This is a genomic window from Bacillus cereus group sp. BfR-BA-01331 (genome assembly GCF_022663915.1).
Taxonomy (GTDB): domain Bacteria; phylum Bacillota; class Bacilli; order Bacillales; family Bacillaceae_G; genus Bacillus_A; species Bacillus_A mycoides.
The window spans coordinates 57,672-288,357 of the sequence record NZ_JAKUGJ010000001.1 but is presented as its reverse complement, the minus strand read 5'-3'; the positions used below and the strand labels follow the sequence as shown (position 1 = coordinate 288,357).

Below are 230,686 nucleotides of genomic sequence, written 5' to 3'. Positions count from 1 at the left end.
CCAATCGGGCGTATATAATCTCCTAAAGTACGGTATGGTGCTTTCCCTTGTCTCGGAAATTCAAAACGCTCTATAATACGTGTGTGATCTTCCGGATCGTATATAATTATATTTTGTCCATCACTTTGCGCCGGGAAAAATTGATACACCGCTTTTGGGCGTAACCAAGATTGTCCTTCTTGTAATAATTCATCAATTAAATCATTTAGCTCATGTGCTCTTTTATCCCCTTCTTGCAAGAGTTTTTTTACGTTTCCTTTTAACCCAAGATGGTGTCCAATTAACATTTGTCTATTTAAAAACGGTGCAAGATGAAGGGCAGGAATATCCCGTAATACAACTCGTTTCGTCGAATCTGGCACTATAACAGTTGCTTTTGGCAACGGCTCAATAACTGCGGGAATTTCTATTTTTTTCTCCTCTTGTTTCACAATATGAAGATGGCGTTCCTTTTTATCTCGCTTCATCTTTTCACGTTCTTCTTCCTTTTGTAATTTGTTAATAATATCAAGACCTGTCATTGCATCACTTGCATAACATACGAGCCCTTTATAAGATGGAGAAATACGATTATCTGTAAATTTCCTCGTTAGTGCTGCACCACCTACAACAATTGGAATATCAATATTCGCTGCTTTTAAATCTTCAGCAGTCGTTACCATTTGTTGCGCTGATTTTACTAACAAACCAGAAAGGCCAATAATATCAGGTTTCTTTTCTTGTACTTCTTGAACAATTCGATCCGAACGAACATTAATTCCTAAATTAATAATTTCATATCCGTTATTTGATAAAATAATTTCAACAAGGTTTTTCCCAATATCATGTACGTCTCCTTTAACAGTCGCTAATAATACTTTCCCTTTTTTTGCACTCTCACTAGATTCCATATGTGGCTCTAAATAACTTACGGCAGCTTTCATACTTTCAGCACTTTGCAATACTTCAGCAACGATCAGCTCATTACCATTAAATAATCGCCCCACCTCATCCATTCCTGTCATAAGCGGCCCGTTAATAATATCCAGAGGTTTTCGTCCTTCTGTAAGCGCGAGACTTAGATCTTCTTGTAGTCCTTGCTTCGTACCTTCTACAATATAATTTGCCAGTCGTTCATCAAGCGTTAGCGTTTCTTGTGTAGCGACTTCTTTCTTTTTGGCAACACGGTAAAAGTTTGTAAATTTTTCTAACGTCTCTTTCGTCGTTTCAAATAATAATGCATCCGCAAGACGTTTTTCTTCCTCTGGAATTAACGCATAGCGTTCTAATTTTTCCGTATTAACAATCGCATAATCTAATCCTGCTTTCGTTGCATGATATAGAAAGACAGAGTTTAATACTTCACGTCCAGCTGGTGGTAAACCAAAAGATATATTACTCACACCTAGAATCGTTAAACATTCTGGTAACGCTTCTTTAATAAGACGAATTCCTTCTATAGTCGCTGCCGCTGAACCTATATATTCTTCATCACCTGTTCCTACAGGAAACACAAGCGCATCAAAAATAATATCAGATGGGCGTATACCATACTTTTTCGTTAGTAATTCATAGCTTCTTTTAGCAATCTCTATCTTTCTTTCTGCACTAACTGCCATACCATCTTCATCAATTGTCCCTACAACTATCGCAGCACCGTATTTTCGAAGAAGGGGTGTCACTTTTTCAAAACGTTCTTCTCCATCCTCTAAATTAATAGAATTGATAACACCTTTTCCTTGAATATAAGTAAGAGCTTTCGCCATAACATTTTCATCTGTTGAATCAATCATAATCGGTACTTTTAACACTTTCGTAACTTCTGCCAAGAATCTTTCCATATCTTCTATTTCATCACGGTCAGGGTCTGCCATACAAATATCAATAATATGAGCATTTTTCTTCACTTGCGCTCTTGCCACTTCAGCAGCCTCTTCAAATTTCCCTTCTGCTACTAATCTTTTAAACTTACGCGATCCAATTACATTCGTCCTTTCTCCAACAAATAAAGGCCTCATAGAATCATCATATTGCAACGCTTCTAGTCCACTAATTCCATGTCCAACCCTTTCATGATGCTCACGAGGATTAATCGAGGCAAGCGCCGATTTCATTACACGTATATGTTCTGGTGTTGTGCCACAACAACCACCAATAATATTAATCCATCCTTCTTCAGCAAAACGTTTTACTTTTTCAGCAAGTGACGCTGGAGATTCGTGATAATGCCCATCTTCATCAGGAAGACCAGCGTTTGGATAACACGAAATATAACACTCCGATAAATCAGATAGGGAACGTATATGTTCCCTCATAAATTCTGGACCAGTAGCACAGTTTAATCCAACCGATAATGGCTTCATATGCTCTACCGATAAATAAAAGGCTTCGATCGTTTGACCCGCTAAAGTCGTTCCCATCGGTTCAATTGTTCCAGAAATCATAATAGGTACTATTTTGTTTAGTTCTTCAAACGCCGATTGAATTCCAATGTACGCAGCTTTCACATTACGCATATCTTGACTCGTTTCAACGAGTAATACATCAACTTCTCCTCTTAATAGTCCTCTCGCTTGCCTTGTATAGGCTTCAATTAACTCTTCAAAAGTCACACCACCTGTAACACTAATCGCTTTCGTCGTTGGTCCCATCGCTCCCGCAACATACACTTCTTTCCCACTTTCTTTAACCGCTTGCTTCGCCAAAAGCGCTGCCCTTTCGTTTAACTCTTCATCTAAATGAGACAATGCATAATCACTTAATACAATATTTGTTGCACCAAACGTATTCGTTTCAATAATATCTGCTCCAGCTTCAATGTAGACTTTATGAATATTTAAAATAACATCCGGTCTTGTTTTTACTAAATATTCATTACAACCTTCGTATTCTTCTCCTCCAAAATCTTCCGCTGTTAAGTCTTCTTGCTGGATCATCGTTCCCATTGCACCATCTAATATTAAAATTTCATGTTGTAATCTCTCTTCTATTCGTTTCATCAATTAATACCTTCTTTCACTTCTTGCTTTTCTCTCACATATTTCACGAGATGTTCTGTAATTTCATATTTTAAAAACGGTGTAATAAGATAAATACCGTTAAAGTATTTCATCGCCGCATCGATCAACTCTTGTGAAATACGAATCCCTTCCTCTATGGCTGCCTCTTTCGTTTCATGTCCATCCATTCTTTGTCTTATCTCTTCAGGGAGAGTAATACCCGGCACTTCAAAATGAAGAAAATCTGCGTTCCGCTTACTTACTAACGGCATAATTCCAATAAAGATAGGTTGTTCCAAATGCTTTGTCGCTTCATATACTTCTTCTATTAAAGCAACATCATATATCGGCTGCGTTAAGAAATATTCAGCACCAGCATCAATTTTTCGTTCCATTCGCTTGACCGCTGCTTTTAAATGCCTTACATGAGGATTGAATGCACCTCCAACAGAAAATCTTGTTGCCGGACCAATTGATTTCCCTAAAATAGAGCGACCGTCGTTCATCTCTTTAATCATTTTAATGAGCTCTATCGATGACAAATCATATACAGAAGTTGCACCTGGGAAATCACCAACACGCGCTGGATCACCAGTTAAAGCTAGCACTTCCTCCATACCTAATGCTGATAATCCAAGTAAGTGAGACTGTAGTCCAATGACGTTATGGTCTCTACACGTTAAATGCGTCAATACTGGAATATCATGCTTCGTTAATAATGCACCCATAGCCATATTCGAAACACGAGGAGATGCTAATGAATTATCTGCTAGAGTAATAGCATCCGCTCCAGCCCTTTTCAGTGCTCTTGCCCCTTCAAAAAAACGCTGCGTGTCTAACGTTTTCGGTGGATCTAATTCCACTACAACTGTCGTTTGTTTCTTTGCCTTTTCTGCTAGAGTAACATGAGCTCTCGAACGCTTCTCATGTGTATGGACCACTTTAGGCCTTTGAATCGTCTCCTTTGCTATTACAGGTGCAACATTTAGAGTAGCACGTTTCATTCCTTCAATATGTTCCGGGGTAGTACCACAACAACCACCTAATAAACGAATACCTTGTTCAATAAAGTTTGGTGTCATTTCTTCAAAATACGCTGGACTTCCCTCATATACGTAACGCCCTTCCACATAATTCGGGAGACCTGCATTCGGATATGCTGATAAATAGCCATTTTGAGGAATCGATATCATTTTGAAAGCTTCCGTCATATGAAGTGGCCCTAGTTGACAGTTCAATCCAACAACATTGGCACCGTAATCCAAAAGCTGTTTTAATATTTCATTGACATCATTCCCATTTTGAGTCGTACCTGCCTCATGTAACGCTAACTGAGCAACAATCGGAATATTCGTTTGTTTACGCAATACTTTAACGGCATGCAATAATTCAAATTCATCATAAAAAGTTTCTAATAGTAATCCATCAACCTGTTCTTCTAGTAAAGCACCTGCCTGCTCAAGTAACATAAATTCTCGCTCTATATCAGTCGTTGTAACAGCACCAATATGTTTCATACCTCCAATTGTCCCTAAAATTGCATTCCGATCTGTTACTGATGCTTTCGCAATATTCACTGCCGCTTTATTAATTTGGACAACTTGATTTTCTAGACCATACATGCGGAGTTTCGCTTCATTCGCACCATACGTATTCGTTTGAATAACATCCGCTCCAGCAGCTACATATTGTTTATGGATCGATATAATTAAGTCCGGATCAGACAAATTCAATTCTTCAAAACTACTTTGTAAACCATGCGAATGTAATAACGTTCCAACCGCACCATCACCTATTACAATTCCTTTTGATAATAAATCTAGTAATTTCACGAATCCCCCTCATTTCTATCAATATAAAAACCCCCTCTTCACTTTGAAGAGGGGGACATAATTGTTCCTCCTCTTATTATGCAAAACACACGTTTTGCAGGTTTTAGCACCGTTTCAAACATTTAGTTTGAAGGTTGCCGGGTTTCACAGGGCCTTTCCCTCCACCGCTCTCAATAAGAGTTTGTCTTTATTATTTTATTTATGTAGCTAAAAGGAAATACGTTCCCCTTTTAACAATGTTTGTTAATTTTTTATAAATTTAGCACGCACTAAAATAAAAGTCAATGACACTTGCGGAAAAATAAAAATTATTTAAAATAAAGTTGCAATTCAATTATCTTTTGTTGTAAAGTTAAAACCATAATAAAATTTCATACGAACATTCTTATCTAGAGAGGTAGAGGGACTGGCCCTTTGACGCCTCAGCAACCATTAACATTCATTCGTTAATAAGGTGCTAATTCCAGCAAATTGTGAAAGATTTGACAGATGAGAAGAAGACTCTATTCAATCCGAAAGCCTTCTTCTTAGAAGGCTTTTTTTATTTTCACTTAGTCGTTCACTTTAAAAAGGGGGAATTTTCACATGTCAACAATCGAAACAAAACTAGCACAAATCGGGAACCGTAGCGAAGCTACAACAGGAACTGTTAATCCACCTGTTTATTTCTCAACTGCTTATCGTCACGAAGGAATTGGTAAATCTACTGGATTTGACTATTCAAGAACTGGAAATCCGACTCGCGGTCTTTTAGAACAGGCAATTGCAGACTTAGAAAGCGGTGAGCAAGGTTATGCCTGTAGTTCAGGAATGGCGGCTGTTCTCCTTGTCCTTTCACTATTCCGTTCCGGAGATGAGCTTATCGTATCTGAAGACTTATACGGGGGAACATATCGTCTATTTTCCGAACATGAAGACAAGTGGAATATTCGATGTAGATACGTAGATACACAATCTATTAAACAAATTGAGCAAGCAATCACATCTCAAACGAAGGCTATTTTCATAGAAACACCGACTAATCCATTAATGCAAGTAACTGATATCGTAAGTGTAGCAAGTGTAGCCAAAAGGCACGGACTACTTCTTATTGTAGATAACACGTTCTATACACCTTATATACAGCAACCATTAACAGAAGGTGCAAACATCGTCCTTCATAGTGCAACTAAATATTTAGGCGGTCATAACGATGTACTAAGCGGACTTGTCGTTGCGAAAGGGAAATCTCTTTGCGAGGAGCTTGCTCATTATCATAATGCCTCTGGTGCTGTCTTAAGCCCGTTTGATTCATGGCTATTAATTCGAGGCATGAAGACTTTAGCACTTCGCATGAAACAGCATGAAGAAAACGCTCATGCAATTGTTGCTTATTTAAATGATGAAGATGGTGTGACAGATGTATTTTATCCAGGAAGAGGTGGTATGATTTCATTTCGCCTTCAAGATGAAACTTGGATTAATCCTTTCTTACAATCTTTATCCTTAATTACATTTGCTGAAAGTCTTGGCGGTGTCGAAAGTTTAATGACTTATCCAGCAACGCAAACTCATGCCGATATTCCAGAAGATGTTCGAACAGCACGTGGTGTGTGTAATCGTCTTCTCCGTTTTTCAGTCGGCATCGAAAATAGCAACGACTTAATTCGAGACTTAAAGCAAGCAATTAAACTTGTAAAAGAAGGTGTAAGAATATGAGTTATTCCATAGATACGCTTTTACTGCATAATCAATACAAGCATGACTCACACACAGGAGCTGTTAACGTTCCCATCTATAACACATCAACATTCCATCAGTTTGATGTAGATGCTTTCGGAAAGTATGACTATAGTAGATCTGGAAATCCAACACGTGAAGCTCTTGAAGATATCATTGCTTTATTAGAAGGCGGGACAAAAGGATTTGCCTTTGCATCAGGCATTGCAGCCATTTCTACTGCATTTCTCCTTCTTTCACAAGGTGACCATGTTCTTATTTCAGAAGATGTATATGGAGGTACTTATCGAATTGTTACTGAAGTTCTCTCCCGTTATGGTGTTTCACATACATTTGTGGATATGACCAATGTGGAAGAAGTAAAAGAAAACATTAAACCAAATACGAAGCTCTTTTATGTAGAAACACCTTCTAACCCACTTTTAAAAGTGACAGATATTCGTGCTGTTTCTAATCTTGCAAAATCTATTGGTGCTCTTACTTTTGTTGATAATACATTTTTGACACCACTATTTCAAAAACCGCTTGATCTTGGCGCAGATGTCGTTCTTCATAGCGCTACAAAGTTTATTGCTGGTCATAGCGATGTCACCGCCGGATTAGCTGTCGTAAAAGATGAAGAACTCGCTCAAAAGCTCGGCTTTCTACAAAACGCTTTTGGTGCTATTTTAGGACCGCAAGATTGTTCTCTCGTGCTTCGCGGCATTAAAACATTGCATGTACGTCTCGAACATTCAGCTGCAGGTGCCAACAAAATCGCACATTTTTTACAAGAGCACACTAAAGTTCAAAATGTCTATTATCCTGGCTTACAAACACATCTTGGATTTGACATTCAACAATCTCAAGCTACATCAGCCGGAGCTGTCCTATCTTTCACTTTACAATCAGAAGACGCACTCCGCCAATTTTTATCAAAAGTAAAATTACCTGTCTTCGCAGTTAGTTTAGGAGCTGTCGAATCGATTCTTTCCTACCCAGCTAAAATGTCACATGCAGCACTGTCGCAAGAAGCTCGTGATGAAAGAGGTATTTCTAATTCATTACTTCGGTTATCCGTTGGCCTTGAAAATGTTGACGATTTAATATCCGATTTTGAAAATGCCCTTTCTTATGTAGAAGAGCCTGTAAATGCATAGGACGAACAGAAGATATGAAATTAAGTTTTCATATCTTCTTTTTTATGCCGTTAAGTATATTTTTTACTTTTCGTATAGTTCATAAAAAAACGAAAGAGCACCATCTATTTCCAAGTAATGAATTAATTGATATATTAAAAAGTAAAAAAGGGGCAAAAATAATGGATACTTGTGCAGATGTTTTAATCGTTATCGATTTACAAAATGGGGTATGTTATAGCGGAGAGCATTTATTTGATTTACAAAACTTGCTTACAAAAGTAAATAAAAGAATTTCTTCCTATAGAAAATCAAATAAACCAATCATTTTTGTTCAACATTGTGATGATGATTTAGTACCCGAAAAAGAACTTTGGGCTATTCATACCGATCTAGATGTTCAAGAACAAGATTTTTTTGTAAGAAAAACACATGCAAATTCATTTTATAAAACGAACTTAAAAGAGATTTTAGACCAATTATCTGTACATCGTATTGAATTTTGTGGTGCCCAAACAGAGTACTGTATGGATGCTACGATTAAATTTGCCCATGGACTGGGATACGAAAACTTCATGGTACAGAAAACAACCTCTACGTTAAATAATCCATTTATGTCCGCAAAAGAGACAATTAATTTTTATGAAAATATATGGAATCACAGATTTTTAAAATTGATACAAGATGAACTCTAGAATAAATGACTAATAACTTGATCATTCTAAGATTTATCAGCCACATTCAAATATTTCATTATCACCATTATAAAGAAGCTGATCATAATCAGCTTCTTTTCTTTTAACCTGTTATATATTCTATATATAACATTATAATTCCTTTGTCATATTATTTTAAAAATTTTGTATATTCATTTGAAAGAATAAGAAAATCATGATAAAATTGTGTTACGAATATATCTATATCTTTCAATTTTTGAAACGCATCAAAATTTTCACTCAAAAATGTCATTTTACAAAACTGTGCAAATTTATCTATTTTATTTACATCAGGGTCTCTTTTCTTACAATTTCTTTACTTTAGGACTTTTTTTCTGCAACAACTGTTTTCTTTTCTTTGATTTTTTGGTATGTATAGTATGGTATAACAGCTCACACGGAGGTGGAAAAGAACATGTTAGAAACCTTTCAAAAAGAAATAGAACTATATGAAAGCAATGCAGAATTATTGAAAGTGCTTGCTCATCCTGTTCGCTTATGTATTGTAAAGGGATTAATTGAACGTGGCCCAAGCAACGTTTCTACAATGTACACAGGCTTAAACATGCCACAATCTACAATTTCACAGCATTTAGCAAAGTTAAAAAGTGCTAAAATCGTTTCTAGTGAAAGAAAAGGATTGGAAATTTACTACAAAGTAGAAAACGAAACAATTATTCAACTCGTTCGTGTATTATTAGGTTAGGGACCTATAGACAGAGAAAAAGAGTGTATTCTATATTTTTCATCTCATATCTTTAATATAAATATATATCATGAGAGAAAATATATAATGCTACATAATTAAAAGTCGTATTAAAAAACAAGACACAGAAAATACTGTGTCTTGTTTTTTTCATATCGTTAAATATTGATTCAAAAGTAAATTCTTCATATCTTTTGTGTGTATAACAACATCGAAAGCATTACCTAATCCTCCGTTCAAAATCATAGAGCGAATAGCTCTATTTAGTTTTTGAGTTTCAGAAAAAGGGTTGGTATCTTGATGGCTAGCAAGCTGATCTAATATTCCTGCTGCTAACAAAAACTCTGATTGCTTCCTATGCCATATCGTATTAATTCCGTGCAGCTCAAAATTCATCTTCAACTCATCCCAATGAACATGCGTAGTAAGGTCCATTTCTCCTGGATATGCAAGAGGATTACGAATTAGCTTGTGCTTATAATATCCTCTTAAACTTCCTTCACGATGTGCAGGATGCATCCATTCTTCTTTTGTATATCCATAATCAACTGTAATACATATACCTTTCTGAAACCATTTCGCAATTTCTTCTATATACTCTTCCATTGCAATAGGCACTTCAAAGCGCTGTCCCTCAGCAATATGAATGTTATATTTCAATAAGTAACGACCGACTCTTTTCTCTATCGGTCTAAATACTTCTGTAAGGTTTCCCTCATCTGTATACGTGATACGTACTTCATACAAAATTCCATTTCTTTTCTCAACTATCTCAACAGGAAACGCATCAAATAATTCATTCGAAAAAATAATTCCTTCGAAAGACTCTCCCATTTCAATATAAGATGTATAATACGACACATTATCAAATAAGCAAAGCCTCTCCTGTTGTAGCCTTCTATGAAAAGGGCTCACTTCAATAATTGAATAGTTTAAATTGATAAAGGTTTCCGGAGATAATTGTTTCCATTCTTGTAAAACATCATAGGCAAACTTTCCTGTTCCCCCACCAATCTCACAAATATTTGGAGAAACTTCTCCCTTTTCAACAAGCCGAATAAAAAACTTAGCAAAAGTCTTCGCAAATACAGAAGATACATTACTACTCGTAAAAAAATCTCCCTGTCTTCCGATTTTTTCACGTTCTCTCATATAATACCCATGTTCCTCTGCATATAATACGAGGTTCATATACGTACTATATGAAATCGAATGATCCTTTTCTTTTCCCATCCATTCTCTTAAATTGAGCTCCATCCCCATAATGACTCCTTATTGTAAAAATGGATTATTTTCTTTTTCAAAACCAATGCTTGTTTCTGGACCGTGTCCACATAGCACCGCTGTTTCATCTGGTAATACAAATAATTTCTCTTCAATACTTCCAATTAATTCAGCAAAACTTCCACCAGGTAAATCCGTTCTTCCAATACTCATTTGGAACAATACATCTCCAGAAAATACAGCATTCGCTTCTTTACTGTAATAAGAAATACTTCCTGGAGAATGTCCTGGTGTCTCAAAAATTTCAAAACTAAAAGAACCGATCGTTAATGTACCCTCTTCGTCAATAATATGGTCTGCTGGTTTTGCTGTAATACTGCGGTTCATCATAAAAATTTGCGAGCCATTCACAGTTGCATCTCCTAACCAATCCGCTTCTTCTTTATGTACGTATACAGGAATATGAAAAGCGTCTCTCACGGCATCAACAGCACCAATATGATCGAAATGAGCATGTGTTAATAAAACCGCAAGTGGCTTTAACTGCGCTTCCTGTAAATATGTAACAAGTTTCTCTCCTTCATGACCAGGATCAAAAATAATACACTCATTTTGATCATTCGTTAAAATATAAGCATTTGTTTGTAATGGGCCTAAAGGCATTTGTATCCATTTCATATGAAAATCTCCTCCAGTTATTTAATTTACTTTTAATGATACAACATTTCTTTCTCTTAGGAAAAGAAGGCGTGTTATCTCGACAATCATTTTTAAAACATGTACAATATAAAAGAGTAAATATTCTAAAAACTCATTCTAAGGAATGAGTAGACAGAGGAGGATATTGTATGGGCCTTGTTATTATTTTTACGCTAGTCACTCTGTTAGCTGTATTTGCTACGCTTAGAACACTTCGCGAAAAAAACTTATTCGCGGGCGGCTTCGCTATTGCAACCGTACTTGTTTTCGGATGGTTTACAATCATGACTGTTCTATATAATGGGTACCCACCAGCTTAATCCATTTACATTTTTATTCTCCAACAAGATCTTGCATAAAAAGAGGAAGGGGGCCCCTTCCTCTTTTCATTATTCACAACTTATATCATCTTCGCCTCGTATTTGTTCTTTTTTACAAGCCACGCTCCTCCAATTACACCTGCATCATTACCAAGTATTGCAATTGCTAACTTTGTGCTCTTTACAGCACGAGAGAAAGCATATTGCTCGAAATAACGTTGAATTGGTTCTAATAGTGCGTCTCCAGCTTTAGATACGCCACCACCAATTACGATTTTCTCTGGGTTCAACGTACTAGCAAGGTTCGCTACAGCTAATCCTAAATAAGAAGCTACTTTTTCCACTACTTCACCTGCTAGTTCGTCACCTTGTCCAAGCGCTTCAAACACATCTTTTGATGTAATAAGCCCTTCTTCTGCTAACATAGAACGTAAAACACTTTCTTTATCTGTCTCTTGTATTTGTTGCATAGCAACACGTACAATACCTGTTGCAGAGGCTACCGTTTCTAAACAACCCGACTTCCCGCAATTACATGGAAAAGCGTTCTCTGTAACAACTGTAATATGTCCAATCTCACCAGCAGCACCGCTTATACCATGTACAATCTCACCATTGGCGATAACACCACCACCAACACCAGTGCCAAGTGTCATACAAATTAAATCTTTTGCTCCTTCACCAGCACCTTTCCACATTTCACCAAGCGCTGCTAAGTTTGCATCATTATCAATAACAACAGGTAATCCTGTTTCTACTTCTAGCAAGTCTTTTAACGGATAGTTTTTCCATCCTAAATTAACCGCTTCATAAATCATTCCAGATGCCACATGTACAGGACCAGGAGCTCCCATACCAATACCAATTAGCTTGCTTTTTAATTCACCTAATTCTTCTAACTTTTTATCAATAGCTTTCGCTACATCAAGTGTAATATGTTTTCCTTGTTCATTTGTATTCGTAGGGATTTCCCACTTATGTAAAATTTCACCGTACACATTAATAAATGCTAATTTAATCGTTGTACCACCAAGGTCAACACCAACTAACCATTTCTCTTCCATGTTACTTACCTACCTTTATCTAATTCTTATTTAGCTCTTTTTGAATTTCTTGCTTCAATAAAAATAAAGCTGTTTGATAGTCTTGTGGATCGATTAGCTGTGATTGATTTAATTCACGCAATTCATCTTGCATTAATTGTAAATCTGCAATTCGATCACCCGTATAAATAATCGTACCAAATTTCTTTAGCAATTGCTGAATATCATAAATAGATACCATTTCATCACCCTCTATGCTCACTTACTATAAAAAATTATAATAAGAAAACGTTCACATATTTTATTATAATCACGAAGAAAAAGTCTCGTCAATTTTTATTTGTCTATACAAGCCCATTTTTAACCGTTGTTCCTTTTTCTGTAATAATTTTTTCTACATTTTTATCAAATGGCTCTACTGGAATATGTTCTACCATTTGAAAACTATAAGCTAATGATAACGCTTTCCCTTTATAATGCACGAGATAACGATCATAATAGCCACCGCCATATCCAATCCGTTCTCCTCGCTCTGTATAAGCTACGCCTGGCACGATTTGAAGATCAATTTCATCTGCATTCACTTCTTCCGTAAGCGCTGGAATTGGTTCACGTAAATTCATATACACTGTTTCTAATTGATCAAAATTACTAATTTTCCGGAAAGACATCGTTCGTGTTCCTTTATTACACTTCGGAACAACAACTTTCTTTCCTTCTTCCCAAGCTTTTTCGATAATAGGATATGTATTCACTTCATTTTCCATTGAGAGGGTGATTCCAATTGTTTTAGCTTCAACCCACTCTTTTTGCGCATACAACGAAGCTGCAATTTGCTCTGATAAAGTTGTATACCGTTCTTCTGATAAAGAATTCATGTGTTCTATTATTTGTTTACGTAAACGTAGTTTCTCTTCTCTCACACATTTTCCCCCTCACAGTGACACTTTGCTCTACGATGATAGTGTATCACTTTTAACAGAGGAACCGAATAAAAAAAGAAACAGTAGGAAAATATTCCTACTGCTTACTTTGTTTCACGGTGTAACGTAGACTTCTTGTCACGCTTGCAATACTTTTTAAGCTCGATACGCTCAGCGTTGTTACGTTTGTTTTTCTTTGAGATATAGTTACGATCTCCGCATTCTGTACATGCTAGAGTAATATTCACACGCATTCTTATTTCCCTCCAGTACTAATAACTTAAATCAGACTATACTATAATACCACTTTTAAAATAAAAATTCTACACCTTTTGATATTGTCTAATTTTTTCTATAAGATTTTTCATGTTTTCCCTTGCTATTACTGGGTTTCTAGCATGCGAATACACTAAAAATTTCGGTTGTTTTGTGTCAGAAACGATATAAGACCACTCTTTTTCGGTATATTTGAACTGTACTCCTTCAAATATACCTTCTTCCTTTCTTTCCATATCAGCCAATAATTTCCTCATTACTTTCCCTTTTTCATTCCATGAACATACAACTTCATCACAAAGTAGATAGAGCGGAGGTGATTGCTCTACTATGCTGAGAAATGTTTTTCCCTGCAATGCTATTAGCTCGAATAATTTTCCAATTCGATATAAAATATCTCGCTTCCATCTCGCTTGAAACGACTTTTTTTCATCCTGCGTATAAAATAGAAGGTAACATTCTCCTAATTTCAAAGACATCGGGTAAATATTTCCTGCCGATTCAAGTAATAAATCTGGAATATCTACCTCTTCAAAATCTGTTCCCTGGTAAATATTACTATGATTATCATATAACTCGAAATAATTTCCTTGCTCTGAAAACATAAGTGCCATATTTGCTTTACTTGATTTCATCAAGGCTTTCACATGATGCTTTTGTTCGCCCGCATAAATCCATGTAACTGTGCATCCGAGCCTTTGCAAAAAAATCATAAGTAAATGTTGTAACATATCATTTCTCTTATTAATAAGAAGATGAAACTTCTGTTTTTGTATCGTTTCAATATCAATATGCTCTAACACAGCTTCTACATAATTATTTACAGAAACGTGAACTAGCTTATTTCGTCCCATTTCTTTCTCAGAAGCGTAATAAAACGACTCAGACATATATACTTGTTCTATCGCTTTTTGCTGCTTATACGTTAAAAATGAGCCCTCCTTACCATACAATTGTATAACAATCCCTCTTTCGCTTTCCACTTGAACGAAAACTCCACCTGCACATTGCAAATTATGAATGGCATACTGAAAAAGCGACTCATTCATTTCTTTACATTCCATCGTATGAATCCCGCTGCCATGAATGGCATGGAGGAATAAATTTTTAAAGGAAGTTGTTTCTATATTTTCCTGACTTCCAATCAATATACTCTCTCCTTTAGCAAAAAGAGATCCATAAGCCATTGCAACTTTCACAATAAATTGAGGAGTAATTTCAACATTACCCCTTCCTAAAATCCGGCTTTTTTGTAACCACCCTGCACTCTTTTCACTCTCTTTAACACCGGCAGAACCTACTATCGAATGACTATCTATCTCCTTATATGGCCATATTTTTCCTTTTTGCTTAATTACTGTACTTTTCCCTATATGACAATGGTCCGCTACAATACTTTTTTGAAAAAGTGTAACATCATCTTCGACCATTGTATGATCTCCTATTGTTGTTTCTAACAACTCACAATTTTTTCCTATATGAGCGTTTGCAAAAATGATGCTTTTTTGAAGATGAGAATAACTTGAAACGATACTATTTTTCCCGATAATAGAGTACGGTTCAATTACAGCCCCTGCACCAATCATTGCTCCTTCTCCAATAAAAGAAGGGCCATGAATTTTCGTCCCTTTTCCTATCGTTACACCTTCTCCCATCCACACCATCGGTAATACTTCTGTATATGGAATAGGCACCTTCAATTTTTTCGTCAACAAATCGAATTGAGCTTGCCGATATTGATCAAATGTACCAATATCTAGCCAATAGTCTTCTGATAAATATGCAAATAAAGCATTTTTATTTGCCAATAAAGGAAACACATCATGACTGAAATCCGAAAATTCCATGGATGGTATGTAAGAAAAGATTTCTGGCTCCATTATATAAATACCTGTATTCACAATATTAGAAACTACCTCATTCCAGCTCGGCTTTTCTATATATCGTATAATTTCTTGTTCTTTATTCATTACAACTAAGCCAAATGAGAGTGGGTTTTCTACTTCTTTCACAAACATCGTTACCATTCTCTTCTTCTGTTCATGAAATGCAATTCCTTCTGATAATTGAAAGTCAGTTAATGCATCCCCACTAATAACAACAAATGTTTCATCTAAAAAACTTTCCGCTTGCTTAATACTCCCTGCTGTTCCAAGCGGAGGAGAATCTTCAAAATAATACAAGTTAACTCCCCACTTACTACCATCACCAAAGTATTGCTTAATGGCAGTACTCATATATTGAACTGTAATTGCAATTTCACGAATACCATGCTGACGTAATAATTCAATATTATATTCAAGAACTGGTTTTTCTAACAATGGTAACATCGGTTTTGGAGTATTACATGTTAATGGTCTAAGGCGTCTCCCTTTTCCTCCAGCTAAAATAACCCCCTTCATATACTTCAGCCTCCACTTATATAATGTTCAAGAACTCCGTATATCATTTACCCCACATTAACTGCAGTAAAAGTCCGGTTTGGTATGATCTAACAATCAGCGAGAGACAGCCCCACTAATTAAAGCCTCACTTTATAAATAAATATACCTTTTAACTCCCACCCAAAAGAAAGCGCTTACCATTAACTTGGTAAAATAATTAATAATACGTAACTAACACATATGTACTTATTTTCCCATCAATTATGATACATCTTATCATCATAGACTAAAGGAAACAACGAGCTTTTTTTGTCATGTTTTGACTAAAAAAAGCAGGTGATTTCTCATCACCTACTTTTCCCCCTACTCATTCAATAAATAATGCTTTCCTTTTACTACATAAAATACATTCTCGGCAATATTTGTAACATGGTCTGCTACACGCTCAATATATCTTGCAACAAAGGATAGTTGTGTAATTTGTGTAATCGCTTCTGGTTGTCCAGGGATAGATGAAATAAATTCACGAATCGCCTTCCCATAAATTTCATCAACTGAATCATCCATTTCAGCAATTTGTTTAGCAAAAGTTAAATTTTCTTGCTCATATGCTTCTAATGCTAAATTTAACATCTTATGAGCAATCTCAAACATTTCCTCAAGATTATGTAAACTAACAACCACTTCTTTTTCACCAAGACGAATTGTTGATTTCGCAATATTAACAGCATGGTCTGCAATACGTTCTAAATCTGTCGCTGTTTTAATTGAAATGAAAATTCTTCTTAAATCACTTGCTACAGGCTGCTGCTTTGTAATAAGCATAAGCGCAAGGTCATTTATTTCCTCTTCTAAATTATCCATGCGATAATCCCCATCAATGACTTCTAACGCTTTCTCTACATCCCTGTTGTGAAGACCTTCCATAGCAATCAATAAAGCTCCACTTGCTAACTCACCAAGCTCGATCACCTTTTGCTGTAACGTTTTTAAATCACATTGAAACTGTTCTCTTACCATCATTTCTTCCCCCTCAATATTATGTGCCATTTTATATAAATCCCCTACCCAGCCTCTTGTATGTTTATTAAGCCTTGAGAAAAGAGAAATATTACTCCCCTATTTAAAATGAGGTAAAAATGAGAAATGCCCTCTGTTAAGAGGGCATTTACTCTTAGCCTTGCTAGCGATATCAACCAAATCGTCCTGTAATGTAGTCTTCTGTACGCTTATCTGCAGGTGTTGTAAATAATTTGTTCGTATCTGTATATTCCACAACTTCTCCACTTAAGAAGAAAGCAGTTTTATCTGAAATTCGTGCTGCTTGTTGCATGTTGTGCGTTACGATAACAATACTAAAATCTTTCTTTAACTCCTGAATTAATTCTTCTACTTTTGATGTTGAAATTGGATCTAGCGCCGATGTTGGCTCATCCATTAAAATTACGTCTGGCTCAATCGCTAAGCAGCGTGCAATGCATAGACGTTGTTGCTGACCACCAGATAAACCGTATGCATTATCATGCAAACGATCTTTTAACTCATCCCAAATAGCTGCGCCGCGCAAGCTATTTTCAACAATTTCATCAAGTGTTTTTTTGTCACGAACACCATGGATTTTCGGACCATATGCTACATTTTCATAAATAGATTTTGGGAATGGATTTGGCTTTTGGAACACCATACCCACATGCGTACGTAATTCTTCAACTGGATATGATTTATCAAATATGTTTCGTTCTCTATATTCGATAACGCCCGTAGTTCGAACGATAGGCACTAACTCTACCATACGATTTAGCGTTTTTAAGTATGTTGATTTCCCACAACCACTTGGACCGATAATCGCTGTTACTTCATTCTCATGAATACTTAAGTTGATATCTTTTAAAGCATGGTCTTCTCCGTACCATAAATTTAAATTTTTCGTATCAAATACTATTTTTTTTGGTGCTGTCTCAATCTTTTTTTCATTTTTCACCTGTACATTTACTACTGTTGCTACCATTTGAATTCCCCTTTCATCCACTTCCAACTTATTTTCGATTTCGTAACCATAAGACAAATATATTTATAAAGAGCAACAATCCTAGCAAAACAATCATCCCAGCTGCTGCTACATACTGAAATTCTTCTTGTGGTCTACTCATCCAATTAAAAATTTGAATTGGTAAAACCGTAAATCTATCAAACATACTGAACGGAACATAATTTGCAAAGGCAAGGGCCCCAATAACTAATAATGGTGCTGCCTCACCAATTGCTCTCGATACCGCTAACGTACATCCCGTTACAATCCCTGGCAAAGCGACTGGCAATACAATTTGATACATCGTTTGCCATTTCGTAGCACCTAATCCGTAAGAAGCCTCTAGTAATGAGCTCGGCACAGTTCTAATCGCTTCTTGACTAGCTACAACAACAGTTGGTAAGACGAGTAAACTCATCGTCAGTGCCGCTGCCATTATGCTCTCTCCCAAATGGAGAGCGTATACGAAAATAGTTAACCCTAGTAAACCAAACACAACGGAAGGTACCCCTGCTAATGTTTGATTATTTAATTCAATCAACCTTTTAAAAACGGACTCCTTCGCATAATGCTCTAAATAAAGAGCTGTTCCGACTCCAAATATAAAAGAGACTGGTATAACAATGCTCATAAATAGTATTGTTCCTGACAAAGCAGCGACAATCCCAGCTTCTCTCGGATTACGTGAGGCGAAGTTTGTAAAGAAATCTATTGAAAGATAACTTATACCTTTTTCAAAAATTTGAAAAAGCAATATAAAAAGTATTACTACTGAAAACAAAATTGCTATATAAAACAAACACTTGTAAATCCGATCCTTTAAAAAACGCGACGCCATATTTTCTTGTATGTTCTTATGGTTTAACATTCGCATATTATGTCAACCTCCTAAAACGGCGCATAATATATTGCGAAATGATATTCATAATAAAAGTAAACATAAATAACGTTGCACCTACAGCATACATGCTGTAATAAGTAATCGTTCCATGCGGAGCATCACCTAAACTCACTTGTACAATATAGGCTGTTAATGTTTGAATAGAATGAGTCGGATCTATCGATACATTAGGTGTTGATCCAGCTGCAATAACAACAATCATCGTTTCACCAATTGCCCTGGAAGCTGCTAATATAATCGCTGCCATTATGCCCGTAAAAGCCGATGGAAACACCACTTGTTTTACCATCTCAAAACGAGTTGCTCCTAGCGCTAATGAGGCTTCTTTAATTCCTTTCGCTACAGCTCTCATCGCATCTTCAGAGAGAGACGCAATCGTCGGTATCATCATAAACCCTATAACAATACCTGGACTAATAGCATTAAAAAACTGCAAATCTGGTATAACCCGTTGTAAAAGTGGTGTGACAACTGTTAACGCGAAAAAACCATATACAATTGTCGGGATGCCTGCTAGTAGCTCTAACAACGGTTTTAATATTTTCCGAGCGCCATTCGAAGCGTATTCGCTTAAAAACACGGCACACCCTAAACCAATAGGAATTGCTACGAACATGGCAATTGCTGTTACAAGGATTGTTCCACATATAAGTGGTAATATACCGAATTTGGGATCTTCAAAAAAAGGTAACCATTCCTTCTCTGTCAAAAAAGAATACAATGATATCTTTTGAAAAAACATGATTGTTTCATTTGCCAACGTAATAATAATTCCAAGTGTCGTTACAATGGACACGCTAGCAATGGCTTTTAGTATTAACGGAACAATTCGATTGATTCGCTGCGTTTTTTTTCTTCTATTTGTATTTCTCTCAATCAAATGTTGTACAGAAAATGTAATTTGACTTTTGTCATTATGAGCCAAAGATGAAAACCCCTTTCCACCCTGACATTACCTTTTTATTTCTGTTAACATTCGCAGCTGTTCATTATATTTTTCTTTTGGTAATTTTACATATCCGACCTCTTCAGCAAGGCTTCCAACATGCTTAATCATAAACTCAACATAATTTGCTACATTAATTTTATTTCTGATAGATGCATGATTCACATACGTAAATAGCGGCCTAGATAATGGCTTATACGTACCCGACTGAATGGTCTCTTTCGTTGGAAATACACCATCCACCTGTATTGCTTTTACCTTATCTCGATTGGCCATATAATAAGCATATCCTACAAAAGCAATGGCATTTTTATCATTCATTACCCCTTGCATAATAACTTGATCGTCTTCAGACAAAGAAACCGTTTTTACAAGGCGATTATTTTGTAAGACAACATTTTGGAAATAATCATAAGTACCAGAGTCTACGCCTGGCGCATAAAATTTAACTTGTTCACGAGGCCATGATGAATGAATTTGTGACCATCGTTTCAATCTTCCATTTTCACTCCATAATAGACGTAACTCGTCTATCGTCATATTGTTTACCCACGTATTTTGACGATTCACAACAATCGTTAGACCGTCATAAGCAACCTCAAATGGTGTAAATTGAATGGATTTTTTCTGCATTGCATTTTCTTCTACCGGTTTCATCAATCTCGAAGCATTGTTTATATCTACTTCTCCTTTACTGAAACGATTAAATCCTCCCCCTGTCCCAGAAATACTAATAGAAATTTTCACGTTTGGATGGGCCTTTGTATATTCCTCTGCTACTGCCTCTATAATGGGGAAAACCGTTGAGGATCCATCAACTCTCACTTCTCCCATTTCATTTGTAGCGAATGCAGTAGACATATTAAAACAAAGGAAACATGTCGATAATGTCAAAACTTTAATCGATGTGCTCATCCATTTCACGTGTTCTTCCTCCTAGAAGTAACCGGAAATAACAGGATTACAGATATAAGAATACTGCTAAACTATTAATTCGGTTTTAATTATTTGTAAAAGTTTTGTAAAGTCCCACAAAAACAACTGTATACACAAACTTTATTTTCACTTTTGTACTTTAGATGCAGGAAATTTTCTAATCATCCATAAGGCGAAACTTTAATTAGTGGGGGTTTTGTTCATCCCCCCACTAATTATTAGCCCTCACCAATCGGGCGTTTACGGGCAGCAGGGCTCCCACCTAACTTCTTTGCTCCAGCTGAATTTTGAGGTGGGAGTTTTAACGCCCTCAAATGCGGGATAAAACTGCTATCGCCTATCACACACAACAAACTTAGAGCGTATGCACTAATCTTGTTGTGTTCATCGTTTTTGAAACTACATGTTTTTTCAATATTTTATGCTTGTCCACATTTACTAAACCATATGCGTAAGGCATAAAAAAAAGCACACTATCTTTTCAGATAGTGTGCTTTTTTTACAACTTTTTTATTCATCATCTTGATTTTTATTTTTTTGCGCTTTTTCATCTTGCGGAGCTTCACCAGTTAATGCTTGGTTTTTCAAATCAAAGTAAGCATCCATAATTTCACGACTAATATATCCATTAATACCAGTCTTATCATCATGTACCCACGGAACAACAACAGAGAATGCTACTTCTGGATCTTCGAGCGGGGCATAACCTACTAATGTTAAGTTATAAGTCTCCACACGCTGACCATCTGCTTTTTTACCAATCTCTTTATCTCCGCCATATACGGTTTGCGCTGTACCAGTTTTCCCTGCAGCTTTATATTTTGCACCAGTAAAGTATTTTGTAGCTGTACCACCTGTATCGTTAAACACTTGTCTAAATCCTTCTTGAACACGTTTAATTTGTGATTCAGGCATATCAACACGATTTAATACTTTCGGTTCCATGGATTGAACAACTTTTCCAACTTCCTCTGGCTTCGCCGATGGCTGACGAATTTCCTTTACAACTTGGGGTTGCATACGATATCCACCATTTGCAATCGTCGAAATATATTGCGCTAATTGAAGCGGTGTATACGTATCATACTGCCCGATTGATAAATCTAATAAGAAACCTGGTTGATTTCCTTTACCTATTTGACCAGCAGTTTCATTTGGCAAATCAATTCCTGTTTTCACACCAAGTCCAAACTGACCAAAATAGTAACGCATAGTATCGAACGCACTTTTCGGAATATCTAACGTACCGCCTCGTACATATGGAACCCCAGCGATATTCATCGCTGTTTTAAACATATAAACGTTTGAAGACTGTTTTAACGCTGTAAGGTCATTAATATACCCCATCTGTTTCCAAGATGACTTCGTAGGTGTCCCTTTTAATTTAATCGGTTCATCATACTGTACAGCTCCAGGTTGAATCGCACCAGTTTGATACCCCGTAAGTACTGTCGCACCTTTTACAGTTGAACCCATCGGATAAGAACTTGTCATCGTTCCTAATGCAAAATCATCTACTTTCGTTTCCCCGTCTTTATTCACTAATTGTTTCCCCGCCATAGATAAAACTTCACCATTTTTCGGGTTCATCATTACAACGAATGCACGGTCTAAAAGAGGTTCGCTCCCTTTAAATCTCATTAAGTTTTTTGTAAGAATTTCTTCTACGCGCTTTTGTAATTTCATATCAATCGTTAAATTCAGATCGTTACCTCGTTGTCCTTGTGACACATTAATAGTTTCTAAAATATTACCGTCTTTATCTGTAACATTTCTAACTTCAGCTTTTGTGCCGTGTAAACTATCTTCGTACTGTTGCTCAAGGTAACTTTTTCCTACACGATCGTTACGATTATAATCACGAACAAGATAGTGATCTAATCTTTCTCTCGGTAACCCTTCATCAGAAGAAGTTACACCACCAAGTACACTTCGGAACATATCGTCATACTTATATTTTCGCTCCCAGTCAACATTTGTATCTACACCTGGTAATTTCGCTAAATTTTCACTAATAATCGCGTATTCTTCCGGTGTTGCATTTTTTTTAACGATTTGCGGCGTCATTGCATATCCGCTTTCCATCTTACTTTTGATCGCCAATATTTCTAAATCTTTTGCTGACAGTTGATTAATCTCTTCTTCTGTTACACGATTTCGTTGACGTTCATCTAGTTCTTTATCGTCAATTTTATTCACTTTAAACTCTTCACGATCTTTTTTTGTGATTTTTGCTTCTGCTTCTTCTTTATGTAAAGCAAGCCAATAATCTTTCTTATCGCGATCTGTTAACTTATCTGTTGGGACTTCAATTAAATCTGCTAACTTTTTCGCCGTCTCTAAGCGATCTGCTGCAGTTGATCCCTTCATTTTTGTAAATGTAATTGTACGAATAGGCTCATTATCTACGACCGCTTCTCCATTACGATCAAATATTTTCCCGCGTGGTACAGGATTACTTATCGTTGAGTTTTCTTTTTTCTCAACTTCATTTTTATATTCCTCACCACGAACAATTTGTACGTATCCAAGCCTTACAATAACCGCGGAGAACATTAAAAACACGCAAAAAAACAACACGTTTAACCGAAAAGGAACGTGGGTCTTTTTCTTTTGTTGTTTCTGCTTCTTGCTCATACAAACCCCCTCTACCAACAGCTATGTAATGTGAAAGGGACACCTTCATACAGGTGCCCTCACTGCTGTCTTACATCTTTTTCTATTCTAGCATAAAACACGCGATAAGTTAACCTTCTGGTTCAGTTTGATTCTGCGTGCTTCCTTGCGCTACAACACTGGTTTTGTTCACATTCCCCTCATCATATTTGACATTTTTAACTGCAAAATAAATAAGAAAATGTCCAGCTCCTAAAATACATAGTAAGAAAGGTAAACTTTTTTCAGGCGGAAAAAATATGACAGCACATAAAAAACTTAAAATGGAACAAATTCTTCCGGCATTTAACCATAATTCCCTGACCACTATATATTCTACACGCCATTCTCTCGCCTGTTTTGCTCTACCAATTACATCGTATGTCATTGAGCCGTACGGAACGAGTAAAATCGGATATGCAACCGCAATACATGCTGCATAAATAAGTAATTTCGTATATGTAACATTAAAAATAACTAAAAATACAACCGCGTATAAAATAATACCGCCAAGTAAAATTGCTTTTTTTCGCCATTCTTTCTTTAACATACGAGCAACTAAATAATAGCATACAAATGATACTGCAGAATTCACTAAACTATATTTCCCTAGTGCTAACTCGCTACCAGATGCTAAATAGACATATACCGAAATAACGAAAATAAACGTTCCCTCTCTCAAACCTTGGAAGAAATGAGCGCGCGTAATTCTTCCCCAGTTTTCATCAACTTGCCGCTCTTTCAATACTTGCACAATTTCATAGCGTCCTTCACATTCCCTCTTCGATAAAAAAAAGCTTAGAACGACTGCAACCGCAAATAGCATTAACGAGAGGAAGAAAATGACAGTATAACCACTCCATTTTTCCATACGTGAAATTGTATATCCTGCTGCTATCGGTCCAATCATTCCAGAGAACGATGTAAGAAGTCCTAGAAAACCGTTAAAAAAATCTCTTGTTTCTGGTTCTGTAATCTCAAATGTTAACAAGTTAAAAGCGAGCCAATAAAAACCATAACCAACTCCTAAAAGAGCTCCCATTAATAAAATATAGTGAGATGCACTTTTTCCCGCTACTAAAACGACGATAAAAAAAACAGCTAACGTGCCTACACCGATTCTCAATAAAATCGAGCGATCAATACGTTTCGCTAATTTCCCGCCCACAAGAAATGTTAGAGGCTGCAATACAACGCTGGCCAAATTATACAAGCCCAGATTCACATAATTTTGTGTTTGCTTCCATAAATAAATGTTTACAAACGTATTCGATAAAGAAATTGCGAGCGTGTATAAACCTCCTATAACGAGCAATAATACTAAATCCCGATTCACTTCAACATCACCGATTACATGTTTCCACTTCATACACAACTCTCCTTTACTTCATGTTCTAGTCTTCCAAAGACAAGCTCAATTATGTAAAAGGAGAACATAGAAAAAAGCTAGGAGAAAACCCCCTAGCTTTTTTCTAGCTGTATTAACTTTAATTATTTTGCTTCTTGGTAAAGTTTTTCAGCAACGTTCCAATCTACAACGTTCCAGAATGCACCGATGTAGTCAGGACGACGGTTTTGGTAATTTAAGTAGTAAGCATGCTCCCAAACATCTAAACCGATAACTGGAGTTTTACCTTCAGTTAGAGGAGAATCTTGGTTTGGAGTGCTTGTTACTTCTAACTCACCATTGTTTACTACTAACCAAGCCCAACCAGAACCGAAGCGAGTTGCGCCAGCTTTTGCGAATTCTGCTTTGAATGCATCGAAGCTACCGAATTTCGCTTCAATCGCAGTTGCAAGTTCGCCTACTGGTTGTCCCCCGCCGTTTGGAGATAGGATTGTCCAGAAGAATGTATGGTTAGCATGTCCGCCACCATTGTTACGTACTGCTGTACGGATTGCTTCAGGTACTTCGTTTAAGTTTGCAACTAATTCTTCAACGCTTTTGTCAGCTAATTCTGCATGACCTTCTAAAGCAGCGTTTAAGTTTGTAATATACGTGTTGTGATGTTTTGTATGATGGATGTTCATTGTTTCTTTATCAAAGTGAGGTTCTAAAGCATCATACGCATAAGGTAAATTTGGTAATTCGTGTTTTGCCATTGTTATATTCCTCCCGGTTTATGTATTGTCACTACATATGTGACCTACAACTTCATTCTACCCTAATTGCCATAGGGTGCAAACAAATAAATCGCTTTGTCTTGCTATCATTAAAGTAGCAAAATTCCCACTTCTTTTCAATTAAAATGCTCATATATTCCGAAAAAAAGCTTCCTTCTACAAGGAAGCTTCCTGCTGACATAATAAACATATGAAATGGATATGGACCCTGTAGGACTCGAACCTACGACCGGACGGTTATGAGCCGTCTGCTCTAACCAACTGAGCTAAGGGTCCACGATTATGTATGTACCATTAAAAACAACTAAATTCCAATCGGATATATCGTTTGAAAAATGTAAGATAAATTTACCATATACGAAAGAAAAGTGTCAATTGTATTTTTCTCTACTAAAAGAAGTAAATTAATAAGAAGGAATTTAGTCTTCTCTACTATATGTAAATATAATATATCTTGAGCTTCTCTAGATTCGTACGTTACAATGATTTTATACATACATAAAGGAAGTGAATCTATGTCCATTTTTACACAGCTAGCAAAAAGCGTATATTCGCCTAAAGATATGGCGCTTTTCCGTTTTCAAAAAATCGGTAAAACCATTTTGTATATTATGCTTCTTTGCCTAATCACTACTATTCCAAGAACTTTCTTGTACGGTAGCGTTATTCAAGATGGTGTTAACATGGTAAATAAAGTAATCGAAAAAGATTTACCTGATTTTAAAATTGAAAATGGCGAGCTAACAGCTGATATTGATCAACCTATCGAAAAAGAAGATGGAAATGCCCTTTTCGTATTTGATCCAAATTCAACAGACTTAGAAAAATATCAAAATAAAACAGGTTTATTTGTTTTAAAAGATAAAGTAGTCTCCATGGGGAATGGTCAAACACAAACATACTCCTATAATGACTTATTAGGCGCATCTCTTGAGAAAAAAGATTTACAAGATTTCATTTCGTTATTTGACAGTATTTATCCAATCTTATTATTCGTTATTGGGTTCTTACTGTACTTGTTCCAATTATTTATTACCTTTGTAGGAGTTACATTGCTTGCCTTCATCGGTTCTGCGATGAGCGGTCAACGCAAATTATCTTATAAACAAGTTTGGACATTAACTGCTTACAGCTACACAATTCCAACAATCTTCTTTATGATTATGGATTTATTCAAAATAAACGTACCTGGCGCAACATTCATTTACATTGCAGTTGTTTTAATCGTTCTATACTTAACAATTAAAGAAGTTCCAAAGCCGAAAGAAAAACAAGAACTATAAAAAAAAATGCCTAAATAGGCATTTTTTTTTTGGACAAGCATATATTCCTAGCAAAGGAGTGAAGGATATGAAGAGATTAGGTGTACTCTTATTCGTGCTTGTCCTCGGTTATATATTTTATTACGACATAAAAATCGGTACTTTACCGATGTTAAGTTCATACAAAAAAACATCTGCTGCCCAAACGATAAAAAAAGAAAATACAGATACAAAACAAAATAAAGAGAAAGAAACAGAAAAAGAAAAAGAAACGGATACAGCTTATAAAGCAATCGAAGTAAAAACTGGCGATACAGTTCTTTCTATTACAGAAGCTATTAATAAGAAAAAAATTCCTTCTATTGAAAAAGTAATTGATGATTTTAAGCAATTAAATAAAAATACATCTGCTACAAAAATCCAAGTTGGAAAGTCTTATAAATTCCCCTTATATCAATAAGCAATCACTTAATCCTTGTCAATTACATAAAAGCGCTGATACAATAGTAAAAGTGAAACCGAGTACTTTGGTTTCTATAGCCCTTTCTCACACATACTATCATTGATGTAAGGGACTAAAATAAGAAACTTCTTTTATAAGGAGAGCGATCAATTCGTGAATGAAATAACTCAACGCACAAAAACACGTCCAGTTAAAGTCGGTAATTTAACAATTGGCGGTAACAATGAATTAATTATACAAAGTATGACGACAACAAAAACGCATGATGTTGAGGCTACAGTTGCTGAAATTAAACGTTTAGAAGAAGCTGGCTGTCAAGTTGTTCGTGTTGCTGTTCCAGACGAACGCGCAGCAAATGCTATTGCTGATATTAAAAAACAAATCAACATTCCACTTGTTGCTGATATTCATTTTGATTACCGCCTTGCTTTAAAAGCAATCGAAGGCGGCATTGATAAAGTACGTATCAATCCAGGTAACATTGGACGTCGCCATAAAGTAGAAGCTGTTGTAAATGCAGCGAAAGAGCGTGGCATTCCAATCCGTATCGGTGTAAATGCCGGCTCATTAGAACGTCATATTTTAGAAAAGTATGGATATCCAACTGCTGATGGTATGGTCGAGAGCGCACTGCACCATATTAAAATTTTAGAGGACTTAGATTTCCACGATATTATCGTATCAATGAAAGCCTCTGATGTTAACTTAGCAATTGAAGCATACGAAAAAGCTGCTCGCGCTTTTGATTATCCATTACATTTAGGTATTACAGAATCAGGAACATTGTTTGCTGGGACTGTAAAAAGCGCCGCCGGTCTTGGAGCAATTTTAAGTAAAGGCATCGGAAATACACTTCGTATCTCTTTAAGCGCTGATCCAGTTGAAGAAGTAAAAGTTGCACGTGAACTATTAAAATCATTCGGTCTTGCATCTAATGCCGCAACACTTATTTCTTGTCCAACTTGTGGTCGTATTGAAATCGACCTAATTAGCATTGCTAATGAAGTCGAAGAATACATCTCCACACTTAAAGTTCCAATTAAGGTTGCAGTACTCGGCTGTGCCGTAAACGGTCCTGGTGAAGCTCGTGAAGCTGACATCGGTATTGCCGGTGCACGCGGAGAAGGTTTATTATTCCGTAAAGGGCAAGTCGTTCGTAAAGTACCAGAAGAAACAATGGTAGAAGAACTGAAAAAAGAAATTGATGTAATCGCTGCTGAAATGGCTGCCGAACGAGAAAAAGAAAAAGAAAAACAAGAACAATAAAAAAAAGGTTGCCACAATTTTTGTGAGCAACCTTTTTTTACATTCAAATTAAAAACTCGTCAGTTATATAACTGACGAGCCCTCTCATTTTGCACATTTTGGGCAACGACCATATATTTCAAACTTATGCCCCGTTACCTCATAGCCTTTAAAATCTTTATTCATAAAATCCATCGGGCAGGAATTAATCTCTTTTGTACCACCACAATCTAAACAAATGAAATGATGATGATGTTCCATAATGGAGCATGTAAAACGGAAATGCTTTTCACCATTTAATTCCGTTTGCTCTAAAACACCGACTTCAGCAAAAACCGTTAAGTTACGATAAATCGTATCAAAACTAAGTCCTGGATAATCACCCTTCATATGCTCTAAAACATCTTTCGCAGTTAAATAACGATTATGAGCTGCGAATAACCTCAGCATTTCTTCCCTTTTCCCTGTATGTTTGTATCCCTTTTCCTTCATTAGGCGTAAAGCTTCTGTTAGATTCATACCTATCCCTACTTTATGCAGTTTTTTTCTTTTTCCATAAAATTGCACCAATTAAAATAAGAACCGCTATCATAACAATTGTACCACCTGGAGCTAAATCAAGTTGATACGAAGCAAACATTCCACCAATTACTGCAATTTCACCAAATAAAATGGAAAAGAAAATTGTTTGTTTAAATCCTTTTGCAATACGAATACTTGCTGCAACTGGTAACGTCATTAAAGATGATACGAGAAGAACACCTACAACACGCATTGATACCGCAATTACAAGAGCAACTAATATAATGAAGATAAAGTGAATCCACTTTGCACTTAAACCGGTTGATACAGCGTATTCCTCATCAAATGATAGTAAAAACAACTCTTTGTATAATAAAACAATCGTCGCAATAACAACAATTGCTACTATACCAATAATAATTAAATCCGCACTTGTTACAGCACTTACACTACCAAATAAATAACTAAATAAATCCGTATTGAATCCATTAGCAAGTGAGATGAAGATAACTCCAATCCCCATCCCTGCTGAAAGTATAATCGGGATTGCTAACTCTTGATAATGTTTATATACAGTACGTAATTTTTCAATTAGCAATGCTCCACCGATTGAAAAAAACATCCCCATATATAAAGGGTTTAAAAACCCACCGGTAAAGATTGTCTTTTCAAGTAATAAACTTGCTGCAATTCCTGATAACGTCACATGACTTAATGCATCCGCAATAAGCGACATGCGGCGAATTACAACGAACACGCCGATAAGTGGTGCGACAAGCCCTATTAAAATACCAGCGTATAAGGAATTACGTAAAAAATCATATTGTAAAAAATCCTGTATCATTATATCCTCCCGTGATGCCCATGTTCATGTTCTAAGCGATGAACATGATGTCCATATAAAATCGACATTTCTGCATCTTCTAACTCTCGGAATTTCTCTACATTCCCATGGAAATGTAAATGCTGATTCAAACATGCAACATGCGTCACCTTCTCTGTTACAGCACCCATATCGTGCGTAACAAGAATTAACGTAATTCCCAATCTTTTGTTTAAATCCTCTAGTATCTCATAAAAACTTGCCACATTCTTCACATCAATCCCAACAGTAGGCTCGTCCAAAATAAGCAATTCCGGATCACTTACAAGTGCACGAGCAATAAATACACGCTGTTGTTGTCCGCCAGAAAGTTCTCCAATGTTGCGACCTCGAAACTCGCTCATACCTACATCAGCAATCGCTTTTTCTACTTTCGCATTATCGTCTTTCGTAAAAAAGCGAAAAAGCCCTTTTTTCGAAACGAGCCCCATTGAAACAACCTCGAAAACAGTTGCCGGGAAACCTGAGTTAAAGCTACTTGCCTTTTGGGATACATAACCAACTTTATTCCACTCTTTAAATTTCTTACTATCAATGCCAAACAATCTAATACTTCCTTGCTTTGGTTTTAAAACACCCAATAAGCATTTAAGTAAAGTCGATTTCCCTGAACCATTCGGTCCAACTAAACCTAAAAAAGCTCCCTTCGGAACTTGCAAATTAATATCTTCTAACACGTTGCGATCTTCATACCGAAACGTTAATCCTTCTATTTCCAATATATTATTCATAGCATCTCACCTATTTTAATTCAGAATGATTCCGATTTATCTCTATTTGAATTATAGTACAGCTTATTATAGTTGTAAACCAATCTGCCTAAAATATATTCTTTATTTCAAGAAACCTTATTATTATAACAAAAAGCAGAGAAGAATTCTCTGCTTTCAAAAGATATTACAATTAACTTTTTAGTGAATTGCTGATTTAAACTTACCACCATTTGTCTCTTGTGTATTCATAATCGTAACAAATGCGTTTTCATCAATTTCATGCACAATTGATTTTAACTTCGTCACTTCCAGACGTGTTACAACTGCATAAATAACTTCTTTTTCTTTATCTGTATAGCCACCTTTAGCAACAAGTTTTGTTGTTCCACGACCAAGGCGGTGTAAAATTGCATTTGATACTTCCTCATATTGATCCGATACTATTAAAACTGCTTTCGTTTCGTCTAATCCTTGAATTACCGTATCAATTGTTTTGAATGCGATATAGTACGTCATAACAGAATACATCGCTTGTTCAACACCAAAAACAAATGCTGCCCATGCAAAAATGAATAAGTTCACAAACATTACGAATTCACCAACAGAAAACGGTAATTTCTTCGTTAATAGAATTCCCATAATCTCGGTCCCGTCTAACGATCCACCATGACGAATAACAAGTCCTACACCAATCCCTAAAATAAGACCGCCGAAAACTGTTGCTAAAATCGGCTCTGTTGTAAATGGCGGGATAGCATGCAACGTTGATTCAATAAATGCTAAAGCTACAATTCCAAATGCTGAAGATAACATGAATGTTTTTCCAATTTGCTTATACCCGGAGTACATAAAAGGAATGTTGAGGATAACAACTAAAGTAGAAAAGCTTAACCACCAAATATTAGGAGTAAGATAATCTAATATAAGAGAAATACCAATAATTCCACCATCAATAATTTTATTTGGCATTAAAAACAGTTCAATCGCTACCGCCGCACACGCTGCCCCAAAGACAATCATAACTAAACGATATACAAGATGAATAACACTTTCTTTTCGATGTTGCTTTTTTTCCATAAGTCCTCCTTATACTCTTTATCTATAGTTTTGTTCTTATATTATAACATAAGCTTCTTTTCCCCATTGAAAAAATGCACCTTGATACGAATATGTACAAGCTATGCGTACATATATTTCGATAGAAGAACGTGTGAAGGAGGACAACACGATGAACCTCATTAAACAAATTGTGAACAAAAAATTAAATCATATTTCTACAAAAGAACTATTGAAATATAGTAAAGAATACGAAGTTCCAATCACAACTGCACAAGCTGATAAAATCGTTTTACTTATGAAAGGGAAAAACATTAACATTTACGATAATACCGAGCGACTAGATTTGTTAAAACAAATCGCTAAAGTAACTACTCCTGCCACTGCCCAACAAGTAAATATTTTATTTCAGCAGCTATTAAAATAAGGAGGGGAAAATCCCCTCCTTATTGCGCTTTAATTTTTTCAAGAATTCCTTCATCAAAAGTACCATTTTTCAGCATTTCGATTTCTAATTTATATGGTGGCTTCTTATCTTTTTTATCTTCACCTACATACGGCGTTTCAAGAATTTTTGGTACGTGCGTAAGTTGTGGGTGATGCACAATGTGATGCAATGCCTTATAGCCAATATGACCAAAACCAATATTTTCATGACGGTCTTTTCCAGCTCCGCGTACATTTTTGCTATCGTTAATATGAAGTACTTGTAAACGATTTATCCCAACAATTTTATCAAATTCGTTTAACACACCGTCAAAATCATTTACAAGGTCATAACCTGCATCATGCGTATGACACGTATCAAAACATACAGATAGTTTTTCATTATATTTCACACCATCAATAATTTTCGCAATTTCTTCAAAGCTACGACCGCATTCCGTTCCCTTTCCTGCCATCGTTTCTAACGCAATGTTAACCGTCTGCTCTGGCGTTAATACTTCATTAAGCCCTTTAATAATTTGTTGAATACCAGCATCCGCTCCTGCACCAACGTGCGCACCTGGGTGAAGAACGATTTGTTTCGCTACACCTAATGCCGATGTTCTTTCAATTTCCATGCGAAGGAAGTCTACACCTAATTGGAATGTTTCTGGCTTCGTCGTATTCCCAAGATTAATAATGTATGGCGCATGTACGATAATTTCTTCAATACCGTTTAGTTCCATATGTTTTCTTCCTGCTTCTATGTTCAATTCTTCAATTGGTTTTCTTCGTGTATTTTGCGGTGCACCTGTATAAATCATAAACGTCGTTGCACCGTATGAAACAGCCTCTTCACTTGCTGCTAATAACATTTTCTTACCACTCATAGAAACATGAGATCCAATCTTTAACATACAATCACCTCTTCAATATACAATAGATATAATGATAGCATAATTTGTAGAAATATGTAGCGAATTGTTTGTTCACACAAAAGGCACTACATAAATTAAACAGACTATTCAAACAATCTGCACTCTATACTTAAATTAACCCAATAAAGCGAAACTTTAGTCAACGTTTTTTCTACCCCTCACTAATTATTAGTCTGCATTACTCGACTTTCTCTCAAGTAGTGAGATAAAAAAAAAATAAGGGAAATCCCTTATCTTTTTTTATTGCTATATTTTTTCTTCACTTTGTCACGTTCTGTTGCAAGTTTTCGTTTATAGTTTGGTTTTACTTTTTTCGGCTTTTTAACAACTTTTGTTGCCATAACATCTAGTCCATCACTTGGTTTTTTACGGCTCTTACGACGACGACGGTCACCTAAATCCGCCCATTCATCTCCGCGTAAATCCACATGCTTAAACTCGATATGACGTTGTTTTTCCAAACTATCTAACGCTTCTTCATTTGCTGGATCATAAATCGTCACTGCAATACCTGAATGACCCGCACGTGCAGTTCTTCCAACACGGTGAACGAAGAAATCTAAATCTGGTGGAAGTTCATAGTTAATAACATGGCTAATTCCTTCAATATCAATACCGCGTGCCGCCAAATCTGTTGCGACAATGTATTGGAACTCTAAATCACGAACTTGTTTCATCATTTTTCTACGATCACGTGGTGATAAATCACCGTGTATACGCCCTACTTTTAATCCACGTTCTGCTAATCCATCGGCTACTTCGTCAGCCTTCTTCTTTGTGTTTGTAAAGACAATTGCTAAATATGGTTTAAATTGAAGTAGCATATTTTTCACTAATTCAGTTTTATTACGGTGTCTTGAAGGCACAAGGTAATGATCAATATTTCCTGCTGCAACTTGCTTCGGATTAATATGAATATGTTCTGGATTCTCCATATATTTCTTCAAAAATGGTTTTAATTTTTGAGGAATTGTTGCAGAGAAAACTAACATTTGCAGATTTTTAGGCATACGTGCCGCAATTTTATCTACATCTTGAATGAATCCCATATCAAGCATTAAGTCCGCTTCATCGACAATAATAGTATCCGCTTTATAAACAAATAGCGCCTTTTCTTCTACTAAATCTTTAATACGTCCTGGCGTTCCAACTACAATATGAGGTTGTTTTTTCAACTTTTCAATTGATCGTTGTTTATCAGTTCCACCAATTAAACAGCGTGCTGTAATCATTTGATCTTCTGCACAGAACTTTGTTAGTTTTACAATTTCTTCGTAAATTTGTTGTGCTAACTCACGAGTAGGCGCTGTAATAACAAGTTGTACCTCTTCACGACTTGCATCAATTCTGTTTAATGTAGGAAGTAAGTATGCATGTGTTTTCCCAGAACCAGTTTGGGATTGTCCAATTATACTCACACCTTTTTTCACGACCGGGAAAATTTTCTTTTGAATTCCTGTTGGCTCTGTAAAGCGTAGTTCACGAACTGCATCTATTAAAAATGGTTTAAAATCATACTGTGTAAAAGTTTGTAGTGTCATAAGTTACACCTTCTTTCTAAAATTTCTACTGCGCACAAATCAGTCAAGTCTACATTATATCGAAATCTACAAGTAAAATCCATCTTTAGTTTAGGTTTTTATCTCAAAAACTAACCTTCTTTCCTTCCATTGCATATTGTATGTGTATATACCTAACTGAAGAAAGGAGGATTTCCCACATGTTTCCGAAATCCCCTATAAGACAAATGTATCCGAATCGAGGACAACAATCTTACACACCATATCCGATTCCACAACTACCACCGATGGCTCAAAAAAAGAAAGGTTTCCTTGCTAAACTCTTTAAAAAACACGATCCAACCGAACCTTTCATGCAAATGGTCCCTCCTTATCGACAAATGGAAGGGCCACCGATGATGCACCAACAACCGCCGCCCCAATATCAACAGCAACAGCCATACCAACAACAATATACACAACAATATCAGCCATACATGCAGCAATATCCAGAGCAGATGATACCACCTCAAATGTATGAATCAAATGATACACGTGGTGCTGCGTCAGCTACAACTGCAGCGGCATCTAGCAGCGGCATCGGTAGTTTTTTTTCAAATTTAATTTCGAACCCAACTAATATGATAAATAATATCGAAAAAGTATCTCAAGTCGTGCAATCTGTCGGTCCTGTTGTCGAACAGTACGGTCCCATTATGCGTAGTCTACCAAGCATTGTTAAAATCCTCACCTCTGGAAAAAGTACGGAAGAAAATCAAACTGAAGATGCAACAGAACAGGTTGAGGTAGCAACTCCACCCCCTCCACCTCCAAAAAGGAAACGAAAAAAAATAGTGCTTGAACCGGTAATAGAAAAAGAGGTTCCGAAAGAACCCGTTCAACAATCAGCAACAAAACCAAAACTATATGTGTAACAATCCTTTGTTTTCTATCCACTCCTCCTTTATAATGTAATGGACTATGCACAAAAGTATCCCTTGTTTAGAAGGAGAGGATTACTCACATGAAGATTGTTAAAATTTCCCCTCGTGGTTATTGCTATGGTGTTGTTGACGCAATGGTTATTGCACGTAACGCCGCATTAGATAAATCATTACCGAGACCCATTTATATTTTAGGTATGATTGTTCACAATAAGCATGTCACAGATGCTTTCGAAGAGGATGGCATCATTACATTAGACGGTCCAAGTCGATTAGAAATTTTAGATAAAATCGATTCTGGTACTGTTATTTTCACTGCACACGGTGTTTCTCCAGAAGTTAAACAACGTGCAAAAGAAAAAGGTTTAACGACAATTGATGCAACTTGTCCAGATGTTACAAAAACACATGACCTTATCGAAGCAAAGAAAGCTGAAGGATACCATGTCATTTATATCGGCAAAAAAAATCATCCAGAACCAGAAGGCGCAGTTGGTATCGCACCTGATATCGTTCATCTTATCGAAAAAGCTGATGATTTAAAAACACTAGAAATTCCAACTGATAAAATTTTAGTTACGAATCAAACAACAATGAGTCAATGGGATGTTCAACATTTAATGGAGGACATTCAGAAAAAATTCCCAACAGCAGAATTCCACAAGGAAATTTGTTTAGCAACTCAAGTTCGCCAAGAAGCTGTCGCTAAACAAGCTGATGTTGCAGATTTAACAATTGTTGTCGGTGATCCGAAAAGTAACAACTCAAACCGTTTAGCACAAGTATCACAAGAAATCGCTGGTACGACAGCATACCGCGTTGCAGACGTAAGTGAAATCCAATTAGAATGGCTACAAGGTGTAGAAAACGTAGCTGTTACAGCAGGTGCTTCTACTCCAACGCCAATTACAAAAGAAGTTATTGCTTTCTTAGATCAATATGACCCAATGAATCCAGCTACATGGGACAGAATTCGAAAAGTACCACTTCAAAAGATACTACCTCGTGTAAAAGTGAAAAAAGAACAATAATAAAAACCGTTGCCTACATGAGCAACGGTTTTTATTTTCCTTATACAAATGTGAATGGATCTGTATGTAACTGCGAAGCGTGAATGTGTACATTGAATTTCTTCACATCTACTTTTTCTTGCAATTGTTTTTGTACACCTTGCTTCATTACTTTTTCAACATTATGTCCTGGATCGACTATATTTAAACCAATCATCATCGCATCGTGAGCAACATGATAATACATATCACCTGTTACATATACATCTGCTCCTTTAAATTTCGCTTGGTTTATATATTTATTACCGTCACCACCAAGTACAGCTACTTTACGCACCTTATCATCTAACTTTCCAACAACTCTTGCACCCTTTACATGTAATGATTGTTTCACATGTAAAGCAAACTGCTCAAGCGTCATTTCTTCTTGTAAATACCCTATTTTACCAAGACCTAATGTTTCACCTTTATTATCAAGCGGATATACATCATATGCCACTTCTTCATATGGATGGGCTGCCAACATCGCTTTAATAACTTTTCTTTGTAATGAAGCTGGAATAATCGTTTCGACACGTATCTCTTCCACACGTTCTAACTGCCCAGTTTCTCCGATATAAGGATTTGTACCTTCTTGAGGGATAAACGTACCTACCCCTTCGCTACCGAACGTACAGTGGCTATAATTACCGATATGACCTGCATCCGCATCTCCAAGAGCTTTGCGCACTTCTTCTGCATGGGTTACTGGAACAAATACAACAATTTTTTTCATTTCTTCTGCATATGTAGGAGCTAATACTTCTGTATTTTGTAACCCTAACGCATCAGCAAGTAAATCATTTACCCCGCCCTTAGCAATATCTACATTTGTATGTGCGGCATAAACCGCAATATCATTTTTAATACACATTTCAATAATTCTTCCGTACGCCTTATCTGTATGAATCGCTTTTAATGGATTAAAGATTAAAGGATGGTGCGCTATAATGATATTCGCTCCTAATTGGATCGCCTCGTCCACAACTTCCTCAGTTACATCTAACGCGATTAATACGTGCTGGACAGGTTTATTAAGCGCTCCAATCTGTAAGCCAATCTTATCCCCTTCCATCGCTAAATGCTTCGGATACATACCTTCAAACAAAGAAATAATTTCATGACCATTCGGAATTTTACTCATGATAAAACCTCTCCTATCATTTTCATTTTCGCTTCTACTTCTGCACGCTTCGCTTTTGTCTCTTCAGACTCTGCTGCACGTTCTAACTGTTTTAAAATATTTTGGAAGTTTTTCAATTCCCCTTCCCACTTTTCAATAAAAGCTTCACTTTTTTCTTTTATTAAAAATGGACCCATAAACAATTCAGCTTGTTTATTTTCAGAGTAAGGTACTGCTGTATCTCCTCGCTCTCCGACTAAAATCTCGTAAATCTTTCCGTCTTCTATTACAATTTTCTCACGGATAAGCTCCCATCCATTTTCAATAAACCATTCACGGATATGGTGTGCTGCAATATTCGGCTGTAAGATTAAACGTGTTACACCTTCTAATTTTTCTTTACCACTTTCTAAAATGTCACGAATTAACGCTCCACCCATACCAGCAATCGTAATAACATCTACTTCTCCTGGCACTATAACAGCTAATCCATTCCCTTTACGAACGTCTACTTTATCTTGTAAGCCACTTTCAGCTACAGTTGCTTGTGCAGAGCGAAACGGTCCATCTACAACCTCTCCTGCAACTGCTTTTGTAGCAATATTATTTATAATTGTATAACACGGTAAATACGCATGATCCGATCCAATATCAGCTACTGTAGAGCCTACCGGAATCTCCCTCACAACTTCTTCTAATCGTTTCGAAAGCTTTACTTCATTCATGTATTTCCATTACTCCTTCTCTTCTCAGTCTGTCTCCATGATAATGAATTTATAGTAGTTGTTGCAAGTCCATAACAATACTTCAATTCTCTATTACTAATCGTATTTTAGATAGTATAGAAAAACAAGCCTTTTGCAAAAAGCAAAAGGCTTGTTTTTCTATACTTTATTTTTTCTTCGATAACCAATCAGCTACTTTCGTTGCTTGATCAGCTGGAATTAAATTAGCTGGCATATTTCCTTTTCCTTTTGACAGAACTTCTTTAATTTCATCTTTTGAAAGTTTCCCACCAATTTTTTGTAAATTAGGGCCTACCGCTCCTTGTAACTGATCACCATGACAGCTCGTACAGCTTTGCTTTACAATATCCTCTGGCTTTGATGCTGTTTGTGCTGGTTTCCCACCATTTTTTGCATCAGCTAACTCTTTAGATTTATTTAGCCCCTGAAATGAAAATACAAACATAACGATAATACCTAATGCTGCAATAAGAGCGAACGGAATCAACGGATTACGTTTCATATCTCTTCTCCCCCCTCTATACCGCTAAATAGTTAGATGATTCAGTCATTTATATTGTACTTGAAAACGCCCTATCAGAAAAGAGCAAACTACTATTTGTTAAAAATATTCCGTAAATTCATTTTATTGATTTTCACTATTATATCGCATATTATTTCGATAATTACTAACGTTTCTCATCATATTTTTTACTTTTCTACATATTATTTTGTATATAATAAACAAAATAAATCGAAAAATCGAAAAATGAGCATTTGCAAATCAAAAGACAATTCTGTAAAATAAATTACAAGAAATTGTAATCGTTGCCGATAGCTAAATTTTAACAAAAATTAACAAAACAAAAAAGTTTACTTCACAAAAGTGAAGTAAACTTAAAGGTAGCCTATTCTAAGAAATCCTTAAGACGCTTACTACGGCTTGGATGTCTTAATTTGCGAAGTGCTTTCGCTTCAATTTGACGAATACGTTCTCTCGTTACGCCGAATACTTTCCCAACTTCTTCAAGCGTACGAGTTCGTCCATCATCTAAACCAAAACGAAGACGCAGAACATTTTCTTCACGATCTGTTAGTGTATCTAACACATCTTCTAATTGTTCTTTTAGCAATTCATACGCTGCATGGTCCGCAGGCGATGTTGCTTCTTGGTCTTCGATAAAGTCACCTAAATGGGAGTCGTCTTCTTCACCAATTGGTGTTTCAAGAGAAACTGGCTCCTGTGCAATCTTTAAGATTTCGCGTACTTTTTCTGGAGCAAGATCCATTTCTTCACCAATCTCTTCAGGAGATGGTTCGCGTCCTAAATCTTGTAATAATTGACGTTGTACACGGATTAACTTATTAATTGTTTCAACCATATGAACTGGAATACGAATTGTTCGCGCTTGGTCTGCAATCGCACGTGTAATAGCTTGGCGAATCCACCAAGTTGCATACGTACTAAATTTAAAACCTTTACGGTAGTCGAACTTTTCAACTGCCTTAATTAGACCCATATTTCCTTCTTGGATTAAGTCTAAGAAAAGCATACCACGGCCCACGTAGCGCTTTGCAATACTTACTACAAGACGTAAGTTTGCTTCCGCAAGACGGCGTTTTGCTTCTTCATCGCCTTCTTCAATACGTGTCGCAAGTCGAATTTCTTCTTCAGCAGATAGTAAGTCTACACGACCAATTTCTTTTAAGTACATACGAACAGGGTCATTGATTTTCACACCTGGCGGCACACTTAAATCATTAAGGTCAAATTCTTCTTCCGTTTTTGTAATTTGACGATTATTAGGACCCTCGTCGTTGTCATTGTCACCAACTAAGTCAATCCCTTGTTCACCTAAATATTCATAGTATTCATCCATTTGATCGGATTCAATTTCAAATCCATTCATGCGTTCTGCAATCTCTTCATATGTAAGAACGCCACGTTTTTTTCCGAGCTCAGTGAGTTGTTCTTTCACTTGCTCAAGGGTCATTTCAGTTTCAATTTGTTTAGAACGAGCTGGTTTATCAGCCATCTGTTCCCCTCCTTACGCGAGATACAAACATTCATTATACTAAAACTTTATCGAAAAAGCTATTTTCTTGCTTTTTGACTTTGTAAATATGCCACATAATATTTAGCAGCCTCTACAGGATCTGTTTTTTCCATTTGTTTTACTTTAAAGATAATTTCCATCTTTTCAAGTTTTTCTTTATGGCGTCTTAGCGCCTCCAAATGACCTTGTAACGCTTCTTCTGTGTACTCTGGATTAATAAATTCATCCGTCGAAATATCAGTAATAATATTTTTCAACTTTTCATCAGAGAGCCAACTTAAAAATGTTCCGACTGAAGGTTCATTTCCCTTTTCATAATATGCGTATAGTTCATATAAAATCCCTTTATGTTCTTCTGTATAAAAATCTTCTATATGAGGTTCCATACGCACTGTCACTTCTGCACTTTGCAACATATGGTAAATAATTTCTCTTTCTGCCCTTTCAAAACCTGTTAATTTCGGTTTCGTTTGAACAATTTGAGATGGCTTAGAAACCTGCTTTATTTGTTTTTGCTGTACCTTTTGTTCTTTGCGATATTGGTGCAATTGATTCAAAAGTGTTTCCATTGAATACGAAAATTCTTGCGATAATGATTTTAAATATGATTCCGCCTGCATCGCATCCTGTAGCAATGATAACTCTTTTAAAACACTTTTTACATATTCTTCTTTGCCAGACTCATCTTGCAAATTTTTCCCTAAACGCAAATAATTTATTTTGAAACCAACAAAACTTATACTTGATTTCACAAGATTTTCAAAAGCGGTTGTCCCATATTGTTGCACATATTCATCAGGGTCAAGCTTATCTGGCAAGGATGTAACTTTCACTTGGCAACCAACTTGCAATAGTAATTGCCCTGCTTTCATCGTCGCTTCTCGCCCTGCTTTATCACCATCATAGCAAAGAACAACAGTTTCAACGTTACGTCGCAGAAGTTTCGCTTGTTCTTCAGTTAAAGCTGTTCCCATTGTCGCAACAGCTTCTTCCACACCACTTTTCACCGCGGCTAGTACATCGGCATAACCTTCAAAAAGGACAACCTGCCCACGTTTTCTAATAAACGGCCTTGCTTGGTGGAAATTATACAACAGCTTACTTTTGTAAAAAATCGGTGTTTCAGGACTATTCAAATATTTCGGAGTGTCATCTCCTAATGCCCTTCCACTAAACGCTATCACCTTACCTTGTAAAGTATAAATCGGAAACATAACTCTTCCGCGGAAGCGGTCATAATGACTGCCATCCTTCTCACTTCTTACAAGAAGGCCAGCCTGTTCCATACTAGATAGCGACAAACCTCTTTTTTGTAAAATTTTCGTTGCTGCATCCCAAGCTTGTGATGCATAACCAATTTCAAATTTCTCAATCATCTCTTTTGTAATACCACGTTTTAATAAATATGAAAGTGCTTCATTTCCTTCTTCTGTATTTACTAATAAATGATGATAATACTTTTTCAAAAGTTCATGAGCCTGTTGCATGATGACAGTGTCATCAGATATGTCTTCTTGTTGTTGTTGTCCTTGCCCTGATGTATATTCTGCAACTGCAATTCCATTTCTTTCGCCAAGCTTTTGAACAGCCTCTGTGAAAGCAAGTCCTTCCATTTTCATAAGAAAAGAAAATACATTTCCACCTTCTCCACATCCGAAACAATGAAAAATTTGCTTATCAGATGAAACAGAGAATGAAGGAGAATTCTCACCATGAAATGGACAAAGGCCGAAATAGTTACGCCCCTGCTTTCTAAGTTGAACATACTCACCAATCACTTCTACAATATCGGATGATGTCCGAATCTGTTCAACAACTTCTTCAGGAATTCTGTTCCCCATAACTCCATCTCCGTGTCGTATTTTGTATTCGATATAAATTAAAAGATTCCTTTATAATTCGACAATATTTTTCTAAATTTGTTAGAAAGTACTGTCGATCACATTGTGTAAACGATTTTGGACCTTTCGTATAAGTCCCCAGTCTGCGTAAATTCGCAGATACATACTACTATATAAAATTGTATACATTTGCTCATCTGTTACAAATGTATCTCCTGGAGACAATACATATACTCCTTTTTCACAAGAAGACTAGCAAGAAGCACTATAGCCTGTATGATCATGAGATCTGCAGCTTTTGCATGTTAATAAATATAACAGTCAACTTCATCTTGCTCAGAATCTACATAGACCCAATTACCTTGCTGTTTTCTTGAACGATGAGCATAGGATACGACAAACAAAATTTCGACATAAAATTTTGTTCCAACTTGCACAATTGCATTCTTCACGGGATACGCATCTGCATCAAATAATATCTTATCTGATGTTTTGCATATTTCTGTATTCTACATCCCTTCTGTGAATCCTTCCATAATGTGCGTTTTCTTGTCTAGATTTTGTCGATTTAACGTAAATACATGTCTTTTTCGAAAATCCTATCCCTAGTTTATTCTGAAAAATTAAAGTCTAAACGTAAAATATAGGTTTTTATCACAATTTTTTATTATAATATATTTTCTTCAACTACGCTACATATCCCTTTAATTTTCACCTTACACTTAAAGATAACGAAATCGTTCCTTTAGCATAATTAAAAAACAGAAGAATATAAGTATAACCATTCCGCTATATTCTATTACTAAGCCGAAAGTTCATGCTCTACTTCGCATCTTCCTCTAACGCCTTCTCACGAGCGAAAAAAGCACATTCACCTTTGGTAAATGTGCTAAAACATTTTTTGGTTTTGCACTGCATTCACAATAATATTTGCTGTTTCTTCAATTGCCTTATTTGATACATCAATCACTTGACAATTTATTTTACTAATTACTTCCTCAAAATGATCAATTTCTTCTTGAATACGATTAATATTTGCATATGTTGCTCCATCACTTAATCCAAGTGATTTCAATCGTTCTTTTCGAATATGATTTAACTTATCTGGTATAATTTTCAAACCGAAACATTTCTCTTTTGCCACTTGATATAATTCCTCAGGCGGATCCACTTCCGGTACAAGTGGTACATTAGCAACTTTCAAACGTTTGTTATGCGCTAAATATTGTGAAAGTGGTGTTTTTGATGTACGTGAAATTCCAATCAACACGATATCAGCTTTTAAAATACCACGTGCATCTCTACCATCATCATACTTAACTGCAAATTCAATCGCTTCAATTTTTTTAAAGTACTCTTCATCTAATCTTCGAACGACACCTGGCTCATACCTTGGTACTTGCCCTGTAATTTCTTCAATTTGATCGATAAGAGGTCCGATAATATCGTATGCCTCTACTCCTTCTTTTGCCGCTTCTGTCAATAAATATTGACGCATATCAGGCTTTACTAACGTAAAACAAATAAGCGCTTGATTGCTCTTGGCAATCGAGATTACTTCTTTTAATGTCCCTGTATCTTCTACATACGGTACACGCCTAATATCAGGAGCGAATGGGAACTGTCCCATTGCCGCTCTAACAACCAAATCAGCCGTTTCTCCTACAGAGTCAGATACGACATATACGATTTTATTATCCATTACATTACCTCACTTTAAACAAATTACACTTATTCGTTATTTACTAAATTTACAAACGCGCGTGTAATATTTGTTTTTGTAATTCGCCCAATCACTTCTAAACCTTGTTTCGTATCCTTCACAACCGGCATCGCATCAATCTGTCTTTCTATTAATTCCATCGCAATATCATATAAAGAATCCTCCCTGCGACACATCGCAATGTTTGGCATCCTTGTCATGATAATATTAACCGGAAGAGAGGTTAAATCCTGCTTTCCTAAGCTAGCTCGTAATAAATCTTTACGAGATACAACGCCAACTAATAAAGTAGCTTGATCTACAACAAATAATGTACCAACGTCCTCTAGAAACATAGTACAGATTGCATCGTATACTGATACATTTTTATCAATTACAGCCGGTCTAGATTGATAATCTTGCACTTTAATTTTCTTAACAGCTTCAGATAATAGCTGTCCCCCGGTTTTACCCGTATAAAAATAACCTACACGTGGACGCGCTTCTAAATAACCAGCCATCGTTAAAATTGCTAAGTCTGGTCTTAGCGTTGCACGTGTTAAACCCAATTGCCCAGCAATTGACTCCCCTGTAATAGGACCGTGATCTTTTACAATCTGAATGATATGCTCTTGCCGTTTATTCAGCTCTATGATAATCACCACCTTTAATGCACAACGAAAAAAGTTATACTATCTCTTAAATATTATATACTAAATATGCTATTCGAAAAAGAAAGTATGTAAAAAGGACCGTATACGGCCCTTTTTATATTTGAAACTTATCAAGTTGTTCCAAGAAACGCCTTGTTTTCAAATAAATCCCACAATATTCGTCATAATATGTATTCAATACTGTGCGCATTTGTTTTTTTGTACTATCCTTCACCGATACATTACCGAGCCGGTGTAAATCAAAGTGAAAAAAGAGACGTAATAATTTATGAACAGCCTCTCCCACCGGAATACGATACGGATCTTGCTCCGCATGACGCGAGCACAGAAAACCGCCTTCCCGGACAGAGAAGGCGACAAAATCTGTTTCTTGATGACAAATAGCACATGTATCAAAGTACGGGCGCATCCCTAATACCGGAAGCATTTTCGTTTGATAAATTAATGATAATACTTCTGGATCAACACCCTCACACATATAATGCAACGTTTGATATAACATTTCAAATAAATACGGATTATGCTTCTTATCTTCTGTTGCTTTATCGGTTAATTCAATAATAAATGATGCATAAGCAGTTAAAAATATATCCTCACGAATTTCTTTCATAGATGAAATAATCTCGCCTTGTTGCAAAGTTCCAAGTCCAGATCCCATTTGAATAAGAAAATGACCATGTGTCATAAGTTGCGAAATAGCTGCTAACCGACTCTTCGGCTTTTTCGCCCCTCTTGCCATTGCACTTACCTTACCAAATTCCCGTGAGTATATTGTAACAATCTTATTTGTTTCTCCGTAATCAGTCGTACGGATAACAATGCCCTCAACTTTTTGAAACATGTTCGTCACCATCCAAGGTTTGAACAAAACGGGTCAAGAAATTGGAGAGTCTAGATGCGCTAACTCCTCTTCATGTTGATCCATCTCATCGTTTACGTCTTTTTCCATTTCTTTCAAAAGCAAATACGTTTCAATGCTTCCTGTTTTGGAGAAAAACTTCCAGGTAAAATCTAGCATAAGAATCCACCTTTCTCAATAAGCGTAGCCTATAAACCAATTTCTTTTGTTGTTATTAAGTTGACCCATTTTGTTCATTTTCATGTGAGAAAAATTTTTCCTAATTTATCAAGGTTCATAAAAACCAATAATCAGCGGATGAACAAAACATCCACTGATCACAACTTTACTTCATATTAATACTCGTCTTCACGGAAACCAAGGTCACGAAGCTGTGACATCTTATTACGCCAATCTTTTTGCACTTTCACCCATACTTCTAAAAATACTTTAGAACCAAGAAGTGCTTCAATGTCAAAACGAGCTCTCTTACCGACTTCTTTTAACATCTTCCCTTGCTTACCTATAATAATTCCTTTTTGTGATGCACGTTCAACAACAATCGTTGCGTTTATATAAACCGCTCCGCCCTCACGCTTTTGAATTGCATCAATAACAACCGCTACAGAATGCGGTACTTCTTCACGTGTTAAATGTAATACTTTTTCACGAATAAGCTCTGAAATAATAAATCGCTCTGGATGATCCGTTACTTGATTATCCGGGTAATATTGCGGTCCTTCTGGTAAATACTTTTTAATTGCTCCGATTAACGCTTCAACGTTATTACCGTCCAATGCAGAAATTGGCACAATCTCCGCGAAATCATATAATTTACGATATTGATCAATCAACTCCAGCAATTGCTCTGGATGAAGTTGGTCAATTTTATTAATTACCAAAAATACCGGTTGTTTCGTTTCTTGTAATTTCTCAATAATAAATTCCTCACCACGACCATATCCTTCAGTTGCATTGACCATAAACAAAACAATATCAACTTCTTTTAATGTCGTTTGAGCCATCTTCACCATGAAATCGCCTAGTTTATGTTTAGGTTTATGTATTCCTGGTGTATCAATGAAAACTACTTGTGAATCATTTTCTGTATATACACCTTGAATTTTATTACGAGTTGTTTGTGGCTTATCGCTCATAATGGCAATTTTTTGGCCAATAATACGATTTAAAAATGTAGATTTCCCAACATTCGGTCTGCCAATAATAGAGACAAAACCTGATTTATAACCTTTTCTATTCATGTAAATCCTCCGCTAAAAATGCTCCTGGTAACAATTCTCCGACTGTTGTCTCTTGAACATCACCATGTAAGTTTGATAGGTATACTTTCGTATCCTGTTTACATAATTCTATCATAACTTGTCGACATGCTCCACAAGGAGGTACTGGACGCTTTGTATCCGCTACGACTGCAATAGCTACAAACTCGTTATCCCCTTCAGAAATTGCCTTAAATAACGCTGTTCTTTCTGCACAGTTACATAAACCATATGATGCATTTTCAACATTACATCCACGATATATTTTTCCATCCTGAGTTAGTAAAGCTGCACCTACTTGAAATTTAGAATATGGTACGTACGCTCGTTTACGCGCTTCGGTTGCTTCTTGAATTAATTGTTCGCTATTCATATTCCCGCATCCTTTCCGTTCATAGATGTGAATAGATACACTCTTTCATTAAAGGCCTTCACGGCGCTCCCAAAGCTTAATAAAAGCTTCGGAATGCAACTATACCATATACGGTAAAAAGATAATAGCACCAATTACAGCAGCTATAATTGCAAATAATAAAACTGCCCCTGCTGCAACATCCTTTGCAATTTTTGCAACCGGATGAATATCGACGGTTGCTAAGTCTACTGTTTTTTCAATAGCCGTATTCACCATCTCTAAACTCATTACAATCCCTATCACAATAAGTACGACAACCCATTCCATTGTTGTAATATGGAAATAAAAGCCGCAGCATATAACGATGACTGCGGCTAAATAATGAATTTTCATATTTCGTTCATGACGAAGACAAAAGTATATACCAGCTATAGCATATCCAAAACTATCTAAAAGTTTTCCTGTTTTCATCGTCCTAATCCAAAGGCCTCTAAAATTTCTTTTTGTCTTCCAAACATTTCTTTCTCATCTTCTTCTGTCATATGATCATAACCAAGCAAATGCAAAAAGCCATGTAGTGCTAAAAACCCAAGTTCTCGATCAAAAGAATGTCCATATTCTTCAGCTTGTTCTTTTGCTCTCGGAATAGAAATAATAAGATCTCCTAACATACGCGGCATCTCTGCACCGACAATTTCCATTTCGCCTTCTCCCATTTCTTCCATAGCAAAAGAAATAACGTCCGTAGGCTGATCCTTATCTCGGTAATCACGGTTTATTTCACGAATACGTTCATTATCTACAAATGTAACCGATAATTCTGCGCCTTCTTCTATGTTCTCCATTTGGGCTGCTTTCTCTACTAAACCTCGAATCAAACTTATATATTCGTCTTTCACTTCTTCTGTTTCATCAATAAAATCAATTAATAAACTCATTCTTTCTCCTTTTCTTCCGGCGGTTCCGGATATGTAATACGGGAATGGAAAATACCATTTAACGTTTCACATAACGTTTTTCCAACGATTTGTAGTTCCTTAAATGTCAAATCACATTCACTAAATTGACCATCTTGCAGGCGATCTTTAATAATACTTTGCACTAAATTATTAATCTGATCTGGTGTTGGATGGTTCATCGAACGTACCGCCGCTTCCACACTATCAGCAATACCAACGATCGCCGATTCTTTAGAAGTTGCTTTTGATCCTGGATAGCGGAACATTTCCTCCGTATATTTCTCTTTATCTTCTTTAATCGCATTATAATAAAAATATTTAAGTAACGTTGTACCATGATGCTGTCCAGCAATATCGATAATTTCTTGAGGTATATGGTGTTCTTCTAACATTCTCACCCCATCGGTTACATGAGCAATTATAATATCTTTGCTCGTTACAGGGTCTAATCTATCATGCGGGTTTTCAATCCCCATCTGGTTTTCAATAAAAAACTGTGGTTGTACCGTTTTCCCTACATCATGATAATACGCCCCTACACGCGCTAATACTCCATTTGCTCCAACTGCTTCACAAGCAGCTTCTGAGAGATTAGCTACCATTACACTATGGTGATATGTACCTGGTGCTTCTAATAAAATTTTACGCAAAAGCGGGTGATTCGGACTTGAAAGTTCCATCAATTTCATACTCGATACAATCCCAAGACCACTTTCTAAATACGGTAAAATCCCCATAGCTAGAACAGAAGAGATAATACCCGAAACAGCAGCCATTAATAATTGCACCCCAATTTCAAGAGGCGAAAAATTCCCGTTACGTAATAATAGCAAAGCCGCTAATACGACTACATTTAATACAGAAACGAGTATACCAGCTTGTAAAATCATCGTACGACGATTTTTTTCTCTCAAGAAAATACTAACTGATAATGAACTTAATAAAACATAAATCCCCACACTATAATTCAGTGTACTCGTTACACCTTCATTAAACATAATACTTCCGCATACAGAAAAGATCATACTCGTTAAAAATACAAATCGATCACCAATCATTAATTTTACAAGTATTGTTCCCATTGCAACTGGAACAACATACGCGATTCCTGCATACTCAAGCTTTTGAAACAAACTAATGATTTTCATTAAAACAATCGTGATAGACAAAATTGTAATATACGCTAAGACATACGGCCTATCTTCTCTTTTACGCTGTAAAAACACTTCAAACTGCTTATGCATAAAGTACAATAGCACACCAATGAGTACCGCTAACCCAACATAGGGTTGAAAACTGTTCCCTTTTTCTAACAGGCCAACTAATTTCAACTGATTGTACATATCACTTGAAATCGTTTCACCTTCTCTAACAAGGACTTGCCCTTGAAGAATATAAACAGGTGGAACTAAATCTTCTTCCGCTTTTCTCTTCTCTTTTGTTAAGGTCGGATCATAAAAATAGTTTGCAGAAATCGCATATTTCCCTAACGCCTTAATAGATTCCTTTAAACCATTATCAACATTAACACTATTCATCTCACTTACATATCGTTCCTTCGCATCCTTCAATTCATCCATTTTAACATGCTCAGTCATGATACTATTAATAGCTGTAACTGTTGCATCTTTCGCTAATACTAATTGGTTCGAATCCGCATTAATTAAGTTTAGTAAGTTTGAATCAGATAATTCTTTCGTTAAATCAGTAGGCAATTTTTTTTTCAACTTGTCCACTTTTTCAGCATCAGTAATCTTTTTTTGCTCATCCGGTCCAACCGCTTTAATCTCTTGTATCACTTCATCTACTTTAGCAAAGACGTCATTCACAATATCCACTTTATTTTGTTTATACTCACTTTTATATGTATATTGATCTTCAACTTTTGTAGCGGCTTCTTTTTTCTTTTTGTCCGTTGTAACTTTATCTTCAATTTTAATAGGAGAATGGATTGTTTTTTTCGCAATAGAATATGTTGTAACATCTAATTGCTCTGGTTTTACATTATTCATAAGTGCAAAAAACAGCACTGCCCCTAATAAAACGTAAGAAATCCAACTTAGTTTTTTCGAATGTTGTAAATTACGAAACCACTTAGAAATTTCTTGAGATCTTGACATGATTTCAATACCTTCTCCTCTCCAGAAATAAAGTGAAACTATTTATAGCTTTCATTTCTTCTAGGTAACGATACTTTTTGGACAACATTTTTATCCACTCTCACCTATAGTTTATTTCCCTCGTCTTTAATGATAGTAAAAAATATGTCATTCGCCAACCTTATCATACAAAAAGAAATGATCCTGACAAATAGGATCATTCCATTTTATCATATGCCTCAATAATACGTTGCACTAACGGGTGTCTCACAACGTCCGTTTGTTCCAATGTAATGAACGAAAGACCTGATACACCAGATAAAATATTAGCAGCAATAGAAAGACCTGACTTTACCCCTTTTGGCAAGTCTACCTGTGAGGGATCCCCCGTAATAACCATTTTAGAACTAAAACCTAATCGTGTTAAAAACATTTTTATTTGAACACCAGTTGTATTTTGCGCCTCATCTAATATAACAAATGAATCATCAAGAGTACGCCCTCTCATATAAGCAAGAGGTGCAATTTCAATTACACCACGTTCCATCATACGTTGTGTATATTCTTGTCCAAGAATATCATGTAACGCATCATATAGTGGACGTAAATACGGATCTACTTTTTCTTTCAAATCACCTGGTAAAAACCCTAAGCTCTCTCCAGCTTCTACAGCAGGTCTTGTTAAAATAATTTTCTTTACATACCCTTGCTTTAAAGCTCTCACAGCCATTACTACGGCTAAGTATGTTTTTCCTGTCCCAGCAGGTCCTATCCCAAATACAATATCATTCTTTTTCATTGCATGAATATATCGTCTTTGCCCCATCGTTTTCACACGAATGGATTTACCTTTTGCCGTTTTAAAAATTTCCTCTTCATATAATTCTTCGAATTGAGCAATTTTCCCTTGTTGCCCAAGCTGAATCGCATACGCAACATCTCTTTCCGAAATTGATACACCTTTACGGATAACAACAAGTAACTGTTGTAAGATTTTTTCTACGAGCACCACAGTTTCATCTGCCCCAGATACACGAACAGATTCTCCTCTAGTCACAATCGATACACTAAGTTCTCGTTCAATTACTTTTAAATGAGCATCATTTACCCCAAAAAGAGCGATTGCTTCGTTGGGGTTTTCCAATTGTTGGTTCATTTCTACTAATTGTTCTGCCATTACTCAGTCTCCTTGAATATCGGATTCAGATATTGGTTGTGGCTCTGCAATATTTTCAATCACTGTATAATGTAATGTGACCTTTAGGTGATCCGCCTCAACCTCTTTACTCAAAATGTTATCACTTACAATCATAGCATGTTCATCCAATTTTTTCTTCAGTTCTTTTTCTGCCATCTCTTTCGCTACTTTCATTGCTTGTTTTTCGGTATATTCTCGGTTCGCTTCTTCCTCTTCTCGTACAATATCTTTCTCGTATGCAATTGGTAATGTAAATCCAAATAATTTCACATCATGTTTTACACTTTCAGTACGAGAGCGCTTATACTTATCCTGTAGAAATCCCCATATTTTTATTTTAGTACTCCCAAATTTAAGGAAATATTCATTGTATGAATTACCAGTATACACTTGAAATTGTGTCTTTAACGGAACATCCACCTCAGATTTATACCACGTTTCTCCATATACAATCCCTTTAGCCGAAACAACTGTCGGATTCTCCTCATTACCATACATCCCGGATACGAGAAGTTGCCCCTTTTCTACATGGTCATTTTTCATGACAACCGGCTTCCCAACTTCCACAAATGTTTTTGTAATAATCCCTTCTTTTTTTGCTACTAAGTTTTGTGGCTGTTGTTCACTTTCTTTTTTCGGCTCATTTTTTTCAACAATCTTAAAATGATATGTTGTCCCTCTTATTTCTAATCCCGCCCAAGTAATCGCATTAATATTGTCTGTCAAATGACGTTGAACATCTTCTACACTCGGCATTTGGAATTGTAATTTACCTTTTTTTATACCCATTTTGTCCAATTCTTTCATCAATATATATTCTGTTTCAGGTTTTGCTCCTGTAATTTCAATTTTCCACACCATATTTGACAATGCGATCATTCCGAAAAAAAATATTAAAAACCCAATTAAAAATCCACTATTTTTAATTACACGCTTATTCCAAAAAGGAAAACCGTAACGTCCAATAAAATATAATTTACATTCATTTTTTCTATAAATTGGTTTTATCTTTTTCACATCTCGTAATAACATACAAAAAACTAACGTTTCATCAGCTATCTTCTTTACATCCCAAACGAGTAATTTCTTCCGCACACACTCGTTAACAAAGCGTTCCGCTCCTCTACCTTCAATTCGCACCTTTACATACCCAAGCCATTTTATAAACCATTTATTTTTCATCGACTATCTCCACTACCTTTCTAAAAGTAGATACACTACTTTTCAATTCGATTATCAAACTAGCTCGTACTAAAATTTTAATTAGCAGATTCCTTGATCCTCACTAATTATTAACCTTCACGAGCCAGTTTTTTACGTGGAACTCAATTCCCACCTATCCTCTTTGTACGAACCGAATATTGAGTCCAGAACGTTACCGCCTGTTAATACAAGGTAACGAAGAAAAACTTCACAAACGGAAGTTTCTCCTCACTCCTCTTTCTTTTCATTTTCTAAAAACGTCACTTGTTCAATAATCCCTTCAAGCAACAGTTCTTCTGGAAGGATTGTTTTAATAACAAAGGATTGACCTTTAATTAATAATTGACCATGTTTCAATAGCAATCTTACCTCTTTATCTGAAAACACTAATAATCCTCGATGATTTTCTATATAGATATGTACTTGCCCAACAAGCGTGATCCGAGGTAGATCCATTAACACATCCACTGGCAGGTCTATTTGCTTCGTTAACCAATTCTTCATTTGTTCTATTTTTTTCATCTCAAAAGACCCCCTCTCATCCCATATGTATGAAAAAAGAGCTTGTAATATCACGTCCAAACTGAAAAAAGCATAAAAAAACGTCTCATACGAAATGAGACGCTTTTTTATGCTAATAGCTGGATAACCAGCTTATTCACAAGTGATCCGTCTGTTTTACCTTTTACTTTCGGCATAACAGCAGTCATCACTTTACCCATATCTGCTTTAGATGTAGCACCAACTTCAGAAATAACTTGCTTAATTATATCCGCTAGTTCTTCTTCTGTTAATTGCTCCGGCAAATATGCGCTTAAAATCTGAATTTCACTTTGCAGTTTATCAACAAGGTCTTCACGACCAGCTTTTTTAAATTCAAGGAGGGAGTCCTTATACTGTTTTACTTCACGAGCTAAAACTGTTAATTCCTCTTCTTCAGTAAGAGTATGTTGCAGTTTAATACCTTCATTTTGTAAAGCAGCCTTAACCATACGAATAACGGTTAATTTTTCTTTTTGTTTATTCTTCATCGCTTGTTTCATATCATCGTTTAAACGACCGAGAAGACTCATAACTTACACCCTCTCTTAGAACTTACGCTTTCTTGCCGCTTCAGATTTCTTCTTACGTTTTACACTTGGCTTTTCATAAAACTCGCGCTTTCTTGCTTCAGCAAGTGTACCAGTTTTAGAAACCGATCTTTTAAAACGGCGAAGTGCATCCTCCAAAGACTCGTTTTTACGAACGACTGTTTTTGACATTCTCTTTCCCTCCCTCCGAAACATCACACTTACATACTAATTTCAGCATGCAAAAAGAAACCCTTCTTCAGCATGTCTTTTACGATTATAATACATTTTATCACTTCAGGTCAACTATTTGGCAGAATAAAAGAAGAATAGATGCCCTTACCTGTTCAAAAGCTATGTAGATAGCTATTATCCTTTTCCCCTGAAGACAACTATATTTTTTATCATTACACCTTTTTTAATACAAGAAAGCATTAAATAACTACTCATTCAACGTACCTGCCTTTTCAGTACTTAACTTCTCCACAAAAAAAAAGAAAGCATGCAAATCGTTTCCGTTTGCATGCTTTTTTATCCCGCTATTTGCCAGGACAGTAAGACCCCCACCTCAAAATTCAGCGAAAGCAAAGAACTTAGGCGGGGGTCAGGCTGATAATCAGCGGGGATGAACAACCCCCCACTGATTAAAGTTTCACTTTATGCGCTTGCTGATTCTTTTTTTACATCATCTTCAAGAACACGAACAAACTGCGCTTCGTTATATGGATAACCAGCTTTTGTAATTTTCACTTTTACTAGCTTACCAATCAATTCTTCAGATCCTTCAAACACAATTTTTAAGTAGTTATCTGTATAACCTACATATAAACCTTTACGGTCACCATCTTTAAATGTCTCTTCCGGAATGATTTCAAGTACTTCACCTTCAAATCTAGAAGCATACTCTTTCGCTAATTGATTTGATAGCTCAATTAGACGGTGAACACGATCGTTCTTCACGTCTTCAGGAACTTGATCTTCCATACGTGCTGCTGGAGTACCTGTACGTTTCGAATAAGGGAAAACGTGTAATTCAGAGAAACGATTCTCTTTAATGAAATTGTACGTTTCCATGAATTCCTCTTCTGTTTCGCCTGGGAATCCAACAATTACGTCTGATGTAATCGCAAGACCTGGTAACGCTTCTTTCAAACGATCTAAACGCTCTTGGAAGAATTCCATCGTATACTTACGGCGCATACGTTTCAATACAGTATTAGATCCTGACTGTAATGGAATATGCAAGTGACGTACAACTACTTCTGATTTATCTAACACTTCAATTACTTCATCAGAAATTTGACTCGCCTCAATAGAAGAAATACGAAGGCGTTTCAATCCGCCTACTTCCGCTTCCATATCGCGCAGTAATCCAGCTAAGTTATACTCTTTTATATCTTCACCGTACCCACCTGTATGAATACCTGTTAATACGATTTCTTTATAGCCCGCATCTACTAATTGCTGCGCTTGTTTAATAACTTCTTTTCCATCACGAGAACGCATTAAACCACGCGCCCAAGGAATGATGCAAAATGTACAGAAGTTATTACAACCTTCTTGTATTTTTAAAGATGCACGTGTACGGTCCGTGAAATATGGTACATCGAGCTCTTCATATACACGTGTTTTCATAATATTGCGGACAGCATTAATTGGTTGACGCTCTTTACGGAATTCTTCGATGTATCCTAACATCTTCTCACGATCTTGCGTACCAACAACAATATCTACACCTGGAATCGCCATAATTTCCGCTGGAGATGTTTGTGCATAACATCCAGTTACACAAATTACCGCATCTGGATTTTGACGTACAGCACGTCTAATTACTTGACGGCTTTTTTTATCTCCAGTATTCGTTACTGTACATGTGTTAATAACGTATACATCAGATTTTTTTTCATATTCAGTTCTTTCATAACCACCTTGTTTAAACAATTGCCAAATCGCTTCTGTTTCATAGTGGTTTACTTTACAACCTAACGTGTGGAACGCAACAGTTGCCATTGATTATCACCCCATCAATTCAAAATGATAAGAAGCGGCACTTAACGCATAAAGCGGAGCCGTTTCTGTTCTTAAAATTCTTGGTCCTAAACTACATGGTACAAATTTATGTTCACGAAGTGCGGTTATCTCTTCCTCCGCTAAGCCGCCTTCTGGTCCAAATACAATCAGCAGCTTTTGGCCTGGCTTAACCGTCGCTAAAGCTTTCGCAAAATTAGATTTCTCACCTTGTTTCGCTTCTTCTTCATACGCAACAAGACAAACATCATACTCGCTACTCATCGACAGCAGTTGTTTAAATGATGAGGGAACGTGTACTTCTGGAATTTCACTTCTATGCGATTGTTCCGCAGCTTCTTTTACAATTTTTTTCAAACGCTCAACTTTTTTATCTGCTTTTTTCGCATCCCACTTTACAATAGATCGAGATGCTTGAAATGGTAAAAATGCAGCTGCCCCAAGCTCAGTTCCTTTTTGAAAAATTAACTCTAGCTTGTCTCCTTTCGGCAGTCCACTTGCAATCGTCACGAACACAGGAAGTTCGCTTGACGCCTCTACCCATTCTACAATAGTGGTATCCACAAATTCACTGGTAATTTCAGCAATTGAACACTCTGCTGTTTTACCATTTACACAGCAATAAATGTGGTCACCAGCTGACATACGCATCACTCTTGCGATGTGATGGACATCATCACCCATTATGCGAATACTTGTCTCATTTACATATTTCTCTTCTACAAAATAACGTTGCATATAATCACCTTAGTAGAGTTTCGTTCCTTTCGTAAGTCAATACTTACGAAAAGAACGAAACGTTATCATTTTCATATAACAAACGGCAAGTCCCTCACCTTATACGGTGAGAGACTCCCCTGTTCTTTATAGACTAAAATCTATATTACGCATTTCGTGCAATAATTGCTACCCAATCTTCCATTCGAAGTACTTCTTCAATTGAAAATCCAGCTGTTTCTAACGCTTCAGAAATTACTTTTTCTTTCGCCCCAATAATACCAGATGTAATAAATAATCCACCTGGCTTCACAACTCTCGCTGCATCTTCAGGGAATAGAAGAATAATTTCCGCTAGTAAATTTGCTACGATTAAATCAACTGGGCCTTCAATACCTTCTAATAGACTATTCTGTCCAACATTGACAATGTCATCTGTTTTATTTAAGCGCACATTCATTTCTGCACTTTCAACTGCAACTGGGTCTAAATCATACGCTTGAACAGAAGCCGCACCTAATTTTGCCGCAGCAATACTAAGTACCCCCGAACCTGTCCCCACATCAATCACAGTATCACCTGGCTGAACCGTTTTTTCTAACGCACGAATACACATCGTCGTTGTGGGATGTGTCCCTGTACCAAACGCCATACCTGGATCTAATTCAATAATTTTTTCATTTGGAGAAGACGGTGTATACTCTTCCCACGTCGGCACAATTGTGAATGTATCAGAAATTTGAACTGGATGATAATACTTCTTCCAAGCAGTAGCCCAATCTTCCTCATCGACTTCATTAATTGTAATAGTTCCTTTACCAATTTCGATGTCGAAAGATGGTAGTGCATCAATAGATGATTTTACACCTGCAAGTGTTTCGTGTAAAGAATCCGTTTGTGGGAAATATGCTTTTACCAAAACACCCTCACTTGGATATTCATCTGGGTTAAGTGCATAAATCTCACCGTATTGTTGCTTGCGCTCTTTCGTCAACTCCGCTGGGTCCTCAATCGCAACCCCGCTAGCGCCTGCTTCATGCAAAATATGAGAGACAGCTTCTACTGCTTCTTCTGTTGTATGAATACTAATTTCTGACCATTTCACAATTTACCAACTCCATTTTTTATTTCCATTATTCCCCTTTGAAAGCACGTTTAAGCTTTCTGAATAAGCTATCATCCTGCTCTTCTTGCCCTGCAAATTCACGCAATAAATCTTTTTGATGTGAAGTTAATTTCGTCGGCACAACAACACGAACGACTACATATTGATCTCCTTGACCATATCCACGTACGTTCGGAGCACCTTTTCCTTTTAAGCGGAATTCTGTTCCTGTTTGTGTTCCTGCTGGAATTTTCAGCTTCACTTTGCCATGAACGGTAGGAACTTCAACTTCCGCACCAAGTGCCATTTGCGCAAATGTTATTGGCATTTCGCAAATAATGTGATCCCCTTCGCGTTCAAAGAATTCATGATTTCTCACATGAACAACAACATATAAGTCACCTGCCGGTCCGCCATTTACGCCTGCTTCACCTTTTCCAGATACACGAATTTGTTGACCATTATCGATACCCGCTGGAATTTTAACATTGATTTTTTTACGTTTACGAACTTTACCAGAACCATGGCATGTCGTACATTTCTCTTTAATCATTTGACCTGTTCCTGAACAATGTCCACAAGCTTGACGGTTTACAATACGCCCAAATGGTGTATTTTGTTCTACACTTACTTGCCCTGATCCTGAACAATGTTTACATGTTTCTTTTGAAGTCCCTGGTTTTGCTCCACTACCCTTACAAGTATCACATGGATCCTCCACTGGAATCTCAACGTTTAATTCTTTACCAAAAATAGCTTCTTCAAACTCTAAAGTAACTTGATATTGTAAATCAGCACCTTGACGTGGAGCATTCGGGTCACGACGTCTTCCGCCGCCACCGCCAAAGAATGAACTAAAGATATCTTCGAAACCGAAGCCACCGCCGAAGTCTCCTCCGCCACCGAAACCTTGATTCGGACCCGCGTGACCAAATTGATCATACTGCGCACGCTTTTGATCATCGCTCAATACTTCGTATGCTTCTTGTACTTCTTTAAACTTTTCAATTGCATTTTCTTCTTTACTTACGTCTGGATGGTACTTTTTAGCCAAACGACGATACGCTTTTTTAATTTCATCTTTTGAAGCGCCCTGGCTAAGTCCAAGGACCTCATAATAGTCTCGTTTATTCATAAATTTGCAACCCCCGAATCTTTCACATAAACGTAATTTTAACACCGAAAGAAAGTGCTTTGCAACAAAGTTTCCTCACTTACAGTATGCAAAATAAAAAAACTAAGATCCTCGCACATTTCTTCTTATTCGTGAAAAAAGTCAAAGCCAAGGCACGCTTGACTTTGACTTTTTGTCATCTTACTTATTTTATTTCACTGTATTACTTGTCTTCTTTTACTTCTTCAAACTCAGCATCTACTACATTGTCTTTTTTTGCGCCAGCGTCTTGTGCTCCTTGTGCACCTTCCGCTTGCCCTGCAGCCGCTTGAGCTTGCTCGTATAATTTAACAGTTAATTGTTGTACGATTTCTTGAAGAGCATCTTTTTTCACGCGGATTTCTTCAAGTTCGTTTTTCTCGATTGCCGCTTGTAATGCTTCTTTCGCTTCCGTTGCTTTCGCTACTTCAGCTGCATCTACTTTACCTTCTAAATCTTTTACAACTTTGTCTGTTTGGAATACAAGTTGGTCAGCTTCGTTACGAAGTTCAACTTCTTCCTTACGTTTTTGGTCAGCATCAGCATTTGATTCAGCTTCTTGTACCATACGATCTACTTCTTCATCAGAAAGACCTGAAGAAGATTGGATTGTAATAGTTTGCTCTTTGCTTGTTCCTAAGTCTTTTGCACGTACGTTAACGATACCGTTCGCATCAATATCGAATGTTACTTCGATTTGTGGAATTCCACGTGGTGCTGGCGGAAGGTCTGTTAATTGGAAACGACCTAACGTTTTGTTGTCAGCTGACATTGGACGCTCACCTTGTAGTACGTGAATGTCTACCGCTGGTTGGTTATCAGCAGCTGTTGAGAATACTTGTGACTTACTTGTCGGAATTGTAGTGTTACGCTCGATTAGTTTCGTGAACACACCGCCCATAGTTTCGATACCTAAAGAAAGTGGAGTTACGTCTAATAATAGAACGCCCTCTACATCACCAGTAAGTACGCCACCTTGAACTGCAGCACCTAATGCTACAACTTCATCTGGGTTTACACCTTTGTATGGCTCTTTACCAGTTTCACGTTTAATTGCTTCTTGTACAGCTGGGATACGAGTAGATCCACCAACAAGGATAACTTTATCTAATTCGCTTGGAGCAAAACCAGCGTCTTTTAATGCACGACGAGTTGGCTCTAATGTTCTTTCAACAAGACCAGCTGAAATTTCTTCGAATTTAGCTCTTGTTAACGTTAATTCTAAGTGTAATGGGCCAGCAGCTCCAGCACTAATGAATGGTAATGAAATTTGTGTTTGTGTTACACCAGAAAGATCTTTCTTCGCTTTTTCAGCTGCATCTTTCAGACGTTGAAGTGCCATTTTATCTTGGCTTAAATCAATGCTATTTTCTTTTTTGAATTCAGCTACTAAATGATCGATGATAACTTGGTCAAAGTCATCTCCACCAAGACGGTTGTCACCAGCAGTTGAAATAACTTCGAATGTGCCATCTGCTAACTCAAGGATAGATACATCAAATGTACCGCCACCTAAGTCATATACTAAGATTTTTTGCTCTTCATCTTGTTTTTCTAAACCGTAAGCAAGTGCTGCGGCTGTTGGTTCGTTAATGATACGCTCAACTTCTAAACCAGCGATACGACCAGCATCTTTCGTTGCTTGACGCTCTGCATCGTTGAAGTATGCAGGTACTGTAATAACAGCTTTCGTTACTGTTTCACCTAAGTATGCTTCAGCAGAAGCTTTTAAGTTTTGTAAAATGATTGCAGAAATTTCTTGAGGTGTAAAATCTTTACCTTCAACTTCTACTTTGTAGTCTGTACCCATATGACGTTTAACAGACATGATTGTATTTGGGTTTGTAATTGCTTGACGCTTCGCAACTTCCCCAACTTGACGCTCTTCATTTTTGAAAGCTACAACAGAAGGTGTTGTACGGTTTCCTTCTGGATTTGGGATAACCTTTGGTTCTCCACCTTCCATAACAGCTACACAAGAGTTTGTTGTACCTAAGTCAATACCGATAATTTTACTCATGGCGATTCCTCCTACTTTTATGTAAATTATTGATTTACTTTTACCATTGATGGGCGAATCACACGGTCTTTTAGTTTATAACCTTTTTGGAATTCCTCCACAACCGCGTTTGATTCAAATTCACTGTCTTCGACTTGCATAATAGCTTGGTGCTCATTAGGATCAAACTGTTTACCAACAGATTCAATCGCTTCAACACCTTCTTTAGTCAGCGCTTCTAGCAATTGACGATGCACCATTTCCATACCTTGTAACAAGGATTTCGTTTGCTCATCAGTTGTTTCCACTTGCATCGCTCTTTCAAAATTATCAAGAGCTGGCAAAATATCTGAAACTAAACTTTGTGCTCTATATTTTTCAGCAGCCTGTTTATCCATTTGGACACGGCGCTTATGATTTTCAAAATCAGCTTGTAGACGTAATGTGCGACCTTCCGTTTCCGTTAGTTTCGCTTGTAACTCATCTACTTTTTCTTGTAAAAGAGCAGCCTCACTTTTTTCTTCTACAGCTTCTTCACTGTTTTCTGGCGTGACAGCTTCTTCAACTTGCGCTTCTTTCACTTCTTCTACCACTTGTTCGTTACGCTCTTCCACAATTTTCACCTCCTTAAAAGGTATTAGGTATCACGCTTAGCACGATTACCTAAGCATTATATATTACACACAGCAATGAGAATCTCATCACTTGAGCGAATGTATTACTCTCATTTACTTTTTAAGTCCGTCTGTAAATTGTCTTGTAAATAACTGCAACAAACTAATTACACGAGAGTATTGCATTCTCGTCGGACCTAAAATCGCAATTGTTCCTAGTTGCTCTTCTCCAATCGAATATGTTGCAGAAATTAAACTACAATCTTCCATAGCTATTGAAGAATTTTCCCTACCAATTTTCACTTGAATACCAACTTGTTTATGACGCAAAATATCATAAAACTCAGCTTCGTTATCAATCATCGTCAGCAAGGATCTTACTTTTTGAATGTCATGGAACTCTGGTTGCGAAAGCATATTTGCTTTCCCTCCAAAGTATATCTTTTCCGATAAAGGAACTTGAAATGTACCATCTAACATTTTTATTGCGCTATCGTAATTATGAACATACCCACGCAAGACTGTAACAATCTCTTTAAAGATTTTATTATGAAGTTCTGCCATAGGTATACCAGATAGCTTTTCATTTAAAATATTAACCATTTTTTCTAAATCTGATAAATCAACAGATTCCGGAACGGTAATCGTTTTACTTTGCACATGCCCTGTATCTGTTACAATAATAGCGACTGCTGTTTGACGATCAAGCGGTACAATTTGTACATTTTTAAGTTTATTTGTGCTCAATTTCGGACCAAGAACAATGGCCGTATAATTCGTAAGCTCTGATAAAATTTGAGCTGATTGTTGTGCAATTTTTTCTGCTTCAAAAATTCTTTCAGCAAATAAATCTTTAATTTGTACAATTTCATCGGTCGGTAAGTTTTGCGGCGCTAAAAGATGGTCTACATAAAAACGATACCCTTTTTCAGAAGGAACACGCCCAGAAGAACTATGCGTTTTTTCAATAAATCCTAGTTCTTCTAAATCAGCCATTTCATTTCGAATAGTAGCTGAACTAAACGTAATTTCATCTTTCTTAGCCAACGTCCTCGAACCAACTGGTTGCGCTGATCCAATAAAGTCATCAACAATTGTTTGTAAAATTAAGAGCTGACGTTCCGTAAGCATCTCATCATCACCTCTGTTAGCACTCTTTGTCTTCGAGTGCTAAATCTATTAATAACTTACCAAAATTGACATTCAATTGTCAACGGAAACGTCACGAAATAACGAAACTTTTTCACGCTTATGGCACATTTAATTAATCAATCAAAAATGACTGGAATACTTCATTCCCTAATAGTTTCCCTTTCCTCGTTAAACAAACATGTCCATCTCTGTTTTCAAGTAATCCTTGTTCTTGATTACTTTGTAACTGCTTTGCAAAAACATGATCCATCTCCACATTAAATTTCTTTTGGAATTCTAACTTAGAAACACCTTTTGTTTTTCGAAGTCCTAAGAACAACTCTTCTTCCATTTTTTCTTTCTCTGTCACTGGGTGAACATCTAAATATGGAAATCCTGTCTCATCAATTTTAGTGAAATATTGCTTGAGCGGACCTACATTTTGAATTCGTTCCCCGTTCACATAGCTATGTGCTCCAGCTCCAAATCCATAATACTCTTCATTATTCCAGTATGTGAGATTGTGTCTACTTTCATTATTACCTTTTGAGAAGTTACTAATCTCATACTGGTTATAACCATGTTTTTCCATTTCATCCATTACCATTTCGTACATTTTCGCTTCATGGTCTTCACCTGGAAGTCTTAATTTCCCTTTATTCATTAAGTTATAAAATACGGTTTTCGGTTCCACAATTAAGGAATATGCCGAGAAATGTTGTACACCAAGCGTAAAGGCAATTTCTAATGTTTCCTTTACATCTTCTATCGTCTGTCCTGGCAGAGCATAAATTAAATCTACATTAATATTTTTAAAACCGACTTCCTGCGCTTCTCGAATTGCTACGAATGCATCTTCTCTCGTATGCCTGCGTCCAATCTTCTCAAGTAGCTCATCACGAAACGTTTGCACACCAAAACTAATTCGGTTTACTCCACCTTCTAGCAATACGTTCAATTTCTCTTTCGGTAAATCACCTGGATTCGCTTCAAATGTTAATTCACAATTCGGCGCAAATGGACGCAAACGACGGTTAATGATGTCGAGTAGTTTTTTTGTCTGTTCCATATTTAATGCCGTCGGAGTTCCTCCGCCAACAAAAATCGTTTTCATACTTTCAAACGGTACTTTTTGAACCGTATTTATTATTTCTTTCTCTAAATATTGTAAGTATCGATCAACCGGTTGGCGTTCAATAAATACTTTATTAAAATCACAATAGTGACAAATATGCTGACAAAACGGAATATGAATATATGCAGCTTGTACCAAATATAACTCCTACCTTTCTAAAAAGAAAACCTCCGCACTCCGGAGGATTCTTTACTTCTCTACTGTATTACGGATTTGTTCCATTCGCATTTTTCCCCAATCATACATCATTTCAACGATCGGTAAAAGCGACATACCTAATTCCGTCATATAGTACTCAACACGCGGAGGAATTTCCGGGTATACCGTTCGATCAACAATCCCGTCCTCCATTAACTCTTTCAATTGATTTGACAACACTTTATGAGAAATGCTCGGGAACAGACGTTGCAATTCACTAAAACGATGCGGACCTTCCACACCTAAGTGCCACAATATCACAACTTTCCACTTCCCACTAATTATAGAAAGCGTCAGTTCCTTTTCGCAATTAAAATTACCTTTTTGTATTTTCTCTCGAATATCTTTTCGAATATTTTCGGACATTAATAGTCTCCTAACTCTATATCAATCACTAAAAAGCTCTCTCACTATTGTAAATGAGAGATGCTAAGATGTCTAAAAAGTAGCATATAAAAAAGAAGCCGAACGAACGGCTTCTACTTTTATCACGATTGGTGCGGGCTAATAATTAGCGAAGAATAGAAAAATCTCCACTAATTATAGTTCACTCCATTAGTTATCATCCATTTTCAGTACAGCCATGAATGCTTCTTGCGGCACTTCTACAGAGCCAACAGACTTCATACGTTTTTTACCTTCTTTTTGCTTATCAAGAAGTTTACGCTTACGAGAAATGTCACCACCGTAACATTTTGCAAGTACGTTTTTACGCATCGCCTTAATTGTAGAACGAGATACAACTTTATTTCCGATAGTCGCCTGAATTGGCACTTCAAACTGTTGTCTTGGAATTAATTTCTTTAATTTCTCTACAATTACTTTACCACGGTCATACGCTGAATCACGATGTACAATAAATGATAAAGCATCCACTTGTTCATTATTTAAAAGAATATCCATTTTCACAAGTTTAGATGGTTTATAACCAATTAACTCGTAGTCAAATGATGCATATCCTTTCGTATTTGATTTCAATTGATCGAAGAAATCATATACGATTTCTGATAACGGGATTTCATATGTCAATGTAACACGTGTTTCATCTAAATATTGCATATCAATAAACGTTCCACGTTTCCCTTGGCAAATTTCCATTACAGCTCCAACATAGTCATTCGGAACCATAATTGCAGCCTTCACAAACGGCTCTTCTACACGATCGATAGTCTGTGGATCTGGCATATTAGATGGATTATCAACAATAAAATCTTCACCGTTCGTTAAATACACTTTATAAATAACGCTTGGCGCTGTTGTAATTAAGTCAATCTTGAATTCACGTTCAATACGTTCTTGAATAATCTCCATGTGAAGAAGCCCTAAGAAACCACAACGGAAACCAAAACCTAAAGCTTGAGATGTTTCAGGCTCAAATTCAAGAGCAGAATCATTCAATTCTAGTTTTTCTAACGCATCACGTAAGTCGTTATAACGTGCAGAATCGATTGGATATAAACCACAGAATACCATTGGGTTTAATTTTCGATACCCTTTTAACGGCTCTGCAGCCGGACGTTTCGCATGTGTAATCGTATCACCAACACGTGTATCGCCTACATTTTTAATAGATGCTGCCAAGAAACCTACATCACCTACTGTTAACTCGTCACGTTGCGTCGTTTTCGGTGTAAACACACCTACTTCTGTTACTTCAAATTCTTTTCCAGTTGCCATCATACGTACTTTATCGCCAACTTTTACCGTTCCATTTACAACACGGATATATGCAATTACACCACGGTACGGATCATATAAAGAATCGAAAATCATACATTGTAACGGCTCTTCTGAATCACCTGTTGGAGCTGGTACCTTTTCAACGATTTGTTCTAAAATATCTTCAATACCAATGCCAGCTTTCGCTGAAGCAAGTACAGCTTCCGATGCATCTAAACCAATTACATCTTCTACCTCTTGACGTACGCGTTCTGGGTCTGCACTTGGTAAGTCGATTTTATTAATAACTGGTAAGATTTCTAAATTATTATCAAGCGCTAAATATACGTTCGCTAATGTTTGCGCCTCAATTCCTTGCGCTGCATCCACTACAAGAATTGCACCTTCACAAGCCGCTAAACTACGAGATACTTCGTACGTAAAGTCGACGTGTCCTGGAGTATCGATTAAGTGAAGAATATACTCTTCACCGTCTTTCGCTTTATACGTTAGTTGTACTGCATTTAGTTTAATTGTAATACCACGCTCACGCTCCAACTCCATAGAGTCAAGCAATTGCGCCTTCATTTCGCGCTGTGCCAACGCGTTTGTTTTCTCCAAAATACGGTCTGCCAACGTTGATTTCCCGTGGTCAATGTGAGCAATGATGGAGAAGTTACGAATTTTGGACTGTCTTTTTGCTCTTTCTTCTTTATTCATCTATGTTCTCAACTCCTAATAGTCTCGCCAATATACACTAGCACTGATTATATCAATAGAGCAGCAAAGATTCAATGAAAACTCGTGCTGCTTACAATACAAATCACTCTATCTATATCTTATGCGAACAAACCATAAGAGACAAACCTTTTTCAAATTAAAAGACAGCTCTCTTACAAACATAAGACAACCATCCTTCCCGCTACCCTTAACTAAAAATTCCTTTTATTGCCCCAACAACTATATCCGTTCCAAACTTTGTCATATCACGAGCAACACTTGCTATCGCCATACCGATACCTTCTACAACATTAAAACTTCTTAAACTTTCTAACTGTTTTTGTTTTTCAGTAGCCGAAAACGTCTCTCCCGAAATTCCGGGTTCAGCCCCAGCGCCTTCTGTTCCTGTCATATGAGCAATTTGTTCATATGACAGCTGACGATATCCTTTCATACTTTTTAGGCCATGATTAGCAAGTCCCACTCCAGCTATCATCATAAGCAAACATAAGACTGTACCGCATATACATAACAGCGTAAATTGACTCAAGCTATTTCTGCCTCTTTCCATCAATGTGTATATGCCCCTGTATTATCCTGATCAATCTGATGATGCAGCGCTGCATTTAAACCGCTGGCTATTACATTTGCCATATCCTCAATAAACGCATCTACTTCTTTTGGAGTTACCATTAAATTATGACCAAGAGGAGATAACACTTCATAAATTAACTTTCTCTTTTCTTCTTCTTCTAACGTACCAATAGCTCCTAAAAACATATTTCGACTCTTTTCATCTGGCATATCTTCTTCTGTTAATTTTTTCTTTTCTCCAAATGTAAAACCTGCTGGCAATAAAGAGCGTGACGGTTTGTTTCCTTCTTTCAGTTCCCGGCCAAAATGTTTCAAAATAAAATCAATTGTATCACTCGTAATCGAAACAGCATCTACCACAGTTGGCACACCAATTGCGATAACAGGAATACCTAATGTTTCTTTACTTAGTTCCTTACGCTTATTCCCAACACCAGATCCTGGATGAATTCCTGTATCAGAAATTTGTATCGTACTATTTACTCGTTCTATAGAACGAGCAGCTAATGCATCAATTGCGATGACAAAGTCTGGTTTTGTCTTCTCAATAATTCCGTAAATGACATCGCTCGTTTCAATCCCTGTAATTCCCATTACCCCTGGACGAATGGCACTAACAGGTCTAAATCCTTCTTCCACACTTTCAGGCTGCAATTTAAACAAATGTCTCGTCACCAGTACGTTCTCTACAACTATCGGTCCGAGTGCATCCGGCGTTACATTCCAATTCCCAAGACCTACGATTAAACAACTCGCTTCTTTTGAAACTCCAACCTCTTCTAAGAAATAAGAAAATTCTTTTGCAAAAATACGCTCTACCTTTTGCTGAAGTTCCGTATCTTGTTGTCGTATACCTTGCACCTCAAGAGTTAAATAACTTCCAGGTTTTTTCCCCATCGACTCAGATGCAATTTCATCAATAGTTACTTTTGTAATTGTAACTCCCTCTTCTTCCCTCTCTTTTACAATAACTCCCTGTATCCCTTTTTGTTCTTCTTGGCGCTCTTGTAGCATTTGGTGCGCCTCTACAGCAAGGTCAGTTCTAACACTATATTTACTTAAATCTAATGGTTCTTTCATCGTATCTCCTCCGTAATTCATAGTAAATATCGTTAGATTTCCCCAAGTTATATTAGGTCATTCTTTCCTTTACGTGAAATTTCATTGATATACTATTGCAATTCTCTTCACCGTTTGATAGAATATCACTTGTTCTATGTAAGAATCGAGTCATTCGATTGCACCAGGGAGGTGAAAAGTATGGCAAACATCAAATCTGCTATCAAACGCGCTAAACTTAGCGAAGAGCGTCGTTCACATAACGCTTCTATCAAGTCTGACATGCGTACTGCTGTTAAAACTGTAGAAACTTTAGTTACTAATAACGATCTTGAAAATGCTAAAGAAGCTTTCAAAACTGCTTCTAAAAAACTTGACAAAGCAGCTCGTAAAGGTCTTATCCACCAAAACGCTGCATCTCGTCAAAAATCTCGCTTAGCGAAACAAGTAAACGCGTAAGGCGTTTAAAAAACGATCCATTCGGATCGTTTTTTATATACACAAAAAAGTTCACGTACTAAGTACGTGAACTTTTTTGTGTCACTACATATGATTTAATCGCATTAAGAAAAACTCAAGCACAAGTTTCTTATCCATCTTTCCAGTCTTCATACTATAATCAGCTTCCGCCAATTCTATAATAACTTTTTTTAATTCTTCAAAAGAGAAAAACTTCGTTTGATTCATCGCCAACTTTACCCGGTACGGATGTACACCAATATGGGACGCGATTTGATTTTGTCCGTAACCACGCTGTTGCAACTCTTTCACTTGATGTAGCAAGCGGAACTGACTTACTAATAAAGCGAGCAGTTTAATCGGTTCTTCCTGCTGTGTAAATAATCCGTCTAAAATTTGCATAGCACCAGCGATATCTTTTTTCACCACTTTTTCTGTTAAAGCAAACACGTTTTGCTCAACAGATTTCGGCACAAGTTCCGTGACAAGTTTTGGCGTAATTTCTCCGCCCATACCGACGTATAACGTTAACTTGTCCATTTCCTTCGCCAACATTGTTACATTACTTCCCACAAGCTCTAACAATAAACTAACAGCTGAATTATCAATATGCACATGCACCTCATCCGCACGAGAAACAATCCACTTCTGAACATCCTGCACTTGCATCGCATTTGCTTCTATTACATCCGCTGTTTTCTTTAATAGTTTTGTAATTTTTTTTCTTTCGTCTAATTTTTCATAAGGCGCAACAAAAACAAGAATAGAAAAAGGAGATGGCTCCCCAATATATTCTTCTAAAATTTTTATATTTTGTTCTAATTTTTCTTTTTGTGCCGTTAAAAATAGTGGTGATTTTATTAATATAACTTTACGCTCGCCAAAAAAAGGAAGCGTATGCGCATCCTCAACTACATCTTCTAAATACGCTTCTTCCAAATCGTATGTCACAACATTAAACTCTCGATCTTCCTCTTCAAGCGCGTACGTTGTAATAAGCTTTATCGTTTCATTTATAAAATAGGCTTCCGTTCCATACAGTACATACAACGGAGCGAACTGTTTCTTTTTAATCTTCTTATGTATATCACTCATATTTTTTCCTACTCCCTAACTTGGCAATATATATTTATACTAATGCCCTAGCTTTTGTTTTACAAGTACAAAGGGACGGTCTTTATAACCCGCCCCTTTATTTATATAAAACGCCACACAATAAGCCCCGGATTTCTTATTGGTGTGCGGTAATCACCTTCCCTTTATTATTTACAATAATAATCTTAGTATAAGTGCCAACTGTTAACATGATTGGAAATGAAAAATTCACGCTACTTAACTAACTAGAAAAAGTATACAAATACTCTATTTCACTTCATATGGAAATTGTAGATTTTTTTCTGACAATATTTTATACTAAAATGGAATGTTGGGGAGGGATTCTAAATGAATGATTTTGAACAAAACGTTCAAAGTAAACGCAATGACGCTATTGATTCAGGGGTAGGATTTATCGTCTCATTTGGTTTTTTCGCAACACTTTTCATTATTGCAACTGTTATTAAATTCATCGGTTCTTAAAGGCTGCTGCTTAACGGCAGTCTTCTTTTTTTCATCTTCTATGTGTTTCATCATATGTGATTTTACTTTGAAAGGTTCCTTTTTCTCCATTAAAAACATAGGAAATAGCACCTTGCTTATCCGTACGCCATATATCAATACCCATCTTCTTAAAGCGCTCTATAACTTCCTTATGCGGGTGCCCATACCTATTACGCTCCCCCACAGAAATAATCGCTACAGCAGGCTGTACAAGGCTTAAAAATGGATCTGTAGACGATGTTTTACTCCCATGGTGGGCAACTTTTAAAATATTAGCTCGCAAATCAGGATATGTTGATACTATAAACTTTTCTCCTTCTTCTTCTAGATCACCCGTAAATATCCATGTTAGTCCCCCTAGTCTGGCCCATAGTACAATCGAAGAGTCATTTTCTCCCTTTTCTTTCCCCTTTGGAGCTAATACGAAAAATTCCGCTTCATTTACCCTCCAACCTTCCCCTTCTCCTACTACACTTATCTTCATGCTCTTTTCTAACGCCTTTTTCTTCACCACTTTTTCCAATACAGCATCTTGTTCCTTTCTCCCAAATACAACTTCTTTTACAATAATAGATGACAGCAAATCCAGCGCAGCACCTATATGATCCGCATCTCCGTGCGTTACAATTAATTTATCAATCGTTTTTATACCTTCTTTTTGTAAAAAAGGAACAAGAATATCATGCCCAACAGAAAATTCATGCTTTTTCTGTTGCCACGCTTCCTTCTTGACAGAAAGGGCTCCTCCTGTATCAATAAGATAAACCTCTTTATCGTACGGAAGACGAATTAATATCGCATCTCCCTGTCCAACATCAAGAAATGTAACACTCCCACTTTCGCGAAAATATGGATATACATAATGACAAGTACTAATAAAAAGAAACACACCCACAACTATGCACAAAATTTTTTTCGTTATTAGCCTTTCCCAAATCACAAATATACTAACGATACTAAAACAATATATAGCCACAAGAAATAAAGGAGTTTGACCAAAAGTAAGTCGGATGAAAGGGAAACTTTCACAGTAACTTAGAAAATCATTAGAAATGGTTAAACATAGTGAAAGTACATATGCAATTCCTTTTGCGAAAAATGGAATAACCGGCATACATATAAGAATAATGATGCTACACGGCAATACAATAATGGATAGAAAAGGAACATATATAAGATTGAGGAAAATGCTATAAGGAGAAAAATAACCAAAATGATATAACAAGATGGGGGTACTAGCGAGCTGTGAAATTATAGAAATGTAAATAGAATTTCGAACTATCCCATTACTACGCCCTAATAATATCGGCGCAGATAGTAGTAAAGAAAAACTACCTACAAATGAGAATTGAAATCCAATGTTGAAAATAAGATACGGATCGTATATAAGCATACATATAGCTGTTATACTTAAGGCATCTAGACTAGATAAGCGAACAGAGCACATGAAAGCTACCAATAATAAAACTCCTGTTATAGAAGCCCTCACAACAGATGGCGACGCCCCAGCTATGATCATATACAGAGGAATGCAAACTATAAGGCATACTGTTGCTGTCTCTTTCGTCACACCACTTCTTAGCAAAACAAAATACATTATAACCATTAATAATACGATATGCGATCCTGAAATTGCTAACAAATGTATAAGACCAAATTGTTGATATTGCTCTTCTACTTCAAACGTCATTTGTTGTCGATCTCCAAATAATAATGCGTTCATAAATGCACCTGATTGTTCCGGGAACATTTCTGTAACTTTCGAGATTGTTTGTTGCCTGAGAAGGAAAATCCATTGCACGAGTGACAACGATGTTTTTTGACATTCAGAAATGTATGTCACATCAAATATAAAATGTATTTTTTGCTGATATAAATAATTACGATAATCAAAAACATGAAAATTCCGGGCAGTTTGTGGTTCTTTCACCTCCCCTTTAAATGTACACGATATACCTGCATGTAATTGTTGCAACTGCTTCTTTTCCGAAGCAGATTGTATTTTATAATTTAACTGCACTAAGTTTTTATTCTGATCTTCAATTTGAAAAGAGAGACGATCCCCATTAATTAGAGGTGTATTTTGCACGACCCCTCGTGTAACTTCATAGGACTCCCCTAGCGGCTTATTTAGACTCTGAACATACGTGGTGTACATAGCGCCACTAAAACACGCTATTATACAAAATATGAAGGTTTTACGCGAAGTACGATATAAACAAAATAAAACATAACAAACGAAACAACAAGCAGCCAACAAATGCGATGCGGAAAAGGTAATTGCAATCCCAATTATAAACGAGATTGCAACATAGCCCCATTGCCCATTCAACTCATACTCACTCCTTATAGCATCATTTTCGCTTTAGTGAATACACGCTGTAATTCTTCCATTGATAAATTATCTTTTTCTAAAGCTGCGAATAATTCCTTTAGCTGTAAATGACGCTCTTGTTCCTCTAGCGATGTAATATCGTATTCTAGTGGAACGTGCTTTACTGTTACACTCGCTTGTTCAAATAACTCTACGGCATACGGATGATTTTTATAGTCCTGTGCATAATAAACCGCTGTAACACCACTTTGAATAATCGCCTTACAGCACTGCAAACAAGGAAAATGTGTGACATAAATTTCCGCTTCCTCTGTTTTTGCACCAAACTTCGCACATTGTAATAAAGCATTCATTTCAGCATGAATTGTACGAACGCAATGATTATCAATGACATAGCAACCATCGTCTATACAATGCACACCACCTTTAATTGAACCGTTATATCCACCAGCAATAATTCGTTTATCACGAACAATTGTCGCTCCTACCGCAAGCCTTGTACATGTACTACGTAAAGATAGTAGATGGCTTTGCGTCATAAAATATTGATCCCATGAAATTCGTTCCATATTTTTCACCTTCTTTTTTGTCTACTTGTAGTGTAGCGAAAAAAGAAAAACTTCGTCAATCTTTTATGGAATAATAATTTGATCTTTTATTTTCTCTAAAGACTTCGCACCAATCCCATCAATTTCTAATAAATCTTCTATTTTCTGAAACGGACCATGTTCTTCTCGGTATTTCAAAATACTTTCCGCTTTCCGAGAACCAATGCCTGTTATTTTTTCAAGTTGCTCTTTAGAAGCTGTATTTATTTGCACTTTACCCTCGCTTTTTGAAAAAGTAGCCCCTTCTTGCACTGGCTCATTCTTGTTAGGAACATAAAGAAGCATTTGGTCTTGGACCATTTGCGCCAAATTCACTTTCTTCACATCTGCATCTGGCAACAAACCACCAGCTTTTTCAACTGCCTCCTTCACCCGGTCCCCTTCCTTCATTTCATACACACCCTCTTTAAAAACCGCCCCTTTCACATCAATTATAATTATTTTTTTCTGCTCCTTTGTATCCAATACTTTCGGTTTACTTTTTTTCTCCACATCTTTCACTTGAACTTCCGTTGTAATGAGCGATCGCTCTGTTTGCTGATTCGTTTTCCAGAAAAAAAGAAAAATCAAAGTGCCAATAATAATCACTAATCCCAACCATTTTTTCGGAAAATCCCACATCATTTTACACCTCTAATCATAAATTTATAACATCATTCATATTGTTTAGGAGAAAGCTGTTACGAAGGAGGGATGAAACATTGAACATAGGAATTATAGGGACAGGGAACATGGGGAATATACTAATCGATGCATTTTTAGAAACCCGTGCTGTCAAACCCTCGTGCCTTACTATTATTAATCGGACGCCTGCCAAAGCATATCATATAAAAGAAAAATACCCTTCTGTTCATATAGCCAAAACAATCCAAGAGGTAATCGAACAATCCCAGCTTATTTTCATTTGCGTAAAACCGATAGATATATACCCTATTCTACAAAAATACGCTGACCATTTTTCAGACGAAGATTGCTTAGTTTCTATCACAAGCCCCATATCTCCATCACAATTAGAAACACTTATACCTTGCCACGTCGCTCGTATCATTCCAAGCATCACAAACCGCGCCTTATCCGGCGCATCACTATTTACATTTGGAAATAACTGCTCTCTAGAATGGCAACAAAAACTACTTCGTCTATTCAAAAACATTTCTACTCCCCTTGTTATAGAAGAAGATATAACGCGCGTTTCATCTGATATAGCAAGCTGCGGCCCTGCTTTTTTTAGTTATTTATTACAATGTTTCATTAACGCTGCTGTAGATAAAACAAATATTACACATGAAGAAGCCACTACTTTAGTAAGTGAAATGGTCATTGGAATGGGGAAATTACTGGAAAAAGAAATTTTTACATTACCTACTTTACAAGAAAAGGTATGCGTTAAAGGCGGTGTTACAGGAGAAGGTATTCGTATTTTAGAAGAGCACGTTGGGGATATGTTTCATAAATTAATCGAACGGACACATGAGAAATTTGATGAAGATTTAAAATGCGTTGAGCAGCAATTCAATAAACACACATAATAAATACGCCATCGTAATCCCAAACCCTTTTTATTAATACTTATCTTTTTCATGCTACATTTTCACTAAAACTAGCATTTTTACACTTTACACATATCATCTTTTTATTTTTCTAGAACTAAAACTACATCTTTTCTATAAAACAAAAGCAACCTTATCGGTTGCTTTTCTTTTATCCATTCTTCTTCGCCATAAAAAAGATGCGCTCTGTTTGTTCTGTCACTTCAATTCGTTCAAAGTCACCTGTGACGCGAAGCACTGTAAACCCAGCTTCTTCAAGCCATTTTGTTAACACTTCAACCGAATACGCACGCTGCACGTGACATTCGTCAAAACGATGATACACATCTTCTTCTGAATCTTGTACAAAGAATGTCAAATCATGTTCCACACTATCTGATTCTTCTCCAGGGAAGCAGTTCCAAATAAGTGATATTTCTTCGCCGTTCACTGTATATGTTTCATTTTGAAATACGTGATGTATTTTATATAAAGAGTGTACATCGAATAAAAACAAGCCATCCTGACGTAAATGGTGGAAAACTCTTCTAAATGTTTCTTGCACTCCATCTTCTTGCAATACATAATTTAATGAGTCACAAAAGATTGTCACACAATCAAATTCACCAGGAACATCGAGCTCTCTCATGTCTTGTTGGTAAAAAGGAATAAAATAGCCTTCTCCCCCCAATTTTTGCTGCGCGACAGTTAACATTTCTTCCGAAAGATCTACACCAATTAAATCATAACCTTTTCGCACAAGCGGAAGTGTTACGTTCCCAGTTCCACATGCTACGTCAAGGATTCTTGCCTCTTTCATAGATGCCTGTTGTAAACTTTCCTCTGTGAATTCCACCCATTTATCATAAGGGACATCATTCATCAGTTCGTCATACAGCAAAGCAAATTGTTCGTATTTCATTGATCTAGCTCATCTGCAATATCTTCACGCGGCACATCGCCCCATAGACGCTCTAAATTATAGTGATTACGCTCATCTTTATGGAATACATGAGCAACCACATCACCAAGGTCTACTAAAACCCAACGCGCTTCATCAAAGCCTTCCATACGTTGTACGTTAATTTCGAACTCATGTGCCTTCGCTTTAATTTCACGTGCAATTGCTTGTACTTGCTTGTCTGAATTTCCGTGACAAATAATAAAATAGTCTGCAATCGGTGAAATACCTTGCATATTTAGTACAACCATATCTTCTGCTCTCTTATCATCAGCTGCTTTTGCCGCTAATACTAATAACTCTTTATCTTTCATTTATTAATTTCCTCCTTGATAACTTCATTGTATGTTTGGAATGTTAATGGATAAATCGTTTGATCTTTTTCCATTAAAAATTGAATTGTTCGCTTTAAAGCAAACAGTAAAGCTTGATTTATATCTTTATATGCGAGTTTCCTCGCTTCTTCCACACCAGGAAACTTACGTCCTGGTTCAATGTAATCTGCTACATAAATAACTTTATCTAACATTGTCATTTTTTCATGACCACTTGTATGATATGTAATAGCTTGTAGAATTTCAGGATCAGTAATGCCTACTTCTTTTTCTACTAAGTATGCCCCAACAGGTGCATGCCATAACTCTTTGTTATAGTGCAGTAGATCCTTTGGCAAAGCTTCTCTCTTAATAATCTCTTCCATTTCTGGAATCGCTCTACATTTTGCATAATCGTGAAATATAGCAGCCGTCTCTGCCTTTTTCTCATCTACACCATATAACCTAGCAAGTTCAATCGCTGTTTCCATTACACCAACCGTGTGTATATAACGTTTTTCATGCATTTGTTGTTTGACAATACTAAGTGCTTCCTCACGATTCATACAACCCATTCCTCTCGATATATACCTGTACTTTTTCGGGGAGTAAATATTTGCACGTTTTCTTCGTCATATATCTCTCACGTAACAGAGAAGAAGAAACTGCAAACTCCGGAATTTCCACTTTTACGATATCATAAGGCGTATGTAATGTATAACCTGGTCTTGCAACTCCAACGAAAGTCACAAGCTTAAGTAACTTTTCAATGTTATACCACTTCGGCAAATACTCAACCATGTCTCCGCCAATAATAAAGTGAAACTGCACATCCGGATACTTCTCCGTTAATTGTACCATAGTATCGTACGTATAAGATGGGCCTTCTCTGTCTAGCTCTTCTAAACAAATTGAAAAGTATGCTTCTTCCTCAATCGCTATTTGCAGCATGTTTAATCGACTTTTCACACTCGTAATGTTACGTCCTTGCTTGTGCGGTGGAATTTGATTCGGCAAAAACCATACCTCTTCCAACCCTAAAGCATGATACACTTCATTTGCAATTAACAAATGTCCATTATGAGGTGGATCAAACGTGCCACCAATAATGCCAATTTTTTTCAAAAGAAACGCCCCTTCCTTTTACATACAGCAACTCTCCCCATACATATTCGAAGAGAGCCCACTGTTAATAAAAGTTCAATTGGTTTCGCTTTCTACATATCAAGCGTCCATTACAAAGTAACTCACGTATATCTTTTATCGAGGAAGCTTAATCTGCTTATTTTCTCTTGATTCTTTGTATAAAACAATTGTGCTTCCGATTACTTGAACGATTTCAGCTCGCGCACCTTGTGCAAGCTCTTCTGCAACTTCACTACGATCAAATTCACAGTTTTGTAATACGCTCACTTTAAATAGTTCACGAACTTCTAATGCTTCTCCAATTTGTTTCACCATATTTTCATTCACGCCACCTTTTCCAACTTGAAAAATCGGTGTTAAATGATGTGCCTTTGCACGTAAAAATCTTTTTTGTTTTCCTGTTAACATATAATTAGCCTCCAAGCTCTCTCATTACTAATTGTTTCATTCTATCAATATTCGGCACACACCCTGTCCACATTTCAAATGCAAGTGCACCTTGATAAACGAACATATCGATTCCATTTTGAATTATTGCACCTTGTTCTTTCGCATCGCCTAAAATTTTCGTCTCAAATGGATTATAAATAATATCAGAAACAATCGTTCCTTGTTTCAATGAACGAATTTCCAGCGGCGTATACTCAACATGTGGATGCATACCTATCGTTGTTGTTTGGATGATAATATCATATTCCCCTTGATTTTCTGCTGCACATTCTAACGTTAGAGCATGCGAATTAACATTTGCCATGCACCCAGAGATAAGGTTTTTCGCCTTATCTCTCGTACGATTAGCAATATCAATTTCTTTCACACCTACATCGGCAAGCGAGAAGTAAATAGCTCGGCTAGCACCACCTGCACCGATTAATAAAATACGTTTCTCTTGAAGTGGATCTTCACTAATTGACTGCAGGGCACGAACAAAACCAATTCCATCTGTATTATACCCAATCAATTTTCCATCTCGATGAACTACTGTATTTACCGCACCGATTTGCCTTGCTAACGGGGCAATCTCATCCAAGTACTCCATAATTGCAACTTTGTGCGGAGTCGTTACATTAAATCCTGAAATACCTAATGCTTTCAAACCTTTTACTGCTTCCCCTAGCGCTTCTTCATCTACAAGAAACGCATGGTAATGGGCATCCATATTCAAGTGTTCAAATGCATCGTTATGCATAACGGGTGATAATGAATGTCCAATTGGATTTCCGATTACACCATATAATTGTTTCATAAATCCCTCTCCATATTAAATTAAAGATTTACGTAATGAAACACTTACTCCTTTTGGTACATGAGCAACAATTTTCGCTCCTGATTCATTTACAGTAACCCAGCCCAATCCAGAGAATACAACATCCGTTTTCGGCTCACGAATATTAAATTCATATTTCACAAACTTAGGCATATTTTCTAATTCTTCTGGTGTCGGTGGATTCAATAATTCTCCAGCGTGTTTTTCGTACAATTCATCAGCCTTTTCAAGCTTTGTACGATGGATTGTTAAACGGTTTGAGAAATGACAAGTGAATGCACGACGGCCCCCACTTACATAATCAAATCGTGCTAATCCACCAAAGAATAATGTTTGTTCTTCATTTAATTGGAATACCATTGGCTTAACTTCTGTAGTCGGTGTAATAAGCTTTAAGCTTTGTTTCCCAACATAATGCGCCATTTGATGATGATTAATAATACCTGGTGTATCGTATAAAGATGACGTTTCGTCTAATGGGATATCAATTAAATCAAGCGTTGTTCCTGGGAAATGTGATGTTGTAATTACATTCTCAGTCTCATCACTAAACTCTTTAATCATACGATTAATAAATGTTGATTTACCAACATTCGTACATCCAACAACATAAACATCTTTACCTTCGCGGTAATGCTCAATTGCATCAGCAAGTTCAGCGATTCCTTGTCCTTTAGCTGCACTAATTAAAAAGACATCTTCTGGTTTTAAACCAAGTTGCTTTGCACTATAGCGCATCCAATGTTTTACTTTATCATGCTTAACTGACTTTGGAATTAAGTCAGCCTTATTCCCTACAAGTAATACTTTATTGTTCCCTACAAAACGATGTAAGCCCGGTAACCAGCTACCATTAAAATCGAAAATATCTACGATTTTAACCACCAGTGCGTCTGATTGTCCAATTCCGTTCAAAATACGAAGGAAATCATCATCTGTTAAAGATACATCTTGAATTTCGTTATAATGTTTCAAACGAAAACAACGTTGGCAAATTACTTGTTCTTTTTCTAAAGATGATACAGGAGCGTATCCTACTTCATTTTTATTTTCTGTTTGAATTTCTACACCGCAACCAATACATTTAATTGTTTCAGTCAAACTTTATTCCTCCCAGTTAATTAAGCCTTTTTTCTTCATGTTTCTCATAATTCTTCGTTCAATTTTCCGATTAAATCGTGTCACCAATCCGTCCGTTTGCGCTACCGGTACAACTAAAATTGTATGAAGTCCCACACGATTCCCGCCGAGCACATCCGTTAGTAACTGATCTCCAATTACTACAACTTCATCTGGCTGCAGGTGCATCTCGTGTATCGCACGCTTAAATGCGCGAACAAACGGTTTGCGCGCACTATGAATAAACGGAATACCTAATGGATCAGCGAAGTCTTTAACGCGTTGCTCGTTGTTATTTGAAACGACCGTTACTTGAATATCATTTTCTTTCATTTTCAAAAACCACTCTTCAAGCTGTGGCGTTGCGTTTGGACGATCCCATTCAATTAAAGTGTTATCTAAATCAGTAATAACTCCTTTAATTCCACGTTTTTTCAAATCTTCTGGTTGAATATGATATATATTTTTCACATATTCATTTGGTAAAAATAACTTCAATTTCTTTCACCTCTTTGAGGATTTTTCATAAAATTTTTCGACAACATTTTTCGATAGATAACCTGTGGATAAACTTGTACACACTTTCCACATTAATTTTTCAGTCAATTTGGAATTTACTAACAATCTATCCACATTTTATCCACTGAGTTATGTGGATAACCTCTTGTTTGTGACTGTCATATTTTTTTGGTACATTAAATGCAACAACGAATCAATCCTTATATTATTTAGGAGGTGACTCACCTTGAAAACAAAACATATGGAACAGTTATCTACTGATTTACTCACTGAGTCTTATTATAAAGCAAAAGAACTAAAATTAAATCCCGACTTCATTTTACTTATAAAACAAGAAATTATTAGACGCTCGTTAGAGGACAAGCTCGTCAAATCTTCTTGAGTACATATAGATTGCTGATTGACCTGTAAAAAGAGCCATCCTGCGATGGCTCTCGAATAAACAAGTACTCCCATCTAGGGGATTTCTCCATTAAGCATCTTTGTCCACATTTCTTAATTAGAGCTTCATAAGTATATTATAAAATCTTTTCTTTACTTATGAGATACTCGGGTTGCAATTTTTTCACCAAGACGCAACTCTTGCCCACTTGTCAATTCCTGCACTGCTTCAATCATATCTTTTTCAAATAATAAAACAACTGTTGAGCCAAATGTAAAGTATGCCATCTCTTCACCTTTTTGAACAGTACTTCTTTCATGAAGAAGCTCGATACTATTAACAAACATAGCACCTACTTTTACAAGCGCCATATGTTCGCCGTCACTATTTACTTCTGTAACAGAGCGATAATTTTTTGACAATGGTTCTTTCCCATACTCCATACCCGCTGCATTTACCGGATATGATTTTCTACCGAGTACAAATCTTTCAGTCACAGAGCCAGAAAGCGGGCTATGAATACGATGATAATGACTTGGGCTCAAATAAATTACCATATATGTACCGCCTGCATATCGCTTTGCACGCTCTTCATTACCTAGCATATCCACAATTGAATAACGCTTTCCTTTTATATCGAATGTTTTTGTATCCTCAATAGGACCTTTATCAGCAAAAACACCATCAACAGGACTAACGATACTCGATGCATCAGTATCAATACTACGCTTTCCTTCTTTTAGCCTACGTGTAAATAAATCATGCAATGTTCGATATTCCTTCAAACCCTTTTCCATCTCATCTTGATTAATTTGAAAAACTTTCACATACGATGGAATAATGATAGAGCTCAAACGAGATTGTGCAAATTTACGTAATATATAAGAAGTAAAACGACCATTTGTAAGTTCGATCATAAGTCGATATAATGTCCGTCGCAAATTACGAAACCTCCTAATCAGCCTATAACTTTAGTTTCCCCTTCTTTTCTCTCTATATCATATGTAAAATTGGTTCTTATTCCCACATATAGAATGGAGCCGTCTTGTTATACACGAAGAAAAACTAAGTATAATTTTTATTCTTAAATTGTTTAGCACCTTCTAATATTACAGATAGAACCCGCCATTTTCAACAGTGAACATGTATTTCTTCTTAGAACAGCTCGTTTTCTTTCCGTTTTCCCGAAAGAAAAGCAGCCACTTTTAAAGTGTAGCTGCTTACAATACACATTATTCTTTTGCTTTTTTCTCTTTCTCAGCCCGCACAAATTCATGGAACATTTTCATTAAAGCACGCTTTTCAATTCGCGATACGTAGCTTCTTGAAATACCGAGTGCCTTCGCAATCTCCCTCTGTGTTTTCTCTTTATCAAGCCCAAGTCCAAAACGCTTCACAATTACTTCTTTCTCTCGTTCGTCCAAAATATCGATATACTCTTTAATTTTTTCTAACTCCATACTAAGCTGAATCATATCAATTACATCTTCAGATTCTGATTTTAATATATCAATAAGCGATATTTCATTACCCTCTTTATCTTGCCCAATCGGATCATGAAGTGAAACGTCTTTTTTCGTTTTCTTCAACACACGTAAATGCATCAAAATTTCATTTTCGATACAGCGTGCTGCATATGTTGCAAGCTTAGTTCCTTTCCCTGCTGAATAGCTTTCAATCGCTTTAATAAGTCCAATGGTACCAATTGAAATTAAATCTTCTGCATCTTCACCAGTGTTTTCGAATTTCTTAACAATATGAGCTACAAGCCGTAAATTATGTTCAATTAAAAGATTTCTCGCTTGAGCATCACCTTGCTCCATTAACTCTAAGTACTTTCTCTCATCATCTGATGATAACGGCTGCGGGAACGCATTGTTCTTCACATAAGAAACAAATACAAACACTTCTCGAACCATATATCCAATTGCGGCGAATAGACTCAAACCTTTCACCTCCGCCAAAATAGTGGTCTTTACTATGTGTATGTGGGCATGAGGTTGTTTGTGTCTGTACGATGTAAATATGGAACTCTTAACTTAATGGCATTCTTAAACCACTCAACGCTAATCATTAATTTTTTCTATAAACATAGTAAAAGCCAATCGAAACGTATCGATTGGCTTTTACTAATATTCACTCCAAATTTTCTCTCCAGTATGCGCACCTATGTAACGAATTTTCCGACTACAATCGACGGATTCTTTATGATTTTCACTCGTCGTTTGTTTATACAGCAGTTTATATTTCATTTCCTCTGCATCATGATCTATACACCATTCTAATTTTACTCGAATGACCTCTTTATATATTTCTAACGCTTTTTCTTTTGTTACTTTTGGTGTTGTTTCATATGCAAGTAATTCTTTTATAAAGTTGCTAGATTCTCCTGAGTAGTGCATCACAGCACCATTTTCTGTATTGATGTTGATCACAAATTGCATATAGTCTATTGGAATCCCATTCACATATACGGAAAAGGTAAATCTTTCAATCCCATCTTCTGCTTCTTCACGTTCTTCCCAAAGACGAAGATATTGTGTGATATCTGGAATAACTCGTTCTAAAAATTGAAGTGCTTTTTGTAAACATTCCTCTCTAGACAGTATTTGTTTTACTTCTTTATCGTCTGCCAGTTTTATAAAACCAATTAACTCATTGGTTGATTTATCAATCGTAATGCCAACTAAATTATTATATTTTAACATCGGTAAATGCTTTTTAAAGAATTCATTCATTAAATATGGATTCTTTTCTTCTTTCTGTTTTTGTAATTCCTCTCTCGAAACAAATTTCATCCTTATTCCATCTTCATTTTCTGTCTCAGCTACTTTTGTAAAACTTTCTTTATCCCAGTCAAATAAATCGAATATATCATCTTGTTGACTACCTTTTTTCGGTTTTTCAACAGCTACAGTTGGAGGTAATTTATAATGATCTGGGTCAAACAAATCTTTACCTGTACTTGCATCAATAAACGCATGACTAGGTTCTAGTTCATATACAAGATGATAGCCTTTTACTTCCTCACCATTTTCATATTTACATGAAGAATGTGTTAAATCCACAAATACAAGTCTCATATCTTGTCTAGCTCTCAAAGTTTCTAAAACGACGTTCTCCTCAACAATTTCAATTGGCCATAACGGTTTTTTCTCTATAGCTTTTTGTCCATTGTAATGAAAATGCACAACATTACCTGAAGGATGAATTCGCACAACACATCCTGTATTCGGCAATGGATATCCATTCACTTCCTGCATATAATTTATTTCTTTCCAACCACGCCAGTCATCCTTAACAGTTACATATGTATAAAATTCATATCCTTCTTTTGTATATTTTTTTAAGAATGTATTTGCAATCTCTCTTGCTTTATTCTCCTCTATCGCTTCCTTACCGATCGAGAAAGAATTTTCATCATCTATCCTAAATTCAATTAAATTACCAGTATGTCTATTCAACGTAATTTGTATCGTTTTCTCCTCATCCGCTTTATGTTCCCACCATAATAGATGATATGGGTCATCCACACCTTCTTGATCATCTACAACAAGCCTATATTCATCTGGAATTTCAATAATATGAGCCACTTGCTCTGTTCTTTCTTTATCTTTTGAATTCATCATACCCTCTCCTTTATTACATTTTAAGGTAATTATAACAAACAAAACCAAAAATCATTAACAAAAAGACAAAAAGCTGAAACAATTAGTTCATACGAATTTCACATGAATCTATTACTATAAGAATTGTACATAGTGAAATTACTAACAATGACGTTTATTCATATATAATTTCATTTGAAAGGGGTTGAAAAGATGAAAACTAAATATCGCTTTATGATCTCATCATTTGCTGCTTGCGCCTACATGATTTGGTGTTTAGTATAATAACAACTTCACTTGTAAATAAGAAAAGGTGTGTATATAAATGGAATATAACCAATCAACCGTTAACTACTGGAAAGCTTTTGTATTACCTTATACATTTGCTTTAGAAGAGTTAAAAACTAAATTTGAAATTATGAACCGGGAAGCTCAATTTTTAGAAGACTACAACCCGTTTGAACATATAAAAACAAGACTTAAACAACCCGAAAGTATCATCAGGAAGCTTGAGCGTAAAAACTTATCACCAACAGTTGAAAATGCTCAAACACAATTACAAGATATTATTGGCATCCGTATTACATGTTGCTTTGTAGAAGATATTTATCATTTAAAAGAAGTTATTGAAAATCGTGGAGATATGGAAATTGTAGAAGTAAAAGATTATATTGCTAATCCAAAAGGAAATGGCTATAAAAGTTTGCATATGATTATTAAATATCCATTGTCACTAAATTCTGGTACGAAAGATGTCTTTGCAGAAATTCAATTACGTACACTTGCCATGGACTTTTGGGCAAGTTTAGAACATAAACTTTACTACAAATATGAAGGAAATATACCTGACTATTTGAAAGATGAACTACATGACGCTGCTATGAAAGCTGAAGACCTCGATAATAAGATGGCAACAATCCGTCAAGATATTGATGACATTGAAGCATGTTCAAATCAAATTTTATTACCACTATAAAAAGGTTCTCTCCTATGAGAACCTTTTTATTTCTTCTCTATCATACGAACCTCTTCAATCTTCCACCCTCCGTCTTCTTTTCCAAGTGCATACTGCATTTTCTTTTGAAGAGTAACCCCTCCATCTACTTCTTTTTCCTCCGTTTCAACAATAACAAGCCCACCTTTAAGAGCTTTCATATTCATATGTTCTAACTCTATTTTCTTATTTCCCTTTTGAAATGCCGCTTCCTTTTGTGTTTTTAAGTCTTCAGCACTAGGCATCTTCTTTGAAAATAACTCCATATGTTCAGCAAGATTTTTTTCATTCGTCGTCCGTACAAATGCCTCAATAACATCTTGAATGAATTTCTCTTCTTCTTTCGTTATATGTACCTTTTCCTCAGTTTTTCGAGCAGATTTTTGTTCTATATTATTCTCTTGAGATTGACATCCAACTAGCAATAATACAAATACTAGAAGGAATCTTAATTTCCCTAAAAAAACGCTCATCTTTCCATCTCCTAAAAAGAAAAGTGAGGCATTTCGCCTCACTTTCATTTATAATTAGCGTCTTCCTTTATTTGGATCGCCGCCGCCAATAATGTCAAAGACACGTTTAGCTATATTTGTATTCTCTTGAACGCCAGAGAATAAGTATTTACCTGGTCCGAATGCATATACGTTCACATCTTCACCTGTATGTCCACCCGTTGTCCAACCTGTAACCGAACGCTTATTGAAGATATCTTCAATTGCATTATCAATCTTTGTTACATCTTTTGATGGAGCTATATCATTTACAGCTTTAATTTCTTCTGGTGTTAATTGTAGATCAATATACTTTTTCAATGTTTCTTCTACATTTGCACCTTTTACAATCTCACTTGCCATAAAGTCTGGCGTACGTTTCGCAGCTTTAATCGGATCTACTTTAAAATTATACTCACCATTCGCACCTAAAGATAATCCACCAGTAGAATGATCTGCAGTTGCAACAACTAATGTGTTCTTATCTTTTTTCGCAAACTCAATTGCTGCTTTAAACGCTTTTTCGAAGTCTTCCATTTCACTCATTGCACCGACAATATCATTATCATGTCCAGCCCAATCAATTTGACTACCTTCGACCATTAAGAAGAAACCGTCTTTATTTTTGTTCAAGCGCTCAATCGCTGCATTTGTCATCTCTTCTAATGAAGGTGTTTTGTCAGTACGATCAATCATTTTGTCTAAACCACCTGGTGCAAATAAGCCAAGAACTTGATCGCTTTTATCATTTAATAATTGATTACGATCTGTTACATAACTATAACCAGACTTCTTAAATTCTTCTGTAAGGTTGCGGTCTTTTCTAACAAAGTTCTTTACGCCCCCGCCAAGCATAACATCTATTTTATGCTTACCTTTAATTTTTTCATCAAAGTAATCATTTGCAATTGCGTCCATATTTTTACGACTAATATCATGTGCACCGAATGCAGCTGGTGTTGCATGCGTAATTTCAGAAGTTGCAACGAGTCCCGTTGACTTCCCTTTTTCTTTCGCTTGCTCCAATACTGTTTTCACTTCAGCTTTATCATTATCTACTGCAATAGCTGCGTTATATGTTTTTATACCTGCTGACATCGCAGTAGCTGCCGATGCAGAGTCTGTAATATTTTCATGTTCATCTTCTGGATATGTTTTTTGTGTTCCTACAAGATGCTTATCAAATTCTGTAGATTCCATCTCAAATGTTTTTGGATTATCTTTCATATAACGATGAGCTGTCATATATGAAGGCCCCATACCGTCCCCAATTAATACAATGACATTTTTAATTTTTGCATTGTTTCCGTTCTCATCTGCATTAACCTCACTAGAACGCGTAAAATTCCATGTTGCTACTGAAGTAACTGCTAACGACGCCACAACTGCAAATGGCCATGCTTTTTTTACAAACTTTTTCACTGTCTTGTCCCCCTAATTAGGTTATTCATTTCCCTCTATCAAATTTAATAGAAGACTGTTAAGAGAAAATGAGTTATATGTAAATTTTTTGTTAACTTATGTAAATTTCAGTTATAATTTGTATAAGTTTGTCTTTTCATATCAAGCATACTCTCCTTTACAAAGATAAATATAAACATGTTGGATTTCTTTTAATACGAACCTATTATTTTACATTTCGTAATATTATTCTTATTTTTTCTAATTTAAATAGAAATATGGTGAACTTTATGAAAACAGTAAAACTAGACGCATCTTCCATTCCAGATTTACTCTCTCTTTGCAAATCAGTCGGGTGGTTACAGCATAAGAGTTTTATGAAAGAGCAATTCCATATGTACCTTTCCATTGGCACAATTTTTGGCTATGTACATGAGAATAAACTTATTGCAGCGGGCGGGGTCTTTTCGTTTGCTCCTGGATATTCTTCTATCGGTATGTTAATCGTGCATCCTGATTTTCAAAGAAAAGGAATTGGTCGTATTTTGTTAAACAATAGCTTAAAAGTAACTTATCCATCGCTCCCTATTACGCTCATTGCAACAAAAGCTGGTGAATCCTTATATGAATCTTATGGATTTCAATCAATAACAACAATTCATCGTTTCGAAAAACAAGCGGCTCATATAAGTATAAATTCTTTTCCCATAAAACAAATTCAGCAAGCCGATCTTCAATCTCTCATTTTTCTTGATCAAACTGCGACTGGTGCAGATCGTTCTAATCTTTATTTATCACTACTATCGAGAGCAACTTACTCCTTTAAAATAGAGCGGGATAATCAAATAGATGCTTTTGCTTTATGCATACAAAAAGGAGATGTACTATGTATCACTCCACTTATTTCAAAAAAAGAAAAAGACGCTATTCAGTTATTAGAAATAATTTGTAACTCGTGGAATGGGTCAATACGCATTGATGTTCCGCACTCACAATTCATTTTCCGTCAATTTCTTCAAACAAAAAATTTCCAGGAAACGCTCCTTTCACCTCTTATGATAAAGAATGGTAATCAACTTCCTGGAAATCGTAATATACTATTTGCTATGATAGATGCAGCATTATGTTAGAAAGGAGACACCTAATTGAAGCAATTTAGCTATTTTATGGTAGGTTGTCTTACTCTTACACTATTAGTAGGATGTAGTGCAGCAGAAAAGCCAGTAGAACAAGTAAAACAAGTTAAAAATACAATTACAGCGAAACTAGCTACCGAGGAAAAAATGGTAGAGATAGATGGTCAAACGATTTACTTTAAAAAGATTGGTGATGAAAAACCACCTTTACTTATGATCCATGGATTTGGAGGATCATCCGATGGTTTTCAAAAGGTTTACTCAGATTTAGCAAAAGATCATACGATTATTTCTGTTGATGCTTTAGGATTCGGACGTTCCTCTAAACCGATGGATTTTTATTATTCTTTCCCAACTCATGCAAATTTGTATTATAAGTTAATGAAAAAACTAGGGTATGACTCATTCGCAATACTGGGACATTCTATGGGCGGAGAAATTTCTCTTAATTTAACATATTTATACCCCGAAGCGGTTACCCATCTTATTTTAACTGATGCTACAGGCGGCCCTCATACGTTCGTTAATAAACAAGGTTCACCAAAACCAAAGTTGTCGACTGATTTAAGTGCCGTTTCTTCTATTGCAGATTATGATGAGAGCAAAGTTAAATTCAGGCGCAATGATGAAGAGCATTATAATAAAATGAAATTATGGCCTAGGCGTCTTCAAATCAATGCAACTGAAATCAAGCAACCAACTTTAATTATATGGGGAAGAAATGATAGTAGCGTTTCTTGGAAAGAAGGAGAAACTTATCATCAATTCTTAAAAAACAGCAATTTCCATATTATTGAAAAAGGTTATCATGCTCCATTTCGTCAAGAGCCACAAGAATTTGTAGGGTATGTAAAAGATTTCTTCGAGAAAAATCCTATAAGTGCTGAAAAATAAACGGGTATCTCATTTTGAGATACCCGTTTTCATATATTAAGCAGCTTGCTTTTGGCGTTTTTGAATTTTTGATCCTAGTACTTTTGGAATAACTAAGCCATCAATTCCAAGTTTTCCAGCATTCATACCAGAAACAAGAACGAACATGGATAAGATAACCATTTCAGGGTTTACACCAATTGACCCACTAAACATATAGGAAAAGTTCATTAAAAGACCGAAAAAGACCGCTGTTTTTGTTAAACAGCCTACAATTAAACCAATTCCGACTAAAATTTCTCCCCACGTCACAAGTGTATTAAATAAGTCAACGTTTGGAATTGCAAAATCTTGTAAGAATGATGCCCACCAAGATTGAACAGCTGGTTGTGCTCCTTTAGATTTTTCAATTGCACCTTGTAAATAACCAGTTGCATCGAAGCCTTTTCCTTGTAGTTTACCGATTCCAGCCATTACCCATGTGTAACCAAGATACACTCGAATTATCGCTAATACAAAAGAAACTGCTTTGTTTTCTCTTAAAAATTGAATAATCATATCTTCCTCCTAAAGTTGTAATTAAGTCAGTTACAGATAATATAATAACATTAGTTACTTACTTTTAAAATGTTAATTGTGAATAATTCGTGACATGTGTACAAAACATTAAATACTAACGTATATATAGTAACTTTTATTACCTGTAAAAACTTGAACATATCATACCACAGGTGATAATCATTTTCATTGAATAAAGTGTAAAAAAACTGTGAGTTAAATGTGAAAAACATTTATTCGAATATAGAATAAATGTTTTTCACGCTATTTATATAATCGAAATGTATGTGTCTCCTCATCGATTAATCTAGCTTCTTGAACAGCTTCTTCTAACATTTTGTCATGGTTAATAAGCCTGTAAAATAAGCGTATTGTAAACATAAGTGCTATATTTCCATCTACATAATCTATCGATTTAACATGTGATTTTGTATCTTTATGTAAAATGGATTCTACTAGTTTCAACTCCCCAAACTTATACCAACCATTTACAATATGTGTAATATGCAATTTTGCATATTACTTAATTTCCGCTACGCTAAAGTATACTCTCGGCCCATTTAAGTCGTACACATCTTCTCCTAACTCTTCCATTACAAATTTTCTCTCCTATAAGTCCATTTCATATATACCCGTTTCTTTCAAAAAATCAGCTCTAGTTAAAGCGACTTTCTGTAAATATTGCCTATACGCTGTAATTGTTCCATCGTGTGCAACGATACAAATTTTTTCTGCTTTTAACTGATAGCACCAGTGCAGAAATTCATCTACTATTTGCTGAAATTCCATCTCCGAGATGATATTGACTCCCTCATTCCATAACAATTCATTTCTACTTTCTTCTAATGAAAAATGTGGAAATAAATTTTGTATTATCTTTCGATCTAACAATTGATCGCATGGTAATGTTTTGGCGGATTCCCGATAAGGAAAAATACGCGGGGATATATATGGGTGAACAATTTTTTGACAAGCAACTTCCGCACTCCATATTGTCGCAGTTTGTAAAGTTCGAAGTGTAGGACTAGCGATTAATATATCCTTTTCTTGTAATGGTACATCGCACTGAAGTAATTTAGCCTGCTTCTTTCCCACGCCCGTCAATGGCGGATTCACTGCTTGTAAACTTAATGGTAAATCTTTCGTATGTTCACCTTCACCATGCCGAACAAAAATAAGTTTCATTCTCCTCTTCCTCTCACTAGAAAATGGTCTCACATATTTCTTCCCTATTGTTTTCTCTACTCCTGCTATTTTAAAAAGCAGAATGTAAAAAGTGTTTGACACCAACGTTTGAAAAATATTACAATTATATATGTAAAATACTTTTTACAAGAAGAGGAGGATTACAAATATGAAATGGATTATCGTCTTTATGGGAATGATCATATGGGGATACATAAATGGCTTTTTTAATAGTGATAAAACTGCTAATCCTTGGATTACAGATGATGAGCGTGAAACAAAAATTAAGCAAAAAGCAATTATCGCAAGCTGGTCTGGTGTTTTCATATTTTGTATCATTAACCTCTTAAACAAATGGTTAGGTTTAGGAACGAGCGATACATCACCTTACTTACCATCTTCTGTCGCAACTATTTTAAAAGAAAATGTAGAGTTACAAGTTTTACTTATGTTATTCATTACATATGGCATATTTTACGTATACTACCGAAGAAAACTAAGCGCTTAACTTTTATCTCATGATTTTCCTCCTAAATGGTTATAGTAACTAGGACGCAATGAAAAAAGGAGAGATATAAAAATGAGTAACTCAAATGACTTTTTAGATACATTACATGAAAAACAAGCAAAAGATGAACAAAATAGAAAGCGCCAAGGGAACGGAAACCCTGCGAAAAAAAAGCCAAATAAAACACATAAATAACATTGAAAAACCTGCCTGAAAATTATATTTCAGGCAGGTTTTTTTACTCGTCTTTAACCGAAACGACATCTTCCCAATTCCATTTCTCATAATACCACTCTGGCACATCTATATTTTCAATCCACTTCTTCTCATGTTTTCCATCGTTATGAGCAAGCCATACATCAGCTTTCTTACGATTTGAACGGAGCCACATTAATTGGTTGCTTTTCTTACTAAAAATAGGGTTATAATCGCCTTGGCTATTTGATGGCTTTGTAATTTGATGTTGTTCATCTGTTGTACTATTTATTTCATATAAAGATGGTAGTGGTCTTTTTTCTAGAGGGACCGATAGCTCTGCTTCCTTTGCCCTTGAAACGATAATTACATTATCGTTCTTCCATGTGAAATCCCAATCAACATAGCCTTTTGGAGTAAATGTATTTTGCTGGAGAGCCGGCAATTCTTTTATTTTTAAATGCTTATTCTCTAAAGCCACTCTCCCGCTTCCTTCAATATAGGCTAATATATTCTTTGATGGCGCCCATTTGAACCATTGTGTGTTTAATAACATTTGATCTACTGTTTCAAAACGACTGCCGTCTGATCGAATTAAGCAAAGGGTATTACTATCAGCTGACAAAGAAGCTGTTGGTACTGCCAAAAACGAAATCCATTTTTGATCTGGCGACCACTTAAATCCACTTCCAACTAATGCTAAAAAGTCATCATGCTCATTCGGTAGTGCATATAAATGTTTCATCTTATGAGGATTCATATTTGCATCCTTTTGTATTTCATATAACTGAGCACCTGTCCACCCTGTTGGAAGCAAGTACGCTTCTGATGATACAAGAAACTTCTTACCATCAGGATACCATGCATAGTCACCTACACCATTAGCTACGTTTTCAAAATCTGCTTTCTTTTTTTCAGCATCAAATGTATTTAATGTGTGTGCAAATACAAATGCAATTATATTCTCTGTTGGTGACCATTGATAATTCGATGCTTCTGATTGAGATGGTGTAACTTTCTTTCCATCTTTCAGCCGATACAGTTCAAAGTGATTTCGCTTCTTTCCTTTTGCATATGCAAGCCATTCTCCATTTTGTGACCATCTCGGCCCTGTTATGTACTCTCCTTTTGTAATTTGTTTTTCTTTTTCACCGACTTTAATCCATAGATTATGATTACGAATAAAGGCAACTTTCACTCCATTGTTTTCTGCGCTAGTAATAGAACTTGAACAGAAAAAAAGGAACAAAATCACGATTCCACTTACTATAAACCTTTTCATATAGCACCCCCATTTCCCCCTTTAGCATTCCTCATATTCCGCTTACTATATGCAAATATTATCCATTCGACATAATCCCAAAAAATTTCCCAAGAAATTTTCAATTCAAAGAGGATTGGTATGAATTATGTCGAATGTATAGTTTAGCCAACATCCGCACCTATAATTAACGATAAAAATGTAATATTTATTTTTGGAAAATTGGCACTTTCATTAGGGGGAGTTTCAATGAAGAAAACTACATCAACACTATTAAGTATGGCGCTCGTCTTTTCGAGCTTTGGAGCATTAAGCGCACATGCTGAATCACTGCAAAAAGAGAAGCAATTTAGTCCACAATTAAAAGCAAATATTGAACAATGGGGAGAAAACAAAATCGCGCAAAATGTTGAAACAAAAACATCAAAAGAAATTTCAGTTATTGTAGAATTGCAACATGCTCCACTCGCTTCACAAAGTAACATTCAACATGCTCCGGACCTACAAAATAGCAATGTGCAATCATACCATGCACAACTAAAAAAAGCACAAGAGGATACAACAAAGAAAATAAAAGAAAAAGCACCGAAAGCAACCATAAAAGAAACGTATAGTACGTTATTTTCTGGATTTTCTATTTCTATCCCAGGGGATCAAATTGCCGCTCTAGCTTCTTTACCTGAAGTAAAAGCAATTTATCCGAACTTAACATATAAATTACATGAAACGTCAAAAAGCCTAGCAGATCAAGAAACACAAAACGTTGGAGGCCCTACAGTTGGTGCACCTGAAGCTTGGAATTTAAAAGATCCAACTGGTAAACCACTTGATGGGAAAGGGATGAAAGTCGCTATTATCGATTCAGGTGTAGACTATACCCATCCTGATTTACAAGCAAATTATATCGGTGGCTATGATGCAGTCGATGAGGATAATGATCCGATGGATGGAAACGTTCACGGTACCCATGTTGCAGGAATTATCGCTGGTAACGGAAAAATAAAGGGGATTGCTCCGAATGCTTCTATACTCGCTTACCGTGTCATGAATGATGGTGGTACTGGTACGACCGAAGATATTATTCAAGGTATTGAGCGCGCTATTCAAGATGGTGCCGATGTTTTAAATCTATCTCTTGGTCAAGATTTGAATGTACCTGATCAACCTGTAACAATGACGTTAGAACGCGCAGCAAAACTTGGTGTTACTGCAGTCGTCTCAAATGGGAATGATGGACCAAAGCCTTGGTCTGTTGACGCTCCTGGTAACGCAAGTAGTGTCATCTCTGTTGGAGCATCTACAGTTTCTATTCCATTTCCAACATTCCAAGTAGCTGGTTCCAATAAATCTTACCAAGGATTACCGTTATCAAAAGCAGACTTCCAAGTAGGAAACGATGCTCAGCTTGTATATGTTGGCTACGGTAATTCAAGCGATTACGCTAAACAAGATGTAAAAGGTAAGTTCGCCCTTGTTTTACAAGGAACTTCGAGCACATTAGTAAAAGCAGAACAAGCGAAACAAGCTGGCGCTCTTGGCGTGCTACTAATTTCTAACGAAAAAGAAATTAATATTATGCCCGAATATTTTGCACGTGAAGATGTAGCTCTTCCAGTTATGCAACTATCAAATACAAATGGCGAAGAATTAAAAACTTTAATTACAAAACGAAAGAAAAATATAAAAATTGGACAACCAAAGCAAACAGAACTTATTGGTAACTTTAGTTCAAGGGGACCATCACAAGGTAGTTGGCTTATAAAACCTGATATAGTTGCACCCGGAGTGCAAATTACTAGTACAGTGCCGAGAGGTGGCTATGAATCTCACAACGGAACAAGTATGGCTGCGCCACAAGTAGCGGGAGCCGTTGCCCTGCTGCGTCAAATGCATCCTGATTGGACGACAGAACAATTGAAAGCAGCTCTTGCCAACACTGCAAAAACATTAAAGGATGTCAATGAAAATACATACCCTGTCATGGCACAAGGATCTGGTTTAATTAACATTCCAAAAGCAGCCCAAACAGATGCATTAGTGAAACCTAACAATGTAAGTTTCGGTCTTATTAAACCTAATAGCGGCAAAGTGAAGTTAACACAAAATATTACGTTACAAAATCTTTCTAACAAAAAGAAAAACTTTTCAACTCGCATTGAATTACTAGATACAAAAACAAAAATCCAGACTTCTTTCTCTTCTTCTATTAGTGTGAAACCTAATAGTAACAGCGAAAAGCCCTTTACTATTACTGTAGATAGCTCCTTACCACAAGGTGTATATACAGGAAATCTATATGTGAAAGAGCAAGGGAAGACTGAAGAAATGCGTATTCCATTTACATTTAGCATTGATCCGAAAGAATACAAACGTATTGACGGCCTTGAAATCGTTAATTCTACTTTTAGTCCAAATAATGATGGAATACTAGATGACAACCTGATCAATTACTATTTAGTTACATCGGTTGAGGATGTAACGTTTCATGCTAATTTAATTACGAAAGACCGAGTAACATATCAAGGCATGGTGTATCAAGGTAAAAACGAAACACCTGGTTATAAATCTTTCAAATGGAATGGTACGAAAACTGATGGATCCCCTCTACCTGATGGCTTATACCAAATTGAAGCCGTTGCTTCTAATTCTGGAGGAGAAACGAAACAGACAGGAGCTGTGTTTGTCGATCGCACTGCACCGAAATTATCGTCTGAAGTAGATCAAGAAAACCTCGTAATTAGAGGGAAAGTAGATGATATACTTTTAGATTGGATGACCGAATCTGGATGGGTTGCTCCAGGACATCCCGTAACGATACAGTATGAAATTAACGGAAATGGAGCATGGGAAAGTGCATACCTAAATCCTTGGGAGAAAAACTATGAAATTTATTTCGATCGTAGTCAATTACAACAAGGAAAGAATACAATTCATATTGTAGCAACCGATGCAGCTGGAAATAAATCTAATTTAAACGTCGATTTAGAAGTGAAATAATAAAATTATTGTTGACAAGCTTTTAAATATAGTTTTATAATACAAAACATAGTTTAGTTGAACGAATTATATATCGGCTTTGAAGGAATACTAGTAGCGACTTATATCCCTGTCTCAGAGAACTGATGGTTGGTGCGAATCAGTACATATACAAGCGTGAATTACAATTCTGGAGCTTCTTTCCCGTAATGCTTTTTATGCATGAAGAGAAAGACGGATCTTTCCGTTATCTTAAAGTAAGTGGTAAACAATTAATTGTTTACAAATAGGGTGGTACCGCGATTTTTATCGTCCCTATCGGATTTTCCGATAGGGGCTTTTTTGCGTCCTTCCCTTTTAAATAACTTCATATATACGCGTTGAAAGAATCGCAGTAGTATCTTGTATCCCTGTTTCAGAGAGCTAATGGTCGGTGGGAATTAGCACATATATAAGTACGAATTACAATTCTGGAGCTTCTTTTTCGTAGTGCTTTTATGCATGAAGGAAAAGACGGAATTTTTCCGTTATCATTAGTTGAGATGTAAGTATATTTTCACTTACAAATAGGGTGGTACCGCGATTTTTTCGCCCCTATCGGATTTTCCGATAGGGGATTTTTCTATTTCTCACGCAAACAGTTGTTAAAGAATTTCGAATGTTATGATAAAATTTTATAAGCGCTTACAATTCTGAAAGGAGGTGGTACAAGCTATACAAAACTGGTATTCATTTTTATAGAGAAAAAGGAGGACGTCTAAATGACAAAGAAAACAGAAATTCCATCACATTTAAAACCATTCGTATCCACACAGCATTATGATCAATACACACCGGTGAATCACGCTGTTTGGCGTTACATTATGAGACAAAACCATAGCTTCTTAAAAGATGTTGCTCATCCATCCTATGTTAACGGACTACAATCATCTGGTATTAATATAGATGCAATTCCAAAAGTAGAAGAAATGAATGACTGTTTAGCACCAAGCGGCTGGGGTGCCGTAACGATTGACGGTCTTATTCCCGGCGTCGCATTCTTCGATTTTCAGGGGCATGGATTACTACCAATCGCAACAGATATTCGTAAAGTAGAAAATATCGAGTATACACCCGCTCCTGATATCGTTCATGAAGCTGCAGGCCACGCACCGATTTTGCTTGATTCTACATATGCAAAATATGTGAAACGCTTTGGACAAATTGGAGCGAAAGCTTTCTCCACAAAAGAAGAACATGATGCTTTTGAAGCCGTTCGTACATTAACGATCGTAAAAGAAAGCCCTACTTCTACACCTGAAGAAGTTGCAGTTGCTGAAAATGCTGTAATCGAAAAACAAAACTTAGTTTCTGGTTTATCAGAAGCAGAACAAATTTCACGTTTATTCTGGTGGACAGTGGAATACGGCTTAATCGGCAATATAAATGATCCGAAAATTTACGGTGCTGGTCTCCTTTCCTCTGTCGGTGAAAGTAAGCATTGCTTAACAAACGCTGTAAAGAAAGTCCCATTCTCAATTGAAGCTTGCACCGGGACAACTTATGATGTGACAAAAATGCAACCACAGCTATTTGTTTGTGAATCATTTGAAGAATTGACTGAGGCCCTTGAGCAGTTCTCTACAACGATGGCATTTAAAACAGGTGGCACAGAAGGATTAGAAAAAGCAATCCGCTCCGAAAATCATGCTACAACTGAGCTAAGTAGTGGATTACAAATTACGGGTACATTTACAGAGGCAATTAAAAATGATACTGGTGAAGTTATTTACACACGAACAAGCTCACCAACTGCATTAGCAATTCATAATAAACAACTAGCAAATCATTCTACATCTGTGCACAGCGATGGATTCGGGACACCAATCGGATTACTAGATGGAGATATTGCATTAGAAAATTGTACAGAAGAACAATTACAATCATTAGGCATTACAATTGGAAGCAGTGCAGAGTTTACTTTTGCAAGTGGCATTCATGTAAAAGGAACAGTAACAGACATTGTAAAGAATGATAAAAAAATTGCTCTTATCTCCTTTATAAATTGTGCAGTTACTCATAAAGATCGCTTATTATTTGATCCTTCATGGGGAGCATTTGATATGGCTGTCGGCTCACAAATCACTTCTGTATTCCCAGGAGCGGCAGATGCGGTTGCATTTTTCCCGATGAATGAAGAAGTACAAGAAACGCCTGATCCACTTGTACTGAATAAGCTTGAACGTATGTATCAAACAGTTCGAGATATACGTAACGATAGTATTTTACACGATACTCATACTGATCAATTAATAGCTATTCAAGAAGTATTAAATAAATTTTATCCGAAAGAATGGTTGCTTCGTCTTGAAATTTTAGAATTGCTTTTAGAACATAACAAAGGTCACGAAGCATCAGCAGCATTATTACAACAACTTTCTACTTTCACAACTGAAGAATCTGTAACACGTCTTATTAACAATGGTCTTGCGTTACTGCAGGTAAAGGATGTGAAAAATGATGCTACGATTAACTAATGAAGAAGTACAAGAGGAATTAACAAAGCTGGATAAATGGACAGTGAAAGATGAAAAATGGATTGAAAGAAAATATATGTTTTCCGACTACTTAAAAGGAGTCGAATTTGTCTCTGAAGCCGCCAAACTATCAGAAGAACATAATCACCACCCATTTATCCTTATCCAGTATAAAGCAGTCATTATTACTTTGTCATCATGGAATGCAAAAGGTTTAACGAAACTAGATTTTGACCTTGCAAAGCAATTTGATGAACTATTTTTACAAAATGAAAAAGCTATTATAAGAAAGTGAAAAAAGAGAAGCCTTTTTAGGCTTCTCCTTTCACTTTAAAATGTATACAATGTCCAAACGGATCCTTGGCCTGTAATATTCCATCTTTATACGTAGCAACTACGCCAATATATTTTAAACTTTCACACACTTGCTCTTTTTGTTTTTCATCTGCTAGTACAATTGTGAAATATTTCAAACCAACGGAATTTGGCATTTGTGGTGGTATACCTTCACCCTGCCATGTATTTAAACCGATATGGTGATGATAACCACCTGCTGATACGAACAACGCTCCATTACGAGCTGGAATCGTTACATCAAAACCAAGGCCATCAACATAGAAACGTTTCGCTTCTTCTAAGTCAGCTACATGTAAATGAATGTGTCCCATCACAGTACCAGCCGGGAACCCATTCCATGTACTTCCTTGCTGTAATAATCCTTCGCCGTCTAACGGGTTACTAACAAATGGTAGCTCTCCATTTTCATCATGCCAAACTTCTTTTTGGCGATCATGATAAATTTCAATCCCGTTTCCATCTGGATCAGCTAAATAAAGAGCTTCACTAAAGTAATGGTCAGCCCCACCATGTAATGGGTGTACTCTCTCAACAAAATGACGAAGAATATTTGCTAAGTCTTGTCTGTTTGGTAATAAAATTGCATAGTGATATAAACCAGTTCGACCTCTTTGCTTCGGAAGAGCGTCTTCCTTTTCTTCTATTATGAGAATTGGCTCATTGTCCTCATTACCAAACGTAACGATTGTACTTTTTTCTTCCAGTACCTTCATACGCAATACTTCTGTATAAAACTCTAGCGATTTCTTTAAATTTGATACATATAAATGAACAACCCCAAGTGTTGTTTCGGGATGAAGTTGAAAGCTCATCTTGTTATACCCCCATTTAAATTAGTTCTTCTTTAACATTTTCTCTTTTAAGAAATTATCTACAAAACCATCAGCTTTCGCAACAAATAAATAAGCACCCATTGCTAATAATGCAAGTTCTAACTCAAATCCAGGATTTTTCCCGTCTCCTAACAAACCAGCTGACCATTTTACTTTCACAATCGCTCCAACCATAACAAGTGCAAATAATAATCCAATATATCTTACACCTAAACCTAGAATTAACAATAGACCACCAACTAATTCCACTGTTGCTACACCGTATGCAAGTCCTCCTGGTAAACCAATGCTTGTAAACCACCCTGCAATATTGTCAATTCCTGATTGGAATTTTGTTAAACCGTGCATAAAGAACGTTACCCCTAACACGATACGAATAATTAAGTTACCAATATGTTGATTCATTTCTTTCTCTCCTTTATAGTTTTGTTATACAAAACTTTTATTTACATTACAAAACATACACTAATTATTTTTATTCGTCAATTCATTTTTCATGAGAAAAAATATTTTTTTTTTGCTATGATACAAATAGTTGTTTACAAAAAGGAGCATGATTTTATGAATATCGGTTCTGCGATTCGTGAAATTCGTCAACGTAGAGGAATTACGATTGCCCAAATTTGTGAAGGAACAGGTCTTTCTAAAGGCTTTATGAGTCAGGTTGAAAACAATAAAACATCACCATCTATCTCAACTTTAGAAATGATCGCTAATTTTTTAAATGTTCCCCTTCCATATTTATTGTTAGAACAAAAAGATCGTTTGAAAATTGTAAAAAAAGAAGAGCGTAAATACAGTGTGTATGGAAAAGATGAACAAAGAATTGAGCATGTTGCGGAGCAAGGTGGTCTCCGCCTATCTCTAGTAGAAATTTCTGCCGGATTCCCGAAAGAAAACTCACCAAATGCTCATGAAGGTGAAGAGTGTCATCTTGTATTACGCGGAAAACTAGAAGTTCAACATGGAGAAGATATTGCGATTGTAGAAGAAGGTGATTCTTTCTCTTGGAATGCATGCGTTCCTCATATTGTTCGCAATATAGGTGAAGAATCTGCATTATTACTTATCTCTAGTCATGCGGAAAATCGAAAACGTGTTTACTAAACGATAAAAAAGAAGCCTGTTTCGTAACAGGCTTCTTTTTTATTCCCTTATAATTCCATAACTCGTCCCAACTAGTACGGTCTTTTCATGTTGATTGCGATAAACTGACTCAATTGAAACTTTTTTATATCCTTCCATTTGCTCAATATTTGTTAAAGTTAATTCACAAGTAATCGTATCCCCTGTAAAAACTGGTCTAATAAACTCACTTACTAATTCCCTCGCTATGTAATGTAACTCTTCGCCTACTTTCGTCCCAATGCTAGCAGTCAATAAACCATGGACCATTAATCGTCCATTCTCATCATATTCCATATGATGTCTACCTTTATCGCCTGTAATATTTGCAAATTCAAAAACTTCTTCCTCGGTAAATCTTCTTTCGTATTTAAATATATCTCCAACTTTTACATTCATTTTTATCCCCCATTAATAAACTGAATTTTCTTTTATTTTATCACAAAATGAGTCTCAGTTCAGTTTATATTATTAAAATAGCAATCCTTTTTCTTTATTACCTTATAAGTTATCGATGCCCTTCCTTTTTTGCCACTTGATACCCATAGTACGCACATGTTCCATTTCTTGATAACTCTCTTACTTCAAAACCACAACTTCTATAAAAATCAAAATTGTTAGCGGACGTATGCGCAAACCAATCACCATGCGGAAGCTTTTGTAAACAAAGAGCTACAAGTTTCTTACCTAACCCTTTCCCCCTATACTCACACTTCACAACTAAATTTACTATGTTAGCAACCATGATTTGATCAGAAATCACTCTAACCATCGCGACCATTTCTTCTTCATCCCAAATTGTGAAAGCCCATGTTGAATTTTCAAATGCAATCGTAAACTTTTCAATTTGCCAAGAAGGGATATTATCATTACTCCAGCCAGTATCTTCAAATAATGTCTTAATCGCATATGCTGGCACTCCATTCGTTCCTTCACGAATAATTAGTCCATTATGATAAATATACATGTAATCCCTCCCTTTATTTTTTATATACCATTCTCCCAAAAATGCAATTCACCTTTTTTCATCCAACCCGCTTAATGGAATAAACGAGAACATCCATCTCATGAAATGAAGTTGTTTTCTCATAACTAAGCCCTGTTTTTCTAGCAACAAATATTGAAGCTGGGTGGTTCGGATTAATAAGTGAAATTAATTTATTCATTTGTAATGCTTGAAAACCATAGTCTCGAAATGCCGCCGCAGCCTCTTTCGCATACCCTTTCCCCCAATACTTAGGAAGTAGCCAATAGCCAATCTCAATTTCCTCTTTTCCATCTACCTTCTGCTTGACAAGTCCTGCATGACCAATTCGTATCCCTGTTTCCTTTTCAATCATTACAAATAAACCGAGACCGTTTTTATAATTTGGAAGTACCCTCTCCTCCAAACTTTTTTTACATTGCATAAATGTTTTTAACGTTCCATTTCCAATATAACGCATTACCTTCTCATCCCCCCATAAAGAAGCATAAAATGGTAAATCATCCATTGTATATTTACGAAATTGTAAGCGATCTGTATGGAACACTCTTTTATTCACTCCCATCATTTTGAACCTCATTACATAACAACATATTTCAAACTACGTAAGTGTTGAATAATTCATATCAAGAAAGTTACCAAAAAGAAAGAAAATTCAATCTTATGAAAGTGTATTATATCAAAAAAAAGCAGTAGACAAAAGAGTGTCTACTGCATCCATATCATAACTAGTATAAAGAAAACTACAATTGAGGGGGTGTAGGATTTTCAAATATACTAGATACTTATCCCGTTCTAACGGGCGGTAAACCTTCCAATCTTTTGAGTGGAAAGTTTACCGCACATAAGAACTTTGCGGTCATTAAGAAAGCACTGTTAAGTACTCAAATACACGCTGAGCTTTTTCTCCACCCATTCGTGCATGTTGAAGAAGAGTGATGCCATGTGGGCCAGATGCACGTAATGCTTCTGGTTGTGCTACTAAAATGGCTTGTACGACTTCAAGTTCACCAAGCATAGCTGCTGCAAAAATATCCATCCGAGCTCCCTTTTCCAGTAAATAAAGAGCAATATCTTTACGGCCTACATGGGCCGCTGCTCCTAAGGCACTTTCCCAATCCGAGCCACCCCAATTATAAGAAGCATGAAGTAAGCTTGGTGATTCGGCCAAAAGCTCCTGTACTCTTTCTAGATCTCCGTGAGCTGCCATAACAAATTCCCTTACTAACTCAGTGGTAATACGCTCGTCTGTTTGCATCTCTCTTCTCCCTTTTCACAAATTCGTTTCGGTGTAAAAAATGGCTTGTCACTCCCTTGGAATATATCAACTTCAATTCCAAATACACGCTGAAACATTTGATGACATAGTACTTCTTCTGGCACACCATCATACTGAATCTTCCCTCGCTTTAATACGAGTAAACGATCGCTATATTGAGCTGCTTGGTTAATGTCATGTAAAACCATTATAATTGTCATACCAAACTCTTCATTTAATCGTTTCACAAGTTCCATTACTTCCAACTGGTGAACGATATCCAAAAAGGTTGTTGGTTCATCTAGCAATAAGACATTTGTACGTTGTGCAAGCGTCATTGCAATCCAAGCACGTTGCCTTTCTCCTCCTGATAAGGATTGTAAAAGACGATATTCATACCCTTCAAGCTTTGTAACAGACAATGCCCAATCAACAATTTCTTCATCTTCTTTATTTAAGCGACTACTCCATGATTTATGAGGACCTCTTCCGAACTCTATTAGTTCTTTCACTGTTAAATCTAATTGATGATCGTGCATTTGTGGTAACATCGCTAATTGCTTCGCTACATCTGCACTCTTCATCATATGAATATTTTCCCCATCTAAAATGATGTCTCCTTCGCTTTGCTTAAGTAGCCGTGCTATTAAACGAAGCAAAGTAGATTTCCCCGATCCATTCGGACCGATTAAACTAACGATTTCCCCAGCTTTAATATGTACATTCATATTTTGCATTTGAAATCTTTCAGAATGTGCGTAAAACACTTTGTTAACGGAAATCACGTTGTTTTCCTCCTCTATGGATTAAATATAAGAAGAACGGACCACCTAAGAAGGACAATAAAATACCAACAGGCAATTCGATTGGATCGAACCAACTTCGAGCTATCGCATCCGCAAAAACAAGTAATATCCCACCGCCAAGGCATGATAATGGCAGTAAATATTTATAGTCATTTCCAACTAATAAACGTAACATATGCGGTACAACAAGACCGACAAATCCAATAAGACCAGAAACACTAACTGCTATTCCAGCTAACATTGTACTTACTACTATTAAATAAAACCGACTTCTTTCCACGTTATATCCTAATAGTTTTGCCATTTCATCCCCAAGCATTAATACTCGAATATGTTTAATACCGAAGAAAGCTAATATAATAGCGAATATCGCATAGTAAATAATCATATTTAAATGTGCCCAACTAACACCACCAATACCACCAGCTAACCACGGTAAAACTGATTGTACTTTGTCGCTATGTAATAACATTAGCGCTGAAGTCGCTGCACCAATTAAGGCGTTTATTGAAACACCTACTAATACAATTCGTGAAGGTGGCGCCCCCTTTTGCCATGATAGTGCGTAAATGACCATTGCTGTAATAAAAGCTCCTAAAAACGCTCCTAGTGGCAAGAATGCCATATGTTGAGGAAATAAAATCATGATTATAATTGCTACAAGACCTGCTCCTGATGAAACTCCGATAATTCCAGGATCTGCAAGAGGATTTCTCATAACCCCTTGCAATAATGCTCCTGATGCAGCTAAACACGTTCCTACTATAAAACCAACGAGCACTCTCGGTATACGAAGATCCCATACAATTCGATGAACTGTCGAACCTTCATCTTGTATACCTTCTATAATGTCTCGTAAAGAAAAAGATAAGCTCCCTGCAAAAAGGCCATAAAAAAGACCTAGAACAGTTAATACGACTAAAGTAACTGTTATTATCCACCTTTTTCTCGCAAAAGGATGTTCCTTTTCTCTTACTATTTCACTACTCTCCATACTTATCATTTCCTTACATCTTGTATACTTTTATACATAAAGTCCATCGCTTCTGTAACTTTTGTCCCAGGATTTGATCCAAATAAATCTGGTGGTAAAATAACTACACGATTTTGTTTTACTGCATCTAAATTTTTCCATGCTTCATTTTTCATCATTTCGCCTTCAAATGCTTTTTTCACACTATTGGGATCTCCATGTGTAATTAAATAAATCACATCTGGATTTGCTTCGATAATACGTTCTACACTTAGCTGTGCATATTGCGGATACTCTTTCATTTCTGGAAAACTAGCTGCGATATTTTTCCCGCCTGTTTTTTCTAAAATATCCCCTGATAGAGATGTTGGTAATGCCGCTAAATAAGTGCCTGGTGCTCCATAAACTAGCAACGCTTTAACGTCACTCTTTTTCTCATATTTCTTCATTTGATCATTAATTTTTTGGTTAAGCTCTTTTGCTTTATCTTCTTTCTTCATTACTGTTCCATACATTTCAATACCCTTTTGAATATCTTTTACAGAGTTGGCTGAAGAAATGATTACTTTTGTTCCTTGTCCTTCGACCGTTGGAATGTTCTTTTGGAATCCATTGTTAGCAACAAGTACATCCGGTTTTAAACTAGCAATTTGCTCAAAATTCGGTTGATGTGCATTCCCGATTACTTGTGCTTTCTTTAATTCCTCTGGGAGAGTTAATTTTGTATCCGGACGACCTACTATTTTTCCACCTAAAGCATGAATAATATCCATGTCTCCCATACTCAACGTAGCAAAACTTTCAGGAACTTTATTGAATGTTATCTTTCTGTCTGAGAGATCGGTAATTTCGATTTTGTCTGTTCCTTTGTCTGTTTTTGTTGCGGATGCTTTTTCGTTTTCTTTTGCACTGCAACCTATTAATAAGAAAAAAATAGATAAGATCGCTGTGAACAGCGTAATAGATTTGTTCATTCTTTCACCTCTAATTGATAATAATAATCATTAACTACTATTCTACTTTAATTGATAAGGATTATCAATGTCAATATGAAACGCATACATTTTCTACAAAAATGAAAAAACGCTACAAAAAGATTTCTTCTTTTCGTAGCGCCCTATTTAACAATTTTCTTCATATTCGCTCTCCTCTAATTGATCACGCATCGTTCTAACACGCTTAAAGAAGAAAAAAGCAAGAACTAAAAATACAATAATACTCCCCATCATAACAAAAGACTGTACCATACTTTTTATTCCGCTTGGAATTAATAAACCGATCATTAAAAATGTACTTATAGCTAAAAGTACTTGTGCAAACCGGGTATAATCTGCTATTTTTTCTTGTAATTCTTTCATCTTCTTATCACTCCCATCCTCACTTTATCACATTCTATCAAGCTTAAAGACAAGTAAATAGAACCAATCTGGGAGATGTTTTCCAAAGTAAAAAAGAGCCGCTTACTCGCGGCTCTTTTTTATCTATTATACGCCTTTATATGCTTCCATATAGATTTCTTTCAGCTCTGAAATGAGCGGTAATTTTGGATTAGCTGTTGTACATTGATCTTCAAAAGCTCTTTCTGCTAATAATCCAACAACCCCTTCAAATTGGTCTTTAGCAACTCCTTGTCCTGCAATACTCATATTTATATTTAAGCTTTTTCCAAGCTCAATAATTGCTTGGACGAGTGATTCCACACCTTCCGCTGTTGAGCTTGCTGGAAGCCCGAGCATTCTCGCAATATGTGCATAGCGTTCATCAGCCACAAAGTGCTCATATTTTGGGAACAATGCGTGTTTTCTTGGCTTAATAGCATTATAGCGAACTACGTGCGGCATAAGAATTGCATTCGCACGTCCATGCGGAATATGGAATTCCGGTCCAATTTTATGTGCTAAACTATGATTAATACCTAGGAAAGCATTTGCAAATGCCATCCCTGCGATTGCGGAAGCATTATGCATTTTTTCTCGTGCTTCTTCATCATTTCCATCTTTATATGCTCTCGGTAAATATTTAAATACGAGATCAATTGCTTTTAATGCTAAACCATCAGTATAGTCATTTGCCAGAACAGACACATACGCTTCAATTGCATGTGTTAATACGTCCATACCAGTATCTGCCGTCACATGAGGTGGTACTGTCATTACAAATTGCGGATCAACAATCGCTACATCTGGTGTTAATTCATAATCCGCAAGCGGGTATTTAATATTATTTTTCTTATCTGTAATAACCGCAAATGGCGTCACTTCTGATCCCGTCCCTGATGTTGTTGGAATGGCAACAAATTGTGCTTTATTTCCCAAGTTCGGATACTTACATGTACGTTTTCTTATATCTAAAAACTTCTGTTTTATTCCATAGAATGTCGTTTCTGGGTGCTCATAGAATAGCCACATCCCTTTTGCTGCATCCATAGCTGAACCGCCACCAAGCGCGATAATTACATCTGGTTTAAAGCTTTTCATCATGTCCGCACCTTTAAATACAGTTTCATCTGATGGATCTGGCTCAACTTCAAAGAAAACTTCAACTTTCACATCATTTGCATGCTTACGTAAATAGTGCGTAACTGTATCTACATAACCGTGCTCAACCATCCCTGGATCCGTTACAATAAATGCGCGGGAAATGTTAGGCATGTTTGCTAAATATGCTGTCGCATGTTTTTCAAAATAAATTTTGGGTGGTAATTTGAACCACTGCATATTCTTTTTTCTATTTGCCAACCTTTTTATATTTAATAAATGAGTCGCCGTTACGTTTTGGGAAACTGAGTTTTTCCCGTAGGAGCCACAACCAAGCGTAAGTGATGGAATAAATCCATTATATATATCACCAATTCCACCTTGTGATGAAGGTGCATTTACAATGAGACGGCAGGCTTTCATACGTAACCCAAATTGTTTTTGTACTTCTTTATTTATAGAATGGATAACCGCTGAATGCCCTAGGCCACCAAGCTCTAACATTTCTTCGCAATATGTAAATCCTTCTTCTAATGAATTTGCTTTTACACAAGCTAACACTGGGCTCAGTTTCTCACGAGATAGTGGATACGCCGCTCCGATACCTTTAATTTCAGCTACAAGCATTTTTGTATGTTCAGGTACAGTAATTCCTACTAATTCAGCAATATACTGTGCTGATTTCCCAACAATATCACTATTTACTGCACATGTATTTTCATTAATAACAAGCTTTTCTAATTTCTTTCTCTCTTCCTCTGTTACAAAATAACAATTATTTGCAATCATTTCTGCTTTAACATCATTATAGATTTCCTTATCTACAATGATAGCTTGTTCTGACGCACAAATCATACCGTTATCAAATGTTTTCGATAAAATTAAATCATTAACAGCGCGTTTTACATGTGCCGATTTCTCTATATAACATGGTACATTACCTGGCCCTACACCTAGCGCGGGTTTACCAGTAGAATAAGCCGATTTCACCATACCAGCCCCTCCAGTTGCTAGAACGAGTGCGACACCATCATGGTTCATTAATTGTTTCGTTGCTTCCACAGAAGGTCTTTCAATCCATTGAATACAATGCTTTGGTGCACCAGCTTTCACTGCTGCATCATATACTGTTTTTGCCGCCGCAACGGAACAGTTTTGTGCAGAAGGATGAAATGCGAAAATAATTGGATTTCTCGTTTTTATCGCGATTAATGCTTTAAACATTGTTGTCGATGTTGGGTTCGTTACTGGCGTTACCCCAGCTACTACACCGACAGGCTCTGCGATTTCTATTATTTCTTCATGAGGATCTTCATGAAGAATTCCTACCGTTTTATCTTTCTTTATACTATGCCAAATATATTCAGTGGCAAAAATATTTTTAATGCATTTATCTTCATATACGCCACGGCCCGTTTCTTCAACAGCCAACTTCGCAAGCGGCATATGTTGATCGACACCCGCAAGCGCCATTTCATGAACAATGTTGTCAATTTGCTCTTGTGTAAAACTTTCTAATGCTTGTAAAGCTTTTTGACCGTTATCTACTAACGTATCAATCATCTCTTTTACCTCTTGCATTTCATTTACAACTTTCTCTTTGACTACCATGTAAATTTCCTCCTATTCTGCTATCTTGGACTTCATAAGTCCCTACAGGTCATAAAAAGTCCCGATTAGCGTAAAAAAATAGAGTTACCTTCCTACATGAATCCCATCACTTGTGAAATATTTCACAAGTTTGTTCGTGAATAACATTTCATGAATTCAATATACATGAAATCATTTCATTTGTGTATGTCTAATTTGTGAAATGTTTCACAAATTAATATAATAAAAATGCACTGCTCTATATTAGCAGTGCATTTTTACTATGCTAGTGCTTGTGCTAAATCTTCAATTAAATCTTCTCCATCTTCAATACCAACAGAGATTCGAATTAATGTATCTGTAATTCCTAATTCTTTACGGCGATCTGCTGGGATTGATGCATGTGTCATTTGAGATGGGATAGAAATTAAACTTTCTACTGCTCCTAAGCTTTCAGCAAGTGTAAAGTATTGTAACTTCTCAAGTACTCTATTTAATGTTTCTTCACTATCTACATCGAATGAGATGATTGCACCAAATCCGTTCGCCTGTTCTTTTGCTAATTCGTGATTTTGATGTGATTCAAGACCTGGATAATATACTTTATTTACTTTCGGATGGTTATTTAAAAACTCAGCAATTGCGCGTGAATTTATTTCATGCTCCTCCATACGAATTCCTAATGTTTTTAAACCACGAAGTAGTAAGAAGCTGTCTTGTGGTCCAAGAATACCTCCTGTTGAGTTTTGTACAAAGTGAAGGTCTTCTGCTAATTGCTGGCTATTTACAACTACTAGGCCTGCAACTACGTCACTATGTCCTCCTAAATATTTCGTTGCACTATGAAGCACAATGTCTGCTCCTAAAGAAATTGGCGACTGCCAATATGGCGTCATGAATGTGTTATCAATAATTGTTAATAAATCTTTCTCTTTAGCAAGAGCAGATATTTTCTTAATATCAGTAATTTTTAGTAATGGGTTCGTTGGTGTTTCTACATAAATCGCTTTCGTATTTGGACGAATCGCTTCTACAACTTCCTCTAGGTTTGTTGTATCTACAAATGTATGCTCAATACCGAAGCGGTTTAATACTTTCGTAATAACACGGTACGTCCCGCCATAAACATCATCTGTTAAAATGACGTGGTCACCTTTTGAGAACAACATAATTGTTGCTGTAATAGCAGCCATTCCTGAACCAAATGCAAATCCAGCATGACCGTTTTCTAATACAGCAATCATTTCTTCTAAAGCTGCACGTGTTGGATTGCCTGTACGTGAATATTCATATCCTTGATGCTTACCAACTGCTTCTTGTTTGTACGTACTTGTTTGATAGATCGGTACGTTTACAGATCCAGTTGAAGGTTCTCCTATGCGAATACCATGAATTAACTTTGTCTTTGCTCTCATTTTTTATTCCCATCCTTTGTATATGTCTTTGCTTAAATAGCGCTCACTACTATCAGGAAAAATCGTTACAATATTTGTACCTGGTGTTGCTTTCTCTGCCTCAAGTAAGCTCGCATGAAATGCTGCTCCTGAAGAGCTTCCAACGAGAAGTCCTTCTTTTTGCGCTAATTCTTTCACTCGTAAAAATGCATTTCGATCAGAAATCGTATGAATTTCATCAAAATAAGATGTTTTCAAAAATGGTGGAATGAATTCAAGACCAATACCTTCTGTTTCATGTGAACCAGCTTTACCACCATTTAAAATAGAGCCTTCTGGTTCTACAATAACCGTTTTAATATCAATATTTTTCTCTTTCAAATAAGATGCAGTTCCCATAAACGTACCGCCAGTTCCTGCCCCTGCAACAAATATGTTAATCTCTCCATTCAGTGCCGACCAAAGTTCAGGTCCTAGCGTTTTAAAATAAGCGCGAGGGTTTGCTTCATTCGCAAACTGACTTGGAGAGTATGAATTCGGTATTTCATTTACTAACTCTTTCGCTTTTGCAATTGCGCCGGTCATTCCTTGCTCAGTCGGTGTATGCACAACCGTTGCACCTAGCGCCTTCATTAATTCTTGCTTTTCAATACTAAATTTCTCTGGTACACAAACGATGACGCGTAAATCATGTTGTAACGCTGCAAGTGCCAGTCCAATGCCAGTATTTCCAGCCGTCGGTTCAATAATTGTTCCGCCCTGGGTAACAAGCCCTTTTTCTAGTGCATCTTCAATTAATTCTCTTCCTAAACGATCCTTAACGCTTCCGCCTGGGTTGTAAAATTCAAGCTTTGCAAATAAACGGACTCCTTCTGGAAGTGAAAAACGCGTAATTTCTACAATTGGTGTATGACCAATCAATTCATGAACGCCACGATATACATTCATCGTGTTCTCCCCCTTATTTGCCAATAAAGAAAAGGCAACTGTATGTATTTTCTTTATATGAGACAGTTGCCTTTTTGTTACATTACTTTAACTCTTCTAGTACTTTTACGATAAAGTTTGTAGAATGAAGAGCTGCTTGATCTAAAAATTGATCAAATGAAACATTTGATTCTTTACCAGCAATATCAGAAAGTGCGCGAATAATAACAAACGGAACTTCATATTGGTGGCATACTTGCGCAACAGCTGCTGCTTCCATTTCTACTGCATAAAGGTCTTCAAATTTATCACGAATTGCTGCAACGCGGTTAGGATCACTCATAAATGAATCACCTGTTGCAATCATACCTTTTACAACTTGAATATTTTCTTCTGCCTGCATACATTTCTCAGCTAATGCAACTAATGCCTCATCAGCTTTAAATCCTGGTGGCATTCCTGGCACTTGACCATATTCGTAGTTAAATGCTGTTACATCTACGTCATGGTGACGAACTTCTGTTGAAATAACTACATCTCCAACATTTAAAGAATGATGGAATCCACCAGCTGAGCCAGTATTAATTACTTTTTCAGGCTTATATTTTTCTAATAAAATTGTCGTTGACATCGCTGCATTTACTTTACCAATACCAGACTTTAGCAAGATTACTTCATGCCCTGCCAATAGTCCTTTCGTAAATTCACAACCTGCAACAGTTTCTGTTTTTGCTTGTTCTAGTTTGTCACGTAAAATACGTACTTCTTCTTCCATTGCTCCAATTACAGCAATTCTCAATCTAATCCCTCTTTCTATTGCTTAGTTGCCTCCATTACCCAAACGAAATGATTTAATCTCGTAAACGTTACGTGGAAGCCATTGTTTTCAAAAATAGATTGCATGATCGGAATACGTGTATAGTATTCTGTTTGCAAATCGTTTGCTAACTGATGAAAACCTCTTTGTTTTGCTACTTCGACAGTTTTATCATATGCATCTTGATCTGCAAATATCGTATCAGCAAACACTATTTTACCACCTTTGTTTAGCAATTGACTATACTTCGCAATTGCTACGTCTTTTTCTTCATCTATTAAATGATGAAATGCGTAAGTGCTCACAATAGTATCGATTGAATTTGGGACTTCAAATGAAAGAAAATCACCCTCTGTAATTGAAAATTCTTTTGGTAATTTCTCTTTTGCAATAGTACGCATTTCGCGTGACGGTTCTATACCGTAAACTGTGCGACCAGCAAGTAATAATTTATTTGTTAAATTGCCAGTACCAACACCAAATTCTAATACGTTGCCAAATGACTTGTTAACTACATCCTCTAAAATGTCCTCATAACGGGCGAAAACTTCTTTATATTGTATATCTTCGCCTTGTACAAATGAGTCGTACGTATGAGCCCATTCATCAAATAAACCATTAAATTCTGTTCCCATAAAAATTCCCCTTTTTCTTATCGGTTTTATCAGTATGATATTCTCTCTTTCTAAAAATGTCAATTGAAATGTGCGTAGTATTTCCTTCTTTTCTTTGTTACACTATAGGTGATTATCATAGGAGAGGGGGCATCTTCGTGTCATTTACCTTTGAAATGTTAGAAGATAAAGTAGAATTTTTCGAGGCTGCAAACTTAGTTTCTCTAGAAAAAAAAATTAACGAACAAATTGATAATAATAAAGCACTTATGCTCGAAGTTCATCATATTTCTCACCAAATGATTATGGATCCTGAAAGCAAAAGACCTTATTATAGTGCGGTTGTTCATTTTAAATTAAAGAAATTACGCTAACTAAAAAAAGAGAGGCTCTTAAGAGCCTCTCTTTTTTTAGTTTAGAGTTTGAACGAGTACTGGTTTCCAGCCCTCATTGTCTACCCAATCAATATTTACATAATATTTTTTACCTGATTGTTTATCTTGTACGTTACCGTAAGCTTTATTCTTACCGTTATTTCCAATTCTATGGATAACTAATTGATTTACTGGAACGTCAATTGCAGCTGAAATCGCTTGATTCATCTCATTCCAATCTGCTGTACCTTTTTTAAACGTCATCGCAGGTGTTGCACCTTGCTCTGTACCTACTGGCTTCCAAGAAGATTTCGTATAAGCATCTGTTGCCTGTGACTGTGTTTTTTCAGCTGGTGCTTTCTCGTTAGCTTTCGCTTCTTCTTCAGCTTTTTTCTTTTCTTCCTCAGCCTTTTGCTTCTCTTCTTCCTTCTTCTTAGCCTCTGTCTTATCTTGCTCATTCTTCTTCGGCTCTTCTTTACCCTTAGCTTTCTCAGCTTTATTCTCTTTTGTTGTTTGCTGAGCTACCTTTTTATCATTAGAAGACGCTTGCTCTTTTGTGTCAGGAACAAACAATTGATATGCTACAATAGCTACTGCTACTAATACAATAGCGATTGCAATATTTAAAACACCGTTTTGACGACGTTTTTGTTGTTTCTGTTGGAATCTAGATCCTCCTGCCATTCTTCAAACCTCCATGCAGTTTTTCATACTTGCTATTGTAACATTAAATCTAGAAAGGTTGAACATTTACAATAATATTTTCACGAAATGAAAACATTTCATAAATAATTGCAAGATTACTTTTCAATTTCTAATTGATGAATTGCCTCTACCATTTCTGCAAAAACTGGTGTGACTACATTTTCATTACTATCTGTTTCTATATCAACTACAACTAAAGCATATCTTGGGTTTTCATATGGAAAATAACCTGCAAACCAGCGATTCACCCTCTCTCCTTTTCCTGTTTGTGCTGTCCCAGATTTTCCAGCGACAGTTAGTGGCAACGAACGGAATGCGGTTCCCGTTCCTTTCTCCATCGTTACAACGGCTCTTAACAACTGTTGTAATTTTTTCATCGTTTCATAAGAAAGCTGTTTCCCATTTAATTTATGATTTTCAAATGCAAAAAAGTCGGTTCCATTTTTATACACTATTTTTTTCACAGCTTTCACTTCCATCTTCTCTCCACCTCTAGCAATTGTCGCCATCATATTCGCTATAGCTAGAGGTGACACACGTACATCTTTTTGTCCGACTATCGTTTGAGCAATCGCTTTTCTACTATCTTTATTTTCTTCGCTTCCCCAAATAATAGCACTCTTTTCTTCTGGCAATTGCTCAAATTCTGGTGTATGAAACACTGAACCTTTCCAACCTACCTTCTCACTTGCTCCTAAGGCCTCTAAATACGTTTCTAATACTTCCCTATCCTTTTGCATTAGTTCATCACCTAATACGGCAAACGTTCGATTACAGCTTCTAGCAAAGCTTTCCTTAAAGTTTAATGACCCCATCATAACTTGTGGAAGATTTTCACCGTATAAATCCGTATTACAGTTAAATGTACGATTAAACCGCACCAAATTCTCATCAATTACTGCTGCTGCAACTACTGTTTTAAAAACAGACCCCGGAAAATGAGGAGTTAACATTTGATTTTCAAGTGTAGATTTATATATCCTCCTATCATTCATCTGTAAAGAAGGCCTACTTACCATTGCTAAAACTTCACTATTCTTTATGTCTAGTAATACTAACCCACCTTTTTTTATTCCGTTTTCATCTATAATCTTCTCTGCTCGTCGTTGCAACGTTTTATGTATTGTTGTTTGAATAGTAACTGGATAAAATGGATTTCCTGGTGAAGTGTATTTCGCCTGCTTCCCAAAAATCGGTTCTCCTTGTCGATCCACTTGATATAGTACTTTCGCTTCTCCATCAGTCAGTAAAAATTCATCAAATGATTGTTGCAATCCAGAAATACCAATTGGCGTTTGTTTCGAAGTTTTTTTCATTTCTCCATAACGCTTTTGAAATTCCTGTTCATTCTCTCCCACATCACCAATTAAATGATTTGCCTCCCCCATTTGCTTCAGTCGAACTTCTGCTGCTACAATACCTAAAATATCTAATTGATTTACCTTCTTCATCTGCTCGAGCGTTAATTGAAATGGGGTATTCTCCTTTCGTAATATAAATGCTTGATTCTTATTTTTCATTTGCAGTCTTATCTCTTGTCTCGACACACCAATGATATGCGCAATTTTCTCTAACATGTCATTTTTTATTTGTAAAAACGGAAAAACAATTAAGACTGGATATTTCTCTTCACCAATTTCCTTACCATTTCGATCTGTAAAATGCCCTCTTCCATTATCTACTGTAAGTGATTGTGTTCGTTGCGTAACACTTTTTTCAATCAGATTGATATTTCGGTCAGTAAATGATTCCGTATCTATAATCTGTATTTGGATTAAACGACAAAGTAATAAAAAAATCACACCCATAAAACAAATTAAAACAATTATAATTCTCCGTTTCATTTTCATAAAAAACACCTCGTCTATTGTAGTTTAGACGAGGTGTTTCACCTTTTATACAAATAAAAAATCACTCGTTTTTACACGAGTGATTTTTTACGTTATTTTACAGAGATAATCTCTACTTGCATTTCTCCACCTGGTGTTTGGATTGCTACCTTCTCACCAATTTGCTTACCTAATAAGCTTTTTGCGATTGGAGAATCGTTAGAAATTCTTCCTTCAAATGGATCGGCTTCTGCGCTACCTACGATTATGTACGCTTCTTCGTCTCCACCTGGTAACTCTTTAAATATTACTGTTTTACCTAATGTTACAACTGTAGACTCTTCACCATTGTCTTCAATGATAACCGCATTACGAATCATGTTTTCAAGTTGTGTAATACGTCCTTCTACGAATGCTTGCTCATCTTTCGCTGCATCATACTCAGAGTTCTCTGAAAGATCTCCGAAGCTACGTGCGATCTTAATACGCTCTACAACTTCTTTACGTCTTACTGTTTTTAATTGTTCAACTTCGTTCTCTAGTTTTTGCTTACCCTCTTGCGTCATAGGGTATGTTTTTTCTGTTGCCATGTTTTCCACTCCTTTTATATACCAATCCCCCGAAAAAAAGAGGAGTTCCATATGAAAACTCCTCCGCTTATATAGCGGAGGTTTCTAGCACACGTAGCACTAGTGGAGTTGTCACATACAACCCCTTATTCTCCAATTCTTCCTTATATAAAGAAGGTATGTATGGAAAGTTGATATAAATATGCCCTCACCTATTGGTAGGTGAGGTTTCATGTTTCATTGTATTCGATAAGAAGGGAAAAAATCCCTTCCTATCGTATATCTTTTACTATGCTATTACAAATTTACTTTTTGTTCAAGAATTGTTGCAATTTTTGTAACCATAATATCAATTGCAACATGGTTTTGTCCACCTTCAGGGATAATAATATCCGCGAATTTCTTAGAAGGCTCAATAAATTGATTATGCATTGGACGTACAACGTTTACGTATTGGTCGATAACTGAATCCATTGTACGACCGCGCTCTTCAATATCGCGCTGCATGCGGCGTAAAATACGAAGGTCTGCATCTGTATCAACGAACACCTTAATATCCATTAACTCACAAAGACGTGGGTCTTCTAAAATAAGAATTCCTTCTAAAATGATTACATCTTTCGGCTCAACTGGAATAATTTTTTCTGAACGCGTATGCAATGTATAGTCATATATAGGCTTTTCCACTTGCTCATATGCAAGCAACTGCTGCAAATGGTCAATTAACAAATCATTATCAAACGCTAACGGATGATCGTAATTTGTTTTTAAACGTTCTTCCATTGGTAAATGGCTTTGATCTTTGTAATAATAATCTTGCTCCAAGATTAAAATGGAATGACCTTTAAAATGGTCAAAAATCGCTTTCGTTACACTTGTTTTTCCTGATCCTGAACCACCAGCGATTCCAATTACAACAGGCTTATTCGTCCCCATTCGACTACCACTCTTTCTTATTGAAGTATGTTTTTGCGCATCATATTATTCACATACACTGGTTGATCCACTTTGAATTTCACGATTTGCAACGGATGTCTCGCTGCATCTAATTCGTTTCCATCCTCATCCCAAATTTTCTCCACCGTCTGCGTAAAGTTTTCTATTTCTGGCCCAAAGAACTCCACTTCATGTCCTGGTTTGAAGTGATTACGTTGCTCAAGCGTTACGATGCCCGTTTCTTCATTATAATCTAACACTAAACCAGCAAAATCATACGTTGTTTTCTTACTATGATTTCCAAACATTTGCTCTTGATGTCCTGGAACCCCTTCAAAGAATGCAGGAGCTGTATCACGATTTGCACATTTATCAAGTTCATCTAACCATTCTTGTTTAAACTCAAAGTTATCCGGATTCGCACAATACGCATCAATTACTTTACGATATACAGTTGCTACAGTCGCTACGTAATGGATAGATTTCATACGTCCTTCAACTTTTAAGCTATCAATTCCAATTTCAATCATTTTCGGAATTGATAAGATTAAATTTAAATCTTTTGGGCTCATCGCAAAGTGAGCATCTTCTTCTTGGAATAGAGGAAGCTCTTTTGCATCTTTATGTTGTGATACCGTTTGAACTAAATCATAATCCCAGCGGCAAGATTGACAACAACCACCACGGTTAGAGTCACGCGCTGTCATATGGTTACTTAATGTACATCTCCCTGAATACGCGATACACATTGCACCATGGACGAATGCTTCAATTTCAACATCAACTTTTTCTTTAATTTCTTTCATTTCTTCATAGCTTGCTTCACGAGCTAATACAAGACGATGTAAACCTTCTTCTTTCCAATACTGTGCTGCTTTCCAGTTGGATAGTGATTGTTGTGTACTTAAATGCACCTCAACAGAAGGAGCTACACGTTTACATGTCTCAATAATAAGCGGATCGGCAACGATAATTCCCGTTACGCCAGCTTTTTCAATCCCTTTTAAATATTCCTCTAGCCCATCCATATTTTCATTATGTGCAAAAATATTTGTTGTCACGTATATTTTCGCTCCATATTTCTTTGCAAATTCAACGCCTTCTGCCATGTCTTCCAGCGTAAAGTTACCTGCATTAGAACGAAGACCAAATTCTTGTCCACCTAAATATACAGCATCTGCCCCATAATGGATAGCTACTTTTAATTTTTCTAAGTTACCCGCAGGGATTAACAGTTCAGGTTTTTTCACAATAACGCGTTTGCCATCGATCACTCGTGAAATTTCTTGTACAGTCATTTCCTACACCCTCCTCGTTTAGTAAACCGTTTCTTTAAAGAAGAATCCTGTATCTAACGGACGATTTACCGGTTGTATTTCTTCTATCTCTTTAAATAAATCATCTTTCACGTCATAATACGCATCACGATCTTCTACACATAAATCAATCGCCTTACGATATTTCTTCGTCACCTCAATAATGTACTCAGAACTTTTTAGGACACCATCAATTTTTAAGCTATCGACTTCAGCATCGATTAGTTCCTCTAACTCATCGATGAAACAAATATCATTCGGACTCATAATGTGAGTACCATTTTCATCTTCATAAATTGGATATTTGTTATTACGTTCTGGGTCGTATAAGAACATATTCTCTTCATACTTTTTCTTTTCGATGTCGAGATTACGCCCTTGATACTCAAAGTAGTTTCCTACTAGTGAACGCTTCGATTGGAACATACAAGTCATACCGTGAATTTGCACTTCAAGTTCCACTTCAGCATTTTCTTTTAATTCAGCAATTTCATCTAAGCTAAGCTCACGAGCTAATACAGCGCGTTTCGCTCCTCTTTGCCCCCAATAGTTACAAGTAAACCAGTTTGTTGCTGTCGTTTCTGTATTCCAGTGAAGTTGCATATTTGGTGCAACTTCACGAACAGCCATTAATACCGCTGGATCTCCGAAAACAATCGCATCTACATTTACCTCATTTAAAAAGGCAACATAGTCCGTTAATTCTTCTACTTTATCATTGTGGAACATCGCATTCATTGCAACGTATACTTTCACACCATTTTCATGTGCAATGTTTACAGCTTGTTTCACATCTTCACGTGAAAACTCTCCTGCCAAACGTAAACCAAACTTTTGTTCACCAACCATTACTGCATCTGCCCCTGCTTTCGCAAGAGGTTCAATATCCGCCACCGCTCTAGGCGTTACTAACAATTCAGGTTTCTTCATACTTTTGTCACCCTCTCTTTTTACTTACAGCCACTCCATCGCCAATTGGGAAAATCGTTGTATCATATCCTTCATGATTCATAAGCCATTCATTGTACGTCTTAATACGACGAATCAAACCACGGGTACGTCTATTTTCAATTTTCTCTTTTGTCGTCACAAGACCATGGTACATAACGTTATCTGAAATAATAACGCCACCAGGATTTAATAACGGTTCGTATAAGTCAAAAAAGCGACGATACTGCCCTTTCGCTGCATCAATAAAAATAACATCAAATGTTCCATGTTCTTTCACTTGTTCGCCCGTTTCTAAAGCATCACCGTAAATAACAGAAATACGGTCTGTTACCGAGGAACATTCTATATATTCAAGTGCCTTTTCATATCGTTCACGATTGCGCTCTACTGTCACAATGCGAGAGTTCGGAATAGCTTGCATCATACGAATACTAGAATAACCGATTGCTGTTCCAAGTTCTAAAATACTTTCCGGTCCAACTAAACGTAAAAATTGCAGCATAAATTCCATTCCAAGTCGATCCATAATCGGCACATGGTTTTCAGTTGCATACTCTTCCATTTCAAGAATTAATTTATCTTTTGGATCAATAAATGATAATAGGTACTCGTTAACTGCATCCTCCATAATTGGTCCTCCTTATTTACATGGAGAAGTGCCTCTATGACGCGTCAACCTTTGTCTTTTCACACATAGAATGCAATAAAAATACAAGCCAGTTTCACCCTTAGCTTGTACGTCCCGTTTTGATATTAAAAACGATTCTTCTGCCAGTTTTTAACCCGATATATTTTACCACAAAAAAGAGGGATATGCGACCCTTTTCGCTATCCCTCCCCATTTCACTGTTTTTTCGTAATGTATTTTTGCTTTAATGCATTATGTTCTTCTAATGTTTTCGCATAATACACTTCACCACTTGGTGCAGCTAAGAAATAATAATAATCTGTTTGCGCAGGATCTAACGCTGCTTCCACTGAATGTTTACCAGAGTTTGCAATCGGTCCAACTGGCAACCCTTTCACAACATACGTATTGTACGGTGAGTTTATTTTCAAGTCTTCGTATAATACACGTTGTTTATGCTTTCCAAGCGCGTATAATACCGTCGGATCCGTTTGAAGCGGCATGCCTTTCGCTAAACGATTATAGAAAACACTAGAGATTTTTTGGCGATCAGTAAAGCCAGTAGCCTCTTCTTCAATAAGTGAAGACAACGTGAGAAGTTGATGAACATCCCAGTTCTTCGCTTTCATTTTCGCCTCATTTTGAACAATAATTGCATTTGTTTTCTCAAGCATCGGGATTACAATTTCTTCTAATTTCGTATCCTTTTTATAGAAAGAATACGTTGCTGGATATAAGTATCCTTCTAGTGGATATTTAATGTTGCTATCAAAAATTTTATCCGTTAATAGCTTCGGATACTTTTGCTGCATTTTTTGAATAAATGCTTTATCGTTTAATTGACGCACAACATCATCTTTATTCCACTTTAATTCTGCCGCAATCACTTCAGCAATTTCAGTTACTTGCGCTCCTTCTTTAATCGTCACTTTATAAAGAGCCGGACGATGTACGTTGCCAGATGACATTTGTTCAATGACATCGTTAGCACTCATCGAAGGATTTAATAAATATGTACCTGCTTGTAAGCTTTTCGACTTAAATTTCGTATAAAAACTAAAAACTGTACTGCTTTTCACAGCACCTTTTTCTTCTAAAATCTCACCGATTTTACTTGTAGATGACCCCTTTGGAATCTCTACCTCAATCTCTTTTTTATTTCCACTATCAACTGGCCCTAATGCAGATGAAATATACGCATAGACTGATCCACAAACTAAAAGCAGTGCGATAATCGAAATTAAAAAAATGCGTCTACGCTTCTTCTTCACTTGATTCTCTACCAAAATTCTTCCTCCTTATTTAATTGTAGACCGTATACACTTCCTCTATACAATGCCCTACAAACATAAAGCAAAACCAATCATTTCTAAATAATCGGTGACAGCTACTTATTTAAAGCCTTTTTTCATACAACCCGTCTTATTATACTATAAACAATTAAGTAGTTTCGACAAAAAATCTGTCATTTTGCATATGAATACAAAAAAGGCGAACTGTGTACACAGTTCGCCTTTTTATCCATTACTATTCTTCTTCTTGCTCATCAGCAAGAGTGTTAAACATTTCTTGTACCATTTCCCACTCTTCTTCAGATTCAATTGAAAGTAATGTTCCGCCCTCTTCTTCGCTTTGCTCGTATGCCATTGCATCGAAGATTTGGTCTCCATCTTCGTCTACTTCACCGATTGGAGAGAAGACTACGTAAGATTTTTTGCCGAATTTTTCAGCATCAAAAGTGAAAATAATTTCACATAAATGTTCGTTTCCTTTTTCGTCTACAATTGTAATTTGATTTTCTTCCATTTTGGTCACCTCTTATTTACTATCTAAAAATCCTTGTAAGATCACGACTGCAGCCATCTTATCGATTACCTGTTTTCGCTTCTTACGGCTCACATCAGCTGAAATGAGCAGACGTTCCGCTGCCATCGTCGACAAACGCTCGTCCCACATTACAACTTCTAATTGTAACAGATTTCGCAGGTTTTCTGCAAATTGCTGGCACGCTTCACCACGAGGGCCGATTGTACCATTCATATTTTTAGGTAAACCTACTACTATTTTGTCCACATTGTACTGTTTTACCAACTCAGAAATACGGTCAAAACCAAAGTGGCCTCGTTCTTCGTTAATCCTGATTGTTTCCAGCCCTTGTGCTGTCCAGCCCATCTCATCGCTCATTGCAACACCGACTGTTTTAGTACCAACATCTAAACCTAATATCCGCATAAACTACTCCTCACGATGATGTTTCAAGTAAGACTTCACAAGCTCTTCAATTATCTCATCACGTTCAAGCTTGCGAACGATGCTTCGTGCATCTTTATGGCGAGGTATGTATGCTGGATCTCCACTTAATAAATAACCGACGATTTGGTTAATCGGATTATAACCTTTTTCTTGAAGTGCATCATACACAGTTAAAAGTACATCATTTACATGGACACTCTGTTTTTCATCTTGAATGCTAAACTTCATTGTCTTATCAAAACCGTCCATTTCAAGCACCTCACTTGTAAGTAGTAAGTATAGGGAGAAGAACTTCTCCTCTCCCTACCATTGTACACTACTATCTCTTTATTTTGAAACAGATTTAACGTACTCTTGTACAAACGCTAAAGCTTCCTCTACTTGCGCTGGGTTTTTACCGCCTGCTTGTGCCATATCAGGACGGCCACCACCGCCGCCTCCACAACGAGAAGCTACTTCTTTCACAAGTTTACCCGCATGGTAACCTTGACTAATTAAATCTTTCGTTACGCCAGCTAAAATATTTACTTTATCGTCATTTACAGACGCTAATACAACAACTGCAGACTCTAATTTATTTTTAAGGTCATCCATCATTGTACGTAAGTTGTTCATATCTGCAACATTTACTTTTGCCGCTAATACGTTCACGCCATCAACTGTCATTACTGAATCAGTTAAGTTTCCAGCTTCGATATTGCTTAATTTCGCAGCAAGAGATTCGTTTTCTTTTTGAAGTTGTTTTACTTCAGCAAATAAACCATCAACTCTTGTTAAAATATCTTTCGGATTTGTTTTCATTTTTCCTGCTGCTTCTTTTAATAAACCTACTTGATCGTTCATTAATTCGTATGCAGACTTACCAGTTACCGCCTCAATACGACGAGTTCCTGCACCGATACCAGACTCAGCAACGATTTTGAAAATACCGATAGAAGCTGTGTTATCAACGTGACAACCACCGCAAAGCTCTAAGCTGTAATCGCCTACTTGTACAACGCGTACAACATCACCATATTTTTCACCGAATAATGCCATTGCGCCCATTTCTTTCGCTTCTTCGATTGCTTTTTGAGAAATCGCAACATCAATACTTTCCCAAATTTTTTCGTTTACGATACGCTCAATTTTTTCTAATTCATCAGCTTGTACTTGACCGAAGTGAGAGAAGTCAAAACGTAAACGTTCAGATGTTACAAGAGAACCCGCTTGGTTAACATGCGTTCCAAGTATATCTTTTAATGCTTGGTGCAGTAAGTGAGTTGCTGTATGGTTTTTCACAACGCTACTACGGTTTTTCGTATCGATAAGAGCTTTTACAGCCGCTTCTTTCGTTAATGTACCCTCTTCAACAACAACTTTGTGTAAGTTTTGACCATTTGGTGCTTTTTGTACGTCTTTTACAACAACTTTCACGCCGTCAGCAAGAAGATAACCACGGTCTGCAATTTGCCCACCGCTCTCAGCGTAGAATGGCGTTACATCAAGCATTAATTGTCCTTCTTCACCTGCTTGTAAGCTATCTGTATACTCACCATTTTTCACAAGTGCAACAACGTTACTTTCTGTTGCAACTGTACCGTAACCAACGAATTCGCTCGCTACTTTAACTTCACCAAGTACACCGCCTTGAACTTGCATAGAATCAACGTCTTGACGAGCAGCACGTGCACGCTCACGTTGTTTCTCCATTTCATTTTCAAAGCCCGCTTGATCAACTGTCATACCAGCTTCTTCTGCATATTCTTCTGTTAATTCAATTGGGAAACCGTACGTGTCGTATAGGCGGAACGCATCTACGCCAGAAATAACAGTTGTTTTTTCTTCTTTCGCTTTTGCAATTACTTCAGCTAAAATTGATTCACCATCATGAAGTGTTTCATGGAAACGCTCTTCTTCATTCTTCACAACTTTTGCGATGAAATCTTTCTTTTCAAGTACTTCTGGATAGAAGTCTTTCATTACTTCTCCAACAACCGGTACTAATTCAAACATGAACGGACGGTTGATGTTTAATTTCTTAGAATAACGAACAGCACGGCGTAATAAACGACGTAACACATAACCACGGCCTTCGTTAGATGGAAGAGCACCATCACCAACAGCGAATGTTACTGTACGGATATGGTCAGCAATTACTTTAAACGCCATATCTTTTTCTAAATCGCCATTACGATATTTCTCACCAGAAATTGATTCTGTTGCACCAATCATCGGCATGAATAGGTCTGTATCAAAGTTCGTAGGTACATCTTGAACGATAGATGTCATACGCTCTAGACCCATTCCTGTATCGATGTTTTTCTTAGGAAGTGGCGTATATGAACCGTCTGGATTATGGTTAAATTGAGAGAATACAAGGTTCCATACTTCTAAGTAACGCTCGTTTTCTCCGCCCGGATATAATTCTGGGTCACTAAAGTCATTACCGTAAGATTCACCGCGGTCATAGAAAATTTCTGTATTCGGTCCACTTGGCCCTTCACCGATATCCCAGAAGTTTTCTTCTAAACGGATGATGCGTTCTTTTGGAACACCCATTTTCTCATTCCAAATTGTGAATGCTTCTTCATCTTCCGGATGAATTGTAACAGATAGTAATTCTTTATCGAATCCGATCCATTTGTCGCTCGTTAGAAATTCCCAAGCCCAAGTAATTGCTTCTTCTTTGAAGTAATCACCGATTGAGAAGTTCCCTAACATTTCAAAGAATGTATGGTGACGAGCCGTTTTCCCAACGTTTTCAATATCGTTTGTACGAATTGATTTTTGTGCATTTGTAATACGTGGATTTTGTGGGATTACACGACCATCAAAATATTTCTTTAATGTCGCTACACCACTATTAATCCATAGAAGAGATGGATCCTCATGAGGAACTAGTGATGCACTTGGTTCTACTGCATGTCCTTTTTCTTGGAAAAAGTCTAAAAACATTTGACGAATTTGTGCGCCTGTTAGTTGTTTCATTGTATTTTCCTCCTTAAATATAAAAAACTCCCGCCCCTAATAAAAGGGACGAGAGTTAACTCGCGATACCACCCTAATTATGAATTGATTATTATAACAATCAATTCATCACCTCATGGTGCCGTAACGTGGCAAGACGGCAGTGATTAGCTGCTCTCAGGATTAGCTTTCTGTTACCCTTCATTTAAAGCTTCTTTCAGCCATTGGAAGCTTCTCTCTATAAATGGACTGTAACATACTTGTTCCGTCATTGATTTAATGTATTATATGACTAAATATAATAGAATTCTCTTAAGTTTGTCAATGTAGATAATAATAATTATATTGTACTACACACATTTTCGTTAGCTACATAAGCATCTACTTTTCATTTTAAATATCTTCTCTTTTCCAAAGAGGCCTCACATGAACGATCACTGTACGAATAACAGCTAAAATTGGAACCGATATTAGCAATCCTACAATCCCGGCTATCTCTCCTCCAACTAGTAATGCGAGCATAATAATAACGGGATGCATACGAAGCGACTTACCAACGATGTAAGGCGATAAAATGTTACTTTCCAAAAATTGCAAAATAGCAATTGTAATCCCCGCCTTAATGAGTAAACTCGTTGATACCGTTGCCGCAATCATCAACGTGGGAATCGCCCCTAAAATAGGACCAAAGTACGGGATTATATCCGTTACCCCAATAATAATGCCGAGCAGCAATGGATATTTCATACCGATAAACCAAAAAGAAAGAACAGATACTCCCCCTAATACTAAGCAAACAAATAACTGTCCTCGAATATAACTTCCGAGTGACTTATCAATTTCTTTCGCAAGCATTTGACCCGTACTACGCCACTTACTCGGGACTAATTTCCAAAATATATGATAAAACTCACCGTAATCTTTTAATATGTAAAATACAATGAATGGAATTAAGAAAATAATGAGTAACGAATCCAGTACACCACGAGCTGTGCTCATGACTTTATTTAAAAGCGCTTGAATCTTCGTTTCTACACCACCAAAAATTTGTTTCACCTTTTCATGAATAAATGATGGGAAATTCGCTGTTTGTTCTGTAACTCCATCCATCCAAGAATCGTACATTTTTGTAAACTGTGGAAATTGTTCATTAATTTCTTGTAACTGTTTAATAACAACTGGCGTTCCTTTATAAATTCCATAGCCAATTCCGCCAAAGAAAAGAATATAAATGAGCAAAATAGCAAGTGTGCGTGGCATTCCTTCCTTATGGATTTTTTCAATTAAAGGGTGTAATAAATAAGCAATAAAACAAGCAATAAAGAACGGTGTGATCGCCACTTTAAATACAAAAATAATCGGTGCCCATAGTGGCTTAATTTTTAAAAAGACGAGCAAACAAAGAAAAACGAGTAACAATAATCCTAAACGATATATCCAAATGATTTTAAGATTCTTCACACGAAAAACCTCCTCCATCTTTATTTTGAAAATAAATAGGTTAGGTTATGTGCAAAAGTTTTAAAATCTTTTTATACAGACCATACTGTTTTTTAAAGACGTACATATATTTAACATAATAAGGACAACCACCCCTGAAAATACAGAATGTCAAAATATAATCAGGAGGGCTCATAATGATCTTATTTATGCTTGCATTATCCGCACTTTTTATGCTTCTTGAATGGATTTGTATCGGGTTTGGTATTTGGAAAGGCTTCTTTATTCGTTCCTCACGAAAGGAAAGAGCTAAGCACTTATGGCATTATGGAATGCTTGGCGTTGGATGCTACGGTTTATCTTATCTCTTCTCTGAAATCGGACTTTTATATTTGCATACAAGCGCATAAAAAAACTCCCTTATCATAAAGGGAGTTTTTTACGCCTTATAAATAAGACTTAATCATCTTACGTGCTTTTTTCACATTGCGTTTTGAGAATACATCTTGTTTGCGAGCATATTGATATGCTGCAGCTCCAACACCTAATGCGATTAATGAATTGCGTAGATTCAAAGTAAATCCCCCTTTTCGTTATCCGATCGTTCTTTCATTATCATCAAATAAATCATCAAGAGAGCTTAATGAACCATCTTCCTCTACTTGATGTGTATGGATTTTCCCCTTTGAAACCGATAATTCGATATAACAATTCCAGCAATAAAATTGGTTGACACCTATTTTTCCGATGTCTTTCCCTTTGCAATTTGGACAACTGAACATATGGCTTTCATCTCCTTACAGTCTCCCAGATTCTATTCGCCATTATGTCCAAACTGCATTCATTTATACATTGCTAGAACCTTTCAACGTTATACGTTTGAAAGGTTCACTATATAATTTCACCTTGTTACATGAAATCATACGGTGAAATGTTTTCCACGTCCATTTCTTCACCATTAACCGTCACCATCTGCACTTCTCCTTGTGATTCTTGCAATCGGCCAGCTAAAGTCGTTTGACGCATTGCATCATCAAGGCGATTTACACCGGATTGAAACGCTGCTTCCTCCCCGCAAATAATAAGGAATTTCTTACTCCTTGTAATACCCGTGTAAATTAAATTACGACGTAACATACGGTTATAGCTTTTTACAATCGGCATAATAACAATCGGAAATTCACTACCTTGTGATTTATGAATCGAACAGCAATATGCATGTGTAATTTGATTTAAATCTGGCTTTGTATACGTTACTTCAATCCCATCAAATGAAACGATAATCATATCTTGTTGCTCAACGTTTTCTTTCGCATAAAACACCGAAACGATTTCTCCGATATCACCATTAAATACTTGGCTTTCCGGCTGATTGACTAATTGAAGTACTTTATCACCTCTGCGGTATACAACGTCACCGTAGGCAATTTCTTTACTTTTTTCTTTTTTCGGATTAAACACTTCTTGGAGAGCTTCATTTAACACATTAATACCTGCCGGTCCGCGGTACATAGGTGCCAACACTTGTACATCTCTTGCGCTAAACCCTTTCGTCTTCGCGTTTTCACATACTTTTTTTACAACTTCAACAATTTGAGCACCTGCACAGCTGATAAATGAACGATCTTTTTTATTTTGCGCTAAATCTGGTGGAAGTGTTCCGTCTTTTATCGCATGGGCAAGTTGAATAACAGATGACCCTTCCGCTTGACGATAAATTTCTGTAAGCTTGACCGTTGGAACCGCACCTGCATTCAATAAATCTTTTAACACTTGTCCAGGTCCTACAGATGGTAACTGATCTTCATCACCTACAACGATAACTTGAATATTTGTCGGAAGTGACTTGAATAGCTGATTTGCAAGCCAAATATCTACCATCGAAAACTCATCAATAATAAGGAGCTTCCCTTGTACAGGGTCTGTTTCATTGCGCTGAAAAGATCCTTCTGGCGTCCATCCAAGCAGACGATGAATTGTGCAAGCTGGAAGTCCTGTCGATTCACTCATGCGCTTCGCCGCTCTTCCAGTTGGGGCCGTTAATAATATTGGAAATGGATTATCATCACTATATTCATTCGGATTTAATGATACTCCGTGAAGTGACGCATACATTTCAACAATTCCTTTAATAACTGTTGTTTTCCCCGTCCCTGGTCCACCTGTTAATAACATCATCGGCTTATGAAGTGCAGTTTGAACTGCTTCTTGCTGAAGCGGCGCATACTGTACCTTTAGCTGTTCTTCAATTTCTCCTAATGTTTTTAACACTTCTGCTTCAGGGAATGCAGGGGTTTCTTCTTGATTCATAAGACGACGAATTGACTTTACAACGCCTTTCTCAGAATAGAATAAAGAAGCTAAATACACTCGCTCTTCTTCTATAATGACTTTCCCTTCGCTTTGCATCATTTCAACGCAGCCTACAATATCTTCCTCAGTCACTCTGCCTTCTTGATTATTTAAAAGTGACATCGTTTCTCTTACAAGCTGACCTTTTTCCATATACACGTGACCGAGTTGTAATGAAATATTCTCTAACGTATAAAAACACCCTGCACGTACACGGTCGTCGTGATTGCCCGTTATTCCGATTGCACGCCCTATATCATCTGCTCTTCCAAATCCAATTCCGTCCACTTCTTCAATAAGTTTATACGGATTATTACGAATCACTTCTAATGTCATCTCTTTATATTGCTGATAAATTTTAATAGAAAGTTTTGTTCCAAAACCGTAACCATTTAAAAAACTCATCACTTTCTCGAGCCCTTGATGCTCAATAATCGTCTCATATATTTCCTGCGCCTTTTGCTTGTTTACAACACCATTTAGCGCATCAGGATCATCCATAATTTTAGAAATCGCATGCTCACCGAGATGGTCCACGATCTTTTCGGCTGTACGCTTTCCAATCCCTTTAAATAAATCGCTCGCTAAATATTGCACCATACCTGCTTTTGTTTGTGGCAGTTCTTTTTTAAACGTTTCAACTAAATATTGTTTTCCATACTTTGGGTGGTCTTTAAAATGACCTGTTAATGTAAACACTTCATCTTCATGCATACGGGGAAAATGACCGTTTATCATTACTTTTTTTTCGTCGTATGTTTCATTCGTTTCAATGACTTTCATACTGACAACGGAATAGAGGTTTTCTTCGTTGTGGAAAATGGTATGAAGAACTTGCGCTTTTATAAATCTTTTTTCTTCCTCAAACAAATCCATTGCATGTTGATTTCCCATATTTCCTCTCCTTTCCGAGTTCTTTTCACTTTAATGGGCAGTACATCCCCCACCTCTTTCACAATCTTTAGATGAGGGGTAACTGCGCATTAAACTATAATTTCACTTTATTCAGCTTCTTGCTCCAATAAACGAATACCATTACCAGCTAAAAAGTGGTCTGCTTGAATTTCAGTCGCTTTCTTAAATAAAGTAAGAGCTTTCTCGTTATTTTCTTCGAATACGTACGCAACACCTAAATTATAATACGCATCTGCATGCTCTTCATCCATTTCTAATACCTTTTCAAAATAAGGTTTCGCCTCTTGAATATGTTCTAGTCGCGCGAAGCAAAGTCCGCATTGGAAAACAGCTTCTACATCATTTTCATCTAATTCAGTTGCTCTTTGTAAAAATGGCAGCGCAAGACGGTCATTGCCAAGTTGCACATGCGTGATACCTAACATAAATGTTACATCAGCTGATTGTAATCCCGCTTGCATCGCTTGTTCAAATACAGCCTTTGCCTCTGCAAATTGCTCTTGACCGTAATATACATTTCCTAAGCCATAATAAGCAGCCGCAGATTTACCATCTAATTCTAATGCACGTTTATAAAATACAATTGCTCGCTCACTATCACCTAATACATCTAATAAATTCGCAAAGTTAATGTATCCAAGCGCATCTTTCGGATTTTCTTCGATTACTTCTGTGAAATTTTTAGCTGCTTCTTCCCAGTTTCCTTCTTGCATATATTTAATACCTGTTTCAAGTTTGTTTGACATATCCTTCACCTCTACAACAAATTATAACAAAGAATGTATTTTCCAAGCGAACGAAAATTCGCTTTATGTAAAAGAAACCTCTAACCGCTAATCGGCAGAGGCTTCTCGTGTTATCCTAAATAATCTAATTTCTTACCACTATGATATACTTCATCAATTGTAGCGCCGCCTAAGCACTCATCTCCATCATAGAAAACAACTGCTTGGCCTGGCGTAATCGCACGAATTGGCTCATCACAAAGAATACGAACTGTATTTTCATCAACGATTTGAACCGTTACTTTATTGTCTGCTTGACGATAACGGAATTTCGCTGTACACGTAAATTCTTTTTCCTTCGCTTTATTACTTACCCAGCCTACATTCGTAGCAATAACTTCATCACCATATAGAAGTTCGTTATGGAATCCTTGGTCAACATATAAAATGTTTTCTTTCAAGTTTTTCCCAACAGCAAACCACGGATCACCATTACCACCAATACCAAGGCCATGACGTTGTCCAATTGTATAATACATTAAACCATCATGTTTCCCTTTCACTTCACCAGATAATGTTTGCATCACACCTGGTTGCGCCGGTAAATAGTTACTTAAGAAATCTTTAAAGTTACGCTCACCGATGAAGCAAATACCAGTACTATCTTTCTTCGCCGCTGTCGCTAAACCAGCTTCTGTCGCCATTTCGCGAATTTGTGGTTTCTTTAATTCACCTAATGGGAACATTGTTTTTGATAGTTGCTCTTGGCTTAATTGATTTAAGAAATATGTTTGATCTTTATTGTCATCAACGCCGCGAAGCATTTTATATTCGCCGTCCATATAAGCAACGCGTGCATAATGACCTGTTGCTACATAATCAGCACCAAGTGCAATTGCATGCTCTAAAAATGCTTTAAATTTAATTTCTTTGTTACACATTACATCTGGGTTTGGTGTACGACCAGCTCGGTACTCATCTAAAAAGTACGTAAATACTTTATCCCAGTATTGTTTTTCAAAGTTTACTGCATAATACGGAATGCCGATTTGGTTACACACTTCAATTACATCATTGTAATCTTCTGTTGCTGTGCAGACACCATTTGCATCTGTATCATCCCAGTTTTTCATAAAAATTCCGATTACATCATAACCTTGCTCTTTTAATAAAAGAGCTGCTACAGATGAATCGACGCCACCGGACATCCCGATGACAACGCGTGTTTCTTGAGGTAGTTTGTTCATCATGTCACCTCCCATGCTAATTTTGTGTTAATCGCTTCACGATTTTCACTGTTTCGTACGCCGCTTTTTCAATTTGCTCTTTCGTATTTCCAAGTCCGAAACTAAAGCGTACGGATGAACGTATTTGATCGGAGTCTTTTCCGAACATCGCCACTAATACATGTGATGGATCAATCGAACCAGCTGTACAAGCAGAACCACTTGATACTGCAATACCAGCTAAGTCTAGGTTTACAAGAAACGGTTCAATATTCATTCCTGTAAAACTTATATTAAACACATGTGGTAAGCGATATTCCAAGTCTCCGTTTACCTCGAAATGAATGTCCTCATTTTTGAAGACAGATACCATTATATCTTTAAACTCTTCATATTGGGCATTTTTTTGCTCACGAGTTTTTTCAGCTAGCGAAACTGCATGTTGAAGTCCAACAATACTAGGTACATTTTCAGTACCAGCACGACGTTTTCTTTCTTGCTCTCCGCCTATTAATAACGGTTCAAATTTCACATTTGCACCAGCATATAGGAACCCTACACCTTTTGGGCCGTTAATTTTGTGAGCGGAAATCGATAATAAATCAATACCAAACTCTTTCACATCTATTTCTATTAAACCGTAAGCTTGTACAGCATCTGTGTGGAAATAAGCTTGATGCTCTTTTAACAACTTTCCTATTTCCACAATTGGTTGTATTGTCCCTACTTCATTATTCCCGAACATAATAGATACAAGAATCGTCTCTTCCGTTAGTGCCTTTTGTATGTCAGAAACTTGAACACGCCCTGTTTCATCAACAGGTAAATACGTCAATTCAAATCCTTCACGCTCTAACAATTCACACGTATGCAAAATCGCATGATGTTCAATTTGCGTTGTAATAATGTGGTTACCTTTATGACGATTCGCACGCGCTACACCTATAAGCGCTAAATTATCAGCTTCTGTACCACCGCTCGTGAATATAATTTCATTTGGACTCGCGTGAATGCTACGTGCACACACACGTCTCGCCTCATCTACCGCATGGCGCGTTTGACGCCCATAAAAGTGAATACTAGACGGGTTTCCAAATGTTTCTGTCATATATGGAATCATCTTTTCGACCACTTCTGGGTGAGTCGGAGATGTCGCAGCATGATCTAAGTAAATGCGTTCCATTAAATCTCCTTCTTTCCAAATCGTTTCACAAGGAATTAAATGTAAAACATATAGCCCCCGTGATTTTCTTCCTCATAACGTACTAAATCTTCTAAAGTTGTACTATCTAATACTTCTTGCACTGCATCACGAACACGCATCCATAATTGGCGTTGTGCTGGTTCTTCTTCTTCTATCATTTCTACAACACTAATTGGACCCTCTAGTACACGGATTACATCTCCAGCTGTAATGTTGACTGGCTGATCAGATAATACATATCCGCCATATGCACCACGCGTACTCTTTACAAGACGAGCGTTACGAAGTGGTGAAATTAATTGCTCTAAGTAATGCTCAGATAGGTCATGTGCCTGTGCAATTGATTTTAATGAAATTGGGCCTTCACCAAACTTTTTTGCAAGGTCGATCATAATTGTTAAGCCGTAGCGGCCTTTTGTTGAAATCTTCATCTATTTTGCACCTCTTTTCAAATTTTCACTTCTATTGGTTATATCTTATTTATCCCGCCATTTGCGGGCAGTAAAACTCCCACCTCACAATTCGGCTGGAGCAAAGAAGTTAGGTGGGGGATGAACAAAACCCCCACTAATTAAAGTTTCACTTTATAAAAGAACACAATTTAAAATCCTATGAAATTATAGCATAATATAGTATTATAAGAAATTTCAACTTGTGTATCAAAATGATAACATAAAATCACATTGAAAAACTCGGAAATTATTACAATTGAAAGAAAAATGAAAATATTATCCTTCGTTTTTCCCATAAAACAGCATCCTATTTCAAATTTCATCAAAAAAAATGATACGATAGAATGAGATTATACATTAAGGGAGAGGGTCAAATGAAACAACCACTCGCACATCGAATGCGCCCTACAAATATTCAAGAAATTATCGGACAACAGCATTTAGTTGGTGAAGGCAAGATTTTATGGCGTATGGTCCAAGCAAATCATTTTCAATCAATGATTTTATACGGTCCTCCAGGCACAGGAAAAACATCAATCGCTAGCGCAATTGCAGGAAGTACTGGAACCCTGTTTCGCCTCTTAAACGCTGTTACTCATAATAAAAAAGATATGGAAGTTGTCGTACAGGAAGCGAAGATGCATCGGCACCTCGTTTTAATTTTGGATGAAGTTCATAGGCTAGATAAAGCGAAGCAAGACTTTCTATTACCCCATTTAGAAAGCGGACTTCTTACTTTAATTGGTGCAACGACAAGCAATCCGTTCCATGCTATTAATTCTGCTATTCGAAGCCGTTGTCAAATCTTCGAATTACACGCATTAACAGAAGATGATATTTTAATTGGCTTAAAACGAGCGCTTGAAGATAAAGAAAAAGGGCTTGGGGAATATGATGTAACTGTTACGGATGAAGCATTACATCACTTTGCAAATGCGTCAGGCGGAGATATGCGCTCAGCTTATAATGCACTTGAACTAGCTGTTTTATCTAGCTTTACAACTGACGACAAAGCCGCGGAAATTACACTTGAAATCGCGGAAGAATGCTTACAGAAAAAGAGTTTTGTTCACGACAAAGGTGGCGATGCTCACTATGACGTTTTATCTGCTTTTCAAAAATCAGTACGCGGAAGTGATGTGAACGCCGCACTTCATTATTTAGCACGTCTTATTGAAGCTGGTGACTTACAAAGCATCGGTAGACGTCTGCTTATTATGGCATATGAAGATATCGGACTTGCTAGCCCACAAGCTGGACAACGTACACTTGCAGCGATTGAATCAGCTGAACGGGTCGGCTTCCCAGAGGCACGCATACCACTTGCAAATGCTGTTATTGAACTTTGTCTATCACCGAAATCAAACTCGGCCTATAAAGCACTCGATGCCGCACTACACGATTTACGTAATGGCCAAACAGGCGATATTCCAAGTCATTTAAAAGATAGTCATTATAAAGGAGCCGAATCGTTAGGAAGAGGCATCGGATACTTATATCCACACGATCACCCAAACGGTTGGGTACAACAACAATACTTACCTGATAAAATTAAAAATAAGCAATATTATAAACCGAAAACGACAGGAAAATTTGAACAAGCACTTTCTACTGTTTATGAAAGATTACAAAGTTCGCATAAAACGAAGAATAAAGGGTAATATAAGCGAAAACGTCACCATTACGGAGGGTTCGCTTATGAAAACACGTCAAGATGCATGGACAAAAGAAGACGATCTCCTTTTAGCAGAAACTGTTTTACGACATATTCGCAGCGGAAGTACACAAATAAAAGCATTCGATGAAGTTGGTGATACATTAAACCGAACTTCAGCAGCTTGTGGCTTTAGATGGAATGCTGAAGTAAGACCATATTATGAAGATGCGGTGCAAATCGCAAAAAAACAACGTAAAGAATTAAAGCGTTCGGAAGCTAAAATAGAAAAAGAGCAGTTCACACAAACTCGGCAGCTCGTAATCGATGCCGAGTTTTCAGAAGATATTGTCCCAAATAAACAAGGTCTTACAATGCAAAATGTCATCTCATTTTTGCAAAACTTGGAGCACAATAACCCTTCACTCGCAAAGTTACAAACTGAAAATGACGTATTACAAGATCAGCTCACTTCCCTGCAAAAAACGAATAATGAACTTGAAGCAAAATTAGCTGTTCTCACAAAAAAACAACAAGCAATCGAAGAAGATTATGCAATGCTTGTTAGAATTATGGATCGTGCTCGAAAACTTGTTTCGGTCGAAGAACAAGAAGAGCAAATTGCTCCGATTTTCAAAACCGATCAAAATGGAAATTTAGATATTATATATTCTGCAGAAAACTAAAAACAGGGATGCCACTTTTTCAACTAAGTGACATCCCTGTTTATTTTCCCTTAGTGAAAAAGCACCACAGTAAATGTAATTATATTAACGATTCGACATCGATATTTCTTTAAAACATACAAAAAGCATATATCCTAAACGATATATGCTTCCTTTTTATTCTTGCCCTACACGCTTCACTTCTACGTTTTTAATACGCTCACGTACAACGTGACTTGCCATAATTAAACCAGCCACAGATGGTACGAACGCATTTGAAGAAGGTGGTAATTTCGCTTTACGAATCTTTGCATTTTCGTCTGGTACGATTTCTTTACGTACTTCTTCACGAATTACGATTGGGTTTTCGTCAGAGAAGACAACTTTTACACCTTTTTTAATACCATCTTTACGAAGCTTCGTACGAATTACTTTCGCAATTGGATCTGTATGTGTTTTAGAAATGTCCGCAATACGGAAACGAGTTGGGTCCATTTTATTTGCCGCACCCATACATGAGATAATTTTGATTTTACGACGTAAACATTGTTTAATTAAATGAATTTTGAACGTAATCGTATCAGATGCATCTACTACGAAATCTAAACCGTGTTTAAAGAACTCTTCATATGTTTCATCTGTATAAAACATCTCTAGTCCAATTACTTCACACTCTGGATTAATATCTGCAATACGCTCTTTCATTAATTCTACTTTTGAACGTCCTACAGTAGATACTAACGCGTGAATTTGACGGTTTACATTTGTAATATCTACAACGTCTTTATCAACTAATACAAGACGTCCCACGCCAGAACGTGCTAGCGCTTCTGCCGAAAATGACCCTACGCCGCCAATTCCTAAAATACCGACTGTACTATTTTTTAATATTTCAAGGCCTTCTTTTCCAAAGGCTAATTCATTACGTGAAAATTGATGTAACATTCAGCTCTACACTCCTATTACAAAAATGGTCTACCATGTATTCTAGCGTTTTTCCGACTATTTGTATAGAAAAAGTTATAGAATTCCTAAAAATACATATTTCAAACAAGGAAAACATAATGTAAAACCGGACTTTTTTCTTACGTATACGTTTAAAAAGGAGGATTCAGAGAACCGAGCAGATTGAGGCACGTATGCTAGGAGGAGCGCAGTGTAGGAGTACTACTCGAGCACCGGACTAGCATACGTAACGATGAGATGCGACAGTTATCTGAACCGGACTTTTTAAAATCCCCCTCAAAAAAAGCCTAGACGGCTATAGTATAACCACCTAGACTCTATTCTTACTTCTCTTCTTTCAAGCTCAATTTTAAGCTTAGCTCTTCAAGCTGTGCTTCTGCAACTGGGCTTGGCGCTTCTGTTAATAAGCAGCTTGCGCTTGCTGTTTTCGGGAATGCAATTGTATCACGAAGGTTCGTACGACCTGCAAGTAACATAACAAGACGGTCTAAACCTAATGCGATTCCGCCGTGTGGTGGTGTACCGTATTCGAATGCTTCTAATAAGAATCCGAATTGTTCTTGTGCTTCTTCTTGTGAGAATCCAAGTGCTTTGAACATTTTTTCTTGTACGTCACGCTCGTAAATACGAAGTGATCCACCACCAAGCTCATAACCGTTTAATACAAGGTCATATGCTTGTGCACGTGCTTTTTCTGGTGCTGTTTCTAATAACTCAACGTCTTCACGGAATGGCATTGTGAATGGGTGGTGAGCTGCGAAGTAACGATCTGCATCTTCATCGTACTCAAGAAGTGGCCAATCTGTTACCCATAGGAAGTTAAATTTACTTTCGTCAATTAACTCAAGCTCTTTACCTAAACGTAAACGAAGTGCACCTAAGCTATCTGCAACAACGCTTTTCTTATCTGCTACGAATAGTAATAAGTCACCAGCATCCGCTTCTAATGTACTCATTAACACGTTTGCATCTTCTTCACCGAAGAATTTCGCAATCGGTCCTTTTAAGCCGTCTTCTTCAACTTTAAGCCAAGCTAGACCTTTTGCACCGTATACTTTGGCGAATTCAGTTAATGCATCGATGTCTTTACGAGAGTATTTGCTCGCTGCACCTTTTGCGTTAATCGCTTTTACTTGTCCGCCGTTTTCTACAGCACTTGTAAATACTTTAAATCCACAACCTACTGCAAATTCAGATAGGTCTTTTAGTTCCATTTCAAAGCGTGTATCCGGCTTATCAGAACCAAAGCGAGCCATTGCATCAGCATATTTCATACGAGGGAATGGTGCACTAACTTCTACACCTTTTGCATCCTTCATGACTTTCGTCATCATACGCTCCATCATTTCTAAAATTTCATCTTGTGTTAAGAATGATGCCTCGATATCAATTTGCGTGAATTCCGGTTGACGGTCCGCACGTAAATCTTCGTCACGGAAACAACGTGCTACTTGATAGTAACGTTCAAATCCACCGACCATAAGAAGCTGTTTAAATAGCTGCGGAGATTGAGGTAATGCATAAAATTCACCATCATGCACACGACTTGGTACTAAATAGTCGCGAGCTCCTTCTGGCGTGCTCTTCGTTAAAATTGGTGTTTCAACTTCTAAGAACTCTTCTGTATCTAAGAAGTTACGAATTGTTTTCGTTACGTCATGACGCATTTTGAATGTGTTAAACATTGCAGGACGACGTAAGTCTAAGTAACGATATTTTAAACGCACATCTTCTGATGCATCTGTATCATCAGCAATAATGATTGGCGTTGTTTTCGCTGCGTTTAATACATTTACTTTCGATGCTTGTACTTCAATACGACCAGTTGCCATATTATCATTAATTGCGCCTTCACCACGCTCAACAACTGTACCTTCTACGTGTAATACGTATTCGCTACGAATTGTTTCTGCTACTTCTAACGCTTCTTTTGATGTTTCTGGATTAAATACAACTTGTACGATACCTGTACGGTCACGTAAGTCGATAAAGATTAATCCACCTAAATCACGGCGTTTTTGTACCCAACCTTTTAATTGAACTGTTTGTCCAACCGCTTCTACTGTTACTTTCCCGCATGCATGTGTTCTTTCAGCCACTTTAAGTTCCCCCTATATTAATTTCTCTGCTACATATGAAGCAAATACATCTAACGCTACTTCTTCTTGTCCGCCTGTTGCCATATCTTTTAAGTTAATGATGCCTTTATCTAGCTCATCTTCCCCTAATACAGCTACGTATTTCGCATTTAAACGATCTGCAGATTTAAATTGTGCTTTCATTTTGCGATCTAAATAATCTTTTTCAACTGATAATCCAGCTTTACGAAGATCGAACGCAACTTTTGCAGCACGGTCTTTCGCTTTTTCACCAAGTGCTACAACGTAACAATCAATACTATGTTCAATTGGTAACTCAATATTTTCAGCCTTCAGCGCCATAATTAAACGCTCAATACTCATCGCAAAACCGATACCTGGCATTTCCGGTCCACCGATTTCTTGTACAAGTCCGTTATAACGGCCACCGCCACTTAATGTTGTGATAGCACCGAAACCTTCTGCCTCACTCATAATTTCAAAAACAGTGTGTTGGTAGTAGTCTAAACCACGTACTAAATTCGGATCTTTCTCAAATGGAACATCCATCATCGTTAGTAGTTCTTGTACTTTGTCGTAGTATACTGCTGAATCTTCGTTTAAGTATTCTGTAATAGATGGTGCCGTGCTCATTAATTCATGATTACAGTCCTTCTTACAGTCTAAAATACGAAGAGGGTTTTTTTCTAAGCGAGATTGGCAATCAGAACAGAATTCTCCGATGCGCGGCTCAAAGTGAGCAATTAACGCATCACGGTGTGCTTGACGACTCGCTGCATCACCTAAGCTATTTAATACAACTTTAATATTTTTTAAGCCCATACCACGGTAAAACTCTACGGCAAGTGCAATTACTTCTGCATCAATTGCTGGATCGTTACTACCAATTGCTTCAATACCGAATTGTACGAATTGACGATAGCGACCTGCTTGTGGTCTTTCATAACGGAACATTTGGCCGATATAGTATAATTTTGTTGGTTGTGTTGCATCACCGAACATTTTGTTCTCAACGTAAGAACGTACAACAGGTGCAGTACCTTCTGGACGTAATGTTAAACTACGCTCTCCACGGTCTTGGAATGAATACATTTCTTTTTGTACGATATCTGTCGTATCACCAACACCACGTAAAAATAGCTCTGTGTGCTCAAAAATTGGTGTACGAATTTCTTTATAATTGTAACGACGGCAAATGTCGCGCGCTTGCCCTTCGATATACTGCCATAACTCAACACTACCTGGAAGAATATCTTGCGTTCCGCGTGGGATTTGAATAGACATATTCAGTTCCTCCTCAAATTGTTTTAATCTTAATAAAAATAAAAAAACTCCCGCCTCTACTGTTTGAACAGTAGGGACGAGAGTATTATACCCGTGGTGCCACCCTAATTGAAGCACGTATGCTTCCACTTTTTTAATAACGCTTAAATTTGCGTTCATCTCTACTAAGCGTATAAGCCTTTCAAGTTGAAACCTACAGAGTGTCATTCAATCAGTCATCATGTAGAAATGTTTTCAGCCTAGGACATTTCTTCTCTTTCCATGTGTATCTCATTTACTCTCCTCTATCAACGGCTATATTCATATGTAAATATAAAATTACTATACGTTTGTTGAGTAGGATTGTCAAGTGCTCTAAGAGCGCTCAATTTGCTTCTTTAGGCGCTTTACATCTTGCAGTGAAATTCCGAACTCTGAAGCAAGCTCCATTGAAGTATTGTTTTGCTCTTTTGAAATAAAATCATGAAAATTCACGTTAAACAGTTGATTTGCACCATTTGTAACAGAATGCCCTTTTTCATTCATACGCATACGTATATCCCTCACATTCAATATGGATGTTTTACTTGTTATTGTTCCATATTGATGAAAGAGTTATACATAACTGAAAACAGCTATTGATTCCAATTAAAGTGAAACTTTAATCAGTGGGTTTTGTCCATCTCCACTGATTATTCGTCCGACTCCCAATCTAACTCCCTCGCAGTCGCCGAATTTTGAGATGAGAGTCTTACTCCCACAAATAGCGGGATAAATAAACAAAACATACAACAATGTATAAAAAAGAGAGGATTATATAATCCCCTCTTCTTAAGCAACACTATTTACTATCCACAATTAAGGTCACCGGACCATCATTGATTAAAGAAACGTCCATCATTGCTCCGAACTGTCCTGTCTCCACATGCAGTCCTTGTTTACGAACTTCTTCATTAAAGAAATCATATAAATGTTCTGCATAATCAGGTTTCGCAGCATCCATAAAGTTTGGACGTCTTCCCTTGCGGCAATCTCCGTATAATGTAAATTGCGAAATAGATAGAACTTGTCCCTTCATATCAAGTACAGAGTGGTTCATCTTTCCGCTCTCATCTTCAAAAATACGTAGGTTTGCAATTTTTTCTGCGATATAAGTTGCATCTTTTTCTGTATCTTCATGCGTAATGCCAACTAGTAATGTTAAACCGAATGGAATTTGTCCTACAATCTCGCCATCTACTGTGACAGACGCTTCCTTTGATCGTTGTAAAACAACTCTCATCTTTTCTACACTCCCTATTAATGCATCATGCGTCGTACGGCATAAATTTCTGGAACACGTTTAATGCGCTCTACTACTTTTTTCAAGTGTTGTAAGTTTCGAATAGAAATCGACATGTTAATCGTTGCCATCTTATTACGATCACTTCTACCAGAAACAGCTGAGATATACGTCTTCGTTTCTGTAACAGCTTGTAATACTTCATTCAATAAACCACGACGATCATAGCCTGAAATTTCAATATCAACATTGTACTCAATTTCTTTTTCAGGACTACCTTCCCAATCTACTTCTAGTAAACGCTCCACCGCTTCTTCTGTATGCACATTGACGCAATCGCAACGGTGAATTGATACGCCTCGACCTTTCGTAATATACCCAACGATATCATCACCTGGAACTGGGTTACAGCATTTTGATAAACGAATTAACAAATTATCTGCACCACTTACCTTTACACCAGAATCCCATTTTCGAATTTTCATCGGTTTACGAACTTCTTTAACTTCAACGATGTCTTCTTCTTCACGTTGTTTACGGAACTTGTCCGTTAGTCGCGTAACAATTTGCGCTGCTGTAATTCCGTTATATCCAACTGCTGCAAACATATCTTCTTCATTTGCAAAGTTAAACTTCTCAGCGACACGTTTTAAATTATCAAGCGCTAATACTTCTTTCATCTCATACTCTAAGCCACGCACTTCTTTTTCAACAAGTTCACGGCCTTTTTCAATATTTTCATCTCTACGTTGTTTCTTAAAGAATTGACGTATTTTATTTTTCGCATGAGATGTTTGAGCAAGCTTTACCCAATCTTGACTTGGACCATACGAATGTTTCGATGTTAAAATTTCAATGATGTCACCAGTTTTCAACTTATAATCAAGCGTCACCATTTTCCCATTTACTTTTGCACCAATTGTCTTGTTTCCAATTTCCGAATGGACACGATACGAAAAATCAATTGGAACAGATCCAAGTGGTAATTCCATTACATCGCCTTTTGGTGTAAAGACGAATACCATGTCAGAGAATAAATCAATTTTTAATGACTCCATAAATTCTTCTGCATTAGAAGCTTCATTTTGCCATTCTAATATTTGACGGAACCAAGTTAGTTTCTTCTCTAATGTACCCGTTGTTTCTGCTGCTTTACCTTCTTTATACGCCCAATGTGCCGCGATTCCGAATTCTGCAATCTCATGCATTTCTTTCGTACGAATTTGCACTTCTAGCGGATCACCTTTTGGTCCAATTACAGTCGTATGAAGAGATTGATATAAATTTGCTTTCGGCATTGCAATATAATCTTTAAAACGACCTGGCATTGGTTTCCAGCACGTATGAATAATTCCAAGCACCGCATAGCAATCTTTAATACTATTCACAACGACACGTACAGCTAGTAAATCGTAAATTTCATTGAATTGTTTATTTTGCAATGCCATTTTACGATAAATACTGTAAATATGTTTTGGTCTTCCAGAAATCTCAGGTTGAATTGAAACCTCTTTTAATTTCTCGCGAATGCCAGTCATTACTTCATCTAAATATTCTTCACGCTCTGCACGTTTACGCTTCATTAAATTCACAATACGATAATATTGCTGCGGGTTTAAATAGCGAAGTGACGTATCCTCTAACTCCCATTTAATAGTACTAATTCCGAGTCTATGTGCTAAAGGTGCAAAGATTTCTAACGTTTCATTCGCAATGCGACGCTGCTTCTCTTGAGGCAAATGTTTCAATGTACGCATGTTATGAAGACGATCAGCTAGTTTAATTAAAATAACTCGAATATCTTGAGCCATTGCAATAAACATTTTGCGATGGTTTTCTGCTTGTTGCTGCTCATGGGATTTATATTTAATCTTTCCAAGCTTTGTAACACCATCGACAAGCATAGCGATTTCTTTATTAAATTCCCGTTCAATGTCTTCTAATGTAATTTCTGTATCTTCCACTACATCATGTAAGAAACCTGCCGATACTGTAGCCGGATCCATGTGTAAATCAACTAAAATACCTGCAACTTGAATTGGGTGAATAATATATGGTTCACCCGATTTTCTATATTGTTCGCTATGTGCATCACGCGCATATTCATAGGCACGTGCCACTAGCTCAATATCTCCATCCGCTAAATATTGACTTGCTTTCTCGAGTACCTGTTCAGCTGTTAGTACTTGCTCATTTGCCATCGAATCACCTTTTATTGAAAATTGACTTTATCTTTATTGAATAGAATAAATTATATTCTATCATTATAACCCAATGATTGTGAATTGTGAAAAGGAAAAGATTTTACTGACATTTCACCATGTTTTTTTGTGCAATTATACAAAAGTACCCGCTCCTCTCCAAGAGATTCACGGGTACTTTTTTATCACCGTAGTTTCACCTATATAATGATTAGTATTTTTCTAATACTAATACATCGTAACCATCTAACATTTTACGACCATCTAAGTAAGTAAGCTCTACTAAAAATGCAATTCCTGCTACAACTCCACCAAGTTCTTCAACTAGTTTAATTGTCGCTTCGATTGTTCCACCTGTAGCTAATAAGTCATCTGTAATTAATACACGTTGGCCTGGCTTAATTGCATCTTTATGGATTGTTAAAACATCCGTTCCATATTCTTTACCGTAGTCAACTGTAATTACTTCACGTGGTAATTTTCCTAATTTACGAACTGGTGCGAAACCTACTTCTAACGCATAAGAAACTGGGCAACCAATAATAAAACCACGCGCTTCTGGTCCTACTACAACATCAATGTCTCTTTTATTTGCATACTCAACGATTGCATCTGTTGCTGCTTTATATGCTTTTCCGTCGTTCATTAAAGGTGTAATGTCTTTAAACACAATACCTTCTTTCGGATAATCTGGTACAATTGCGATATGTTGCTTGAAATCCATATTTCTGAATCCTCCTCAGATATAAAAGGTTTGTAAATACAAATCCTTTACCCTAACTGTTCTACTTATTTATGATCACGAATCGTTTCAAACCATGTATATAGTTGCTGATATGTGCTATAAACCAATTCTTTCTCTAATTGTAAGTGGTTCATTTTCTCACGATATGTGTTCGATTCAATTAAATCACGCTTTTGTTTTTTGTCTGCCATAAAAATGACACCGTCTTTTATTGTAACAAATTCTAACTCAAAAAACACCTGTGTCATGAAATTTACTGTATCTTTTGACCAACCTTTATGACGACACAGTTGTTCCCCATATTGCCTTAAAGAAAATGGTGTTTTTTGGCTTAAGAAAGAATAGTACCATTTAAAATGTTCCCTCGTTGGGACCGTACTAAATAAATGATTATTCTCTTGATAAAATAGCGTGTAAATTCGAGCTGGGAATCCAGCCTTAAATACATCACCTAATTCATCTGTTCCTTTCGGCAAATCAAGTAGCACAATGTATTGATCATCAAAATGAGCTACCTCTGATGCATGCACGAGCTGTTCTTTATAGCCTTCTAAAGAAAATTTATTCAATACCTCTTCAGAAAAATACACCATTGTTATTTTTTCTTTCGGAAGTTCTGCTAAATTTGCTTCTACATTACGCATACTACGCCAGTCAAATAATTGCCATGCCTCTACAGCAATATCTTGCACCATTAATTGCGGCTTTTTAAAGTTATTCCATTCATTAATGGACACTTCTCCTACTACAGAAACCTTCGCAACTGGAGAGATTTCTTTCGCATAAGTACCAAATCCAAATCCAATCGTGTCCAGTGTTGCTTGTCCATCACGAAGAGCCATTTTTAAATGCGAACCATCAGATCCAATTGCACGGATACTTTCTAAGTCGGCATCTTTCACCGCAATACGCGGTTTCGGATTTCCTACGCCAAATGGCGCTAACTTTTGCATATCCTCAATCGCGGCAAGCGTTACATCCTCTACTTTACAAAATGCATCCACTGCTGTAATCGGAATAAAATCTTCTGCTGTTAAAATTACATCTGCTTGCTCATTTAACCTGCGTCTTAATTCATCCACATCATTCATATTAAGCGTCATTCCCGCTGCCATCGGATGACCTCCGAAATGCGGTAACAATTCACGGCAATCTGAAAGGTTTGCAAACAAATCAAATCCTGCAATACTACGAGCCGATCCCTTTGCTGTTTCTTTATGAGGATCAATGCTTAATACAATCGTCGGACGATAAAAACGTTCAACTAACTTAGAAGCGACAATTCCAATTACCCCTGGATTCCAACCTTCTTTTGCAAGGACTAATACTTTGTTTTCTTCTGGCGGGAAATTATTTTCGACTTCAGCGATAGCTTCTTCAGTAATTTGCTTTACAATATCTTTTCGAAGTTTGTTCAGCTCATCAATTTCTTCAGCTAGCTCTTTCGCTTCCTCTGGATCTTCTGATAATAAAAGGTGTACAGCAGGTGTTGCATCTTCCAAACGACCAACCGCATTAATACGAGGTGCGAGTGAGAATCCGATGCTTTCTTCTGTAATTTCGCTTTGCGAAACGTTAGCGACTTTAAATAACGCCTTTAAACCGATATTTCGAGTCATTCGCATATGCTTCAGTCCACGCTGTACTAATAATCTATTTTCACCGTGAAGCGATACTAAATCGGCTACCGTACCGATTACTGCAATTTCCAATAAATGCTCTGGTACACGCCCCAAAAGTGCATGTGCAACTTTAAATGCAACACCAACACCCGCTAAATAATGAAACGGATAAACACCGCCTTCTAATTTCGGATGAATAATCGCAAGTGCCTCTGGTAATTCTGGTGGTGGCTCATGATGATCTGTAATAATAAGATCTATTCCAAGTTCCTTCGCTACCTTCGCTTCATGTACCGCTGCGATACCAGTATCGACAGTAATAATTAGTGAGAACCCTGCACTGTGTGCCCAACGAAACGCTTCTTCATTTGGCCCATAGCCTTCAGTAAAACGATTTGGAATATAAAACTCTACTTCTGCACCTAATTCTTTGAGAGCAAGATATAACACAGTCGTACTACTTACTCCGTCCGCATCGTAATCGCCAAATATTAATATTTGTTCTCCATTTTCAATAGCTTTTTTCACACGTTCTACAGTCCGATCCATTCCTTCAAGTAAAAATGGATCATGAAATTCTTGATCTGCTGTATTTAAAAAGTCTACAATCTTATCTTCTGTATTTAAGCCTCTGCCAAGAAATAATGAAGTCACAAGAGGTGATAGTTGCAATTTATTTGCTAATTCACTCACTAGTTCCTCATTATATTCTTTTTCTTTCCAACGCGTCTTCGGTTGTAACACGAAATCACCCCTTAACCTATCCATTATACAAGACAGATTAAGGGGTGACAATATAATGCAAACTACGATTAGATATCTATATAATTAAATATCCGTTATGTTTAATTTGGAGAATACGGATTAATATGTACAAATACATTTTGTACGTTATCTTGTTTCATAAGTTTTTCTTTTACATGTTTTCCGATGCGGTGACCTTCTTCTACAGTGATATATGGATCTACAGATACTTTAATATCAACAATAACATAGTGGCCATGTTCTCTTGCATATAAAGAGCCGATTTTCTTCACACCTTCCACTTGAAAAACTGCCTCCCTAAGCGGAACAACATCTTCTTCATGCAGAACATGATCGAGCGTTGCATGAATAGCTTCTGCTCCAATACTCCACGCCATCTTAGCAACGAGAATTGAGACAAATAATCCTGCAATTGGATCGGCATATACAAGCCAATCTATACCTAACTTACCACCGATAATAGCTGCACAAATGCCGATTAAAGCTGCAATTGAAGAAAACACATCCGAACGGTGCTCATATGCATTTGCAATAATTGCATCACTATTTATCCTCTTCCCTAATCGATATTTATACTGAAACATCCCTTCTTTCACTACAATCGAAAGAATAACTGCAAAAATCGTAATTCCTTTTGGTGGTTCTAAATCTTGTGAAAAAGCTTTTATAGACGAAATCGCTATCTCTATTCCAACAATAAATAATAATACCGCAACAATAATCGCTGAAATCGATTCCGCTTTACCATGACCATACGGATGATCTTCATCAGGCGGTTGCTTTGCTGCTCGTAATCCAAAAAGTACGGCTAACGAGCCAATTACATCTGATCCAGAATGCACTGCATCCGCTAAAAGTGCCTTACTGTTTCCAATATAACCAATTACCGCTTTTACAATCGCTAATATAATATTACCAACGATTCCGACAATAGCACCAAATTCGGCCTGTTTAAAACGTTCATCTTTTTCCATAATTAAAATCCCTTCTTTTCTTAACCTATCTTTTTATCCCGCTATTTGCGGGCAGTAAGCCCCCACCTCAAAATCCGGCAAATACAAGGAAGTTAGGTGGGAGATCAACTGCCCGTAAAAGCCCGATTGGTGAGGGCTAATAATAAGTGGGGATGAACAAAACCCCCACTTATTAAAGTTTCACTTTATTTTAACAAAATCAGCGATAACATCACCACTTTATTCCATTTCATTCTTTCAAAAGTTGCTATCTTATTGTATCCACAAACGAAAAAAGAGATGCCTCATAATGAGACATCATCTTTTTTATACTTGCGGTTCAGGTTCTTCTTTCTCAACCTTCTTCTTGTTTTTGCCCTTTTTCAAACGGCGGTTTTCAAGCATTAACCAAATTTGAGAAGCAACGAAAATAGAAGAGTACGTACCTACAACTAATCCAATTAATAATGCAAGTGAGAAGTTACGCAGTGATTCACTACCAAAAATAAGTAGTGCGATTACTGGGAATAACACTGTTAACACTGTATTAATTGAACGACCAATTGTTTGACGAATACTTGAGTTTACGATTTCTTCTAGGTCTTTTATGTCGCGAACTCGTTTTTTCTGTTTGTATAACTCACGGTTTCTATCGAATGTAACAATCGAATCATTGATGGAATAACCAATGATTGTTAATACTGCCGCAATAAACGTTAAGTCTACTTCCAATTGGAAAATACTAAACACAACAATCATAACGAACGCATCATGTAACAATGCGATTACCGCAGATAATGCATATGTGAAGCGGAAACGAATACTTACGTATAAGATGATAACCAATGAAGCTATCAGAACCGCGATGAATGCATTTCGTGCAATCTCTTTACCGATTGTCGGCGAAACTGTACTTACGTTTGGCTCTGTACCGTATTTATCGTTAAAGAATGTTTTTGTTTTCGCAATTTCATCTTTCGATAAAACGCCTAACGTACGAACAGCAAAACCTTTATTGTCATCTCCGGTCGGTACAATATCTTCTTCCTTCACATCGATGTTCAATTCTTTCAAATCTTTATGAACATTAGAAACAGTAGTTGCTTGTTTTGATTGCAAGTCGATACGTGTACCACTTGCAAAGTCAATACCAAGATTCATTTTGAAAATCGGTAATATAATTGCCCCAGCAATTACAACTACAATTGAGAATAAGAAAAATTTATGACCGATATTTACGAAATTAATACGATCAAATCTCGTCGGTGGATGTACTGCACCTTTTGTTATTGGAATAATATCCTTTTGCTTAACACCAAAGTAAGATAGTTTCTTATCAAAGTAACGGCTCTTTACAAGTAAACCTAGTAAGAAACGAGTACCGAATACGTTCGTAATGAAACCAACTAAAATACTTACGATTAAACTTGTTGCGAATCCTTTTACAGAGCTATTACCGTAAGCGAATAATACACCAGCTGCTGCAATTGTTGTAATGTTCGCATCTAAAATTGTCGATAATGAACGATGGTTACCAGCACGGAATGCTGACATCATCGACTTACCAATTTTAAGCTCTTCCTTCAATCTCTCGTACGTAATGATATTCGCATCAACTGCGATACCAACCCCGAGCACTAATGCCGCAATACCTGGTAATGTAAGAACTGCATGCATCCAGTTAAAGACAAGTAATGTAACGAAAATGTATAAACCTAACATAATAACCGCTACAAGTCCTGGTAAACGGTAGAATACAAGCATGAATAAGAAGATAATAGCAATACCAATCGCACTAGCGAAAATCGTTTGCTCTAATGCTTGTTGACCAAATTTCGCTCCAACAGATGTTGAATACATTTCTTTTAAATCAACAGGAAGTGCACCTGCATTTAATAAAGATGAAAGTTCTTTCGCACTTTCAACTGTAAAGTTTCCACCTACGATAGATACTTCAGCTTGGTTAAATACTTGGCTTACTGTTGCTGCTGATAAAAACTTCGGATTCGGTTTTGCAGCTTCTGCTTTGTATGAATCTTTTCCTTCTTCAAAATCAAGCCAAATTACCATTAAATTCGTTGGTGGTGGCATTTTTGAAATCTTTTCAGTTACTTCACGGAATTTTTCAGCGCTTTTTAGTGTAAGACCTACGCTCGCACGGCCTTGCTCATCAAATGTTTGCTTCGCTCCGCCGCCTTTTAAATCCGCTCCGTCCATAAGCAGGTTATCATCTACATCACGGAATGTTAGTTTCGCTTGTGTTGATAACATTTCACGTGCTTTTTGCTGATCTTGTACACCAGCAAGCTGTACACGAATTCGATCTTCCCCTTCGATTTGAATGTTCGGCTCACTTACACCAAGAACATTGACACGATTTTCAAGAGCACCTACTGTACTTACAAGTGCATCACGATCGATTTTATCACCTTTTTTGGCTGGTTTTACTTCATACAGAATTTCAAAACCACCGCGAAGGTCTAGTCCTAGACTAATTCCTTTTGCTATGTCTTTTCCTGCCGCACCAATTACTCCACCAATTAATAAAACGATGAGGAAAAAGGCGGCAATTCTTGTACCTCGCTTTGCCATATGTACCCTCTTTCTGCTACTAACACTTTCAATAAATCTCCTACGATTCATTTTTTTACGTGTGCATACGCCTAGTTAGTAGACTTACTTTCTATAAAATACATGTATTTTCGCTAGTTCATCACTAGCTGTGTCGGTAAGCTTTTCACAATACCTACACTTTCATTATTTATTTTTCCTCTTCACTACCTCCTTTATATATAATCTTAGACATAATTAATTCCTCTTTATCAATACCTATCATTATACTGCAAAAGGAAGAACAAACCAATTACAGTCGGTTATTTATTTTCATATTCATCAAACGACCAAAGTGGCGCTTGATATGCTTCAACAGTTAAATAATTCATATATTCATTAGTACTTACTCTTAATACATCATTTACTAATTCATATAACCTAACATCACTGTCTATCTTTTTCCACTTTTTCGCCTTGAGAAACTTCCAAATATCATTATCTGTCACTCGGTCGTAACCGAACAACTGAAACTCTTCTACTTTACTTTCTAAAACGACTTGTAACTGTCCGCGGTATGATTCTACCAAAGCCTCTTTATCCAACATATATAAACATCTCCTTCTTATTTCAGCACGAAAAGTCGCTTTTAATCCCGCTCTAATGGACAGCAATAACTTCTTTCAAGAGTACCATTCATACTTCACTCTCTTAAATGCTTGTCATTCTTGTCTCATACGTGCATATAAATTATTGTAAATCATTCCATTGATTTTGAGAAGGTAGGAGAAGAGTATGACGAGACAAAGCTTTTTAAAAGGTGCATTTATTTTAATGATAGCTGGCTTTATTACAAAAATCCTTGGATTTATTAACCGCATTGTAATGGCACGTATTTTAGGAGAAGAAGGCGTTGGCCTTTATATGATGGCTGTCCCCACCTTCATTTTAGCAATTACATTAACACAAATTGGCCTTCCTGTTGCAATCGCAAAATTTGTAGCAGAAGCGGAAGCAGTGAACGATAAGCAAAGAGTTAAAAAAATATTAACTGTCTCGCTAGCCGTTACATCCGTTATTAGTATCATTTTAACAATTGGGATTATGCTACTCACACCTATTTTAGCAAAAACATTATTAACAGATGAAAGAACTTACTATCCATTAATGGCTATTTTACCTGTCGTCCCCGTTATTGCAGTTTCTTCTGTTTTACGTGGTTATTTCCAAGGGAAACAAAACATGAAGCCGAGCGCTTACGCTCAAGTCATAGAACAAGTTGTCCGCATTACAATTATCGCTGTATGCATTCGTTTATTTTTACCTTACGGCGTAGAATACGCTGCAGCCGGTGCTATGCTATCAGCTGTTCTAGGTGAAGTTGCATCTTTATTATTTTTACTTACTTTATTCCAACGCGAAAAACATTTATCTATACGCTCTGGATTTTTCACTACTGTAAAGGAGAGTAAAAATACATTTTATTCCCTTATGGACATTGCTTTACCAACTACAGGAAGCCGTTTAATTGGTTCCGTTTCTTATTTCTTTGAACCTATCGTCGTTATGCAAAGCTTAGCGATCGCCGGCGTTGCTGCTTCTGTCGCAACTCAGCAATACGGTATATTAAACGGATATGCGTTCCCACTTCTATCACTGCCAGCCTTTATTACATATGCTCTTTCTACAGCACTCGTCCCATCAATTAGCGAGGCAATGGCAAAGAGACAACACAAATTAGTAGAACACCGATTACAACAAGCACTTCGAATTTCCTTAATAACCGGCGGATGGTCGGTCGTTATATTATATGTATTTGCTTCTCCAGTTTTAACTCTCATGTACGGATCAGACAACGCGGCCGCGTTCATCCAGCTTCTTGCACCTTGCTTTTTATTTCATTATTTTCAAAGCCCCCTTACATCTGTGTTGCAAGCTTTAAACTTAGCACGCGCTGCTATGATGAACACATTCATTGGCGCTATCGTAAAATTAATCGTTATCTTTGTACTCGCTTCACGCCCAGAGTTCCAAATGATGGGGGTTGCCCTCGCCATCGCAGCAAATATAGTAACCGTAACATTCCTTCACTACGCCACTGTTTTAAAGAAAATTGCATTTACCATTTATGCAAAAGACTATATTTTCGGCGGAATTGCTATCGGGATTGCTGGTACCTTCGGTTTTTATCTTCATAAGTATATCGTTTTTTCTCATTCACTTGGCATACAAACATTATGGGAAATCACTTTAACAACAATCGTTTATATCGTTCTCCTCTTCGTTTTCAAACTCATTCGAAAAGAAGAATTAAGTCGTCTCCCTATCATTCGGAAACTTTCATTTTTGAAGTAAGCAGGCTTGCCATTCAAAATGGTAAGCCTCTAATTTTCTTTCAAATCAACGAAAAACTGTCCATTTTGAAAACTACAATATAAAATCTGTTTCACATCTTTATAACCTAAGTTATTCAGTTTCTCAACGAGCCACCCATCTGTATGTTCAATCATTTGCAAATGATTGTATTGAATTTCTCCATCAATAATTAGTGGGAGTGTAAAAATTGGTGTATCATTTTTGCTCTTTTTACTTTTTTGTTTTTGAAAGACAGATAACTTTCCAGATGGTTCTAAAATAGCGTATTCTACATCACGCACATCTCCGATTCCTTGCTCACGTAGTTGCATCAATAAATCATCTATGTTATATCGCTGCTTCCGCATCTTTTTTTCATCAATTTTACCTGCATTCACAAGAATCGCAGGCTCCCCTTCTATTAAATGCCGAAAACGCTGAAACTTTAAAGAAATGACCGACAAAATGATTTGTATACACATAAGAAAAGTCATTGGAACTAATTGATGCCAAAGTGATTTATCTGTATTTTCAATTGCCACTACAGCCATTTCACCGAGCATAATGAATACAACTAAATCTAATACACTTAATTCTCCAATTTCACGTTTACCCATAAAACGAAAAATAATTAAAATGATTATATACAAAAGCATTGTTCGTCCGATTATTGATACCCATTCCATTTCTACATCCCCTTTTTTTACTTATAGGCTCCCCTACAAAAAAGAAACTAGTCTAACTTAAACAAAATGAAAATATGCTTGTATTAAAAAGGGGGAATGCATAATGGATGGAACGAAAAAATTATCGAGCGCAATCGGCTTCGGTATTATTACCCTATTAATCCTCGCATCTATTACAAGTATGGTCATGGCTCTTTTATTAAAATTTACGGATATTAATGAAGGGACATTAGTAATTATTATTTTTATAATAGCCCTTCTATCTATGCTTATGTCTGGATTTATTGCTGGTAAAAAGGCACAAGGAAAAGGATGGCTAGTAGGTTTCACAACAGGCCTTACATTCGCTATTCTCGTCTTTCTCGTTAACTATTTAGGCTTCTCTCAAACTTTATCGAACTCACAGTTACTCTACCAATTAGCATTAATGGGTGCGAGTACACTCGGAGGTATTTTCGGTGTAAATATGTCAAAACAAAATAGTTAAAAAAAGGCCCTGCACATTTCATGCAGGGCCTTCATCATTAGTTTTTCACAACTTCACGAATCGCATTGCGATCGAAAGTTAAGTGTGCACCACCAGATTTAACAACAATTTTTGTTTCATCCACTGATTCGATTGTAGCGTGTAAACCACCGATTGTTACGATAGCATCACCTTTTTTGATTTCATTTTGCATTTGTGCAACTGCTTTTTGACGCTTTTGTTGCGGGCGAATTAATAAGAAATAGAAAATCGCAAACATCGCAACAATCATAACGATATTCATCATACCTGCATTCATCTTGTGTTCCTCCTTTTAAATTATGTATTAGAAGTTTTTAGCATTCGGTTTATTAAAGCCATACTGTTCAAAGAACTCTTCGCGGAAATCGCCAAGACGGTCTTCACGAATAGCTTGTCTCACCTGCTCCATTAAGTTTAACAGAAAATGAAGGTTGTGATAAGACGTTAAACGAATTCCGAACGTTTCATCACATTTCATTAAGTGACGAATGTACGCACGAGAATAGTTTTTACATGTGTAGCAATCACAGTTCGGATCAAGCGGCCCGAAGTCTCTAGCGAATTTCGCATTCTTCACAACTAAGCGGCCTTCACTTGTCATACATGTACCATTTCGAGCGATACGAGTTGGAAGTACACAGTCAAACATATCAACACCGCGAATCGCACCATCAATTAACGAGTCAGGAGAACCTACACCCATTAAGTAACGTGGTTTATCATCAGGAAGAAGTGGTGTTGTAAACTCAAGAACACGATTCATAATATCCTTCGGTTCACCAACAGATAGACCGCCTATAGCATAGCCAGGGAAGTCCATTGAAACAAGATCTTTCGCACTTTGACGACGAAGCTCTTCAAACTCCCCGCCCTGTACAATACCGAATAAACCTTGATCTTGTGGACGTTCATGCGCCTTTAGGCAACGCTCTGCCCAGCGGCTTGTACGCTCTACAGACTTTTTCATGTATTCAAAAGTAGCAGGGAACGGTGGACACTCATCAAATGCCATCATGATATCTGAACCTAATGCATTTTGGATTTCCATCGCTTTTTCTGGAGATAAGAATAATTTATCGCCATTTAAGTGATTGCGGAAATGAACACCTTCCTCTTCAATGCGTCGGAAATCACTTAAGCTAAATACTTGGAATCCACCTGAATCCGTTAAGATTGCACGATCCCAGTTCATAAACTTATGCAAGCCACCTGCTTCACGAATAATTTCGTGGCCTGGACGTAGCCATAAATGATACGTATTGCTTAAAATAATGCCAGAATCCATTGCTTTTAATTCTTCTGGTGACATTGTTTTAACTGTTGCAAGTGTACCAACTGGCATAAATGTCGGTGTATCAAATGAGCCGTGTGGCGTGTGCACTCGACCTAAACGCGCACCCGTTTGTTTACAAGTTTTAATAAATTCATAACGAATTGCTGTCATAATTTACTCCTTTTATTTGTTTCTCATTTTAGCGTGAGATGCAACGAACATCGCATCACCGAAACTAAAGAAACGATATTTTTCTTTTACTGCTTCATTATAAGCATGAAGTACATTATCTCTATTTGAAAATGCACTTACAAGCATAATTAATGTTGATTTCGGCAAATGGAAGTTTGTAATTAAACCATCAATTGCTTTAAATTCATATCCTGGGTACATAAAAATATCTGTCCAGCCAGAAGCTGCGCAAAGCTTACCACTATGATCTGTCGCAATCGTTTCTAACGTACGTGTTGATGTCGTACCTACAGTAATAATACGGCCGCCATCCTCTTTCACGCGGTTTAATAAAGCCGCAGTCTCTTCAGACATATGGTAATACTCTGCGTGCATATGATGCTCTTCAATAGTATCTGCAGAAACTGGTCTAAATGTTCCAAGTCCTACATGGAGTGTAATGAATGCTAACCCGACGCCTTTTTGCTTCAATTTCTCAAGTAACTCTTCTGTAAAGTGAAGGCCAGCCGTCGGTGCTGCTGCTGAACCGATTTCCTTCGCATATACCGTTTGATAACGATCGCGATCTTCTAGCGTCTCTTTAATATATGGAGGAAGTGGCATTTCTCCAAGCTCGTCTAAAATTTCATAAAAGATGCCGTCATATGAAAACTCAAGTTGACGCCCACCTTGATCTGCTGTTCCAATGCAAGTTGCTTTTAACTTTCCTTCACCAAAAGAGATGACAGTTCCTTCTTTTACACGCTTCGCTGGCTTTATAAGCGTTTCCCACTTATCGCCTTCCTCTTGTTTCAAAAGAAGCACTTCAATGTGTGCACCTGTATCTTCTTTCACACCGTGCAAGCGAGCTGGCATCACTTTCGTTTCATTTAAAACTAAGCAATCCCCCTCTTGTAAGTAAGAAAGAATGTCCGTAAAATGTTTATGCTCAATATCTCCTGTTTCACGGTCTAACACCATCAATCTTGATGTTTCACGCTCTTCAAGCGGAATTTGTGCAATGAGTTCTTCTGGTAAATGAAAATCAAACAGATTAATATCCATAACTGTATCCACCTATTTCTTATTTGAATCGATTTATTATATACATAATGAAAGATAATGCAATACTTAACACAATACATGTAATGATAGGAAAATAAAAGGTAACGTTACCTTTTTTCACAAAAATATCGCCTGGAAGCCTTCCTATGAACTTCCAAGCTAATCCAACAACAATGAGCAAAATACCAGCTGTAATAAGCAGCTTTGGCATCTCCGTCATACTTTTGGCATCTCCATTCCGAAATGCTCATATGCAAGCGGTGTTACGATCCGACCTCTTGGCGTTCTTTGTAAAAAGCCAATTTGTAATAAATACGGTTCATACACATCTTCAATCGTATGCGATTCTTCTCCAATCGTTGCTGAAACAGTTTCTAATCCAACTGGACCACCGCGGAACTTTTCAATAATACCAAGCAGTAATTTATGGTCGATATGATCAAGTCCTAATTTATCTACTTGTAATAGTTCTAACGCCATTTGTGTAATTTCCATCGCAATCGTTCCGTCACTGCGAACTTGTGCGAAGTCACGTACACGTCGTAATAGACGATTCGCAATACGAGGTGTACCACGGGCACGTCTTGCAATTTCTAATGCTGCTAACGAATCTATTTCAACTTCAAACACTTCTGCTGTACGTTCTACAATCGCAGAAAGCTGATCTACTGTATAGTACTCTAATCGTGAAAGTACACCGAAACGGTCACGAAGTGGTGCTGATAATGCACCTGCACGCGTCGTTGCCCCAACTAGCGTAAATGGAGGTAAATCTAGACGTACAGAGCGAGCTGACGGTCCTTTCCCAATAACGATATCAAGGCAAAAGTCTTCCATCGCTGGGTATAACACTTCTTCAATAGATCTATGCAAACGATGAATTTCATCAATAAATAATACATCCCCAGGCTGAAGTGCTGTTAATACAGCCGCTAAATCTCCTGGTCTTTCAATTGCAGGACCTGACGTCGTTCGAATGTTAACACCCATTTCATTGGCAATAATATTCGCAAGCGTCGTTTTACCAAGTCCAGGTGGGCCATATAAAAGTACGTGATCTAACGTTTCTTCACGCATTTTCGCCGCTTCAATAAACACTTCTAAATTATGTTTCGCTTTATCTTGGCCAATATACTGACGGAGCGTCTGTGGCCGTAATGAATACTCTAAATCCGCATCTTCGTATCCAGATTCCCCTGAAAGGAGACGTTCGTCCATTATACTCACCTCTTACCATTTAGTAAAAGACTAAGTGCCTTTTTAATATATTGATCCGTCGTTAGTGATTCTTTTAATAACTCTGGTACAACGCGAGAGACTTCTCGTTCTGCATAGCCAAGTGCACGCAGTGCTTCCAGTGCTTCATCAAGTTCAACTGATGAACCTTTCTTCGTATCAAAACTTTCAGTATCTGAGAACAAATCAACAAACGCATCTGGTACAACATCTGCTAGTTTTCCTTTTAAATCTAAAATCATTTGGCGCGCTGTTTTCTTTCCGACGCCTGGGAACTTCACTAAGAACTTCTCATCTTCATGTTCAATCGCTTGAACGACCTGTCCGGTTTGACCAGAAGCTAAAATTGCAAGAGCACCTTTTGGTCCAATCCCCGATACACCTAACAATTTTGTAAATAATAAACGCTCTTCACGTGTTTTAAACCCGTAAAGTGCCATAATATCTTCTCTCACATAATGATATGTATAGACACGGATTTCTTGCTTACTTCTTTGAAATACATACGGATTTGGTGTGAAAATTTGATAACCAATTCCATTATGGTCAATTACGACATATTCCGGTCCTACATACTCCACGTAACCTGTAACATATTCAAACAAAATACGATCTCTCCCTCTCAAATCATGTATTCCATTTTAACATATTTAACAATAGAAAAGCGAGACTGCCCCAACAAATGTTCCCCGTTTACAATTTCCGTTTTTTTCTATTGACATAAATACAAAAAGAACATTAATATACAGAAGTCGATAATGATTATCAATATTAATTAAAGGGGTTACATCAGGATGAAACAAAAGCTATTTATTTTATTTACTATTATGCTAATTGTTCTTTCTATCGTTGGCTGTTCTTCTCAAAAAGAAGAAGCAAAAGCAAAAGAACAACCGAAAACAAAAGTTGTAAAACATGCTAAAGGGGAAGCAATAATTCCAGCTAATCCAAAGAGAATTGTTGATTTATCTGGATCAACAGAGGAATTATTAATCCTTGGACATAAACCTGTTGGCACAGCAAACACATATAAAGATAAAATCCAAAATCACTTAACGGACAAGCTAGACGGGGTAAAGGCAGTCGGCTGGTACTGGGCACCTAAAGTTGACCTAGAGGCTGTTACAGCTTTAAAACCAGACTTAATTATTTTAAACAATCGTCAATTGAAAATTTATGATCAACTAGAAAAAGTGGCACCGACAGTTGTTCTAGAAACAAATCTAGAAGACTGGCGCGGTAAGTTTAAAGAAGTAGGTAAACTATTTGGCGAAGAAAAGAAAGCCGACAAATGGATTGCAGATTACGATAAAAAAGCAGACTCTTTATCTAAAAAAATTAAAGAGAAAACAAAAGATGAGAACTTTATGTTCGTTGCAGTAACACCACAAAACTTCCGTGTATACGGTAGCTTCGGATATGGTGACATCATCTTTAACGACTTAAAACTTCCAGCAACAAAAGGCACAGATTTAAAACAAACGATGGCACAAGTATCACTTGAAGGCCTTGTTGCATTCCAGCCTGATCAAATGTTTATTGTAAACTTCGGCGGAGAAGCTGATAAAGTGTACGAAGACTATAAAAACAGTGCGGTTTGGAAAGATAATAAAGCAGTAAAAAACAATCACGTATATGAAGTATCGAATGAAATCTTCAATACGAAAGCATTCAATCCAATCGGAAAAGATATGCTAATTGATGAAATCGCAAAAGAGATTTTAGCTAAGAATAAATAAGAAAAAAAGCAGCTCACCCTGAGCTGCTTTTTTTCTTATTTTGCACTGCGTATTGCTTCATTTTTTCGATTGTCTTTACAAAACCTTCTTTTGATTTTATGCGAATACCACGTTTCAATTCCGCACGCTCATAACTTTCAAGCTTTTTCATATCAATTTGAAAGAAGGAATGGATCGCGTTATCACTTTTCGGTACCCCTTTAAAAATTTGCAATATCCCTTCCTCTGAAACACCAAAATAACCGCTCGTTTTCAGTAAAGGAGAAATATCATCAACTTTCCTTTGTAATACGATTTGCACATCATCACGATCAACAAGTTGCCATTCTTTATATTGCTGCAAAAACTTTTCTAAATCCGCTACTTTTTCTGTCAGTATTTCCTCGCTTACTTCTCCATCAACATACATACGCTCTAATAAAATTGTAACTTCAGGTACTTTTTCTGTTATTTCTGCCCTCACATCGGATCCATAAGCTAAGCAAAACATCACAACGAAAGCTTGCACTGCAATTAGCATCCATTTCATTTCCGTTCACCTCTTCTAGGCAAAATCATACTTTCATTTGTAGCTTTTCCGGAAATGGGGGTTTTATCCATATAAACAATAGCATTAAATTTCTAAGGAAAATAAAAAATGCAGATAAGGGTTAATCCTCATCTGCATGTATCATTTACTTTTATATAAAATGAAAGACGCCTGCAAAGCAGGCGTCTGATGCGTTTACGGCGAAAGACCAGGCGACCACATTCGCGTGTTTAGCACTTAAGCATATCTCTCGACTTACGTAAATTAGCTCATCGCTTTGCTAATATAACATTAACAAGGTAGAAGCGCAATATATTTCTAAATATTTTTTTCTTCCTCTTTCAACCAATTGAAATTTACGTAAACTATAAATTGATTAATGTAATATATATGTTACAATTAATATTATAAATATAAACAGGGGATGAATGCCTTGAAAAAAATTAAAGATGAACGCCTCATACTTCAAACGTTAAAAAACATACGTATTGCCTTTCTTTTTCAATCAATTGGTATAATCGGAATTTTAGGCTATATCGGATTCACAGAAGGAATGGATCAAATTACGAAATCTCCATTGTGGTTATTATTTATTCTTACAAGTATTGTACTTAGTTATTTACAGTTAAGCGTTTCTATCGATGTAGAAGAAAGCGAAAAGGAAATAAAGTTAACTCCTTATTACAAAATTATTTTACGCTCTCTTATTGTAGGAATTATCATGGCTATTATTTATATCACTTTCAGTCCAGAAAGACCTCTATTTGAAGCTATTTTAACAGGTGGTATTCTCTTCATATGCTTTTTAGCGTCTTACTCCATTAGTTATTTTATAAAAAAACGACGTTTACAAGACGACGATGAATAAAGAGGAAGGGCTAGCCCTTCCTCTTTAATTTGTTATCGCATAGTACCAGTCAGACCGTAACGAATGTCTCGGAACATATTTGTTATGTCACGATTAAAATCGTTTGTAGCTGTGCCGTTACGTAAACGCGTACTCATTGCATCGACACGAGTAAACATGTCATTTCTTACAGAAACATATACGTTTCTATTTCCAACTTCATTCACAACAGCTTGACGAATTTCGTTCGCCATCGCTGTTTCATTCGTCGCTGTATTACGTGGTTTTACCGCAATCGCTACATCGTTTCCATATACAACTGTAGAAACTCGGTCTACGTTATTCATACGTTTTACACGATTCGTAATTTTCTCCGCAGTTTTACCATCATTGTTAATATATGAATTGTTCATTGTAATATTACGAGTTGGGTGTGGATTAGCAATTTGCCCGTTGTAATTTACATCACGGTAATAATTATTATATCCTGTATCGTTACGACCGTTTCTATATGTTACATAATCTGTAGAACGATCGTTACGCGCTACATTATCACGATACTGGTGTGTATCATTATAAGATGTACGCTCGTAATTATAGTTACGTCCATCCATCGCATTATTATCTTTTGGTGTACCACATGCAGCTAATGCACTGGTAACTAACAAAGAAGCAGCAATAACTTTTACTTTCGTATTCAATACAAAAACCCCCTCTGTTAGAATGAACTTCTCTTTCGAAAAGCTCCCCCTTATGATGAGTAACCGAGAGAGTTTTTACACTGTTAATATTTCACTAGGAATTTTCTAACACTTAATGTAAATTCATCATATTCCTGACTATCACGAATACAAAAAAGGCGGGAATAACCCCACCTTTTTTTAAACTTCCTCTTCGTCCTCTTCTTCTAAAACTGGTTCTCCAAATACGTTTGGTGGGTCCGGCTGATAATACATCGTTCCTGGCTGTGGTGCATATGCTGGCTGAGTTGGTTGATAATATAAAGGATTAGCATATTGTGGTCCACCCGGTTGTGGACTATATAACCTACTTTCTCCTCCGCATCCACAATCTTCTTCACCTTGCACGAGTGGCGGCATATTATTATCCATTGGCATCATATTTGGATTTGGCATAGAAGTATATTGCGGCGCCATTTGTTGATACGGCATTTGATTGTATGGATTTTGTTGCTGATACTGCGGATATGGCGGCATCATTGGCTGTTGATATGGCATCATGTTCGGCATTTGATTGTTATCCATTATTGGCATCATGTTCGGCATTTGATTGTTATCCATTATTGGCATCATGTTTGGCATTTGGTTGTTATCCATTATCGGCATCATGTTTGGCATTTGGTTGTTATCCATTGTCGGCATCATATTTGGCATTTGGTTGTTATCCATTATTGGCATCATGTTCGGCATTTGGTTGTTATCCATTATCGGCATCATATTTGGCATTTGGTTGTTATCCATTATCGGCATCATATTTGGCATTTGATTGTTATCCATTATCGGCATCATGTTCGGCATTTGATTGTTATCCATTACTGGCATCATGTTTGGCATTTGATTGTTATCCATTATCGGCATCATGTTTGGCATTTGATTGTTATCCATTATCGGCATCATGTTTGGCATTTGGTTGTTATCCATTATCGGCATCATGTTTGGCATTTGGTTGTTATCCATTATCGGCATCATGTTTGGCATTTGATTGTTATCCATTATTGGCATTATATTCGGCACTTGAATATTAGGCGGTATTACTTGCGGGATAATAACACTTTCTTTTGATACGTTTGGTGAGACTATGCTTCCTATATTTTCTTTCTTCACTTGTGGCGAGACTATGCTTCCTACATTCTCTTTCTTCACTTGCGGCGACACTATATTCCCTACATTTTCTTTTTTCACTTGCGGCGACACTATATTCCCTACATTTTCTTTCTTCACTTGCGGCGACACTATATTCCCTACATTCTCTTTCTTCACTTGCGGCGACACTATATTCCCTACATTTTCTTTTTTCACTTGCGGCGACACTATATTCCCTACATTCTCTTTCTTCACTTGCGGCGACACTATATTCCCTACATTCTCTTTCTTCACTTGCGGTGACACTATGTTTCCTATATTGTCTTTTTTCGTTTGCGGAGAAATGACATTGTTAGGTTTCATTTTATTAATTTGAGGAGCAATTAACTCGCTTCCCTTTTTTATTACATCTGAAATTTTATATTCTTTTTTCGCTTTAATTGGTGGTTGCGGTGGCTGTGGTAACACATTGATAGAAAATTTAGTGTTTTCTTTCGTAGTAGGTTTTAGTTTTTCTACTTTCTCTACAACAGGTGGTTTTTGAATGACAGGCGGCTTTTCAACTGGCTTCTCTTTTTGAATCGGAATTTCTTTTTGCACTTCTTTTTGCGGCTTCACTTGCACTTCCTTTTGCGGCTTCACCTGTATTTCCTTTTGCGGTTTTATCTGCATTTCTTTTTGCGTTTGTTGCATAGCTGGTTGTTGTGTAATAGGTGTTGATTGATACGTGATCTCATCTTCATCTTCTATTCCAAGTGGCGTTGGTATTGATGCAAACTCTTTTTGCTGCACCTCTTTTACATATTGTTTCGGGGGCGCTGAACCCGATCCAGTTTGTTGTTTCACATGAACGCTATGCGATGGCACTTTAATTTTCATCCCTGGCATAATTAGGTCTGGATTGCTAAGCTGTGTATTTGTTTTTTTTAGCGTTTCAAAATCCACTCCGTACTTTTTTGCAATTTTCCAAAGGGTCTCCCCTTTTTGCACGATATGAATTTTCAAATTTTCCCCCTCCTGTATAACTTATCTATAAGTAAAAACACTTTGAAGTAACACTTTCTAAACAACATTAACTTCTTTTACTTTTATCACTTCTTCTATTTTCAATATGATTCGAAGTGGAATAAGCATAGAAAAACCGCAATGATTTCCTCAACACAATGTATGCCTATTTCATCCTTGTTATGATTATATGTACGAAAAAAAGCAACGGAAATCCCGCTGCTTTAAACGCGCTCTAACATACGATTTAATGCAAGAACTGCCTCTTCTGTTACTTGTTTCTCTACGCGAATAACATTAATTTGTTCTCCTCTTTCTATGTTCTCAAGTGCCCATAACAGGTGAGGTAAGTCAATTCGGTTCATCGTTAAGCAAGGACACATAAACGGATTTAGCGAAATAATTTCTTTATCTGGATGTTGCTGAATAATTCGGTTCACTAAATTCATCTCTGTACCAATCGCCCACTTACTTCCCGCCGGAGCTGCTTCAATCATATCAATAATATATTTCGTTGATCCTGCATAATCAGAAGCAGCAACTACTTCATAACAACATTCAGGGTGAACAATAATATTCATATCCGGATGATTTTTTCGCACATTTTCAATATTTTTCACAGTGAAGTTTTGATGAACAGAACAATGGCCTTTCCATAAAATCACTTGAATTTCTTCTATATCTCCATCGTACTCTAATGAATCTGTATGCGGGTTCCACACTGCCATTTTTTCTAACGGAATACCTAAATCATACGCTGTATTTCTTCCTAAATGTTGGTCTGGTAAAAAGACGAGACGCTCTTTTTGTGTAAACGCCCAAGACACCATTTGTTTTGCATTAGAAGAGGTTACTGTTGCCCCTCCATTACGACCACAAAACGCTTTGATCGCAGCTGTTGAATTTACATACGTTAATGGAATCATCGTATCCCCAAATAATTTCGTGAGCTCTTTCCACGCTCTTTCTGTTTGTTCAATATCTGCCATATCTGCCATAGAACAGCCGGCGCGCATATCTGGTAAGATGACAATTTGATCATTTGTCGTTAACATATCTGCCGTTTCTGCCATAAAGTGCACACCACAAAACACAATATATTTTGCCTCTTTATTACTCGCTGCAACTTGCGCGAGTTGCAGTGAGTCCCCTGCTGCATCTGAAAATTGCACCACTTCATCTTTTTGATAATGATGTCCTGGAATAAATAGTAATGCCCCCATTTTTTCTTTAATTTCACGGACACGCTCTTCCATCTCTAATGTAGACATCGTTTGATAACGCTCTGGTAACATTACTTCGATTGGCTGAACTTTCTCTAAAATACCCATTTATGATTCTCCCCCTCTAAACCACTCTCATTAGGCCTCAATATTAAAACTAATATCAAGTGCTTTCACTGAATGTGTTAACGCTCCAAGTGAAATATAATCTACCCCTGTTTTTCCGTATTTTGATAAATCTTCAATTGTAATACCACCTGAAGCCTCCGTAACGATGGCACTTGGTACAATTTTTGAAAACTCACGAATCTCTTCTGGCGTACGATTATCGAACATAATAACATCTGCGCCGGCCTCTACTGCTTCTCTTACTTGCGCCTCTGTCTCTGTTTCGACTTCTACTTTCACCATATGTCCCAATCTTTCTTTCACCGATGTAACAGCTTTTGTAATCGAGCCAGCAAAAGCAATATGATTGTCTTTAATCATGACACCATCATATAAACCGAATCTGTGGTTAAATCCGCCCCCGCATACTACAGCATATTTATCAAACATACGTAGTCCTGGCATCGTTTTTCTCGTATCACAAATGCGTGTATGACTGCTATCTAAAGCAAAAACCGCCTTACGTGTCATCGTCGCTATCCCGCTCATACGCTGAATAACGTTTAATATAACGCGCTCTGCCGTTAATAATGATGCGATTGGGCCTTGCACGGTTGCAATTATTTCGCCTTTTTCTACAAGATCCCCATCTTTTTTATGAAGTTCAACTTCAATTCTCTGATCAATTAATTTAAATCCTTCTTCAATTACTAAGCACCCTGCAAATACCCCTGTATCCTTTACAAGAAACGTTCCTTTCGCAAGTGCATCATCGGGAAAGATAAGCTGAGATGTTACATCTCTTTCTCCTATATCTTCTAGAAAAAATCGATTTAATGCTTCCTTAACTTTTAACGTATTCATAAAATCCCTCTTCCCCTTATTAAACAAGTTGTAGTTTTCTTCTCACTCGGATAATCTCTTTTTTCACGCTATTTCTTTCTGGATAATCAATGCGATAATGACCACCAACACTGTCTTCTCTTTGCAAAGCTGATACTGTTATAAGCTCACAAACTGTTAACATATTAATAAGCGTTATCTCTTCATTTGTAAGTGCATCATATTGTAAAATCATATTTCGCACACCGTACCTACTAAACCATCTCTGAGCATATGATAAATTTTTCTCAGTTCGCACAATCCCAACATGCTTCATCATGTATTCTTGTATTTCTTCTTTCAACGGTAAATCATTAAGAGCTATAAAACTTTTCCCTCTCTCTTCCGGCACATTTTTTCTTTCCTCTGCTGGCTTAGCTAAAATGTGTTTTCCTATTCGTCTTCCAAACACAAGACCTTCTAATAATGAATTACTCGCCAATCTATTCGCACCATGAACTCCATTACAAGCCACTTCACCGACCGCATATAAGTTTGAAATGGACGTCTCTCCGTCACAATTCGTCTTCACGCCGCCCATATGAAAATGAGCACCTGGTACGACCGGAATAGAATTTTCTTTTAAATCAATACCATTCTTTTTACATAATGATGAGACGGTCGGAAAACGTTGTTCAAAGTTTTGAATGGTTTCGATGTTTAAGTACACTGTTTCACCTGCAAGAAGTTGTTCATGAATAGCCCTTGCCACCACATCACGCGGTGCGAGATCTTTCCCGGGATGTATATCCATCATAAAACGCTGTCCTTTTCCATTTATAAGGACAGCTCCTTCACCACGGACTGCTTCAGAAACGAGACCACAACATCGCCCGTCCACGTATAACATCGTCGGATGAAATTGTACAAATTCTAAATCAACAAGTTCTCCCCCAGCTCGATATATCATCGCAAGTCCATCGCCTGTAATTGTCTCATCATTCGATGTAAAGGCGTACAAACCACCTATTCCTCCTGATGCTAACACCGTATTATCAGCATAGTAACGCTTCAGCTTCCCTTCACTATTTCGCGTTAAAGCTCCTATGCATTTATTATTTTCTATAATAAAATCGAGTACCATTTCATGCTCAACGACAGTAACGTTCGGAACTACTTCTTGTATTAAATGCTCTAATAGATTTTTACCAGTTGCATCTCCTCCGGCATGTAAAATGCGCCGTTTTCGATGCGCCCCTTCTTTACCAAGGTGGATCCCTTTTTCATCCCCATCAAATTTCATTCCATTCGTAATAAGCTTACTTATTTCTTTCGGTCCCTCTTCAACTAAATAACGAACTGCTTCTTCGTTGTTATAATGGCAACCTGCCACTAATGTATCTTCAAAATGCCCACTCGGATCGTCATATGTAGCAACAGCTGCTGCAATTCCTCCTTGAGCTAAATGTGTATTGTTATTACGTCCTGTTTTTTTTGTGATAATTATCACATTCTTTTCGTGACAAAGCTCTTTCGCAACACGAAGCGCCGCAACGCCGCTTCCAATAATCAAGACATCTGCACTTGGCATAATTGTTGCCTCCCACTTTACACTTTCCAACTGTCTTGACACCTATATTTACATAGTTTTAAAATAATGACAAGAGTTTTTTTACACTTCTTATTTTCACTACCATTCTAAAAACGAAAACAAATGTCACTCTTACTGAAGAGAGGAAATTACATGATGATATATCTAGATTATGCAGCGACAACACCTATGAGCGAAGAAGCTTTAGAAACATATATAGCAGCGGCAAAAACATATTTCGGAAATGAACAAAGTTTACACGATATCGGCGGAAGTGCATCATCTTTATTACAAGTTTGTAGAGAAACATTTGCAGAAATGATTGGGGGTAAGGAACAAGGTGTATTCTTTACAAGCGGCGGTTCAGAATCTAACTACCTTGCGATTCAATCCCTTCTAAATGCTAGAAATGGAAAACACATTATTACGACACCTATGGAACACGCATCGATTCGAAGTTATTTTCAATCCTTACAATCGCAAGGTTATACTATTACTGAGATTCCTGTTGATAAAAGTGGGATAATTCATTTAGTAGATTTAGAAGCAGCTATTACAGAAGATACTGCTCTAGCAAGTATACAGCACGGAAACTCTGAAATCGGGACCGTTCAAAACATTGCAGAGATCGGAGCACTTTTAAAAAAATATAATGTTTTATTTCATTCAGATTGTGTTCAAACGTTTGGTAAACTTCCAATAGACGTTAAAGCGATGGAGATTGATAGTCTTTCTGTTTCAGCCCATAAAATATACGGACCAAAAGGAGTTGGAGCTTGCTATATAAATCCGCAAGTTCGCTGGGAACAAGTATTTCCGGGAACTTCTCATGAAAAAGGCTTTCGCCCTGGTACAGTGAACGTTCCTGGAATCGCTGCTTTTTTAACAGCCGCAGAGCATATATTAAAGAATCAAAAGGAAGAGAGCTTTCGTTTTAAACAATTACGATCTTATTTTTTAGAGCAATTACAAACACTTCCTCTAGAAATTGAAGTGAAAGGACATTCTACTTCTTGTTTACCACATATTATTGGGGTTACAATAAAAGGAATAGAAGGTCAGTATACAATGTTAGAATGTAACCGTCATGGTATAGCCATTTCAACTGGAAGTGCTTGCCAAGTCGGTAAACAAGACCCTTCAAAAACAATGCTTGCAATTGGAAAAACGTATGAAGAGGCAAAACAATATGTCCGCTTTTCTTTCGGACATCACACAACGAAAGAACAAATTGATACAACTATTCATGCACTACACACAATTGGAAATCAATTTTATAGAGGTGTTAAATCATAATGAAACAAAATGATCAAAAAAAGATTTTAGGCGAAGAAAGACGACAACTCATCCTCGAGTGGCTTCTTGCTGCAAATGAACCGTTATCGGGGAATGAGCTATCTAAAAAGACAAACGTAAGTAGGCAAGTTATCGTTCAAGATATTTCCTTACTAAAAGCACGAAATGAACCAATTATTGCGACTGCACAAGGGTATTTATATTTAAAGCCACAAACAAGACAACAAGCTTTTGAACGCGTAATCGTATGCCAACATAAACCGGCAGAAGTACGTCAAGAACTTACTATGTTAGTTGACCACGGCGTTACAATTAAAGACGTAAAAGTTGAGCATCCTGTATATGGCGACTTAACAGCATCGATTATGGTAAGTAATCGCTTCGATGTAGAACAATATTTACAAAAAATCGAAAACACAAACGCTTCCTATCTTTCGCAACTAACAGATGGTATTCACTTACATACAATTGAAGCAGATTCTAAAGAGAAATTAGATGCCGCTTGCGAGGCACTAGACCGCGCTGGATTTCTCGTTTATTAATGTAAAGCACAGAGTTTTTTATCATTCTCTGTGCTTTTTTAGTGATATAATATTGTAATCAATTGTAAAGGGGGGCAAATATGGGAATTGAACTCGTTCACTTTAGCACCGGTAAACCGAAACAAATGAAATATGGCGAAGATAAAGAAATGATAACAGGTATATGTAAAGATCCTACAGAAGAGGCCTTCCTCTCAAAAGACGGATTCCGTGGTGATGATGTAGCGGATTTAAAACACCACGGGGGACCTGATCGCGCAGTTTGCGTGTACCCACACGAGCATTACGCACTATGGGAAGAGGAATTTCAAACTACACTTCCGGCTTCCACATTTGGCGAAAACATTACCGTAACAAATATGTTAGAGCGTGATGTATGCATCGGAGATACATATCAACTAGGCGAAGCAATCATTCAAGTTACACAAGCGAGAGTACCTTGTAGCACAATTTCAAAACGCCTTGGTATTCCTGGTATTTTGCCACGTATTGTAGCAACTGGATATACTGGTTATTTATGCCGCGTTCTTCAAGAAGGTACTGTACGTCAAGATTCTAAAATTACATTATTAGAGCGTCCATCAAACAATGTATCTGTTTTGTTCTCTAACGAAATTTATTTTCATAATAGGAAAGATAAAGATGGCATTGAGAAGGTTCTTGCTGTACAAGAACTAGCCGAGATTTGGCGTGATCAGTTAGAGGATCGTCTTGCGAAGTTAAAATAATAAATCCCACCTTTTATAGGTGGGACTCTATTTATCTATCATACGGTATACTAGTGACCGAAATTATATCGACTTAACTACAAAATATGACAAACACTCCCCTTACAACCAATAAGAAGAATAGCTCCCCAGCACAGTAACAGAAAACCCGAGTGCTTCAAGTTCCATTGTTACGCCTGGCAATAATACATCATCGTATGCTTTGTCGACGTCGATTAAGAAAAAGTAATTTCCAAGACCTGTTTTCATCGGGCGAGATTCGATTTTTGATAAGTTTAATTTTCTCCATGCGAAAGCTGATAACACTTGATATAGTGCCCCTGCGTAATCAGCAGGTAACGTTATCATAAGCGTCGTTTTCTCTCCTCGGTTTTCTCCGTTATTTGGGAGTACTGCTTTCTTTTTCTTATGCAGAACAAGGAAACGTGTATGATTGTTTTTATGCGTATGAATATCACGCCTTACAATTGTTAATCCGTATTTTTCTGCCGCTGCTTCATTTGCAATAGCTGCAATTTTTTCTTTAGGATGTTCTTTCACATATTGCGCAGCAGCGCTTGTTGATGTCATATCGCGAACGGTTACCCCTTTTAATTCCTCATTTAAAAATTTATGGCACTGTGCAATGGCATGCGGATGAGAATGTACAGCGTATACTTCTTTCCACACTTCTTCGTACTGCGGGTGTACGAGTAAATGTTGCTGAATTGGCACTGTAATTTCTCCTACAATGGAAAGCGGCTGCTCATGTACGAGATAATCAACCGTTATATTAACTGAACCTTCTATGGCGTTCTCTAATGGTACAACTGCGAAATCTACGTTTTCATTTGCGGCTGCATCAATACAATCTGGAATCGTTCGATACGGTACATGCCCTGCTTCCGGAAAAAAACGACTCACCGCCATATTTGTAAATGTTGCCTCTGGTCCTAAATATCCTACTCGAATCATCGTCTTTTCCCTCTCTTTTTCGTTTTCTTACTGTTATACCACAATTTTAAATATTCTTCTATGTAAATTTCGAATATTTAAAAAAGACTAGCATTCGCTAGTCTAAATGTTTCTTGTATTCTCTTTGAGCAAAGAAGAAATAAATGATACATGCAGCAATGTAAAACAGAATAAACAAGCCCACTTTCCTTAATGATCCGTCCATAAAGACAGTATTATGAAACGTATATAACGCAACAGCACTATGCATACTCCCTACTATAATTGGTGCAAAAAATAGCATACATAATTGCCAACGAGAAATCTTCCACACTTCTTCCTTCGTCATTCCAAGTTTAGAGAGTGCCCCGTACTGCTTTCGATCCGATGCAATATTATGAAACCATTTAAAATATACAATACTACATGAAGTAAGGAAGAATAATATACTAATGAATGAGCCTACAAATAGAGTAAGATTACCGAACTCTTTCATATTCACATATAACTCCATATTACTTCGAAATGCATCATTTGTATCTTGTTTCATATGTTTCCGTAAATCTTCGTTTAATTCTTTCGTATTTTCGATATTTGGTAATGTGTAACCTCTATATATCATTTTTTCAGAATCCGGAATTGTATTTGCTATACTGTTAAAATCTTCATCATTCATGACAAAAAACAGACCATTAATGTATGAAGGGTGATGGTTAAATTGTACCCCTTCTTTCTGACCGTTAAATGCGAATGGATACGCTTGATTCATTACTTGCAATTGAATCTCTTTTTGATTATATACATTTGGATAATTGCGTTTATTATAATAGACAAGTGTAACTGTTCCTTTTTTAGGATAATACATTTTCTGTTTTTGTTTTCTTGCCTCTTGATTGTATTCACTTTCCTTTATAAGCAGTGCTACCTCTGTTTCTCCCTTATTGGACTGAAAGGATGCATACACTCCAACAAAACTCATATATTGAAAATCATTATATCCATATTGATGTAATAAGTTTTCAACCTTGTCTTTCTCGAAAACTTCATGAGCCGAAGTACCTTTTTCTATGTATGAAAATGAGTGTACTCCTCCGCCACGCCACATATCTTGCATGCTAGAAAAATATAAGAACACCGTACCTGTCGCCGTAACGACAAACGTTGTTGCCATAGACAACAGAAAGAAAAAGCGACTATTTTCCTTCATTCGATGTGACAATTGATTCACTATAAATAAATACGGATATGTATACATAATCTTTTTATTTCGTTTTATCACTTCTAACAATTGGCTAACACCATGTGTAAAAGAAAAATACGTTCCAAAAAAGATAAGTATAGACACAGGGAAAAAGTATAATGCTATCGTTGCCACCGTCACTTGTAGCGCTAGCGCATATCCCGTTCCTAAACAAGCAAAGCCGAATAAACAAAGCCACTTTGATGTTTTCCTCTCTCGTTTATCTGTTCGAAATTCTTTTAATAACCGTATGATTTTTATATTCCATATACGTAAAGCACTTATAAAAGATAACAGAACAAAGACGAGCATATATATAACAAACGTTACACCAATCGCTCTCATGTCAAATATGACAGGGAGTTCTTTCGGAAGGTGAAGTAACATACTAAATACCATAAAAAAGAGTTTCAAAAAAATCATGCCAAGCCCAATACCGAAAATATTAGCGAAAATTCCGATCAATATTTGCTCGGTCATAATCACTCCTATTACGTTAGACTTCGTCGCTCCCATTAACATATATAACCCTAATTCTTTCTTACGTGCTTCTATGAAAATAGAAGTAGAGTACAAAATAAATATGACGAAAAAAGAAATAATTATAACGTTACATATGATAAGTCCCCAGCGTACATTTTGATACCACATCGTCTCTTGCATATACGGATGTACAATGACAGACATGTATGCAAAAGACGCAAATATTGCAAAACAACTACTTAAGAAAAACACTTTATAATTACGCCAATTTCCCTTTATATTTTGTAGCGCCAGTTGCCGAATGTTCATCTATCATCCTCCTGTACCTTACTACACAGGCAAAAAGCTAGAGGTTTCCCTAGCTTTTCACATGTTTTAAATATCCTCTTTGCGCGATCATAAAGTAAATGGCAGAAGCTAAAATATAAGCCCCTATTACAATCGCACCTGATTTCCATAAATCGATATAAAGCATTTTCCCTAACGTATGAAGAGCAAACCCACTATGAATTGTACCGATTAAAATTGGGATAAAGAAGATAACACCCATCTGACGAATTGCAATTTTACGAATTTCTTTATCTGTCATACCAATTCTTTTTAATGACTTAAATTGAATACGATCTTGTTCTTTATCGTTAAACCATTTAAAGTATGTCATGCTACACGCAAAGAAGAAGAACAGTACTGCTACGAAGAATCCGATGAACATTGTAATCGCTCCACCTTCTCTTATATCTTTATAAGCGAACACTGCGTTTCTCAATTCCCCTTGCTTTTCTGGTGCAATTTCCTTTTTCAAATCTAGCACAAGGTCTTCCGTACTTTTCCAGTCTTCAATATAATAACCATAATATTTCGTCTTTTCTTCATCTGGTACGAGCTTTTCGTATTTCTCAAAATCTTGATCATTCACAATGAGATATTCGCTATCATTAAAAACAGAATATGACGTTGGCTCATTTAATTGAGCAGACTGCATTTGTCCGTTGATTGTAAATTCATACGGTTTCGTACGATCTATCTTCATAAGCTCATTTGCTGCATCAACCATAACCATCGTCGCACTACCTGGTGCATTATGAACCTCTGTAATTTGCTCTTTCTTTTGTTTACGCACTTCCGCGTTATATTCTTTTTCTGAAATAATCATCATTGGTACTTCACGTTCACTGTTAAACAACATTATTTTCTGTGTTGCAGGTAGTTTTACGTAAGTTACTTTTCGTGCATCTTCAAACCCATGTTTTTTTACAATCTCTTGTTCTTTTTCTTCATTAATCAGGCTATGCGTATTTAGTCCCTTTTCCTCATATGAAATAGCATGCGGTGTAAGCTCTATCGTTTTCGCACTCATATTTTCAAAATATACATAAAGCGTACCAACCGCTGAAGAAACAACCGCCGTAATAATAGAAATAACAAATAGAAAACGAGCATTATCTTTCATTTTATAAATAAGATTGCTAAGTACAAACATATTTGGATACGTATAAAAAGATTGTTTTCGTTTTTGCAATGCTTTTAATACGACTGTACTTCCTTGTGTAAATAGTAAATACGTTCCACCAATCGTCAGTCCGACAATTGGTAAGAAATACATAATGAAATTCATAATTGTTACTTGGAAACAAAGTATATACGCAGCAATAATACAGCCTATACCAACTACCCCTAACCATGTAAATGCAAAAGGTTCTACTTTTTGTTTTCTTGCCTCTCTTAATAAATCAATAATTTGCAAGCGGCCTACTGTCCAAACACTAAACAATGATAGTATTAAAAAGAGGATAAAATATATGCCAGCTGTAATAAAAACTGCTTTACTATTCCACACAAGCGGAAGTGTTTTATCAATTTTCAACAATACACTTAATGCTTGGAAGAAAAGTTTTGAACAAAGCATTCCAATCCCAATACCTACTACAATGGCAATACTCCCTAACATCAGTTGCTCTAATATAATCATTCGGCCTAGCTGAGACTTCGTTCCACCTATTAACGTTAATAAGCCAAATTCTTTTTTTCTTGCTCGTAAAAACGTTGAATTCGCATATAAAATAAAGAGTGCTGAGAAGATGACTACAATATAATTCATCGATTCTAACCCTTTTGTAATCATCGTCTTCATACTAATATTACCACTTACGACATCTGGATGATAAATGAAGGAAGCATACATGAAAAATACGACAATCGATAAACAACTACTAATAAGAAACGCTTTATAATTACGCCAATTTCCTTTTACGTTATTAAGCGCGAGCTGGCGAAAGTTCATGATATTCTCCTCCTAGCATCGCAAGTACGTCTAAAATTTCTTGGAAAAAGGCTTGCTTCGTTCTTCCTTTATGTATTTCTGAAAAAATCTCTCCATCACGTATGAAAAGGATACGTTCGCAATAACTAGCGGCTACTGGATCATGTGTTACCATTGCAATCGTTACTTTCTTTTGCTCATGCAAATCTTGAAGTGCTCCCATTAATGATTTCGCTGACTTAGAATCTAAGTTTCCTGTTGGCTCATCCGCTAAAATTAATGTTGGTTCATGAATAATCGCCCTTGCAGCTGCTGCACGTTGTTGTTGTCCACCTGATACTTCGTATACTTTTTTATTTAAAATTTCTTCGATGTTTAAAAACCTCGCAATTTCAAGTACTTTCGCATCAATTTCTTTTACAGATTTCTTCGCCATTACAAGCGGCAAAATAATATTTTCTTTAATCGATAATGTATCAAGTAAGTTGAAATCTTGGAAAATGAATCCTAGATGTGTACGGCGAAACTCCGCTAATTTTGCAGCACGCATTTGATTAATTTCTTCACCATTTACAAGCACATGACCTGAAGTTTGCTTATCAATTGTTGCTAATAAATTTAAAAGCGTTGTTTTCCCGCTCCCTGAAGGCCCCATAATTCCTACAAATTCGCCTTCTTCTATTTTAAAATTTATATCGTTTAAAGCAGTCGTCGCTACTGAACCTTTTGATTGGTACACTTTTGTTAATCCTTTTACTTCAAGAACACTCATTTCTAATCCCCCTATGTGTTTTCTTCTTACATTTACTATAAGAAAAATAAGAAAAAGAAACGAGTGATTTCCCTTACAAAACGTTTTGTTATCTTACAGTTTTGTCATTTTTCTCATTAATGTATGATATTCTTCATCTTTTGCAAATTGGAACGTGAATGTTGTTCCTTCCCCTTCAGCCGATTGCACATACATACCGTGATGTAAATTATCACAAATTTCCTTCGTAATATATAAGCCCATTCCAGTTGCTTCTCTCGTTTTACGGCCATTTATTCCCGTAAAGAATGGGTCAAATATACGCTTTACATCTTGCTCTGGAATACCAATTCCATTGTCCTTAATATGTAGTAACACCTTTTGGTCTTTCTCTTCAATTTGAAATTGAATTTCCTTTTTCTCTGCTTCTGAAATTTTCGTATACTTAATTGCATTTACAACAATTTGCCCTATAGCAATACTTAGCCATTTTCTATCAGATGCAACCATACAAGTATCTTCATCAAACATTACTTTCGGAAATACCGACGATTGAATGAAAGATTTTCGATTTTCATTAATAATACCCCTGATGATATCTATCACATTTACTACTTCTACTTTATAATCTTTCGAAAATTGATCTAACCTTGCCATATGTAACGCTAAATCTAACCCATTTAAAATACGGTTATTTTCTTCACGAATACTTTCAATCGTTCCCCTTGCTTCACGGTGCTCCTTACCATATTTCTGTAACAATAATTCAATAACGGATACTGGTGTTTTCATTTGATGGATCCACTGGTTCATAAAAATCATTTGCTGTTGCTCTTTTGCATGCTGCTTATGAACTTCATTCATATATTGCTGCCTTAATAGCGTAAACGCTTCAACAACCATTTCTTGCTCTGACGTATAAGAAGTATCAATAAGTAAAGAGTCGTGTAATGTATTTCCGCTAGCAACATATTTTTCGATTCTTTTTAAAAATACACTTCGTTTTCGATAATCGTAAATGAGGTATACAGTAAATACAACTGTCCCTAATAAAAGCCCATATAACCACGTACTCCAATCAATGGATCTTTTTTCTAAAAGACTTTGCAACTGCAAAACGAGCCCAAATAAACAAAGGCTAATAATATAAGAAAGAAGTAAAGAAAAACGGTCCATGAGGTAATTTTTAACCTTCATGCCCTTCGCCCCACTCTGTAAGAAGTGCATAACCATATCCGCGTTTCGTTACAATTGCATTTTTAATGCCTAACTCCTCAAGTTTCTTCCTTACACGCTTTACATTCACGGTTAATGTATTATCATCAACAAAAGCTACTTCATCCCATAAAGCCTCTAACAGCTCTTCACGTGTCACGTATTGATTTGCTTGTTTCATTAAACATTCTAATAAATAAAACTCATTTTTTGTAAGTTCCGTTTGTTGACCTTTCCACTCTACTGTGTGCTGTGATGGGAATAATAACAATCCATTAACACCTAAGCAGTCACTTTCCGCGGCCAAAGCATACTCACCATACCCGCGGCGGAGTGCACTTTTCACCTTTGCCATTACGATATCTAAATGGAATGGCTTTGTAATGTAATCATCTCCGCCATTTTCAATCGCCATTACTTGATCCATTTCCCCTGTTCTTGCAGAAACAAAAATAATTGGCGCATTCGATACAGTGCGGATTTGGCGGCACCAGTAGAAGCCATCAAAGTATGGTAAATTAATATCAAGTAACACAAGATGAGGACTTACTTTTACAAACTCATCTTTTATATGCCGTAAATCGCTCACTCTGAAAGATTGATATCCATACCTTTCTAAATGCTCCTCTAATATCTCTGCAATTTTTTCATCATCTTCTACAATTAATATTTTATACATATTCCTTTTCTCCCCATAAAATATTCTTCTAAAATCACTCCTTTTTCTATTATAAATTGAAACTTTAATCAATGGGGATTTTTTCCTATATCGACTTATGGTTCGCCTATACGAATTAGTTTTTACTGGACTCAAATAACGAAAAAAAAGACCGCCATATTTCGGCAGTCTTAATCGATAAATTCAAATTGATATTCAAGAATTTTCACAATATCTCCGTCTGTTGCGCCACGTGCACGAAGGGCTTCATCAATACCCATTCCACGCATTTGACGAGCAAATCGGCGTACAGATTCATCACGTGAGAAGTCTGTCATCTTGAATGTTTTCTCAATGTCATAACCAGAAATAACAAATGTGCCATCACTTTCGCGTGTAATTTCAAAATTAGATTCAGATTCAAATTTGTACATTACACTTGCTTCAGATTCTTCTACATCATCGTACATTGGGAATTCTGGTGTTGTTTCTAATAAGTTCGCTACTTCAAATAGTAAGTCACGAACACCTTGTTTCGTTACAGCTGAGATTGGGAAAATTTTCACTTCGTCTCCCAATTTCTCTTTAAATGCTTGTAAGTTTTCTTCTGCATCTGGCATATCCATTTTGTTTGCAACAACAACTTGTGGACGCTCAGTTAAACGCATATTGTATTCTTTTAGTTCATTATTGATTGTGACATAATCTTCATATGGCTCACGTCCTTCTAAACCAGACATATCGATAACGTGCACAATTACACGTGTACGTTCGATATGACGTAAGAATTGGTGTCCAAGTCCAACGCCGGAGTGTGCGCCTTCAATTAGTCCAGGAAGGTCAGCCATAACGAAGCTGCGGTTATCACCAGTTTCAACAACACCAAGATTCGGAACGATTGTTGTAAAGTGATATTCTGCAATTTTCGGACGCGCTGATGATACAACAGATAATAATGTAGATTTACCTACACTTGGGAATCCAACAAGTCCAACATCTGCTAGCACTTTAAGTTCTAGCGTGACATCACGTTCTTGACCTGGTTCCCCGTTCTCAGCGATTTCTGGCGCTGGGTTCGTCGCTGTTGCGAAACGTGAATTACCACGGCCACCTCGGCCACCTCTTGCGATTACAGCGGTTTGTTCATGCGTTACTAAATCGGCAAGAATTTCACCTGTTTTTTCATCTTTCACTATTGTTCCTGGTGGAACCTTTACGATTAAATCTTCAGATTTACGACCGTGCTGACCTTTACTCATTCCGTGCTGACCGCGATCAGCTTTGAAATGACGTTGGTAGCGGAAGTCCATTAATGTACGTAAGCCTTCCTCAACAACAAAAACAACATCTGCACCTTTACCACCGTCGCCACCTGCTGGGCCACCTTTAGGTACATACTTCTCACGACGATACGCAACCATTCCGTTACCACCGTCGCCGCCTTTTACATATATCTTGACCTGATCTACAAACATTATTTCACCACACTTTTTTCGATTAGTTGTAATATAACTGAGACTTCTTCGTCTCGTACTGTATAAGAAATGGAATACCATTTATCATTTTCGTTCGCAAGCCACGTTTGTAGTTCTTCTACATTCGTTAGCTTTCCACGAAAATCAAAAAAGAAACGAGCATTCTCCGCGTCACTTTCAATTGTGATACAAACATAATTTTCAACATATACGTCTAAACTATGCTGAAGCATTAAGAAAAACTGATTCGTCCATGTACATACAGTCTCATCTAGATGAGATAAGTTATGTAATTTCCCTAATACTTCGTACTCCAATAAGCACGGCTGCTGTTTCCAATTATATGTTAAAATCCACTCTGAAAATAAAGGCATTGATAGCCCCATCAGATTGGATTCTTGTCTCGCTTCTTGGACAAAACGATCGATGAGCCTATGAATCTCTTCCACTTTTCCAAGGGAAAGATTTCCTTTAACCATCTGCAAACGATTGAGCCAATCATGTCTCGAGTGGCTCAACGCATCTATAATTGTCCATTTTTCATTCATTTAGATACCCCTTAATATAGAAAAACTCTAACCTGCACTCAGGTTAGAGTTTTCCGTGAGTTCTTATGCTTCTTGAGCAACAGGATATACGCTCACTTGTTTGCGGTCACGACCAAGACGCTCAAAGCGTACTACGCCGTCAACTTTCGCGTATAAAGTGTCATCGCCACCACGACCAACGTTAACACCTGGATAAATTTTTGTACCGCGTTGACGGTAAAGAATTGAACCACCTGAAACCGTTTGACCATCTGCGCGTTTAGCACCAAGACGTTTTGACTGAGAGTCACGACCGTTCTTTGTACTACCTACACCTTTCTTAGATGCGAAAAACTGAAGATCTAATCTTAACATACGTTACACCTCCTGCACTTTTTCTATTAAACGGATATACTTTCCGTAATCAAGTTCAATCGTCTTAAGTGAAACAACCAATCCTTCTAAAAGTATTTGTGCTTTTTCTGCTGTATGAACGTCTAAATCATTAGGCAATTCATACGTCAAGAATCCGCCATCACTTCCGAGTTCAATAGTTGCCTGCACATTACAAAGTTCCTCCACTGCATTTATAGAACCAAACACAACCGCTGTAGTTCCAGCACAGACAAGATCTTGTCCATGTGGCGCATAATTGGCATGTCCAGTCATTTTAAATGATCGGATACTTCCTAGTTTCGTGCGACTTATCGTAATCTTAATCATCTTAACCAGAATTAAGCGTTGATAGCTTCAACTACTAGCTTAGTGTAAGGTTGACGATGACCTTGTTTCTTACGATTGTTCTTTTTCGCTTTGTATTTGAAAACGATGATTTTCTTAGCGCGACCTTGTTTTTCAACTTTCGCAGTAACTGTTGCACCCTCTACAACTGGGCTACCAACTTTCACGTTTTCGCCACCAACGAAAAGAACTTTGTCAAAAGTAACAGTTTCACCAGCTTCAACATCTAATTTTTCAATGTAGATTGCTTGACCAGCTTCAACTTTAATTTGTTTTCCACCTGTTTCGATAATTGCGTACATACTTGCACCTCCTCTTAATTACTAAGACTCGCCAAAAACGAGGTAGACATAAAATGTCTTTAGGGAACCTGTCTTGTGCGGTTGTAGCATATAGCAGTTTAGGTGCTATAAACTATAACATAAAAATATTACCATGACTCATTGACTGTTGTCAATGAATGTTCTGCTAACTATTTTTTCCGTTCTACAATTTCTTTCTTACTTCCAAAACGGATAATAGCGTACTTTTCGATAATATCATCTTTGAAATAAATTTCAAATGGAATATTTTTTTGTAATTCTTTTTGTGAAAAATGTTTTTGTACTTTTTTTGAAGCACCAATCAATACAGCTTCATCCTCTATATTACCATAAGTAATAAGCTCTCTCTCTAGCTCATACGCAATTGTTTCATTAGATATAACGTAACCTGTCGCTTTACAAGGCGCACACTCTTCTAATAATACGTCACGTAACGAATGTTTCTTGCGCTTACGCGTCATCTCTAAAATACCTAACTCTGTAAACCCAAGCACTCTTGTATATGTGCGATCATCTTGTAAAGCTATCGTTAAACGCTCTCTTACCTTCTCTTTATCTTCTCGTCTTTTCATATTAATAAAATCAATTAATATCATCCCGCCAATATCACGAAGTCTTAATTGACGAGCAATCTCTTCAGCAGCCATTTCATTTGTGCGAAATACGGTATCTTGTAAATTTTGTTTTCCAGTAAATTTACCTGTATTCACATCAATTACAGTCATCGTCTCCATTTGTTCTACAATTAGATAGGCACCATTTGGTAGCCACACAATTTTTTGAAGTGCTTTCTCGATTTCACGATCTATTCCAAAATGGTTAAACATCGAAGATTTTTCATTATAAAAGGATACTCTTTCTTTCCCTACTTTTTCTTCTAATTCTTTTACTATACTTCTCGTATCTACAACTATTTTTTCAATTGTTTCAATTGGGTTCTCCTGAAATACACGATCTAAAAACGTCGCTGGTTGATGAAGTAGTAAGGGCGCCTTCCCTTGATCTTCTTTTCTTTTTAACTCTTCATATAACTGCTGCAACCTTTGCATTTCAGCTTGTATTTCATCGATCGTTCCTTTTTCAGAAGCAGAACGGAAAATGTATCCACCTGTTCCTTCTACTTCAATTCCCAGTAACTGTTGTCTTCTTTTATTATTTTTTATTTTCCGAGAAACAGCGCGCATGTCATCATAGGGCATGTAAACGACATATTTTCCGGTAAATTCTATCTTCGCCGTTAATTTTGGCCCCTTCGTATCAATTGCCTCTTTCACAACTTGTACAAGTATCGCCTGTCCTTCATGTATGCGATATGAAGATGGTACATCATCAAATGAAAGATATGCATGTTTTTCTAATCCGATATTTACAAAGGCTGCGTTCATTCCAGCAATTGTTCTTACGATACGCCCAACATAAATATGTCCGACAATCTCCTGCTCTTCATTCCGTTTCCATAAAAGCTCTACAATTTTTTGTTTCTCTTCTATCGCAACACGCTTTTCCGAACCAGTGTAGTTAATATATAACGTCTTCAAAATTCTTTCCTCACTTTTCATTTCTTTTCCTTACAATATAAAAGGTTAGTGTCGTCGTCAACACTAACCAATTAATTCTTCAACAGATGAGGTTGTTCGTTTTTCAGCAAAATACGCATACAACAATTCATTTTCGTCCAATGTGTAATGCTCTTTATATTTTCCATGGACGATAATAGAGTGTTTATATCCTCTGCGAAATTTTGTGAAAATCGTATATAAATGATCTTCCGTTTTCACCTCAATAGGTGCTATTTTTTCAATATCTCTTTTATTCCCATAATAACGCTCTAATAAAAAACGCATAAATGCGTACCGTCTTTGTTTCCATTCTTGATATAAAGAAATCGCTAGAAAAACGAGTAATACCCACATCATAATGTTATTACTATTCCAAAGTAACTGCCATCCTAATATTACACTAAAAAAAACACATGACAATTTCATCATCTTTTCATGTGCTTGTAAATAGGGAAAACGATATGATAATACATTAAATAATACTTTTCCACCATCAAGTGGCCAAATAGGCAATAAATTAAACCCTAAAATAATGACATTATTCCATACAAAGAAATGGTACAAATCGTCAGTTACCCAGCCCGCTTTATACAAAATGTAAGCGACCGCAATCATCCATATATGCTGAATTGGCCCCGCCATAACGACAATTAATTCTTCTTTTAACGATTTGTTCCCATGTTCTTCCATCTCAACTACGCCACCAAACGGCAAAAGCTGAATTTGTTTAATACGCCAATTATAATACGCTGCGGCAAAAGCATGCCCAAGTTCATGAACTAAAACGATACAAAATAACAATAGTAACTCTTTAAAACGTGCTGTAAAAATACCAATGACAATAATAACCCAAAACAACGGATGCACAGAAATTTTCGTGAAAACATCCCTATATTTAATCAAATGAAATCACCTGAATTGGATCAATAAATTTTTCATTCTTTTTTATTGCAAAATAAAATTTGCCATTTTTATTATTTTCATCATTACTCACTATTCCAATTTTTTGTTTCTTTGAAACGTAATCATATAATTTTACTGACATATCATTTAAATTTGCATACCATGACTCCGTGCCATCAGCGTGCTGAATTTGAACTGTATTTCCAAGTTCCTCTTTCTTGCCCGCAAAAACAACTATACCTTCATTTACTGACTCCACCGTTGCATTTGTAGCCGTTTGAACAAATACACCCTGGCCGTTTTTTTGAAATCCTTGCATCACCTTTCCAGAGGCAGGAATCGCATAATCCTTTTGCTGAATAGCCTCTTCTTTTTTCTCATTTGGAGAAAAAAACACGAGAGGTTTTCCAAACTGATTTTCATACCATTTCGATATAGTAGCAAATTGAAATTCTTCTTGCATAACTTTTTCTGTAACAGCTCTAGTACCATCAAAAGAAGAAGGTGCGTTCTTAAATAAAATAGCAACCGAAAGAACTAATATTGCTGATAGCAAAACTTTGAAGAGAAAAACTTCTTTTCGAAATAGAGGATGAATTTCCTTCTCCCCCTCTTCAATAAAGACCGTTTCGCTATCAAAATCTCCTCCCGCAAAATACTGCTCTTCTTCTAGCAATTCTTGCTCTGCTTTCCTTTTCGCAATCCGCTTTTTAATTTCTTCCACACGTCTATTCTTCATACTGTCTCCTTTCTTTCGTTAGCCTTATTCAAATAGAAACAGTTATATACAGTTTGTACATATGTATGAGTTATAGAAGGAAGATATTCATGCGAAGAAAAAAGAAAGCACTCCGCATTTATGCGAAGTGCTTTTAACGGATTCCAAAGAAATTTTTCATCTTTGTAAATACCGATACTTTTTCTTGTTCAAATGCTTGTAATGGTACATTCTCACCTAACAAGCGTCTTGCAATATTACGATAAGCTATTGCTGCTTTTCCGCTAGGTTGCAGCGCTACAGGTTCACCTGTATTCGTAGCACGAATAACTTCATCATCATCCTCGACAACTCCAAGAAGCTCGATTGACAGTGTACGTACGATTTCATCAACGTCTAACATATCCTGTTCATGAAGCATATGACTACGCACACGGTTAATGACAAGTTTCGGTGGTTCAATATCCTCTTTCTCTAAAAGCCCGATAATACGATCCGCATCACGCATTGAGGATACTTCTGGTGTTGTTACAACGATTGCTTTATCCGCACCTGCTACTGCATTTTTAAACCCCTGCTCAATCCCCGCAGGACAATCAATTAATATGTAATCATAATCTTGACGTAATACTTGTATTAATTCATCCATTTGTTCAGGTGTTACCGCCGATTTATCGCTCGTTTGTGCTGCAGGTAATAAATAAAGATCATCAAAACGCTTATCTTTAATAAGAGCCTGAGGTAAACGACAACGCCCTTCAACGACATCAACAAGATCAAATACAATACGATTTTCTAGCCCCATTACTACGTCTAAATTGCGTAAACCGATATCTGTATCAATTAAACACACTTTTTTTCCAGATAACGCAAGGGCTGTACCAATGTTCGCAGACGTTGTAGTTTTACCTACTCCGCCTTTTCCAGATGTAATTACTATTGCCTCTCCCACAGCTATACAATTCCCCTTTCTAACTTTGTTAAATTAGGTCTAAGATGAGTGAGAAGTTGCAGGCGATCGACAACAATGTGATTATTCTCATTAATGTACGCACATTCTGCCGCCTCTGCTCCGTCTTCTTTCTCTTCCGGAGCCCGCATTGTCACATCACTAATTCGGAGTTGCATAGGGTTCATAATAGATGCAGCAATAACAGCTTCTGAATCTCCATCATACCCCGCATGTGCAATTCCTCTTAATGATCCCAAGACAAAAATATTCCCCCCAGCGATAACCGTTCCGCCTGGATTAACATCTCCAATTAATAATAAATTGCCTTTTACATGTAACACTTGTCCAGAGCGAACAATTTTGGAAATAGGGACAATTTCTGTTTCTTCTTTCCAAGCTATTGCTTCTGCTTTTGTTATAACATCACTTTCGATTGATTCTACAACAAGGTTTTTCTTATTGCGAATTAACGTACGAATCTCTTCTTGTTGTACTTCTGTTAAATAGCGATTTCCTACTTTAACACGCACTTCAATTAAAGAACGTCCGTCACTCTCATAGTAATGTGTAGAAAGCTTTTCATCCAATTCTTTTAATAGCTCAGAGAATGAACAGCAATCATCTAAATGAAGTGTTATTCCATCTTTTGTCCCTTTTATCGTTACATTTTGTTGCTTTTTTTCTTCCACTAAAGTTCACCCCACCGATTCAATTCGACATAAAATTAGAAAATCCTTTTTTCTTTTTCTTCTATCGCTTTTGAAAGACGCACTAAATATCGTCTCAGTGGGAAACAAACTATTAATAAGAAAATTCCATTTAGCAATAAAGTAGCAAGGAGACGATCTGTGAAAAAGACAGATGCTGACATGTGAGTACGTCCTAACAAAGTTAAAAACCCATACACATAATACTCTAATGCTGCAATGCCAGCCAGTACGATAGAAGCGACAATAAATAAATTCAATTGTAATACTTTCATCACACTATAAACTAAATAAGCTAAAATCGGATAAGCAAATATATATATACCGACAAGTTCCGTGTATACGGTATCAAATAAGAAACCAAATAATAGTCCGTAGTAAATCCCTTGAACCGGACTATAGTACACTGTAATAAAACATAACACAATTATAAAGAAATGCGGTGCTGCTATACTGCCTTTCCAAAAGACGTCTGTTGGAACAACAGTAGAGAACATATTTTCAAATAAAAAAACAAAAAGGAGCAAAAGAGGAAGAGCTGCTCTTTTTAAAATCGTCATCATCTCTTCTCTCCCTCCTATTCTAACGGCGCTGTAGGCATATCACGTTTTGCAACTATAATATGCTCTACATCATTCAAATCAGCGGATGGTTTTACATAAGCTGTTTTTGTTAAACCGTATGGATCTGGCTGAACATCAACAATTTTCCCAATCGCAAGACCTTTTGGGAAGATATCACCAAGTCCAGATGTTACAACTAGTTGATCTTTTTCTACTTTTGCATCAGAGCTAATCTTTGTGAAAAGAAGTAGTTGTTTTTCTTTATCGTAACCTTCAATTAATCCAAAGATATTTTCTTGTCCTTGTACAATAGCAGAAACACGGTTTGTTCGGCTCATCGAACTTAACAACTCTACTGAAGATGTAAACTGAGATACACTTTTTACGCGTCCAACTAAACCTTTCGGAGTTACAACAGCCATATCTTTTTTGATCCCTTGCTGTGCTCCTTTATCAATTCCAACTAAATCGTACCATTTATCGGGATTACGAGAAACGACACTAGCTTGTACTTCCGTATAATCACCACGGGACTTTTCTTTACCAGTTAATTCTCGTAGTTTTTTATTCTCATCGTCTAAATTTTTCACTACTGCAGATAAATCTGCGGTAGAATCTAATTTTGCTTTCAGCTTTTTATTCTCTTCATACGTGCGCTTTACATCTTCTACGTTCTCGAAGAATCCGGCAACATAATTCGCTGGCTTTTGGAATACACGTTCTACAACACCGACAGTATCTTTTATAAACTGCTCTGGCCATGATAAACTGTTCCGTTCTTTCAATGAGATTCCAATCAATGCCACGAGAAGAATAATACTAACTAACAAAACAATTAATCTTTTGTTTAAGAAAAACTGTGGCACGTTCACACCCTCTTAATTTCATTGATTTTTATTTTGCAATATTATCGAGCAGCAGTTTTGAAAAGGTCGATATTGTCTAATGCTTTACCCGTTCCAATTGCTACGCAATCTAATGGATCCTCTGCAACAAGAACTGGCATATTTGTTTCTTCACTAATAACTTTATCTAAGTTACGTAGTAATGCCCCGCCACCCGTTAATACGATACCGCGGTCCATAATATCCGCTGCTAATTCAGGTGGAGTTTTTTCTAACGTATTTTTAACTGATTCTACAATTGCATCTACTGTATCTTTTAATGCATCTGCAATTTCTTCTGGTTGAATTAGTACTGTTTTAGGTAAACCACTTACTAAATCACGACCGCGAATTTCCATAGGCTCAATACCTTCTGGCTCGCCTGCAGAACCGATTTCTAATTTTAGTGCTTCTGCTGTTCTTTCACCAATCATTAAGTTGTAGCTTTTCTTAATGTACTGAATGATTGAATCGTCCATATCATCACCAGCAACACGAACTGATTGACTTGTTACAATACCACCTAAAGAAATAATTGCAACTTCTGTTGTACCACCACCGATATCAACAACCATACTACCAGTCGGCTCCCAAACAGGTAAGTTTGCACCAATTGCTGCTGCAAATGGCTCTTCGATTGGATAAGCATCACGAGCACCAGCTTGACGAGTCGCATCGATTACTGCACGTCTTTCTACAGCTGTAATACCAGATGGTACACATACCATTACATATGGTTTACGTGAGAAGAATCCATTTGATTTTTGAGCTTGTTGAATGTAGTATTTCATCATTATTGCTGTTGTTTCGTAATCAGCAATTACACCATCTTTCATAGGGCGAAGTGCCACTACGTTTCCTGGTGTACGACCAATCATTTGTTTTGCATCGCTACCTACCGCAACGATTTGTTTCGTATCAGTTTGTAATGCTACTACTGAAGGTTCACGTAAAACTACACCTTTCCCTTTCACATATACAAGCGTGTTCGCCGTTCCTAAGTCTATTCCAAGATCGCGAGTAAATCCACCAAATCCAAACATATCATTTATCTTCCCTTCTTATTTTCACGGACTCATTTTTCTTACTTTATATTTATAAAAACAGTACGTTTTTTTATATCTGCATCCTTTTTGTAGATAATTTTCTACAAAAAACTCATAAATCACATTATAAAACAAAATAAGTAAAAAGAATAGTCTTAAATATGACCTTTTTCCTTTAAACTCACGAATTTATGGTCACCTATTATGATATGATCAAGTACATATCCCAACAAAAAAGAGCGAGTTATAGAACCCTATCATTTCTTTAAAGAATTCCTTCTAGAGGCAATCTGTATAGGGGATTTTTTTTACGCCCCTTTTGTAAGAATTGTGCTAAAATTAATGCAACGTACTCTTAGAATTAAATCATCCTTAGAATTGGGGCAAATTCTTTTAAAACATTTAACTATAAAATAGGATGAGGTGAACATATGGATTTATGGTCTAATGGAGATACAATAAAATTCGTTAAAAGAGAAGTGCCCATATACCGAAAGAAAGGCAATGAATACATTTCAGATAGTCGATATATAATTGGCCTTCTGATAGAAGAGGAGATTGTAGTCCCTCACCCAGTCACAGACTTCCTTGATAAAAAGTACTATAATGAATCAGGTTCAATAAACAGCGAAAAAGCCGTTGCAGATACCTTGGTACAATTTCTTAACTATATACTCAATCAAAAGAGGAGCGGTCATTCGATATTTAAAGAAATTAGGGGTATCGCTGATTTACAATTATGCCATATGGAATCTTTTCTCGAGTATTGTGGAGAAAAAGGAAATCTAAGAGATACTGTTAAACGAAAAGAACATTACCTTCTACATTTTTATTACTTTTTTGGAATCCAAAAAAAAGTTTTAAAGAATACACCTCCAATAAATAAACCAAACCATTCCAACAGTTTAAGTCATAACAAATCATACAGAAAAACAAGTACCTTCAATGTAAATCTCTATTATAAGAAGCCCAAACAACAAGACTATGACCTTAACGTAATTAAGAAAAAAGATTTCCTAACCCAAAAGTGGACAACACCACAAGAAAAACAAGCCATACGTTTAAAAATAATAAGAGAATTTTTAATGATAGCGAAAATAGAGTTTCCTCATATAGCATTTGCAGTTTGCTTACAGATATTCGGTGGTTTACGTGCAGCCGAATGTATGAACCTTGATATAAATTCTGTACTATCTCAAAATAACTCACAATATGGGGAAAAAGGATTAATTTTAAATATTAGAGATAGACAACCAAATCTATTTCCTTTATATTCTCCTCAAAGTAACAACCAAGTGAAACGTCCACGGGATCAAGCTGTTTTACTAGATCCACTTGTTCCTTACTTATACAAAAAACATTTAGATTGGCTGAATAAAAAGCATCATTCAATGAAAAGGAAAAGTAAGTTTAAAAGTAATTTAGCTTTATTTATTAATAGTCGTGGGGAAGCAATGCAGACTCATACTTACCGAAATACATTTAATAATTTGAAACGTTTTTACTTAGGAATGTTAAAAAATACAAATGGGCGATATGAAGATTTTAAAGAGTTTCGTGAAACAAAATGGAGTACACACATCGGACGTGGTGCCTTTACTAACCTTTGCTTAGATGCTGGTTATAGTGCTGTACAAACTGCTATCTTAAGAGGAGATAGATCACCTCAAGCAATGTTAGACTACACCGATATTTTAACTGCAACAAGTAGCATTATACATGCAATTGATACTATATCTCCTAAATCTATTTATTCATCCTATGAATTTGAAGAAATCGAATTAAATAAAACATGGAAGGATGTCATGCACTTTGCTAATACAGATAACAGATACACAGGACTTACAGATTAAAGAAGCTGTAATTAGTAGCGACCAATTTGCAGAAAGAATTGGCTTAAACCCATCCGCACCTTTTTTTTCAAAATACCTGTATACACAAACACTAAGACATTTAGCCACTGCAAATATTCTAGATGTTTGGGAGACAAATGATACAAAACTTTTTCTGAATCAACATGAAGACTCTGCCTACCTAGCGAAACACATGTCTGGTAAACAAATAATGGATAACTGTAATATTTCTCCTCAAACATTAAGAAAACTATGTAAAACACATAATATTCCTCTACATAAATTCAACACAATATACAAAGATATTTTTATTCCACTAGAATTCATTGAAAAGTATATAACCGACGATAAATACATTACTGGATATGATTTATTAAGAATAAGCTCTATAGATAAAAAATCAAAAAAAATTTTTCCACGCCGGGCATTACTAAGTGTGATTAACAACATTCAAAAACACAATTTGAATAGCTTATTGGGTTACACGGAACTTACAATACCTTTATATTTCAAAAATACACCTCAGCCTCAACACCATGTTTTTCTTCGTGAGAAAGTCATTAATTTTTTTGAGCAACATGTGAGTATCAACAAAGTATTAAATGAATTATCTATGAGGCGAAGCAACTTAGTCACCCTCTTACCTAACATTAATATAGAAATATATACGCTTTATGGCAGTAGCCACGATGGCAAATTTATTTCAAAAAACGATTACCAATACTTACAGACATATAGAAAAGGAATTACCAGCGGAGGAAATGGCAGTTACGCTCAGCGCAATGACAAATATATTGAGTATAGGGAAAAGTATTATACAAAGAAGCAAGTAATGGATTACCTTTCACTCAGCAGTGATTACATAAATATTGTATTAGATAGCTATAACATTAAGCCCGTAGAAATATTACAATACAAATTCAATAAAGATAAAACAAGTTTAATTTACTTTTTTCTAAAAGATGAAATTCATAAATTAATCGAAAAACAAACCCTTCTAAAACGTCAATATAAGCAAGAATATTACACAATCCAAGAAATCAAATTACTTATGGACAATGATGGTTACACTTCAAATTTTTTATATTCCTATATACCCAGAAACAACATTCAACCGACTGAGTGTCCCTCTATATTGATGGGTGTATTAAAAAGATACAATGGCAGTAAGAATTTGTTTCGGAAAGAAGATGTTCACGAATACTTATTAGATCGTAAAAACAGCAAAAACCTAATTAGTATCGAAATGGCCGACCCTTTTAAAGAGTTCATTTACAAAACAGAGATAATTTTACAAATTTCTTTCTCAAGAAAATTAATACGAACTAAAGACCTATGGTTTCAATATGTTCGAAAGCAATTACACGCTACCAAAAATTCAAATATTAGCATTTACATTAACCAACTCTCAAAAACAAGTTTCCATTTAGCAGATTTATTAACCAAAGAAATCTATAGTTATTCTGTATCATCCCTAAACAAATTATTTTTTGAAGAAAAATCAAACATACCTCGTACTTACCAGCGCATCCTATATCATTTTTGCAGAGAAGTTTACGATTCTATTTATGAGGTTACACAAAAAGCGCCTTACACACTCGACAAACTCACTAACCCTAATCACTTTTTAAACCAACGTAATGTAGATTTATCTAGATATACTTATGAAGAGTACAAAGATTTATATAGATTTGTCAATGACTTATCTATACACAAACTTACTGCAATTCAAGATGTTGAATCTTTGCTTAAAGGAAACAAATACTGTAATTATGATAGTTATTGGCTATACATATTAATACAACTTACAAATAATTGGCGCCATGCAACAGTTATAACTCAAATTCCAGAAATAGACTTATCGAATACTTCTATTACAGACCTAGATTGGTTAAAACAAAATAATCCTTCAATAGATGATTCCAACTCTATAATCTTCCAAGTAGGTCGTTATGTAAAAAAAATCCACAAAACTGGCGCAGACAGTATTTTTCGGATTGCCGATCCTTTGAAAATCGCTTTTGCAACAGCCATAAGTATTTGTCAATTACGCGCAAATACTTATCATATCGTTACTCCAAGTTCAAATCAAAAAAACACTGTGCCTAAGACTCCACCAAAAGATGTAGGTGCTTTAATATGGCTTAAAACTCGTCATATAGTTCAACCAAGACATACAGCACATAAAGTCTTTTTTAAACATTTCAAACATGAATTTAAATTTTCTAACCGAAAAATGAATCGTACGCTTACTACTTTGATTTGGTCAGTATTAAGATCTTTAAACGCCGCTAGGGTCTCAAGGTCTCACTTTAATGAAAATTCAACGATGCACTACATTAAATTAGATGAAAAGCAACTTACTCATTTAATAGAGCAAATCTTTGAAAGGAATTCCTTCGGCTATATAACTCAGCTATTAACCAACAAATTATTTGATGGATTAAATATTGAAAAAAATGTAGAAACACAAAAAATGCTAGAGTTAACAAAGAGGTTTGGTGATGTTCAAAAAATAGAGGTTTCTTCTGGTCTTATAGATCGTCTAGCAACTGAACAATGGGAAGTTATAGATTTAATAAACGGCTTAAAAAAAGAGGAAATTCAACATCTACTCTCTCAAGCAACGGCCAATACATTATATTCTAAACAAGAATATTACCAATGTGTCTTTTCCCGATGCAAATATGACGATATAACCAGTAATAGAGACTGCACCTGTTGTCCATTTTCTATTGTTAATGTATATGCCTTATCAAATTTAATGGACACGTATCTAAAAGGAATTCATCATATAATTTCTCATTTTAATAGTGCTAAAGAAGGAGAAAAGAAAAAAATGGCCAATCATTTCTACTTGCTCTGGCTACAAGTTCAATCAGCTAAACTACAGTTTGGTGATTTAATATATGATTTTGTTGAAGGTGGCAAAGAGAAATTCTCGCTTCTTTCTCAACAATTACCAAAGACTAAAAAATATTTGACAGACGGTATCTATTAAATACAATTGCATAGCGGAGGAGGATTCGCTTGTTAAAAATTAATCATAAAGTTTTAGAAGACCTTTCAACCCTTGATAATGCATTTGATATTAATAAAAATATTATAGAGGCTCAACAATTATTTAACGAGTATTTCGATATAAAATCTTTTAACCAAACAAAAGATTTCGAAAGTAACATCTGGTCATTCGCTGAATTAGTTAATGGTCAAACTTATTATTTCAACTTTGAATCTTTTCAACCATTGCTTAAGTTTAATAGTAATTTAGTAGTTAGTGAATGTATACTAGCTTTAAAATGTTGGATTATTTTACATCTAAATTCTAAGTCCCCCTCAGTAACATATAAACTTTTTAGCAATCTATATTCTATTTGTCGACTAACAAAAGGGTTTCAAACGAACTACGAAAAATTAATCCAATTGATTAACTCTGGTAAAATCTATAGCAGAAAAAATTCTAAAAGTAATGACTATGCAACCAAAACCGTCGCTCCAGAAACTATGATACGGTTTATAAGTAGCTTTCTTAGCTTTTCAAAATTTTATACAAATCTCTCTATAGATCCGTATTACATTCAAACACTAGAGAATGAAAGAGCTAAAATAAAAACATCTAAAAGCAATCGTGATTTGCCTCCACCCAAAGACATTTTAAGCTTTAAAGACTGTATAGAGTATTTTTTTATCACCCATCAAGACAAGATAACAGACAAATTAAAATCCAGTACACTGACTAAATTTCTCCCAATCATTTTATGGTGGGATATAACATCTATTATACCAATGCGACCTAGTGAGTTTTGTTTAATTAAGAGAGATTGTCTCTCTCTTACGGGGAATACACTAACCTTTCCTCGTCTTAAACAAAAACGGAATAAAAAAAATAGAACAGAACTAACATATGACACATTACCGATTCCAAAAGAATTACAGAGTAAAATTAGGCAGTACTTATGGCTAACATCAGAGTATGGATCATCCGAGTACCTAATATCTTTCGAAGCCTTTAAGGAATTAACATTAAAGAATATAAAGAGCTCTATAAACTATGAACAGAAAATCTTTACTCGAGATTATTTACAAAAGTTAATTGAATGTTTTTATACCGAAATTATTAAAGGCGAATACAACTTAGAGATTAACAATCAACTTAAACCCGGCGATTTAAGACATATAGCTATCGTATCACTGATGATGCAAGGGTATGATCGAGTCGAGATTGAGAGACTGGCAGGCCATTTCGACCTTAATACACAATATTCTTATGGAAACCATATGAAATTTTGGATTAACACAGACATACAGAGATTAACAAACGAATTTATATTACAGAAAACAGAAAGTTTTGTTTCACCGCAAGGTATACAAGAATACGAAAAACTATATGATGATATTACTTATAATGAAATGACTAACAACAGTCATAATACACCCTTTAATTTTATTGAATTAAACCTTGGTTATTGTAAAGACATAACAATGCCCTGCCCCTCATTTAATTGGAACTTTACAGGATGTTACTTCTGCAAACATTGGGGCATATCACTACATGATTTACAAAAAAATAGAGAATTGATTATTAAAGAGATTAGCGTAATTTATAACAGTCTCCAAAAAAAGATTAATTACTTAGTAGGGTTATATAATTTGCACCACTTAGATGAGTTAGGAGAAATTAATCCGGAATTAAAAACTGAGCTAAGAACAGCTTTAGAAAAAATAGAATACGATAAAACTTCTATCGCGAGGTTACAATATCTATTAGGAGTGGAGATTGATGAACTTAAATAAAGGACCTGGCAGACCCAAAAAATATGCTCTTACAGAAGAACTTAAGCAAAAGTTATTAAATTTAATAAGAGAATATGACGAAGAATACAACCCCTATCCAAAAATAAAATACAAACTTATTTGGGAGTATGCTACTGCTTTGTATGAACAAGGTAAATTCCCTATAAACACAAGTTATGACTTCTGGAAAAAGAAGAATCGTATTGGAAGACAGCTAGTCGATACAGTTAATACACTACAAACTCAAAAATTAGCTATTTCTCAATCAGTAGAACTCGACTTAATTAACATTAAAGAATTAATTGATAGATATGGTGGAAGAAACAAAGATGTATTGTGGGAATATCTAGAACCATATGACAGACATCTATATACTATCGCTAACAAAATCCAACAATTAGAAGAAGAAAATGATAAATTACGAGATAAATTAAACGAACAGGATCTAACCATACAAACCCTCAAGAATAAAAATTATAGAATTCAAAAATCATTATTAGCTATGTTTACCTATAGCAACAAAGAGAATGAGCTCGTAAATATGATGAATACAGGGAATTCCAAATCAAAACTCATAAACTTGGCGTTACAAGATACTTTTGAAAACCCAACAGCGTTTATACAAGAATTAGAAAAACATCTAAATCATTTTATTATAGAGAAATCTAATTATTCAAAAGTGATTTCTTTACATAAAGAAAAAAAAATCATCAATAACTCTACAGAATATGAGCTATAAAACCTCACTACATACAGGTACATTGCTTTATAAAAAATTTGAAACTATAGTATACAGTATTAAGCTGTTTGCAAATAATTGTCGATTAACAAGATATTTAATTTGATTACATTTATACCATTTTAAATAAACAAATATTTCACAAAAAGTGTTTTCATTTTTTTCTGAAAGCACTTTCCACTTGTTTATTTTAGTAAGATGTATCAAAAAACAAAAACCACTACTAACATTAATCTTTCCCAATTTGCGGTACTGCCACATTTCATTTTAAACTGATGTTTTTAACTAACATTCTAATAGATGCTGTACCGCTATAGAGTGCGCACCTTTTATACAATCTTTCTTTACATCATACTCTTAATAATAAGTTGTAAACTTTTCATTATCCGTAACACACATCACTTTCAACCTCTCATATAATATTCTAGGTTTTAAAGTGATGTTCTCTCAAAAACTTTTTATCCTCTTCTCTAATCACTTCAACCTAATTATCTGAACAATTTCTATTTTAATTGGTACATAAATTAGTCTCTTTTTCTTGTATACAGAATTATTAATATAATCACATTTAAACATTGAACAACATTTGTTTATTAATTCTATACTAGTGATGATACATGTGATGTTGAATTTTATTTTTTCTAACAATTGCAATAAACATCTAACTTTTTACACACTCCAAAATAATCTAACCATTCTCTTATTCAACTAAAGAACTTTTAATACTTTCACCAATTATCCTAAATGACGTACTTTAACCCCTTTTTTATTGATAATACGAAAAACAAGAAAGCAAAAAATATCAAAAAAAGTAATTTTAACACTGTTATACTTATATTAAATTTATTGATTGTTTTTAGATATAAATAGCAGGGGGAATATATATGCATATCACAGAAATATCTACATGGATATTAGCTGGTCAGAATCCTAATAAGTACATTCTATGCACTGAAAATATTACAAAATATGAAGCTTCTAGATGTCTATATTCTACAGAAAAAGATACTCTAGGTTATGGTACAGTCTTAACTTTTTTGAATGAGAAGTTGTATTCAGGTAACCGGGTTAAATTCTCAGGAATACTAATGGGGGAACACGTTAATTCCTATGCAGGTTTATGGATCAGAGCTGAAAGTGACACTCTAGATTTATTTGGTTTTGATAACCTCTACCCGCATTCATTATTTGGAACAACCTCTTGGAAAGAATATCATGTAGTTTTAGATGTACCAAAAGATTGTAATACCTTATCTCTAGGTATTGCTTTAAGGGGATCAGGTAAAGTATGGTTTAAAGAAATGAATTTAGGAATTGTTGATCCTACTGTCCCGTTAACGCGTAGTAAAAAGAATCGCATTTTATTAGAAGGTCCCACAAATCTAAATTTTGAAAACCCTATATTCTGAAACTATTTCAACTAAAGTACAAGGATTCTTAGATAGTGATAGCTAAGAATCCTTTTTATAGCCCAGATCCCTCGGAAGCATTCTATTTAATTTATTAGAATAAAATAATAAATTAACGGTTTCAAGTTGTATCCCCTGAATGTTTCAATGGTAACGAAATTTCAATAGTAGCACCACCTTTGATGTTGTTATACGCTGTAATCTTTCCATTATGTCTTTCAACAATTAGCTGACAAATATAGAGACCTAATCCAGAACTGTATTTGTATATACAATCTTCATTTCCTTTATAATATTTGTTGAATATGAGAGAAACTTCTTCAGTAAACCCCTTTCCGTTATCTGACATTTTAAATAATAAATTGCTACTTTCCCAATATGCTTCCAGCCATATTTCCCCATCATTTTCTATGTATTTTAATGAATTAGATAAGATATTCTCAAGTACTTCATTCATTCTAAAACGGTCAAAAGCGAAACTTTCTTCATTATTAAATGATGAGAAAATATAAAATCCCACATTTTTTTCAGCACATATATATGAAAAATTTCCTTTAATGTCTGAAATATACTCTTCTAAATTTATATTTTGAATGTTTAATGTGAAATTTGGTCTTTCTAAATCCCAAATTTCATTTAACTCATGAATCATAACTCTTACTCGCTCTGCATTATTAAGTAAGGTTTTCATACACGTTTCTTTTTGATCTTTTGATAGTTTAGTATAAGAACCTGAAAGTAATTCTAGATGTCCACATATAATAGTTATTGGCGTTTTAATATCATGAGTAAGAGAGAGAATCATCTCCTTCCTCTGTTCTTCCATAATCCATTGTCTTTTCAATGAAGATTGAAGAGCCCCTCTCATATCTTCAAATGACTTCAAGACTTGACCTAATTCATTATTATAAGACGTATTTATTGTAACATCTAATCGGCCATTCCTAATTTGATTACTCACATCAATCATTTCTTTTAAGGGTCGATTTATACCCTTAGAAAATATTATAGAAAAAATAAAAACTATACTAAAAGGACATAAAATAAAAGTAGGTAGGATAATAAAAAAGATAAAAAAGAAGTCATAATTTGTCTTTCTTATAAGACTATTAATAACATTCATTTCTACAAAAGCATTACTTGTATACCTTAAAACTATGCCACCTTTATATATTTCTCCATCAAATAATGGTTTGAAAGATACTCCATATATCTTATTGTTATTATATTCTTTCATATAATACGTCCTAGAACTAATCTTTACGTTTTCTGGTAAAGAATCTTTATTTCCAGAAGAATACAATATATCTTTCTCTTTAGATACTACCCAATACTCAAAACCTTCATTAGGAATTTGTTTATTTAGTTCCACTTGAAAGTCAGAATTAAAAATTTTATCTATATTTAATACTGCATAATTTTCAATAATGTATGCCTTTTTTTTGTTATCGAATGAGAACATAAGAAAACCAAGAAGGCAGATTGACAGTATAACTGAAACTATAAAGCTTAAAAAGAAAAACAATAGAAACTGTGTTTTTATTTTTAAATTCTTATTTACATATGTTAACACTCCCACTTATATCCTAACCCCCACACTGTTTTAATATAGTTATTATTTAAACTATAGGAGTGAAATTTTGCTCGTATTCTTCTAATATGCTCTGTAATTGTATTCACATCACTTTCACTCATAACGCCCCATACAGCTCCGAAGATTTGTTCTTTAGAGAACACCTGTCCAGAGTGCGTACATAATAATTCAATTATTTCATATTCTTTTTTAGTAAGATCAACTGTTTGACCATTTATTTGAACATTTTTTGCTATGATATCAATTACAAGTTCCTCGAATGCCAGCTTTTTATGTTTTTTTTCTGTTCCTTCTTTCAATTCTTTTCGTATATGAACACTCATTCTTAGTATAAGTTCCTTTAGGGAAAATGGTTTTGTAATATAATCATCTCCGCCTACTAAAAAACCTTTAATTCTTTCTTGTTCAAGACTTCGAGCTGTTAAAAATAAAATTGGACAACTTACAGTCCGTCTAATTTGTCTACAAACATCAAAACCAGTCATATCCGGAAGCATAACATCTAGTAAAATTACACTTAATTCTTTATTGACTTTTTCTAAAGCTTCGAATCCAGATGTAGCATAGTCGACTATAAATCCTTCCGCTTCAAGAGCAGGTTTTATAAATGAAATAATGTCTTTATTATCATCTACTATGAGTACTTTTCCATTCATCAATCATTGCACCTCTCATACCATTTTAAAACTTCTAATATTCCTTGAATAAGCTACAAGTAATTCTCAAATTTATAACAGGTATAGAATTAGCTTGCCTTTTCACCATACATTGTATTTAACTCCAAATAATTACAGATGAGATAACTATTCAATTATATATTATATATAATATTTGTATATTATAAGTTAAAATTAATAAATTTTGTAAAGTTGATAAAAAGTTGATTTTTGTGTGTTTATATATACATATGAATTATTTTCCAAAAACATATGAAGTTTTACGTTATTTAATATACATAGGAAAGGATGTAAAAAATGTTAGAAACAAAAATTGAAGTAAAGGCTGTTAATAAATCTCTTAGTAAAAGAACAGTAATTAACAACGCTAATTTTGAAATCCTAAAGGGGGACATTTGTGGATTCATAGGGCCAAACGGTGCTGGGAAAACAACTATTATGAAAATGATAACAGGATTAATAAAACCTGATCAAGGACGTATACTTGTCAATGGAATGGATGTAACAAAAAATAGGGAAAAGGCATTATTAGGAATAGGGGCTATTATAGAAATCCCTGTATTCTTCGAGTATATGTCAGGAAGAAAAAATTTAAAAAATCTTGCAAGATTGAATCATGGAATGAACCGAAAAGAACAACAAGAAAAAGTAGAAGAAGTATTAGAGCTTGTAGGTTTGAGGGATAGAGCAGGTGACAAGGTAAAAACTTATTCGCTAGGAATGAAGCAAAGACTCGGTATTGCTCAAGCATTACTCAATAATCCATCAATAATTATACTAGATGAACCTTCTAATGGTCTGGATCCACTAGGGATGAAAGATTTGAGAGAATTGATACTAAATCTTAAAAAAAATTTTGGAATTACATTCTTCATCTCAAGCCATCTTTTAGATGAGCTTCAAAAGATATGTAGTAAATACGTTTTTATCAAGGAAGGAAATATAAAATGGACAGGCAAGAGTACAACTCTTATGAATTCCGTAGATGATAAGAAAAATTTAGAAGACGTTTTTATAGAATTAATGTCATAAATATCGCATATATTTATAAACTTTAATAAATTATAGTTACCTTAATAGGAGGATTTAATGTTTAGATCTCTTTTTATATATGAACTAGAAAAATTTTGGTTCAAGAAGATAAATGTACTATGTTTCTTATGTATACCAATAATTGTATTACTATCACTCAAATTCTCATTAACAACAAATAATTCAGTAAAACCGATTGATGTAGCATTCAGCTCAAATTTGAATTTTCATATAACAAGTTTACAAGAGATGCTTTTCACTGCTTTTAATGCCATAGTAATTACTTTTTGTGCATTAAGCTTTCACGAAGAGTATCGAAAAGGTTATTTAAGAATGGCCCTTACAAGAGGAATTAGTATAAAAAAATTATACCTAGTAAAATCTTTAGTTTTAGCACTCAATGTATTTTTAATACTATTACTTCAATTTTTGATTTCTTATTTTATTGGATTAATAGCTTTACCAAAATTACATGAATCTGCATTATTTTTTAAAGATGGACTTTACGATATGAAAGACATTATCATCTTTTCTTTTAAATATTACTTGTTAGCTTATATGAGCTTAATTACTTTTGGAAGCATCATTGAATTTATTTCTTTAAAATGCAAATCAATTACTGGAGTAATTGGCTTAAGTTTAGGTTTTTTATTCACCAACATATTACTTTATGTGGTTATAGGCTATTTCGTTCAAGAGTATCCAGATAATCATCCCACAGCACTAAAGTACGAATCCTTATCTCTTTTGTTTACGCAAGTTAAAGGAGCAGCTTATTTTGCTGCTGGTGTGTCAAATGTTTTTATATACACTTTAATCGTTACGCTTGTGATTTTTAAAATTTTATCTTATATATCATTTACAAATACAGATTATCTTGATTAAAAAGGAGTATAGACCTCATGAAAAGATTAGTTTTGTCGGAGATTGAAAGAATTTTTTCCAGAAAAAGCACGAAAATACTGTTTGCAATCTCTATTGTTTTTCCAATAATATTTTTTTATTTATGTCAACTAAGATGGAAATTTTCTACTTATATTGTCGATGGAGTAGAACTGCCCTTAAATAGCCTTAATTACCCAGTAACACAAATGGGTGAATATAATGCCCTTTTAATATTTATTCTATTACCGTTATTTTTTTCCGAATCGTTAAGTTCTGAAATTGATTCTGGTGCGTATAAAATGATTTTATTACGACAATCACAAAAATGGAAATTATTAGCAAGTAAATGGATCTCTCTTGCAATCATTTACTTAGGAATGCTTATATGTACGTATTTCACAAATGCTTTAATTGGATATTTATTTCTACCTAAGGTTAATTATACAACCTATTATAATATAACTGAGAATCTAAATTCCCTATATTCCACCGTATACAATTTAAAATTTTACTTAATTATGTTAGTAGTTCATATGGCATTACTTGCAGCAATCTCATTACTAAGTTTGATTGTCCAAAAACCAATATTAACATTTTTGGGAAGTATCGCATTGTTAATCGTTTGTATGTATGTATTCACACCAGTAAATATTATATTCTTCCAAACCTCACAAGTCGCTTTTTCTATTCTAGGAGGAGCATTTAATTTAAATTATGTATTTATATTTTCGATGATAGTTCTATTATTATTCAGTTTATCTGTATGGATGTGGAATAAAAAAATTGGAGATATAGTATAAATAACATAATCTAAATAAAAATATCTATAGTGATTCGCGTCCTCTGTTCTCTATGGAAACGTGAATCACTTTTTCTCTTTATGCATTACTGTTAATTTCAATTGCACTTAACCACATTCCAAATGACAACGAATTATAAAGCACTGGTTATATGTTTCACTCAACTAAACTTGAAGCCTGCTAAAAGCTTTAAGCATAGAAATTGTTCTTTGAGCTTCTTATGTTTTTCTATTTACTTGTTAAAAAATTTGATTAAATTTATTAAATAAACATTTCTATCGGAAGCCTTGTAACACCTTTTGCTCGTTTCCAAGCAGCACCAAAATAAGTAAATATTCTTAAATTACCAAAATTCCAAGAATATTTACCACCTCACAAGTCATAGGTAATAGTGTAAATAATTTCTTTACTTACTTGAAAGATATATATATTTCTATTGAAATCTAATCCCATACTACCATTCTCAATAGTTGATGAATAAACTTCATTTCATCTTGGACAGACTCGTCTCAAACAAAATACTGTTCTTTTTATACTACACACCACTCTTATTCCTGAAAGAATATATTTAAACTATATGAAAAAATTTAAATTCTAACATTGAACTAATATTATCCCATTTAGGTAGACAGTAAAAAATAATCCCTTAAGGGTTAACATGGTATATGAGATCGGAAGCATTTCAATGGTGTAGAAGAAGCAAATACTTATTTGAAGGAACAGGTAAAATATTTAAAAAGTACAATCCAAATCTACATGGGAAGGACTGATCCTAAAGAAAGAACGTTTTGCGATTATCAATAGACTTCGCACATCCCATCCCCTTCGTTTCTTATTACAAATTGCCGAGGTGTCCAACCTGACTACTACAACTTGTAAAAAAAACACTCCCATGCGGCTTTACACCACCCAAAAGACGCATGGCATAAAGAACATATTATATCTATCCATCGGAAACATCCGGATTATAGATATAAATGTATGATTCGCACTTTATCCCGGAAGAAGTTTATATGGATCACAAACACGTTAGACGTTTTATGTATGAATTAGGCACCCGTTCTATTATTGGAAAAAACGTCCTTTTTACAGAAGGAAAGCATCGATTGTGTTTCAAAATCATCTGAATGGAGAGTGTCACGCGGATAAGGACAGTAAAATGATTAAGAGACAGTACATATATAAGGATTGGAGAAGGGTTTACGTATTTGTCAGCTGTCTTAGATTTGTATAGCAATGAAATCGTGATATGGAAGCTATCGCATAGAAATGATTTAGCACTTGTACTTTCTACATTAGAACTATTGACAGGAATCAAATGTTCTTCTGAAACTCTTCTACATTCTGATCAAGAGTTTCAATATACATCGAAAAATTATGCAAAACAGTTAGAAATAAAAGGAAATGATTTTAGGTGAGGGAACTAATTTGACAATGCATGTATCAAATTATTCTTCTCTCATTAAAAAACAGGGACTTTGTATTTATTGCGGCCAAAAACAGATGAAGCGACCTATGAAGCAATACAAAAATATATCACATTTTATAATCAAGAATAATTCCAAGAAAAACTTCACGGCCTTTCCTCGATATTCTATCGGGGAAAGGCCGTGGCATAAATTTTTTTTTATTATTGTCTAATTGACAGGGATATGATTAAAATATAAGCTCTTTTCTCTATCTGCTAACAGCATTATAGATGTCAAGTATACCTTTTCCTAGTAAATGTGATTCCGTTGAAGTTTTATCTACTCCAAATCTATATAAATGCCTTGTAGCTTGTTGGGGCAAATCTTTAAAATGATATTTATCAATAATCAATGCTACAGCACCAGATACTTTTGGAGCAGCAGTTGAAGTTCCAACACCATATACGTATCCTCCATTTGGTTTAGTACTTATTACTTGTTCTTTTTGAAACCACCCATCTTTCATCCATGTATCTCCATATTTATTAAAAAACCTTATATCCCCTCCTGGTGCGGCAATATCACTGAATCCCTCTCCATAATTGGAGAACAATGACAATTCGTTCGTCGGTCCAGTTGAAGCCACTGTAATAACCCCTGGTAAACTAGCTGGAATATCTAATCCTTGTCCTTTATAAGTAACGCCTTCTTTCAAAACCTCTCCTTTTAGGAATTTATCCATGGCTTCAGAATCAGTTACATCAATCCCATCATTTCCAGCCGCCGCAACAACAACACTTCCCATCTTCTTTGCATATTGGATTGCCTTTTTATAGGCCTTAATTTCAGCTAATTCCTTTGTAGATGAATCTTCTTTATAATAAATAGTACCTTCAATTAAATAAGAACCTAAACTTAGATTAATAACATCCACATCATCTTTGGCAGCTTCTATAATTGCTTTAGCAATCCATACGGGTTCAGCAGATTTCCCCCCAAAAACTCTATATGCTCGTATACCTACTTCTGGTGCAACACCCTTCATTAAGCCATTTGCAGCAATAAGCCCTGCAGTATGTGTACCGTGTCCTCGCTTATCTTCAAGATAGTTTATATCACCAGTTTCATCTTGTTCTCCTCCCCTAAAACCACCTTGGGGAACTAGATTTTTAGATTTACCCACTATATTTTTTGCCAAATCCGGATGGTTCACATCTAAACCTGAATCTATTATTCCAACAACTACATTATGAGTACCTTTAAATTTTTCATAGCTTTGTCCATTATGAGTTACTTGTTTAACATCCCATTGTAAGTCCCATAAAGATGAAGCTGTCGATGTTAATTGTGATTTAGCTGTATCCTCTAAAATTTGTTGAGGCTTAACAACACTTGTGGAAGAATTAATTTCTTCTACAGATGGATCTGCTTTAAATTGTTCAATTTTTTCTTTCTTAGCTTTAACTTGAACTAATCCAATTTCAGGAATATCATAAACAACATCAATTTGACCACTATATTTTTTTATACGATTTATAAAATCTTCTACATTTTGTTCTTCTTTTAGAAGAATTGTATAGTAACCATCATTATGGGCTTCCGCATATACCTTTTGCATCCCAACAGTAGGACTTCCTGTTATGAAAACAAGTAAAATAAGAAAAGAAATGATTTTTTTCATGAATAAACCTCTCTCTAAACAGTTTCATTGGGCATTCGAAATAAGATCTCTATTATTCTAAACATTATTTTGTTAATTTCAGATAAAATTATACAAAGAAAAAAGAGAATGTTAATATCATTTTATATTTTTATATAAAGATTGATAACTGAAACATAATCATACTTTTTAATATACGATCTTCGATATTTAGAATGCATTTTGTTGATATCGGTAATTTTTCAACATAATCATCTTTTGACACAGACACCTAACTGAATACTAAATAAGTAAAAACGCTGCGTCCCAATTTGTACGTATAGGTTTCAATAATCCAAGTAATACAAGAAGTATACCGCTCACCCCTTCTATTAACCCAATATTGATTGAACTATTTATTTTATCCTTATCTAATTCATAATTATAAAAACCAAAATTTGAATCTTTATCAAACTTCTCTAAAATCATTTCTAAAAGTTCCATTATATATTCTTTGAAATTCGGCTCCTTTGTATCTATATACATTAGGTTAAGTATATGAAGTAACCCAGCAAATCCATGACAAAATGTAGGTGAATAAAGGCCCCATTCATTTCTTTCAAGTTTAAATATATCATCTAAAGCCTTAAGTGACACATCTATATATTCTTGGTTCCCCAATGCTTTTCCAGCAAGGTAGATAGTCCTTGCAACCCCCGGGGTTCCATAGCACCATGCCGCACGTGAAATATTTTCTTTTTTTCCTTTCCCAGCTATAAACTCTTCCCAATCAACCCTAAAAGACCAAAATAAACCTTTCTCTGTTTCAATTTTAAATTGTATAATCCAATCTGCAATTTTAGTGATAGCTTCTTTGTGCCCAGTTACTTCAATTCCATTTTCTAAAGATTGAGCAAGTAAGGCTAGCGGTCCTGTAATACCATGCGATAATCCTAAATTGAAATTACCATTCGGATAAAGTTTTTTCTCATGGTCTAAGAATTGATTTTCAGATGAAGTATACCACCCTGGAGCCAAATGCCCATTTATTTTTTTATCTTGTGTCATTTTAATTAAAAAAGATAAAATTTTTTCTAAAGAATCTCTTTCTCTTTCTTTATAAAATAATAAGTATCTACCAACTCCTGTTAGCCCTGATATTACATCATAATCTGACATTTTCAAATTATTGGCCTCTAACCTCTCATAGTATAAAGGTAACATAAGATTTATTTGTTTAATAATTATCTCATTTATCTGTTCAATAAAATTTTGATAACGAGTAAAACCCTTTGATAGAGCTGTTACTGCAAGTCCAATTCCTGCCAATCCCTGAAAAATAGATGTAGATGTCATACCCTTTTCAGCAAGATATTCATTTATTTTTAATACATAATTATGCGCTATTTGATCCCATTTATCGTTTGAATAATGTTCTGACAACTCTCCTAATAAAAGACATATACTAGGATATCCTGTACTCAAACTCCCCTCTTCCCATGGAATTATTTCTTGATTTAACAAGTGCATAACATTACCTCTATTGGTGACAATCCCCTTTACATACTCTGGATCCTTCATTATATTAGTAATTCCTAATATAATGTTTTCAATTTTACTTTCAAGCCCTTCGCATTCTAAAGTACAAACGTACTCTCTTGCATTTTTACTATTCATTGATGCTCCTCACCTTCATTAGAAGTAACTTTAATTCATGTTATATTCTCTTGTACTGGCTTCATTGAATGGAGATGCTTGAATGTTATACAACACATTATAATATTCATCTTTTTCAATCAGTTCATCATGACTCCCTGTTGCTACAAGACACCCGTCATTAAACACAAGAATTTCATCTGCAATCTTTATCGTAGAAAATCTATGCGATGTAAAAATCCCGATTTTATCCTTAACTACATTAAAGAATTTATCAAATATATCCTTTTCAGAAATAGGATCAAGTACCGAACTTGGTTCATCTAAAATGTAAATATCTGCCGGCTTAAAAAACGCACGAGCTACAGCTACCCTTTGCCACTGACCTCCTGATAATTGGTGTGAATCTGAGAACCAACTTCCTAATTGTGTGTTTATTTCTTTTGGGAAATTATCTATCAATTTCTTTATTCCAGTCATCTCTGCTGATTTTAGGATACGTTCTTCATTAGATAAATCTTTTACATTCCCAAATCCTATATTATCCTTCACACTTAATTCATATTTTACATAATCTTGAAATACAACACTCATTTTTTCTCTAATGTCTTCCTCACGATACTTATTTATATCTTGATCATTAATTAATATTTGCCCTTCCTTCACCTTATACAATCTTAATAAAAGTTTTGTGAGCGTAGACTTTCCTGAACCGTTTTCCCCTACAATTCCTATTATTTGTCCTTTTCTTATAGTAAAACTCACATTCCTTAGAGCATACTTTTTAGTGCTTGGATATTGAAATGATACATCCCGAAACTCAATTTTTTCTATATCTTTAAGTTGAAGAAGCTCCCCTTCATTCATTTTATGTTCAGTAACCTTAAGATCAAGAAATTCAAAAAATTGTTTTATATATAGATTACTTTGCAATAAAGAGGCGACACTATTAAATACACTTTTAAAACTCGATACACACAAACCAACCGCCTTCATATAAGCCATTAAGCTGCCAATAAGAATTTCACCAGTAAATGTAACAAAAATGATAAAAAGTGTTATTAAGTGCCCAATTAATTCTTCAAGGCAACTAAATACTAAACCTACTACAGCTTTTCTCCTAGCTATTTGTTTATCAACTACTAAAAAATCATCATAGATTTTTTTATATCTACCTACTAAATATCCTCCTAGATTAAATGCTTTTACTTCCTTATAATTAATATCTTTTGTTAGTAAAAACGAATAGTACCACGATTTTCTAAAAGTAGGTGTCCGTTTTACTTGAATATCAAATTCCCACTTTCCTATTATTAATGAATAATAGGTAGAAATAAACGGCACTATTATTAATAAGAGAACGATCCACCATTTCCATGTAATTAGTACGATGGCAGATGATAATAATGTTATAATCCCAGTAATTACACTTAATAATGTGGTGAAAATTTGAAAAGGTCTAGTACCAACCTCCCCTTGTGCTCGTTGCAGTTTATCATAAATTTCTGAGTCCTCAAAGTCTTCTAAAGATAGCTCAGACGACTTTTCCATAAGTTTAACATTTAACTTATACACTAATAACAGTTGTAATATATTTTGTAAATATCCTTGTATAATCTGCAACACCACTAGTATTAATGACACAGCTACTAGTAATACAAACCAATATAATACTGGACTAAAGCTTTTTCCTATAGAAATTAAAAGGGTATTAATGAGCTCTTGAGTTATCAAAAGTGTTGCTACAGGAAGAAATCCTTGTACGACCGCTAAAATAAATATAAAAATCATATAAAACTTATTTACTTCAAAAAGTAGCTTTATAGTCCTTATCCAATACTTCATTGCTAAAAATATTTCTTTCAATCTGCATCACCCATATTCTTCCTATTATTGAATTGTGTACATATCTGAAGCACAAAAATCTATATTAAATTTGATACTTAGATAGTCAATCTATTGCTCATACATATCTTAGACTATATCAAAAAATTATAATTACTATTTATCCCTCTAATTTAATTAAGGAATTGAGACATTCTGTCTTCAAAGAAATTACAATCATGTCTTACGAAGACATAACTAAAGTAACCTAATTGTACCTTCGGATTATATGAGTATACACTTTTACATCAATATATAATATACTAAGCTCATTTTAATTTACCAAATATTAGAAAAGTATTCAGCCAGTATATTAAAAAATAACTTATCTCGCAATAAATCCTTCTATTAAATATCTAATAAAGTGAAAATGCCATCAGTGGGGGTCTTCATCGCCCACTGATGGTTAGTTGAACTAATTGCGCTTTTACGGTCAGTTATCCCCCATCTATCTTCCCCGAGTTTTTCTAATTTTTTTTTAGATAGACATCTTACTGCCCGTTAATACGAGATAAAAAATTAAAGTTCTACAGTTGGTTCTTTATAAAAATAACTTAAAGCATTTAATGTATGCCTCGCTAAAGTATTTAACTTATTTTCATACGCACGATCTATGCCTATCATTCTATTGCAATGTAAATGTATTACACTTAATATAATATTTTCTTTTGAATTAAAAAGTTCACCTCTCGATTCTAAAAAATTTATTTTTTCTTTATACAATTGAATCACTTTCTTACGATCGTCTACTAATTCGTACAAATTAGTACTTTTTGTACGAATCCCCAGTTCAATATCTTTATTCTTATTACACAAAGTTATTAAATTGTTTCTTTGTTTTCTAAAATCACCTAGGTAATCTTTATAATCAACAATTTTTTCCATTATACTCAATTGTTCTTGATGAGTTAATCCAAATTCCTGTAAATAATCTAATATACTAAACACACAAATATTTTCAAAACTTGTTTCAAGTAAATTTTCTTCTTTTAATCTTAAAAGCTCCTGTACAAACTTACTATCATAGAAAAATAGATTTTCTGCATCCTCTATTAATTTTGGTCCTCCATATCTTTCTACTTCTCTTTCATAGACATCAATTATTATTTGAGATACAAGTCCCCTCTCCTTCAGACTATTACACTGTTCACTAATATACGTTATAAGTTCAGGGAATTTTTCTTTATTTAACATATGAAATCTTAAGCGTATATGTTTGCTAGTATCTGCATATCTCATATAGAAAAACTTATCAGCAAGTTCTTCTAATATTGCAGTTTGACAAATAGACTGTAATTCATGTCCAATAAGCTCATCTTCCATTTTGCTATTACAATAAATTTTAAAATATAACCACTCACTTCCTGGTGATTTATCTCTTACCTTCCTACATTCATCACTATTACGTACACTAAAATTAATCTTTTCTTTTTCACTAATTACTTCTTTATTTTTAATAAACGGTACTATTATCTCCGATAAATATGTACCAGAACCCCCTTCTATCCACTCCTCATAAATTTCATTCCCAAATTCATAAAATTGAACTTTTTTGTTTCTTGAGTGAAACAATTCTTTTTGAATTATTTTCAAATGCAAATCATTTCTTGTATCCAGCAATACCCTATTATCCACATCAATAAGATAAACATACCTAGGCACTTTTAACTCTAGACACCACTTATTAAATTGTCGCTTAAAACATTCGAAATCTTCTTTTAATAATTTGAGATCCAGTTCTAACATACTTAAATTCAAATTCCATGTTGCAGGTAAAATAGTTACTCTCCCAAAGTTAATTCTCGGAATAAAAGCCATTTTTGTCATCCAACTAAATAGTGGAAGCTTCCAAGGTATTATCCCATCATTCGAGATTTCCTTCAAAAACCTACACAGATTGTGACATCCTGCTACATTTAACATATGCCCTGTGGTGATAATAATTCTTTTATTAAGAGATTTTGAACGTATGTAAAATCCGCTTCCATTTATACCAATTACCAGATCTGACATTTTCAAGGTTTCTCGTTCCGTTTTTGACGAATTTGTCCCAATTGAAAGTTCATAGTCTCTAATATTATTGATAGTTGAAACATTTGCAGATCGTCCATAGTCTGGGAGATATACCATTTCTGCTATTACAGTGTCTTCATAAAATTCTTTTTCTAATTCATTAATTTTATATATTTTTTTCTTGTCAGCATTATTAAATAAATCCATAAATCTTCCAAATGTTTTACCAGCTCCATCCGAACCTGTATTTGGTACTAATTGTATCTTATATTTTCCTCTATCAATATCTTTAGGTTTTCTTGCCGCTATAGTACAATACAATTCCATTGAAACTGGCGCCTTTTTTAATTCTGCTTTATTTTTAAATTTTTCGTATTGAGCATCTTCTATGTTAATCTCAAAAATTTCTTCACTTTTAGAAAGAGAAGCCTTAGAAATTTGCTCTAACAAATAGTTTTCTAACTCATTTAAATGATCAGTTTGTGAATTTTCAATCTTCCTGTGACTAATTGGATTTATGTATCCTCCTGGAGATCCAAGACCTATGTCAGGATCCAGCAACTCTAATACTGGAATCTCTATATATTCACCATACTTTTCTAAGAAATCTCGTTTATAGCTCTCTAAAGCATTATTGATATTATCTTTAGGTGAAAGACTCCAAAGAAATTCTGCAACCTTTGCTAATTCTTCTGAAATCGACTTATTTAATATATTATCCTTTGTTTTTACTGATAAATCTACTTGCAAAGGAGTACTAACTTCACATACATTTTTCATATCATCAAATATTTCCAAAATTAATTCTTTCCCTTTTCCTATCGGTAAATTATTATATAATTCTATATTTCTTCTTATTTCTACCAATTTCATATGGTATTTATGAAGAATCGTTATTTTGGATAATTTATTAATAACGTAGTCAAACGGATTACCTGTTGTTAGCACGGGTCGCAGTTCGCTTATTAAATATTCATTTTCAAATAAATTCCACACAAATTGTACAATCGTAGCTTCCGCAACTTGTGGATACTCTTCTTTTATTATATGTATTAAATTAGAGAACACTATTGGTTTCTGAGCTGCTTTAAAAACCTTTTCAATAACTTCGTTATATTTTATGGAAGATGCTAATACTTCCTTCTCTTTTTTCTTAGCTCTTTCTCCATACTGTGTATTATAAATAAGATTGACTCTTGAGCCATTAACAACTGAAAGATGATTAGCTATAACTTTTAATGGCATTACGTTATCTATATTTGACTCAATTTGTTTTATAAAACTTAAAAGCCATTCCATATCAGGGCGAGCCCTTTTTTTAAAATAATCAATGTTCTCTATTTGGACATTTGTGCTGTCATCAAACCCCCCCATTGAAACCCCAGAAAACAACCCAAACGGCGTTGGTCTAGTACTCATCCGAATTAAGTACTTAGTTAAATTTAAAATAATTTGTTCTTTCTTCTTTGTATCAGGATCATTCTTTAGCCTTATCAACGCCTCATATAATTTAGGGCTGGCGACAGTAATCATCTCAATTATTTTTTCATTACTAAGAATATTATTTAATATATAATCTACATTCTCTTTTTCTGTTTCAATCTCTGCAATGTTCTTAAAATATCCAAGTGGATAAGTGGGTGTACGTAACATAAAAAAATCTAATGGTTTATACAATTTTTCCATAATTTAACTAGTCCTCCAACGATTATATATATCAATTTTTAATCCCATCAAAATATAATTTTATTTTTAAAAATAATTTAAACTTATATTTAAAAAATTTGAGAAATGGCAAAACCATTTCTCAAATTTTTTAAATATACAATTTTTATAATACAAAAATAAATACAAACTAATTACACTTCCGATAACTAAAGAAACACTATACTAAAGTAAAAACAAACCCATGTTCACATGCACATGTTCCTAGTGTACAAAAATATTAACTCATATACCTGGTTCAACATCCTTTATTGATTTTTAAATCTAAATCAAATATTGTACTAATCTCTGCCCCTAAATTAGTAAACTAATTCAGGGGCAGAGATGTTAACATATGTAACACATAATTCCCAATCATAATTTTTAACTTAGTTAAAAATTAAATATATGTAATATTACATCAAGTGAAACTTACGGCTACAAACCACTATGATTTTATAATTAATTATTAATTTATTGATTGTACTATAATAAATCTAAAATTGTATTTTATTAATTGTTACAATTATAAATTGTAAGCTCTACACTGCAACATGCTGATTGGATTGTTTTCCCACCCGCACATGCACATGTTCCTGGTGTACATGCAAACTTACTCCATAAACGTGGTTCAACACCGTTTGATGATTTATCAATTTTTAAATCTAAATCGAATAATTTGTTTTCCATTTTTTTCACTCCATTTTTAAAATTTAATATTAAGAAAAAAAGATTTTATAACCGTTTTATTTTGTTTTAGTTGTACAGTGATAAATTGTAATCTCTACACTACAACATGCTGATTGGATTGTTTCACCACCATCACATGCACATGATCCTGGTGTACACGCAAACTTACTCCATAAACGTGGTTCAACACCGTTTGATGATTTATCAATTTTTAAATCTAAATCGAATAATTTGTTTTCCATTTTTTTCACTCCATTTTTAAAATTTAATATTAAGAAAAAAAGATTTTATAACCGTTTTATTTTGTTTTAGTTGTACAGTGATAAATTGTAATCTCTACACTACAACATGCTGATTGGATTGTTTCACCACCATCACATGCACATGATCCTGGTGTACATGCAAACTTACTCCATAAACGTGGTTCAACACCATTTGATGATTTATCAATTTTTAAATCTAAATCGAATAATTTGTTTTCCATTTTTTCTCACCTCCTCATCTGTTATACATCTTATCACAATAAAATTATATTTCAATACATATTTTGAATTTTTTTCATTATTTTCATATTAATACCAAAAAAAACAGAAATTACATTGTAATTTCTGTTCTCGATTAATGGGTTGTTCTCCTATAAAAATCTTTTTATCCTTCTTAAAGTAACTTCTGATTGTAAGATAATTCACCAAGTGAATTTTTAACCTTTATATTCTCACAAAATTATCAGGATTATCTTTTTACTTAAACTGTGATCTATACGTAAATCTACCTCATAAATAAAAATCGATACATTTCCACTCTTACTATCCTTTATTCTAGGGGAATTTTATAAATTGTCAATATATTACTTGGATTTTAATACCATAATTCGTTTTTTATTTCATAAAACAATAGAAATTTTATAAAATTATGACCGATAATTCACCCCCCACCAAATGAGATATTAATTAAATATAAATATCTCTATGACACAAATAGACTCCTTATGTTTGTTTTTCGTTCACCCCATACTACATAATTAATTCAACAAATAGATAATTTTATCCTTACACAAAATAATAAATAGCCTGCATTGGTTCGCTATTTACTATTTTGTGTATTTCTGTAATTTACGATTCCCTTTGCCTGACTCTCTATCCTATAAAGAATAGAGAGCGAAATTAGAATACATAAGTATTTTGATATAAAATTTGATTTTGCCCTTTAATTTTTATTAAGATAAGAGTACTTCAATTCCGATAATCTGGCCACATTCTACTAATCGTTTTGTAACTTCAATATCTTCACGGCTCGGCGCCGGATCTCCTGAGGGATGGTTATGAAGACATATAATAGAGGCTGCTGCCCGACGGAACGCTTCTTTAAAAACTTCCCTTGGGTGCACAATCGACGTATTTAAACTTCCAATAAAAATAGTTTGCCTATGTATAACTTGATTTTTCGTATTCAAATATAAACAAACAAAATGCTCCTGTTGCAAAAAACGCATCTCTTCCATCATATAACTCGCACAATCTTCTGGACTTCGAATACTATATCTATTTTGATATTCTAAACGTACCATTCTTCTACCTAATTCAAAAGCAGCCATAAGCTGCGACGCCTTTGCAATCCCAACACCATGAATGCTCATCATCTCTTCTAACGTTGCATCCTTTAACATTCGTAAGCCGTCAAAATGATGTAGAATATTATCTGATAACGTTAACACCGTTTCTTCTTTAGAACCCGTTCTGAGTAAAACTGCAAGAAGTTCTCGATTCGATAAACTTCCTGCTCCTTCTAACAATAAACGCTCCCGTGGCTGTTCTTCTCTCACAACATCACGAATACCGTTCATCTCTCCACCCCTTTTTTTAAGATTTCTCCTAAAGAAAACCCCATGCAATTTTACGCATGGGTTACATCGCTATCAAACTGTTTTAATTCACGGACAACACGCGCAATTGGCAAGCCAACTACACTGTAGTAGTCCCCTTGAATATGTTGAACAAAAATAGACCCTTTACCTTGAATTCCGTAACTTCCTGCTTTATCAAGTGGTTCCTTCGATGCAACGTATACGTCTATTTCCTCTTCTGTCAATTCCCAAAATGTTACTTCTGTACGTTCATAAAAAGTTACCGTTTTTTCTTTCGATATAATTGCAACACCTGTGTATACTTCGTGTGTTTTCCCTGATAATAATTGTAGCATTTCTTTCGCCTCAGCCCCATTAGACGGCTTTCCAAGAATACGCGAATCATATGTAACAATTGTATCTGCACCTAGTACAACTTGATTACTATGGTTTTCTGCCACAGCAGATGCTTTTTGCAAAGCAAGCGACATAACAATATCAGAAGGCGATGAATATGCACCAATCGTCTCTTCTACTTCACTAACAACGATTTCAAATGGCACATCAGCTAATTCAAGCAGTTCCTTCCTCCTAGGTGATCCTGAAGCTAAAATAATTTTCCTCATATTTTCTCCTTCCCTTCTCGCATGAAGCAGAATAATTCAAATCAATCGTATCAAAGGAATAGTTTCCCCACAAATTCTAGAAATATCATTTTCTCTAAACAAAATAATAGTTCTTTTTAAATACGATTATATTCTGCCCATACAGAAAGCACTTTGCTCTAAATTCAAAAGAAAAGAAAGAAGTATATGTACTTCTTTCCCCTTCATCATTATCTTATTATTTTACTTTTTGTGAAACCATTTTTTCGTACGAAAGTAATCCATCAATAATAACTTGATTTAATTTAGCTACAGATTCCTTATCGCTCTTCCCTTCCTTAATCGTTTGCACCGCTATTGACGTATACGTATAAAGCTTCTTTGCATCTTCACGCTTCATACTCTTCCCTTCCTTTTCAATAGCTTTCCACTCTTTTTGAATCGCTTCTATATCTTTTGGATTACTTTTTCCACTAGTTTGTACGCTGGACACATATTTTGCTAAATGAGTATATAATGGCTGCACTTTCGCTAAAAACATTCCTACTTCTTTATCATTTTTGAGCAATGCTTTATCTGTAATATCCCAATTTTTTTTCAAAACTGAAACACCATCTTGCTTATACTGATCTATTAATTGATTAACAGCCTGTTCATCGCTCGTAATAGCAACAACTAACGCATACTTATCACCACTCGGTTTCAAAGTAGCCACGCCCCCATTACTTTTCCACTCTTCAATAGCAGCCTGTCCTTTTTCTTCAGAGGAATAAAGCCCTCCTTGAACAAAAAATAGTTTCATTGCTTCTAATGCAGCTCCTACTTGCGCTTTTTGTTTTTCCTCCTTTGGTGTTGGTGTTTGTTCTGCCGTTCCACCCACCTTTTGTTCCTCATTACCTGCCTGCTTCGAAGCCGTTACCTTACCTTCTCCTGTCGTCCCTTGTCCAGTTAATAAATAAATCATACCCATCCCAAATGCAGTACCAATAATTATTGCAGTTGCAACGATTGCGATTATTGTATTGCTCCACTTCTTTCTATATTTTTCCATAGATACTGATTTCGCTTTTTGAAACGGAACGACATTTTTCGGTCTCTCACTTTCTGCTACCATCCAGTCAAACTCATCCTTCTTTTTTTCCTCATACTTCGCTTCTGTTCCATTTACTTTCACCGAGATCGTTCGTGATTGCTTGTCCATACACTCACACCTCACCTCTTGTCATTGTCCGCATCATATCATATTCATTCCACAAAAAAACGAGATATTTGTCAGAGGAATTCGTCAAATAACCCTATATTATTATCTTATATGTATGCATTTGACTTCATTTGTAGAACAAAAAACTAGATAGCAAAGACTATCTAGTTTTTCTCGCGAATATATTTTCTAACTTCGGAAATGAAATACAAAGAACCTGTTATGATAAAAACATCATGTTCTCCTATCATGTCAACCTTTGTATCAATTGCCTCTTTCCAATCTTCAAAAACTAATTTTGACTCTTGTTGTGAATACGATGCAAGCTTGTCAGCAGAAATGGCACGATCAAAGGCAAACGTCGTAAATATTATTTCATCAGCAACTTTTTCTAATTGCCCTACCATGTTATGTAACTGTTTGTCACCAAGAGCAGTAAATAAAACTATTACATTCTTCTTTTTATAATGTGCCTCTACTGTTTTTACAAGACTTTCAATACCTTCTGGATTATGAGCACCATCTATTATAATATCTGGATTACTTTGTAACTTTTCAAATCGACCAATCCAGTATGCTTCTTGTAAGCCAACTTTTATTTCCTCTTCATCAATTAAAAATGATAAATATGTTTTTAAATACATTACTGCCATAAGCGCTAGTGCTGCATTGCCTACTTGGTGAATACCTTTCATTGAAATCCGAACATTTTCAAACGAGGCAAATGGACAAGCAAAATCAAAGTGTTCCCCATCTTTATTAGAATGTTTATGTAGTGTTGTAAACTGTTTTCCAAGTTCATATAAGCTTGCATGATTTTCCTTAGCAACCTTTTGAATTACTTGCAATGCTTCTTCATTTTTCACACCAGTAATAACTGGAACACCAGACTTAATAATCCCTGCCTTTTCATATGCAATTTCTCCTAGTGTATTGCCTAAAATATGCATATGATCGTGACCGATATTCGTAATAATCGTGAGAACCGGATGAATAACATTTGTAGAATCAAATCTTCCCCCAAGCCCCGTTTCAAATAAAACGACATCACAGAAATTAACTTTACCGAAATAATAAATTGCCATTACTGTAATAATTTCAAACTCAGTCGCTTCTCCTAAATCCGTCTCATCTAATTTTTCAACGACTGGCTTTACCATATTTACAAGTTCTGCAATCTCTTCATCTGCAATCGGTATTCCGTTTACACTAATACGTTCATTGAATGTTTCTATGTAAGGCGATGTAAACGATCCTACTTTATATTTCGCACCTTCTAACATGTAGCGCATGTATGTTAAAGTTGAACCTTTTCCATTTGTGCCGGCTAGATGAACACATTTTATATGACGCTCTGGATTTCCGAGTTCTTCTAACATCCATTGCATTCTTTCTAGCCCTGGTTTTATCCCAAATTTCAATCGGCTATGAATCCAGTTTATCGCTTCTTCGTATGTATGTATCACGTGTGTTATTCCCCTTTCAAAAGACAACCTTCATACTTCTATTATACGCAAAGAAAAGAGACTCACCAATATAGTGAGTCTCTGAAAAACATTTTTATTTCTCAAGATCAGCTAGACGTTGACGAACCGCTTCGCGTTTTTCTAGATAATCTTGCTCTTTCGCACGCTCTCCGTCAATAACTTCTGCAGGAGCTTTCGCTACGAATCCTTGGTTTGAAAGTTTCTTCTGTACACGTTCTACTTCTTTACCGAACTTCTCAAGTTCTTTTTCAAGACGCGCTTTCTCTTCATCAAGATTGATAAGATCAGCTAACGGTAAGAATAACTCTGCACCTGATACGATTGCAGTCATCGCTTTTTCTGGCGCTTGTAAATCAATCTTAATTGTTAGTTCACTTGGGTTACAGAAACGCTCAATGTAAGAGCTGTTTTTCGTAAGCTGGGCTAGTACTGCCTCGTCTTTTGCTTTAATTTGCATTTGAACTTTTTTGCTCATTGGCGTATTTACTTCCGCACGGATGTTACGAACAGAGCGAATGATATCAACTAGAAGGTGCATTTCTGCTGCCGCTTCTTTATCTTGTAAATCTTCGCGAACTGTTGGCCATGCTGCTACTGTAATAGACTCGCCTTCATGCGGTAAATGCTGCCAAATTTTCTCTGTTACAAATGGCATGAATGGATGTAATAGACGCATTGTTTGGTCTAATACGTAAGCTAAAATCGAACGAGTTGTTTTCTTAGCTGCTTCATCTTCACCGTATAGTGGAAGTTTCGCCATCTCAATGTACCAGTCACAGAAATCATCCCAAATGAAGTTGTATAATGAACGACCAGCTTCACCGAACTCATATTTATCCATGTTACGTGTTACACTTTCGATTGTTTCGTTTAAGCGAGTTAAAATCCACTTATCTGCAACTGATTTTTCACCAGTTAAATCGATTTCTTCATACTTCATGTCATCCATGTTCATTAATACGAAACGTGATGCGTTCCAAATTTTATTAATGAAGTTCCAAGTAGATTCTACTTTTTCCATGCTGAAACGTAAATCTTGACCTGGTGCACTTCCTGTTGATAAGAAGTAACGCATCGCATCTGCACCGTACTTCTCGATAACATCCATCGGATCAATACCGTTACCAAGAGATTTACTCATTTTACGTCCTTGCTCATCACGAACTAAACCGTGAATTAATACATCTTTAAATGGACGCTCTCCTGTAAACTCTAAACCTTGGAAAATCATACGAGATACCCAGAAGAAGATGATGTCATAACCAGTTACTAAAGCATCTGTTGAATAGAACTTTTTAAAGTCTGCTGCATCTTCATTCGGCCAGCCAAGTGTTGAGAATGGCCATAATGCTGAACTGAACCATGTATCAAGCACGTCATTATCTTGATTCCAGTTTTCAAGATCTGCTGGCGCTTCTGTACCTACGTATACTTCACCAGTTTCTTTATGATACCAAGCTGGAATGCGGTGTCCCCACCATAATTGACGAGAAATACACCAGTCATGAATGTTTTCCATCCAGCGTAAGTATGTGTTTTCAAAACGCTCTGGTACGAACGTTACTTTTTCTTCTTCTTTTTGTTGAAGTTCTACCGCTTTTTCTGCAAGTGGAGCCATTTTTACGAACCATTGTGTTGATAAATAAGGCTCAACAACTGCACCGCTACGCTCACTATGACCTACTGAGTGCATATGAGGCTCGATTTCTACTAATACGCCAGCTTCTTGTAAGTCTTTCACTAACTCTTTACGGCATTCGAAACGATCCATACCGTTATACTTACCAGCTTTTTCGTTCATCGTTCCATCTTCGTTCATTACTAAAATACGTGGTAAGTCATGACGGTTACCTACTTCAAAGTCATTCGGGTCATGAGCTGGTGTAATTTTCACAACGCCTGTTCCGAAGTCTTTTTCTACGTATTCATCAGCAATAATCGGAATCTCTCGGCCTACGATTGGAAGTGTAACTGTTTTTCCGATTAAATGTTTGTAGCGATCATCTTCTGGATGAACTGCTACCGCTGTATCACCAAGCATTGTTTCTGGACGAGTAGTTGCAAGGCGAATGTGACCAGAACCGTCTGTTAACGGATAGTTCATATGGTAGAATGCACCTTGAACTTCTTTATGAATTACTTCAATATCAGAAAGAGCTGTGCGTGTTGCTGGATCCCAGTTGATGATATACTCACCGCGGTAGATTAAGCCTTTTTCATATAATTGAACGAATACTTTATTAACAGCGTTAGATAAACCTTCGTCTAATGTGAAGCGTTCACGAGAATAGTCTAGTCCTAAACCAACTTTCCCCCATTGTTGACGAATGTGAGAAGCGTATTCTTCTTTCCATTCCCAAGCTTTTTCAAGGAATTTCTCACGACCAAGATCGTAACGTGAAATACCTTCTTCACGAAGTTTCCCTTCTACTTTCGCTTGCGTTGCGATACCAGCATGGTCCATTCCTGGAAGCCATAATACATCGTAACCTTGCATACGCTTTGTACGAGTTAAAATATCTTGAAGCGTCGTATCCCAAGCGTGACCTAAGTGTAACTTACCAGTTACGTTCGGAGGTGGAATTACAATTGTATATGGTTGTTTCTTTTCATCTCCTGTTGCTTCGAAATATTTGCCTTCAAGCCACCACTTGTAAAGGCCTTCTTCAACGGACATATGATCATATTTAGTTGGTAAATTATTTTCCGTGTTTGACATTATTTTCCCTCCTTAAAATAAAAAATGCCCCTCATCCAAAAAAGGACGAGGGACATCGCGGTACCACCTTTATTTACAAACAAATTCAGAATTTGCTTATACTCTTAATTTGATAACGGACAAATCCGTCTTTTCCTAATAAGAATCATTCCGTTCAGAAAAGATGCTCCAGGGCTACCTTCTAACATAACTATCTAGAGAACCTCCCAGCCAATGGTTCCCCTCTCTGAAGACGTTTCATGTTATACTCTTCCCCTTCAATGCATTTATGTGATTGTTAATTATTATATACAATAGTGTAAAAAACGAAACCTTATTCGTCAAGATAAATTTGAAACTACGGCTTTTATCTCTTTATGGAACTAATAAAAAAAAGATAAGCAGGGTTCTCCCTACTTATCTTCTTTATCCGTTCCCTTGCTGGGCAGCTTGTAATTGCGAAAGGAAATATTCTGTATTACTAATGAGCCAATGCGATTGCTGCAGAATTTTCACCCCGCGAAGCTCATTTTCTTCATTACGACTCTTTCTTCTTTTCGTATACGACTGAATTTGCCGAATAAAATGCGACGGGTACGTCATATACGCAAACATAAGAAGCTGCTCCTCTTTCGTAAATGGGAAATTTTTTTGATACATTTGATACCATTCAAAGCGGTCGCTCCGCGCAATTGGATATGTGTTCAAAGACCTTGAATAAAAGCCGACGATATCCTGTACCGGTGTAGCAAACTGAGACTTTTCTAAACTAATAAAATAACCGTTTCGTTCATAATCAAATAAAAAGTGATTAAGTGATACATTTCCATGAACGAAAGTAGTACGTGTTTTTTCCTTTTCTTTCATTGCATCATGCCATTCACTTAATTGTTTCGTTGCGAACTCACGTGCCCTCATAACGTGGTGATAATACGTACAATATTGTAATTCAAATGGAGACATATACCACTTCGCTTCAGATTCTATGAGAAACTCTTCTAATATCTCACCATCATTTTCCCAACGGTCGGATATATTTGTATAATGTTTTTCTAAATCTTCTTCTGTATAAGTCTCCTCTTTCACCGTTTTTTGATGCAACGTCCCGAGTGTTTGAAACATCTTATGGTATTGATCATTATCTTCGCCATTTCCTTCCGCACGTTCTAACCAAGGCATTAAATAATAGCTATACGCCCCATCACTTAAAACATAATTCCCGTCCGTCGTGTGATAGATAGGTACATAATTCGAAAAACCTTTCTCCTTCAAATATTGAATATGGTGTAAAAAATTATTCCGCTCTAATTTTCTATCTTGTATTTTCTTTAACGCATACGGACCTTGATTCGTATAAATTTTCATTACACTTCCGTGCTCTTCCATATGCTGAGTGTCCAATCTATATTGCCTCACAATGGGTTCATAGCGATTTCGTAATTCAATATCCATACGAATAACCCTTTCTTATTCAAAACATAGCTTCTAGGAAAAGAAAAGAGGTGAGTGAAAAAACTCACTCACTTATTTCACTGTTGCTTTTGAAACAGGAATATATATAATTTGCCCTGTAGTTAAATATATATCTTCTGATTGATTTACACGATATAAGCTTTGTACAGTCGTTTCATAACGTTCTGCAACCGATTCAATTGTATCTCCTTCTTGTACGAAGTACATTCTTAACTTCGTAAATTCTTCTTCTGGTTCTTTCGTAAATAATTTCGTTAAATAAAGTGCATTTTCATCTCGCTGTGAATATGCTTCTTCCTCTGGCTCTTCCTGCTTTTTCGCTTTTTCTTTCTTGAAATTTTTCCGCCCGAACAATTCAAATTGTGGCGTCTTTTCTTGCTCCTCTTCACGCTCCACAAGTTCATGTTCTTCTAATGCCTCTTCTTCTATTTCTTGCTCTTTTCTTTCCTCTAGCTGAAACGGTTCAAATGCATAATCTTCCCATCCATCTGATTCTTTATAGACTGGTACCTCTTCGTGCAGCACAGGTCTACTTTCATCCTCTTCAGCTGAATCAGTTTCCAACTCGGCATACACCGTCTCTTCCTCTTCATCCTCGGTTCTTTCCTCGTCACATAGGCCTGTAATAGATATATCCGCTAATAGTTGTAAGCAACCATTTTCCTTTAATTCATAATCAAATTCCTCGATTGATACATATAATTCTTCAATTACTTTCACTCGATTTCTTGGAATTGATATTTCGAGCGGAAAGGAATGGACAAGCTCATTAACCCCGTCTCCCCTTGTTTCTACATAATCAATTGCCTTTGCTGGTGATAGCTCTCTTAATGAATAAGCTGAATCATCTTGCCTTGCAACGTACTCTCCCGTTAAATCTAATTGCCCCCTCACGATAACTTCATGATCGAGCTCCTCTATCTCAACGTCTGGATCTAACGAAATTGACAAAAGTTCTTCGACTTCCTGTCCCTTCTGGAACCAAACAGATTCTTTTAATGAAAATCGTAATGAATGATCTGTTGCCACTTCTTTTCCCCCTCCCAAACTATATGTCATTACAGATTTATGTTCCCTAAGGCTACTTTATGAATAAAAAAAATCGCTCCCCTAATGGAAAGCGATTTTCTCTAAGAAATTATGCTTTTAATTTTGACATTGCAATTTCGGCCGCTGCAATTGTCGCCTCAATATCTGCATCACTATGTGCTGTCGATAAGAATAAACCTTCAAATTGAGAAGGTGGTAAAAATACACCTTGTTCTACCATTTCACGATAGTAAGCTGCAAAGAATTCTAAGTTTGACGATTTTGCTGCATCATAATTAATAACTTGCTCATCCGTAAAGAAAATACCAATCATAGAACCTGCACGATTAATGTGATGCGGGATATTATGCTTTTCAGCTGCCTTACGTAGTCCAGCCTCTAATATTTCTGCTTTACGCTCAAATTCCACATATGATTCTGGCGTTAACTGCACTAACGTTTCATAACCTGCTGTCATTGCAAGTGGATTACCCGATAATGTTCCAGCTTGGTAAATCGGTCCGCTTGGTGCAACTTGACGCATAATCTCTGCCTTCCCACCGTATGCTCCTACCGGCAAGCCACCACCGATTACTTTACCTAAACAAGTTAAGTCAGGAGTTACACCGTAATAACCTTGTCCACAATTATAAGCAACACGGAATCCTGTCATTACTTCATCAAAAATAAGTAGTGCACCGTTTTGCTCTGTCACTTCACGAAGTCCTTCTAAAAACCCTGGTTGCGGGGGAACAACACCCATATTCCCTGCCACTGGTTCTACAATTATACAAGCGATGTCATCACCGAATTGTTCGAAAGCATATTTTACACTTTCTAAATCGTTATACGCTACTGTAATCGTATTTTTCGCTACACCTTCTGGTACACCAGGGCTATCTGGTAAACCTAGCGTTGCTACACCCGAACCTGCTTTAATCAATAAAGAATCACCATGACCGTGATAACAACCAATGAATTTCAAAATTTTGTTACGTCCAGTGTAACCACGAGCTAAACGTAGTGCACTCATTGTCGCCTCTGTTCCAGAGTTAACCATACGCACAATCTCAATTGATGGTACACGCTCAATAACAAGCTGCGCTAATTTATTTTCAATTTCTGTTGGTGCACCAAAGCTTGTTCCTTTTTCAGCAACAGCTTTTAAAGCCTCAACAACACGATTATTCGCATGACCATGAATTAAAGGTCCCCACGATAATACGTAATCGATGTATTCATTCCCATCGATATCATATACTTTAGAGCCTTTTCCGCGCTCCATAAACAGCGGATTCATACCAACAGACTTAAAAGCACGAACAGGGCTGTTTACGCCTCCAGGCATTAAATTTTGAGCCTCTTCAAACGCCGCAATCGACTTATCAAATTTTTTCATTATTTAGCGCCTCCTTCTTGTAACCATCTTGCTGCATCTTTTGCATGATACGTAATAATCAAGTCTGCTCCTGCGCGTTTCATGCTAATTAATTTCTCAAGTACAACTTCTTTTTCATTAATCCAACCATTTTGTGCTGCTGCTTTAATCATCGAATATTCACCACTTACGTTATAAGCAACGACTGGTAAGTTAAAGTTATTTTTCACATCACGAACGATATCTAGATAAGAAAGAGCTGGCTTTACAATTAAGAAGTCGGCCCCTTCCATTACATCTGATTCTGCTTCACGGAATGCTTCCATACGGTTCGCTGGGTCCATTTGATATGTTTTACGGTCACCAAACTGCGGTGCACCATGTGCTGCATCACGGAACGGTCCGTAAAATGCTGATGAATATTTCACAGCGTACGACATAACTGGTACGTGCGCGAAACCATTTTCATCTAATGCATGGCGAATCGCCGTTACGAATCCGTCCATCATGTTAGATGGTGCAATAATGTCCGCCCCTGCTTTCGCTTGACTTACAGCTGTTTTTGCAAGAGCTGCAAGAGACTCATCATTTAAAATAACGCCATCTTCAATAACACCGCAATGACCATGGCTTGTAAATTGACATAAACATGTATCTGCAACTACCACTAGCTCTGGGAACTCATCTTTAATTTGCTTAATTGCACGCTGTACAATTCCATGCTCACAATATGCCGATGATCCAACTTCGTCCTTTTCAGCAGGTAAACCAAATACAATAACAGAACGAATACCTAAATCAACGACCTCTTGCATTTCAGCTTGCAATAAATCTAAAGACATTTGATATACGCCTGGCATAGAAGGAACTTCATTACGAATATTTTCTCCTTCTAATACAAAAATAGGGTAAATAAAATCTTCTGTATGTAAAAATGTTTCACGTACAAGCGCACGCATGCCCCCGCTTTGTCTTAAACGACGATGACGATTAAATTGTAAAGAATTCATAGATTTCTATCCCCATTCTTTTATTTTATAGATTCACAAATGCATTGCAGTAATGCTTCTACAGTGTACTCTTTTGGCACAATAACATGTGGAAAATAGAGGTTCGCCTCTTTTTCCGTAATAGGCCCTATACAAGCAATTGTACATTTTTTCGTCCATTCTCTCCAGTTTGTACCCTCAAGTAAACGAACAAAACTATCAACAGTTGAAGGGCTCGTAAATGTAATAATATTTACTTCCCCTAATTTCAATGCTGTTATAAGTTCTTGTTTTTTCTCTACATTCACCTTCGTACCATATACAATTAGCTCATCTAGAAAAACACCAAACTCCCTAAGTTTAACCGGGATTACATCTCTTGCTAAATTCCCCTTCGGAAATAAAATACGCTCGTTTCCACTTAATTCTTTTAGAAACTCTTCGGCAAATGTTTCTGCAACAAACGAGGTCGGAACAAAATGAACTTGATAGCCCCTTTTTTCTAACTCTAATTTTGTTTTCACGCCTACCGCAGCGATTTTAATAGTTAATGGTATTTTTGTTTCTAAACCATCTAGAAAAAAAGCTACACCATTTTTACTCGTAAAAATAACCCAGTCATACGAATGTAGTTGCCTTGTTATACGTTGAATTTGCCTATGAGATGTGCCTTCCATACGCAAAAGCGGAATTTCCAATGGAATTCCGCTCCTTTCTTTCACTGCTACACTCATTTGTTTCGCTTGATGCTGGGCACGTGTAATCAATACTGTTTTGCCAGCGAGAGCGTTCATATTTATTGTTGCTCCTTATTTGCAGCAAGGATGAGCTCTTTTGCTCCTTGTTTAATTAAACGGTCCGCAGCCTCTAATCCAACTTGCTTCGGATCATTGCCTACTACTATCTCTTTCAATAAAACAGAACCGTCCATAGAACCGACAAGCGCTGTTAATTCGATTGCATCATTTTCTTTAAGAGTTGCATATCCAGCGATTGGAACTTGGCATCCACCTTCAAGTTTATGAAGAAATACTCGTTCAGCAGCCACTGTTCTTTCTGTTACTGCATCATTAATATGCGCTAACAACTGAAGTAAATCCGTATCATCCTCACGACATTCAATCGCTAATGCACCTTGTCCTACGGCTGGTACACATAACGTTTCATCTAAATGTTCTGTAATAACTTCTCCGTCCCAGCCCATTCTCTGTAATCCAGCTGTCGCTAAAATAATTGCATCGTAATCTTCATCTTTTAACTTACGTAAGCGTGTATCGATATTCCCGCGAATCCATTTCACTTGTAAATCTGGTCTCGCAGCTAGTAGTTGTGCACTACGTCTCAAACTACTCGTTCCTAAGATCGCGCCTTCTGCTAAGTCTTTAAACGATTCTCCGTTTTTAGAAATAAAAGCATCACGAGGGTCAACGCGCTTTGGCGTACAACCAATCGTTAATCCATCTGGAAGTACAGCTGGCATATCTTTCATACTATGTACAGCCATATCAATTTCTTTCGTAAGTAACGCATGTTCAATTTCCTTTACAAATAAACCTTTTCCGCCTACTTTTGAAAGAGTAACATCTAAAATAACATCACCTTTTGTGACGATTTCTTTCACTTCAAATTCATATGGTAAACCAAGCGCTTTTAATTGATCAATAAACCAATTAGTTTGTGTTAATGCTAGTTTACTCTTTCGTGAACCTACAATAATTTTGCGCATAATTCTCTCTCCTCATTATAAATACCAAAAGTGGAAATTAGATAAACTGCTTAATAGAAAAATGTTAACTAGCATTACGAGAAATGCCCCGATATTCCACTGCACAATTTTCTTACCTTGCAACACATCTGCTGCTCGTAAATATAAGCCCACGCAATATACAAATAGAACGACAAAAGACCCAATTACTTTCGTATCATACCAATGGAAATTATCCAATTTTGTATATCCCCATATACATCCTAATATAATTGCTAATAAGAAAAACGGAACAGAAAATAAATTTAATCCGTAAGACATAGATTCAAGCTTCGGCAAATTTCCTAATCTTCTTAATCTCGCATTCCACTTTTTCTTTTTTAATAGTCGGTATTGCAATAAATACATAATAGAAAAAATAAACGATACAGTAAACGTTGCATAAGAAATAATCGCCATACCGACATGCACGTATACAAGTTCTGAAACTAGTTGCTCTGCAAGTACTGGCGACATCTTCCCGAGCGGTGTAAAAATAGAAAAAGCGCTTACGCCAAATGCTACAACATTTGTAAAAAAGACTAAAAAGTCAATACGCATAAATCGATTAATGACTAATGACATCGTAATCAATAACCAAACATAAAAATAAATCCCTGATAATAAAGTTAAAATAGGATTCGTTTCTGAATCTGTAGCCCTAAGCAACATAAAGATAGACTGCAGAACCCATACAATCGAAAGTAACCAAAAAGCAAAGCGGTTCGCCTTTCGGTTACTTTGGAAATAATCTATAAAATATAAACTAATGCTACAAGCATATAAAATAATTGCAATATGATAAATAATACTGTTATTTAAAAAACTCATCCGATCATCCTTCCAAGTTATAAAGATGGAACGGATGGTGTCCACGCTCTTTTATGTTCTACTTCTTCCGTATTTCCCGCTTCTTCCACTTCTAAATCAAAAATCTTCGCAAATAAAGCTAATTTTTCGCCAGCTCCCTCTTCAACAGCTAATTCTTTAGCTACTAAAATTGGGTCTTTTAACAATTGGTTAATAATACTTTTCGTATGTTTACTAATTACTTTTTTCTCACGATCACTAAGGTTTGGTATTTTTCGCTCAAGACTTTCCATCGTATCACTTTGAATTGCTAGCGCTTTATCACGAAGAGCTGATATTAACGGTACAACACCAAGCGTACTTAACCACGTTTTAAATAAAACCATTTCTTCTTCAATCATAAATTGAATTTTCTCTGCTTCTTTTAAACGTTCAGCACGGTTTGCTTCAACTACACCTTGCAAATCGTCGATATCATATAAGAAAGAGCCTTCTAATTCATCAATCGCCGGATCAATATCACGTGGTACTGCAATATCAACCATAAATAACGGACGACCAGAGCGCATTCTCTCTACTTTTGTCATCATTTCTTTCGTAATGACATATTCTGACGCACCCGTTGAACTAATTAAAATATCCGCTTCTAATAATGCACATTGCAATTCACTTAAAGGCTTTGCATGTCCCATATATTTCTCAGCCATCACTTCCGCTTTCGTAAGCGTCCTATTCATAACCGTTACTTTACGAGCTCCACTTCCATATAAGTTTTGCAGTGCAAGTTCACCCATCTTACCCGCACCAAGAATAAGTACATGACAATCTGTTAAATCGCCAAATATTTTCTTTCCGAGCTCAACAGCAGCATAACTAACAGACATCGCACTTTCACCAATCGTTGTTTCTGAGTGCGCACGTTTTGCTAACGTAACCACTTGCTTAAACAACTCATTAAAAATTGTACCTGTCGCTTTTACTTGTTGTGCTTCTAAAAAGCTATCTTTTATTTGACCTAAAATTTGCGTCTCTCCAACAACCATAGAATCTAAACCGCATGTTACGCGGAATAAATGATCTATTGCGCCATCTTGTTCAAAAATAGACAAGTATGGTGCGACTTCTTCTATTTCAAGCTGAAACCAATCAGCTAAAAACTTCTTAATGTAATACCGTCCCGTGTGTAATTGATCGACAACAGCGTAAATCTCAGTGCGATTACAAGTTGATACAATGACATTTTCTAGCACGCTCTTTTGGTTTTGTAATGTAGTCATTGCTTGCTCTAGCTCTGCTGCCTGAAATGTGAGTTTCTCACGAAATTCTACAGGGGCTGTTCGATAATTTACACTAACAACAAGAATATGCACGCAGCATGTCCCCCTTCACCCGTTTTATCACTTTATCTACTATCATAATACAACTTTCCTCTTATGAATCTGACAATCGTGTGAACAACTGATTATTTTTTATTTATTCTCCATATGTAATAAAGGAGCTTCAGTAAGATTAATAAAGAACTTTCTACTTTATAATAATTATAAAATAATAACTCTATTTGTACGTTACCAAAAAAAGTCCTCATAATCAAGTGATGGAAACTATTCCATATTAATTATAACATCATCTTTTCTATCTTCTTTCATCATGAAGGAAAATATGTATGATTGTTCCAAAATATAGTACTCACTTTCTCGATGCAATGCATTTGACATTGTATTTCTTTTTCGTTATATTGGTTTTACAAAATTAAATTGTGCACAACTTAAAAATACAAGGAGTTGCCTATGAAAGAAAATCCTTTGCATCTAGATAACCAACTTTGTTTTTCTATTTACGCTTGTTCTAGAGAGGTTACCCGCTTTTACCGCCCCTATTTAGAAGAAATGGGCATTACGTATCCCCAGTACATTACTTTACTCGTACTATGGGAACAAGACGGACTAACAGTGAAAGAAATTGGAGAACGTCTATTTTTAGATTCTGGTACTTTAACACCTATGTTAAAACGGATGGAATCATTAAAACTTGTACAACGTGTTCGTTCAAAAGAAGACGAGCGAAAAGTTTGTATTGAATTAACAGAACAAGGTAAAGATTTAAAAGAAATAGCTTGTTCATTACCAACAACGATGGCTACAAATTTAGGAATTACAGAGCAAGAATATCATTCTTTATTAATCCAATTAAACACATTAATTGAAACAATGAAAAAAATTAATGACAGAAAAGGGGAATAAACATGGATAAATTATATACTGCTTCAGTAACAGCAACAGGTGGAAGAAACGGTAAGGTAGTTTCAGATGATGGCATATTAAATCTTGATGTAAAAATGCCAAAAGCACTAGGTGGCGCAGGCGGAGAAGCAACAAATCCAGAACAATTATTTGCAGCTGGTTATGCGGCTTGCTTTGATAGTGCATTGCAACTTGTAATTCGTACAAAACGTATGAAGGTGGAAAGTACAGAAGTGACTGCACACGTTTCTATCGGTAAAGATACAGATGGTGGTTTCGGACTATCTGCTGTACTTGACGTACATGTTGCTGGTGTTTCTCATGCCGAAGCACAAGAACTTGTAGAAGCCGCTCACGGTGTATGTCCTTACTCTAAAGCAACAAGAGGAAATATTGAAGTTACATTAAACGTACGCTAGAAGTTTAGTAAATAAAACAAAAAACGCGCGACATTCGTCACGCGTTTTTTGTTTTTGTCATTTTATGAATTGCTTTCCATGCTTCTTCTTTTCCAAGTCCTGTTTCAGAAGAGAATAGAACGATTTCATCGCCAATTTCAACAGCAAGCGTTTCTTTTACAACTTTTAAATGCTTTTGCCATTTCCCTTTCGGAATTTTATCGGCTTTCGTTGCAATAATAATTGTTGGGATTTCATAATGCTTTAAGAAATCATACATCATAATGTCATCTTTTGTTGGTTGGTGACGTAAATCAACTACTAATACAGCTGCGTCTAATTGCGTACGTGTTGTAAAGTAAGTCTCAATCATTCTGCCCCATGCCGCGCGCTCTGTTTTAGATACTTTCGCATATCCATAACCTGGAACGTCAACAAAATGCATCATTTCATTGATTAAGAAAAAGTTCAGCGTTTGCGTTTTTCCTGGTTTAGAAGAAATACGTACTAACTTTTTACGATTTAAAATTTTATTAATAAAGGAAGACTTCCCGACATTAGAACGACCCGCTAAGGCAATTTCTGGTAAATCACTATCTGGATATTGTTCCGGTTTAACGGCACTAATTACAATATCTGCTTTTGTTACTTTCATTGTTTCACTCCTACTAATGCGTGCTCCAATACTTCGTCTAAATGAGATGCAAGCACAAACGTAAGGTTTTCTTTTACGCTCTCTGGAATATCATCTAAATCTTTCTCATTTTCCGCCGGTAAAATAATTTTTGTTAATCCCGCGCGGTGAGCACTTAATGTTTTTTCTTTCAAACCACCAATCGGTAATACACGACCACGAAGTGTAATTTCACCTGTCATACCAACTTCTTTACTTACAGGAATACCTGTTAGTGCAGAAATAAGTGCCGTTGCCATCGTAATACCTGCTGACGGTCCATCTTTTGGAACTGCTCCTTCTGGAACATGAATATGAATATCGTTTTTCTCATGGAAATCCGGATCAATATGAAGTTCTTCTGCACGAGAACGAATATAGCTAAACGCGGCTTGTGCGGATTCT

The 230,686-nt window shown here is 36.0% G+C and carries 223 protein-coding genes, 1 tRNA gene, 4 pseudogenes, 2 riboswitches and 6 other annotated features (2 of these 236 only partly in view); of the genes and pseudogenes, 46 read left to right on the top strand and 182 right to left on the bottom strand.

Annotated features, from left to right (window positions below):
- Window positions 1–2,978 carry the 5' portion of a methionine synthase gene (gene metH, locus MR155_RS01415; RefSeq protein WP_088034270.1) on the bottom strand. 421 nt of this gene lie to the left of the window's left edge, so the window shows 2,978 of its 3,399 coding nt (coding positions 1–2,978); the start codon lies at window positions 2,976–2,978; its stop codon lies off the left edge, out of view.
- Window positions 2,978–4,810, bottom strand: coding sequence for a bifunctional homocysteine S-methyltransferase/methylenetetrahydrofolate reductase (locus tag MR155_RS01410; RefSeq protein ID WP_242307649.1), 1,833 nt, complete (start codon window positions 4,808–4,810; stop codon window positions 2,978–2,980). The genes metH and MR155_RS01410 overlap by 1 nt, the downstream gene beginning before the upstream one ends.
- Before the next feature lie 70 nt (window positions 4,811–4,880).
- Window positions 4,881–4,990, bottom strand: a riboswitch (SAM riboswitch).
- Window positions 4,991–5,192: 202 nt separating this feature from the next.
- Window positions 5,193–5,306: riboswitch (SAM riboswitch) on the top strand.
- 89 nt (window positions 5,307–5,395) lie between these two features.
- On the opposite strand from MR155_RS01410, the gene MR155_RS01405 reads away from it, so the two are divergent.
- The 4 genes from MR155_RS01405 (at window position 5,396) to MR155_RS01390 (ending at window position 9,069) form a co-directional block, all read left to right on the top strand.
- Complete coding sequence (locus MR155_RS01405; RefSeq protein ID WP_002015129.1) at window positions 5,396–6,508, top strand: methionine biosynthesis PLP-dependent protein; 1,113 nt, start codon at window positions 5,396–5,398, stop codon at window positions 6,506–6,508.
- The gene (gene metC, locus MR155_RS01400) at window positions 6,505–7,668 is read left to right on the top strand and encodes a cystathionine beta-lyase (RefSeq protein WP_002088638.1); all 1,164 of its coding nucleotides are present in this window, start codon (window positions 6,505–6,507) and stop codon (window positions 7,666–7,668) included. Before MR155_RS01405 ends, metC begins: the two co-directional genes overlap by 4 nt.
- A 161-nt stretch (window positions 7,669–7,829) precedes the next feature.
- Window positions 7,830–8,342 carry a cysteine hydrolase family protein gene (locus MR155_RS01395; protein ID WP_242308246.1) on the top strand — a complete coding sequence of 171 codons (513 nt, stop codon included), beginning with the start codon at window positions 7,830–7,832 and terminating at the stop codon, window positions 8,340–8,342.
- 436 nt (window positions 8,343–8,778) lie between these two features.
- A complete protein-coding gene (locus MR155_RS01390) occupies window positions 8,779–9,069 on the top strand; it encodes an ArsR/SmtB family transcription factor (protein WP_000894375.1) in 291 nt (96 codons plus the stop codon).
- A gap of 150 nt (window positions 9,070–9,219) precedes the next feature.
- Here the strand turns inward: MR155_RS01390 and MR155_RS01385 are convergent, their stop codons facing one another.
- Together MR155_RS01385 and MR155_RS01380 are read right to left on the bottom strand one after the other, a co-directional pair.
- Window positions 9,220–10,332: a class I SAM-dependent methyltransferase gene (locus MR155_RS01385; RefSeq protein WP_219303545.1), complete on the bottom strand. Its 1,113-nt coding sequence runs from the start codon at window positions 10,330–10,332 to the stop codon at window positions 9,220–9,222.
- A 9-nt stretch (window positions 10,333–10,341) separates the two neighbouring features.
- Complete coding sequence (locus MR155_RS01380; protein WP_002015137.1) at window positions 10,342–10,971, bottom strand: MBL fold metallo-hydrolase; 630 nt, start codon at window positions 10,969–10,971, stop codon at window positions 10,342–10,344.
- Window positions 10,972–11,141: 170 nt separating this feature from the next.
- On the opposite strand from MR155_RS01380, the gene MR155_RS01375 reads away from it, so the two are divergent.
- Window positions 11,142–11,312 (top strand): DUF2759 domain-containing protein, encoded by a 171-nt coding sequence (locus MR155_RS01375; RefSeq protein ID WP_002034036.1) that lies wholly within the window; start codon window positions 11,142–11,144, stop codon window positions 11,310–11,312.
- Between the two features lie 80 nt (window positions 11,313–11,392).
- Here MR155_RS01375 and glcK read toward each other — a convergent pair whose 3' ends face one another.
- From glcK to MR155_RS01300, 16 genes are all read right to left on the bottom strand, one after another.
- The gene (gene glcK / locus MR155_RS01370; protein WP_113935587.1) at window positions 11,393–12,376 is read right to left on the bottom strand and encodes a glucokinase; all 984 of its coding nucleotides are present in this window, start codon (window positions 12,374–12,376) and stop codon (window positions 11,393–11,395) included.
- A 19-nt stretch (window positions 12,377–12,395) separates the two neighbouring features.
- Complete coding sequence (locus MR155_RS01365) at window positions 12,396–12,596, bottom strand: YqgQ family protein (RefSeq protein WP_000253699.1); 201 nt, start codon at window positions 12,594–12,596, stop codon at window positions 12,396–12,398.
- A 103-nt stretch (window positions 12,597–12,699) separates the two neighbouring features.
- The gene (locus MR155_RS01360; protein WP_242307647.1) at window positions 12,700–13,278 is read right to left on the bottom strand and encodes a 5-formyltetrahydrofolate cyclo-ligase; all 579 of its coding nucleotides are present in this window, start codon (window positions 13,276–13,278) and stop codon (window positions 12,700–12,702) included.
- A 104-nt stretch (window positions 13,279–13,382) separates the two neighbouring features.
- Window positions 13,383–13,532: a 50S ribosomal protein L33 gene (gene rpmG, locus MR155_RS01355; protein ID WP_001265616.1), complete on the bottom strand. Its 150-nt coding sequence runs from the start codon at window positions 13,530–13,532 to the stop codon at window positions 13,383–13,385.
- Window positions 13,533–13,601: 69 nt separating this feature from the next.
- Window positions 13,602–15,956 carry a sugar phosphate nucleotidyltransferase gene (locus tag MR155_RS01350; RefSeq protein ID WP_113935588.1) on the bottom strand — a complete coding sequence of 785 codons (2,355 nt, stop codon included), beginning with the start codon at window positions 15,954–15,956 and terminating at the stop codon, window positions 13,602–13,604.
- A 345-nt stretch (window positions 15,957–16,301) separates the two neighbouring features.
- A complete protein-coding gene (phoU, locus tag MR155_RS01345; protein ID WP_002015145.1) occupies window positions 16,302–16,958 on the bottom strand; it encodes a phosphate signaling complex protein PhoU in 657 nt (218 codons plus the stop codon).
- A 172-nt stretch (window positions 16,959–17,130) separates the two neighbouring features.
- Window positions 17,131–17,946, bottom strand: a complete 816-nt coding sequence (gene pstB, locus MR155_RS01340) for a phosphate ABC transporter ATP-binding protein (protein WP_002088644.1) — start codon at window positions 17,944–17,946, stop codon at window positions 17,131–17,133.
- Between the two features lie 28 nt (window positions 17,947–17,974).
- On the bottom strand, window positions 17,975–18,841 hold the full coding sequence (pstA, locus tag MR155_RS01335; protein WP_219303547.1) for a phosphate ABC transporter permease PstA: 867 nt from the start codon (window positions 18,839–18,841) through the stop codon (window positions 17,975–17,977).
- A 1-nt stretch (window position 18,842) separates the two neighbouring features.
- Entirely contained in the window at window positions 18,843–19,793 is a 951-nt protein-coding gene (gene pstC / locus MR155_RS01330; protein WP_002088646.1) for a phosphate ABC transporter permease subunit PstC, read from the bottom strand.
- Window positions 19,794–19,820: 27 nt separating this feature from the next.
- Window positions 19,821–20,738 (bottom strand): PstS family phosphate ABC transporter substrate-binding protein, encoded by a 918-nt coding sequence (locus tag MR155_RS01325; protein ID WP_219303548.1) that lies wholly within the window; start codon window positions 20,736–20,738, stop codon window positions 19,821–19,823.
- Window positions 20,739–20,968: 230 nt separating this feature from the next.
- Window positions 20,969–21,094, bottom strand: a complete 126-nt coding sequence (locus MR155_RS31745) for a hypothetical protein (RefSeq protein ID WP_277958616.1) — start codon at window positions 21,092–21,094, stop codon at window positions 20,969–20,971.
- Between the two features lie 166 nt (window positions 21,095–21,260).
- A complete protein-coding gene (locus MR155_RS01320; RefSeq protein WP_113935591.1) occupies window positions 21,261–23,387 on the bottom strand; it encodes a peptidoglycan D,D-transpeptidase FtsI family protein in 2,127 nt (708 codons plus the stop codon).
- A 109-nt stretch (window positions 23,388–23,496) separates the two neighbouring features.
- Window positions 23,497–24,774 carry an MFS transporter gene (locus MR155_RS01315; RefSeq protein WP_219303549.1) on the bottom strand — a complete coding sequence of 426 codons (1,278 nt, stop codon included), beginning with the start codon at window positions 24,772–24,774 and terminating at the stop codon, window positions 23,497–23,499.
- 122 nt (window positions 24,775–24,896) lie between these two features.
- Complete coding sequence (sodA, locus tag MR155_RS01310) at window positions 24,897–25,508, bottom strand: superoxide dismutase [Mn] (protein ID WP_001052029.1); 612 nt, start codon at window positions 25,506–25,508, stop codon at window positions 24,897–24,899.
- A gap of 223 nt (window positions 25,509–25,731) precedes the next feature.
- A tRNA-Ile gene (locus MR155_RS01305) sits at window positions 25,732–25,805 on the bottom strand.
- Window positions 25,806–25,833: 28 nt separating this feature from the next.
- Entirely contained in the window at window positions 25,834–26,025 is a 192-nt protein-coding gene (locus MR155_RS01300) for a hypothetical protein (protein ID WP_033728250.1), read from the bottom strand.
- A 19-nt stretch (window positions 26,026–26,044) separates the two neighbouring features.
- Between MR155_RS01300 and yqgB the strand changes: the two genes are divergently transcribed.
- The 3 genes from yqgB (at window position 26,045) to ispG (ending at window position 28,520) form a co-directional block, all read left to right on the top strand.
- Window positions 26,045–26,812 (top strand): protein YqgB, encoded by a 768-nt coding sequence (yqgB, locus tag MR155_RS01295; protein WP_002034056.1) that lies wholly within the window; start codon window positions 26,045–26,047, stop codon window positions 26,810–26,812.
- Between the two features lie 67 nt (window positions 26,813–26,879).
- Window positions 26,880–27,251 carry a hypothetical protein gene (locus MR155_RS01290; protein WP_002088653.1) on the top strand — a complete coding sequence of 124 codons (372 nt, stop codon included), beginning with the start codon at window positions 26,880–26,882 and terminating at the stop codon, window positions 27,249–27,251.
- Window positions 27,252–27,407: 156 nt separating this feature from the next.
- Window positions 27,408–28,520, top strand: a complete 1,113-nt coding sequence (gene ispG / locus MR155_RS01285) for a flavodoxin-dependent (E)-4-hydroxy-3-methylbut-2-enyl-diphosphate synthase (RefSeq protein ID WP_219303551.1) — start codon at window positions 27,408–27,410, stop codon at window positions 28,518–28,520.
- Between the two features lie 84 nt (window positions 28,521–28,604).
- Here ispG and MR155_RS01280 read toward each other — a convergent pair whose 3' ends face one another.
- The 4 genes from MR155_RS01280 to MR155_RS01265 all read right to left on the bottom strand — a co-directional run bounded on the left by MR155_RS01280 (window position 28,605) and on the right by MR155_RS01265 (window position 31,694).
- Entirely contained in the window at window positions 28,605–29,018 is a 414-nt protein-coding gene (locus MR155_RS01280) for a Fur family transcriptional regulator (protein ID WP_002015164.1), read from the bottom strand.
- Window positions 29,019–29,031: 13 nt separating this feature from the next.
- Complete coding sequence (locus tag MR155_RS01275; RefSeq protein ID WP_002015165.1) at window positions 29,032–29,865, bottom strand: metal ABC transporter permease; 834 nt, start codon at window positions 29,863–29,865, stop codon at window positions 29,032–29,034.
- Window positions 29,865–30,635: a metal ABC transporter ATP-binding protein gene (locus MR155_RS01270; RefSeq protein ID WP_002015167.1), complete on the bottom strand. Its 771-nt coding sequence runs from the start codon at window positions 30,633–30,635 to the stop codon at window positions 29,865–29,867. The genes MR155_RS01275 and MR155_RS01270 overlap by 1 nt, the downstream gene beginning before the upstream one ends.
- 180 nt (window positions 30,636–30,815) lie before the next feature.
- Window positions 30,816–31,694, bottom strand: a complete 879-nt coding sequence (locus tag MR155_RS01265) for a YitT family protein (protein ID WP_002015168.1) — start codon at window positions 31,692–31,694, stop codon at window positions 30,816–30,818.
- Between the two features lie 151 nt (window positions 31,695–31,845).
- On the opposite strand from MR155_RS01265, the gene MR155_RS01260 reads away from it, so the two are divergent.
- Window positions 31,846–32,100: a DUF2624 domain-containing protein gene (locus MR155_RS01260; RefSeq protein ID WP_002088657.1), complete on the top strand. Its 255-nt coding sequence runs from the start codon at window positions 31,846–31,848 to the stop codon at window positions 32,098–32,100.
- A gap of 19 nt (window positions 32,101–32,119) precedes the next feature.
- On the opposite strand, the gene MR155_RS01255 is transcribed toward MR155_RS01260, so the two are convergent.
- Both MR155_RS01255 and MR155_RS01250 read right to left on the bottom strand, forming a co-directional pair.
- Window positions 32,120–33,016, bottom strand: coding sequence for a deoxyribonuclease IV (locus MR155_RS01255; protein WP_002088660.1), 897 nt, complete (start codon window positions 33,014–33,016; stop codon window positions 32,120–32,122).
- A gap of 251 nt (window positions 33,017–33,267) precedes the next feature.
- On the bottom strand, window positions 33,268–34,578 hold the full coding sequence (locus MR155_RS01250; RefSeq protein ID WP_002015172.1) for a DEAD/DEAH box helicase: 1,311 nt from the start codon (window positions 34,576–34,578) through the stop codon (window positions 33,268–33,270).
- 179 nt (window positions 34,579–34,757) lie between these two features.
- Here MR155_RS01250 and vrrA point away from each other — a divergent pair, with 179 nt between their 5' ends.
- Both vrrA and MR155_RS01240 read left to right on the top strand, forming a co-directional pair.
- Window positions 34,758–35,471, top strand: a complete 714-nt coding sequence (vrrA, locus tag MR155_RS01245; protein ID WP_002138368.1) for a VrrA/YqfQ family protein — start codon at window positions 34,758–34,760, stop codon at window positions 35,469–35,471.
- An 89-nt stretch (window positions 35,472–35,560) separates the two neighbouring features.
- The gene (locus MR155_RS01240) at window positions 35,561–36,511 is read left to right on the top strand and encodes a 4-hydroxy-3-methylbut-2-enyl diphosphate reductase (protein ID WP_002015175.1); all 951 of its coding nucleotides are present in this window, start codon (window positions 35,561–35,563) and stop codon (window positions 36,509–36,511) included.
- A gap of 40 nt (window positions 36,512–36,551) precedes the next feature.
- Here the strand turns inward: MR155_RS01240 and MR155_RS01235 are convergent, their stop codons facing one another.
- The 32 genes from MR155_RS01235 to gpr form a co-directional block, all read right to left on the bottom strand.
- Window positions 36,552–37,673: a Nif3-like dinuclear metal center hexameric protein gene (locus tag MR155_RS01235; protein WP_002190694.1), complete on the bottom strand. Its 1,122-nt coding sequence runs from the start codon at window positions 37,671–37,673 to the stop codon at window positions 36,552–36,554.
- Window positions 37,670–38,377, bottom strand: coding sequence for a tRNA (adenine(22)-N(1))-methyltransferase (locus MR155_RS01230; protein WP_002190695.1), 708 nt, complete (start codon window positions 38,375–38,377; stop codon window positions 37,670–37,672). Before MR155_RS01230 ends, MR155_RS01235 begins: the two co-directional genes overlap by 4 nt.
- A 166-nt stretch (window positions 38,378–38,543) precedes the next feature.
- A complete protein-coding gene (gene cccA, locus MR155_RS01225; protein WP_002015178.1) occupies window positions 38,544–38,900 on the bottom strand; it encodes a cytochrome c550 in 357 nt (118 codons plus the stop codon).
- 385 nt (window positions 38,901–39,285) lie between these two features.
- Window positions 39,286–40,413 (bottom strand): RNA polymerase sigma factor RpoD, encoded by a 1,128-nt coding sequence (gene rpoD / locus MR155_RS01220; protein ID WP_000764062.1) that lies wholly within the window; start codon window positions 40,411–40,413, stop codon window positions 39,286–39,288.
- 59 nt (window positions 40,414–40,472) lie between these two features.
- Window positions 40,473–42,275, bottom strand: coding sequence for a DNA primase (dnaG, locus tag MR155_RS01215; RefSeq protein ID WP_002015179.1), 1,803 nt, complete (start codon window positions 42,273–42,275; stop codon window positions 40,473–40,475).
- 81 nt (window positions 42,276–42,356) lie between these two features.
- Window positions 42,357–42,500, bottom strand: a complete 144-nt coding sequence (locus MR155_RS01210) for a hypothetical protein (RefSeq protein ID WP_162836445.1) — start codon at window positions 42,498–42,500, stop codon at window positions 42,357–42,359.
- A 664-nt stretch (window positions 42,501–43,164) separates the two neighbouring features.
- Window positions 43,165–43,977 (bottom strand): pyruvate, water dikinase regulatory protein, encoded by an 813-nt coding sequence (locus tag MR155_RS01205; protein WP_002015180.1) that lies wholly within the window; start codon window positions 43,975–43,977, stop codon window positions 43,165–43,167.
- 29 nt (window positions 43,978–44,006) lie between these two features.
- Window positions 44,007–44,639: a transcriptional regulator CcpN gene (locus tag MR155_RS01200; protein WP_002015181.1), complete on the bottom strand. Its 633-nt coding sequence runs from the start codon at window positions 44,637–44,639 to the stop codon at window positions 44,007–44,009.
- A gap of 106 nt (window positions 44,640–44,745) precedes the next feature.
- The gene (gene recO, locus MR155_RS01195) at window positions 44,746–45,492 is read right to left on the bottom strand and encodes a DNA repair protein RecO (RefSeq protein WP_002129136.1); all 747 of its coding nucleotides are present in this window, start codon (window positions 45,490–45,492) and stop codon (window positions 44,746–44,748) included.
- 33 nt (window positions 45,493–45,525) lie between these two features.
- Entirely contained in the window at window positions 45,526–45,669 is a 144-nt protein-coding gene (locus MR155_RS01190) for a YqzL family protein (RefSeq protein WP_000883924.1), read from the bottom strand.
- 176 nt (window positions 45,670–45,845) lie between these two features.
- On the bottom strand, window positions 45,846–46,751 hold the full coding sequence (gene era / locus MR155_RS01185) for a GTPase Era (protein WP_219303554.1): 906 nt from the start codon (window positions 46,749–46,751) through the stop codon (window positions 45,846–45,848).
- Window positions 46,744–47,142: a cytidine deaminase gene (locus MR155_RS01180; RefSeq protein ID WP_113935594.1), complete on the bottom strand. Its 399-nt coding sequence runs from the start codon at window positions 47,140–47,142 to the stop codon at window positions 46,744–46,746. The genes era and MR155_RS01180 overlap by 8 nt, the downstream gene beginning before the upstream one ends.
- Before the next feature lie 99 nt (window positions 47,143–47,241).
- Entirely contained in the window at window positions 47,242–47,595 is a 354-nt protein-coding gene (locus MR155_RS01175; RefSeq protein WP_219303555.1) for a diacylglycerol kinase family protein, read from the bottom strand.
- Window positions 47,592–48,062 (bottom strand): rRNA maturation RNase YbeY, encoded by a 471-nt coding sequence (ybeY, locus tag MR155_RS01170; protein ID WP_002088675.1) that lies wholly within the window; start codon window positions 48,060–48,062, stop codon window positions 47,592–47,594. The genes MR155_RS01175 and ybeY overlap by 4 nt, the downstream gene beginning before the upstream one ends.
- Window positions 48,059–50,203 carry an HD family phosphohydrolase gene (locus tag MR155_RS01165; protein WP_002015188.1) on the bottom strand — a complete coding sequence of 715 codons (2,145 nt, stop codon included), beginning with the start codon at window positions 50,201–50,203 and terminating at the stop codon, window positions 48,059–48,061. Before MR155_RS01165 ends, ybeY begins: the two co-directional genes overlap by 4 nt.
- Before the next feature lie 196 nt (window positions 50,204–50,399).
- Window positions 50,400–51,359 carry a PhoH family protein gene (locus MR155_RS01160; RefSeq protein ID WP_002015189.1) on the bottom strand — a complete coding sequence of 320 codons (960 nt, stop codon included), beginning with the start codon at window positions 51,357–51,359 and terminating at the stop codon, window positions 50,400–50,402.
- A 3-nt stretch (window positions 51,360–51,362) separates the two neighbouring features.
- Complete coding sequence (gene yqfD / locus MR155_RS01155) at window positions 51,363–52,562, bottom strand: sporulation protein YqfD (RefSeq protein ID WP_002015190.1); 1,200 nt, start codon at window positions 52,560–52,562, stop codon at window positions 51,363–51,365.
- A 249-nt stretch (window positions 52,563–52,811) separates the two neighbouring features.
- The gene (gene yqfC / locus MR155_RS01150) at window positions 52,812–53,105 is read right to left on the bottom strand and encodes a sporulation protein YqfC (RefSeq protein ID WP_002067170.1); all 294 of its coding nucleotides are present in this window, start codon (window positions 53,103–53,105) and stop codon (window positions 52,812–52,814) included.
- A 107-nt stretch (window positions 53,106–53,212) separates the two neighbouring features.
- Window positions 53,213–53,656, bottom strand: coding sequence for a GatB/YqeY domain-containing protein (locus MR155_RS01145; protein ID WP_000054578.1), 444 nt, complete (start codon window positions 53,654–53,656; stop codon window positions 53,213–53,215).
- Window positions 53,657–53,671: 15 nt separating this feature from the next.
- The gene (rpsU, locus tag MR155_RS01140; protein ID WP_000048061.1) at window positions 53,672–53,845 is read right to left on the bottom strand and encodes a 30S ribosomal protein S21; all 174 of its coding nucleotides are present in this window, start codon (window positions 53,843–53,845) and stop codon (window positions 53,672–53,674) included.
- Between the two features lie 465 nt (window positions 53,846–54,310).
- Window positions 54,311–55,663: a tRNA (N(6)-L-threonylcarbamoyladenosine(37)-C(2))-methylthiotransferase MtaB gene (gene mtaB / locus MR155_RS01135; RefSeq protein ID WP_002138376.1), complete on the bottom strand. Its 1,353-nt coding sequence runs from the start codon at window positions 55,661–55,663 to the stop codon at window positions 54,311–54,313.
- 6 nt (window positions 55,664–55,669) lie between these two features.
- Window positions 55,670–56,419, bottom strand: coding sequence for a 16S rRNA (uracil(1498)-N(3))-methyltransferase (locus MR155_RS01130; RefSeq protein WP_113935596.1), 750 nt, complete (start codon window positions 56,417–56,419; stop codon window positions 55,670–55,672).
- A gap of 145 nt (window positions 56,420–56,564) precedes the next feature.
- A complete protein-coding gene (prmA, locus tag MR155_RS01125) occupies window positions 56,565–57,503 on the bottom strand; it encodes a 50S ribosomal protein L11 methyltransferase (RefSeq protein ID WP_242307645.1) in 939 nt (312 codons plus the stop codon).
- Window positions 57,504–57,531: 28 nt separating this feature from the next.
- A complete protein-coding gene (gene dnaJ / locus MR155_RS01120) occupies window positions 57,532–58,638 on the bottom strand; it encodes a chaperone protein DnaJ (RefSeq protein WP_002015197.1) in 1,107 nt (368 codons plus the stop codon).
- Window positions 58,639–58,840: 202 nt separating this feature from the next.
- Window positions 58,841–60,676 (bottom strand): chaperone protein DnaK, encoded by a 1,836-nt coding sequence (gene dnaK, locus MR155_RS01115; RefSeq protein ID WP_002015198.1) that lies wholly within the window; start codon window positions 60,674–60,676, stop codon window positions 58,841–58,843.
- Window positions 60,677–60,702: 26 nt separating this feature from the next.
- On the bottom strand, window positions 60,703–61,269 hold the full coding sequence (gene grpE / locus MR155_RS01110) for a nucleotide exchange factor GrpE (RefSeq protein WP_002138384.1): 567 nt from the start codon (window positions 61,267–61,269) through the stop codon (window positions 60,703–60,705).
- Window positions 61,270–61,383: 114 nt separating this feature from the next.
- Complete coding sequence (hrcA, locus tag MR155_RS01105) at window positions 61,384–62,400, bottom strand: heat-inducible transcriptional repressor HrcA (RefSeq protein WP_002067157.1); 1,017 nt, start codon at window positions 62,398–62,400, stop codon at window positions 61,384–61,386.
- 133 nt (window positions 62,401–62,533) lie between these two features.
- Complete coding sequence (gene hemW, locus MR155_RS01100) at window positions 62,534–63,673, bottom strand: radical SAM family heme chaperone HemW (protein ID WP_113935598.1); 1,140 nt, start codon at window positions 63,671–63,673, stop codon at window positions 62,534–62,536.
- A 51-nt stretch (window positions 63,674–63,724) separates the two neighbouring features.
- Entirely contained in the window at window positions 63,725–64,099 is a 375-nt protein-coding gene (locus MR155_RS01095; protein WP_002015203.1) for a winged helix-turn-helix transcriptional regulator, read from the bottom strand.
- 189 nt (window positions 64,100–64,288) lie between these two features.
- Window positions 64,289–66,112, bottom strand: a complete 1,824-nt coding sequence (gene lepA, locus MR155_RS01090; RefSeq protein WP_002034072.1) for an elongation factor 4 — start codon at window positions 66,110–66,112, stop codon at window positions 64,289–64,291.
- A gap of 208 nt (window positions 66,113–66,320) precedes the next feature.
- Window positions 66,321–66,683 (bottom strand): DUF3679 domain-containing protein, encoded by a 363-nt coding sequence (locus MR155_RS01085; RefSeq protein WP_049946676.1) that lies wholly within the window; start codon window positions 66,681–66,683, stop codon window positions 66,321–66,323.
- A complete protein-coding gene (gene gpr, locus MR155_RS01080; protein ID WP_002088693.1) occupies window positions 66,683–67,786 on the bottom strand; it encodes a GPR endopeptidase in 1,104 nt (367 codons plus the stop codon). The genes MR155_RS01085 and gpr overlap by 1 nt, the downstream gene beginning before the upstream one ends.
- A gap of 180 nt (window positions 67,787–67,966) precedes the next feature.
- On the opposite strand from gpr, the gene rpsT reads away from it, so the two are divergent.
- Complete coding sequence (rpsT, locus tag MR155_RS01075) at window positions 67,967–68,224, top strand: 30S ribosomal protein S20 (RefSeq protein ID WP_113935599.1); 258 nt, start codon at window positions 67,967–67,969, stop codon at window positions 68,222–68,224.
- Window positions 68,225–68,308: 84 nt separating this feature from the next.
- Here the strand turns inward: rpsT and holA are convergent, their stop codons facing one another.
- On the bottom strand, window positions 68,309–69,319 hold the full coding sequence (gene holA / locus MR155_RS01070) for a DNA polymerase III subunit delta (protein WP_113935600.1): 1,011 nt from the start codon (window positions 69,317–69,319) through the stop codon (window positions 68,309–68,311).
- A gap of 348 nt (window positions 69,320–69,667) precedes the next feature.
- Here holA and MR155_RS01065 point away from each other — a divergent pair, with 348 nt between their 5' ends.
- Window positions 69,668–69,802 (top strand): YqzM family protein, encoded by a 135-nt coding sequence (locus MR155_RS01065; protein WP_000997609.1) that lies wholly within the window; start codon window positions 69,668–69,670, stop codon window positions 69,800–69,802.
- Window positions 69,803–69,833: 31 nt separating this feature from the next.
- On the opposite strand, the gene MR155_RS01060 is transcribed toward MR155_RS01065, so the two are convergent.
- From MR155_RS01060 to MR155_RS01050, 3 genes are all read right to left on the bottom strand, one after another.
- Window positions 69,834–72,155 (bottom strand): DNA internalization-related competence protein ComEC/Rec2, encoded by a 2,322-nt coding sequence (locus MR155_RS01060; protein WP_242307643.1) that lies wholly within the window; start codon window positions 72,153–72,155, stop codon window positions 69,834–69,836.
- Between the two features lie 14 nt (window positions 72,156–72,169).
- Entirely contained in the window at window positions 72,170–72,727 is a 558-nt protein-coding gene (locus MR155_RS01055; RefSeq protein ID WP_002088698.1) for a ComE operon protein 2, read from the bottom strand.
- Between the two features lie 63 nt (window positions 72,728–72,790).
- On the bottom strand, window positions 72,791–73,390 hold the full coding sequence (locus tag MR155_RS01050) for a helix-hairpin-helix domain-containing protein (protein WP_219303557.1): 600 nt from the start codon (window positions 73,388–73,390) through the stop codon (window positions 72,791–72,793).
- A 77-nt stretch (window positions 73,391–73,467) separates the two neighbouring features.
- Between MR155_RS01050 and comER the strand changes: the two genes are divergently transcribed.
- The gene (gene comER, locus MR155_RS01045) at window positions 73,468–74,295 is read left to right on the top strand and encodes a late competence protein ComER (RefSeq protein WP_002015213.1); all 828 of its coding nucleotides are present in this window, start codon (window positions 73,468–73,470) and stop codon (window positions 74,293–74,295) included.
- 172 nt (window positions 74,296–74,467) lie between these two features.
- Here comER and MR155_RS01040 read toward each other — a convergent pair whose 3' ends face one another.
- The 8 genes from MR155_RS01040 to MR155_RS01005 form a co-directional block, all read right to left on the bottom strand.
- Entirely contained in the window at window positions 74,468–75,217 is a 750-nt protein-coding gene (locus MR155_RS01040; protein ID WP_002088700.1) for a class I SAM-dependent DNA methyltransferase, read from the bottom strand.
- Window positions 75,214–75,570 (bottom strand): ribosome silencing factor, encoded by a 357-nt coding sequence (gene rsfS / locus MR155_RS01035; protein WP_000653209.1) that lies wholly within the window; start codon window positions 75,568–75,570, stop codon window positions 75,214–75,216. Before rsfS ends, MR155_RS01040 begins: the two co-directional genes overlap by 4 nt.
- Window positions 75,567–76,136: a bis(5'-nucleosyl)-tetraphosphatase (symmetrical) YqeK gene (yqeK, locus tag MR155_RS01030; protein ID WP_002143180.1), complete on the bottom strand. Its 570-nt coding sequence runs from the start codon at window positions 76,134–76,136 to the stop codon at window positions 75,567–75,569. Before yqeK ends, rsfS begins: the two co-directional genes overlap by 4 nt.
- Entirely contained in the window at window positions 76,126–76,695 is a 570-nt protein-coding gene (locus MR155_RS01025) for a nicotinate-nucleotide adenylyltransferase (protein WP_219303558.1), read from the bottom strand. Before MR155_RS01025 ends, yqeK begins: the two co-directional genes overlap by 11 nt.
- Window positions 76,696–76,830: 135 nt before the next feature.
- A complete protein-coding gene (yhbY, locus tag MR155_RS01020) occupies window positions 76,831–77,124 on the bottom strand; it encodes a ribosome assembly RNA-binding protein YhbY (RefSeq protein WP_002015220.1) in 294 nt (97 codons plus the stop codon).
- Window positions 77,125–77,128: 4 nt separating this feature from the next.
- Window positions 77,129–77,962, bottom strand: coding sequence for a shikimate dehydrogenase (gene aroE, locus MR155_RS01015; RefSeq protein WP_242307641.1), 834 nt, complete (start codon window positions 77,960–77,962; stop codon window positions 77,129–77,131).
- A 15-nt stretch (window positions 77,963–77,977) separates the two neighbouring features.
- Window positions 77,978–79,084: a ribosome biogenesis GTPase YqeH gene (gene yqeH, locus MR155_RS01010; protein WP_002015224.1), complete on the bottom strand. Its 1,107-nt coding sequence runs from the start codon at window positions 79,082–79,084 to the stop codon at window positions 77,978–77,980.
- Between the two features lie 3 nt (window positions 79,085–79,087).
- Window positions 79,088–79,600: a YqeG family HAD IIIA-type phosphatase gene (locus tag MR155_RS01005; RefSeq protein WP_002015225.1), complete on the bottom strand. Its 513-nt coding sequence runs from the start codon at window positions 79,598–79,600 to the stop codon at window positions 79,088–79,090.
- A gap of 247 nt (window positions 79,601–79,847) precedes the next feature.
- On the opposite strand from MR155_RS01005, the gene sda reads away from it, so the two are divergent.
- Window positions 79,848–80,003: a sporulation histidine kinase inhibitor Sda gene (gene sda, locus MR155_RS01000; protein ID WP_002015226.1), complete on the top strand. Its 156-nt coding sequence runs from the start codon at window positions 79,848–79,850 to the stop codon at window positions 80,001–80,003.
- Window positions 80,004–80,155: 152 nt separating this feature from the next.
- Here sda and MR155_RS00995 read toward each other — a convergent pair whose 3' ends face one another.
- The 3 genes from MR155_RS00995 to MR155_RS00985 form a co-directional block, all read right to left on the bottom strand.
- The gene (locus MR155_RS00995; protein ID WP_113935604.1) at window positions 80,156–80,944 is read right to left on the bottom strand and encodes a phosphatidylserine decarboxylase; all 789 of its coding nucleotides are present in this window, start codon (window positions 80,942–80,944) and stop codon (window positions 80,156–80,158) included.
- 291 nt (window positions 80,945–81,235) lie between these two features.
- Window positions 81,236–81,949: an RNA polymerase sporulation sigma factor SigK gene (gene sigK, locus MR155_RS00990; protein WP_000051382.1), complete on the bottom strand. Its 714-nt coding sequence runs from the start codon at window positions 81,947–81,949 to the stop codon at window positions 81,236–81,238.
- Between the two features lie 183 nt (window positions 81,950–82,132).
- On the bottom strand, window positions 82,133–83,632 hold the full coding sequence (locus tag MR155_RS00985; RefSeq protein WP_242307635.1) for a YcdB/YcdC domain-containing protein: 1,500 nt from the start codon (window positions 83,630–83,632) through the stop codon (window positions 82,133–82,135).
- A gap of 304 nt (window positions 83,633–83,936) precedes the next feature.
- Between MR155_RS00985 and MR155_RS00980 the strand changes: the two genes are divergently transcribed.
- Window positions 83,937–84,587: a GTP pyrophosphokinase gene (locus MR155_RS00980; protein ID WP_002015229.1), complete on the top strand. Its 651-nt coding sequence runs from the start codon at window positions 83,937–83,939 to the stop codon at window positions 84,585–84,587.
- A gap of 26 nt (window positions 84,588–84,613) precedes the next feature.
- Here MR155_RS00980 and MR155_RS00975 read toward each other — a convergent pair whose 3' ends face one another.
- Together MR155_RS00975 and MR155_RS00970 are read right to left on the bottom strand one after the other, a co-directional pair.
- The gene (locus MR155_RS00975; protein ID WP_242307632.1) at window positions 84,614–85,078 is read right to left on the bottom strand and encodes a hypothetical protein; all 465 of its coding nucleotides are present in this window, start codon (window positions 85,076–85,078) and stop codon (window positions 84,614–84,616) included.
- A gap of 54 nt (window positions 85,079–85,132) precedes the next feature.
- The gene (locus MR155_RS00970; protein WP_242307631.1) at window positions 85,133–86,518 is read right to left on the bottom strand and encodes an alkaline phosphatase; all 1,386 of its coding nucleotides are present in this window, start codon (window positions 86,516–86,518) and stop codon (window positions 85,133–85,135) included.
- Window positions 86,519–86,787: 269 nt separating this feature from the next.
- Between MR155_RS00970 and MR155_RS00965 the strand changes: the two genes are divergently transcribed.
- The gene (locus tag MR155_RS00965) at window positions 86,788–87,627 is read left to right on the top strand and encodes a GNAT family N-acetyltransferase (RefSeq protein WP_242307630.1); all 840 of its coding nucleotides are present in this window, start codon (window positions 86,788–86,790) and stop codon (window positions 87,625–87,627) included.
- Between the two features lie 15 nt (window positions 87,628–87,642).
- Complete coding sequence (locus MR155_RS00960; RefSeq protein WP_242307629.1) at window positions 87,643–88,527, top strand: alpha/beta fold hydrolase; 885 nt, start codon at window positions 87,643–87,645, stop codon at window positions 88,525–88,527.
- A 36-nt stretch (window positions 88,528–88,563) separates the two neighbouring features.
- Here the strand turns inward: MR155_RS00960 and MR155_RS00955 are convergent, their stop codons facing one another.
- The 3 genes and pseudogenes from MR155_RS00955 to MR155_RS00945 all read right to left on the bottom strand — a co-directional run bounded on the left by MR155_RS00955 (window position 88,564) and on the right by MR155_RS00945 (window position 90,249).
- A complete protein-coding gene (locus MR155_RS00955; protein WP_113935610.1) occupies window positions 88,564–89,064 on the bottom strand; it encodes a DoxX family protein in 501 nt (166 codons plus the stop codon).
- A gap of 264 nt (window positions 89,065–89,328) precedes the next feature.
- Window positions 89,329–89,673 (bottom strand): annotated as a pseudogene (locus MR155_RS00950) (delta-aminolevulinic acid dehydratase); the annotation flags it as partial.
- Entirely contained in the window at window positions 89,674–90,249 is a 576-nt protein-coding gene (locus MR155_RS00945; RefSeq protein WP_098635928.1) for a histidine phosphatase family protein, read from the bottom strand.
- Between the two features lie 169 nt (window positions 90,250–90,418).
- On the opposite strand from MR155_RS00945, the gene MR155_RS00940 reads away from it, so the two are divergent.
- Window positions 90,419–90,757, top strand: a complete 339-nt coding sequence (locus MR155_RS00940) for a phosphoglycerate mutase (protein ID WP_242307628.1) — start codon at window positions 90,419–90,421, stop codon at window positions 90,755–90,757.
- A 72-nt stretch (window positions 90,758–90,829) separates the two neighbouring features.
- On the top strand, window positions 90,830–90,952 hold the full coding sequence (locus MR155_RS00935) for a DUF4023 domain-containing protein (RefSeq protein ID WP_000071861.1): 123 nt from the start codon (window positions 90,830–90,832) through the stop codon (window positions 90,950–90,952).
- 43 nt (window positions 90,953–90,995) lie between these two features.
- On the opposite strand, the gene MR155_RS00930 is transcribed toward MR155_RS00935, so the two are convergent.
- A complete protein-coding gene (locus MR155_RS00930) occupies window positions 90,996–92,234 on the bottom strand; it encodes a TolB family protein (RefSeq protein ID WP_242307624.1) in 1,239 nt (412 codons plus the stop codon).
- A 228-nt stretch (window positions 92,235–92,462) separates the two neighbouring features.
- Between MR155_RS00930 and MR155_RS00925 the strand changes: the two genes are divergently transcribed.
- The 3 genes from MR155_RS00925 to MR155_RS00915 all read left to right on the top strand — a co-directional run bounded on the left by MR155_RS00925 (window position 92,463) and on the right by MR155_RS00915 (window position 98,000).
- On the top strand, window positions 92,463–95,210 hold the full coding sequence (locus MR155_RS00925) for a S8 family peptidase (protein ID WP_242307622.1): 2,748 nt from the start codon (window positions 92,463–92,465) through the stop codon (window positions 95,208–95,210).
- A gap of 70 nt (window positions 95,211–95,280) precedes the next feature.
- Window positions 95,281–95,509: a binding site (T-box leader), on the top strand.
- A gap of 51 nt (window positions 95,510–95,560) precedes the next feature.
- Window positions 95,561–95,788, top strand: a binding site (T-box leader).
- Between the two features lie 162 nt (window positions 95,789–95,950).
- Window positions 95,951–97,705, top strand: coding sequence for an aromatic amino acid hydroxylase (locus MR155_RS00920; protein ID WP_113935616.1), 1,755 nt, complete (start codon window positions 95,951–95,953; stop codon window positions 97,703–97,705).
- Window positions 97,686–98,000, top strand: a complete 315-nt coding sequence (locus MR155_RS00915) for a 4a-hydroxytetrahydrobiopterin dehydratase (protein WP_002167644.1) — start codon at window positions 97,686–97,688, stop codon at window positions 97,998–98,000. The genes MR155_RS00920 and MR155_RS00915 overlap by 20 nt, the downstream gene beginning before the upstream one ends.
- Window positions 98,001–98,016: 16 nt before the next feature.
- On the opposite strand, the gene MR155_RS00910 is transcribed toward MR155_RS00915, so the two are convergent.
- Window positions 98,017–98,874, bottom strand: a complete 858-nt coding sequence (locus MR155_RS00910; protein ID WP_242307619.1) for a VOC family protein — start codon at window positions 98,872–98,874, stop codon at window positions 98,017–98,019.
- Window positions 98,875–98,895: 21 nt separating this feature from the next.
- Complete coding sequence (locus MR155_RS00905; RefSeq protein ID WP_070144931.1) at window positions 98,896–99,300, bottom strand: DoxX family protein; 405 nt, start codon at window positions 99,298–99,300, stop codon at window positions 98,896–98,898.
- 156 nt (window positions 99,301–99,456) lie between these two features.
- Here MR155_RS00905 and MR155_RS00900 point away from each other — a divergent pair, with 156 nt between their 5' ends.
- Complete coding sequence (locus MR155_RS00900) at window positions 99,457–100,002, top strand: helix-turn-helix domain-containing protein (protein WP_002015249.1); 546 nt, start codon at window positions 99,457–99,459, stop codon at window positions 100,000–100,002.
- Between the two features lie 39 nt (window positions 100,003–100,041).
- Here MR155_RS00900 and MR155_RS00895 read toward each other — a convergent pair whose 3' ends face one another.
- The 13 genes from MR155_RS00895 to MR155_RS00835 all read right to left on the bottom strand — a co-directional run bounded on the left by MR155_RS00895 (window position 100,042) and on the right by MR155_RS00835 (window position 111,882).
- A complete protein-coding gene (locus MR155_RS00895) occupies window positions 100,042–100,419 on the bottom strand; it encodes a hotdog family protein (protein WP_002088730.1) in 378 nt (125 codons plus the stop codon).
- A 109-nt stretch (window positions 100,420–100,528) separates the two neighbouring features.
- The gene (locus MR155_RS00890) at window positions 100,529–100,987 is read right to left on the bottom strand and encodes a GNAT family N-acetyltransferase (RefSeq protein ID WP_113935620.1); all 459 of its coding nucleotides are present in this window, start codon (window positions 100,985–100,987) and stop codon (window positions 100,529–100,531) included.
- A 58-nt stretch (window positions 100,988–101,045) separates the two neighbouring features.
- Complete coding sequence (locus MR155_RS00885) at window positions 101,046–101,573, bottom strand: GNAT family N-acetyltransferase (RefSeq protein WP_002015253.1); 528 nt, start codon at window positions 101,571–101,573, stop codon at window positions 101,046–101,048.
- Between the two features lie 294 nt (window positions 101,574–101,867).
- Window positions 101,868–102,263 (bottom strand): ankyrin repeat domain-containing protein, encoded by a 396-nt coding sequence (locus MR155_RS00880; RefSeq protein ID WP_113935622.1) that lies wholly within the window; start codon window positions 102,261–102,263, stop codon window positions 101,868–101,870.
- Complete coding sequence (locus MR155_RS00875) at window positions 102,230–103,048, bottom strand: ABC transporter ATP-binding protein (RefSeq protein ID WP_113935623.1); 819 nt, start codon at window positions 103,046–103,048, stop codon at window positions 102,230–102,232. Before MR155_RS00875 ends, MR155_RS00880 begins: the two co-directional genes overlap by 34 nt.
- Entirely contained in the window at window positions 103,035–104,063 is a 1,029-nt protein-coding gene (locus MR155_RS00870) for a FecCD family ABC transporter permease (protein ID WP_002015259.1), read from the bottom strand. Before MR155_RS00870 ends, MR155_RS00875 begins: the two co-directional genes overlap by 14 nt.
- Before the next feature lie 5 nt (window positions 104,064–104,068).
- Window positions 104,069–105,016, bottom strand: coding sequence for an ABC transporter substrate-binding protein (locus tag MR155_RS00865; protein ID WP_002015260.1), 948 nt, complete (start codon window positions 105,014–105,016; stop codon window positions 104,069–104,071).
- A 147-nt stretch (window positions 105,017–105,163) separates the two neighbouring features.
- On the bottom strand, window positions 105,164–105,400 hold the full coding sequence (locus tag MR155_RS00860) for a YrhC family protein (RefSeq protein ID WP_002034123.1): 237 nt from the start codon (window positions 105,398–105,400) through the stop codon (window positions 105,164–105,166).
- A gap of 126 nt (window positions 105,401–105,526) precedes the next feature.
- Window positions 105,527–108,130 carry a bifunctional acetaldehyde-CoA/alcohol dehydrogenase gene (gene adhE / locus MR155_RS00855; protein ID WP_242307618.1) on the bottom strand — a complete coding sequence of 868 codons (2,604 nt, stop codon included), beginning with the start codon at window positions 108,128–108,130 and terminating at the stop codon, window positions 105,527–105,529.
- A 260-nt stretch (window positions 108,131–108,390) separates the two neighbouring features.
- Window positions 108,391–109,524 carry a bifunctional cystathionine gamma-lyase/homocysteine desulfhydrase gene (locus tag MR155_RS00850; RefSeq protein WP_219303570.1) on the bottom strand — a complete coding sequence of 378 codons (1,134 nt, stop codon included), beginning with the start codon at window positions 109,522–109,524 and terminating at the stop codon, window positions 108,391–108,393.
- Window positions 109,525–109,527: 3 nt separating this feature from the next.
- Complete coding sequence (locus MR155_RS00845; RefSeq protein WP_113935627.1) at window positions 109,528–110,451, bottom strand: O-acetylserine dependent cystathionine beta-synthase; 924 nt, start codon at window positions 110,449–110,451, stop codon at window positions 109,528–109,530.
- 82 nt (window positions 110,452–110,533) lie between these two features.
- Window positions 110,534–111,229 (bottom strand): 5'-methylthioadenosine/S-adenosylhomocysteine nucleosidase, encoded by a 696-nt coding sequence (gene mtnN / locus MR155_RS00840; protein ID WP_242307617.1) that lies wholly within the window; start codon window positions 111,227–111,229, stop codon window positions 110,534–110,536.
- A 14-nt stretch (window positions 111,230–111,243) separates the two neighbouring features.
- Window positions 111,244–111,882 (bottom strand): class I SAM-dependent DNA methyltransferase, encoded by a 639-nt coding sequence (locus MR155_RS00835; RefSeq protein ID WP_219303571.1) that lies wholly within the window; start codon window positions 111,880–111,882, stop codon window positions 111,244–111,246.
- Window positions 111,883–112,019: 137 nt separating this feature from the next.
- On the opposite strand from MR155_RS00835, the gene MR155_RS00830 reads away from it, so the two are divergent.
- On the top strand, window positions 112,020–112,235 hold the full coding sequence (locus MR155_RS00830) for a YrzA family protein (RefSeq protein ID WP_002015268.1): 216 nt from the start codon (window positions 112,020–112,022) through the stop codon (window positions 112,233–112,235).
- 36 nt (window positions 112,236–112,271) lie between these two features.
- Here the strand turns inward: MR155_RS00830 and MR155_RS00825 are convergent, their stop codons facing one another.
- The 13 genes from MR155_RS00825 to MR155_RS00765 form a co-directional block, all read right to left on the bottom strand.
- Window positions 112,272–112,919, bottom strand: coding sequence for a YrrS family protein (locus MR155_RS00825; RefSeq protein WP_002067259.1), 648 nt, complete (start codon window positions 112,917–112,919; stop codon window positions 112,272–112,274).
- Between the two features lie 116 nt (window positions 112,920–113,035).
- Entirely contained in the window at window positions 113,036–114,790 is a 1,755-nt protein-coding gene (locus MR155_RS00820) for a peptidoglycan D,D-transpeptidase FtsI family protein (RefSeq protein WP_242307616.1), read from the bottom strand.
- Between the two features lie 92 nt (window positions 114,791–114,882).
- Entirely contained in the window at window positions 114,883–115,359 is a 477-nt protein-coding gene (gene greA, locus MR155_RS00815) for a transcription elongation factor GreA (protein ID WP_078213491.1), read from the bottom strand.
- Window positions 115,360–115,635: 276 nt separating this feature from the next.
- Entirely contained in the window at window positions 115,636–116,274 is a 639-nt protein-coding gene (udk, locus tag MR155_RS00810) for a uridine kinase (protein WP_002015274.1), read from the bottom strand.
- A gap of 17 nt (window positions 116,275–116,291) precedes the next feature.
- A complete protein-coding gene (locus MR155_RS00805) occupies window positions 116,292–117,572 on the bottom strand; it encodes a peptidase U32 family protein (protein WP_107887419.1) in 1,281 nt (426 codons plus the stop codon).
- An 18-nt stretch (window positions 117,573–117,590) separates the two neighbouring features.
- On the bottom strand, window positions 117,591–118,520 hold the full coding sequence (locus MR155_RS00800; RefSeq protein ID WP_002015276.1) for a peptidase U32 family protein: 930 nt from the start codon (window positions 118,518–118,520) through the stop codon (window positions 117,591–117,593).
- A 7-nt stretch (window positions 118,521–118,527) separates the two neighbouring features.
- Window positions 118,528–119,169 (bottom strand): O-methyltransferase, encoded by a 642-nt coding sequence (locus MR155_RS00795; protein ID WP_012261742.1) that lies wholly within the window; start codon window positions 119,167–119,169, stop codon window positions 118,528–118,530.
- Between the two features lie 215 nt (window positions 119,170–119,384).
- Window positions 119,385–120,455: an endolytic transglycosylase MltG gene (gene mltG / locus MR155_RS00790; RefSeq protein ID WP_242307615.1), complete on the bottom strand. Its 1,071-nt coding sequence runs from the start codon at window positions 120,453–120,455 to the stop codon at window positions 119,385–119,387.
- A 241-nt stretch (window positions 120,456–120,696) separates the two neighbouring features.
- Window positions 120,697–120,975 carry a DUF1292 domain-containing protein gene (locus MR155_RS00785; RefSeq protein ID WP_002034112.1) on the bottom strand — a complete coding sequence of 93 codons (279 nt, stop codon included), beginning with the start codon at window positions 120,973–120,975 and terminating at the stop codon, window positions 120,697–120,699.
- A 12-nt stretch (window positions 120,976–120,987) separates the two neighbouring features.
- On the bottom strand, window positions 120,988–121,401 hold the full coding sequence (gene ruvX / locus MR155_RS00780; protein WP_001221204.1) for a Holliday junction resolvase RuvX: 414 nt from the start codon (window positions 121,399–121,401) through the stop codon (window positions 120,988–120,990).
- A 3-nt stretch (window positions 121,402–121,404) separates the two neighbouring features.
- Entirely contained in the window at window positions 121,405–121,671 is a 267-nt protein-coding gene (locus tag MR155_RS00775) for an IreB family regulatory phosphoprotein (RefSeq protein WP_000348591.1), read from the bottom strand.
- 78 nt (window positions 121,672–121,749) lie between these two features.
- Entirely contained in the window at window positions 121,750–124,392 is a 2,643-nt protein-coding gene (gene alaS, locus MR155_RS00770) for an alanine--tRNA ligase (protein ID WP_016100592.1), read from the bottom strand.
- A 41-nt stretch (window positions 124,393–124,433) separates the two neighbouring features.
- Window positions 124,434–124,652 (bottom strand) — a binding site (T-box leader).
- 112 nt (window positions 124,653–124,764) lie between these two features.
- Window positions 124,765–125,850: an AI-2E family transporter gene (locus tag MR155_RS00765; protein WP_219303574.1), complete on the bottom strand. Its 1,086-nt coding sequence runs from the start codon at window positions 125,848–125,850 to the stop codon at window positions 124,765–124,767.
- A gap of 158 nt (window positions 125,851–126,008) precedes the next feature.
- Between MR155_RS00765 and MR155_RS00760 the strand changes: the two genes are divergently transcribed.
- The gene (locus tag MR155_RS00760; protein WP_002015285.1) at window positions 126,009–126,221 is read left to right on the top strand and encodes a hypothetical protein; all 213 of its coding nucleotides are present in this window, start codon (window positions 126,009–126,011) and stop codon (window positions 126,219–126,221) included.
- Between the two features lie 36 nt (window positions 126,222–126,257).
- Here MR155_RS00760 and MR155_RS00755 read toward each other — a convergent pair whose 3' ends face one another.
- The 7 genes from MR155_RS00755 to cymR all read right to left on the bottom strand — a co-directional run bounded on the left by MR155_RS00755 (window position 126,258) and on the right by cymR (window position 132,664).
- Window positions 126,258–126,386, bottom strand: coding sequence for a YrzQ family protein (locus tag MR155_RS00755; protein ID WP_002015286.1), 129 nt, complete (start codon window positions 126,384–126,386; stop codon window positions 126,258–126,260).
- Window positions 126,387–126,404: 18 nt separating this feature from the next.
- Window positions 126,405–126,593 (bottom strand): hypothetical protein, encoded by a 189-nt coding sequence (locus MR155_RS00750; RefSeq protein WP_002015288.1) that lies wholly within the window; start codon window positions 126,591–126,593, stop codon window positions 126,405–126,407.
- A 127-nt stretch (window positions 126,594–126,720) separates the two neighbouring features.
- Window positions 126,721–129,057 carry an SF1B family DNA helicase RecD2 gene (recD2, locus tag MR155_RS00745; RefSeq protein WP_242307610.1) on the bottom strand — a complete coding sequence of 779 codons (2,337 nt, stop codon included), beginning with the start codon at window positions 129,055–129,057 and terminating at the stop codon, window positions 126,721–126,723.
- Window positions 129,058–129,164: 107 nt separating this feature from the next.
- Window positions 129,165–129,824, bottom strand: coding sequence for a tetratricopeptide repeat protein (locus tag MR155_RS00740; RefSeq protein WP_219303575.1), 660 nt, complete (start codon window positions 129,822–129,824; stop codon window positions 129,165–129,167).
- Window positions 129,825–129,934: 110 nt separating this feature from the next.
- The gene (mnmA, locus tag MR155_RS00735; RefSeq protein ID WP_002088752.1) at window positions 129,935–131,050 is read right to left on the bottom strand and encodes a tRNA 2-thiouridine(34) synthase MnmA; all 1,116 of its coding nucleotides are present in this window, start codon (window positions 131,048–131,050) and stop codon (window positions 129,935–129,937) included.
- A 16-nt stretch (window positions 131,051–131,066) separates the two neighbouring features.
- Complete coding sequence (locus MR155_RS00730; RefSeq protein ID WP_242307606.1) at window positions 131,067–132,212, bottom strand: cysteine desulfurase family protein; 1,146 nt, start codon at window positions 132,210–132,212, stop codon at window positions 131,067–131,069.
- Between the two features lie 35 nt (window positions 132,213–132,247).
- Window positions 132,248–132,664, bottom strand: coding sequence for a cysteine metabolism transcriptional regulator CymR (cymR, locus tag MR155_RS00725; protein ID WP_000704117.1), 417 nt, complete (start codon window positions 132,662–132,664; stop codon window positions 132,248–132,250).
- Between the two features lie 395 nt (window positions 132,665–133,059).
- Here cymR and MR155_RS00720 point away from each other — a divergent pair, with 395 nt between their 5' ends.
- Together MR155_RS00720 and MR155_RS00715 are read left to right on the top strand one after the other, a co-directional pair.
- Complete coding sequence (locus MR155_RS00720) at window positions 133,060–134,346, top strand: replication-associated recombination protein A (RefSeq protein ID WP_002067244.1); 1,287 nt, start codon at window positions 133,060–133,062, stop codon at window positions 134,344–134,346.
- Window positions 134,347–134,383: 37 nt separating this feature from the next.
- Complete coding sequence (locus MR155_RS00715) at window positions 134,384–135,025, top strand: RsfA family transcriptional regulator (RefSeq protein WP_219303576.1); 642 nt, start codon at window positions 134,384–134,386, stop codon at window positions 135,023–135,025.
- A 156-nt stretch (window positions 135,026–135,181) separates the two neighbouring features.
- Here MR155_RS00715 and MR155_RS00710 read toward each other — a convergent pair whose 3' ends face one another.
- The 11 genes from MR155_RS00710 to MR155_RS00655 all read right to left on the bottom strand — a co-directional run bounded on the left by MR155_RS00710 (window position 135,182) and on the right by MR155_RS00655 (window position 150,058).
- On the bottom strand, window positions 135,182–135,949 hold the full coding sequence (locus MR155_RS00710; RefSeq protein WP_000903181.1) for a tRNA threonylcarbamoyladenosine dehydratase: 768 nt from the start codon (window positions 135,947–135,949) through the stop codon (window positions 135,182–135,184).
- A gap of 344 nt (window positions 135,950–136,293) precedes the next feature.
- Window positions 136,294–138,069, bottom strand: a complete 1,776-nt coding sequence (gene aspS, locus MR155_RS00705) for an aspartate--tRNA ligase (protein ID WP_002067242.1) — start codon at window positions 138,067–138,069, stop codon at window positions 136,294–136,296.
- Window positions 138,070–138,081: 12 nt separating this feature from the next.
- On the bottom strand, window positions 138,082–139,353 hold the full coding sequence (gene hisS, locus MR155_RS00700) for a histidine--tRNA ligase (RefSeq protein ID WP_242307604.1): 1,272 nt from the start codon (window positions 139,351–139,353) through the stop codon (window positions 138,082–138,084).
- A 69-nt stretch (window positions 139,354–139,422) separates the two neighbouring features.
- Window positions 139,423–139,653: a binding site (T-box leader), on the bottom strand.
- Window positions 139,654–139,707: 54 nt separating this feature from the next.
- A complete protein-coding gene (locus tag MR155_RS00695) occupies window positions 139,708–139,884 on the bottom strand; it encodes a hypothetical protein (RefSeq protein ID WP_001242605.1) in 177 nt (58 codons plus the stop codon).
- A gap of 289 nt (window positions 139,885–140,173) precedes the next feature.
- Entirely contained in the window at window positions 140,174–140,614 is a 441-nt protein-coding gene (locus MR155_RS00690; protein WP_016092357.1) for a D-tyrosyl-tRNA(Tyr) deacylase, read from the bottom strand.
- A 17-nt stretch (window positions 140,615–140,631) separates the two neighbouring features.
- Window positions 140,632–142,815, bottom strand: a complete 2,184-nt coding sequence (gene relA, locus MR155_RS00685) for a GTP diphosphokinase (RefSeq protein ID WP_002015304.1) — start codon at window positions 142,813–142,815, stop codon at window positions 140,632–140,634.
- 211 nt (window positions 142,816–143,026) lie between these two features.
- On the bottom strand, window positions 143,027–143,539 hold the full coding sequence (locus MR155_RS00680) for an adenine phosphoribosyltransferase (protein ID WP_002015305.1): 513 nt from the start codon (window positions 143,537–143,539) through the stop codon (window positions 143,027–143,029).
- Between the two features lie 65 nt (window positions 143,540–143,604).
- Window positions 143,605–145,926: a single-stranded-DNA-specific exonuclease RecJ gene (recJ, locus tag MR155_RS00675; RefSeq protein ID WP_002138444.1), complete on the bottom strand. Its 2,322-nt coding sequence runs from the start codon at window positions 145,924–145,926 to the stop codon at window positions 143,605–143,607.
- Window positions 145,927–146,027: 101 nt separating this feature from the next.
- A complete protein-coding gene (locus MR155_RS00670) occupies window positions 146,028–146,921 on the bottom strand; it encodes a cation diffusion facilitator family transporter (protein WP_002015308.1) in 894 nt (297 codons plus the stop codon).
- Window positions 146,922–147,227: 306 nt separating this feature from the next.
- Entirely contained in the window at window positions 147,228–149,492 is a 2,265-nt protein-coding gene (gene secDF, locus MR155_RS00660) for a protein translocase subunit SecDF (protein ID WP_219303578.1), read from the bottom strand.
- Between the two features lie 281 nt (window positions 149,493–149,773).
- Window positions 149,774–150,058 carry a post-transcriptional regulator gene (locus MR155_RS00655; protein ID WP_002015311.1) on the bottom strand — a complete coding sequence of 95 codons (285 nt, stop codon included), beginning with the start codon at window positions 150,056–150,058 and terminating at the stop codon, window positions 149,774–149,776.
- A gap of 187 nt (window positions 150,059–150,245) precedes the next feature.
- Between MR155_RS00655 and spoVB the strand changes: the two genes are divergently transcribed.
- A complete protein-coding gene (spoVB, locus tag MR155_RS00650; RefSeq protein ID WP_002034136.1) occupies window positions 150,246–151,805 on the top strand; it encodes a stage V sporulation protein B in 1,560 nt (519 codons plus the stop codon).
- 29 nt (window positions 151,806–151,834) lie between these two features.
- On the opposite strand, the gene MR155_RS00645 is transcribed toward spoVB, so the two are convergent.
- Window positions 151,835–152,491, bottom strand: a complete 657-nt coding sequence (locus MR155_RS00645) for a DUF421 domain-containing protein (RefSeq protein ID WP_242307601.1) — start codon at window positions 152,489–152,491, stop codon at window positions 151,835–151,837.
- 103 nt (window positions 152,492–152,594) lie between these two features.
- On the opposite strand from MR155_RS00645, the gene MR155_RS00640 reads away from it, so the two are divergent.
- Window positions 152,595–152,978, top strand: coding sequence for a TIGR04086 family membrane protein (locus MR155_RS00640; protein WP_242307599.1), 384 nt, complete (start codon window positions 152,595–152,597; stop codon window positions 152,976–152,978).
- 37 nt (window positions 152,979–153,015) lie between these two features.
- Here the strand turns inward: MR155_RS00640 and yajC are convergent, their stop codons facing one another.
- Genes yajC through ruvA form a run of 6 tightly spaced genes read right to left on the bottom strand, consistent with a single transcriptional unit; the run spans window position 153,016 to window position 157,349 of the window.
- Window positions 153,016–153,276: a preprotein translocase subunit YajC gene (yajC, locus tag MR155_RS00635; RefSeq protein WP_002015317.1), complete on the bottom strand. Its 261-nt coding sequence runs from the start codon at window positions 153,274–153,276 to the stop codon at window positions 153,016–153,018.
- A gap of 27 nt (window positions 153,277–153,303) precedes the next feature.
- Complete coding sequence (tgt, locus tag MR155_RS00630; RefSeq protein ID WP_002015319.1) at window positions 153,304–154,443, bottom strand: tRNA guanosine(34) transglycosylase Tgt; 1,140 nt, start codon at window positions 154,441–154,443, stop codon at window positions 153,304–153,306.
- Window positions 154,444–154,455: 12 nt separating this feature from the next.
- Entirely contained in the window at window positions 154,456–155,508 is a 1,053-nt protein-coding gene (queA, locus tag MR155_RS00625; RefSeq protein ID WP_113935637.1) for a tRNA preQ1(34) S-adenosylmethionine ribosyltransferase-isomerase QueA, read from the bottom strand.
- Window positions 155,509–155,527: 19 nt separating this feature from the next.
- Entirely contained in the window at window positions 155,528–155,728 is a 201-nt protein-coding gene (locus MR155_RS00620; RefSeq protein ID WP_000138161.1) for a DUF2905 domain-containing protein, read from the bottom strand.
- Window positions 155,725–156,726: a Holliday junction branch migration DNA helicase RuvB gene (ruvB, locus tag MR155_RS00615; RefSeq protein ID WP_000344470.1), complete on the bottom strand. Its 1,002-nt coding sequence runs from the start codon at window positions 156,724–156,726 to the stop codon at window positions 155,725–155,727. Before ruvB ends, MR155_RS00620 begins: the two co-directional genes overlap by 4 nt.
- 5 nt (window positions 156,727–156,731) lie before the next feature.
- A complete protein-coding gene (gene ruvA / locus MR155_RS00610) occupies window positions 156,732–157,349 on the bottom strand; it encodes a Holliday junction DNA helicase RuvA (protein WP_002088786.1) in 618 nt (205 codons plus the stop codon).
- Between the two features lie 189 nt (window positions 157,350–157,538).
- Here ruvA and MR155_RS00605 point away from each other — a divergent pair, with 189 nt between their 5' ends.
- Window positions 157,539–158,483 (top strand): iron-hydroxamate ABC transporter substrate-binding protein, encoded by a 945-nt coding sequence (locus tag MR155_RS00605; RefSeq protein ID WP_242307596.1) that lies wholly within the window; start codon window positions 157,539–157,541, stop codon window positions 158,481–158,483.
- A 13-nt stretch (window positions 158,484–158,496) separates the two neighbouring features.
- Here the strand turns inward: MR155_RS00605 and MR155_RS00600 are convergent, their stop codons facing one another.
- A complete protein-coding gene (locus tag MR155_RS00600; RefSeq protein ID WP_113935639.1) occupies window positions 158,497–159,012 on the bottom strand; it encodes a BofC C-terminal domain-containing protein in 516 nt (171 codons plus the stop codon).
- 433 nt (window positions 159,013–159,445) lie between these two features.
- Here MR155_RS00600 and MR155_RS00595 point away from each other — a divergent pair, with 433 nt between their 5' ends.
- Window positions 159,446–159,880 carry a branched-chain amino acid ABC transporter substrate-binding protein gene (locus MR155_RS00595; RefSeq protein ID WP_242307593.1) on the top strand — a complete coding sequence of 145 codons (435 nt, stop codon included), beginning with the start codon at window positions 159,446–159,448 and terminating at the stop codon, window positions 159,878–159,880.
- 32 nt (window positions 159,881–159,912) lie between these two features.
- On the opposite strand, the gene MR155_RS00590 is transcribed toward MR155_RS00595, so the two are convergent.
- From MR155_RS00590 to nadB, 5 genes and pseudogenes are all read right to left on the bottom strand, one after another.
- Complete coding sequence (locus MR155_RS00590) at window positions 159,913–160,560, bottom strand: YhcN/YlaJ family sporulation lipoprotein (RefSeq protein ID WP_002034140.1); 648 nt, start codon at window positions 160,558–160,560, stop codon at window positions 159,913–159,915.
- Window positions 160,561–162,530: 1,970 nt separating this feature from the next.
- Window positions 162,531–162,687, bottom strand: a pseudogene (safA, locus tag MR155_RS32205) (SafA/ExsA family spore coat assembly protein); the annotation flags it as partial.
- A gap of 224 nt (window positions 162,688–162,911) precedes the next feature.
- Window positions 162,912–164,018, bottom strand: coding sequence for a quinolinate synthase NadA (gene nadA, locus MR155_RS00580; RefSeq protein WP_242307585.1), 1,107 nt, complete (start codon window positions 164,016–164,018; stop codon window positions 162,912–162,914).
- Between the two features lie 30 nt (window positions 164,019–164,048).
- Window positions 164,049–164,882, bottom strand: coding sequence for a carboxylating nicotinate-nucleotide diphosphorylase (gene nadC, locus MR155_RS00575; protein ID WP_242307584.1), 834 nt, complete (start codon window positions 164,880–164,882; stop codon window positions 164,049–164,051).
- Between the two features lie 19 nt (window positions 164,883–164,901).
- Window positions 164,902–166,431: an L-aspartate oxidase gene (nadB, locus tag MR155_RS00570; protein ID WP_242307582.1), complete on the bottom strand. Its 1,530-nt coding sequence runs from the start codon at window positions 166,429–166,431 to the stop codon at window positions 164,902–164,904.
- Between the two features lie 153 nt (window positions 166,432–166,584).
- Between nadB and MR155_RS00565 the strand changes: the two genes are divergently transcribed.
- The 3 genes from MR155_RS00565 (at window position 166,585) to MR155_RS00555 (ending at window position 168,997) form a co-directional block, all read left to right on the top strand.
- A complete protein-coding gene (locus MR155_RS00565) occupies window positions 166,585–167,727 on the top strand; it encodes an IscS subfamily cysteine desulfurase (RefSeq protein ID WP_002034158.1) in 1,143 nt (380 codons plus the stop codon).
- Entirely contained in the window at window positions 167,727–168,269 is a 543-nt protein-coding gene (locus MR155_RS00560) for a transcription repressor NadR (protein ID WP_002034157.1), read from the top strand. The genes MR155_RS00565 and MR155_RS00560 overlap by 1 nt, the downstream gene beginning before the upstream one ends.
- Window positions 168,270–168,349: 80 nt before the next feature.
- Window positions 168,350–168,997 carry an MOSC domain-containing protein gene (locus MR155_RS00555; protein WP_219303587.1) on the top strand — a complete coding sequence of 216 codons (648 nt, stop codon included), beginning with the start codon at window positions 168,350–168,352 and terminating at the stop codon, window positions 168,995–168,997.
- A 102-nt stretch (window positions 168,998–169,099) separates the two neighbouring features.
- On the opposite strand, the gene pheA is transcribed toward MR155_RS00555, so the two are convergent.
- From pheA to MR155_RS32200, 20 genes and pseudogenes are all read right to left on the bottom strand, one after another.
- Entirely contained in the window at window positions 169,100–169,951 is an 852-nt protein-coding gene (gene pheA, locus MR155_RS00550; protein WP_242307580.1) for a prephenate dehydratase, read from the bottom strand.
- 97 nt (window positions 169,952–170,048) lie between these two features.
- Complete coding sequence (locus tag MR155_RS00545) at window positions 170,049–171,962, bottom strand: ABC transporter permease (protein WP_242307577.1); 1,914 nt, start codon at window positions 171,960–171,962, stop codon at window positions 170,049–170,051.
- Between the two features lie 49 nt (window positions 171,963–172,011).
- Window positions 172,012–173,934 (bottom strand): ABC transporter permease, encoded by a 1,923-nt coding sequence (locus tag MR155_RS00540; protein WP_242307574.1) that lies wholly within the window; start codon window positions 173,932–173,934, stop codon window positions 172,012–172,014.
- A complete protein-coding gene (locus MR155_RS00535) occupies window positions 173,909–174,685 on the bottom strand; it encodes an ABC transporter ATP-binding protein (RefSeq protein ID WP_002015381.1) in 777 nt (258 codons plus the stop codon). Before MR155_RS00535 ends, MR155_RS00540 begins: the two co-directional genes overlap by 26 nt.
- A gap of 93 nt (window positions 174,686–174,778) precedes the next feature.
- Window positions 174,779–175,861, bottom strand: coding sequence for a HAMP domain-containing histidine kinase (locus MR155_RS00530; RefSeq protein WP_219303590.1), 1,083 nt, complete (start codon window positions 175,859–175,861; stop codon window positions 174,779–174,781).
- Window positions 175,851–176,558: a response regulator transcription factor gene (locus MR155_RS00525; RefSeq protein WP_002034150.1), complete on the bottom strand. Its 708-nt coding sequence runs from the start codon at window positions 176,556–176,558 to the stop codon at window positions 175,851–175,853. The genes MR155_RS00530 and MR155_RS00525 overlap by 11 nt, the downstream gene beginning before the upstream one ends.
- Window positions 176,559–176,728: 170 nt before the next feature.
- Complete coding sequence (obgE, locus tag MR155_RS00520) at window positions 176,729–178,012, bottom strand: GTPase ObgE (RefSeq protein WP_002015378.1); 1,284 nt, start codon at window positions 178,010–178,012, stop codon at window positions 176,729–176,731.
- A complete protein-coding gene (locus tag MR155_RS00515; protein ID WP_242307572.1) occupies window positions 178,012–178,560 on the bottom strand; it encodes a sporulation initiation phosphotransferase B in 549 nt (182 codons plus the stop codon). The genes obgE and MR155_RS00515 overlap by 1 nt, the downstream gene beginning before the upstream one ends.
- A 63-nt stretch (window positions 178,561–178,623) precedes the next feature.
- Window positions 178,624–178,914: a 50S ribosomal protein L27 gene (gene rpmA, locus MR155_RS00510; protein ID WP_000944957.1), complete on the bottom strand. Its 291-nt coding sequence runs from the start codon at window positions 178,912–178,914 to the stop codon at window positions 178,624–178,626.
- Between the two features lie 3 nt (window positions 178,915–178,917).
- Window positions 178,918–179,262, bottom strand: coding sequence for a ribosomal-processing cysteine protease Prp (locus tag MR155_RS00505; RefSeq protein ID WP_002138477.1), 345 nt, complete (start codon window positions 179,260–179,262; stop codon window positions 178,918–178,920).
- Between the two features lie 11 nt (window positions 179,263–179,273).
- Window positions 179,274–179,582 (bottom strand): 50S ribosomal protein L21, encoded by a 309-nt coding sequence (gene rplU / locus MR155_RS00500; RefSeq protein WP_000270907.1) that lies wholly within the window; start codon window positions 179,580–179,582, stop codon window positions 179,274–179,276.
- Between the two features lie 14 nt (window positions 179,583–179,596).
- Window positions 179,597–179,675, bottom strand: a sequence feature (ribosomal protein L21 leader region).
- 77 nt (window positions 179,676–179,752) lie between these two features.
- A complete protein-coding gene (locus MR155_RS00495; protein WP_242307569.1) occupies window positions 179,753–181,162 on the bottom strand; it encodes an Rne/Rng family ribonuclease in 1,410 nt (469 codons plus the stop codon).
- A 42-nt stretch (window positions 181,163–181,204) separates the two neighbouring features.
- Window positions 181,205–182,065 (bottom strand): M50 family metallopeptidase, encoded by an 861-nt coding sequence (locus MR155_RS00490; protein ID WP_002088816.1) that lies wholly within the window; start codon window positions 182,063–182,065, stop codon window positions 181,205–181,207.
- Complete coding sequence (locus MR155_RS00485; protein WP_002034147.1) at window positions 182,058–182,804, bottom strand: M23 family metallopeptidase; 747 nt, start codon at window positions 182,802–182,804, stop codon at window positions 182,058–182,060. The genes MR155_RS00490 and MR155_RS00485 overlap by 8 nt, the downstream gene beginning before the upstream one ends.
- Window positions 182,805–182,937: 133 nt before the next feature.
- On the bottom strand, window positions 182,938–183,735 hold the full coding sequence (gene minD, locus MR155_RS00480; RefSeq protein WP_000503308.1) for a septum site-determining protein MinD: 798 nt from the start codon (window positions 183,733–183,735) through the stop codon (window positions 182,938–182,940).
- 2 nt (window positions 183,736–183,737) lie between these two features.
- Window positions 183,738–184,424: a septum site-determining protein MinC gene (gene minC, locus MR155_RS00475; protein ID WP_002015372.1), complete on the bottom strand. Its 687-nt coding sequence runs from the start codon at window positions 184,422–184,424 to the stop codon at window positions 183,738–183,740.
- 35 nt (window positions 184,425–184,459) lie between these two features.
- Window positions 184,460–185,005 carry a rod shape-determining protein MreD gene (mreD, locus tag MR155_RS00470; protein ID WP_002015371.1) on the bottom strand — a complete coding sequence of 182 codons (546 nt, stop codon included), beginning with the start codon at window positions 185,003–185,005 and terminating at the stop codon, window positions 184,460–184,462.
- Between the two features lie 14 nt (window positions 185,006–185,019).
- Entirely contained in the window at window positions 185,020–185,871 is an 852-nt protein-coding gene (mreC, locus tag MR155_RS00465; RefSeq protein ID WP_002138478.1) for a rod shape-determining protein MreC, read from the bottom strand.
- A 41-nt stretch (window positions 185,872–185,912) separates the two neighbouring features.
- A complete protein-coding gene (gene mreB, locus MR155_RS00460; RefSeq protein WP_002015369.1) occupies window positions 185,913–186,932 on the bottom strand; it encodes a cell shape-determining protein MreB in 1,020 nt (339 codons plus the stop codon).
- 158 nt (window positions 186,933–187,090) lie between these two features.
- Window positions 187,091–187,156: pseudogene (locus tag MR155_RS32200) on the bottom strand (JAB domain-containing protein); the annotation flags it as partial.
- Between the two features lie 210 nt (window positions 187,157–187,366).
- On the opposite strand from MR155_RS32200, the gene MR155_RS00455 reads away from it, so the two are divergent.
- The 5 genes from MR155_RS00455 (at window position 187,367) to MR155_RS00435 (ending at window position 195,730) form a co-directional block, all read left to right on the top strand.
- A complete protein-coding gene (locus MR155_RS00455) occupies window positions 187,367–188,788 on the top strand; it encodes a hypothetical protein (protein WP_242307567.1) in 1,422 nt (473 codons plus the stop codon).
- A complete protein-coding gene (locus MR155_RS00450) occupies window positions 188,748–191,789 on the top strand; it encodes a hypothetical protein (protein ID WP_242307564.1) in 3,042 nt (1,013 codons plus the stop codon). Before MR155_RS00455 ends, MR155_RS00450 begins: the two co-directional genes overlap by 41 nt.
- Before the next feature lie 29 nt (window positions 191,790–191,818).
- A complete protein-coding gene (locus MR155_RS00445; protein WP_242307560.1) occupies window positions 191,819–193,582 on the top strand; it encodes a site-specific integrase in 1,764 nt (587 codons plus the stop codon).
- The gene (locus MR155_RS00440) at window positions 193,569–194,321 is read left to right on the top strand and encodes a hypothetical protein (RefSeq protein WP_242307557.1); all 753 of its coding nucleotides are present in this window, start codon (window positions 193,569–193,571) and stop codon (window positions 194,319–194,321) included. Before MR155_RS00445 ends, MR155_RS00440 begins: the two co-directional genes overlap by 14 nt.
- A gap of 884 nt (window positions 194,322–195,205) precedes the next feature.
- On the top strand, window positions 195,206–195,730 hold the full coding sequence (locus tag MR155_RS00435) for an AraC family transcriptional regulator (RefSeq protein ID WP_242307555.1): 525 nt from the start codon (window positions 195,206–195,208) through the stop codon (window positions 195,728–195,730).
- Between the two features lie 121 nt (window positions 195,731–195,851).
- Here MR155_RS00435 and MR155_RS00430 read toward each other — a convergent pair whose 3' ends face one another.
- Window positions 195,852–197,309 (bottom strand): HAMP domain-containing sensor histidine kinase, encoded by a 1,458-nt coding sequence (locus tag MR155_RS00430; protein ID WP_242307551.1) that lies wholly within the window; start codon window positions 197,307–197,309, stop codon window positions 195,852–195,854.
- Window positions 197,297–197,980: a response regulator transcription factor gene (locus tag MR155_RS00425; protein ID WP_242307549.1), complete on the bottom strand. Its 684-nt coding sequence runs from the start codon at window positions 197,978–197,980 to the stop codon at window positions 197,297–197,299. Before MR155_RS00425 ends, MR155_RS00430 begins: the two co-directional genes overlap by 13 nt.
- A 318-nt stretch (window positions 197,981–198,298) precedes the next feature.
- On the opposite strand from MR155_RS00425, the gene MR155_RS00420 reads away from it, so the two are divergent.
- The 4 genes and pseudogenes from MR155_RS00420 to MR155_RS00405 all read left to right on the top strand — a co-directional run.
- Window positions 198,299–199,033, top strand: coding sequence for an ABC transporter ATP-binding protein (locus MR155_RS00420; protein WP_242307542.1), 735 nt, complete (start codon window positions 198,299–198,301; stop codon window positions 199,031–199,033).
- Window positions 199,034–199,090: 57 nt separating this feature from the next.
- On the top strand, window positions 199,091–199,918 hold the full coding sequence (locus tag MR155_RS00415) for an ABC transporter permease (protein WP_242307540.1): 828 nt from the start codon (window positions 199,091–199,093) through the stop codon (window positions 199,916–199,918).
- A gap of 17 nt (window positions 199,919–199,935) precedes the next feature.
- Window positions 199,936–200,718 carry a hypothetical protein gene (locus MR155_RS00410; protein ID WP_242307538.1) on the top strand — a complete coding sequence of 261 codons (783 nt, stop codon included), beginning with the start codon at window positions 199,936–199,938 and terminating at the stop codon, window positions 200,716–200,718.
- A 669-nt stretch (window positions 200,719–201,387) separates the two neighbouring features.
- Window positions 201,388–202,277, top strand: a pseudogene (locus MR155_RS00405) (IS3 family transposase); the annotation flags it as partial.
- A 118-nt stretch (window positions 202,278–202,395) separates the two neighbouring features.
- Here the strand turns inward: MR155_RS00405 and MR155_RS00400 are convergent.
- The 20 genes from MR155_RS00400 to hemA all read right to left on the bottom strand — a co-directional run bounded on the left by MR155_RS00400 (window position 202,396) and on the right by hemA (window position 228,340).
- Window positions 202,396–203,808: a S8 family peptidase gene (locus MR155_RS00400; protein ID WP_242307535.1), complete on the bottom strand. Its 1,413-nt coding sequence runs from the start codon at window positions 203,806–203,808 to the stop codon at window positions 202,396–202,398.
- A gap of 261 nt (window positions 203,809–204,069) precedes the next feature.
- Window positions 204,070–205,443, bottom strand: coding sequence for a lanthionine synthetase C family protein (locus tag MR155_RS00395; protein WP_242307533.1), 1,374 nt, complete (start codon window positions 205,441–205,443; stop codon window positions 204,070–204,072).
- A 30-nt stretch (window positions 205,444–205,473) separates the two neighbouring features.
- Window positions 205,474–207,288, bottom strand: a complete 1,815-nt coding sequence (locus tag MR155_RS00390; protein ID WP_242307531.1) for an ABC transporter ATP-binding protein — start codon at window positions 207,286–207,288, stop codon at window positions 205,474–205,476.
- Window positions 207,289–207,825: 537 nt separating this feature from the next.
- Window positions 207,826–211,005 (bottom strand): lantibiotic dehydratase, encoded by a 3,180-nt coding sequence (locus MR155_RS00385; RefSeq protein WP_242307526.1) that lies wholly within the window; start codon window positions 211,003–211,005, stop codon window positions 207,826–207,828.
- A 531-nt stretch (window positions 211,006–211,536) separates the two neighbouring features.
- A complete protein-coding gene (locus tag MR155_RS00380) occupies window positions 211,537–211,713 on the bottom strand; it encodes a gallidermin/nisin family lantibiotic (protein ID WP_242307524.1) in 177 nt (58 codons plus the stop codon).
- 56 nt (window positions 211,714–211,769) lie between these two features.
- Window positions 211,770–211,955: a gallidermin/nisin family lantibiotic gene (locus MR155_RS00375; RefSeq protein ID WP_242307523.1), complete on the bottom strand. Its 186-nt coding sequence runs from the start codon at window positions 211,953–211,955 to the stop codon at window positions 211,770–211,772.
- 56 nt (window positions 211,956–212,011) lie between these two features.
- Window positions 212,012–212,197 carry a gallidermin/nisin family lantibiotic gene (locus tag MR155_RS00370; RefSeq protein ID WP_242307523.1) on the bottom strand — a complete coding sequence of 62 codons (186 nt, stop codon included), beginning with the start codon at window positions 212,195–212,197 and terminating at the stop codon, window positions 212,012–212,014.
- 732 nt (window positions 212,198–212,929) lie between these two features.
- Window positions 212,930–213,556, bottom strand: a complete 627-nt coding sequence (gene radC / locus MR155_RS00365; protein WP_242307512.1) for a DNA repair protein RadC — start codon at window positions 213,554–213,556, stop codon at window positions 212,930–212,932.
- Window positions 213,557–213,606: 50 nt separating this feature from the next.
- Window positions 213,607–214,182 carry a Maf family protein gene (locus MR155_RS00360; protein ID WP_242307511.1) on the bottom strand — a complete coding sequence of 192 codons (576 nt, stop codon included), beginning with the start codon at window positions 214,180–214,182 and terminating at the stop codon, window positions 213,607–213,609.
- 217 nt (window positions 214,183–214,399) lie between these two features.
- Window positions 214,400–215,362 carry a stage II sporulation protein B gene (locus MR155_RS00355; RefSeq protein WP_242307509.1) on the bottom strand — a complete coding sequence of 321 codons (963 nt, stop codon included), beginning with the start codon at window positions 215,360–215,362 and terminating at the stop codon, window positions 214,400–214,402.
- A 164-nt stretch (window positions 215,363–215,526) separates the two neighbouring features.
- On the bottom strand, window positions 215,527–216,828 hold the full coding sequence (locus MR155_RS00350) for a bifunctional folylpolyglutamate synthase/dihydrofolate synthase (protein ID WP_219303595.1): 1,302 nt from the start codon (window positions 216,826–216,828) through the stop codon (window positions 215,527–215,529).
- 94 nt (window positions 216,829–216,922) lie between these two features.
- Window positions 216,923–219,568 carry a valine--tRNA ligase gene (locus MR155_RS00345; RefSeq protein WP_002143265.1) on the bottom strand — a complete coding sequence of 882 codons (2,646 nt, stop codon included), beginning with the start codon at window positions 219,566–219,568 and terminating at the stop codon, window positions 216,923–216,925.
- Between the two features lie 38 nt (window positions 219,569–219,606).
- Window positions 219,607–219,838: a binding site (T-box leader), on the bottom strand.
- 135 nt (window positions 219,839–219,973) lie between these two features.
- The gene (gene ysxE / locus MR155_RS00340; RefSeq protein ID WP_219303597.1) at window positions 219,974–220,999 is read right to left on the bottom strand and encodes a spore coat protein YsxE; all 1,026 of its coding nucleotides are present in this window, start codon (window positions 220,997–220,999) and stop codon (window positions 219,974–219,976) included.
- 72 nt (window positions 221,000–221,071) lie between these two features.
- Window positions 221,072–222,079 carry a stage VI sporulation protein D gene (gene spoVID, locus MR155_RS00335; protein ID WP_219303598.1) on the bottom strand — a complete coding sequence of 336 codons (1,008 nt, stop codon included), beginning with the start codon at window positions 222,077–222,079 and terminating at the stop codon, window positions 221,072–221,074.
- A 79-nt stretch (window positions 222,080–222,158) separates the two neighbouring features.
- Complete coding sequence (gene hemL, locus MR155_RS00330; RefSeq protein WP_242307507.1) at window positions 222,159–223,448, bottom strand: glutamate-1-semialdehyde 2,1-aminomutase; 1,290 nt, start codon at window positions 223,446–223,448, stop codon at window positions 222,159–222,161.
- Window positions 223,448–224,437, bottom strand: a complete 990-nt coding sequence (gene hemB, locus MR155_RS00325) for a porphobilinogen synthase (protein ID WP_002138493.1) — start codon at window positions 224,435–224,437, stop codon at window positions 223,448–223,450. Before hemB ends, hemL begins: the two co-directional genes overlap by 1 nt.
- 20 nt (window positions 224,438–224,457) lie before the next feature.
- Entirely contained in the window at window positions 224,458–225,210 is a 753-nt protein-coding gene (gene hemD / locus MR155_RS00320; RefSeq protein ID WP_016092375.1) for a uroporphyrinogen-III synthase, read from the bottom strand.
- A gap of 2 nt (window positions 225,211–225,212) precedes the next feature.
- Window positions 225,213–226,142, bottom strand: coding sequence for a hydroxymethylbilane synthase (gene hemC, locus MR155_RS00315; protein WP_002034194.1), 930 nt, complete (start codon window positions 226,140–226,142; stop codon window positions 225,213–225,215).
- A gap of 15 nt (window positions 226,143–226,157) precedes the next feature.
- Window positions 226,158–226,991: a cytochrome c biogenesis protein gene (locus MR155_RS00310; protein ID WP_002015354.1), complete on the bottom strand. Its 834-nt coding sequence runs from the start codon at window positions 226,989–226,991 to the stop codon at window positions 226,158–226,160.
- A gap of 17 nt (window positions 226,992–227,008) precedes the next feature.
- Entirely contained in the window at window positions 227,009–228,340 is a 1,332-nt protein-coding gene (hemA, locus tag MR155_RS00305; protein ID WP_002034196.1) for a glutamyl-tRNA reductase, read from the bottom strand.
- 417 nt (window positions 228,341–228,757) lie between these two features.
- On the opposite strand from hemA, the gene MR155_RS00300 reads away from it, so the two are divergent.
- Together MR155_RS00300 and MR155_RS00295 are read left to right on the top strand one after the other, a co-directional pair.
- Entirely contained in the window at window positions 228,758–229,210 is a 453-nt protein-coding gene (locus MR155_RS00300) for a MarR family winged helix-turn-helix transcriptional regulator (RefSeq protein WP_002015350.1), read from the top strand.
- A gap of 2 nt (window positions 229,211–229,212) precedes the next feature.
- Window positions 229,213–229,629, top strand: a complete 417-nt coding sequence (locus tag MR155_RS00295) for an organic hydroperoxide resistance protein (protein ID WP_002015349.1) — start codon at window positions 229,213–229,215, stop codon at window positions 229,627–229,629.
- A gap of 37 nt (window positions 229,630–229,666) precedes the next feature.
- Here the strand turns inward: MR155_RS00295 and yihA are convergent, their stop codons facing one another.
- Window positions 229,667–230,263 carry a ribosome biogenesis GTP-binding protein YihA/YsxC gene (yihA, locus tag MR155_RS00290; protein WP_002088829.1) on the bottom strand — a complete coding sequence of 199 codons (597 nt, stop codon included), beginning with the start codon at window positions 230,261–230,263 and terminating at the stop codon, window positions 229,667–229,669.
- A protein-coding gene (gene lon, locus MR155_RS00285; protein ID WP_002034201.1) for an endopeptidase La crosses the window boundary here: on the bottom strand, window positions 230,260–230,686 show its final stretch. It continues 1,904 nt past the right edge of the window; 427 of the gene's 2,331 nt are visible here — the last part of the coding sequence; its start codon lies beyond the right edge, outside the window; the stop codon is at window positions 230,260–230,262. The genes yihA and lon overlap by 4 nt, the downstream gene beginning before the upstream one ends.

Bases quoted from the DNA above. Each gene is read 5' to 3' on its own strand.
- MR155_RS00910 (WP_242307619.1), bottom strand. From the start codon at position 98,874: ATGAGCTTTCAACTTCATCCCGAAACAACACTTGGGGTTGTTCATTTA.
- MR155_RS00975 (WP_242307632.1), bottom strand. From the start codon at position 85,078: ATGAGCGTTTTTTTAGGGAAATTAAGATTCCTTCTAGTATTTGTATTA.
- MR155_RS01320 (WP_113935591.1), bottom strand. From the start codon at position 23,387: ATGAGCAAGAAGCAGAAACAACAAAAGAAAAAGACCCACGTTCCTTTT.
- yqeK (WP_002143180.1), bottom strand. From the start codon at position 76,136: ATGAATCGTGAGGAAGCACTTAGTATTGTCAAACAACAAATGCATGAA.
- MR155_RS00400 (WP_242307535.1), bottom strand. From the start codon at position 203,808: ATGAAAAAAATCATTTCTTTTCTTATTTTACTTGTTTTCATAACAGGA.
- aroE (WP_242307641.1), bottom strand. From the start codon at position 77,962: ATGAAACAATTATATGGTGTAATCGGAAATCCAATTGGACATTCATTA.
- MR155_RS00355 (WP_242307509.1), bottom strand. From the start codon at position 215,362: ATGGACAAGCAATCACGAACGATCTCGGTGAAAGTAAATGGAACAGAA.
- MR155_RS00535 (WP_002015381.1), bottom strand. From the start codon at position 174,685: ATGAGTGTTCTTGAAGTAAAAGGATTAACAAAAGTGTACCAATCAAAA.
- dnaK (WP_002015198.1), bottom strand. From the start codon at position 60,676: ATGAGTAAAATTATCGGTATTGACTTAGGTACAACAAACTCTTGTGTA.
- mreD (WP_002015371.1), bottom strand. From the start codon at position 185,005: ATGATGACGATTTTAAAAAGAGCAGCTCTTCCTCTTTTGCTCCTTTTT.
- MR155_RS00680 (WP_002015305.1), bottom strand. From the start codon at position 143,539: ATGGATTTCAAGCAACATATCGCAATTGTACCAGATTATCCGAAAGAA.
- MR155_RS01190 (WP_000883924.1), bottom strand. From the start codon at position 45,669: ATGCTAGATTTTACCTGGAAGTTTTTCTCCAAAACAGGAAGCATTGAA.
- MR155_RS00395 (WP_242307533.1), bottom strand. From the start codon at position 205,443: ATGAATAGTAAAAATGCAAGAGAGTACGTTTGTACTTTAGAATGCGAA.
- metC (WP_002088638.1), top strand. From the start codon at position 6,505: ATGAGTTATTCCATAGATACGCTTTTACTGCATAATCAATACAAGCAT.
- MR155_RS00540 (WP_242307574.1), bottom strand. From the start codon at position 173,934: ATGAACTTTCGCCAGCTCGCGCTTAATAACGTAAAAGGAAATTGGCGT.
- greA (WP_078213491.1), bottom strand. From the start codon at position 115,359: ATGGCAACAGAAAAAACATACCCTATGACGCAAGAGGGTAAGCAAAAA.
- MR155_RS00805 (WP_107887419.1), bottom strand. From the start codon at position 117,572: ATGACTGTACAAGAAATTTCACGAGTGATCGATGGCAAACGCGTTATT.
- MR155_RS00425 (WP_242307549.1), bottom strand. From the start codon at position 197,980: ATGAATGGAAAAGTACTCATAGTAGATGATAATAAAGACATTATTTCA.
- MR155_RS01260 (WP_002088657.1), top strand. From the start codon at position 31,846: ATGAACCTCATTAAACAAATTGTGAACAAAAAATTAAATCATATTTCT.
- recD2 (WP_242307610.1), bottom strand. From the start codon at position 129,057: ATGGGAAATCAACATGCAATGGATTTGTTTGAGGAAGAAAAAAGATTT.
- MR155_RS01270 (WP_002015167.1), bottom strand. From the start codon at position 30,635: ATGAATAATATATTGGAAATAGAAGGATTAACGTTTCGGTATGAAGAT.
- MR155_RS00880 (WP_113935622.1), bottom strand. From the start codon at position 102,263: ATGCAAACAGACGAGCGTATTACCACTGAGTTAGTAAGGGAATTTGTT.
- MR155_RS01205 (WP_002015180.1), bottom strand. From the start codon at position 43,977: ATGGATAATAAAATCGTATATGTCGTATCTGACTCTGTAGGAGAAACG.
- yihA (WP_002088829.1), bottom strand. From the start codon at position 230,263: ATGAAAGTAACAAAAGCAGATATTGTAATTAGTGCCGTTAAACCGGAA.
- MR155_RS01230 (WP_002190695.1), bottom strand. From the start codon at position 38,377: ATGAATGAAGTAAAGCTTTCGAAACGATTAGAAGAAGTTGTGAGGGAG.
- cccA (WP_002015178.1), bottom strand. From the start codon at position 38,900: ATGAAACGTAATCCGTTGATTCCGTTCGCTCTTATTGCAGCATTAGGT.
- MR155_RS00985 (WP_242307635.1), bottom strand. From the start codon at position 83,632: ATGATGAATTCAAAAGATAAAGAAAGAACAGAGCAAGTGGCTCATATT.
- MR155_RS01275 (WP_002015165.1), bottom strand. From the start codon at position 29,865: ATGATACAGGATTTTTTACAATATGATTTTTTACGTAATTCCTTATAC.
- MR155_RS01065 (WP_000997609.1), top strand. From the start codon at position 69,668: ATGAATGATTTTGAACAAAACGTTCAAAGTAAACGCAATGACGCTATT.
- MR155_RS01130 (WP_113935596.1), bottom strand. From the start codon at position 56,419: ATGCAACGTTATTTTGTAGAAGAGAAATATGTAAATGAGACAAGTATT.
- dnaG (WP_002015179.1), bottom strand. From the start codon at position 42,275: ATGGGGAACAGAATTCCTGAAGAAGTTGTTGAACAGATTCGGACATCA.
- MR155_RS00545 (WP_242307577.1), bottom strand. From the start codon at position 171,962: ATGAACATTCGGCAACTGGCGCTACAAAATATAAAGGGAAATTGGCGT.
- MR155_RS00620 (WP_000138161.1), bottom strand. From the start codon at position 155,728: ATGACGGAGATGCCAAAGCTGCTTATTACAGCTGGTATTTTGCTCATT.
- MR155_RS00730 (WP_242307606.1), bottom strand. From the start codon at position 132,212: ATGGAACGCATTTACTTAGATCATGCTGCGACATCTCCGACTCACCCA.
- MR155_RS01050 (WP_219303557.1), bottom strand. From the start codon at position 73,390: ATGATGTGGGATTTTCCGAAAAAATGGTTGGGATTAGTGATTATTATT.
- MR155_RS01265 (WP_002015168.1), bottom strand. From the start codon at position 31,694: ATGGAAAAAAAGCAACATCGAAAAGAAAGTGTTATTCATCTTGTATAT.
- cymR (WP_000704117.1), bottom strand. From the start codon at position 132,664: ATGAAGATTTCAACAAAAGGCCGCTACGGCTTAACAATTATGATCGAC.
- MR155_RS00360 (WP_242307511.1), bottom strand. From the start codon at position 214,182: ATGAGGAAAATTATTTTAGCTTCAGGATCACCTAGGAGGAAGGAACTG.
- MR155_RS00375 (WP_242307523.1), bottom strand. From the start codon at position 211,955: ATGGAAAACAAATTATTCGATTTAGATTTAAAAATTGATAAATCATCA.
- MR155_RS01055 (WP_002088698.1), bottom strand. From the start codon at position 72,727: ATGGAACGAATTTCATGGGATCAATATTTTATGACGCAAAGCCATCTA.
- MR155_RS00530 (WP_219303590.1), bottom strand. From the start codon at position 175,861: ATGAAGGTTAAAAATTACCTCATGGACCGTTTTTCTTTACTTCTTTCT.
- gpr (WP_002088693.1), bottom strand. From the start codon at position 67,786: ATGAAAGAACCATTAGATTTAAGTAAATATAGTGTTAGAACTGACCTT.
- MR155_RS00870 (WP_002015259.1), bottom strand. From the start codon at position 104,063: ATGGAGAGTAGTGAAATAGTAAGAGAAAAGGAACATCCTTTTGCGAGA.
- MR155_RS00410 (WP_242307538.1), top strand. From the start codon at position 199,936: ATGAAAAGATTAGTTTTGTCGGAGATTGAAAGAATTTTTTCCAGAAAA.
- alaS (WP_016100592.1), bottom strand. From the start codon at position 124,392: ATGAAACAACTAACAGGCGCACAAATTCGTCAAATGTTTTTAGACTTT.
- MR155_RS01385 (WP_219303545.1), bottom strand. From the start codon at position 10,332: ATGGGGATGGAGCTCAATTTAAGAGAATGGATGGGAAAAGAAAAGGAT.
- spoVB (WP_002034136.1), top strand. From the start codon at position 150,246: ATGACGAGACAAAGCTTTTTAAAAGGTGCATTTATTTTAATGATAGCT.
- MR155_RS00380 (WP_242307524.1), bottom strand. From the start codon at position 211,713: ATGGAAAACAAATTATTCGATTTAGATTTAAAAATTGATAAATCATCA.
- MR155_RS00505 (WP_002138477.1), bottom strand. From the start codon at position 179,262: ATGATTAAGATTACGATAAGTCGCACGAAACTAGGAAGTATCCGATCA.
- MR155_RS00720 (WP_002067244.1), top strand. From the start codon at position 133,060: ATGAAACAACCACTCGCACATCGAATGCGCCCTACAAATATTCAAGAA.
- MR155_RS00455 (WP_242307567.1), top strand. From the start codon at position 187,367: ATGGATTTATGGTCTAATGGAGATACAATAAAATTCGTTAAAAGAGAA.
- MR155_RS00760 (WP_002015285.1), top strand. From the start codon at position 126,009: ATGATCTTATTTATGCTTGCATTATCCGCACTTTTTATGCTTCTTGAA.
- vrrA (WP_002138368.1), top strand. From the start codon at position 34,758: ATGTTTCCGAAATCCCCTATAAGACAAATGTATCCGAATCGAGGACAA.
- recO (WP_002129136.1), bottom strand. From the start codon at position 45,492: ATGTTTCAAAAAGTTGAGGGCATTGTTATCCGTACGACTGATTACGGA.
- MR155_RS00295 (WP_002015349.1), top strand. From the start codon at position 229,213: ATGGATAAATTATATACTGCTTCAGTAACAGCAACAGGTGGAAGAAAC.
- MR155_RS01180 (WP_113935594.1), bottom strand. From the start codon at position 47,142: ATGAATAGCGAACAATTAATTCAAGAAGCAACCGAAGCGCGTAAACGA.
- secDF (WP_219303578.1), bottom strand. From the start codon at position 149,492: ATGGCAAAGCGAGGTACAAGAATTGCCGCCTTTTTCCTCATCGTTTTA.
- MR155_RS01350 (WP_113935588.1), bottom strand. From the start codon at position 15,956: ATGAAGGGGGTTATTTTAGCTGGAGGAAAAGGGAGACGCCTTAGACCA.
- MR155_RS01235 (WP_002190694.1), bottom strand. From the start codon at position 37,673: ATGAGTAAAATTCCGAATGGTCATGAAATTATTTCTTTGTTTGAAGGT.
- ruvX (WP_001221204.1), bottom strand. From the start codon at position 121,401: ATGCGGATATTAGGTTTAGATGTTGGTACTAAAACAGTCGGTGTTGCA.
- MR155_RS00945 (WP_098635928.1), bottom strand. From the start codon at position 90,249: ATGAAACTTATTTTTGTTCGGCATGGTGAAGGTGAACATACGAAAGAT.
- nadB (WP_242307582.1), bottom strand. From the start codon at position 166,431: ATGCCAAGTGCAGATGTCTTGATTATTGGAAGCGGCGTTGCGGCGCTT.
- MR155_RS01290 (WP_002088653.1), top strand. From the start codon at position 26,880: ATGAAGAGATTAGGTGTACTCTTATTCGTGCTTGTCCTCGGTTATATA.
- MR155_RS00565 (WP_002034158.1), top strand. From the start codon at position 166,585: ATGATGATATATCTAGATTATGCAGCGACAACACCTATGAGCGAAGAA.
- MR155_RS00900 (WP_002015249.1), top strand. From the start codon at position 99,457: ATGAATATCGGTTCTGCGATTCGTGAAATTCGTCAACGTAGAGGAATT.
- holA (WP_113935600.1), bottom strand. From the start codon at position 69,319: ATGAGTGATATACATAAGAAGATTAAAAAGAAACAGTTCGCTCCGTTG.
- MR155_RS00640 (WP_242307599.1), top strand. From the start codon at position 152,595: ATGGATGGAACGAAAAAATTATCGAGCGCAATCGGCTTCGGTATTATT.
- mreB (WP_002015369.1), bottom strand. From the start codon at position 186,932: ATGTTTGGATTTGGTGGATTTACTCGCGATCTTGGAATAGACTTAGGA.
- MR155_RS00690 (WP_016092357.1), bottom strand. From the start codon at position 140,614: ATGAGAGTTGTTTTACAACGATCAAAGGAAGCGTCTGTCACAGTAGAT.
- MR155_RS00710 (WP_000903181.1), bottom strand. From the start codon at position 135,949: ATGTTACATCAATTTTCACGTAATGAATTAGCCTTTGGAAAAGAAGGC.
- MR155_RS00420 (WP_242307542.1), top strand. From the start codon at position 198,299: ATGTTAGAAACAAAAATTGAAGTAAAGGCTGTTAATAAATCTCTTAGT.
- MR155_RS01095 (WP_002015203.1), bottom strand. From the start codon at position 64,099: ATGTCCGAAAATATTCGAAAAGATATTCGAGAGAAAATACAAAAAGGT.
- MR155_RS01365 (WP_000253699.1), bottom strand. From the start codon at position 12,596: ATGGTATCTATTTATGATATTCAGCAATTGCTAAAGAAATTTGGTACG.
- MR155_RS00645 (WP_242307601.1), bottom strand. From the start codon at position 152,491: ATGGAATGGGTATCAATAATCGGACGAACAATGCTTTTGTATATAATC.
- MR155_RS00345 (WP_002143265.1), bottom strand. From the start codon at position 219,568: ATGTCAAACACGGAAAATAATTTACCAACTAAATATGATCATATGTCC.
- MR155_RS00310 (WP_002015354.1), bottom strand. From the start codon at position 226,991: ATGAGTTTTTTAAATAACAGTATTATTTATCATATTGCAATTATTTTA.
- queA (WP_113935637.1), bottom strand. From the start codon at position 155,508: ATGGATATTAATCTGTTTGATTTTCATTTACCAGAAGAACTCATTGCA.
- MR155_RS00415 (WP_242307540.1), top strand. From the start codon at position 199,091: ATGTTTAGATCTCTTTTTATATATGAACTAGAAAAATTTTGGTTCAAG.
- MR155_RS01405 (WP_002015129.1), top strand. From the start codon at position 5,396: ATGTCAACAATCGAAACAAAACTAGCACAAATCGGGAACCGTAGCGAA.
- MR155_RS00845 (WP_113935627.1), bottom strand. From the start codon at position 110,451: ATGAATGTATATCGTGGCGTTCATGAATTGATTGGTCATACACCAATT.
- rpmG (WP_001265616.1), bottom strand. From the start codon at position 13,532: ATGCGTGTGAATATTACTCTAGCATGTACAGAATGCGGAGATCGTAAC.
- MR155_RS01240 (WP_002015175.1), top strand. From the start codon at position 35,561: ATGAAGATTGTTAAAATTTCCCCTCGTGGTTATTGCTATGGTGTTGTT.
- MR155_RS00785 (WP_002034112.1), bottom strand. From the start codon at position 120,975: ATGGAAGAAAATCAAATTACAATTGTAGACGAAAAAGGAAACGAACAT.
- MR155_RS00860 (WP_002034123.1), bottom strand. From the start codon at position 105,400: ATGAAAGAATTACAAGAAAAAATAGCAGATTATACCCGGTTTGCACAA.
- pstA (WP_219303547.1), bottom strand. From the start codon at position 18,841: ATGCGAATGTTAAACCATAAGAACATACAAGAAAATATGGCGTCGCGT.
- MR155_RS00920 (WP_113935616.1), top strand. From the start codon at position 95,951: ATGACAAAGAAAACAGAAATTCCATCACATTTAAAACCATTCGTATCC.
- MR155_RS00850 (WP_219303570.1), bottom strand. From the start codon at position 109,524: ATGAGAGCAAAGACAAAGTTAATTCATGGTATTCGCATAGGAGAACCT.
- MR155_RS01380 (WP_002015137.1), bottom strand. From the start codon at position 10,971: ATGAAATGGATACAAATGCCTTTAGGCCCATTACAAACAAATGCTTAT.
- MR155_RS00895 (WP_002088730.1), bottom strand. From the start codon at position 100,419: ATGAATGTAAAAGTTGGAGATATATTTAAATACGAAAGAAGATTTACC.
- MR155_RS00440 (WP_242307557.1), top strand. From the start codon at position 193,569: ATGAACTTAAATAAAGGACCTGGCAGACCCAAAAAATATGCTCTTACA.
- MR155_RS01390 (WP_000894375.1), top strand. From the start codon at position 8,779: ATGTTAGAAACCTTTCAAAAAGAAATAGAACTATATGAAAGCAATGCA.
- MR155_RS00695 (WP_001242605.1), bottom strand. From the start codon at position 139,884: ATGCGTATGAATGAAAAAGGGCATTCTGTTACAAATGGTGCAAATCAA.
- rpoD (WP_000764062.1), bottom strand. From the start codon at position 40,413: ATGGCTGATAAACCAGCTCGTTCTAAACAAATTGAAACTGAAATGACC.
- obgE (WP_002015378.1), bottom strand. From the start codon at position 178,012: ATGTTTGTAGATCAGGTCAAGATATATGTAAAAGGCGGCGACGGTGGT.
- glcK (WP_113935587.1), bottom strand. From the start codon at position 12,376: ATGGAAGAGAAATGGTTAGTTGGTGTTGACCTTGGTGGTACAACGATT.
- rplU (WP_000270907.1), bottom strand. From the start codon at position 179,582: ATGTACGCAATTATCGAAACAGGTGGAAAACAAATTAAAGTTGAAGCT.
- ybeY (WP_002088675.1), bottom strand. From the start codon at position 48,062: ATGAGTTTATTAATTGATTTTATTGATGAAACAGAAGAAGTGAAAGAC.
- MR155_RS00890 (WP_113935620.1), bottom strand. From the start codon at position 100,987: ATGTATATTTATCATAATGGACTAATTATTCGTGAAGGAACGAATGGA.
- MR155_RS00915 (WP_002167644.1), top strand. From the start codon at position 97,686: ATGATGCTACGATTAACTAATGAAGAAGTACAAGAGGAATTAACAAAG.
- hemD (WP_016092375.1), bottom strand. From the start codon at position 225,210: ATGAACGCTCTCGCTGGCAAAACAGTATTGATTACACGTGCCCAGCAT.
- lepA (WP_002034072.1), bottom strand. From the start codon at position 66,112: ATGAATAAAGAAGAAAGAGCAAAAAGACAGTCCAAAATTCGTAACTTC.
- MR155_RS00655 (WP_002015311.1), bottom strand. From the start codon at position 150,058: ATGTTGGATAAAGAGGCTTTGGTAGAATCATACCGCGGACAGTTACAA.
- ruvB (WP_000344470.1), bottom strand. From the start codon at position 156,726: ATGGACGAACGTCTCCTTTCAGGGGAATCTGGATACGAAGATGCGGAT.
- MR155_RS00885 (WP_002015253.1), bottom strand. From the start codon at position 101,573: ATGATGGGAGTGAATAAAAGAGTGTTCCATACAGATCGCTTACAATTT.
- MR155_RS00600 (WP_113935639.1), bottom strand. From the start codon at position 159,012: ATGAAATGGATGCTAATTGCAGTGCAAGCTTTCGTTGTGATGTTTTGC.
- yhbY (WP_002015220.1), bottom strand. From the start codon at position 77,124: ATGTTAACAGGAAAACAAAAAAGATTTTTACGTGCAAAGGCACATCAT.
- rpmA (WP_000944957.1), bottom strand. From the start codon at position 178,914: ATGTTAAGATTAGATCTTCAGTTTTTCGCATCTAAGAAAGGTGTAGGT.
- MR155_RS01145 (WP_000054578.1), bottom strand. From the start codon at position 53,656: ATGAGTCTTCTCGGTCGTTTAAACGATGATATGAAACAAGCGATGAAG.
- yqfD (WP_002015190.1), bottom strand. From the start codon at position 52,562: ATGAAAAATAAATGGTTTATAAAATGGCTTGGGTATGTAAAGGTGCGA.
- MR155_RS00825 (WP_002067259.1), bottom strand. From the start codon at position 112,919: ATGGCAGGAGGATCTAGATTCCAACAGAAACAACAAAAACGTCGTCAA.
- MR155_RS01255 (WP_002088660.1), bottom strand. From the start codon at position 33,016: ATGTTAAAGATTGGATCTCATGTTTCTATGAGTGGTAAGAAAATGTTA.
- MR155_RS00795 (WP_012261742.1), bottom strand. From the start codon at position 119,169: ATGGAGGATGCAGTTAACGAGTACCTATTATCATTTATTGATCCAAAA.
- MR155_RS01375 (WP_002034036.1), top strand. From the start codon at position 11,142: ATGGGCCTTGTTATTATTTTTACGCTAGTCACTCTGTTAGCTGTATTT.
- pheA (WP_242307580.1), bottom strand. From the start codon at position 169,951: ATGATTCGAGTAGGATATTTAGGACCAGAGGCAACATTTACAAATATG.
- MR155_RS00750 (WP_002015288.1), bottom strand. From the start codon at position 126,593: ATGTTCAGTTGTCCAAATTGCAAAGGGAAAGACATCGGAAAAATAGGT.
- mtaB (WP_002138376.1), bottom strand. From the start codon at position 55,663: ATGGCAACTGTTGCGTTCCACACGTTAGGTTGTAAAGTAAACCACTAT.
- yajC (WP_002015317.1), bottom strand. From the start codon at position 153,276: ATGAATGCAGGTATGATGAATATCGTTATGATTGTTGCGATGTTTGCG.
- era (WP_219303554.1), bottom strand. From the start codon at position 46,751: ATGAATAGAAAAGGTTATAAATCAGGTTTTGTCTCTATTATTGGCAGA.
- MR155_RS00385 (WP_242307526.1), bottom strand. From the start codon at position 211,005: ATGGAAAAATTGTATAAACCATTAGATTTTTTTATGTTACGTACACCC.
- MR155_RS00980 (WP_002015229.1), top strand. From the start codon at position 83,937: ATGGAATATAACCAATCAACCGTTAACTACTGGAAAGCTTTTGTATTA.
- MR155_RS00865 (WP_002015260.1), bottom strand. From the start codon at position 105,016: ATGAACAAATCTATTACGCTGTTCACAGCGATCTTATCTATTTTTTTC.
- relA (WP_002015304.1), bottom strand. From the start codon at position 142,815: ATGGCAAATGAGCAAGTACTAACAGCTGAACAGGTACTCGAGAAAGCA.
- MR155_RS01160 (WP_002015189.1), bottom strand. From the start codon at position 51,359: ATGGCAGAACAATTAGTAGAAATGAACCAACAATTGGAAAACCCCAAC.
- MR155_RS01085 (WP_049946676.1), bottom strand. From the start codon at position 66,683: ATGGAAAGAGGCAGAAATAGCTTGAGTCAATTTACGCTGTTATGTATA.
- MR155_RS00740 (WP_219303575.1), bottom strand. From the start codon at position 129,824: ATGTCAAACAAACTTGAAACAGGTATTAAATATATGCAAGAAGGAAAC.
- nadA (WP_242307585.1), bottom strand. From the start codon at position 164,018: ATGGGTATTTTAGAGAAAGTTCAGCCAATCGAAGTAATGTTACCAGAG.
- hemL (WP_242307507.1), bottom strand. From the start codon at position 223,448: ATGAAAAAATTTGATAAGTCGATTGCGGCGTTTGAAGAGGCTCAAAAT.
- sodA (WP_001052029.1), bottom strand. From the start codon at position 25,508: ATGGCAAAACACGAATTACCAAATTTACCTTATGCGTATGATGCTTTA.
- tgt (WP_002015319.1), bottom strand. From the start codon at position 154,443: ATGACAGCAATTCGTTATGAATTTATTAAAACTTGTAAACAAACGGGT.
- MR155_RS00965 (WP_242307630.1), top strand. From the start codon at position 86,788: ATGAAAACAGTAAAACTAGACGCATCTTCCATTCCAGATTTACTCTCT.
- MR155_RS01280 (WP_002015164.1), bottom strand. From the start codon at position 29,018: ATGAATCTAACAGAAGCTTTACGCCTAATGAAGGAAAAGGGATACAAA.
- hisS (WP_242307604.1), bottom strand. From the start codon at position 139,353: ATGTCTATTCAAATCCCACGCGGAACGCAAGATATTCTTCCAGGTAGT.
- yqfC (WP_002067170.1), bottom strand. From the start codon at position 53,105: ATGAAAAAAATAGAACAAATGAAGAATTGGTTAACGAAGCAAATAGAC.
- spoVID (WP_219303598.1), bottom strand. From the start codon at position 222,079: ATGACATATAGTTTGGGAGGGGGAAAAGAAGTGGCAACAGATCATTCA.
- rsfS (WP_000653209.1), bottom strand. From the start codon at position 75,570: ATGAAAGATAAAGAGTTATTAGTATTAGCGGCAAAAGCAGCTGATGAT.
- MR155_RS00935 (WP_000071861.1), top strand. From the start codon at position 90,830: ATGAGTAACTCAAATGACTTTTTAGATACATTACATGAAAAACAAGCA.
- MR155_RS00715 (WP_219303576.1), top strand. From the start codon at position 134,384: ATGAAAACACGTCAAGATGCATGGACAAAAGAAGACGATCTCCTTTTA.
- MR155_RS01250 (WP_002015172.1), bottom strand. From the start codon at position 34,578: ATGACACTACAAACTTTTACACAGTATGATTTTAAACCATTTTTAATA.
- dnaJ (WP_002015197.1), bottom strand. From the start codon at position 58,638: ATGAATAAACGAGACTATTATGAGGTCCTTGGACTTAGCCAGGGCGCT.
- MR155_RS00515 (WP_242307572.1), bottom strand. From the start codon at position 178,560: ATGAATGAAAAATGGACAATTATAGATGCGTTGAGCCACTCGAGACAT.
- MR155_RS00955 (WP_113935610.1), bottom strand. From the start codon at position 89,064: ATGATTATTCAATTTTTAAGAGAAAACAAAGCAGTTTCTTTTGTATTA.
- MR155_RS00495 (WP_242307569.1), bottom strand. From the start codon at position 181,162: ATGAAAAGTGAGGAAAGAATTTTGAAGACGTTATATATTAACTACACT.
- MR155_RS00485 (WP_002034147.1), bottom strand. From the start codon at position 182,804: ATGAAGAATAGACGTGTGGAAGAAATTAAAAAGCGGATTGCGAAAAGG.
- mnmA (WP_002088752.1), bottom strand. From the start codon at position 131,050: ATGAACAAACTACCTCAAGAAACACGCGTTGTCATCGGGATGTCCGGT.
- MR155_RS00775 (WP_000348591.1), bottom strand. From the start codon at position 121,671: ATGGACGGTTTTGATAAGACAATGAAGTTTAGCATTCAAGATGAAAAA.
- rpsT (WP_113935599.1), top strand. From the start codon at position 67,967: ATGGCAAACATCAAATCTGCTATCAAACGCGCTAAACTTAGCGAAGAG.
- MR155_RS00670 (WP_002015308.1), bottom strand. From the start codon at position 146,921: ATGGAAAAAGATGAACGTTTTAAACAGGCCGAATTTGGTGCTATTGTC.
- MR155_RS00800 (WP_002015276.1), bottom strand. From the start codon at position 118,520: ATGAAGAAACCTGAATTGTTAGTAACGCCTAGAGCGGTGGCGGATATT.
- MR155_RS00605 (WP_242307596.1), top strand. From the start codon at position 157,539: ATGAAACAAAAGCTATTTATTTTATTTACTATTATGCTAATTGTTCTT.
- MR155_RS01300 (WP_033728250.1), bottom strand. From the start codon at position 26,025: ATGTATAAAATCATTGTAACGTACGAATCTAGAGAAGCTCAAGATATA.
- MR155_RS00835 (WP_219303571.1), bottom strand. From the start codon at position 111,882: ATGGGAACAGAATTTAATGGTTTATTTGATGAATGGGCTCATACGTAC.
- nadC (WP_242307584.1), bottom strand. From the start codon at position 164,882: ATGAATACGTTAAAAGTTAAGGAAGCATTAAATCGATTTTTTCTAGAA.
- MR155_RS00925 (WP_242307622.1), top strand. From the start codon at position 92,463: ATGAAGAAAACTACATCAACACTATTAAGTATGGCGCTCGTCTTTTCG.
- MR155_RS00940 (WP_242307628.1), top strand. From the start codon at position 90,419: ATGAAATGGATTATCGTCTTTATGGGAATGATCATATGGGGATACATA.
- MR155_RS00905 (WP_070144931.1), bottom strand. From the start codon at position 99,300: ATGAATCAACATATTGGTAACTTAATTATTCGTATCGTGTTAGGGGTA.
- MR155_RS01175 (WP_219303555.1), bottom strand. From the start codon at position 47,595: ATGAAAACAGGAAAACTTTTAGATAGTTTTGGATATGCTATAGCTGGT.
- MR155_RS00370 (WP_242307523.1), bottom strand. From the start codon at position 212,197: ATGGAAAACAAATTATTCGATTTAGATTTAAAAATTGATAAATCATCA.
- MR155_RS00435 (WP_242307555.1), top strand. From the start codon at position 195,206: ATGCATATCACAGAAATATCTACATGGATATTAGCTGGTCAGAATCCT.
- MR155_RS00820 (WP_242307616.1), bottom strand. From the start codon at position 114,790: ATGAAAATGAAACGGAGAATTATAATTGTTTTAATTTGTTTTATGGGT.
- yqgB (WP_002034056.1), top strand. From the start codon at position 26,045: ATGTCCATTTTTACACAGCTAGCAAAAAGCGTATATTCGCCTAAAGAT.
- hemB (WP_002138493.1), bottom strand. From the start codon at position 224,437: ATGAATTCTTTACAATTTAATCGTCATCGTCGTTTAAGACAAAGCGGG.
- MR155_RS01315 (WP_219303549.1), bottom strand. From the start codon at position 24,774: ATGAAGTGGAAACATGTAATCGGTGATGTTGAAGTGAATCGGGATTTA.
- radC (WP_242307512.1), bottom strand. From the start codon at position 213,556: ATGAACGGTATTCGTGATGTTGTGAGAGAAGAACAGCCACGGGAGCGT.
- pstB (WP_002088644.1), bottom strand. From the start codon at position 17,946: ATGGTAGCAACAGTAGTAAATGTACAGGTGAAAAATGAAAAAAAGATT.
- MR155_RS01165 (WP_002015188.1), bottom strand. From the start codon at position 50,203: ATGTCAAGATCTCAAGAAATTTCTAAGTGGTTTCGTAATTTACAACAT.
- MR155_RS01040 (WP_002088700.1), bottom strand. From the start codon at position 75,217: ATGAAATACGAACAATTTGCTTTGCTGTATGACGAACTGATGAATGAT.
- udk (WP_002015274.1), bottom strand. From the start codon at position 116,274: ATGGGGACGAATAAGCCTGTTGTAATTGGAATCGCTGGTGGTTCAGGA.
- phoU (WP_002015145.1), bottom strand. From the start codon at position 16,958: ATGGTAAGAGAACAGTTTCAATGTGATTTAAAAACGTTACAGCAAAAG.
- MR155_RS00930 (WP_242307624.1), bottom strand. From the start codon at position 92,234: ATGAAAAGGTTTATAGTAAGTGGAATCGTGATTTTGTTCCTTTTTTTC.
- MR155_RS00300 (WP_002015350.1), top strand. From the start codon at position 228,758: ATGAAAGAAAATCCTTTGCATCTAGATAACCAACTTTGTTTTTCTATT.
- hrcA (WP_002067157.1), bottom strand. From the start codon at position 62,400: ATGCTTACGGAACGTCAGCTCTTAATTTTACAAACAATTGTTGATGAC.
- hemC (WP_002034194.1), bottom strand. From the start codon at position 226,142: ATGCGCAAAATTATTGTAGGTTCACGAAAGAGTAAACTAGCATTAACA.
- MR155_RS00560 (WP_002034157.1), top strand. From the start codon at position 167,727: ATGAAACAAAATGATCAAAAAAAGATTTTAGGCGAAGAAAGACGACAA.
- adhE (WP_242307618.1), bottom strand. From the start codon at position 108,130: ATGGTAGTCAAAGAGAAAGTTGTAAATGAAATGCAAGAGGTAAAAGAG.
- MR155_RS00555 (WP_219303587.1), top strand. From the start codon at position 168,350: ATGGGAATTGAACTCGTTCACTTTAGCACCGGTAAACCGAAACAAATG.
- ysxE (WP_219303597.1), bottom strand. From the start codon at position 220,999: ATGGATATTGAATTACGAAATCGCTATGAACCCATTGTGAGGCAATAT.
- MR155_RS00525 (WP_002034150.1), bottom strand. From the start codon at position 176,558: ATGTATAAAATATTAATTGTAGAAGATGATGAAAAAATTGCAGAGATA.
- MR155_RS01395 (WP_242308246.1), top strand. From the start codon at position 7,830: ATGGATACTTGTGCAGATGTTTTAATCGTTATCGATTTACAAAATGGG.
- MR155_RS00765 (WP_219303574.1), bottom strand. From the start codon at position 125,850: ATGGAGGAGGTTTTTCGTGTGAAGAATCTTAAAATCATTTGGATATAT.
- rpsU (WP_000048061.1), bottom strand. From the start codon at position 53,845: ATGTCAAAAACAGTCGTTCGTAAAAACGAGTCTTTGGAGGATGCACTT.